At 70.1% G+C, this 230,686-nt stretch carries 192 protein-coding genes, 1 tRNA gene and 7 pseudogenes (2 of these 200 only partly in view); 85 read left to right on the top strand and 115 right to left on the bottom strand.

Going from position 1 to position 230,686, the window contains the following annotated elements; genetic code table 11:
* Both OIE74_RS05910 and OIE74_RS05915 read left to right on the top strand, forming a co-directional pair.
* Window positions 1–1,126: the 3' portion of a D-alanyl-D-alanine carboxypeptidase family protein gene (locus OIE74_RS05910; RefSeq protein ID WP_329379127.1), read on the top strand. The gene continues 218 nt to the left of window position 1, outside the view; the window shows 1,126 of its 1,344 coding nt (coding positions 219–1,344); the start codon falls outside the window, past its left edge; the stop codon is at window positions 1,124–1,126.
* 121 nt (window positions 1,127–1,247) lie between these two features.
* A complete protein-coding gene (locus OIE74_RS05915) occupies window positions 1,248–1,454 on the top strand; it encodes a hypothetical protein (RefSeq protein WP_329379129.1) in 207 nt (68 codons plus the stop codon).
* Here the strand turns inward: OIE74_RS05915 and OIE74_RS05920 are convergent.
* The 4 genes from OIE74_RS05920 to OIE74_RS38585 form a co-directional block, all read right to left on the bottom strand.
* Entirely contained in the window at window positions 1,439–4,105 is a 2,667-nt protein-coding gene (locus tag OIE74_RS05920) for an AAA family ATPase (RefSeq protein ID WP_329379131.1), read from the bottom strand. The genes OIE74_RS05915 and OIE74_RS05920 overlap by 16 nt on opposite strands.
* Window positions 4,106–4,243: 138 nt before the next feature.
* Window positions 4,244–4,762 carry a DUF3592 domain-containing protein gene (locus OIE74_RS05925; RefSeq protein WP_329379133.1) on the bottom strand — a complete coding sequence of 173 codons (519 nt, stop codon included), beginning with the start codon at window positions 4,760–4,762 and terminating at the stop codon, window positions 4,244–4,246.
* Entirely contained in the window at window positions 4,759–6,066 is a 1,308-nt protein-coding gene (locus tag OIE74_RS05930) for a hypothetical protein (protein ID WP_329379135.1), read from the bottom strand. The genes OIE74_RS05925 and OIE74_RS05930 overlap by 4 nt, the downstream gene beginning before the upstream one ends.
* 71 nt (window positions 6,067–6,137) lie before the next feature.
* Window positions 6,138–6,527 (bottom strand): antibiotic biosynthesis monooxygenase family protein, encoded by a 390-nt coding sequence (locus OIE74_RS38585; protein WP_443076037.1) that lies wholly within the window; start codon window positions 6,525–6,527, stop codon window positions 6,138–6,140.
* On the opposite strand from OIE74_RS38585, the gene OIE74_RS38590 reads away from it, so the two are divergent.
* The 12 genes from OIE74_RS38590 to OIE74_RS05985 all read left to right on the top strand — a co-directional run bounded on the left by OIE74_RS38590 (window position 6,526) and on the right by OIE74_RS05985 (window position 26,930).
* A complete protein-coding gene (locus tag OIE74_RS38590; RefSeq protein WP_443076038.1) occupies window positions 6,526–6,651 on the top strand; it encodes a winged helix-turn-helix transcriptional regulator in 126 nt (41 codons plus the stop codon). The two genes, OIE74_RS38585 and OIE74_RS38590, sit on opposite strands and share 2 nt — an antisense overlap.
* Before the next feature lie 658 nt (window positions 6,652–7,309).
* Window positions 7,310–7,537: a type A2 lantipeptide gene (locus OIE74_RS05935; protein WP_329379137.1), complete on the top strand. Its 228-nt coding sequence runs from the start codon at window positions 7,310–7,312 to the stop codon at window positions 7,535–7,537.
* A gap of 144 nt (window positions 7,538–7,681) precedes the next feature.
* Entirely contained in the window at window positions 7,682–8,488 is an 807-nt protein-coding gene (locus tag OIE74_RS05940; protein WP_329379139.1) for a hypothetical protein, read from the top strand.
* Window positions 8,485–10,809, top strand: a complete 2,325-nt coding sequence (locus OIE74_RS05945) for an NHLP family bacteriocin export ABC transporter peptidase/permease/ATPase subunit (RefSeq protein ID WP_329379141.1) — start codon at window positions 8,485–8,487, stop codon at window positions 10,807–10,809. The genes OIE74_RS05940 and OIE74_RS05945 overlap by 4 nt, the downstream gene beginning before the upstream one ends.
* A 1-nt stretch (window position 10,810) precedes the next feature.
* Window positions 10,811–13,711 carry an NHLP bacteriocin export ABC transporter permease/ATPase subunit gene (locus OIE74_RS05950; protein ID WP_329379143.1) on the top strand — a complete coding sequence of 967 codons (2,901 nt, stop codon included), beginning with the start codon at window positions 10,811–10,813 and terminating at the stop codon, window positions 13,709–13,711.
* 49 nt (window positions 13,712–13,760) lie between these two features.
* Window positions 13,761–15,278, top strand: coding sequence for a membrane-associated oxidoreductase (locus OIE74_RS05955; protein ID WP_329379145.1), 1,518 nt, complete (start codon window positions 13,761–13,763; stop codon window positions 15,276–15,278).
* Window positions 15,279–15,406: 128 nt separating this feature from the next.
* Window positions 15,407–16,702, top strand: a complete 1,296-nt coding sequence (locus OIE74_RS05960; RefSeq protein WP_329379147.1) for a D-arabinono-1,4-lactone oxidase — start codon at window positions 15,407–15,409, stop codon at window positions 16,700–16,702.
* Window positions 16,703–16,999: 297 nt separating this feature from the next.
* Window positions 17,000–18,058, top strand: a complete 1,059-nt coding sequence (locus OIE74_RS05965; RefSeq protein ID WP_329379149.1) for a ricin-type beta-trefoil lectin domain protein — start codon at window positions 17,000–17,002, stop codon at window positions 18,056–18,058.
* A 166-nt stretch (window positions 18,059–18,224) separates the two neighbouring features.
* A complete protein-coding gene (locus tag OIE74_RS05970) occupies window positions 18,225–20,465 on the top strand; it encodes a DEAD/DEAH box helicase (RefSeq protein WP_329379151.1) in 2,241 nt (746 codons plus the stop codon).
* Window positions 20,466–20,648: 183 nt separating this feature from the next.
* The gene (locus OIE74_RS05975; RefSeq protein ID WP_329379152.1) at window positions 20,649–24,083 is read left to right on the top strand and encodes a CARDB domain-containing protein; all 3,435 of its coding nucleotides are present in this window, start codon (window positions 20,649–20,651) and stop codon (window positions 24,081–24,083) included.
* A gap of 139 nt (window positions 24,084–24,222) precedes the next feature.
* The gene (gene mptB / locus OIE74_RS05980) at window positions 24,223–25,656 is read left to right on the top strand and encodes a polyprenol phosphomannose-dependent alpha 1,6 mannosyltransferase MptB (RefSeq protein WP_329379154.1); all 1,434 of its coding nucleotides are present in this window, start codon (window positions 24,223–24,225) and stop codon (window positions 25,654–25,656) included.
* A complete protein-coding gene (locus tag OIE74_RS05985; protein WP_329379156.1) occupies window positions 25,653–26,930 on the top strand; it encodes a glycosyltransferase 87 family protein in 1,278 nt (425 codons plus the stop codon). The genes mptB and OIE74_RS05985 overlap by 4 nt, the downstream gene beginning before the upstream one ends.
* On the opposite strand, the gene OIE74_RS05990 is transcribed toward OIE74_RS05985, so the two are convergent.
* Entirely contained in the window at window positions 26,860–27,810 is a 951-nt protein-coding gene (locus OIE74_RS05990) for a lysylphosphatidylglycerol synthase transmembrane domain-containing protein (protein WP_329392185.1), read from the bottom strand. The two genes, OIE74_RS05985 and OIE74_RS05990, sit on opposite strands and share 71 nt — an antisense overlap.
* Before the next feature lie 559 nt (window positions 27,811–28,369).
* Here OIE74_RS05990 and OIE74_RS05995 point away from each other — a divergent pair.
* The 9 genes from OIE74_RS05995 (at window position 28,370) to OIE74_RS06035 (ending at window position 40,286) form a co-directional block, all read left to right on the top strand.
* Window positions 28,370–29,446, top strand: coding sequence for an ABC transporter ATP-binding protein (locus OIE74_RS05995; RefSeq protein WP_329379158.1), 1,077 nt, complete (start codon window positions 28,370–28,372; stop codon window positions 29,444–29,446).
* Between the two features lie 262 nt (window positions 29,447–29,708).
* Window positions 29,709–30,875 carry an ABC transporter substrate-binding protein gene (locus OIE74_RS06000; protein ID WP_329379161.1) on the top strand — a complete coding sequence of 389 codons (1,167 nt, stop codon included), beginning with the start codon at window positions 29,709–29,711 and terminating at the stop codon, window positions 30,873–30,875.
* 61 nt (window positions 30,876–30,936) lie between these two features.
* Window positions 30,937–32,730: an ABC transporter permease gene (locus tag OIE74_RS06005; protein WP_329379163.1), complete on the top strand. Its 1,794-nt coding sequence runs from the start codon at window positions 30,937–30,939 to the stop codon at window positions 32,728–32,730.
* 96 nt (window positions 32,731–32,826) lie between these two features.
* Window positions 32,827–34,404 carry a DUF885 family protein gene (locus OIE74_RS06010; RefSeq protein WP_329379164.1) on the top strand — a complete coding sequence of 526 codons (1,578 nt, stop codon included), beginning with the start codon at window positions 32,827–32,829 and terminating at the stop codon, window positions 34,402–34,404.
* Window positions 34,401–36,050 (top strand): gamma-glutamyltransferase family protein, encoded by a 1,650-nt coding sequence (locus OIE74_RS06015; protein ID WP_329379166.1) that lies wholly within the window; start codon window positions 34,401–34,403, stop codon window positions 36,048–36,050. Before OIE74_RS06010 ends, OIE74_RS06015 begins: the two co-directional genes overlap by 4 nt.
* 62 nt (window positions 36,051–36,112) lie before the next feature.
* The gene (locus OIE74_RS06020) at window positions 36,113–36,892 is read left to right on the top strand and encodes an IclR family transcriptional regulator (RefSeq protein ID WP_329379168.1); all 780 of its coding nucleotides are present in this window, start codon (window positions 36,113–36,115) and stop codon (window positions 36,890–36,892) included.
* Window positions 36,893–36,992: 100 nt separating this feature from the next.
* Window positions 36,993–37,979 (top strand): succinylglutamate desuccinylase/aspartoacylase family protein, encoded by a 987-nt coding sequence (locus OIE74_RS06025; RefSeq protein WP_329379170.1) that lies wholly within the window; start codon window positions 36,993–36,995, stop codon window positions 37,977–37,979.
* Between the two features lie 69 nt (window positions 37,980–38,048).
* A complete protein-coding gene (locus OIE74_RS06030) occupies window positions 38,049–39,263 on the top strand; it encodes a metal-dependent hydrolase family protein (RefSeq protein WP_329379172.1) in 1,215 nt (404 codons plus the stop codon).
* 117 nt (window positions 39,264–39,380) lie between these two features.
* Entirely contained in the window at window positions 39,381–40,286 is a 906-nt protein-coding gene (locus OIE74_RS06035) for an aldo/keto reductase (protein WP_329379173.1), read from the top strand.
* A 133-nt stretch (window positions 40,287–40,419) separates the two neighbouring features.
* Here the strand turns inward: OIE74_RS06035 and OIE74_RS06040 are convergent.
* From OIE74_RS06040 to sucC, 6 genes are all read right to left on the bottom strand, one after another.
* Window positions 40,420–40,504: transfer RNA gene (locus OIE74_RS06040), tRNA-Leu, on the bottom strand.
* Window positions 40,505–40,687: 183 nt separating this feature from the next.
* Window positions 40,688–41,101 (bottom strand): VOC family protein, encoded by a 414-nt coding sequence (locus OIE74_RS06045; RefSeq protein ID WP_329379175.1) that lies wholly within the window; start codon window positions 41,099–41,101, stop codon window positions 40,688–40,690.
* Window positions 41,102–41,111: 10 nt separating this feature from the next.
* Window positions 41,112–41,552 carry a helix-turn-helix transcriptional regulator gene (locus tag OIE74_RS06050; RefSeq protein ID WP_329379176.1) on the bottom strand — a complete coding sequence of 147 codons (441 nt, stop codon included), beginning with the start codon at window positions 41,550–41,552 and terminating at the stop codon, window positions 41,112–41,114.
* Window positions 41,553–41,696: 144 nt separating this feature from the next.
* Entirely contained in the window at window positions 41,697–43,238 is a 1,542-nt protein-coding gene (locus OIE74_RS06055) for an aldehyde dehydrogenase family protein (RefSeq protein ID WP_329379178.1), read from the bottom strand.
* Between the two features lie 376 nt (window positions 43,239–43,614).
* Window positions 43,615–44,502 (bottom strand): succinate--CoA ligase subunit alpha, encoded by an 888-nt coding sequence (gene sucD, locus OIE74_RS06060; RefSeq protein WP_329379180.1) that lies wholly within the window; start codon window positions 44,500–44,502, stop codon window positions 43,615–43,617.
* 49 nt (window positions 44,503–44,551) lie between these two features.
* Window positions 44,552–45,685 carry an ADP-forming succinate--CoA ligase subunit beta gene (gene sucC, locus OIE74_RS06065; RefSeq protein ID WP_329379182.1) on the bottom strand — a complete coding sequence of 378 codons (1,134 nt, stop codon included), beginning with the start codon at window positions 45,683–45,685 and terminating at the stop codon, window positions 44,552–44,554.
* 181 nt (window positions 45,686–45,866) lie between these two features.
* On the opposite strand from sucC, the gene OIE74_RS06070 reads away from it, so the two are divergent.
* From OIE74_RS06070 to OIE74_RS06085, 4 genes are all read left to right on the top strand, one after another.
* Window positions 45,867–47,549 (top strand): thiamine pyrophosphate-binding protein, encoded by a 1,683-nt coding sequence (locus OIE74_RS06070; protein WP_329379184.1) that lies wholly within the window; start codon window positions 45,867–45,869, stop codon window positions 47,547–47,549.
* Window positions 47,550–47,560: 11 nt separating this feature from the next.
* A complete protein-coding gene (gene frc, locus OIE74_RS06075) occupies window positions 47,561–48,835 on the top strand; it encodes a formyl-CoA transferase (protein ID WP_329379186.1) in 1,275 nt (424 codons plus the stop codon).
* 47 nt (window positions 48,836–48,882) lie between these two features.
* A complete protein-coding gene (locus tag OIE74_RS06080) occupies window positions 48,883–50,982 on the top strand; it encodes an acetate--CoA ligase family protein (protein ID WP_329392186.1) in 2,100 nt (699 codons plus the stop codon).
* Between the two features lie 183 nt (window positions 50,983–51,165).
* Window positions 51,166–52,554: an OFA family MFS transporter gene (locus OIE74_RS06085; protein WP_329379188.1), complete on the top strand. Its 1,389-nt coding sequence runs from the start codon at window positions 51,166–51,168 to the stop codon at window positions 52,552–52,554.
* 142 nt (window positions 52,555–52,696) lie between these two features.
* Here the strand turns inward: OIE74_RS06085 and OIE74_RS06090 are convergent, their stop codons facing one another.
* From OIE74_RS06090 to OIE74_RS06185, 20 genes and pseudogenes are all read right to left on the bottom strand, one after another.
* On the bottom strand, window positions 52,697–53,746 hold the full coding sequence (locus tag OIE74_RS06090) for a sugar phosphate isomerase/epimerase family protein (RefSeq protein ID WP_329379190.1): 1,050 nt from the start codon (window positions 53,744–53,746) through the stop codon (window positions 52,697–52,699).
* Between the two features lie 17 nt (window positions 53,747–53,763).
* A complete protein-coding gene (locus OIE74_RS06095) occupies window positions 53,764–55,200 on the bottom strand; it encodes an alkaline phosphatase family protein (protein ID WP_329379192.1) in 1,437 nt (478 codons plus the stop codon).
* A complete protein-coding gene (gene eboE, locus OIE74_RS06100; protein WP_329379194.1) occupies window positions 55,197–56,366 on the bottom strand; it encodes a metabolite traffic protein EboE in 1,170 nt (389 codons plus the stop codon). Before eboE ends, OIE74_RS06095 begins: the two co-directional genes overlap by 4 nt.
* 3 nt (window positions 56,367–56,369) lie before the next feature.
* Window positions 56,370–57,218 (bottom strand): TatD family hydrolase, encoded by an 849-nt coding sequence (locus tag OIE74_RS06105; RefSeq protein WP_329379196.1) that lies wholly within the window; start codon window positions 57,216–57,218, stop codon window positions 56,370–56,372.
* Window positions 57,218–57,829 (bottom strand): EboA domain-containing protein, encoded by a 612-nt coding sequence (locus OIE74_RS06110; protein WP_329379197.1) that lies wholly within the window; start codon window positions 57,827–57,829, stop codon window positions 57,218–57,220. The genes OIE74_RS06105 and OIE74_RS06110 overlap by 1 nt, the downstream gene beginning before the upstream one ends.
* Entirely contained in the window at window positions 57,826–58,671 is an 846-nt protein-coding gene (locus OIE74_RS06115) for a sugar phosphate isomerase/epimerase family protein (protein ID WP_329379199.1), read from the bottom strand. Before OIE74_RS06115 ends, OIE74_RS06110 begins: the two co-directional genes overlap by 4 nt.
* A 1,201-nt stretch (window positions 58,672–59,872) precedes the next feature.
* A pseudogene (locus OIE74_RS38595) lies at window positions 59,873–60,314 on the bottom strand (UbiA family prenyltransferase); the annotation flags it as partial.
* A 2-nt stretch (window positions 60,315–60,316) separates the two neighbouring features.
* Window positions 60,317–61,444, bottom strand: a complete 1,128-nt coding sequence (locus tag OIE74_RS06125) for an inositol-3-phosphate synthase (RefSeq protein WP_329379202.1) — start codon at window positions 61,442–61,444, stop codon at window positions 60,317–60,319.
* Window positions 61,445–61,574: 130 nt separating this feature from the next.
* Window positions 61,575–65,219, bottom strand: a complete 3,645-nt coding sequence (locus OIE74_RS06130) for a ThuA domain-containing protein (protein ID WP_329379204.1) — start codon at window positions 65,217–65,219, stop codon at window positions 61,575–61,577.
* A 316-nt stretch (window positions 65,220–65,535) separates the two neighbouring features.
* Window positions 65,536–69,237 carry a ThuA domain-containing protein gene (locus tag OIE74_RS06135; protein ID WP_329379205.1) on the bottom strand — a complete coding sequence of 1,234 codons (3,702 nt, stop codon included), beginning with the start codon at window positions 69,235–69,237 and terminating at the stop codon, window positions 65,536–65,538.
* A 336-nt stretch (window positions 69,238–69,573) separates the two neighbouring features.
* Window positions 69,574–70,578: a sugar phosphate isomerase/epimerase family protein gene (locus tag OIE74_RS06140; RefSeq protein WP_329379206.1), complete on the bottom strand. Its 1,005-nt coding sequence runs from the start codon at window positions 70,576–70,578 to the stop codon at window positions 69,574–69,576.
* A gap of 12 nt (window positions 70,579–70,590) precedes the next feature.
* Window positions 70,591–71,817: a Gfo/Idh/MocA family protein gene (locus tag OIE74_RS06145; RefSeq protein ID WP_329379208.1), complete on the bottom strand. Its 1,227-nt coding sequence runs from the start codon at window positions 71,815–71,817 to the stop codon at window positions 70,591–70,593.
* A 55-nt stretch (window positions 71,818–71,872) separates the two neighbouring features.
* Window positions 71,873–72,907: a substrate-binding domain-containing protein gene (locus OIE74_RS06150; protein WP_329379210.1), complete on the bottom strand. Its 1,035-nt coding sequence runs from the start codon at window positions 72,905–72,907 to the stop codon at window positions 71,873–71,875.
* A gap of 93 nt (window positions 72,908–73,000) precedes the next feature.
* Window positions 73,001–74,071: an ABC transporter permease gene (locus OIE74_RS06155; RefSeq protein WP_329379212.1), complete on the bottom strand. Its 1,071-nt coding sequence runs from the start codon at window positions 74,069–74,071 to the stop codon at window positions 73,001–73,003.
* Window positions 74,068–75,600, bottom strand: a complete 1,533-nt coding sequence (locus tag OIE74_RS06160) for a sugar ABC transporter ATP-binding protein (RefSeq protein ID WP_329379214.1) — start codon at window positions 75,598–75,600, stop codon at window positions 74,068–74,070. The genes OIE74_RS06155 and OIE74_RS06160 overlap by 4 nt, the downstream gene beginning before the upstream one ends.
* Window positions 75,601–75,854: 254 nt before the next feature.
* Window positions 75,855–77,036: an ROK family transcriptional regulator gene (locus OIE74_RS06165; protein WP_329379216.1), complete on the bottom strand. Its 1,182-nt coding sequence runs from the start codon at window positions 77,034–77,036 to the stop codon at window positions 75,855–75,857.
* A gap of 261 nt (window positions 77,037–77,297) precedes the next feature.
* Window positions 77,298–77,981: a GntR family transcriptional regulator gene (locus OIE74_RS06170; RefSeq protein ID WP_329379218.1), complete on the bottom strand. Its 684-nt coding sequence runs from the start codon at window positions 77,979–77,981 to the stop codon at window positions 77,298–77,300.
* A 92-nt stretch (window positions 77,982–78,073) separates the two neighbouring features.
* Window positions 78,074–79,021, bottom strand: coding sequence for a beta-ketoacyl-ACP synthase III (locus tag OIE74_RS06175; RefSeq protein WP_329379220.1), 948 nt, complete (start codon window positions 79,019–79,021; stop codon window positions 78,074–78,076).
* A gap of 134 nt (window positions 79,022–79,155) precedes the next feature.
* Window positions 79,156–79,302, bottom strand: a complete 147-nt coding sequence (locus tag OIE74_RS06180; protein WP_329379222.1) for an MFS transporter small subunit — start codon at window positions 79,300–79,302, stop codon at window positions 79,156–79,158.
* Window positions 79,265–80,641, bottom strand: coding sequence for an L-lactate MFS transporter (locus OIE74_RS06185; RefSeq protein WP_329379224.1), 1,377 nt, complete (start codon window positions 80,639–80,641; stop codon window positions 79,265–79,267). Before OIE74_RS06185 ends, OIE74_RS06180 begins: the two co-directional genes overlap by 38 nt.
* A 193-nt stretch (window positions 80,642–80,834) precedes the next feature.
* Between OIE74_RS06185 and OIE74_RS06190 the strand changes: the two genes are divergently transcribed.
* From OIE74_RS06190 to fdhD, 5 genes are all read left to right on the top strand, one after another.
* The gene (locus OIE74_RS06190; protein WP_329379226.1) at window positions 80,835–81,806 is read left to right on the top strand and encodes a 2-dehydropantoate 2-reductase; all 972 of its coding nucleotides are present in this window, start codon (window positions 80,835–80,837) and stop codon (window positions 81,804–81,806) included.
* 153 nt (window positions 81,807–81,959) lie between these two features.
* On the top strand, window positions 81,960–83,933 hold the full coding sequence (locus tag OIE74_RS06195; RefSeq protein WP_329379228.1) for a molybdopterin oxidoreductase family protein: 1,974 nt from the start codon (window positions 81,960–81,962) through the stop codon (window positions 83,931–83,933).
* Window positions 83,934–83,939: 6 nt separating this feature from the next.
* The gene (locus tag OIE74_RS06200; protein WP_329379230.1) at window positions 83,940–85,988 is read left to right on the top strand and encodes an NAD(P)H-dependent oxidoreductase subunit E; all 2,049 of its coding nucleotides are present in this window, start codon (window positions 83,940–83,942) and stop codon (window positions 85,986–85,988) included.
* Complete coding sequence (locus tag OIE74_RS06205) at window positions 85,985–86,842, top strand: 2Fe-2S iron-sulfur cluster-binding protein (RefSeq protein WP_329379232.1); 858 nt, start codon at window positions 85,985–85,987, stop codon at window positions 86,840–86,842. The genes OIE74_RS06200 and OIE74_RS06205 overlap by 4 nt, the downstream gene beginning before the upstream one ends.
* 42 nt (window positions 86,843–86,884) lie before the next feature.
* Window positions 86,885–87,724: a formate dehydrogenase accessory sulfurtransferase FdhD gene (gene fdhD, locus OIE74_RS06210; protein WP_329379234.1), complete on the top strand. Its 840-nt coding sequence runs from the start codon at window positions 86,885–86,887 to the stop codon at window positions 87,722–87,724.
* Window positions 87,725–87,868: 144 nt separating this feature from the next.
* On the opposite strand, the gene OIE74_RS06215 is transcribed toward fdhD, so the two are convergent.
* Window positions 87,869–89,017: a bile acid:sodium symporter family protein gene (locus OIE74_RS06215; RefSeq protein ID WP_329392187.1), complete on the bottom strand. Its 1,149-nt coding sequence runs from the start codon at window positions 89,015–89,017 to the stop codon at window positions 87,869–87,871.
* A 183-nt stretch (window positions 89,018–89,200) separates the two neighbouring features.
* Between OIE74_RS06215 and OIE74_RS06220 the strand changes: the two genes are divergently transcribed.
* Together OIE74_RS06220 and OIE74_RS06225 are read left to right on the top strand one after the other, a co-directional pair.
* Entirely contained in the window at window positions 89,201–90,097 is an 897-nt protein-coding gene (locus tag OIE74_RS06220; RefSeq protein ID WP_443076341.1) for a LysR substrate-binding domain-containing protein, read from the top strand.
* Between the two features lie 295 nt (window positions 90,098–90,392).
* Entirely contained in the window at window positions 90,393–92,192 is a 1,800-nt protein-coding gene (locus OIE74_RS06225) for an AMP-dependent synthetase/ligase (protein WP_329379235.1), read from the top strand.
* A gap of 325 nt (window positions 92,193–92,517) precedes the next feature.
* On the opposite strand, the pseudogene OIE74_RS06230 reads toward OIE74_RS06225, so the two are convergent.
* The 5 genes and pseudogenes from OIE74_RS06230 to OIE74_RS06250 all read right to left on the bottom strand — a co-directional run.
* Window positions 92,518–92,844 (bottom strand): annotated as a pseudogene (locus OIE74_RS06230) (cupin domain-containing protein); the annotation flags it as partial.
* Window positions 92,845–92,893: 49 nt separating this feature from the next.
* Window positions 92,894–93,196, bottom strand: coding sequence for a 4a-hydroxytetrahydrobiopterin dehydratase (locus OIE74_RS06235; protein ID WP_329379238.1), 303 nt, complete (start codon window positions 93,194–93,196; stop codon window positions 92,894–92,896).
* Window positions 93,197–93,200: 4 nt separating this feature from the next.
* Window positions 93,201–94,520: an NAD(P)/FAD-dependent oxidoreductase gene (locus tag OIE74_RS06240; RefSeq protein WP_329379240.1), complete on the bottom strand. Its 1,320-nt coding sequence runs from the start codon at window positions 94,518–94,520 to the stop codon at window positions 93,201–93,203.
* Between the two features lie 157 nt (window positions 94,521–94,677).
* Window positions 94,678–95,634, bottom strand: coding sequence for a LamG-like jellyroll fold domain-containing protein (locus OIE74_RS06245; protein ID WP_329379242.1), 957 nt, complete (start codon window positions 95,632–95,634; stop codon window positions 94,678–94,680).
* Window positions 95,624–97,060 (bottom strand): PQQ-dependent sugar dehydrogenase, encoded by a 1,437-nt coding sequence (locus OIE74_RS06250; protein ID WP_329379244.1) that lies wholly within the window; start codon window positions 97,058–97,060, stop codon window positions 95,624–95,626. Before OIE74_RS06250 ends, OIE74_RS06245 begins: the two co-directional genes overlap by 11 nt.
* Before the next feature lie 301 nt (window positions 97,061–97,361).
* Between OIE74_RS06250 and OIE74_RS06255 the strand changes: the two genes are divergently transcribed.
* Window positions 97,362–97,982 carry an LAETG motif-containing sortase-dependent surface protein gene (locus tag OIE74_RS06255; protein ID WP_329379246.1) on the top strand — a complete coding sequence of 207 codons (621 nt, stop codon included), beginning with the start codon at window positions 97,362–97,364 and terminating at the stop codon, window positions 97,980–97,982.
* A gap of 166 nt (window positions 97,983–98,148) precedes the next feature.
* Here OIE74_RS06255 and OIE74_RS06260 read toward each other — a convergent pair whose 3' ends face one another.
* From OIE74_RS06260 to OIE74_RS06270, 3 genes are all read right to left on the bottom strand, one after another.
* Window positions 98,149–98,694, bottom strand: coding sequence for a ferritin-like domain-containing protein (locus OIE74_RS06260; protein WP_329379248.1), 546 nt, complete (start codon window positions 98,692–98,694; stop codon window positions 98,149–98,151).
* Between the two features lie 6 nt (window positions 98,695–98,700).
* Window positions 98,701–98,979 (bottom strand): DUF5133 domain-containing protein, encoded by a 279-nt coding sequence (locus OIE74_RS06265; protein WP_329379250.1) that lies wholly within the window; start codon window positions 98,977–98,979, stop codon window positions 98,701–98,703.
* Window positions 98,980–99,159: 180 nt separating this feature from the next.
* The gene (locus tag OIE74_RS06270) at window positions 99,160–101,004 is read right to left on the bottom strand and encodes a transketolase (RefSeq protein ID WP_329379252.1); all 1,845 of its coding nucleotides are present in this window, start codon (window positions 101,002–101,004) and stop codon (window positions 99,160–99,162) included.
* Between the two features lie 196 nt (window positions 101,005–101,200).
* On the opposite strand from OIE74_RS06270, the gene OIE74_RS06275 reads away from it, so the two are divergent.
* Window positions 101,201–102,043 carry a helix-turn-helix domain-containing protein gene (locus tag OIE74_RS06275; protein ID WP_329379254.1) on the top strand — a complete coding sequence of 281 codons (843 nt, stop codon included), beginning with the start codon at window positions 101,201–101,203 and terminating at the stop codon, window positions 102,041–102,043.
* Window positions 102,044–102,101: 58 nt separating this feature from the next.
* Here the strand turns inward: OIE74_RS06275 and OIE74_RS06280 are convergent, their stop codons facing one another.
* The 4 genes from OIE74_RS06280 to OIE74_RS06295 all read right to left on the bottom strand — a co-directional run bounded on the left by OIE74_RS06280 (window position 102,102) and on the right by OIE74_RS06295 (window position 105,625).
* Window positions 102,102–102,257: a hypothetical protein gene (locus OIE74_RS06280; RefSeq protein ID WP_329379256.1), complete on the bottom strand. Its 156-nt coding sequence runs from the start codon at window positions 102,255–102,257 to the stop codon at window positions 102,102–102,104.
* A 74-nt stretch (window positions 102,258–102,331) separates the two neighbouring features.
* On the bottom strand, window positions 102,332–102,700 hold the full coding sequence (locus OIE74_RS06285; protein WP_329379258.1) for a hypothetical protein: 369 nt from the start codon (window positions 102,698–102,700) through the stop codon (window positions 102,332–102,334).
* Window positions 102,701–102,971: 271 nt separating this feature from the next.
* A complete protein-coding gene (locus tag OIE74_RS06290) occupies window positions 102,972–105,056 on the bottom strand; it encodes a phage holin family protein (protein WP_443076342.1) in 2,085 nt (694 codons plus the stop codon).
* Window positions 105,057–105,220: 164 nt separating this feature from the next.
* Entirely contained in the window at window positions 105,221–105,625 is a 405-nt protein-coding gene (locus tag OIE74_RS06295) for a hypothetical protein (protein ID WP_329379262.1), read from the bottom strand.
* Window positions 105,626–105,876: 251 nt separating this feature from the next.
* Between OIE74_RS06295 and OIE74_RS06300 the strand changes: the two genes are divergently transcribed.
* Window positions 105,877–106,683 carry an MBL fold metallo-hydrolase gene (locus tag OIE74_RS06300; protein ID WP_329379264.1) on the top strand — a complete coding sequence of 269 codons (807 nt, stop codon included), beginning with the start codon at window positions 105,877–105,879 and terminating at the stop codon, window positions 106,681–106,683.
* 11 nt (window positions 106,684–106,694) lie between these two features.
* Window positions 106,695–107,390 (top strand): DedA family protein, encoded by a 696-nt coding sequence (locus tag OIE74_RS06305; RefSeq protein WP_329392189.1) that lies wholly within the window; start codon window positions 106,695–106,697, stop codon window positions 107,388–107,390.
* On the opposite strand, the gene OIE74_RS06310 is transcribed toward OIE74_RS06305, so the two are convergent.
* The 3 genes and pseudogenes from OIE74_RS06310 to OIE74_RS06320 form a co-directional block, all read right to left on the bottom strand.
* Window positions 107,370–108,461 carry an MBL fold metallo-hydrolase gene (locus OIE74_RS06310; RefSeq protein WP_329379266.1) on the bottom strand — a complete coding sequence of 364 codons (1,092 nt, stop codon included), beginning with the start codon at window positions 108,459–108,461 and terminating at the stop codon, window positions 107,370–107,372. The two genes, OIE74_RS06305 and OIE74_RS06310, sit on opposite strands and share 21 nt — an antisense overlap.
* 80 nt (window positions 108,462–108,541) lie before the next feature.
* The gene (locus OIE74_RS06315) at window positions 108,542–109,765 is read right to left on the bottom strand and encodes an aminotransferase class I/II-fold pyridoxal phosphate-dependent enzyme (protein ID WP_329379268.1); all 1,224 of its coding nucleotides are present in this window, start codon (window positions 109,763–109,765) and stop codon (window positions 108,542–108,544) included.
* A gap of 84 nt (window positions 109,766–109,849) precedes the next feature.
* A pseudogene (locus OIE74_RS06320) lies at window positions 109,850–109,978 on the bottom strand (maleylpyruvate isomerase N-terminal domain-containing protein); the annotation flags it as partial.
* Between the two features lie 114 nt (window positions 109,979–110,092).
* Between OIE74_RS06320 and OIE74_RS06325 the strand changes: the two are divergent.
* The 4 genes from OIE74_RS06325 (at window position 110,093) to OIE74_RS06340 (ending at window position 113,732) form a co-directional block, all read left to right on the top strand.
* Window positions 110,093–111,595 carry a bifunctional phosphatase PAP2/diacylglycerol kinase family protein gene (locus OIE74_RS06325; RefSeq protein WP_329379270.1) on the top strand — a complete coding sequence of 501 codons (1,503 nt, stop codon included), beginning with the start codon at window positions 110,093–110,095 and terminating at the stop codon, window positions 111,593–111,595.
* Window positions 111,596–111,689: 94 nt separating this feature from the next.
* On the top strand, window positions 111,690–112,247 hold the full coding sequence (locus OIE74_RS06330) for a GNAT family N-acetyltransferase (RefSeq protein ID WP_329379272.1): 558 nt from the start codon (window positions 111,690–111,692) through the stop codon (window positions 112,245–112,247).
* An 80-nt stretch (window positions 112,248–112,327) separates the two neighbouring features.
* Complete coding sequence (locus tag OIE74_RS06335; protein ID WP_329379274.1) at window positions 112,328–113,137, top strand: methyltransferase domain-containing protein; 810 nt, start codon at window positions 112,328–112,330, stop codon at window positions 113,135–113,137.
* Between the two features lie 235 nt (window positions 113,138–113,372).
* Window positions 113,373–113,732, top strand: coding sequence for a VOC family protein (locus tag OIE74_RS06340; RefSeq protein ID WP_329379276.1), 360 nt, complete (start codon window positions 113,373–113,375; stop codon window positions 113,730–113,732).
* A gap of 158 nt (window positions 113,733–113,890) precedes the next feature.
* On the opposite strand, the gene OIE74_RS06345 is transcribed toward OIE74_RS06340, so the two are convergent.
* Window positions 113,891–115,894, bottom strand: coding sequence for a DUF5107 domain-containing protein (locus OIE74_RS06345; protein WP_329379278.1), 2,004 nt, complete (start codon window positions 115,892–115,894; stop codon window positions 113,891–113,893).
* 108 nt (window positions 115,895–116,002) lie between these two features.
* Window positions 116,003–116,899 carry an arginase family protein gene (locus OIE74_RS06350; RefSeq protein WP_329379280.1) on the bottom strand — a complete coding sequence of 299 codons (897 nt, stop codon included), beginning with the start codon at window positions 116,897–116,899 and terminating at the stop codon, window positions 116,003–116,005.
* Between the two features lie 68 nt (window positions 116,900–116,967).
* On the opposite strand from OIE74_RS06350, the gene OIE74_RS06355 reads away from it, so the two are divergent.
* Complete coding sequence (locus OIE74_RS06355) at window positions 116,968–117,315, top strand: DUF6204 family protein (protein ID WP_329379282.1); 348 nt, start codon at window positions 116,968–116,970, stop codon at window positions 117,313–117,315.
* A gap of 190 nt (window positions 117,316–117,505) precedes the next feature.
* On the opposite strand, the pseudogene OIE74_RS06360 reads toward OIE74_RS06355, so the two are convergent.
* Window positions 117,506–117,667, bottom strand: a pseudogene (locus OIE74_RS06360) (transposase); the annotation flags it as partial.
* A 119-nt stretch (window positions 117,668–117,786) separates the two neighbouring features.
* Here OIE74_RS06360 and OIE74_RS06365 point away from each other — a divergent pair.
* Window positions 117,787–119,304 (top strand): MFS transporter, encoded by a 1,518-nt coding sequence (locus OIE74_RS06365; RefSeq protein WP_329379284.1) that lies wholly within the window; start codon window positions 117,787–117,789, stop codon window positions 119,302–119,304.
* A gap of 17 nt (window positions 119,305–119,321) precedes the next feature.
* Window positions 119,322–119,867: a TetR/AcrR family transcriptional regulator gene (locus tag OIE74_RS06370; RefSeq protein ID WP_329379286.1), complete on the top strand. Its 546-nt coding sequence runs from the start codon at window positions 119,322–119,324 to the stop codon at window positions 119,865–119,867.
* 94 nt (window positions 119,868–119,961) lie between these two features.
* Here the strand turns inward: OIE74_RS06370 and OIE74_RS06375 are convergent, their stop codons facing one another.
* From OIE74_RS06375 to OIE74_RS06445, 15 genes are all read right to left on the bottom strand, one after another.
* On the bottom strand, window positions 119,962–120,924 hold the full coding sequence (locus tag OIE74_RS06375) for a S66 peptidase family protein (protein ID WP_329379288.1): 963 nt from the start codon (window positions 120,922–120,924) through the stop codon (window positions 119,962–119,964).
* Window positions 120,921–122,936, bottom strand: a complete 2,016-nt coding sequence (locus tag OIE74_RS06380) for a prolyl oligopeptidase family serine peptidase (protein ID WP_329379290.1) — start codon at window positions 122,934–122,936, stop codon at window positions 120,921–120,923. The genes OIE74_RS06375 and OIE74_RS06380 overlap by 4 nt, the downstream gene beginning before the upstream one ends.
* 11 nt (window positions 122,937–122,947) lie before the next feature.
* Window positions 122,948–124,300, bottom strand: a complete 1,353-nt coding sequence (locus OIE74_RS06385; RefSeq protein WP_443076343.1) for a M20/M25/M40 family metallo-hydrolase — start codon at window positions 124,298–124,300, stop codon at window positions 122,948–122,950.
* Window position 124,301: 1 nt separating this feature from the next.
* Complete coding sequence (locus tag OIE74_RS06390) at window positions 124,302–125,135, bottom strand: M55 family metallopeptidase (RefSeq protein ID WP_329379293.1); 834 nt, start codon at window positions 125,133–125,135, stop codon at window positions 124,302–124,304.
* Window positions 125,136–125,179: 44 nt separating this feature from the next.
* Window positions 125,180–126,334, bottom strand: a complete 1,155-nt coding sequence (locus OIE74_RS06395) for an MFS transporter (protein WP_329379295.1) — start codon at window positions 126,332–126,334, stop codon at window positions 125,180–125,182.
* A 176-nt stretch (window positions 126,335–126,510) separates the two neighbouring features.
* Entirely contained in the window at window positions 126,511–127,416 is a 906-nt protein-coding gene (locus OIE74_RS06400; RefSeq protein ID WP_329379297.1) for an ABC transporter substrate-binding protein, read from the bottom strand.
* A 66-nt stretch (window positions 127,417–127,482) separates the two neighbouring features.
* Complete coding sequence (locus tag OIE74_RS06405) at window positions 127,483–128,217, bottom strand: ABC transporter ATP-binding protein (RefSeq protein ID WP_329379299.1); 735 nt, start codon at window positions 128,215–128,217, stop codon at window positions 127,483–127,485.
* The gene (locus OIE74_RS06410; protein WP_329379302.1) at window positions 128,214–129,083 is read right to left on the bottom strand and encodes an ABC transporter permease; all 870 of its coding nucleotides are present in this window, start codon (window positions 129,081–129,083) and stop codon (window positions 128,214–128,216) included. The genes OIE74_RS06405 and OIE74_RS06410 overlap by 4 nt, the downstream gene beginning before the upstream one ends.
* Window positions 129,084–129,090: 7 nt before the next feature.
* On the bottom strand, window positions 129,091–130,119 hold the full coding sequence (locus OIE74_RS06415; protein ID WP_329379304.1) for an ABC transporter substrate-binding protein: 1,029 nt from the start codon (window positions 130,117–130,119) through the stop codon (window positions 129,091–129,093).
* A 259-nt stretch (window positions 130,120–130,378) separates the two neighbouring features.
* Window positions 130,379–130,507 (bottom strand): hypothetical protein, encoded by a 129-nt coding sequence (locus OIE74_RS06420; RefSeq protein ID WP_329379306.1) that lies wholly within the window; start codon window positions 130,505–130,507, stop codon window positions 130,379–130,381.
* A gap of 11 nt (window positions 130,508–130,518) precedes the next feature.
* Complete coding sequence (locus OIE74_RS06425; RefSeq protein WP_329379308.1) at window positions 130,519–131,385, bottom strand: nitrate ABC transporter substrate-binding protein; 867 nt, start codon at window positions 131,383–131,385, stop codon at window positions 130,519–130,521.
* Between the two features lie 192 nt (window positions 131,386–131,577).
* A complete protein-coding gene (locus OIE74_RS06430; RefSeq protein ID WP_329379311.1) occupies window positions 131,578–132,396 on the bottom strand; it encodes an IclR family transcriptional regulator in 819 nt (272 codons plus the stop codon).
* Window positions 132,397–132,566: 170 nt separating this feature from the next.
* On the bottom strand, window positions 132,567–135,026 hold the full coding sequence (locus OIE74_RS06435; RefSeq protein ID WP_329379313.1) for an ATP-binding SpoIIE family protein phosphatase: 2,460 nt from the start codon (window positions 135,024–135,026) through the stop codon (window positions 132,567–132,569).
* Window positions 135,027–135,172: 146 nt separating this feature from the next.
* On the bottom strand, window positions 135,173–137,608 hold the full coding sequence (locus tag OIE74_RS06440) for an MFS transporter (RefSeq protein ID WP_443076040.1): 2,436 nt from the start codon (window positions 137,606–137,608) through the stop codon (window positions 135,173–135,175).
* Between the two features lie 229 nt (window positions 137,609–137,837).
* Window positions 137,838–138,296, bottom strand: a complete 459-nt coding sequence (locus OIE74_RS06445; protein ID WP_329392191.1) for an SRPBCC family protein — start codon at window positions 138,294–138,296, stop codon at window positions 137,838–137,840.
* 130 nt (window positions 138,297–138,426) lie between these two features.
* On the opposite strand from OIE74_RS06445, the gene OIE74_RS06450 reads away from it, so the two are divergent.
* From OIE74_RS06450 to OIE74_RS06465, 4 genes are all read left to right on the top strand, one after another.
* The gene (locus OIE74_RS06450; protein ID WP_329379315.1) at window positions 138,427–139,470 is read left to right on the top strand and encodes an Rv2578c family radical SAM protein; all 1,044 of its coding nucleotides are present in this window, start codon (window positions 138,427–138,429) and stop codon (window positions 139,468–139,470) included.
* 40 nt (window positions 139,471–139,510) lie between these two features.
* Window positions 139,511–140,017: an O-acetyl-ADP-ribose deacetylase gene (locus tag OIE74_RS06455; RefSeq protein ID WP_329379317.1), complete on the top strand. Its 507-nt coding sequence runs from the start codon at window positions 139,511–139,513 to the stop codon at window positions 140,015–140,017.
* Between the two features lie 183 nt (window positions 140,018–140,200).
* Window positions 140,201–140,605 (top strand): RidA family protein, encoded by a 405-nt coding sequence (locus tag OIE74_RS06460; protein WP_329379319.1) that lies wholly within the window; start codon window positions 140,201–140,203, stop codon window positions 140,603–140,605.
* A 3-nt stretch (window positions 140,606–140,608) separates the two neighbouring features.
* Window positions 140,609–141,136, top strand: a complete 528-nt coding sequence (locus OIE74_RS06465) for a GNAT family N-acetyltransferase (RefSeq protein WP_329379322.1) — start codon at window positions 140,609–140,611, stop codon at window positions 141,134–141,136.
* Here OIE74_RS06465 and OIE74_RS06470 read toward each other — a convergent pair.
* Window positions 141,120–141,689: a HEAT repeat domain-containing protein gene (locus OIE74_RS06470; RefSeq protein ID WP_329392192.1), complete on the bottom strand. Its 570-nt coding sequence runs from the start codon at window positions 141,687–141,689 to the stop codon at window positions 141,120–141,122. The genes OIE74_RS06465 and OIE74_RS06470 overlap by 17 nt on opposite strands.
* A 539-nt stretch (window positions 141,690–142,228) precedes the next feature.
* Here OIE74_RS06470 and OIE74_RS06475 point away from each other — a divergent pair.
* The 9 genes from OIE74_RS06475 (at window position 142,229) to pssA (ending at window position 153,115) form a co-directional block, all read left to right on the top strand.
* A complete protein-coding gene (locus OIE74_RS06475) occupies window positions 142,229–144,016 on the top strand; it encodes a 3-hydroxyacyl-CoA dehydrogenase family protein (RefSeq protein WP_329379324.1) in 1,788 nt (595 codons plus the stop codon).
* A gap of 59 nt (window positions 144,017–144,075) precedes the next feature.
* Window positions 144,076–144,897 (top strand): TetR family transcriptional regulator, encoded by an 822-nt coding sequence (locus tag OIE74_RS06480; RefSeq protein WP_329379325.1) that lies wholly within the window; start codon window positions 144,076–144,078, stop codon window positions 144,895–144,897.
* A gap of 447 nt (window positions 144,898–145,344) precedes the next feature.
* Complete coding sequence (ccrA, locus tag OIE74_RS06485) at window positions 145,345–146,682, top strand: crotonyl-CoA carboxylase/reductase (RefSeq protein WP_329379327.1); 1,338 nt, start codon at window positions 145,345–145,347, stop codon at window positions 146,680–146,682.
* A 1-nt stretch (window position 146,683) separates the two neighbouring features.
* Window positions 146,684–148,747 carry a protein meaA gene (locus OIE74_RS06490; protein WP_329379329.1) on the top strand — a complete coding sequence of 688 codons (2,064 nt, stop codon included), beginning with the start codon at window positions 146,684–146,686 and terminating at the stop codon, window positions 148,745–148,747.
* Window positions 148,744–149,733, top strand: a complete 990-nt coding sequence (locus tag OIE74_RS06495; protein WP_329379330.1) for an HpcH/HpaI aldolase/citrate lyase family protein — start codon at window positions 148,744–148,746, stop codon at window positions 149,731–149,733. The genes OIE74_RS06490 and OIE74_RS06495 overlap by 4 nt, the downstream gene beginning before the upstream one ends.
* 3 nt (window positions 149,734–149,736) lie before the next feature.
* Window positions 149,737–150,249, top strand: coding sequence for a MaoC family dehydratase (locus OIE74_RS06500; protein ID WP_329379332.1), 513 nt, complete (start codon window positions 149,737–149,739; stop codon window positions 150,247–150,249).
* A gap of 3 nt (window positions 150,250–150,252) precedes the next feature.
* A complete protein-coding gene (locus OIE74_RS06505) occupies window positions 150,253–151,458 on the top strand; it encodes an acyl-CoA dehydrogenase family protein (RefSeq protein WP_329379334.1) in 1,206 nt (401 codons plus the stop codon).
* 168 nt (window positions 151,459–151,626) lie between these two features.
* Complete coding sequence (locus tag OIE74_RS06510) at window positions 151,627–152,274, top strand: phosphatidylserine decarboxylase (protein ID WP_329392193.1); 648 nt, start codon at window positions 151,627–151,629, stop codon at window positions 152,272–152,274.
* Window positions 152,261–153,115 (top strand): CDP-diacylglycerol--serine O-phosphatidyltransferase, encoded by an 855-nt coding sequence (gene pssA / locus OIE74_RS06515; RefSeq protein WP_329379336.1) that lies wholly within the window; start codon window positions 152,261–152,263, stop codon window positions 153,113–153,115. The genes OIE74_RS06510 and pssA overlap by 14 nt, the downstream gene beginning before the upstream one ends.
* 73 nt (window positions 153,116–153,188) lie before the next feature.
* Here pssA and OIE74_RS06520 read toward each other — a convergent pair whose 3' ends face one another.
* On the bottom strand, window positions 153,189–154,343 hold the full coding sequence (locus tag OIE74_RS06520; RefSeq protein ID WP_329379338.1) for a glycerate kinase: 1,155 nt from the start codon (window positions 154,341–154,343) through the stop codon (window positions 153,189–153,191).
* Window positions 154,344–154,527: 184 nt separating this feature from the next.
* On the opposite strand from OIE74_RS06520, the gene OIE74_RS06525 reads away from it, so the two are divergent.
* From OIE74_RS06525 to OIE74_RS06535, 3 genes are all read left to right on the top strand, one after another.
* Complete coding sequence (locus OIE74_RS06525; protein ID WP_329379340.1) at window positions 154,528–155,028, top strand: NUDIX hydrolase; 501 nt, start codon at window positions 154,528–154,530, stop codon at window positions 155,026–155,028.
* Window positions 155,029–155,127: 99 nt separating this feature from the next.
* Window positions 155,128–156,438 (top strand): hypothetical protein, encoded by a 1,311-nt coding sequence (locus tag OIE74_RS06530; protein WP_443076041.1) that lies wholly within the window; start codon window positions 155,128–155,130, stop codon window positions 156,436–156,438.
* Window positions 156,439–156,496: 58 nt separating this feature from the next.
* Window positions 156,497–157,222, top strand: coding sequence for an SIR2 family NAD-dependent protein deacylase (locus tag OIE74_RS06535; protein WP_329379342.1), 726 nt, complete (start codon window positions 156,497–156,499; stop codon window positions 157,220–157,222).
* A gap of 15 nt (window positions 157,223–157,237) precedes the next feature.
* Here OIE74_RS06535 and OIE74_RS06540 read toward each other — a convergent pair whose 3' ends face one another.
* From OIE74_RS06540 to OIE74_RS06570, 7 genes and pseudogenes are all read right to left on the bottom strand, one after another.
* Window positions 157,238–157,753, bottom strand: a complete 516-nt coding sequence (locus OIE74_RS06540; protein ID WP_329379345.1) for a methylated-DNA--[protein]-cysteine S-methyltransferase — start codon at window positions 157,751–157,753, stop codon at window positions 157,238–157,240.
* Between the two features lie 13 nt (window positions 157,754–157,766).
* Window positions 157,767–159,296 carry an AlkA N-terminal domain-containing protein gene (locus tag OIE74_RS06545; RefSeq protein ID WP_329379347.1) on the bottom strand — a complete coding sequence of 510 codons (1,530 nt, stop codon included), beginning with the start codon at window positions 159,294–159,296 and terminating at the stop codon, window positions 157,767–157,769.
* Window positions 159,297–159,408: 112 nt separating this feature from the next.
* A complete protein-coding gene (locus OIE74_RS06550) occupies window positions 159,409–160,233 on the bottom strand; it encodes an alpha/beta fold hydrolase (protein WP_329379349.1) in 825 nt (274 codons plus the stop codon).
* A 260-nt stretch (window positions 160,234–160,493) separates the two neighbouring features.
* Complete coding sequence (locus OIE74_RS06555) at window positions 160,494–161,912, bottom strand: phytoene desaturase family protein (RefSeq protein WP_329379350.1); 1,419 nt, start codon at window positions 161,910–161,912, stop codon at window positions 160,494–160,496.
* A 133-nt stretch (window positions 161,913–162,045) separates the two neighbouring features.
* Window positions 162,046–162,924, bottom strand: a complete 879-nt coding sequence (locus tag OIE74_RS06560) for an inositol monophosphatase family protein (protein WP_329379351.1) — start codon at window positions 162,922–162,924, stop codon at window positions 162,046–162,048.
* 164 nt (window positions 162,925–163,088) lie between these two features.
* Window positions 163,089–164,351 (bottom strand): annotated as a pseudogene (locus OIE74_RS06565) (gamma-glutamyltransferase family protein); the annotation flags it as partial.
* 31 nt (window positions 164,352–164,382) lie between these two features.
* Window positions 164,383–164,847: a DUF2269 family protein gene (locus OIE74_RS06570; RefSeq protein ID WP_329379352.1), complete on the bottom strand. Its 465-nt coding sequence runs from the start codon at window positions 164,845–164,847 to the stop codon at window positions 164,383–164,385.
* A gap of 85 nt (window positions 164,848–164,932) precedes the next feature.
* Here OIE74_RS06570 and OIE74_RS06575 point away from each other — a divergent pair, with 85 nt between their 5' ends.
* The 4 genes from OIE74_RS06575 (at window position 164,933) to OIE74_RS06590 (ending at window position 167,352) form a co-directional block, all read left to right on the top strand.
* Window positions 164,933–165,283, top strand: a complete 351-nt coding sequence (locus OIE74_RS06575; protein WP_329379354.1) for a helix-turn-helix transcriptional regulator — start codon at window positions 164,933–164,935, stop codon at window positions 165,281–165,283.
* Window positions 165,280–165,960 (top strand): permease prefix domain 1-containing protein, encoded by a 681-nt coding sequence (locus tag OIE74_RS06580; RefSeq protein ID WP_329379356.1) that lies wholly within the window; start codon window positions 165,280–165,282, stop codon window positions 165,958–165,960. The genes OIE74_RS06575 and OIE74_RS06580 overlap by 4 nt, the downstream gene beginning before the upstream one ends.
* Window positions 165,961–166,190: 230 nt before the next feature.
* The gene (locus OIE74_RS06585; RefSeq protein WP_329379358.1) at window positions 166,191–167,219 is read left to right on the top strand and encodes a YncE family protein; all 1,029 of its coding nucleotides are present in this window, start codon (window positions 166,191–166,193) and stop codon (window positions 167,217–167,219) included.
* A complete protein-coding gene (locus OIE74_RS06590) occupies window positions 167,194–167,352 on the top strand; it encodes a hypothetical protein (protein ID WP_329379360.1) in 159 nt (52 codons plus the stop codon). Before OIE74_RS06585 ends, OIE74_RS06590 begins: the two co-directional genes overlap by 26 nt.
* A 60-nt stretch (window positions 167,353–167,412) precedes the next feature.
* On the opposite strand, the gene OIE74_RS06595 is transcribed toward OIE74_RS06590, so the two are convergent.
* The 7 genes from OIE74_RS06595 to OIE74_RS06625 form a co-directional block, all read right to left on the bottom strand.
* Window positions 167,413–168,414 carry a TIGR03842 family LLM class F420-dependent oxidoreductase gene (locus OIE74_RS06595; RefSeq protein WP_329379362.1) on the bottom strand — a complete coding sequence of 334 codons (1,002 nt, stop codon included), beginning with the start codon at window positions 168,412–168,414 and terminating at the stop codon, window positions 167,413–167,415.
* Window positions 168,415–168,434: 20 nt separating this feature from the next.
* The gene (hydA, locus tag OIE74_RS06600; protein ID WP_329379364.1) at window positions 168,435–169,838 is read right to left on the bottom strand and encodes a dihydropyrimidinase; all 1,404 of its coding nucleotides are present in this window, start codon (window positions 169,836–169,838) and stop codon (window positions 168,435–168,437) included.
* An 82-nt stretch (window positions 169,839–169,920) separates the two neighbouring features.
* On the bottom strand, window positions 169,921–171,207 hold the full coding sequence (locus OIE74_RS06605) for an aspartate aminotransferase family protein (RefSeq protein WP_329392195.1): 1,287 nt from the start codon (window positions 171,205–171,207) through the stop codon (window positions 169,921–169,923).
* A 107-nt stretch (window positions 171,208–171,314) separates the two neighbouring features.
* Window positions 171,315–172,157: a nitrilase-related carbon-nitrogen hydrolase gene (locus tag OIE74_RS06610; RefSeq protein ID WP_329379366.1), complete on the bottom strand. Its 843-nt coding sequence runs from the start codon at window positions 172,155–172,157 to the stop codon at window positions 171,315–171,317.
* Between the two features lie 207 nt (window positions 172,158–172,364).
* The gene (locus tag OIE74_RS06615) at window positions 172,365–173,927 is read right to left on the bottom strand and encodes a hypothetical protein (RefSeq protein ID WP_329379368.1); all 1,563 of its coding nucleotides are present in this window, start codon (window positions 173,925–173,927) and stop codon (window positions 172,365–172,367) included.
* A gap of 226 nt (window positions 173,928–174,153) precedes the next feature.
* Window positions 174,154–174,534, bottom strand: coding sequence for a PPOX class F420-dependent oxidoreductase (locus tag OIE74_RS06620; protein WP_329379372.1), 381 nt, complete (start codon window positions 174,532–174,534; stop codon window positions 174,154–174,156).
* A gap of 80 nt (window positions 174,535–174,614) precedes the next feature.
* A complete protein-coding gene (locus OIE74_RS06625) occupies window positions 174,615–174,866 on the bottom strand; it encodes a helix-turn-helix domain-containing protein (protein WP_189106736.1) in 252 nt (83 codons plus the stop codon).
* Between the two features lie 42 nt (window positions 174,867–174,908).
* Between OIE74_RS06625 and map the strand changes: the two genes are divergently transcribed.
* Window positions 174,909–175,676 carry a type I methionyl aminopeptidase gene (gene map, locus OIE74_RS06630; protein WP_329379376.1) on the top strand — a complete coding sequence of 256 codons (768 nt, stop codon included), beginning with the start codon at window positions 174,909–174,911 and terminating at the stop codon, window positions 175,674–175,676.
* 128 nt (window positions 175,677–175,804) lie between these two features.
* Here map and ggt read toward each other — a convergent pair whose 3' ends face one another.
* A complete protein-coding gene (gene ggt, locus OIE74_RS06635; RefSeq protein ID WP_329379378.1) occupies window positions 175,805–177,631 on the bottom strand; it encodes a gamma-glutamyltransferase in 1,827 nt (608 codons plus the stop codon).
* A gap of 168 nt (window positions 177,632–177,799) precedes the next feature.
* On the opposite strand from ggt, the gene OIE74_RS06640 reads away from it, so the two are divergent.
* Complete coding sequence (locus OIE74_RS06640) at window positions 177,800–178,543, top strand: hypothetical protein (protein WP_329379380.1); 744 nt, start codon at window positions 177,800–177,802, stop codon at window positions 178,541–178,543.
* A gap of 704 nt (window positions 178,544–179,247) precedes the next feature.
* On the opposite strand, the gene OIE74_RS06645 is transcribed toward OIE74_RS06640, so the two are convergent.
* The 6 genes from OIE74_RS06645 to OIE74_RS06670 all read right to left on the bottom strand — a co-directional run bounded on the left by OIE74_RS06645 (window position 179,248) and on the right by OIE74_RS06670 (window position 183,766).
* Window positions 179,248–179,688 (bottom strand): DUF6278 family protein, encoded by a 441-nt coding sequence (locus tag OIE74_RS06645; RefSeq protein ID WP_329379382.1) that lies wholly within the window; start codon window positions 179,686–179,688, stop codon window positions 179,248–179,250.
* A gap of 112 nt (window positions 179,689–179,800) precedes the next feature.
* Window positions 179,801–180,580 carry an exodeoxyribonuclease III gene (locus OIE74_RS06650; protein ID WP_329379384.1) on the bottom strand — a complete coding sequence of 260 codons (780 nt, stop codon included), beginning with the start codon at window positions 180,578–180,580 and terminating at the stop codon, window positions 179,801–179,803.
* Window positions 180,581–180,640: 60 nt separating this feature from the next.
* Window positions 180,641–181,273, bottom strand: a complete 633-nt coding sequence (locus OIE74_RS06655; protein ID WP_329379386.1) for an MBL fold metallo-hydrolase — start codon at window positions 181,271–181,273, stop codon at window positions 180,641–180,643.
* 129 nt (window positions 181,274–181,402) lie between these two features.
* Window positions 181,403–182,722, bottom strand: coding sequence for a bifunctional 3-oxoadipate enol-lactonase/4-carboxymuconolactone decarboxylase PcaDC (pcaDC, locus tag OIE74_RS06660; RefSeq protein ID WP_329379388.1), 1,320 nt, complete (start codon window positions 182,720–182,722; stop codon window positions 181,403–181,405).
* A 266-nt stretch (window positions 182,723–182,988) separates the two neighbouring features.
* Window positions 182,989–183,276 carry a hypothetical protein gene (locus OIE74_RS06665; RefSeq protein WP_329379390.1) on the bottom strand — a complete coding sequence of 96 codons (288 nt, stop codon included), beginning with the start codon at window positions 183,274–183,276 and terminating at the stop codon, window positions 182,989–182,991.
* A gap of 139 nt (window positions 183,277–183,415) precedes the next feature.
* A complete protein-coding gene (locus OIE74_RS06670) occupies window positions 183,416–183,766 on the bottom strand; it encodes a hypothetical protein (protein ID WP_329379392.1) in 351 nt (116 codons plus the stop codon).
* A 252-nt stretch (window positions 183,767–184,018) separates the two neighbouring features.
* Here OIE74_RS06670 and OIE74_RS06675 point away from each other — a divergent pair, with 252 nt between their 5' ends.
* The 3 genes from OIE74_RS06675 (at window position 184,019) to OIE74_RS06685 (ending at window position 187,423) form a co-directional block, all read left to right on the top strand.
* A complete protein-coding gene (locus OIE74_RS06675) occupies window positions 184,019–184,309 on the top strand; it encodes a hypothetical protein (RefSeq protein WP_329379394.1) in 291 nt (96 codons plus the stop codon).
* Window positions 184,310–184,762: 453 nt separating this feature from the next.
* A complete protein-coding gene (locus tag OIE74_RS06680) occupies window positions 184,763–185,830 on the top strand; it encodes a ParB/RepB/Spo0J family partition protein (protein ID WP_329392196.1) in 1,068 nt (355 codons plus the stop codon).
* A gap of 114 nt (window positions 185,831–185,944) precedes the next feature.
* Window positions 185,945–187,423, top strand: a complete 1,479-nt coding sequence (locus OIE74_RS06685; RefSeq protein ID WP_329379395.1) for an amidohydrolase family protein — start codon at window positions 185,945–185,947, stop codon at window positions 187,421–187,423.
* A gap of 19 nt (window positions 187,424–187,442) precedes the next feature.
* Here the strand turns inward: OIE74_RS06685 and OIE74_RS06690 are convergent.
* The 8 genes and pseudogenes from OIE74_RS06690 to OIE74_RS06725 form a co-directional block, all read right to left on the bottom strand.
* Window positions 187,443–187,589, bottom strand: a pseudogene (locus OIE74_RS06690) (IS5/IS1182 family transposase); the annotation flags it as partial.
* A gap of 308 nt (window positions 187,590–187,897) precedes the next feature.
* Window positions 187,898–190,579 (bottom strand): alanine--tRNA ligase, encoded by a 2,682-nt coding sequence (gene alaS / locus OIE74_RS06695; RefSeq protein ID WP_329379397.1) that lies wholly within the window; start codon window positions 190,577–190,579, stop codon window positions 187,898–187,900.
* 197 nt (window positions 190,580–190,776) lie between these two features.
* Complete coding sequence (locus OIE74_RS06700; RefSeq protein ID WP_329379399.1) at window positions 190,777–191,082, bottom strand: hypothetical protein; 306 nt, start codon at window positions 191,080–191,082, stop codon at window positions 190,777–190,779.
* 403 nt (window positions 191,083–191,485) lie between these two features.
* Window positions 191,486–191,731 carry a hypothetical protein gene (locus OIE74_RS06705; protein WP_329379401.1) on the bottom strand — a complete coding sequence of 82 codons (246 nt, stop codon included), beginning with the start codon at window positions 191,729–191,731 and terminating at the stop codon, window positions 191,486–191,488.
* A gap of 441 nt (window positions 191,732–192,172) precedes the next feature.
* Entirely contained in the window at window positions 192,173–192,391 is a 219-nt protein-coding gene (locus OIE74_RS06710; RefSeq protein WP_329379403.1) for a transposase, read from the bottom strand.
* Window positions 192,336–193,007 (bottom strand): dTMP kinase, encoded by a 672-nt coding sequence (locus OIE74_RS06715; RefSeq protein WP_329379405.1) that lies wholly within the window; start codon window positions 193,005–193,007, stop codon window positions 192,336–192,338. The genes OIE74_RS06710 and OIE74_RS06715 overlap by 56 nt, the downstream gene beginning before the upstream one ends.
* Window positions 193,004–193,744, bottom strand: a complete 741-nt coding sequence (locus tag OIE74_RS06720; protein WP_329379407.1) for a dTMP kinase — start codon at window positions 193,742–193,744, stop codon at window positions 193,004–193,006. The genes OIE74_RS06715 and OIE74_RS06720 overlap by 4 nt, the downstream gene beginning before the upstream one ends.
* A 95-nt stretch (window positions 193,745–193,839) precedes the next feature.
* A complete protein-coding gene (locus tag OIE74_RS06725; RefSeq protein WP_329379409.1) occupies window positions 193,840–194,634 on the bottom strand; it encodes a hypothetical protein in 795 nt (264 codons plus the stop codon).
* 149 nt (window positions 194,635–194,783) lie between these two features.
* On the opposite strand from OIE74_RS06725, the gene OIE74_RS06730 reads away from it, so the two are divergent.
* The gene (locus tag OIE74_RS06730) at window positions 194,784–195,794 is read left to right on the top strand and encodes a phosphotransferase enzyme family protein (protein WP_329379410.1); all 1,011 of its coding nucleotides are present in this window, start codon (window positions 194,784–194,786) and stop codon (window positions 195,792–195,794) included.
* A gap of 96 nt (window positions 195,795–195,890) precedes the next feature.
* On the opposite strand, the gene OIE74_RS06735 is transcribed toward OIE74_RS06730, so the two are convergent.
* The 10 genes from OIE74_RS06735 to OIE74_RS06780 all read right to left on the bottom strand — a co-directional run bounded on the left by OIE74_RS06735 (window position 195,891) and on the right by OIE74_RS06780 (window position 204,984).
* Window positions 195,891–196,256 (bottom strand): thioesterase family protein, encoded by a 366-nt coding sequence (locus OIE74_RS06735; protein ID WP_329379412.1) that lies wholly within the window; start codon window positions 196,254–196,256, stop codon window positions 195,891–195,893.
* 108 nt (window positions 196,257–196,364) lie between these two features.
* On the bottom strand, window positions 196,365–197,693 hold the full coding sequence (locus OIE74_RS06740) for a peptide ligase PGM1-related protein (protein WP_329379414.1): 1,329 nt from the start codon (window positions 197,691–197,693) through the stop codon (window positions 196,365–196,367).
* Window positions 197,694–197,695: 2 nt separating this feature from the next.
* A complete protein-coding gene (locus OIE74_RS06745) occupies window positions 197,696–198,961 on the bottom strand; it encodes an aminotransferase class III-fold pyridoxal phosphate-dependent enzyme (protein WP_329379416.1) in 1,266 nt (421 codons plus the stop codon).
* Window positions 198,961–200,127, bottom strand: coding sequence for an acyl-CoA dehydrogenase family protein (locus tag OIE74_RS06750; protein WP_329379418.1), 1,167 nt, complete (start codon window positions 200,125–200,127; stop codon window positions 198,961–198,963). The genes OIE74_RS06745 and OIE74_RS06750 overlap by 1 nt, the downstream gene beginning before the upstream one ends.
* Before the next feature lie 23 nt (window positions 200,128–200,150).
* Window positions 200,151–201,206 carry a 3-oxoacyl-ACP synthase III family protein gene (locus OIE74_RS06755; protein ID WP_329379420.1) on the bottom strand — a complete coding sequence of 352 codons (1,056 nt, stop codon included), beginning with the start codon at window positions 201,204–201,206 and terminating at the stop codon, window positions 200,151–200,153.
* On the bottom strand, window positions 201,206–202,192 hold the full coding sequence (locus OIE74_RS06760) for an ATP-grasp domain-containing protein (protein ID WP_329379422.1): 987 nt from the start codon (window positions 202,190–202,192) through the stop codon (window positions 201,206–201,208). Before OIE74_RS06760 ends, OIE74_RS06755 begins: the two co-directional genes overlap by 1 nt.
* A gap of 339 nt (window positions 202,193–202,531) precedes the next feature.
* Window positions 202,532–203,104, bottom strand: coding sequence for a GTP cyclohydrolase I (folE, locus tag OIE74_RS06765; RefSeq protein WP_329379424.1), 573 nt, complete (start codon window positions 203,102–203,104; stop codon window positions 202,532–202,534).
* Entirely contained in the window at window positions 203,105–203,857 is a 753-nt protein-coding gene (locus OIE74_RS06770) for a 7-carboxy-7-deazaguanine synthase QueE (RefSeq protein WP_329379426.1), read from the bottom strand.
* Window positions 203,854–204,750 (bottom strand): 6-pyruvoyl trahydropterin synthase family protein, encoded by an 897-nt coding sequence (locus tag OIE74_RS06775; protein WP_329379428.1) that lies wholly within the window; start codon window positions 204,748–204,750, stop codon window positions 203,854–203,856. The genes OIE74_RS06770 and OIE74_RS06775 overlap by 4 nt, the downstream gene beginning before the upstream one ends.
* 54 nt (window positions 204,751–204,804) lie before the next feature.
* Window positions 204,805–204,984, bottom strand: coding sequence for a hypothetical protein (locus OIE74_RS06780; protein ID WP_329379430.1), 180 nt, complete (start codon window positions 204,982–204,984; stop codon window positions 204,805–204,807).
* Window positions 204,985–205,493: 509 nt separating this feature from the next.
* On the opposite strand from OIE74_RS06780, the gene OIE74_RS06785 reads away from it, so the two are divergent.
* Both OIE74_RS06785 and OIE74_RS06790 read left to right on the top strand, forming a co-directional pair.
* Window positions 205,494–207,230: a dihydroorotase gene (locus OIE74_RS06785; protein WP_329379432.1), complete on the top strand. Its 1,737-nt coding sequence runs from the start codon at window positions 205,494–205,496 to the stop codon at window positions 207,228–207,230.
* Window positions 207,227–208,033: an isochorismatase family protein gene (locus tag OIE74_RS06790; protein WP_329379434.1), complete on the top strand. Its 807-nt coding sequence runs from the start codon at window positions 207,227–207,229 to the stop codon at window positions 208,031–208,033. Before OIE74_RS06785 ends, OIE74_RS06790 begins: the two co-directional genes overlap by 4 nt.
* 870 nt (window positions 208,034–208,903) lie before the next feature.
* On the opposite strand, the gene OIE74_RS06795 is transcribed toward OIE74_RS06790, so the two are convergent.
* From OIE74_RS06795 to OIE74_RS06805, 3 genes are read right to left on the bottom strand one after another with little or no spacing between them, the layout of a single operon-like run.
* Complete coding sequence (locus OIE74_RS06795) at window positions 208,904–209,383, bottom strand: peptidoglycan recognition protein family protein (protein ID WP_329379436.1); 480 nt, start codon at window positions 209,381–209,383, stop codon at window positions 208,904–208,906.
* Entirely contained in the window at window positions 209,380–210,129 is a 750-nt protein-coding gene (locus tag OIE74_RS06800; protein WP_329379438.1) for a type 1 glutamine amidotransferase, read from the bottom strand. The genes OIE74_RS06795 and OIE74_RS06800 overlap by 4 nt, the downstream gene beginning before the upstream one ends.
* A complete protein-coding gene (locus OIE74_RS06805; RefSeq protein WP_329379439.1) occupies window positions 210,126–211,436 on the bottom strand; it encodes a MurT ligase domain-containing protein in 1,311 nt (436 codons plus the stop codon). Before OIE74_RS06805 ends, OIE74_RS06800 begins: the two co-directional genes overlap by 4 nt.
* A gap of 209 nt (window positions 211,437–211,645) precedes the next feature.
* On the opposite strand from OIE74_RS06805, the gene OIE74_RS06810 reads away from it, so the two are divergent.
* Genes OIE74_RS06810 through OIE74_RS06840 form a run of 7 tightly spaced genes read left to right on the top strand, consistent with a single transcriptional unit; the run spans window position 211,646 to window position 218,355 of the window.
* Window positions 211,646–212,998, top strand: coding sequence for a diaminopimelate decarboxylase family protein (locus OIE74_RS06810; protein ID WP_329379440.1), 1,353 nt, complete (start codon window positions 211,646–211,648; stop codon window positions 212,996–212,998).
* Window positions 212,995–214,452 carry an aldehyde dehydrogenase family protein gene (locus tag OIE74_RS06815; protein WP_329379441.1) on the top strand — a complete coding sequence of 486 codons (1,458 nt, stop codon included), beginning with the start codon at window positions 212,995–212,997 and terminating at the stop codon, window positions 214,450–214,452. The genes OIE74_RS06810 and OIE74_RS06815 overlap by 4 nt, the downstream gene beginning before the upstream one ends.
* Window positions 214,449–215,489 carry an ABC transporter ATP-binding protein gene (locus OIE74_RS06820; protein ID WP_329379443.1) on the top strand — a complete coding sequence of 347 codons (1,041 nt, stop codon included), beginning with the start codon at window positions 214,449–214,451 and terminating at the stop codon, window positions 215,487–215,489. Before OIE74_RS06815 ends, OIE74_RS06820 begins: the two co-directional genes overlap by 4 nt.
* Window positions 215,486–216,265, top strand: a complete 780-nt coding sequence (locus OIE74_RS06825) for an ABC transporter permease (protein ID WP_329379445.1) — start codon at window positions 215,486–215,488, stop codon at window positions 216,263–216,265. Before OIE74_RS06820 ends, OIE74_RS06825 begins: the two co-directional genes overlap by 4 nt.
* Before the next feature lie 13 nt (window positions 216,266–216,278).
* On the top strand, window positions 216,279–217,067 hold the full coding sequence (locus tag OIE74_RS06830; RefSeq protein ID WP_329379447.1) for an ABC transporter permease: 789 nt from the start codon (window positions 216,279–216,281) through the stop codon (window positions 217,065–217,067).
* A 53-nt stretch (window positions 217,068–217,120) separates the two neighbouring features.
* Window positions 217,121–218,023, top strand: a complete 903-nt coding sequence (locus tag OIE74_RS06835; RefSeq protein ID WP_329379449.1) for a hypothetical protein — start codon at window positions 217,121–217,123, stop codon at window positions 218,021–218,023.
* A complete protein-coding gene (locus OIE74_RS06840) occupies window positions 218,020–218,355 on the top strand; it encodes a PqqD family protein (protein WP_329379451.1) in 336 nt (111 codons plus the stop codon). Before OIE74_RS06835 ends, OIE74_RS06840 begins: the two co-directional genes overlap by 4 nt.
* Before the next feature lie 149 nt (window positions 218,356–218,504).
* Here the strand turns inward: OIE74_RS06840 and OIE74_RS06845 are convergent, their stop codons facing one another.
* Complete coding sequence (locus OIE74_RS06845) at window positions 218,505–218,660, bottom strand: hypothetical protein (RefSeq protein ID WP_329379453.1); 156 nt, start codon at window positions 218,658–218,660, stop codon at window positions 218,505–218,507.
* A 2,019-nt stretch (window positions 218,661–220,679) separates the two neighbouring features.
* Between OIE74_RS06845 and OIE74_RS06850 the strand changes: the two genes are divergently transcribed.
* Window positions 220,680–220,847, top strand: a complete 168-nt coding sequence (locus OIE74_RS06850; protein WP_329379455.1) for a UDP binding domain-containing protein — start codon at window positions 220,680–220,682, stop codon at window positions 220,845–220,847.
* A gap of 236 nt (window positions 220,848–221,083) precedes the next feature.
* Here the strand turns inward: OIE74_RS06850 and OIE74_RS06855 are convergent, their stop codons facing one another.
* The 4 genes and pseudogenes from OIE74_RS06855 to OIE74_RS06870 form a co-directional block, all read right to left on the bottom strand.
* Entirely contained in the window at window positions 221,084–221,806 is a 723-nt protein-coding gene (locus tag OIE74_RS06855; protein ID WP_329379458.1) for a response regulator transcription factor, read from the bottom strand.
* Complete coding sequence (locus tag OIE74_RS06860; protein ID WP_329379460.1) at window positions 221,799–224,144, bottom strand: sensor histidine kinase; 2,346 nt, start codon at window positions 224,142–224,144, stop codon at window positions 221,799–221,801. Before OIE74_RS06860 ends, OIE74_RS06855 begins: the two co-directional genes overlap by 8 nt.
* 175 nt (window positions 224,145–224,319) lie before the next feature.
* Window positions 224,320–224,395: pseudogene (locus OIE74_RS38600) on the bottom strand (DUF5655 domain-containing protein); the annotation flags it as partial.
* Window positions 224,396–225,191: 796 nt separating this feature from the next.
* Window positions 225,192–226,097, bottom strand: a complete 906-nt coding sequence (locus tag OIE74_RS06870) for an alpha/beta fold hydrolase (protein ID WP_329379462.1) — start codon at window positions 226,095–226,097, stop codon at window positions 225,192–225,194.
* 105 nt (window positions 226,098–226,202) lie between these two features.
* Between OIE74_RS06870 and OIE74_RS06875 the strand changes: the two genes are divergently transcribed.
* The 3 genes from OIE74_RS06875 (at window position 226,203) to OIE74_RS06885 (ending at window position 229,611) form a co-directional block, all read left to right on the top strand.
* A complete protein-coding gene (locus OIE74_RS06875; RefSeq protein ID WP_329379464.1) occupies window positions 226,203–227,129 on the top strand; it encodes a LysR family transcriptional regulator in 927 nt (308 codons plus the stop codon).
* A gap of 69 nt (window positions 227,130–227,198) precedes the next feature.
* A complete protein-coding gene (locus tag OIE74_RS06880; RefSeq protein WP_329379466.1) occupies window positions 227,199–228,254 on the top strand; it encodes a tartrate dehydrogenase in 1,056 nt (351 codons plus the stop codon).
* Window positions 228,255–228,438: 184 nt separating this feature from the next.
* Window positions 228,439–229,611 carry a M20 family metallopeptidase gene (locus OIE74_RS06885; RefSeq protein WP_329379468.1) on the top strand — a complete coding sequence of 391 codons (1,173 nt, stop codon included), beginning with the start codon at window positions 228,439–228,441 and terminating at the stop codon, window positions 229,609–229,611.
* A 9-nt stretch (window positions 229,612–229,620) separates the two neighbouring features.
* Here OIE74_RS06885 and OIE74_RS06890 read toward each other — a convergent pair whose 3' ends face one another.
* Window positions 229,621–230,346 (bottom strand): TetR/AcrR family transcriptional regulator, encoded by a 726-nt coding sequence (locus tag OIE74_RS06890; protein ID WP_329379470.1) that lies wholly within the window; start codon window positions 230,344–230,346, stop codon window positions 229,621–229,623.
* 190 nt (window positions 230,347–230,536) lie between these two features.
* Between OIE74_RS06890 and OIE74_RS06895 the strand changes: the two genes are divergently transcribed.
* Window positions 230,537–230,686 carry the beginning of an ABC transporter substrate-binding protein gene (locus OIE74_RS06895; protein WP_329379472.1) on the top strand. The gene runs 1,560 nt beyond the window's last position, so only the first 150 of its 1,710 coding nucleotides appear in the window; it begins with the start codon at window positions 230,537–230,539; its stop codon lies off the right edge, out of view.

Raw genomic sequence — 230,686 nt, forward strand, 5'->3', positions numbered from 1 at the left:
CGGGTCGCCCGCGCCGCCCAAAAGTGTCTCCGCCCTCTCCTGGGTGGTCGCCGACGCGGCGTCGGGCGCCGTGCTGGCAGCCCACAACGCGCACCGCGCGCTGCCGCCCGCCAGCACGCTGAAGACGCTGTTCGCCGTCACGGCGCTGCCCCGGATTCCTGCGGATTCCCGGCACAGCGTCACCCAGACCGACCTGGCGGGGCTCGGCGAGGGCAGCAGCCTGGTGGGCGTCGCCCCCGGCCGGACGTACGACGTGGCCGATCTGTGGCGTGGCGTCTTCCTCAGCTCGGGCAACGACGCGGTGCGGGTCCTGGCCGGGATGAACGGCGGCTGGGACTCGACGATCACCCAAATGCAGGCCAAGGCACGGGCGTTGGGCGCGAACGACACCCGCGTGGTCTCGCCGGACGGCTACGACGCACCGGGCCAGGTCTCCTCCGCGTACGACCTGGCGGTTTTCGGCCGCGCCGGGCTGAAGCTGCCGGCCTTCGCTGAGTACGCCTCGACCGTCGACGCGCAGTTCCCCGGCAACGGCTCTTCGACCTTCGGCATCCGGAACACGAACAAACTGCTGACGGGCAGCGGTGGAGTGGCGCGCTACCCCGGGCTGATCGGCGTCAAGAACGGCTACACCACGCACGCGGGGAACACACTCGTCGCCGCGGCGCGGCGCGGCGACCGTACGCTGCTGGCGACCGTGATGAATCCGCGGTCCGGGGCAGCGCGGGCGGTGTACGAGGAGGCCAGGACCCTGCTGGACTGGGGCTTCGCGGCGGCGCCCGCCGTCACTCCTGTCGGGTCGCTGGTGCCGCCCCGGCCGCCGAGCCCGCCGCGTCAGGCGGCCGAGGAGGCGAAGCGGGGCCCGGTGGCACGCGCCAGGCGGGCCGGGCCCGAGGCGGAAGCGCGCGCGGGCGGGAGCGCGCAATCGGCTGAGAATACTCGCCTGTCGGAGGCGGGCCGGCTCGCTGCGGCCTCGCGGGCCGAGCCGTCGGCCCGGGAGTCCGCACCGTCCGGGTACGTCTGGCCCCTCGTATTCATCGGCGCCGCGTGTCTCGCCGCCCTGACGCTGTTCCTCGTACGGCGCGCCGCGCGACGACGCCGGGATCCGGTGGCCCCGCTGCTGTAGGTGGCGTCGTCCGCGCACGCCGGGCGCGGCACGGTCCGGGCGCGGCACGGTCCGGGCGCGGCACGGTCCGGGCGCGGCACGTCCGGATGCGGTCGGTGGCGAGAGCACGCACAGTGGATGGATGGAACGACCTGTGGTGGCCTTTGTCGTTGTCCATCCCCCGTGCGGCGGCGGCCGACGGGTCTGGGTGGGCGGCCACGACGCCGGCCGCGCACGGCGGCCCGCCGACGTGGCCGAGCTGCTGCGCAGGGCCGGGATCGACCCCGCGCGGATGACCGACGCCGGCACGGTCGAATGGCGCGGTGGCGGTCCTCAGTCCTGGCGGTGACCGGCGCCGCCGTCGGCCGTACGCAGGCCTTCCAGTGCCAGCCCAGCCCGTTCCGACAGGCCGTCGGCGCCGCACCATTCGGCGAGTACGCGGCCCCGTCCCAGGTCAGGCGCGGATTTCGCGGCGATGCCGTACTCGACGCGCGCGACCGCCAGCTCGTACTTGCATGGTGACGCTTCGAGATGCGTGACCGCCTCGCCGAGCAGGTCGACCGCGGCCGGTCCTTCGGTCAGAGCCGCGGAGCAGCACAGGGCCACTCCTATCGCGGTGTGTGTGCCGAAACGCTCGGCCCGGTCACGGGAGTACGCGGCGAGTTCGGCCGCGCGGTCCGGGTTCACGTCGGCGAGTGCTCGCGCGAGGTCGATCGCCCAGGTGCCCATCACGCCGTTGTGGCGGCCCCGGGCCGTCAACGCCCGCCCCGTGCTTTCGAGTTCGGTGATCGCCTCCTCCGTACGGCCGAGGGCCAGCAGCAGCCGGCCTCGTACGGACCGTGCGTCGGGGATGGCGATGGACGAGGCGTACGGCGGCCCGAAGGAGTAGCGCTCGGCCGCTTCACCTGCCTCTTCGACATGGCCCCGGGCGAGCAGGGTGTCGACGAGCATGCAGATGGCGTTCCAGTGCATCGGCAGGCGGTCGCCGACGCGGTCCGCGAGGCGCAGGCTCTCGCGCAGATACATCTCCGCGTCGGCGAGGCGGCCACGTCTTCGGTGGGCGTAGCCGACGAGCGTATGGGCGAAGGCGAGATGGCCGCCGCTCCAGCCGGAGATCTCGAAGGCGCGCATCCCCTCGTCGAACAGGGTCTCCGCGCGGTCGAGCCGGTCGGCGAAGGCGAGGGAGAGCGCGAGCAGGGCGGGTGGTTCGAAGCCCCAGGCCATGCCGGTCCAGCCGGTGCCGGGGGCGAGCCGGCCGTTGACCAGCGCCCGTTCGGCGATCTGGACGATCTCCTCGGCGCTCTCGCCGCGTGCAGTGGCGTCGAAGGCGCGCAGCATGAGCAGGACGCGTTCGGTGTTGTCGCGTCCGGAGAGCGCGGCGGCGGTCTCGGCGAGACGGCGGGCACGTGCGGGGCCGTCGTCCTCGCTCTCCTGGACGCCCTCCCAGAGGAAGTGCGCGGCCCGGAGGCGCATCTGGGCGGAGCCGGACGGGGTGCGGGCGGCCTCGGCGGCGACGACCTGGGCGGCTTCCCGGGTCTGGTCGTTGTGCGTGAGGGCCTGGGAGAGCCGGAAGACGGCGTCGACGCGCTTGGTGTCGTCGAGGAGTTCGGTGTCGATCGCGTCGCGGAGGTGCGTGACCGTGGTGGCCGGTGACGCCAGGAGGGTCGCGCGGCCCAGCTCGTACAGGACTTCGGCCCGTACCCGGGGCAACGGCGGTTCGACGAGGGCGCGTTCGAGGCAGCGGCGGGCGGCGTCGGGGGCGCCGACGGCGAGGTGTTCGGCGGCGGCCTCGCGCAACTGCTCGACCAGTTCCGCGTCGTTGTCGGGGTGGACTTCGAGGAGGTGTCTGGCGGCGAGGGCGGCGCCCAGGCCCTTGCGGGTGACGAGCCAGGCTGCGCGGCCGTGGAACGCGGTGCGGACGGCCGAGGGGATGGCGCGGTAGACGCCCGTGGCGATGAGGGGGTGGACGAACTCCAACTGGTCGTTGCCGACAAGGATTCGGGCGAGCCGGAGCCGTTCGGCGCAGTCGGCGGCCTCAGCCGGCCCCATCCCGGCGAGGGACACGACGAGTTCGAGGGAGATGTCGGTGCCGAGAATCGCCGCGGCCCAGGCGAAGCGCGTCGTGGTGGGGCCGAGCCCCTCCAGCCTGGCGATGAGGCCGGTGCCGCGGGTCGCGGCGCCGAGCGCGCTGAGGGCGTCGGCGGATCTGCCGACGGGGTCGAGGGCCTCGTCCCGTGCCTTGGCGAGCAGTTCGACGGTCTCGTACGCGTTGCCGCCGGTGACTTCCCACACCTCGCGGCAGAACTGGTCGTCCGCGTGCTCGCCGAGGGTGGCGCGGGCGAGCTTGGCGGTGGCCTCGGAGGTCAGCGCCTTCAGGGTGACGAGCAGTCTGGCGCTCTCACCGAGGGCCCGCAGGAGGTGCGCGCATTCGCCGATCGCGTCCTCGCTGCGGTACGCGACGACGATCAGGATCGGCGGGCCGCCCGTACGCCGGGCGAAGGACGCCAGCCAGGCGAGGGATTCCAGGTCGGACCAGTGCGCGTCGTCGACGACCACGACGAGCGGGGGCACTGAGTCGGCGAGCCTGCGGAAGAGGGTCTCCAGGCCGTCCCTGACACCCTGCGGGTCGGCGGGCCGAGCACCGGGCGGCGCGATTCCGAGGGCGGGGCCGACGATGTCGTACCCGGCACCGAGCAGGTCGCGTAAGGCGTCCGGTCCACGCTCGGTGAGGGCGGGCTGCAGCAACTGCCGTACGACATGGAACGGTACGGTGGTCACGGTCTCGCCACCACGCGCCGACCACACCGTGCAGCGCCCGGCCGCCATCCGCCGGACCTCGGCGAGCAGCGCGGTCTTGCCGAGTCCCGCGGCGCCCCGGTAGACGAGCAGTCCGCCTGACGGTGTGTCTCCGAAGAGCCCCTCAACGGCGTGCGCGGCAGCGGCGATCTCCGGCTCGCGTTCGAGAAGCGGGAGGCCTGCCGACTCCTCCGGCAGGGGCATCTTCACCCTCCTCAGGTGAACGGGTGTGCAGGTCAGGTGACGACCCTAGCCCGCCGGTCCCGCCGGTGGGCAGGGTTGGGCGCGGATCCGGACGATTTCGTCCGGTGTCGAACTTGTCCGGCTCCGCGTCCGTGTTCTCTAGGACTGTTCGAGCGGCGGCTCCTCCTCACCGCCCTGGAGGGCGCGCCGACGGCAGGTCCGTCTCAGGGCGTCCACGGCGCGCGTGACGACCACCAGCGGCATGAGGATCATGAGTGCCAGCCCGACCAGGGCGAGCATCCCGTACCCCACCCTGTTGCCTGTCACCGCGTGGGTGCTCGCCGTCTCGGGACGCTCCGGCAGGTAGTGGACCCGGATCGCGTCACCGACGTCCGCGTCACCGCCCTCCCAGAACTGGTAGGAGGTCCCTTCGGGAGTGGTGAAGCGGACTTCGATCCTCTTGCTGCGGCTCCCCTGAGGCTCGGTCACCTCGTCCTTCGCCAGGACGACGCCGTCGACCGACGTTCCACGCGCGGCGACCGCGGAGACCTCGTTCAGCCCGTCGAGTCCGCCACGGACGAACCCGTACCCGAGAACGGTGAGCAACGCCGCCAGAGCCGTCACGGCCACCCCGGCCACGGCCTTCCCTGCGACGCGCGGCCACCGACGCGCGCTCACCGTCTCCCGCCCGTGTCGCGGGTCCTCCCGCCGCCGCGGAGGGAGGAGAGGACCAGTCGGCCGTAGCGGGTGGTGAGCGCCGCGGCCGTCGCGGCGACCGACAGGCCCAGGGCGACGAGGAGATGGGACACCGATTCGTCGCCGAGCACCTGAAGCACCCCGAGCGCGGTCCCGAGCGGCAGCCCGAGAACGGTGAGCACCCCCAGGGCCCCGCTGATCTGCTGACTCTCCAGGGTCTGCACGAGCCGGCTGTAGTCGGCGGCCTCCGCGAGGATCTCGGCGAACCGCTCGGGGAGACGGTGCTGATGCTGGAAGGCGAGCAGCAGGCCGTTGGCGGGGCCGTGCGCGGTGAGGTGCTGGCGCCAGTAAGTACTGCGGAACCGGGCGATGTTCTTCTCCAGCGCGGTCACCCGGCGGGTGAGCCGCTCGGAGTCGAAGACCTCGGACAGCTCCTCGGTGAGCTCGTCGATGTGATCGCGCTGAAGCGACCCGAGAAGCAGCGCGTCGAGATAGACGGTCCGGGCGTGCAGGGCGGCGAAGTCATAGAAGTCACCGTCCCCGGTATCGCCCCGATGCCCGAGAAAGGCCGCCCCGTGCCGCAGCACGAGCGCACTCCAGTCGGCGGATATCCGCACGGTGGAGGCATCGTGGTGCGGGGCGCTCTCGGGGGCGAGCGGGAGGTCGCCCGGGTTCGAGCGGGAGGCGAGCTGCCAGAGCCAGCGGTCCGCCGTCGGCGGCAGCAGCGCTTCGGGGTCCGGGCGCAGCGCCGGTGTGTGGTGGGCCTCGGGGGTCATGAACGCCACGGTGTACGGGCGGGCGATGGCGAAGGTGCCTGTCCCGTCGCGTACGTCGGCGATCCCGTCGAGGAGCACCGTGGGGTCCAGGGGGCCGGTGAGCGGTTCGGGTCCGGCGGTGGGGCGGTGGCCGATGGCCCGCAGGACCGGGAGCAGTGGCCCTTCGAGGGCGAAGTGCACTACGGCGAGGGCGTGTTGGGAGTTGCGCGCGGTGGCGGTGCGCAGGATCTCCATTCCCACGAGGTGCAGTCCTTCGTGGGTTACGGAGAAGGGCCGGTGCCAGCGGCAGGGGCGGTCCGGTGTCCCGTAGAGGACACGGGCGGCGGCCGGGGCGAAGTAGCGGGAGCGAGTGGCGGTGTCGGTACGGCGGCTGCCGAGTTCGAACGGGTACGGGCCCGGGGCCCAGCCCGCGTCGGCGGCGGGCGTGCGGTGCAGCCGGACCGGGACAAGGACGGTGAGCGTCCGGCGCGCGCCGGTGACGGTTTCGAGAGCGAGGTCGGCGGCGGTCATCGCCGCCCCCTCTCGTGGCACCGCTCCACGATCCTCCTCGTGTCCCTGGGCCCGATCGGCTCATCGGCAGGCTATCGCGAGGCAGTTGGCACGCCGGAGCCGATGGGTGGGGATGATTCTCGCTCATACCGGCGAAGAGCGGTGACAGCAATTCGTCCTTGACGACCTTTTCGTAGAAGCGGTGGAAAAGGCGCTCGAAGGCCTAGCCGCCGCCCGTAGGGGCGGATCTCCGCGAAGAAGGCGCGGAATTCGTCGCTGGATCCGAAGTCCTGGAGATGCCTGTCGACGGACTCCCAGTGGATCCGCAGGATGTAGTGGCCGGGCTCCTCGACGCAGCGGGAGAGCTCGTAGTCGTGGCAGACGGACGACCGGACCAGGGGCCTGGCGGCGCGGGCGTAGGCCGCTTCGAATTCGGCCGCGCTGTTCTCGGGAATTCGGTGGCGAATGTATTCGAGGATCATGATCGGTGGCAAATGGACGCCGGTAGTACTGGTGCACCTCAAGGAGAATGAGAGCCTCCGGTTTTCTCGGATTCGCCGGCCGATGCCGGACACGCCGATGCTCCAGGCGAAGCCAACCAGCTGACGATCCGGCTCCCGCAGCCGGACATAAGCGGCGATCCCGAGCACTGAGGCGCACCACGTGACAAACGGTTCCGATGGCGTCGAACCGTGTGGTGACCGGCCGGAAGGCGCCCATTTCCCCCGCGTCCGGCGCAACGCCGTTATGCCTTTATGTTGCCCTCTCCTGGAAGCCGCGCCGTTTCCCCGGAAATACCGTGACCAAGCAATCCGCGCGGCCGGCGGCGCACTTCCCGGCACCCCCTCCTTCGTATGCCTCCTTCGACGAATCTGCACACCGAATACGCAGGCGGACACAGTCGGCCGCCTGGTCTGTACTTACGGCGGTCTACACGTACGGCCTTGGGGCGGGAATGTCCACTTCAGGATGTGAAATCGCGTGAAGAAGCTGCCACCAAGCCGTGGACGACCAGGCACTTCGAGGTGCTCCAACGCCACGGCGGGGCCTGATCGTTGGGCGTTCGAGTGGCTACCCGGCCAGCCCCCGTGCTTTGATCCTTCGCACTGCGGGAGTCACCCCGGCGCCATTCGGCGGATTTCCGAATCCTGATACTCGGAAATCCGAAGGAGTCGCTCCGACGACCGCTGCGACGGCCGGTGCGCCAGTACGGCGAGGCCGGTCGTGGCCAATGCGAATAGTCATTCGAAGGGAATCTCATATCATGAACCGCTCTCCCCAGGTTGAGACCCAGGAAATCTCCGACAGCGACCTCGACAACGTGTCGGGTGGTCTCGTCGGCGGCCTCGTCGGCACCGTCACGGGCACCGTGGACTCCATCGTCCCGGTCTCCAGCACGGTCGGCGGCGTCGTCGGCACCGTCGAGGGTGCCACCGGCATCAGCACCGCCGGTGTGACGGGCCTCGCCACGGGCCTGGTCTCCAGCCTCTGAGTTGAGACCCCAGTACCGCCGCGTCGGCCGTGTGTCCCGGTTCCCGGGCACACACGGCCGACGCGGCGGTCGTCGTGAACCACGGTGTCGCGACACCGAGCGAGAACACTGAGCGAGAACACTGAGCAACGAGGGAATAGCGCCGTGCAGTTCCGCCAACAGGCCCTCTCCAAACTGCAGTCGCCCGAGGAGATCGACCTGCCGGTGCGCTTCGCCCGGCCCCAGGGCTGTCTCCTCCTGGGCGTCACGGTCGTCGTGATGATCGCCGCGGCCGTCTGGGCGGTGACCGGCAGCGTCTCGTCCACCCTCGGCGCCCCCGGCATCCTCACCCACGCGCAGGGCAGTTACGTCCTCCAGAGCCCCGTCGCCGGCCAGGTCACGGACGTACTCGCCGAGGAGGGCCAGCGGGTGTCCGCCGACGCCCCTCTCGTCAAGGTCCGTACCGCCGAGGGCAGCACCGTCGTCCGCACCATCGGCGCCGGCCGGCTGACGACCCTGGTCGCGGCCGTCGGCTCCGTGATCACCACCGGCGCCGACGTCGCGGCGGTGGAGCGGGTCGCGAAGGAGGACGATCCGCTGAGCGTGATGCTGTACGCCCCCGCCGAGAGCGGAGGGACCGTACCCGTGGGCGCGTCCGTGGACGTCACCGTCCAGTCGGTGCCCAAGCAGCGGTACGGCGTACTGCGCGGCCGGGTCGAGGCCGTCGGCCGCGTCGCCGAGACCAGCAGGCGCATCACGGGGTTTCTCGGCAGTACGCAGTTGGGCGAGCAGTTCTCGCGCGAGGGCCCACCCGTCGCCGTACTGGTGCGACTTGACGAGTCGTCAGCCACCAAGTCCGGTTACACCTGGTCGTCGCCGGACGGGCCGCCGTACGCCGTCGAGTCCATGACCCTGGCCACCGGCTCCATCCGGCTGGCCGAACAGAACCCGATCGATTGGCTGCTCCCGTGAGCCCGCGGCGCCACCAGCTTCCCCCCGCCCCGCGGAAGCACCAGCAACTGCCGCCCGCCGGACGCCGCAGGCACCGGCCCGACGAGACGCAGGGCACCCCCGCCGTCTCCACCGGCGGCCGGCGCCGGGCCGCCAAGCGTGACCGCCCGACCCCTGAGAGCCCCAGGCCCAAGGCCGTCCGCACCCCCACCGTCCTCCAGATGGAGGCCCTGGAGTGCGGCGCGGCCTCCCTCGCCATGGTGCTCGCCCACTACGGCCGCCATGTCCCCCTGGAGGAGCTGCGCATCGCGTGCGGTGTCTCGCGCGACGGCTCGCGCGCCTCCAACGTCCTCAAAGCGGCGCGCAGTTACGGCCTCCAGGCCAAGGGCATGCAGATGGAGGCGGAAGCCCTCGCCGGGGTGCGGGCGCCCGCGATCCTGTTCTGGGAGTTCAACCACTACGTCGTGTACGACGGGATGCGCCGGGGGCCTGGCCGCCGGGGCGTGCACATCAACGACCCCGACAAGGGCCGCCGGTTCGTCCCGGCGGAGGACTTCGACACCAGTTTCACCGGCGTGGTCCTCGTCTTCGAGCCCACCGACGCCTTCCGCAAGGGCGGCCGCAAGCCCGGAATCATGAGCGCCATGCCCGCGCGGATGCGCGGTACGGCCGCCACCCTGCTGACCGCGCTGCTCGCCAGCCTGCTGCTCGTGGCGGTGGGCGCGGCGGTGCCCGCGCTGAGCCGTACGTACATCGACACGTTCCTGATAGGCGGTCAGACCTCGTTCCTGGGGCCGCTGTTCGCGTCCATGGCCACGATGGTGGTGCTCACCGCCGTACTCACCGGGCTGCAACAGGCGAACCTGCTGCGCGGGCGCGTCATCTCCTCCACGCTGAGCGGCGCCCGCTTCCTGCGGCATCTGCTGAAGCTCCCGGTCACGTTCTTCGCGCAGCGCAGCCCGGCCGATCTCGTACAGCGGCTCCAGTCCAACGACGCGGTGGCCGAGACACTGGCGCGGGACCTGGCCGCGGCGGGTGTGGACGGGGTCGTGGTGATCCTGTACGCCGCGCTGCTGTGGTCGTACGACCCCCAACTGACCCTGTTCGGTGTGCTGATGGCGCTGCTCAACGTGGTCGCGATGCGGATCGTGATCCGGCTGCGCTCCACCGGTACGCGCAAACTGCGGGCGGACAGCGCGCGGCTCACCAACACCTCGTACACCGGCCTTCAGCTGATCGAGACGATGAAGGCGACCGGCGGCGAGAACGGCTACTTCCGGCGCTGGGCCGGGCAGCACGCGACGACGCTGGAGGAGCAGCAGAAGCTCGGCGTGCCCAGCGCGGCGCTGACGGTGGTCGCGCCCACGCTCGCCACGCTCAACAGCGCGCTGATCCTGCTGGTCGGCGGAACGAGGGCGGTGGAGGGGGCCATCTCGATCGGACTGCTCGTCGCGTTCCAGGCGCTGGTGGTGCGCTTCACCGCGCCGATCACCCGGCTGAACGGGGTGGCGGGCCGGATCCAGGACTTCGCCGCCGACGTGGCCCGGCTCAAGGATGTGGAGAGCTTCCCCGTCGACCCGCTGTACTCGCGGCAGCAGCCGGACGCCAGTACGCGCCGGCTGCTGGGCCATGTGGAGCTGGAGAGCGTGGTGTTCGGCTACAGCCCGCTGGACGCGCCGCTGCTCGACGGCTTCTCGCTGACGGTGGGTCCGGGGCAGCAGGTCGCGCTGGTCGGCGGGTCCGGGAGCGGCAAGTCCACCGTATCCAGGCTTATTTCGGGTCTCTACAGTCCGTGGGAAGGCACGATCCGCATCGACGGGCAGCGGCTGGAGGACATTTCCCGCAGCGCGCTCGCCGCCTCGGTGTCCTTCGTCGACCAGGACGTCTTCCTCTTCGAGGGCACGGTCCGGGACAACGTGGCGCTGTGGGACCCGTCGATACCGGACGAGGCGGTCGTCACCGCCCTTAGGGACGCCGCGCTGTACGACGACGTGATCGCGCGCCGCCCGGAGGGCATCCACAGCAGGGTCGAGCAGGACGGGCGCAACTTCTCCGGCGGTCAGCGGCAGCGGCTGGAGATCGCCCGCGCGCTGGTCAGGCGGCCGAGCATTCTGGTGCTCGACGAGGTGACGAGCGCGCTGGACGCGGAGACCGAACGCCTGATCATCGACAATCTGCGGCGGCGCGGCTGCGCCTGCGTGGTGATCGCGCACCGGCTGAGCACGGTGCGCGACAGCGACGAGATCGTGGTCCTGGACCATGGCGCGGTCGTGGAACGCGGCAGGCACGAGGACCTGGTCGCCGCCGACGGGCCGTACGCGCGACTGGTCAGGGAGCACTGACATGACCTCCATGACGACGGGCGCGGGCGCGACGGCGGGGGTCGACCCGGTGATCCACGCGCTCGGCGCGCTGGGCACACCGGTCGACTGCGCCGGGGTGCGCAATGTGCCGCTGGAGGGCCCGCATGTGCTGTGGCTGGTGGTCGGGGGCACGCTCGACCTCTTCGCCGTGGACGCGGTGGGGCAGGGGCACTGGCACTTCCTCGGCCGCCTCGAAGCCGGGACGCTGCTCCTCGGTCCGGTCGAAGGACCCCGGCACACGCTGCTGAGCAGGCCGTCGCAGGATTGCGCGCTGCGCCGGATCGCGCTGCGGGAGCTGTACGCGCCGCCGCCCGCGCCCGACGATCCGTACGCCTACCCGTACGGCGCGCCGGAGATGTCGCCGCACACCTCGCCGTCGGCGCCCCCCGTACCGACCCCGCTGGAGCACGCTTTCGCGCTCGGCGCCGCGCGCGGGCTCGGCGCGCTCTTCCAGACGCCGCTCGACGCCCGCCCGTCCACCGACGGTGCCGTGTCCGACGACGACGTGCTGTGGATGCCGGTCTCCCCGGGCAGCGTCCAGTACGGCGCCTCGTACAGCGCGGACGCTGCGGGCGACCTGCTGGTCGACGCCGCGATGTGGCAGCGGATGGTCAACCAGCAGCACCGGCTGCTGTCGGCCGTCGACCACTGGATCGAGCGGCAGGAGCGCGCGCACGAGGACCGGACGGCCGCCGGGATCAAGGCCGGCGAGCGGGTACGGGCGCGGGCCGACGAGGCGCTGGTGGCCTCCATCGGCCGCCCCGGCACGGGCTCCGACGAGGGCGGCGCGGCCGAGAGCGCGAGCGGCGACGCCGCCAGGGACGCGACGTTCGCGGTCTGCCGGCTGGTCGCCGCGGCTTCCGGCATCACCCTCTCCGACCACTCGCGCAGCGCGGGCACTCCGCTCGACGACCGCGTCGGACCGGTCGAACGCATCGCCATCGCCTCCCGGGTCCGCACCCGCGCCGTACGGCTCGACGGCCCCTGGTGGCGGACCGACTCGGGCCCGCTCGTGGGCCACCGGGCCAAGTCCGGTGCCCCGGTCGCCCTGATCTGGCGGCGCGGCCGTTACGAGGCGGTCAACCCGGCGACGCAGGCACGGCTTCGCGTCGGCGGGCACAACGCCGACGACTTCGAGCCGCGCGCCGTGATGTTCTACCGCCCGCTCCCCGAAGAGCCCCTGACGCCTTGGCGGTTGCTCCGCTTCGGTCTGCGCGGCAACGGTGTGGATCTGCGCAATCTGGCGCTGACCTGCCTTGTCACGGTGGGGCTCGGGGCGCTGGTGCCGCTCGCGACCGGACGGGTGCTCGGCGAGTACGTACCGAGCGCCCGGACCGACCTGATCGCCCAGGTGTCCGTCGCGGTCATGATCACCGGTATCGTCACGGCCGCCTTCATGCTGACGCAGAGCCTGACCATCCTGCGGATGGAGGGCCGGATCGAGAGCACGCTCCAACCGGCGGTGTGGGACCGGCTGTTGAGGCTGCCGACGAAGTTCTTCGCCGAGCGCTCCACCGGTGAGCTCGCGAGCGCGGCGATGGGCGTCAGCGCGATCCGCCGGGTGTTCTCGGGCATCGGGCCGGTGATCGTGCAGTCGGCGGCGGTCGGCGGGATGAGCCTGGTGCTGCTGCTCGTCCACAGTGTCCCGCTCGCTCTGGCGGCGATGGGAATGCTCGTCGTCATCGCCGGCGTGTTCTTCGGTCTTGGACTGTGGCAGCTGCGCTGGCAGCGGCAGTTGGTCGAGCTCGGCAACAAACTCAACAACCAGGCGTTCCAGACCCTGCGCGGGCTGCCGAAGCTACGGGTCGCCGCGGCCGAGGGCTTCGCGTACGCGGCCTGGGCTCGCGGCTTCGCCCGCTCGCGCGAACTCCAGCAGCGGGCGGGCCGGATCAAGAATGTGGCGACGGTGCTGGACGCGGTCTATCTGCCGTTCTGCTCCCTCGTGATGTTCATGCTGCTGGCCGGACCGGCGCGCGGGAGCATGTCGGCCGGTGAGTTCCTGACCTTCAACACCGCCGTGACCATGCTGCTGACCTCCGTCACCCAGCTCACCGGCGCACTCGTGTCGGTCGCCGCCGTGCTGCCCATGTTCGAGCAGATCAAGCCGGTCCTGGACGAGGCCCCCGAGGGCGGCGACACGGGCACCCAGCCCGGTGTGCTGACCGGCCGGATCGAGGCCCGGAAGCTCTCTTTCCGCTACACCGACGACGGCCCGCTCGTGCTCGACGACGTGTCGCTGCGGATGGAGCCCGGCGAGTTCGTCGCGGTCGTCGGGCCCAGCGGCTGCGGCAAGTCGACGCTGCTGCGGCTGCTGATCGGCTTCGACCGGCCGGTCACGGGAAGCGTGCTGTACGACAGCCAGGACCTGGCGGCCCTCGACCGCGCGGCCGTACGGCGCCAGTGCGGTGTCGTCCTGCAGAACGCGCAGCCCCTCACCGGCTCCATCTGGGACTGCGTCTGCGGCACCGAGACGTTCTCGCAGGACGAGGTCTGGGAGGCCGTCGAGATGGCCGGGCTGGCGGAGGACATCAAACGCATGCCGATGGGTCTGCACACCATGATCGCCGGAGGCGGCGCCATCTCCGGCGGCCAGCGCCAGCGCCTCATGATCGCCCAGGCGCTGGTCCGCCGCCCGCGGCTGCTCTTCCTGGACGAGGCGACCAGCGCTCTGGACAACGAGACCCAGCGGATCGTGATCGAGAGCACCCGCCGGCTGAACGCGGGCCGTCTGGTGATCGCCCACCGCCTCTCCACGGTCCTCGACGCGGACCGGGTGCTGGTCATGGACGCGGGGCGCATCGTCGAACAGGGGCCGCCTGCCGCCCTGTTGGCGGACGAGGGCGGCAGGCTGCACGAGCTGGTACGGCGTCAGATGGCCTGACCGCGCGGGTGTGTTGACACCTCCACGCCGTCACGCGAGAGTCGCGGCAATGCGGATCAACATGCTGACGGCGGCCGAGCGGCGCGTATGGAGGGCCTTCCCCAAGGGCGAGGCCGTGGACTTCCGGACGGCCGGGGACCCGGATCCCGAGCCCGGCCGCCACTGGGGGCCGGAACGCAGTGTGCGGGCCGAGGTGGTGCGCGCCGTACTGCTCGGCGGGGCGCGGGAGGACGGCGAGATATCCGCGCTGCGGCTGATGGGGGCCCGTATCACGGGGTGGCTCAACCTGCGCTACGCGACGGTCGATTGCCCGGTCAGCCTCGGTGACTGCTACCTGGACGACGTGCCCAATCTGTACGGGGCCCAGGTCCGGCAGCTCAATCTCAGCGGGTCGGTGCTGCCCGGAATGACGGCGGCGACACTGCGGGTCGACGGTGTGCTGCGGCTCACCGACTGTCGCGTCACGGGTCCGGTCCGGCTCGGGGCGGCGCAGATCTCCGGGGCCGTGTTTCTCGACCGGGCTCGGTTCATCGCGGCGGCGCCCGATTCCGGACCGGACGGCGGCCCCGAGGCCGGTCCGGAGCCGGCCCCCGACCCCGAGCCGTTGCTCCAGCTCAACCACGCCACCGTCGGCGACGACCTGTGGGCGCCCGGCCTGCGGGTGGACGGCACACTGCGGCTCGGCGGAGCAGCCGTCACCGGGTCCATCAGTCTGGACGACGCCGTACTGACCGCCCCCGGCCGCACGGCCCTCGACGCCGAGACGCTCAGCGTCGGGACGGACCTCAGCGCAAAGCGGGTACGCGTCCGGGGCCGGGTCAATCTGCGCGGAGCCCGGATACCCGGTCAACTCAACCTGGCGTACGCCCGGTTGTCGCATCCCGGTGGGGTGGCCCTGCGTGCCAGCAGTTGTGTGGTCGGTGAGCTGTGGCTGCGCGAGGCGGCGCCCATCGAGGGCTCGGTCAATCTGCGGCGCTCCCAGATCGAGCTGCTGCACGTGCCGCCGGAGGTCTGGTCCGGGGGCGTTCGGCTCAACGGTCTGACGTACGGGACGCTCGCCCCGCACGAGCCGGCCGGCCGGCGGCTGGCCGTCCTCGAACGGGACGGCGACGACTATGTGCCGTACGCCTACGAGCAGTTGACCGCCTCGTACCGAAGGATCGGCGACGACGACGCGGCCCGGACCGTACAGCTCGCGAAGCAGCGGAGGCAGCGCAGGGGGCTCGCCTGGTACGCGCGGCTCTGGGGGCATGTCCAGGACATCACCGTCGGCTACGGCTTCCGGCCGATGCGGGCCGTGACCTGGATGCTGTCGCTGCTGCTGGTGGCCTCGGTCGCGTACGCCGTCCGTGAACCCCGCCCGCTGAAGGCCGACGAGTCCCCGGACTTCAATCCCGTCTTCTACAGCCTCGACCTGCTGCTGCCGATCATCGACTTCGGGCAGGAGCGGGCCTTCACCCCGGAGGGCGGCTGGTATCAGGGGCTCTCGTACGTGCTGATCATCACCGGCTGGATCCTGGCCACGACGGTCGTCGCCGGTGTGACCCGCGCGGTCAGCCGTCAGTGAGCGGGGCGGAGACGGAAACGTGGGGCGGGGCTTGTGCGGGGACGGGGGCGGGGACGCGCGCGCGGCGCGGGCGTGATCGAATCGGATCGAATTCGATCGAACCGGAGACTCGGGAAGAGGGCGGACAGGTGACGGAGGCAGCAGCCCACGGGCCGGTGGCCGGCGGCGCGGGCACCAACTGGGCCGGGAACATCGTCTTCTCGGCCGACCGGGTGCACCGCCCGGCCACGCTCGACGAGCTGCGGGCGCTCGTCGCGAGCAGCCCGCGCGTACGGGCGCTGGGCAGCGGACACTCGTTCAACCGCATCGCCGACACCGACGGCGCCCTCCTCTCGCTCGCCGGGCTGCCCCGGACCGTGGACGTCGACACGGCGGCCGGTACGGTGCGCGTCGCGGGCGGCGTACGGTACGCGGAACTCGCCCGGAAGGTGGACGAGCAGGGGCTGGCCCTGCACACCATGGCGTCCCTCCCGCACATCTCGGTGGCCGGGTCGGTCGCCACCGGGACGCACGGTTCCGGCGACACATCCGGTTCGCTCGCGACCGCCGTACGCGCGGTGGAGATGGTCACCGCGGACGGCGACTCGCTGACGCTGGAACGCGAGAGGGACGGTGAGCGCTTCGCCGGTTCGGTGGTGGCGCTCGGCGCGCTGGGCGTGGTCACCTCGCTGACCCTGGATCTCGTTCCGGCCTTCGACGTACGGCAGTTCGTCCGCACCGGGCTGCCCCTGGACGTGCTGGAGGAGCACTTCGACGCGATCACCTCGGCGGCGTACAGCGTGAGCCTGTTCACCGACTGGCACGCCCCGCGCTTCGGGCAGGTCTGGCTCAAGCACCGCGTCGACCCCGTGTCGGGCCCGGCCGAGCCGGACTTCCCCTGGGGCGTCCCGGCCACCGTGGCCATGCACCCCGTGCCCGGCATGCCCGCGACACACTGCACCGAGCAGCACGGTGTGCCGGGGCCCTGGCACGCCCGGCTGCCGCACTTCCGGGCCGAGTTCACCCCGAGCAACGGGGAGGAGCTCCAGTCCGAGTATTTGGTCCCGCGTCGGCACGCCGTCGCGGCGCTGCGGGCGCTGGCCGCGCTGGGGCCGGTGATGGCTCCCGTGCTCCAGGTCTGCGAGGTGCGCACCGTGGCCGCCGACGGGCTGTGGCTGAGCCCGGCCGAGGGTCGGGACACGGTCGCGCTGCACTTCACCTGGGTCAAGGACACGGTGTCGGTCGTGCCGGTGATCGCGCGTCTGGAGGCGGCGCTGGAGGGGCTCGACGCACGGCCGCACTGGGGCAAGGTGTTCACCATGGGGCCGGCGGAGCTGCGTGGCCGCTATCCCCGGATGGCGGACTTCCTTCAGCTGCGGGACTCCCTGGACCCGGCGGGCACGTTCACGAACAGCTTCCTGCGGCGCCTTCTGTACGAAGGCTGACCCGGAAGGACTCCCCCGGCGCGTGTCCGGAAGACCGTCGGGCCGTGGCCGGAACAGGGTCATTTCGCCGACTCCGCTGCGCGATGCCTCGCCGGAAGGACCGGCCGGTGGTATCTACAACATGGCCGCCACTCACCCCCCGCACCTCCCGTCACAGACGCACGCACCACCGCACACCTGACGCGCACCCCCCATTCCTCGGCGGCCCCTCAGGAAGGACCCGTCTTGCGAAGAACTGCCTCACGCCGTGCGCAAGCTCTCCTCAGCCTTCTGGTGTTCGCCGTCACGGCGACCCTCATGACGCTCACCCAGACCGCCGCGAACGCGGCGACCGCCGCACCCGCCGAGTCCAACGGCGGAGTCCGGATCATGCCGCTCGGCGACTCGATCACCGACGGATTCAACGTCCCCGGCGGCTACCGCGTCAACCTCTGGCAGCATCTCGCCACCGGTGGCTACACCGTCGACTTCGTCGGTTCTCAGTTCAACGGCCCGCCGGAGCTGGGCGACCACGACCACCAGGGTCACTCGGGCTGGCGTATCGACCAGCTCCGTTCGAACATCGACGGCTGGCTGGCCGCCAGTGACCCGCGCACGATCATGCTCCAGATCGGCACGAACGACGTCAACCAGAACTACGACGTGGCGAACGCCCCGGCCCGGCTCTCCGATCTCATCGACCGCATCCTCCAACAGAAGCCGCAGATCGAGCTGTTCGTCGCGACGATCACGCCCGAGACGAACCCCGACCTCGAAGCCCGGGTCAAGACGTTCAACGCGGCGCTGCCCGGCATCGTCAGCGGCAAGGGCCCCCGCGTCCATCTGGTTGACATGTACAAGGCATTGACGGTGGCCGACCTCGCCGACGGCGTCCACCCCAACGCCGCGGGCTACGCCAAGATGGCGACTGTCTGGTACAACGCGCTGCGCTCGGTGCCCGCCAGCCTCGTCCCGCTCGCCGGCGCCGGCCGGGGCACGCTCGTCAACGCGCAGTCGGACCGCTGTCTCGACGTCGACGGGGCCGTGGCGACCGCGGGCACGCCGACGATCGTCTACGACTGCCACCGCAAGGCCAACCAGCAGTGGACCCGTACGGCCTCCGACGAACTGCGCGTGTACGGCGACCGCTGCCTGGACGCGAAGGGCGCCGGCACCGCCGACGGCACGCCCGTCATCATCTGGGACTGCCACGGCACGGCCAACCAGCAGTGGCGCGTCAACGCGGACGGCACCGTCGTCGGCGTCGCCTCGGGCAAGTGCCTGACACCGGCGGCCGGCGGAACGGTCAACGGAACGAAGCTCGAACTCCGCACCTGCGACGGCGCCCCCGGCCAGCGCTGGACCATGGCCGCGTAGTTCGCGGGGTCCACCACCCCGGACCGGCCGGGGTCCACGACCCGGCACCGACCGACCCCGAGATCGCCGGGCGCGCCGGAAACGGCCGCCCGGCGATGTCGTACCCCCGTGGAATCATGTCGCTCGACCGGATGTGGTGGACAAGCGGCGGACAGCGAGAGGCGTCATGGGCGACGGAGCGGGGCGTGAGCGGAGGCCGGTGCCGGTGGGCGGCGGCGCGCGCGCCGTGCTCGACCGGGCCGACAGGCTTCTCGCCACGGCACGCCGGGTGGCCGCCGACCACGCCGAGGTACGGGACGGTGTCCTCAAGGCGGTCGCCCCGCTGCGCGACGCGCTGGTCCGCCGGGAGTTGGCGGGCATCCCCCTCTCCCGGCTCGCCGATGTCACCGAGGGCAGGCTCCGGCTGGGCGCGCTCGAACAGGCCGGGTACACGGACGTCGGGAAGGTGCTCGACGCGACGGCGTACGAGCTCCGCCACATCCCCGGCATCGGCACGCAGAGCGCCGGTCACGCCATCGCCGCCGCGCGGCAGCTCGCGGAGGCGATGGCGGAGCACGTAGCGGTCCGGCTGGACGCCGACGACATCGGCGATCCCCATGCCACCGCCCTGGTCGTCGCGCTGAACCGGATGGTGAACGCGGGCCCGGACATGCCCCGCGCCCTCGCGGCGGCGGCCCGGACCGACGCGGACCTCGCCCCGCTGCTGCCACCGGCACGCCCGGCCGGGGACCGGCTGCGCATGCTGTTCTCCGGAAAGCGGCGCCGGCAACAGGCCCAGCGGGCGGTCCAGTTGGTCGACGCCTTCCTCGATGACGCCGCCGCGGGCGAAGTGCCGCTCCTGCTCGCCCAGGCGGCCACGGATCTGCTGCGGCCCGCCGTCTCGGCGGACGAGGCATGGCTCGACTTCCAGATCCGCCCCGCCGACTATCTGGTCCTCCTCGCCGAACTCTCCGAAGCCACCGCGGACATGGACGCGGCCGAGGGTTTTCTGCCCGGCGACATCTCCGAACGTGTCCGTACGCAGCGGCTGGACGACACCCACCGGCGGGTGTCGCTGCGCGGCTACCAGGCGTTCGGGGCCAGGTTCGCGCTGGCCCAGCACCGGGTGATCCTGGGCGACGAGATGGGTCTGGGCAAGACCATCCAGGCCATCGCCGCGCTCGCGCACCTCAAGTCCGAGGGCCGTACGCACTTCCTGGTGGTCTGCCCGGCCAGCGTCGTCATCAACTGGATCCGGGAGATCGAGTCCCGCAGCACACTGCGCGCGTACCGGGTGCACGGCCAGGACCGGACGGTGGCCCTCGGGCAGTGGACGCGGCACGGGGACGTCGCGGTGACGACGTACGACGTGCTCGGCTCGCTCGCCGTGCCGGACGACGTGCGGGTCGGCATGCTCGTCGTGGACGAGGCGCACTATGTGAAGAACCCCGAGACCCGGCGCTCCCGGACCGTACGGAGCTGGGCGGAGCGCGCCGGGCATGTCCTGTTCCTGACCGGGACGCCCATGGAGAACCGGGTCGAGGAGTTCCGCAGTCTGGTGCGCCATCTGCAGCCCGCGCTCCTTCCCGCCATCCGTCACGGCGACGCGGTCATCGGCTCCGAGGCCTTCCGCAGGGCCGTCGCTCCCGCGTATCTGCGCCGTAATCAGCAGGACGTCCTCACCGAGTTGCCGGAGCTGCAACAGGTGGACGAGTGGGAGGAGTTCAGCCCCGCAGCGCGCGCCGCCTACCGGCAGGCGGTCGCGGCCGGGAACTTCATGGCCATGCGCCGGGCGGCGTACGCCGATCCCGCCACGTCCGCCAAGCTCAGGCGGCTGCGCGAACTCGTAGGCGAGGCCGCTTCGAACGGTCTGAAGGTGGTCGTCTTCTCCTTCTTCCACGATGTTCTGACGGCCGCCGAGGAGGCGCTCGGCCCGGCCTCCGGCGCCGGCGCGCACGCGCGTACCGTCTTCGGTCCGCTCACCGGCCGGGTGCCCGCCGCCCGGCGGCAGGAGTGGGTGGACGGCTTCGCCGAGGCGTCCGGACACGCCGTTCTGCTGAGCCAGATCCAGTCGGGCGGCACCGGTCTCAATCTCCAGGCCGCGTCCGTGGTCATCCTGTGCGAGCCACAGGTCAAGCCCACGCTGGAGACCCAGGCCATCGCCCGCGCGCACCGGATGGGGCAGATACGCCATGTCCAGGTCCACCGGCTGCTGACCGCCGACAGTGTCGACCAGCGCGTACTGCGCCTGCTGGGGACGAAGAAGCGTCTCTTCGACGCCTACGCCCGCCACAGCGATGTCGCGGAGTCGACGCCCGACGCGGTCGACATCTCGGAGCAGTCGCTGGCCCGGCGGATCGTCGCGGAGGAGCAGGAGCGGATGGCGCTTCTGCCGGGCCCCGCCGCTCCCGCGACCCCGGCCGTCTGACGACCCGTCGGGCGGCCGGTGGCCCGTGTGTTACCTGTGCGAAAACCGTTGACAAGCCATGGGCATGATTGCAACCTGTGAATCGCAAAAAAGTAAGCAAGTGGCTCAATTTCTTAAGGCTCGTCTCGCAACTTCATAGCAGCTCACCATCTGCTCCCTCGTTCCAACCGAACAGAGGACCATATGAGACAGAAGCAGCTCAGACCCGGACAGCTCCGCCGACGCCTGATCGCCGGCCTCGTCATGGCCGGCCTGTTCGTCGCCGGGCTCACCCCCCTCTCGGCCGCCGCGGCCGAGCGCCCCGACCAGGCGGCCGGCAAGAGCGTGTCGGCGAGCGGGTCCGAGGGGAACCACCCGGCCTCCAACGTCACCGACGGCAGTCAGGCGTCGTACTGGGAAGGACCGGACAACGCGTTCCCGCAGACGCTCCGGGTCGACCTCGGCGCGAACGTCGCCGTCGACCAGGTGGTGCTCAAGCTCCCGACGACCTGGGAGGCCCGCACCCAGGCCCTCGGCGTCCAGGGCAGCACCGACGGGAACACCTACAGCACTCTCTCCGCCTCGCAGGGGCGGCTGTTCACCCCCGCGTCGGGGAACACCGTCACCATCGACTTCCCTTCCACCGGCGTCCGTTACGTACGGCTGAACATCACCGGCAACACGGGCTGGCCGGCGGCGCAGATATCCGAGTTCGGGATCTACGGCCCCGCGGGCGGGGACCCCGACCCGGACCCCGGTGACGACGGCACCGACCTGGCACGCGGCAAGGCGATCGAGGCGTCGTCGACGATCCACAACTTCGTCGCGGCCAACGCCAACGACGGCAGCGTCAACACCTACTGGGAGTCCACGGGCCACCCATCGACCCTGACGGTCAAGCTCGGGGCGGACGCCGACATCACCTCCGTCGTGGTCAAGCTCAACCCCGACGCGGCGTGGGGCGCCCGGACCCAGAACATCCAGGTGCTCGGCCGCGCCCAGGGCGCCGCCGGGTTCACCTCGCTCAAGGCGCGCGCCGACTACGGCTTCAACCCGGCGACGAACCAGAACTCGGTACGCATCCCGGTCACCGGGCGCGTCGCCGACGTACAGCTCCAGTTCTTCTCCAACACCGGCGCTCAGGGCGGCCAGGTCGCCGAACTCCAGGTCGTCGGGAGCCCCGCGCCCAACCCCGACCTCACCGTCACCGGGCTCTCCTGGTCCCCCACCGCCCCGGTGGAGACCGACACGACCACCGTGAGCGCGACGGTGCGCAACGCCGGGACGGCCGCGTCCGGCCCGACGACCGTGAACGTCGGCATCGGCGGAGTGGTCGCCGGCAGCGCCTCCGTCGGCGGCCTCGCCGCGGGTGCCTCGCAGACCGTCCAGGTCGCCGCGGGCAAGCGCGCCGAAGGCACCTACAAGGTGACGGCCGTGGTGGACCCGACCGACACGATCGTCGAGCAGGACAACGACAACAACAGCTTCACCGCGGCCGGTTCACTGGTCGTGGGTCAGGCCCCCGGGCCCGACCTCCAGGTGCTGAGCGTCAATTCGACGCCACAGAACCCCGCCGTCGGCACCTCGGTCCAGTTCAGCGTGGCGGTGCGGAACCGAGGGACGACCGCGAGCGGTGCCACCACGGTCACCCGGGTGGCGGTGGGCGGCACGACGCTGAACACCAACACCCCCTCGATCGCGGCCGGCGCGACGACCAATGTGAGTGTCAACGGCAGTTGGACCGCCACCAGCGGCGGCGCCAACATCGTGGCCACCGCGGACGCGACCGATGTGGTGACGGAGACCAACGAGACCAACAACTCGTTCTCCCGCTCGATCGTGGTCGGGCGCGGGGCGGCGGTCCCGTACGTCGAGTACGAGGCGGAGGCCGGGCGTTACCAGGGCACCCTGGTGGAGGCCGACGCGGTACGCACCTTCGGGCACACCAACTTCGGCTCCGAGTCCTCGGGCCGTAAGTCGGTACGCCTCACCAGCACAGGCCAGTTCGTGGAGTTCACCTCCACCAACCCCGCCAACTCGATCGTGGTGCGCAACTCGATCCCCGACGCCCCGAACGGCGGCGGCACCGAGGCCACGATCAGCCTGTACGCCGACGACACCTTCGTGAAGAAGCTGAACCTCTCCTCGAAGCACAGCTGGCTGTACGGCGACACGGACGGCCCCGAGGCCCTGACGAACACGCCCCAGGCGGATGCCCGGCGGCTCTTCGACGAGGCCAACTCGCTGCTGTCCACGACCTATCCGGCGGGCACCAAGTTCAAGCTCCAGCGCGACGCCGGTGACAGCGCGCCCTTCTACTACATCGACCTGATCGACCTGGAGCAGGTCGCGCCCCCGGCGGCCAAGCCCGCCGAGTGCACCTCGATCACGGAGTACGGCGCGGTCCCGGGCGACGGCAACGACGACACGGCCGCCATCCAGGCGGCGGTCACCGCCGACCAGAACGGTGCCATCGCGTGTGTCTGGATCCCGGCGGGCCAGTGGCGCCAGGAACAGAAGATCCTGACCGACGACCCGCAGAACCAGGGCCAGTACAACCAGATCGGCATCAAGAACGTCACCATCCGCGGCGCGGGTATGTGGCACTCACAGCTCTACACCCTGACCGAGCCACAGAACGCGGGCGGGATCAACCATCCGCACGAGGGCAACTTCGGCTTCGACATCGACGACAACACCCAGATCTCCGACATCGCCATCTTCGGCTCCGGCCGGATCCGCGGCGGCGGGGGAGCCGAGGGCGGAGTCGGCCTCAACGGCCGGTTCGGCAAGAACACGAAGATCAGAGACGTCTGGATCGAGCACGCCAACGTCGGTGTCTGGGTCGGCCGCGACTACGACAACATCCCGGCGCTCTGGGGCCCCGCCGACGGCCTTGAGTTCACCGGTATGCGCATCCGGAACACGTACGCCGACGGGATCAACTTCACCAACGGCACGCGGAACTCCAAGGTGTTCAACTCCTCGTTCCGCACGACCGGTGACGACTCCCTGGCGGTCTGGGCCAACCGGTACGTCAAGGACACCTCCGTCGACATCGCGCACGACAACTCGTTCACCAACAACACGATCCAGCTGCCCTGGCGCGCGACCGGCATCGCGGTCTACGGCGGCTACGGCAACAAGATCGAGAACAACATCGTCTCCGACACGGCGAACTACCCGGGCATCATGCTGGCGACCGACCACGATCCGCTGCCCTTCTCCGGGCAGACCCTGATCGCCAACAACGCGCTCCACCGCACGGGCGGTGCCTTCTGGAACGAGGACCAGGAGTTCGGTGCCATCACCCTGTTCGCGGCGAGCCGGGACATCCCCGGTGTCACGATCAGGGACACGGACATCTACGACTCCACGTATGACGGCATCCAGTTCAAGACGGGCGGCGGCACCATGCCGGGCGTCGTGATCAACAACGTCAGGATCGACAAATCCAACAACGGCGCGGGCATCCTGGCCATGAGCGGGGCCAGGGGCAGCGCGACGCTGTCCGACGTCACGATCACCAACTCGGCGGACGGCGACATCGTCACCCAGCCGGGCTCGGGCTTCGTGATCACCGGCGGCCCGACGCCGCCGCTCGCACCGGGGAAACTGACGGGCGGTGGCCGACGGTGACCACCGTGTAAGGCCGGAAGGCGACAGGTGCGGACCGAGGACCGCCTCGGTCCGTACCAGTCGTGCCCGACACGTTCCGGACTCCCTCCGGCGCACCGCACGTTCCCTTCTCGCCACCGGCCACGGGCACGCTCCCTGAGTGCAGACCCCGGGCGACGAATCACACATACGCAAATGCCGGCTACTGGGGCTCGCCGGTTCCACGGCCGTGGCCGTCGGCGGCGCGAGTGCCGGTGCGCTGCCGGTCGACGACGCCTTCGCGCCGTCGTCCGAAGCGGCGGCGGTCGGACTCTTCGGCGCCTACTTCGGGCTCGTGCTGCTCGTCGCGGCCTGGGCCTGGCTGGGCCGCGCCGTGCGCGGAGGGCGCCCGCCCGGTGCGCGCGGCATGGTGGTCACGCTCGCGGTGTGGGCCGCGCCGCTGGTGATCGCCCCGCCGCTGTTCAGCCGCGACGTGTACAGCTATCTGGCGCAGGGCGCGATGGTGGAGGCCCAGATCGACGTCTACACCCATGGCCCCGACCAGCTCGGCGGTCCGCTCGCCGCGCAGGTCTCGCCCATGTGGCAGGACACGCCCACCCCGTACGGTCCGCTGTTCCTGTCGTTCGCTTCGCTGATCGCGCGCGCCTCACGGGCGGAACTGCCGGCCGGGGTGTTCGGCATGCGGCTGGTCGCGCTGCTGGGCGTTGGCCTGATGGTGCTGTCACTGGTGCAGCTCGCCCGCCGCAGCGGAACCGACCCGGGTGCCGCGCTGTGGCTGGGGGCGCTCAATCCGCTGCTCCTGCTGCATCTGGTGGCCGGCGCGCACAACGACGCCGTGATGCTGGGTCTGCTCGGCATGGGGCTGGTGGCCGCGAAGGGCCGCTTCCCGGTGCTCGGCGCGGTCCTGATGACTCTCGCCGCGCTGGTCAAGGCGCCTGCCGCGCTGGGGCTGCTGGCCGTCGCCGCGTTCTGGGCCGGCGGGCTGACCGGCCGCTGCCGATGGCTCAGAGCGGCGTCCGCGTCCGCCGGGGTCGCCCTGGCGACGACCGCCGCGGTGACCGCGGTCACCGGCACCGGCTACGGCTGGATCGGCGCCCTCAACACCCCGGTTTCCCAGCACAATTGGGCCCTCACCTCCCTTCTCGGCCGGATGACCGCCTCCGCGCTGCGGAGCGCGGGCAGCGACCTGGCACCGTTCGCCATCGACGCCTGGCGCGCGGCGGGTCTGGCGGCGACGGCCGTCGCCGTACTGGTGGTGTGGCTGCGCCGCCCCCGGCACAGCCCCGTGTACGCGCTGGGCCTCAGCCTGATCGCGGTCGCCGTTCTGGGCCCGGCGATCCGCCCCTGGTACGTGCTGTGGGGCCTGTTCCCGCTGGCTGCCGCGGCCCCGCCGGGACCGGCGCGCCGGGTGGTGGCCGTCGCCAGCGGGGTGCTCGCGCTGGCCCAGCTGCCCAGCGGACTCGCCGCGGACGGCCTTCAGTTGGCGCTCGCGATCTGCGGCGGAGTGTTCGCGCTGGTCGCGCTCTGGTGGGCCCGCGAGATGTCGGGCGACCAAGTGACGCTGACCGCACGGGAACCGGGGAGAGTGGCATGACGGACCTGAGCATGACGGAGCGGTGGTCCACGGGCTGGCGGCCCATGTCGCGGCGCCGCAGATATCTGCTCCTGGGCGTGCTGTGCGCGGTCGTGACGGCTTTCGTCGCGACCGTCCCGTACCACCGGGACTGGTTCGACCTGTGGGTCTACTACGACGCGGTGAACCACTGGACCGGTGCCGAGGGCGGGGTGCGGGGCGCCGGGCTCTACGACTACCGGGTGCCGGGCCAGTCGTACGGGTTCACGTACCCGCCCTTCGCGGCCCTGTGCGTGCTGCCGCTGTCGCTGTTCAGCTGGCCCGTCGCGCTGACCGCGGGTGTCGCGGCGAATCTCGGCGCCCTGGCCCTGATCCTGCGCCGGCTCGCCGAACCGGTGATCCGCCGGCACGGCCTGGACCGGTGGACCGCGTACACCCTGATCCTGTGCATGCTCGCCCTGCTGGAACCGGTCTACGACAGCATCAGCTTCGGTCAGGTCAACCTCCTGCTGCTGGCCCTCGTCCTCACCGACGCCCGTCTGCTGTCCACCGGCAGCCGCTGGGCGGGTGTCGGCATCGGGCTCGCCGCGGCGGTCAAGCTCACCCCCGCGATCTTCATCGGCTACCTCGTGGTCACCCGCCGCTGGCGGGCCGCCGGCACGGCCGCCGCCGTCGCCGTGGGCGCGACCCTGCTCGCCCTGTGGCTCGCACCGGATGCCTCGCACGCGTACTGGACGTCGGCCCTCTGGGACACGAGCCGCATCGGCGACCTGAGTTACGTCTCCAACCAGTCCTGGCAGGGCGTCCTCGCCCGGCTCTCGGCGCCGGCCGAACCCGAGCGGCTGTGGTGGGCCTGCGGCGTCCTCGCCGTCGTCGGCGCCTGGGCGTACCGGGTGGACAAGGCCAGAGCGGTGGGCGACGTGCGCGGCGGCATCGCGCTGACCGGCGCCGCCGCGTGCCTCGTCAGCCCGGTCACCTGGGTGCACCACCTGGTCTGGCTGCTCCCGGCGCTCGCGGTCCTCGCCGACCGGGCCCTCGAACCGCCGCGCCGGGGCCGCCCGTTGATCGCGGCGGTCTCGGTGTACGTGATCCTGTGCAGCTACGTCGTCTGGCTGTGGCGCTTCGACGTGGGCGGCGTCGACGGCTTCGTCGGGAGCAACATGTTCGTCTGGACGGAGCTCGCCCTGCTCCTGACGCTGCCCGTCCGGCCGCCGTACCCGGCGCTCAGAGAACCTTCCGGCGGACCAGCACGGCCAGCACCAGAGCGCCGGGGAGCAGCGGCAGCCACACCGTGACGATGCGGAATCCGAGGACGGCGGCGGTCGCCACGGAGACCGGGGAGCCCGCGCCGACGAGCGCGATGAGCAGCGCCGCCTCGACGGAGCCGACTCCGCCGGGGGTCGGCACGATCCCGGCGACGATGCTGGCGGCCAGGTAGGCGATCATGATGTCGACGGTGGGCACCGGCATCTGGAGCGCGCGGGCCACCGTGACCATGACGGCGGCCTGGAGCGCGGGGAAGGCCAGTGCCCCGGTCCACAGGGCGATCACCCGGGCGGGCCTGGTGTGCAGGGCGCGCGCGTCGGTCAGCGCGGTCCGCAGGAAGTCGTGGACGAAGCCGCGCAGCGGCCGTACCGACCAGAGCACCAGCGCCGCCAGTGTGAGCGCGCCGACCAGGAGGAGCAGCGCCGGCAGCCCGTACTCCGCCGGCAGCAGTCCGCCCAGCGGGATGGACCCCGGGTAGAGGGCCATGAGCGTGAGCAGCAGGGTGTAGCGGCCGATCGGCTGGGCCAGCGAGTAGAGGGCGAGCGCGGCGAAGGCCCGCGCGGTGGGTATCCCGCAGCCCTGGAGGAAACGCAGCGTCACCATGTGCGCGCCGAGCCCGGCGGGGAGCAGATGGTTCGCGGACCCGGCCGCGACCTGGGAGGCCAGGAGCCGCCCGGCGGGCAGCGATTCCATGACGGTGCCCTGCCTCAGCAGACAGACGGGTATCCAGCACGCCCCGGTCACAACGACCGCGGCCAGCAGCCAGTTCCGGTCCGCGCCGCGCAGCTCCTCGATGCCCGAGAGGATCACCGGCCAGTTCCCGGCCACCCAGGCGGCCACGAGGACGAGCGGAACGAGACAGACCAACTGCCGCAGCGGCACGCGCCGCAGTACGGAGGGCAGGGTCATCGACACGGCGCAGCCGTCCTTCCATGACGCGCCAAGGCGCGCGAGAGCGGGGGGTTCCCTCTAGGAATCCCCGCTCCACGCGACCTTGCGGTGTCATCCGCCCGTCGGCCGGTGGAACGGCCCGAGCCATGTACTGGTTCCGGCCACAGGCGCGCGAGCTGCCGCGCTGCCCCTGGTGGGGTCTCAGCCGGCGGGTGGTTCACATGACTCGCTGCCCTGTGCCGGTGCTCCGGTCCGTGAGGGCGCTGTACAGGCCGCGCGCGTAACGCAGATTTTACCGGACGGATCGTACGGCATTCGGGCCCGGTGCGACGGCGCTCCGTACGGGCCGGCCCGGGCGCCGCCGAGGGAGTGAACTCCCAGGTGACAGACGGGTGTTGAGCGCTCGGGCGAGCGGGCCCTGTGCCCGCTTCCGAGTCCGGCCGGATGGCTGGAACAGTGCCCTGCGAATCCTCGCCGATTCAAGAACTTCGTAATCGACCGTTGACCGCACCCTTGTTACTCACTTAGCGTCCTGCCCACCCCAGTGGAAGCCAAGTTCCAATGAATGGAAGTTCAGGTGAAAGCTGTGAACCCGGACGATCCGTCGGCTCTCGACGCCCGATTGACCAATGTCAGCAAGACCTATCCCGGCGGCGAGACCGCGGTGACCAGCATGAACCTCGGCGTCAGGCGCGGTGAGTTCTTCTCGCTCCTGGGGCCGTCGGGATGCGGGAAGTCCACGACACTGCGCATACTCGCCGGTCTCGAACAGCCCACAGAAGGCACCGTCGCCATCGCGGGCAAGGACATGACCGGAGTGCCGCCCAACAAGCGGCCGACCAACCTGATCTTCCAGAAACTGGCACTCTTCCCGCACCTCACCGTGGCCGAAAACATCGCCTTCGGCCCGAAGATCCGCCGCCAGTCACGCGCGGAGATCCGGACGACCGTCACCGACATGCTCGACCTGGTCGACCTCGCGGGTTACGCCACCCGCAAGCCCGCGCAGTTGTCCGGCGGCCAGCAGCAGCGGGTGGCGATCGCCCGCGCCCTGGCCAACAAGCCCGCCGTACTGCTGCTCGACGAACCCCTGGGCGCGCTGGACCTGCGGCTGCGGGTACAGATGCAGCGCGCTCTGAAGCAGATCCAGCAGGAGTCCGGGACCACCTTCGTCTTCGTCACCCACGACCAGACCGAGGCGTTCACCATCTCCGACCGGATCGCCCTGATGAACGGGGGCCGCGTCGAACAGGTCGGCCGGCCCGACGAACTCTACGACCGCCCCGCCACCGAATTCGTCGCCACGTTCCTCGGCGACACCAACATCATCCGCGGCGCCGTCGATGACCGGGTGCTGCGCGCGGACGGCTTCACCTGCCGCACCCCGGGCCCCGGCACGGCGCTGTCGGTCAGGCCGGAGGCCATCGCCATGCGGCCCAGGCTGACCACCGGCTTCGACAATCTCTTCACCGCCCGCGTCACCGACCTCACCTTCCAGGGAGCGAGCATCCGCTTCCAGGTGGCCGTGGCGGACTCCGGGCCCGAACTGGTCGTACAACTCCCCGCCAAGGACGCACGGGGGATCGCCGCGGGGGACGAGGTCGAGATCGGCTGGCCGTCCGACGCCGCCGTCATGCTCGGCGCCGGCAACTAGGGCGTGTTTGAGAAGTCCCGTCTGGCCCACGACGCCTGGCACGCGCGCTCGCCGCGTTGTCGGAGTCATCCAAGTACGTCCAGTACGAGGATGATCCTCCGCCTTGCGATCGCACGCACCAGACGCCGTGGGCCCCGCCCGATGGGCGGACGACGCTACTTCTAAAACACGCCCTAGGGCCTGTCCGGCGGATCTTCGCGGACAGGACCTGGCCGAGCGCGGGCCCACCATCTGAAGTGCCTTGACCACCCAGGGAGAGACCATGCACAGCAACACGGACAGCTCGAATGGGGACAAGGCGGCGGCCGGAGCCACGTCGCCCGCAGGAGAAGGAACAAGCCGTACCCCGGTGTCGCGGCGCTCGCTGCTGGCCGGCGGCGGTGCGGTGGCGGCCGGGCTCTTCCTGGCTGCCTGCGCCTCGAACAAGCAGCCCGGCGCGTCCGCGAGTTCGGGCTCGGGCAAGAAGCTCACCATCACCATGACCCCCTTCGCGGGCGCCGATCTGGGCGTCATGCCGAGAGAGTTCGCCAAGGAGTACCAGGACAAGCACCCCAACGTACAGATCAAGATCGACGACACGCTCAATCTCGCCAAGCAGACCGCCGCCTACCAGGCCGGCCCGCACAAGCCGCTGAACAACCTGGTCTTCTCCAACGGCGGCGCGACGGCCACCGGCAAGGCCACCGGTATGTACCTCAAGCTGGACTACAGCAAGATCCCCAACACCGCCCAACTGCACCCGCAGTTCGTCGAACGCGACCACTGCGGTGTGGTGTTCGGAGCCGACCAGATGGGGCTGGTCCACAACACCAAGACGTATCCCAAGGGCTTCGAGTCCTGGACCGACCTGTGGTCGCCCGACCAGCGCGGAAAGCTCTGTTTCTTCACCGTCCCCTGGTGGGCCATCGGCATGGCCGCCAACCTCAACGGGGGCGGCTGGGACAACATGGATCCGGGCTTCGAGCTGTGGATCGAGCACGCCAAGAACATCCGCACGATCGTGACGGCCAACCCCCAGTTCCTCAACGTCCTGTCCACCAGCGAGGCCCCGCTGACCTCGCACTACCTGGGCACCTCGACCGCCTGGCGCAGCCAGGGCGCGCCGCTGGGCTACAGCCGTCCCACCGAGGGCGCCTTCTTCGACCCGGTCGGCGTGAACATCAACTCCGGCAGCTCCGACGACCAGCTCGAGGTCTGCTACGACATCGTCAACGAGATGCTCCAGCCCAAGTGGAACCAGCGCTGGGTGGACACCTCGATCCAGATTCCCGCCTCCAGCACATCGAAGCTGACCTCGAAGCTCAAGGCCATCCCGGCCATCGCCGCGGGCCCCGACCAGAAGTTCGTGGACGTCGACTGGGACACCGTCGGTAAGAACATGGCCGCCTGGACCGCGCGGTGGAACGAGGAAGTCGTCTCCAAGATCTGACGGCCCAATTCCGACAAGCCAGTTCTGACGACGTCCACCCACGACCGGAAGGACCTGCACGATGGCGGACAACCCTCCAGGCGGCATACGAGAAGCCGCCCCGGTGAGCGGGGCGGCGACGGCCACGGCGGAGCGCCCCGCCCCCGAAGAGCCGGGACCCCGCCGAGGACACCCCAAAACCTTCACCGGCAAGGGCCGCGACCGGCGCACCGCACTGCTGCTGCTCGCCCCCAGTATCGTGCTGCTGCTCGCGGTGTTCGCCTTCGCCATGGAGTCACTCGTCGAGTACTCCCTGCAGGAGTACCAACCCGGTGGCGTCAACACCCCCAACACCTTGGCCACATGGGCCAAAGTCCTCACCAGCTCCTACTACTGGTCGGTGATCTGGCAGACCGTACTCGTCGGTCTGCTGGTCACCGGGATCACCGCGGTCGTCGGCTATCTCACCGCCCTGGCCCTGCACCACACCAAGCGGACCGGCTGGCGCAACGCCGGATACGCGGTGGTCTTCTCCTCGCTGGTCTTCTCCGGCATCGCCAGCGTCTACGCCTGGCAACTGCTGCTCGGCCAGGAGGGTTTCCTCAACTCCGCGCTCGGCCTGTTCGGCATCGGTCCTGTCCACCTGCTGTACGAGCGCAGCGCCGTCGTCATCGCGCTCGTGCACACGCTGCTGCCGCTGATGGTCCTGCCGATCAGCAGCACCTTCCGCCAGATCGACGGCACACTCGCCGACGCGGCCGACGACTTCGGAGCCTCCCGCTGGCGCACCTTCCGTTCCATCACCCTGCCGCTGAGCGCACCGGGGCTCATCGCCGGCTGCCAGCTCACCTTCGCCCTGGCCATCTCCAGCTTCACCGCCCCCAGCCTCCTCGGCGGTGGGCGGATCGCGACCCTGTCCACCAGCATCTACTCCCTGGTCGGCACCACGGACTATCCGGGCGCCTCCGTCTGCGCCCTGGTGCTACTGGTCCTGGCGCTGGTCTCCACCGGAGCGTTCGTACTCCTCCAGCGCCGGTTCGCCGAGGCCGACCAGGGCGGCGTCACGATCAGTCCGTCGCCGCCGAGGGGCATCCGCGGACTCGGGGTGTGGATGGCCGTGCTGTACGCCTTCCAGCTCGTGCCCGCCGCGATCGTCGTGATCAGCTCGCTGTCGTCGGTCTCCTACGGGGTATGGCCGCCGCCCGGCTTCTCCACCCGCTGGTACACCAGCCTCTACCACCAAGACGGCGTCATGGACGCCTTCGTCGGCAGCGTGTGGATCGGTGCCCTGGTCGCCGTGCTCGCCGTACTGCTCGGTTCTGCCGGTGCGGTCGCCCTGGTGCGCTACCGCTTCCGGGGCAGCGGAATCGTCCAGTCGGCGCTGTTCTCACCCGTCGTGGTGCCCAAGATCGCCTTCGGCTTCGCCGTGTTCATGCTGCTCGCCCGGGCGGGCCTGCCCTCCGGTCGCTGGGCCGTGGTCCTCGCGCACACCGTGGCGACCGTGCCGTTCGTGATCGTGCTGCTGTCCGCAGCCCTGACGCGGGCCGACCGCACCCTCGACTACGCGGCGATCGACCTCGGCGCCTCGCCGCTGCGCGCCTTCTTGGGCACGACGCTGCCGCAGATCGCGCCCGCCCTGCTGATCAGCGGAGTCTTCGCCTTCCTCGTCAGCTTCAACGAGATCGACCTGTCGATCTTCCTGCTCAACTCCGACCAGCAGACCCTGCCGGTGTGGATGTACGGCTACCTCAACAACTACCAGGACCCGACGCCCGCCGCCCTGTCCACGATCATGACCGCGCTCTCGGTGCTCGTCGTCGGACTCGGTGCGCTGCTCCTGCGCGTCGTCCAGCGCGGACGCCGACTGGAACTGTGACCGACCGCGGCCCGCGACGACGTACAGGCGACCCCGTACACGCGACCGCCTACCCGTACACCGCCCGACCTCGTACCACCACCAGGGAGACCACCGATGGCTGAGCTGTTCCCACGGCTGCGCCACGTCTGCGACTTGGACGCCGCCTACCTGCGCGAGTACTCAGGACTGCACGACGAGTACGACGGCACGATCGTCGATCTGTCGCCGTCCGGGGTGGCCTCGGCGCTCGCCGCGCTCGGCGGTCCCGCGCTGGACGACGCGCACGACGAAGCACAGCTCGCGGCCACCGAGAACGCCATGCGGACCCGGTTCGGCCGTATCCGCCAGCACCGCTGGGACCCCTGGGTCCATATCGAGGCACTGGACCTGTCGTCGTACGACCGGCCCTACGACGACGGCGCGGTACGCGAGGAGGCCAGGCGCCGCCACCTGCGGCTCTGGCCGGACGCCGTGGACAATGCGATCGAGGCGCTGGACGAACTGTCGTCCTCCGTCGCCGGGATGTTCCTGCCCGCGGCGCGCGGGATGGCCGCCGAGGTCCGTGAGGACGACGGCGAGGACGGTGTCCGCGCACTGGCCGCGCTGGCGCGGCTGACCGCGCACCTCGAATACGCCGCACGCGAGGCCGCTCCGGCCGCCGGCCTCGGCAGGGCCGACCTCACGGCGCTCCTCGGCTGCGAGGACCGCGTTGTGGCGGACCTGGAAGAGCTGGCCGCCATGGCCGACAGCGAGTACGCGCGGATGAGCGACATCCTGGACGATGCCGCAGCCCGCCTCGACCCCGCGGGCGCCGACGATCCGGCCGCTCGGACCCGGCGGCTCAGCGCTCGGGTGCGGGCCGACCACGGCGACTTCCCGCGGATCCTCGCCGACACGCAGGCACAGGTCGCGCTGGCCGCTCGCTTCGTCCGCGAGCGCGATCTGGTGCCGATCGTGGACGAGGCGTGCGTCATCGAACCCAGCCCGCCCGCGCGGAGTTGGGCGGCGGGAAGGGTGAGCTGGACCGCGCCCTGGGAGACACGGGGCCACTCGCTCTTCCATGTGACCGGGCCGTCCCCGCACTGGTCGCTCGACGATCACCGCGCCTGGCTGTCCCGCTTCAACCGGCCCGCGATGGCCGTGATGGCCGTCCACGAGATCGGCCCCGGCCACTGCAGTCACGCTCTGATGATGGGGCAGGTCGACCGGCCGATCCGTAAGACGCTGTGGTCCGAGCTGTTCTTCGAGGGCTGGGCCCACTACGCCGAGGAGATGATGTGGGAGGAGGGCTACCAGGACGACAGCCCCCTCTACCAGTTCGGCATGGCGCAGGAAGCCATGATGCGGGCCGTCCGCGTACAGGCCGCGCTCGGTATCCATACTGGTTCCCTCACCCTCGATGACGCTGTCGCCCTCTTCGAACGCAAGGCGTTCCTGGCGGGTCCCGCCGCGCGGGCCGAGGCGCTGCGCGGCGTCTGGGAGCCGACGTACATCCGTTACACCTGGGGCAAGGTCCTCGTGCGGCGGCTGCGCGACCAGGCGAAGACCGCGTGGGGCAGCGACTTCACCCTGCCGCGCTTCCACCGCGAGCTGATGGCCCTGGGTTCCCCGCCGGTCGGCCTGGTGGCGTCGGCCATGGGCGTCGGCCCGGCACCGGTCCCGCAGTCGGGCCAGGGGAGGGGGTCGGTATGACGGAGGGCCAGTGGCCGGTCGTGGACCTGGCACTCGAACAAGGGCGGAAGACCGCGGCTCACGGCGGCACCGCCATGGTCTCGGCCATGCATCCCGTCGTCGCCGACGCGATGCTGGACGTCCTGCGGCGCGGCGGCAACGCCATGGACGCGGTGCTGACGGCCGTCCCCCTGCAAGGTGTGGTCGAACCGCAGATGACCACGCTGGCCGGTGGAATGTCGGTGCTCCACTACGACGCGGCGCGGCAGACCTACGACTACATCGACGGCGAACTCGACCACACTCGCGACGACCCGCCGGTGTCCGCCACCTGGGACCACTATGTGACGGTGGACGGCGCCCTGGGCGCCTCCTCCGGCCGACGGGTCGCGGTCCCCGGCGCCGTGGCGGGCATGCACCTGGCCATGGAGCGCCACGGCAGCATTCCCTGGGCCGACTACTTCGCACCGGCCGTCGAGGTCGCGGCGGCCGGTTTCCCCATGTACTCCTTCCTGTACGGCGAAGCCTTCGAAGCCGCCGCGGGCCGGTTGTCCGCCCACCCCTCGGGCCGCGCCGAATTCCTGCCGGACGGCCACGTACCGCCGGTCGGGGAGCGGCTGGTCCGCCCGGCGCTGGCCGAGACGATGCGGCGGATCGCCGTGGATGGCCCCGACCACGTCTACCGCGGTGCGTGGGCGTCCCGCTTCGTGACCGCCGTGCGGGAAACCGGCGGTACCGTGACCGTCCGCGACCTCGACGACTACGCGGCGCGCGCGACCCGGCCCGTGCGCCGCGCCTACCGGGGCCACGAGATCGTCGGCGCCCCGCCCCCGTCGTCCGCGGGCGTCCTCATCGCGCTCGTGCTCGGCATCCTGGAGAACTTCGACCTGCCCGCCATGGGCCACTACACGCGCGACGCCGAAGCCCTCGAAGTGCTGCGGCGTGCCATGGCCTTCGCTGAATTCTTCACCGAACGCTTCGTGAAGGACCCGCTGTCCTACGACGTACCGGTGGACGAACTTCTGTCACCCGACTTCGCGGCGTCGCTGGCCGCGCTGATCCGCGGCAACGCCAGGCGCGACCCGGTGCCGGCGAGCAGCGGTACCGTCCGGCCGCCCGGCACGCCGCACACCAACAACACCGACCACGTCGTGGCGGTGGACGGTGCGGGCAACATGGCGTCGCTGACCCACAGCGTCTACGGCACCACCTTCGGCACCGGTCTGGTGGTGGACGGCATCCCCGTCAACAGCGGCAACAGCTTCCCGGGCACCGGCAACGGCGAAGGGCGGCGCGTCCTGTCGCCGTTCCCGCCCACCATGGTCGCCCGCGACGGGGCACCGCACCTCGCCCTCGGGTCACCCGGCCTGTCCGCGCGCGCCACCGCGATCGTGCTGGCCAACCACCTCGGCTACGGCCTCGGCCTGCCCGAGTCGATCGACGCGCCGCGCTTCCAAGGCGCCCAGACCGACCAGCCGTTCACCGTCGAGGCCCGTGTCGATCCGCGGGTACTGGACACGCTCGCCACCCGCTACGGCGCCGACGTACGGCTGACGACCCCGTACTTCTGGCACTTCGGTTCCGTCCACGCGGTGGAAGTCGACGCGGACGGCCACCGCCACGGATACTGCGACCCGCGGCGCCCGGGACGGGCCGCGGGATGGTGACCGCCCCGCCCGAACAGCCGCCCTACGCAACCGACTTGGGACGACAGGAGAGGCACGTACCCATGGCAGAGGACACCGAAGTCCCCGGACCGGCCCCCACCGAGAACACCAAATCACCCAGCTACATGGGGCGCATCCTCAACCTGTTGGAACAGTCCGTGGTCGCCGAAGGCGCGCCGCTGACACTCACCGAACTGGCGGCGGCGGCCCAAGCGCCGTTGTCCACTGTGTCCCGGCTGACGGCCCAACTCGTCGCCTGGGGCTTCCTCAACGAGACCACCACGCACCGCTTCGTGCCCGGCCGACGGCTCGCCGCCATGGCCGCCGCCGTCAGCGAACACCTCTACAGCAACGACCGCCTCCAGCAGGCCACCCGGCTGCTCACCGGAATCACCGGCGAGAGCACGACGGCCGGACGCATCGTCGGGAACAGCATGTTCATCATCGCCCGCACCGAGTCCGAGCAGCCGCTGCGCGCGGTGAACCGGATCGGCGAGTTCATCCCGCCCGACAACTCCGCGCTCGGCAAGGCCATCATGTCCCGCCTGCCGCGCGCCCGGCAGCTCGCGCTGCTGCGCGGCGCCGACGTGGCCGACCCCGAGGCCACGCTGGAGAAGATACTGCCGGAGCTGGAGGAGGCACGGCGGCGCGGCTACGCCGTGGACGAGGAGACCTACAGCGTGGGCCTGCGCTGCCGGGCCGCCGCCGTCATCGGCCCGGACGGTCTGGCGGTCGCCGGTCTTTCCATCAGCGGGCCGGCCGCCCGCTTCACCCTCGACCTCGCCGAAGGAGCCGTTCCCGCGCTGCGCCAGGAGGCGTCCGCGATCGGCGAGATGCGGTGACCTCGGCCGGCCGGGAACACCGTCCCCGGCCCCCGGCACCGATAAGAGCCCGAGCACTGATCCCCGTACCCATTGCCCTACCAGCAAGGAGACACAGCGGATGAGCGACACCACAGCCACCGGGACCCCGGCCGCGCAGCCCGGCCGCACCATCGAGACCGTCCCCGTCACCCGCGTGGACAGCGGGCACGACCTCGCACTGACCGTCCACCGCCTGACCGGCGCCCGGCCAGGACCCACTTTGGTCGCCTTCGGCGGAGTCCACGGCGACGAGGCCATGGGCCCCGAGGAGATACGCAGGTTCGTCTCGTCGGTCGACCCCGCAGAGCTGGCGGGCACGATCGTCGCCGTACCGGTGGCGAACCCGTACGCGTACGCGGCGATGTCCCGCTTCACCCCGCAGGACGGCCTCAACCTCAACCGCATCTTCCCCGGCGACCGCAACGGCTCGGTCACCGAGCAACTGGCCGCCGTGCTCGCCGAGATCATGCTCCAGGCCGACTATTTCGTGGACTTCCACTCCAGCGGCCTGTACTCCACGGTCGAGTACTCGTACATCATGGACGACGGCCGGGAGATGGCCACGTCCTTCGGCGCCGGGCTCCTCTACCACCACGAGCCCTACGAGGGCACCTCCAGCGCGTGGGCCATCAAGAACGGCATCGCCTCGACCGTCTGCGAACTCGGCGGCGGCGGCCAACTGACCGACGCCTTCCTGGACAAGGCCGTACGCCAGGGCCGCAACATGCTCAAGGGCATTGGCATGCTGGCAGGCGCCCCGGAGGCCATCGTCGAGCGGCAGACGGTGATGACCGAACTCGTCACGCTGCGCCCGTCCAAGGGCGGCACGATGATCTCCCACTTCACCCCGGACCGGCTCGGTGAGGTGATCAAGGGCGGCACGGTGCTGGGCGAGGTCGTGGACCCGTACACGTTCGAGACGCTGGAACAGCTCGTCGCGCCCTACGACTCCAACATCCTGGTGCTCAGTCGCGAGGGCTACACCCGCACCGCACCGGGTGACTACGGCTTCATGGTCGGCAACGCCAACACCACGACCACCGTCGACGAGCTGTTCGGCACCTGAGCGCCGGGGGCGCGAGCGAGCAGGCGACCGGCGGACCGGCGTAGCGGAAACGAGGAGCGGCGTACCGGAATGGACATCAGACACGTCCACGTGGTGGACCCCGAGAGCGAACAGGTGCTCAGGGACCGGCGGATCACCCTGGAGGGCGACCGGATCACCGCCGTCGCGGCCGACACTCCCGGCCCACTCGCGCCCGGTGACCTGGACGGCACCGACCTGTACGCGGTCCCCGGATTCATCGACTGCCACGTGCACGTCACCTCGGTGACGGCCGACGAGTGGGCCGACACCGGGATGCCGCCGAGTTACGTCACCGCCCACGCGCTACGGGAACTGCGCGCGATGCTCGAACGCGGCTTCACCACGGTCCGGGACGCGGGCGGCGCGGATGCCGGACTGGCCGACGCCCTGGACGAGGGGCTGGCGCCCGGCCCCCGGCTGTACGTGTGTGGCAAAGCGCTGTCGCAGACCGGGGGACACGGCGACCTGCGGCCCCGAGGCCGGCTCCACGCCGACGACCACCCGGCCGTGCCCGGCATCGGCCGGATCGTCGACGGACCAGACGCGCTGCGCACCGCCGTACGGGAAGCCGTACGGTCCGGGGCGTCGTTCGTGAAACTGATGCTCTCCGGCGGGATCTCCAGCCCCACCGACCGGATCGACACCCCGCAGTACAGCGAGGACGAGATCCGCGCGGCGGTCGACGAGGCGAGGCGGGCGGGCATCTACTGCGCCGGGCACGCCTACACCCCGGAGGCGGTGGCCCGCGCGCTGCGACTGGGCGTACGCACCATCGAGCACGGCAATCTGATCGGCCCTGACGAGGCGCGGCTGTTCGCCGGGCACGACACGTACTACGTGCCGACGCTGGTGACGTACACGGTGCTGGCGGAGGAGGGCCCGCTCCACGGGCTCCCTCCCGCGAGCACCGCCAAGGTCGCGGCCGTGCGTGACAGTGGCCTCACCGCGCTGGCCCACGCCCACGCCGCCGACGCTCCGATCGCCTTCGGCACCGACCTGCTCGGTGCCATGCACGTTCATCAGTCGCGGGAGTTCGCGCTGCGGGCCAGGGTGCAGCCGGGCTGGGCGGTGCTGCGCAGCGCCACCACCACCGGTGCCCGGCTGCTCGGCGCGGCCGGTGAACTCGGTGTGCTCGCCCCCGGCGCCCGCGCCGACATCGTCCTGACCCGCCACAACCCTGCTGTCCACGTCGAGCGGTTGGCGGACCCGGCGCACGAGGTCGCCGCCGTCTTCTCGCGGGGCCGCCTCGCGGTACGCCGCTAGGCCGTGCGGCAACCGCCGGGTATCGCCGGGCCGATCGCCGAATCGGCTGTTCGCCGACCGGAGTTGCGCCGCCCGGCGGCTGCCGCGTGGCAGCACCATCAACAGACAGGGAGCCGTATGAACCACTCACCACACCTCACCAACCCGACCCGCGCGTGCGGGCGTTCGAAGGTCTTCCCTGTCGGCCTGGGCGGCATGCTGCTGTCCATCGAGGGTCGTCCGGACCGCGCGCAGGCCATGGCGACGATCCACACCGCGCTCGACGCCGGAGTGACCCTCATCGACTCCGCCTCCGCGTATCACATCGGCGCCGACGAGGTAGGGCACAACGAGACACTGATCGCCGACGCATTGGACAGTTGGGACGGCGACGCGGCCGGAGTCACGGTGGTGACGAAGGCGGGCCGGGTCCGGCCGGGCGACGGGCGATGGCTCACCGACAGCAGCCCCGACCACCTCGTCCGCTCGGCCACCGCGTCCCGCGACCGGCTCCGCCTCGACCGCATCGAGCTGTTCTTCCTGCACGCCCCTGACCCGGTGGTGCCCTTCGCCGACTCGCTGATCGCGCTGCTCCGGCTGCTCGCGGAGGGGACGGTCACCTCGGTGGGCGTATCCAACGTCACCGTCGCCGAACTCGACCTGGCCCACGAGCTGTTGGGCGAGGCCCTCGTCGCCGTGCAGAACGAGTTCTCGCCCAGCGCCACCCAGCACCGCGCGGTACTGCGCCGCGCGGAAGAACTCGGCCTGGCGTTCCTGGCCTGGCGGCCGTTGGGCACGGTCGGCACGAGGGACGACGAACTGACGGCCGCATTCACCGAGGTAGGCCGCGCCCACGACGTCAGCCCTCAACGCACCGCGCTGTCCTGGCTGTTGTCCACCAGCCCGGTACTCATCCCCATACCGGGCGCCCGCCGCCCCGATACGATCCTCGACTCCGCCCGCGCTGCGGAACTGCGTCTGGGCGACGCCGAAGTGAGCCGACTGGGCGCGGCGGTCGCGAGCCATGCGGAGCTTCAGGAGTGAGGCGGTCCCGTAGTCCTGGCTCGGACGCTGCGGGCGGCAGGGAGAGTGCACACAGAAATAACTCCCAGCACGGACGAATCCGTGCTGGGAGTTCTGTAAAGCCGACCTGGGCGGTCATGTGAACTGCCCATCGTGTCCGAGGGGGGACTTGAACCCCCACGCCCGATAAAGGGCACTAGCACCTCAAGCTAGCGCGTCTGCCATTCCGCCACCCGGACGAGTGGTCGAACCTCGGCGTTTCCGCCGGGCGACGTAATGAACGATACCAGGGCTCAGGGGTGCTCTTCACCCGCATATCCCATGGTCCGGGGCGCGACGGGGGCGGTGCGTGGAGGGTTCGGGCGGCACCGTACGCTCCTGCGGGGCGCGGTGGAGCGTACGGTGCCGGGGGCGCGCCGCACTCAGGCGGCCTTCGGCTCCTGGGAGATCCGGACCGTGTTGCCCGAGGGGTCGCGGAACGCGCAGTCGCGTGGGCCCCAGGGCTGGTCGATGGGCTCCTGGAGCACTTCGGCGCCGGCCGACCGTACCTTCTCGAAGGTCGCGTCGACGTCGTCGGTGCGGAAGACGATCTGGGTCAGGACGCCCTTGGTGAGCAGCTCCTGGAGGGCGTCGCCGTCGGCCTTCGAGCGGCCGGCGTGCGGTTCCGAGAGGACGAGTTCCAGGCCCGGCTGGGTCGGGCTGCCGAGGGTGACCCAGCGGAACCCGCCCGAGGCGACGTCGTTGCGGACCTCCAGGCCGAGCGCGTCACGGTAGAAGGTGAGCGCCTCGTCGGGGTCGTTGACAGTGATGTGCGAGTACTGGAGTGCGATGGTCATGCCCTCAACGCTAGGCCGCGGCTTCGGGACCCGCTTCTCGAATCCTGCTCGGTGTGTGTCTGGTGGGGCGGGTGAGCACCTTCGCCAGACAGGCGGGCATCGCCGTGACGGCACCGTGTTCGCGGGCGGCGTACGCGCTCGGCGTCTCCCCCATGATCTCGGTGAAGCGGGAGCTGAATGAGCCGAGGGACGTACAGCCCACCGTCATGCACGCGTCGGTCACGCTCGTGCCCGCGCGCAGCAGCGCCATCGCGCGCTCGATGCGGCGGGTCATGAGATAGCTGTACGGCGTCTCGCCGTAGGCGGCGCGGAACCGCCGCGAGAAGTGCGCGGGCGACATGAGCGCGTGGCGGGCCATCGTGGGCACGTCGAGGGGACGCGCGTACTCGCGGTCGATCAGATCGCGCGCCCGGCGCAGATGCGCGAGGTCGGCGAGATCCTTCGGGTCCATGCCCGCCACGTTACCACCCCGTGGAAACCATGCCTGACCTGCGAGAACGCACCTTGTATGGGAGGAATCGGCTGAGGAGGGGTTCCGAGCGACCTCAGCCGATTCCGGCTCATGGTGAGGGTGGGATTCGAGGTGGGCGCACCGTCACGGCATCAGGTGGTAGTCCGGGAAGTTGCCCGGCGGGCGCTCCCCGTCGGGGCCGTTCGTGACGGCCTTCACGAGCAGTTCGCCGCCGACGAAGGCGCCCCGCCAGGAGTGCCCGAAGCCGCCGAAGAGCTCGTCGCGGTCGCCGCGGGAACGCGGCCGGCCGTGGCCGACCTTGAACGCGCGGATCTGGGGGGACAGCCTGGCGTACGTCTCCGGGTCGTCGGTCGCCAGTGTCGCGGCCAGCGCCCCGTTGGAGGCGTTCATCGCGGCGAGGAGTTCCGCCTCGGTGTCGACCAGGACGATGGTGTCGACCGGGCCGAAGGGCTCCGCGTGGTGCAGCGGCGAGGACGGCGGCGGGCCCAGCAGCGTCACCGGCGCGAGGTACGCGGAGGTGTCCTGGCCGGGCAGGAAGCGCCCGTCCGCGAGCGATCCGTGGTGGATGGGGACCGCGCCGCGGTCGATGGCCTCGGCGACCTGGTCGTCCAGCTCCTTGACCTTGGCCGCGTTGATGAGCGGGCCGAAGTCGAGTTCGGGAAGCGGGTCGTCGGGGTGCTCGACGGCCAGCGGGTGGCCGAGCCGGATGGAGCGGACGGCGGGCAGATAGGCCCCGAGGAAGTCGGCGAAGAGCGAGCGCTGGACGACGAAGCGCGGGTACGCGGTGCAGCGCTGCTTGCCGTAGTCGAACAGCTTGGGGATGACGGCGGTGAGCGCGTCCCAGTCGGAGTGGTTCCAGACGCCCCAGGTGTTGAGGCCCTCCTGTTCGAGGATGTGGCGCTTGCCGAGGTCGGCGACGGTGGTGGCGATACGCGCGCCGGTGTCGCGGCCTCCTACGAAGGAGACGCAGCCGATCTCCGGGGAGCGGACCAGCGCCTCGGAGAGTTCCCCGCCGCTACCGCTGACCAGGGTGAACGGGAGCCCTTCGCGGACGGCGAGCGCGGCGGCCAGGGTGAGGCAGGCGACACCGCCGTCGGTGGGCGCCTTGGCGATCACCGCGTTGCCGGCGAGCGCCTGCACGAGCATGGCGTGGACCAGCACGGACATGGGGTAGTTCCAGCTGGCGATGTTGGAGACCGGGCCCGGCAGCGGGGTGCGGCCCTCCAGCATGGGTTCGACGCCGTCGACGTACCAGCGCACGCCGTCGATGGCGCGGTCGACGTCGGCCTGGGCGAGCCGCCAGGGCTTGCCGATCTCCCAGACGAGGAGGAGGGCGAGCAGCTCGCGGTGTTCGGTCAGGGCGTCGAGCGTGGCGCCGACGCGGGCGCGGCGCTCGGCGAGCGGGACGTGCCGCCAGGCGCGGTGCTGGTCGAGCGAGGCGCGTACGGCCTGCTGGGCGGCCTCGGCGCCGAGCCGCGGCGGCCCGGCGATGGGGCTGCCGTCGACGGCGCTGTAGGCGGGGAGGGTACGGCCGCCGGACTGCCAGGTGGCATCCCAGAGGTTGAGGACGTGGTCCTCCCGGAAGGCCTCGGGCGCGATGGCGAGGCATTGCTGCCAGGCGTCGGACCACGCGGTGCCCGGCTTGAGGATGAGGGTGGGTGCCATTGAGGGTTCTCCGCTCGTAAAGGGGCGGGGCGCGTGAGCGCGGATGCCGGACGAGGTGCACGGGTCGTCCGGTACGGCGGGTGGTGCGTGGCGCGCGGAACGCGTTCGCGCGTCCTTTTCAGCGGGCCGTCCGATGACCGGTTCGTCCTCGAACGCCGGACGGGCCGGGACGAGTGGATCGCGGCCCGGCCGGTCACCGGGGACACGGCCGTGCCGCCCGGCGGCGGGGACGGTCCGCCGGGGAGACGGGATGTCGCCGGCCCCGGCCGGGACCGGCCCGTCCCGGGGCGTGTCTCAGAAGTCGCCCGTGCGCCCGGGGGACGCCACAAGGCCGCCATGCCCCGCGCAGGGCTTCCGAAACACACCCCGGGTCGCGTCAGGCGCTGACCGCTATGCGGTCGAGCACCAGGCGGGCCGTTTCCGAGGGCGTCGAGCCGACGCGGACTCCGACCGCTTCCAGCGCCTTCTTCTTCGCCTCCGCCGTGCCCGACGAGCCCGAGACGATCGCCCCGGCGTGGCCCATCGTCTTGCCCTCGGGCGCGGTGAAGCCCGCGATGTAGCCGACCACCGGCTTTGTCACATGGTCCGCGATGTACGCCGCCGCACGCTCCTCCGCGTCGCCGCCGATCTCGCCGATGAGCACGATGAGTTCGGTGTCCGGGTCGGCCTCGAACGCGGCCAGGCAGTCGATGTGCGTCGTGCCGACGACGGGGTCTCCCCCGATGCCGACCGCCGACGAGAAGCCGATCTCGCGCAGCTCGTACATCAACTGGTACGTCAGCGTGCCCGACTTGGAGACCAGCCCGATCTTGCCGGGCTTGGTCGCGATGTCCGCCGGGATGATGCCGGCGTTGGACTGTCCGGGGCTGATGAGCCCGGGGCAGTTGGGCCCGATGATCCGGGTGTCGCTCTTCGCGGCGTACGCCTGGAAGGCGACCGCGTCATGGACGGGAATGCCCTCGGTGATCACGACGGCGAGGCCGATCCCCGCGTCGACGGCCTCCAGAACCGCCGCCTTCGCGAACGGCGGCGGCACGAAGACGACGGTGACGTCCGCGCCGGTCGCCGCGATGCCGTCGGCGACGGAGCCGAAGACGGGGACCGCCCGGCCGTCGAAGTCGACGCTCTGGCCCGCCTTGCGCGGGTTGACGCCGCCGACGACATCGGTCCCGGCCTCCAGCATCCTGCGGGTGTGCTTCATGCCCTCGGCACCGGTCATGCCCTGGACGAGGACCTTGCTCTCCTTGGTCAGGAAAATCGCCATGGTCTCTTCTCCCTCTTTCCGTTGTCCGCGTCGCCTGCTGCTGGCAGGCTCATCCGGCGTTCGCGAGTACGGCGGACTGGCGCGCGGCGCCGTCCATGGTCGTGACCTGCTCCACGAGCGGATGCGCACGGTCGGCGAGGATCGCGCGGCCCCGGGCGGCGTTGTTGCCGTCGAGGCGTACGACGAGCGGTTTGGTCAGCCGGACGGTCTCCAGCGCCTGGACGATGCCGTCGGCGACGGCGTCGCAGGCGGTGATCCCGCCGAAGACGTTGACGAACACGGACTTCACGTCGGGGTCGGACAGGATGACGGAGAGTCCGTCGGCCATGACCTGGGCCGAGGCGCCGCCGCCGATGTCGAGGAAGTTGGCGGGGCGGGCGCCGCAGCCGGCGACGACGTCGAGGGTCGACATGACGAGCCCCGCGCCGTTGCCGATGATGCCGACCTCGCCGTCGAGCTTGACGTAGTTGAGGCCCTTGGCGGCGGCTGCCGCCTCCAGCGGGTCGGCGCCCGGGTCCTCCTGGTCGTCGCCCCAACGGCTCTGGCGGAACCGGGCGTTGTCGTCCAGGGTCACTTTTCCGTCAAGTGCCAGGATGCGGCCGTCGGTTGTCCTGACGAGCGGGTTGACCTCGACCAGCAGCGCGTCCTCCTTGATCAGGACCTGCCAGAGCGACTGGAGTACGAAGGCGGTCTCCGGCGGCAGCCCGGCCGCCGCCGCGATCTCCGCCGCCTTGGCCGCGGTGACGCCCTCGGCCGGATCGACCGGGATCCGGGCCACCGCCTCGGGGCGGGTCGCCGCCACCTCCTCGATCTCCATGCCGCCCTCGGCGGACGCGATCGCGAGGAAGGTCCCCGCGGCGCGGTCGAGCACGTAACTGACGTAGAACTCGGTCTCGATGTCCACCGGTTGGGCCAGCATCACCGTGCGGACGGTGTGGCCCTTGATGTCCATCCCGAGGATCTGGCGAGCGGTCAGTTCCGCGGCGGCCGGATCGGCCGCGAGCTTCACCCCGCCGGCCTTGCCCCGGCCTCCGGTCTTCACCTGTGCCTTGACGACGACCCGGCCGCCGAGCCGCTCCGCCGCGAGGGCGGCTTCCCTCGCGAACTCGACGGTTTCGGCCTCCGGCACGGCGATGCCGTACTCCGCGAACAGGTCTCTGGCTTGGTGCTCGTACAGATCCATGCCGGCTCCCACTGCAACAGAAACGAATGAAAGTGCCGCACGCCCCCTGGACACCACCCACCGAATGCGGGATAACAAGCTTCATACAGTATTCGTCGACTGTATGCAATCCATCGCGGGAGCACTCGGGAGCACCCCCAGGAGCACCCCCGGCTCCCCTACGAAGGGACAGGACAACCTCATGCCCGACGACAGCCAGGAACTCATCTCCGGTGGTCATCTGGTCGCCAAGGCACTCAAGGCAGAAGGTGTCGAGGTCATCTACACCCTCTGCGGCGGCCACATCATCGACATCTACGACGGCTGCGTCGACGAGGGCATCGAAGTCGTCGACGTACGTCACGAGCAGGTCGCCGCCCACGCCGCCGACGGTTACGCGCGCATCACCGGCAAGCCCGGCTGCGCCGTCGTCACCGCCGGGCCGGGCACGACCGACGCCGTCACCGGTGTCGCCAACGCGTTCCGTGCCGAGTCACCCATGCTGCTCATCGGCGGCCAGGGCGCACTCACCCAGCACAAGATGGGTTCGCTGCAGGACCTGCCGCACGTGGACATGATGACGCCGATCACCAAGTTCGCGGCGACCGTCCCCGACACGGCCCGCGCGGCCGACATGGTCTCCATGGCCTTCCGGGAGTGCTACAACGGCGCTCCCGGCCCGTCCTTCCTGGAGATTCCGCGCGATGTCCTCGACGCGAAGGTCCCGGCCGACAAAGCACGCGTACCCAAAGCCGGCCAGTACCGGGCCTCGACCCGTTCGGCCGGTGACCCCGCGGCCATCGAGAAGCTCGCCGATCTGCTCGTGCACGCCGAGAAGCCGGCGATCCTGCTCGGCAGCCAGGTGTGGACCACGCGGGCCACCGACGAGGCGATCGAGCTCGTACGGACGCTGAACGTCCCCGCCTACATGAACGGCGCGGGCCGGGGCACCCTGCCTCCCGGCGACCCGCACCACTTCCAGCTCTCGCGCCGCTACGCCTTCACCAACGCCGACCTCATCATCATCGTCGGCACGCCCTTCGACTTCCGGATGGGTTACGGCAAGCGGCTCTCGCCCGACGCGACGGTCGTCCAGATCGACCTCGACTACCGCACCGTCGGCAAGAACCGCGACATCGACCTCGGCATCGTCGGCGACGCCGGCCTCGTCCTGAAGTCGGTCACCGAGGCGGCGAGCGGCCGGATCAACGGCGGCTCGGTCAAGCGCAAGGCATGGCTGGAGGAGCTGCGGGCCGCCGAGCAGACGGCGATCGAGAAGCGGCTGCCCTCGCTCAAGAAGGACAGCTCGCCGATCCACCCCTACCGGCTGGTCAGCGAGATCAACGAATTCCTCACCGAGGACTCGATCTACATCGGCGACGGCGGCGACATCGTCACCTTCTCCGGCCAGGTCGTGCAGCCCAAGTCGCCCGGCCACTGGATGGACCCGGGCCCGCTCGGCACGCTCGGTGTCGGCGTCCCCTTCGTCCTCGCGGCGAAGAAGGCGCGGCCGGACAAGGAGGTCGTGGCGCTCTTCGGTGACGGCGCCTTCTCGCTGACGGGCTGGGACTTCGAGACGCTCGTCCGCTACAACCTGCCGTTCGTGGGCATCGTCGGCAACAACTCGTCGATGAACCAGATCCGTTACGGCCAGAAGGCCAAGTACGGCGACGAGCGCGAGCGGGTCGGCAACACCCTCGGCGACGTCCACTACGACAAGTTCGCCCAGATGCTGGGCGGTTACGGCGAAGAGGTCAGGGATCCGGCCGAGATCGCACCCGCGCTCCAGCGGGCCCGCGAGTCCGGACTGCCGTCGCTGATCAACGTCTGGGTCGACCCCGACGCGTACGCCCCCGGAACCATGAACCAGACCATGTACAAGTAAGGGAGGCCATGATGACCCAGGCTCTCGAAGCCCCGGAGAACTCCCCCGACACACCGAGCACCCAGGCCCTGAGCGGCATCCGTGTCCTCGACATGACGCATGTGCAGTCCGGCCCATCGGCCACCCAGATCCTCGCCTGGCTCGGCGCGGACGTGGTGAAGGTGGAGGCACCGACGGGCGACATCACCCGTAAGCAACTGCGCGACATCCCCGATGTCGACTCGCTGTACTTCACGATGCTCAACTGCAACAAGCGCAGTGTCACGCTCAACACCAAGACCGAGCGCGGCAAGGAGATCCTGACCGAACTCATCCGCCGCTCCGACGTGATGGTCGAGAACTTCGGCCCCGGCGCGGTCGACCGGATGGGATTCACCTGGGAGAAGATCCAGGAGATCAACCCGAAGATCGTGTACGCCTCGATCAAGGGCTTCGGCGAAGGCCCGTACACCAACTTCAAGGCGTACGAGGTCGTCGCGCAGGCGATGGGCGGCTCGATGTCGACCACCGGCTTCGAGGACGGTCCGCCGCTGGCGACCGGCTCGCAGATCGGTGACTCCGGCACCGGCATGCACGCGGTGGCCGCCATCCTGGCCGCGCTCTACCAGCGCACCGCCACCGGGCGCGGGCAGCGCGTGAACGTCGCGATGCAGCACGCCGTGCTCAACCTCTGCCGGGTCAAGCTCCGTGACCAGCAGCGCCTTTCGCACGGCCCGCTGGCCGAGTACCCGAACGAGGACTTCGGCGACGCGGTCCCGCGCTCCGGCAACGCCAGCGGTGGCGGACAGCCCGGCTGGGCGGTCAAGTGCGCGCCGGGCGGCCCGAACGACTACGTGTACGTGATCGTGCAGCCGGTCGGCTGGAAGCCGGTCAGCGAGCTGATCGGCCGGCCCGAACTGGCCGACGACCCGGACTGGGCGACCCCCGAGGCCCGCCTCACCAAGCTGGGCAAGATGTTCCAGCTCATCGAGGAGTGGACCTCGACCCTCCCCAAGTGGGAGGTGCTGGAGAAGCTCAACGCGCACAACATCCCGTGCGGCCCGATCCTCTCCACCAAGGAGATCATCGAGGACCCCTCGCTCGCGGCCAACGAGATGGTCGTCGAGGTCGAGCACCCGCAGCGCGGGAGTTTCACCACGGTCGGAAGCCCGCTGAAGCTCTCCGACTCCCCCGTCCACATCACCGCATCCCCGCTGCTCGGTGAGCACAACGCGGAGGTGTACGTCGGCGAGCTCGGTCTCGGCGACGAGGAACTGCGCCTGTTGAAGACGAACGGAGTCATCTAGTGGCGGACAGCACTGCCTTCAAGCCCGACAAGGACAACGTCGACGCGATCATCAAGACCGCGCTCGCGCAGGGGCGTACGTCGCTGACCGCGCCCGAGGGCAAGGCGATCACGGACGCGTACGGGATCCCGACGCCGGGCGAGGCGCTCGCGGAGTCGGCCGACGACGCGGTGGCCGTGGCCGCCCGGATCGGTTTCCCGGTCGCGATGAAGATCGTGTCGCCGGAGATCCTGCACAAGACGGACGCGGGCGGCGTGCAGATCGGCGTCGGTTCGGCGGCCGAGGTACGGGCGGCCTTCACCACGATCGTGTCCAACGCGCGGGCGTACGACCCCAACGCGCAGATCCTGGGCGTTCAGGTGCAGCAGATGGTGCCCGCGGGCACCGAGATCCTGATCGGTACGGTCACCGACCCCACCTTCGGCAAGGTCGTGGCCTTCGGTCTCGGCGGTGTCCTGGTGGAGGTGCTGAAGGACGTCACCTTCCGGCTCGCGCCCGCCACCAAGGACGACGCGCTGTCCATGCTGGACGGCATCCGGGCCGCGGAGATCCTGCGCGGGGTACGGGGCGGTGCGGCGGTCGACCGTGACGCGCTGGCCGATCTCGTGGTGCGGGTCTCGCAGTTGGCCGCCGACTTCCCCAACATCGCGGAGGTGGACCTCAACCCGGTCTTCGCATCGGCGAGCGGGGTCATGGCGGCCGACGTACGGATCCTGCTCACCGAGGAGTTGCCGGCCGTACGGCGCACCTACTCGCGCGAGGAGATCCTCACCTCCATGCGCCGGCTCATGGAGCCGCGTTCGGTGGCGGTCATCGGTGCCTCCAACGAGGACGGCAAGATCGGCAATTCGGTTATGCGCAACCTTATCGACGGAGGTTTCGCGGGCGAGATCTACCCGGTCAATCCCAAAGCCGATGACATTCTCGGCCGCAAGGCGTACAAGAGCGTGATGGACGTTCCCGGTGAGCCTGACGTGGCGATATTCGCGATCCCCGCGAAGTTCGTCGCCACCGCGCTCACCGAGGTCGGCCGCAAGAACATCCCCAACGCCGTCCTGATCCCGTCCGGGTTCGCCGAGACCGGCGAGCACGAACTCCAGCAGCAGATCGTGACGATCGCCGAGGAGAACGGGATCCGGCTGCTCGGGCCGAACATCTACGGCTACTACTCCACCTGGCAGGACCTCTGCGCCACGTTCTGCACCCCGTACGACGTCAAGGGCGGCGTGGCACTGACCTCGCAGTCCGGCGGCATCGGGATGGCGATCCTCGGCTTCGCGAGGACCACCAGGACCGGTGTGTCGGCCATCGTCGGACTCGGCAACAAGTCGGACCTCGACGAGGACGACCTGCTGACCTGGTTCGGTGAGGACGACAACACCGACTGCATCGCGATGCACCTGGAGGACCTCAAGGACGGCCGCGCCTTCGTCGAGGCGGCGCGCGCGACCGTACCGAAGAAGCCCGTGGTGGTCCTCAAGGCCGGTCGTACGGCGGCGGGCGCCAAGGCGGCGGGCTCGCACACCGGGGCCCTGGCGGGCGACGACGCGGTGTACGAGGACATCCTGCGGCAGTCGGGCGTCATCAGGGCGCCGGGTCTGGGCGAGATGCTGGAGTTCGCGCGCGGGCTGCCCGTACTCCCCACCCCCAAGGGCGACAACGTCGTGATCATCACGGGCGCCGGCGGGTCGGGGGTGCTGCTGTCGGACGCGATCGTCGACAACGGCCTGTCGCTGATGGAGATCCCGCCGGACCTGGACGAGGCGTTCCGCGCCTTCATCCCGCCCTTCGGGGCGGCGGGCAACCCGGTGGACATCACGGGCGGCGAGCCGCCGTCCACCTACGAGGCCACGATCCGGCTCGGGCTGGAGGATCCCCGGATCCACTCACTCGTGCTGGGCTACTGGCACACAATCGTCACCCCGCCGATGGTCTTCGCCGAACTGACGGCGCGGGTGGTGGCCGAGTTCAGGGAACGCGGCATCGAGAAGCCGGTGGTGGCGTCGCTCGCGGGCGACGTCGAGGTGGAGGCCGCGTGCCAGTACCTCTACGAACGGGGCGTCGTGGCGTACCCGTACACCACCGAGAAGCCCGTCGAGGTGCTCGGCGCGAAATACCGCTGGGCGCGGGCGGCGGGGCTGCTGTGAGAGACCGGCAGCGGCCGAGCGCAGGCCGTACGGCGCAAGCCGCAGAGCTGTGGGGAGGCGCCGGATGAGCTGACGGTGCGACCCAGGGGGCCTGTGGATTCCGCTCATCGCAGGCCCCCCGCACGAAGAGAACGGACAGGGGGCGCTGGCCTGACTTCTTCGACGCAAGGGGTTCGATCGAAAATGGCGACAACTGACATCTCCACATCCGTCCCCTATCAGGAGGTGACCGACCGGAACGGCCGCATCTACCGGATCGGCCAGTCCGACCGGCAGATCATGGGGCGGCCGCGCTGGACGATGGTGCTCTTCCCGTGGATCGGCATGATGGGGATCAGCTCCTCGGAGTACGCGTTCACCGCGGCCGAGGACACTCTCCACACGGCACACGCGTGGAGCAGCGGGCACATCTTCTGGCTGATGGGTGTCTGGATCTTCTTCCAGGCGGCCGTGGCCTTCCCCGCGGGGCAGCTCCGTGAGAGCGGCAAGCTGCCCGCCCGCTACGCGATGATGCTCGGCGCGCTGGGCACGCTGCTGGGCTACCTCTCCCTGGCCTACGCGCCGCACGTGATCGTGGCGTACATAGGCTTCGGTATGTTCAGCGGTATCGGCGCCGGTCTCGTCTACGCGACCTGCGTCAACATGGTCGGCAAATGGTATCCGGAGCGCAAGGGAGGCAAGACCGGCCTCGTCAACGGCGGTTTCGCCTACGGCTCCGTGCCCTTCGTCTTCCTTTTCACCTCGTACATGGACCTGAGCAACTACCAGGGTGTGCTGGTCTTCGTCGGTGTGGTCTGCTGCGCGATGGTCGCCGTCTCCGGCTGGTTCTTCAAGGACCCGCCGAAGTTCTGGTGGCCCGAGGGTGCCGACCCGCTGAAGGTCTCCGACGACCCGAGGATCCGGCGCGCGCTGGAGAAGAACCCGCCGGCCGTCCGGCAGTACACCCCGAAGGAAGCCGCACGGGTCCCGGTCCTGTGGATGATGTGGTTCTGCCTGCTCTGCACGGCGGGCATCAACATCTTCGGTATCGCGATGCAGGTGCCGTTCGGTAAGGAAATGGGCTTCGCCGGCGGGATCGTGGCCACGGCCATGTCGCTGAAGGCCATCGTGAACGGTACGGGCCGAGGCGTCATCGGCTGGATCTCCGACAAGTACGGGCGCCGCCAGACGCTGATCTTCGTCTGCATCGTCCTGGGCATGTCGCAGTTCGGCGTGCTGGCCTCCGGATCCGCGGGCAGTATGCCGCTGTTCCTGGTCTGCTCGATGATCTCCGGCTTCGGCGGCGGCGCGATCTTCCCGCTCTTCGCGGCCATGACGGCGGACTACTTCGGCGAGAACAACAACGCGTCGAACTACGGCATGGTCTACAGCTCCAAGCTCATCTCCGGCCTGGTCGGTGCCGGTGTGGGTGGAGTCGTGGTGAGCAACTGGGGTTACAACACCGCGTTCGTCATCGCCGGCAGCGTCGGACTGTTCTCGGCGTGCCTGGCGACCTTCCTGAAGGCTCCGGGGCGGCCGGACATCAAGAAGATCCAGGCGAATCCGAACCCGATCGGGCGGGAGGACGCCTGAGCGGATCCGGATGACGGGATCGCGGACACATGTACGAGGCCCCCTGTGCGGCTCCGGAAGGAGTCGCACAGGGGGCCTCTTCATGGGCGCGCCGGTCGGTCAGCGGGCCGCACGGGTCAAGCGGTCACGCGGATCAGACGGGTCAGCAGCGCTTCTCGCGCAGCGAGTGCAGGTGGTCCGCCGACTTCTGGGCGAACAGGATCGAGTCGACCGGGTTGTCGTGCTCGGCCTGCCAGTGGTGAGTCCTGCGGCCGTTGTGGGTCTTGTTCACGGCCGAGATGAACTTCTTGTAGTCGATGTCGCCGTCGCCGACGTCGACCATGTCGTAGCCGTCGCGCGCCTCCTCGTTCTTCACGCCGTCCTTGACGTGGAAGAGGGGGTAGCGCTCGGGCTGCTTGAGCACGTAGCGCAGCGGGTCGAAGGGGGCGGGCTTGCCGTCACCGGTCTTGCTGAAGCGGTGCACGGCGGAGAAGGCCCAGTAGATGTCCATCTCCAGATAGACCAGCTTGGGGTCGGTCTCCGCGAGAAGGACGTCGTAGAGACGGACGCCCGGCTTGTCGCTGGCGAAGGAGAACTCCTCGGCGTGGTTGTGCTGGTAGAACTTCATGCCGCGCTTGCGGGCGGCGGCGCCGTAGGTGTTGAAGTCCTCGGCCGCCCGCTTCCAGGCGTCGACGGTGTCGCCGTGACGGAAGGGGCCGGAGGCCGTACCGATGTGGTCGAGGCCCAGCGCCTGGGCGTCGTCCAGCACCTTGTCCAGGTTCTGGGCGAAGCTGTACGCGTCCGGGTTGTTGTCGTCGGCGTAGTTGACGTGGCTGCCGATCGGGCGCAGACCGTGGTCCCTGGCCAGCTTGCGGAGCTGCGGGATGGTGATGGCGCCCGCGCTGCCCTGTGTGTAGCCCGCGTACTCGATCTCGTCGTAGCCGAAGCGCTCCAGCTCCTCGAAGACCTTCGCGAAGCCGAGGGAGTTGACCTTGTCACGCAGCGAGTAGAGCTGGATGCCGAGGTGGCCCGGGGTGAGGACCGGCTCGGTCTTTCCGTGACCGTGGCCCCGGCCGCGCTCGGTGGCGGCCGCGGGGGTGGCCGCGGAGAGACCGAGAATGGCGGCGGCACCGGTGCCCGCCGCCACACCCAGCATGTTGCGGCGGCTGAGCTTCGCTGCGAGCTCCGGGTCGACTGACTTCTTGCGGCTCATGCGTGGAACTCCTTATGTCAGTGCAGTCCTGCGAGGTTGAGGAGCAGGGATTTCACGTCGGTGGCCTCGGTGCGGCCGGTGACGGCTTCGGGGGTGGAGCAGAGGATGAGCGGGCCCTCGTCGTCGCTCGTGGGAAGGCGGCCGTGGCTGCCGCGGATGGGTGAGGGGTCCAGGGGGACCACGGCGAGCCGGTAGCGCATGCCGAGCTTCTTGCGGGCGATGGCCTTGGCCGCCTTGACCTTCACGTACGGGTCGGCGGGGTCCATGAACAGCTCGACGGGGTCGTAGCCCGGCTTGCGGTGGATCTCGACGAGCTGGGCGAAGTCGGGCGCCTTGGCGTCGTCGAGCCAGTAGTAGTACGTGAACCAGGCGTCCGGTTCGGCGACGGCGACCAGTTCGCCGGAGCGCGGGTGGTCCAGGCCGTAGTTCTTCTTGCCCTCGTCGTCCAGGATCTCCTCGATGCCCTTGAGGTCCTTCAGCGCCTCGCGGGTCGCGTCCAGGTCCTCGGGGCGGCGCACGTAGATGTGCGAGATCTGGTGGTCGGAGACGGCGAAGGCGCGCGAGGCCATCGGGTCCAGATACTCCATGCCGTCCTGGGTGTGGACCTCAAGGAGGCCGGCACGGCGCAGGGCCCGGTTGATGTCGACGGGCCGGGAGACATTGGTGATGCCGTACTCGGACAGGGCGACGACCGTGCGGCCCTCGCGGCGCGCGTCGGCCAGCAGAGGGCCCATCGCCGCGTCGAGGTCGCGGGCCGCCTGGTGGGAGCGGGGGTCGTCGGGGCCGAAGCGCTGGAGGTCGTAGTCCAGGTGCGGGAGATAGCAGAGCGCCAGATCGGGACGGCGGGTGTCGATGATGTGGCGGGTGGCGTCGATGATCCACTGCGAGGAGACGAGGTCGGCGCCGGGGCCCCAGAAGTGGAAGAGGGGGAACGTGCCGAGTTTGTCGTGCAGTTCGTCGTGCAGGGCCGGGGGCCGGGTGTAGCAGTCGGGCTCCTTGCGGCCGTCGGCGTAGTACACGGGGCGCGGCGTGACGGTGTAGTCGGTGTCGGCGCCCATCGCGTACCACCAGCAGATGTTGGCGACGGTGTAGCCGGGGTGGGCGCGGCGGGCGGCGTCCCAGAGCTTGTCGCCGGAGACGAGCCCGTTGTGCTGGCGCCACAGCAGCACGTCGCCCAGCTCGCGGAAGTACCAGCCGTTGCCGACGATGCCGTGCTCGGACGGCAGGGTGCCGGTGAGGAACGTGGACTGCGCGCTACAGGTGACGGCGGGCAGCACGGTGGTCAGCGGGCCCTGCGAGCCTGCGGCGGCCAGCTTCTTGAGATTCGGCATATGGGCCAGGAGCTGGGGGGTGAGGCCGACGACGTCCAGGACCAGCAGCGGGGTGGGGCCCGTCGCGGTCTCGGCGGGCTCGGTGGGCTCGGTCTTCGGCTCGGGTGCGGGGTCGGCGGTCATGGCAGCTCCTTGAGACCCAGGTCGACCAGGAGGTCGCGGGCCAGCGTCAGTTCGGCGGCGATGCCCTCGGCGAGCCGGCCGCGTGAGCGGGGGCGCAGCTCGGGCGGGAGCGCCTGCCAGGTGTACGTCTCGACCTCCAGGTGGCGGGTCAGCGGTTCGGCGCCGCCGACGAGCCGGGCGAGGGTTTCCTGGAGTACGGGGAGGGTCGAGGTCAGGGGCGGGGCGGGCGGTGCGTGCAGCGGGACATGGAAGTGGGCGCGCCAGGGGGCGCCGTCGGGCAGCGCCTCGCCGGCCAGGGCCTCTTCGAGGTCGTCGGTGCCACGCAGCCCGGCCGCCGTACGGGTGCGGGTCTGGTGCAGGAAGCGCGGCTCGGCGAAGGCGGCCAGGGCGTCCCGTACCTCGGGCAGATGGGGGTGTTCGGCGTGCAGCGCGGCGGAGAGCTGCGCCTTGGGGATGGTGACTCCGGCCTCCGTGAGCGCTTGGAGCGCCGTCGACGGCTCCTCGAAGGAGGTGGCGAGATGGCAGGTGTCGACGCAGATGCCGATCCGGGGGCTGGCCACGTCGGTGAGCGGCCCGATCGCGTCGGCGGTGGTCTCGACGGTGCAGCCGGGCTCGGGCTCCAGCGCGATACGGATGGATTTGCCGGTCAACTCCTCCAGCGCGTCCAGCCGTTCGGCGAGGGTGGTGAGCGCGGCGTGGGCGGTGCGGGCGGCCGCTTCGTCGAAGTCGGTGCGCCAGGCGAGCGGCAGCGTCGAGACGGAGCCCTCGGTGACGTCGTCGGGCAGCAGGGCCGCGAGGAGCCGTGCGAGGTCGGTGGTGTGCTCAAGGCGCTCGGGGTCGGCCCAGTCCGGTTTGTAGACGCGGTACTTGACCTCTTCGGCGCCGAAGCCGTCGTACGGGAATCCGTTGAGGGTCACGACCTCCAGGCCGCGCCGCTCCAACTCGCTTTTCAAGCCGCGTAGTTGGGCGGGGTCGTTGATCAGCGAGCGGGCCGCGCCCTTGGCGAGCCACAGACCTATGCCGAGGCGGTCACGGCCCAGGCGCTTGCGGATTGGCTCGCAGTGGTCGCGCAGTTGGGCCAGGACGCCTTCGAGGTTCTCGGCGGGGTGGACGTTGGTGCAGTACGAGAGATGGACGGTGGAGCCGTCGGGGTGGCGGAAGCGCATGGCTCACTCACCGCCGCGGAGGATGGAGTTCCCCTCGTGGAGGGCTTCCGGCGCGGGGACGTCGAGCTGGAGTCTGCCGCTGAGGCCGTAGAACGCGACGGGGTTGCGCCACAGCACCTTGTCGACGTCGTCATCGGAGAAGCCGGCGGCGAGCATCGCGTCGCCGACCTTCCGGGTCTTGAGCGGGTCGCTCTTGCCCCAGTCGGCGGCGGAGTTGACGAGGACGCGGTCCGTGCCGTGGTCGCGCAGGACGGAGACCATCCGGTCCTCGTCCATCTTGGTGTCGGGGTAGATGGAGAAGCCGAGCCAACTGCCGCTGTCCGCCGCGTCCTTGACGGTCGTCTCGTTGAGGTGGTCGAGCAGTACGTGCTCGGGGTCGAGGTTCGACTCCCGTACGACGTCGATGGTGCGGCGCAGCCCGGCCAGCTTGTCGCGGTGCGGGGTGTGGACCATCGCGGGCAGCGCGTACTCGGCGGCGAGCTGGAGCTGCGTGGCGAGCGCGACGTCCTCGGCGGGGGTCATGGAGTCGTAGCCGATCTCGCCGACGGCGACGACGCCGTCCTTGACGAGGTAGCGCGGCAGCTCTTCCAGGACGGGTGTGCAGCGCGGGTCGTTCGCCTCTTTGGGGTTGAGGGCGAGCGTGCAGTGGTGCGCGATGCCGTACTGCGCGGCGCGGAAGGGCTCCCAGCCGAGCAGCGCGTCGAAGTAGTCGAAGAAGCTGGCGGGCGAGGTACGGGGCTGGCCGAGCCAGAAGGACGGCTCGACGAGCGCACGGACTCCGGAGGCGTACATGGCCTGGTAGTCGTCCGTGGTGCGGGAGGTCATGTGGATGTGGGGGTCGAAGATGCGCATCAGGACTCCTCGCCGGTCATGATCAGTACGCGGTGCAGGTCGGCGGGTACCGACCGGCCCGCCGCGGTGCGCTCGGACGCGTAGTCGGCGAGCATCCGGGCGAGTTCGGCGTCGCCGTGGGCGCGGCGCTCCAAGTCGGCGACCGCGGCGACGGGCACGCCGGTGAAGAGGCACTTCAGTACGGCGTGCCGCCAGGCGTGCGGGTCGAGATGGCCGGCGGCGTACGGGCCGACGGCCGCCTCGACGAGCCTGGTGTCGTTGGTGCGCAGGGCGTCCTCGACGAGCGGCAGGGCCTCGGGTCCTGGCACGAGGTCGGGCAGCGCGAGGAGTACGGCGCGGCGCTCGGCGGCGGCGCCCTGCTGGTAGAGCCGGGTCAGGGTGCCGACGTCCGCTCCGGCGCGGCGGAGCAGGAGTGTGCGGACGTCGTCGACTACTTCCATGGACCGACCGCAGTGGCGGCCGGCGGCGGCGAAGCGGAGTTCCCACCGGGGGACGGCAACGTTGTCGGGCTTCTCCCCCGCGTCGGCTGCTTCCGCCGCTTCGGCGAGTGCCTGGTCCAGCCAGGCGACGGCCTTCGCGTCGAGCCGGCTGTCGATCTCCTGACGGTTCATACCGATGCTCCCTTCGAGCGCAGGAAGTCCAGGGAGGTACGGGCCATTTCGGGGCCGGCGTGCGAGTGGCGGGGCAACTCCACGACGGTCAGGCCCTGGTAGCCGGTGGCGTCGAGCGCGGCCAGCACGGGCGGGAAGTCGATCTCGCCGTCCCCGAACGGCAGATGCTCGTGCACACCGCGCCGCATGTCCTCGATCTGTACGTGCCGCAGCCAGGGGCCGGCGTCCCGGACGCAGTCGGCGGGCGACGCCGCCTCCAGGCACTGGCAGTGGCCGATGTCGAGTGTCAGGCCGAGGGGTTCGGGGTCGCCGAGGAGCGTTCTGAGGCGGTGGAAGCCGGCGATGTCGGCGAGGAGATGGCCGGGTTCGGGCTCGATGGCGACGGGGACGCCGGCGGTCCTCGCGGCGTCGACGACCGGGGTGATGGACTCCTCCAGCCGCTTCCAGGCGGTGTCGGTGTCGGTGCCCTCGGGTGTGATGCCACTGAAGCAGTGCACGGCGTGCGCGCCGAGGTCGGCGGCGACCTGGACGGCGGTGACGAGCAGGTCGGTGCGGGCGGCGCGGCCCTCGGGGTCGGCGTCGAGCAGGGTGGGCCCGTGCTTGCGGCGCGGGTCGAGCACGTAGCGGGCACCGGTCTCGACGGTGACGTCGAGACCCAGCTCGGTGAGCCGGGCGGCCGCCTTGGCGGTGCGGGCGGCGAGTTCGGGGGCGAGCGGGTCGAGATGCATATGGTCGAGGGTCAGTCCGACCCCGTCGTACCCGAGGTCGGCGAGCAGCCCGAGCGCGTCGTCCAGACGCAGATCGGTGAGCCCGTTGGTGCCGTATCCGTAGCGGATGGTCATGTCACACTCACCTTTTTCGCGAACTTCCGCGCCAGCGGCACGAGTCCCATGACGACGAGCCCGATCGCAGGCGACCCGCCGCGCGCCGCGAGCGCGGCCTGGAACGGGATCATGGCCCGGATCCCGCCGCCGACGGCGCGCTGGGTGAGCTGCGGCGACGGATTGAGCGCGGCGTGCAGGAAGGGCCGCCCGGCGGTCACCGCGTACGCGGCGGCGAGCCCGGCGGTGACGAGGGCCGCGACGCCGACGTCCTGCGGCCGCCCGACAACCCCGCCGAGCACCCCGGTGAGGGCGAGCGCGGCGAGGGGAGCCCCAACGGCCCCGCCGTACACCTCACTTCGGGAGACGCCGGTGACGGCGACGGTGTGCGCGCCGAGGAGGGCGGCGGGAAGCAGGGCCCGTCGCGGCACGGCGTCGGGCCACCCGCCCGGCCCGCCTGCCGGCATCCGGCCGTTCCCGGCCGAACCGCCCGGCGGCGCGGAGAAGCGCAACGAGGCGCCGCCCTCCAGCGCGGGAGGGGCGAGCTTGCCCCTCAGGGTGCCCGGCGCCGCCGGGTAACGGGCCGTCGACGCGGCGGCCTCCACCACCGGGCGGGGACCCGAACCGGCGAACTTGCCCGCCAGGGCGCTGACCAGCGTCTTGTTACGGCCCTGAGAGGCCGAACCGCCCGGCGGGGCAGGGAAGCGGGCCGACGAGGCCGCTGCCTCGACCGCCGGACGGGCCTGACCCGCCGAGCCATCGGCCCAGGCCGACAATAGCGCCAGCACACCCCGCTCAGCGGGCAGCTCCGGGAAACGGGCCGTCGACGCGGCGGCCTCCACCGCCGGACGGGGCCCCGAACCGGCGAACTTGCCCGCCAGGGCGCTCACCGGCGTCGCGGCACGGCCTTCACTCGCCGAGGTGCGCGCCGTCGACGCGGCGGCCTCCACCGCCGGGCGGGGAGCCGACCCCGCGAGCCTGCCCGCCAGGGCGCCCACCGACGGCGTCGCATCCGCCTGGCCCGCCGGGAAGCCCCCGGGGGCCGAACCGCCCGCGTGCCCGACCGGCGAGGTCCGGCCGGAGCCGGTCGCCCAGGCCGACAGACGTGACAGCACGCCCCGCCGAGGGGCCGCCGAGGCGGTGAGCTCGCTCGGCGAAGCCGCCACCGGGGTCCGGTCGGAGCCGGGCTTCGACACGCGCGCTGTCAAGGTCCGGCGAGACGCCGAGGCCGTCGCCGTCGCGCCCAGCAGTACGTCCAGCGCGCGTGCCGCGCCCATCGCCGCCGGGCCCGCCGCCGTGTGTTTCAGGCGGAGGTCGTACGCCCACACCGTCGCCGCCAGCGCCGTCGTCAGCGCCAGCGACGGGCGGCCCGCGCGGGAGGCCAGCAGGAGGCCCGTGGCCGTCAGGCCGCCCGCCGCCGCCAGTGCCGCGTTCGGGGTGATCCGGCCCGAGGGGATCGGGCGGTGCGGGCGCTCCACGGCGTCCTCGTCGCGGTCCGCCCAGTCGTTGAGCGCCATCCCCGCCTCGTACATGCACAGGGACGCGCCGACGGCCAGCGCGGTGCCGCGGTTGGGCCGCACCCCCGCGGACGCCGCGCCGGCCAGGGCGTCGCCCGGGACCGTGAACAGCGCGGACACCCGAAGGAGTTCGGCCCAGGCGCGCAAGGTCACTTGCTCTCCTTCAGGCGCTCGGCGAAGGAGAGGAGCGCGTCGAACTGTTCGGCCAGCGCGGCGGGCCCGCCGTCCGGGTCCTTGAAGTAGAAGCCCAGCTCCGGCAGCGGCCCGCTCAGTCCGGCCTCGTGCGCGCGGGAGACCAGCCGGGCCAGGTCCAGTACGAGCGGCGCGGCGAGCGCCGAGTCGCAGCCCTGCCAGATGGTCTGGAGGATCATGCGGGAGCCGAGGAACCCGTCGAAGGCGATGTGGTCCCACGCCGTCTTCCACTCGCCGAGCGCGGGCACGTCGTCGATGTGCACCTCGCCCTCGGGCGCGGTGCCGAGCGTGTCGGCGAGGACCCGCTCCTTGCCCGCGTTCTTGGCGGCGGCAGCCGCCGGGTCGGCCAGCGCCGCTCCGTCCCCGCCGCCCAGCAGGTTGGTGCCCGACCAGGCCCTGACATCGAGGGCACGCTGGACGAACATCGGGGCGAGCACGGAACGGAGCAGCGTCTGGCCTGTCTTGCCGTCACGGCCCGCGTGGGGAAGTCCGCTGGCCTCGACGGCGTCCGCGAGGGCCGCGCTCCGCAGCCCGGTCGACGGAGTGAAGTTCACATACGAGCAGCCCGCCCTGAGCGCGGCGGCGGCGTAGAGGGAGCTGGCCGGCAGCCGCGGGTCGTCCGCGGCGGGCTCGGGCTCCGTGGAGGAAACGTTGACGACGACGGCGCGCGCGACGCCGGTGCGCCGGACGAAGGAGGTGATGTCGTCGGCGAACGCGGCGATCAGTTCGTCGTCGTCGCGGGTGTCGCCGGGCATCGGCCCGCCGATGCGTATCTCCGCGTCGGCCACCTCCAGTTCGGCGGCGATCGTGTTGGGCAGGCCGTGCGGCAGCACTCCCGCCGCGGTGAGCGCCTCGGCCCGCTTGGGCAGCGGGCAGCTCGCGGTGTCATGGCCGCCGAAGACGAGCGACGACAGGGCGGGGAGGCCCGACTCCGCGAAGGGCGGGGTCTCGGCGACCATGCCGGTCGCGGGGTGGAGCCCGGCGGTGACCGCCGCGCATCCCGCGACAGCTGTCGTCGCGACGGAGCCGCGTGCTCCGACGAACCAGACTCCGGTACGTCCTGCAGTCGAATCGTTGGTGGTCACGGGCTGCCTCCTGCCGGGTGGGTGGGTTGGTGGACGGCGGGCGGGGGGTACGGCGCCTCCCCGCCCGCCGCCGGCTGGCGGCCGGCCTCCTGGACTGGGCCAGGAGGCCGGGTGGTCCTCCTGGTTGGTGCTAGGAGGCCAGTTCCTTCAGCTGGATGTTGCGGAACGCGACCTGATCGTCGGCACCGTGGTTCTGGATGCCGATGTAGCCGTCCTTCAGGCTGCGCGCCGGATCGGTGTTGGTGAAGTCGTTGATCTTGACTCCGTTGAGGATGACCTGGACCCGCTCACCCTGGACCTTGATCTCGTAGCTGTTCCACTGGCCCGGAGGCCGCAGAACCTGGTCCCTGGCCTTGATGTTGGCCGACTTGAAGGTGTAGATGGCACCGGTGGTGCGGTCCGCCGCGTCCGTGGCGTCGATCTGGATCTCGTAGCCGTTGTTGACGGCCGACCAGGGGTCGTCGGAGGCCGGGAAGCCGATGAAGACACCGGAGTTGTCGTCCCCGTCCATCTTCCAGTCCATCTTCAGCGAGTACGAGCCGAGCTGCTTGGCCTGGTACCAGAGCATGCCCATGCCGCCCTCGGTGTGCAGTTCGCCGCCACCGATGTTGAACTTGCCCGGACCGGCCTGCTTCCACCCTTCCAGGGTCTTGCCGTTGAAGATGCTGCGGTAGCCGGTGTTCGGCTTGCAGTTGGCCTTCACCTGGCCGGCCGCGTAGCGCAGACCGCCCAGCAGGTGCTCACGGAAGGCCGGGTCGGCGTACGACTCCTTGGTGTGGCCGCCTCCCGTGTAGAAGGACCGGCCGCCCTCGTACGTCTGGCACCAGGCGATCGGGTGGTCGCCCTTCATGGTGCCGCCCTGGTAGGTGGTCTCGTCCAGGGTGGCGAGGACACGCACGTCGGAGCGCGGGTTGTCGCGGTAGTTGTACCACTCGTCCGTGCGCTGCCACTCGTCGTCCAGGTGGGCGGTGGCCGGGTGGGCCTTGTCCTCGACCCGGACGGTGGCCTGCTGGATCTGCGGGTGACCGGAGAAGTAGGCGCCGACGAGCTTGCCGTAGTAGGCCCAGTCGTACTCGGTGTCCGACGCGGCGTGGACGCCCATGTAGGCACCGCCGGTGGAGATGTAGTACTCGAAGGCCTTCTGCTGCTCGGGGTTGAGGACGTCACCGGTGGTGGAGAGGAAGACCACCGCGTCGTACCGGGCGAGGTTGTTCGTGGTGAACTGCGCCCCGGTCTCGGTGGAGTCGACCGTGATGTTGCTGGTCTTGCCCAGCTCCTTCAGGGCCGCTGTGCCGGCCTCGATGGAGTCGTGACGGAACCCGGCGGTCTTGGAGAAGACGAGGACCCGCTTCTCGGTGCGGCCGGCCGCCTGGTCGCTGATCTCGAAGTCGTCGACGTCGTAGAGCGCGCCCTCGCCGCCCTTGAAGACGAGGAACAGCTCCGTGGTGGCCTTCGGTACCGAGCGCAGCGGTACGTCGATGTCCTGGAAGGTGTCCCAGCTGCCGGTCACCGGGATCGGCGCGGAGCCGAGGAGCTTGCCGGTGGCGGAGCCCGTACGCACTTCGAGGAATCCGCCCGCGCCGCCGGAGGAGATCCGGGCGGTGAGGGTCTTGGACCCGGTCAGGTTGTACGGCTTGAAGGAGATCCAGTCGTCGTTGCTGATGTCGCCGACGGTCTTGCCGCCGTTGGCCGACGCCTTGTCGAAGGTGTTGACACCCGACGAGTTGGTGAAGTGCTCGGCCTGCCGGTGGCGGGGCTGGAGCTGCACCTGGTCGTGCGTGGTGAGCGCGGCCTGGCCGCCGCCTCCGCCGTCGGTGTACTCGGCGTCGATGACACCGAAGATGTCGGCGTTGGGGTCGTGCTCGCCGTCCGCCGGGGCGGTGATGGTGCCTTCGCAGCCCTTGGCCGAGGTGATCGGGTGGCCGTGGCTGTCGTGGCCGAGGATGTAGTTGACGGTGACCTTGTCACAGTCGATCGGGCCGGAAGCGCCGTCTTCAGGATCAGTGACCGTGACCTTGAAGGGCAGCTTGTCGCCGAACTTGAAGAGGGCGCCGTCGGCGGGCACGGTGAGCGTCACCTTGGGCGCGGTGTTGCCGACGACCACGCGTACGGACGCGCTGCCGGTGTGGCCCTTGGGGTCGGTGGCGGTCAGAGTCGCGGTGTAGGTGCCGTTCTTCTTGTAGACGTGGCTGGGGTTGGGCTCGGTGGACTTGCCGCCGTCGCCGAAGTCCCAGGCGTAGGTGATCTCGTCACCGTCCGCGTCCGTGGTGCCCGCGGAGGAGAAGTTCGCCCGCAGCGGCGCCACACCCGACGTCTTGTTGGAGGCGGCCACGGCGACCGGTGCCCGGCCGTCGGCGATGTTCTCGATGCGGTAGACCGCCGAGTTCTCGTCGCCGCCGAACCAGGAGCGGCCGTAGTCGAGCACGTAGAGCGCGCCGTCGGGGCCGAACTCCATGTCCATGACCTGGGTGCCGGTCCACGGGAAGTCGTGGATGCCGGTGACGGTGCCGTCCGCGTCCTTCTCAATGCGCTTGATCCACTCACGCCCGAACTCGCCGGCGAAGAAGTCGCCGTCGTACTCCTCGGGGAACTTCGCCGCGGACTCCAGCTCCGGGTCGAAGTTGTAGACCGGGCCGCCCATCGGGGACTCGGAGCCGTCGCCGAACTCCGGGACGCTGTTCCCGTTGTACGGGATCCAGGCGGCCTGGGCGGGCGGCAGGTCGGTGAGACCGGTGTTGTGCGGCGACTCGTTCTTCGGCGCCGCGCAGTCGAAGGCGGGCCCCGAGGTGCCGGTCGCGAAGTCGTAGTCGCGGTAGGCGTCGTTGTCGCCGGTGCAGAAGGGCCAGCCGAAGTTGCCGGCCTCGGTCATCCGGGCGAACTCGACCTGGCCGGCCGGGCCACGGGTCTCGGAAGCCGCGCCCGCGTCGGGGCCGTACTCACCGACGTAGACGATGCCGGTCTTCTGGTCGACGTTGATCCGGAACGGGTTGCGGAAACCCATGCCGTAGATCTCGGGGCGGGTCTTCGCGGTGCCGGGGGCGAAGAGGTTGCCCTCGGGGACGGTGTACGAACCGTCCTCGGCGACCTTGATCCGCAGGACCTTGCCGCGCAGGTCGTTGGTGTTGCCGGAGGAACGCCGGGCGTCGAAGGCCGGGTTGCGGTTGGAGCGTTCGTCGATCGGCGTGTAGCCGTCGGAGGCGAAGGGGTTGGTGTCGTCACCCGTCGACAGGTAGAGGTTGCCGTCGGCGTCGAAGGCGATGTCACCGCCGACGTGGCAGCAGAGACCGCGGTTGGTCTCGATGTCGAGGACCTTCTTCTCGCTGGCCTTGTCGAGGGTGCCGTCCTCGTTCAGCGTGAAGCGGGAGAGCCGGTTGTACCCGTCGAAGGGGGCGAAGTCGGCAGCCGTGCCCGTCTCGGGTGCGTCACCGGCGGGGGTGTCGAGCACCGGGGAGTAGTAGAGGTAGATCGCGCGGTTCTCCGCGAAGTCGGGGTCGATACCGACGCCTTGGAGACCTTCCTCGTCGTGCGTGTACACGTCGAGCTTGCCCGCGACCTTGGTGGCGCCGGCCGCGTCGGTGATACGCAGCGTTCCGTCGCGCGAGGTGTGCAGGACCTGACGGTCCGGCAGGACCGCCAGCGACATGGGCTCGCCCACCTCGTCGGCACCCTTGGCGAGGGCGACCTGCTGGAAGGTGTCGGCCGCCGGCTCGGGCTCGCCCGGGTGGGCGGCGGCGGGGACGACGGCGAGGGTGCCGGCGACGAGAGCGCCGGCCATCAGTGCGAGGAGGGATCTGGATCTATGACGTCTTCTGGGCACGAAAGTCCTCCGAGGGTGGGGCTGTTCGTACGTGCGGGTGCCGGGAGGACGCGTGGTGCCTCTCGACGTGTGCCTGAGGTACGTCCTGTGCCAGCAACGTGTCCCCTACATCTCGCTGGACGTTAGCCCGGTTGGTCCGCGCCGGAAAGACCTTGCGCAGCAATTGGGTTGAACTTTTTCCCAGTTGAGGACAAAGGCAGAAATGGCAGGCCGGACGGCCCGGCGATGGTTGCTGACCACCGCCGGGCACGTCCCTGTCACCTCACCGTGACGCCTACGTAGGCCCCTCCTTGAGCTGGATGTTCCGATACGAGACCTGGTCGTCGGCGCCGTGGTTCTGCAGGCCGATGTAGCCGTCCTTCAGACTCCGGGCCGGGTCGGTGTTGGTGAAGTCGTTGATCGCGACCCCGTTGAGGAACACCTGGAGGCGCTCCCCTTCGACCCTGAGTTCGTAGCTGTTCCACTCACCCGGCGGCTTGAGCGCCTTGTCCCTGGCCTCGGTGTCGGCGGCCTGGAATCCGTACACCGATCCCGTGGTGCGGTCGTCGGCGTCGGTGGCGTCGATCTGGACCTCGTAGCCGTTGTTCACGGCCGAGTTGACGTCGTCGGAGGCCGGAAAGCCCACGAAGACACCGGAGTTGTCGTCGCCGGCCATCTTCCAGTCGAGCTTGAGCGAGTACGAGGACAGTTCCTTCGCCTCGTACCAGAGCAGACCCATGCCGCCCTCGGAGCGCAGTTCACCGTCGACGATGTCGAACTTGCCAGGACCGGCCTGCTTCCAGCCGTCCAGCGTCTCGCCGTCGAAGATGGGCGTGTACCCGGGGTCCGGCTCGGAGCCGGCCGGTGTGCAGTCGGCCTCGACCTGTCCGGCGGCGTACTTCAGGCCGCCGAGCAGATGGTCACGGAAGGCCGGTTCGGCGTACGACTCCTTGGTGTGGCCGCCCCCGGTGTAGAAGGACCGGCCGCCGTCGTACGTCTGGCACCAGGCGATCGGGTGATCGCCGCCCATGGTGCCGCCCTCGTAGCTCGACTCGTCCAGCGAGGCGAGCACCCGGGCCTGTTCACGGGGATTGGTGCGGTAGTTGTACCACTCGTCCGTACGGTCCCAGGTGTCCTCCAGATGGGCCGTGGCCGGGTGCTCGTGGTCCTCCACCTTCACGGTGGCGGGCTGGATCGCCGGGTGGGAGTCGAAGTAGGCCCCCACCAGACCTCCGTAGAATTCCCAGTCGTACTCGGTGTCGGCGGCGGCGTGGATGCCCAGATAGCCGCCGCCTCCGGCGACGTACTCCTCGAACGCCGTCTGCTGCTCGGCGTTCAGTACGTCACCGGTGGTGGACAGGAACGCCACCGCGTCGTAGTTCGCGAGGTTCCCCGCCGTGAACGCGCCCGCGTCCTCCGTGGACTCGACCGCGATGTCGGTGGACTCCCCCAGCTCCTTCAGGGCCGCTGTACCGGCCTCGATGGAGTCGTGGCGGAAGCCCGCGGTCTTGGAGAAGACCAGGACACGCTCGCCCGCTTCGGCGGGTGCGTCCCCGGTGATCTCGAAGTCGTCCACGTCGAAGAGGTCGCCCTCGCCGCCCTTGAAGCTCAGGACGAGATCGGTCGTCCCCGCCGGGGCGCCGCTGAGCGGTACCTCGACGTCATCGAAGGTGGTCCAGCCGCCGGTGACGGGCACCTCGGCCGTGCCGAGGACGTCCCCGTCGGCCGCGCCCGCGCGCACCTCCAGGGTGCCGCCGGCACCGCCGGACGAGACCCGCGCGGTGAGCTTGGCCGCGCCCGCCAGCTGGTACGGCTCGAAGGAGATCCAGTCGCCGTCCGAGATACCGCCGACGGTCTTGCCGCCGTTGGCTCCCTCGCGATCGGTGACGGTGGTGCCCGACGAGTCGTTGGCGTGCTCCGCCTGACGGTGCCTCGGCTGGATCTCGGACTGGCCGTGACCGGTGAGCGCGGCCTGGCCGCCGCCCCCGCCGTCGGTGTACTCGGCGTCGATCACTCCGAAGATGTTCGCGTTGGGATCGTGTTCGGCGTCGGCGGGCGCCGTGATGGTGCCCTCGCAGCCGGTCTTCGAGGTGATCGGGTGACCGTGGCTGTCGTGGCCGAGGATGTAGCGGACGGTGACCTTGGAGCAGTCGATGTCCTCCCCGTCCTCGGGATCGGTCACGGTGACCTTGAACGGCAGCTCGTCGCCGAAGTCGAACAGTGTGCCCGGCGCGGGCAGTTCCAGCTTCACCGTGGGTGCGGTGTTGCCGACGACGACCTGGACGGATGCGGTGCCGGTGAGCCCGCCCGGGTCCTTCGCGGTGACGGTCGCCGAGTAGGTGCCGTTCTCCTCGAAGGTGTGGGTCGGGTTCGGGTCGGTGGAGGTGCCCCCGTCGCCGAAGTCCCAGGCGTACGTGAGCTCGTCACCGTCCGCGTCCTCGGTGCCCTCCGACGAGAAGGCCACCTCCAGCGGTCCGGTGCCCGAGGTCTTGTCCGCCGCGGCCACCGCGACCGGTGCGTACCCCTCGGTGGCGTTCTCGATGCGGTAGAGCGCCGAGTTCGCGTCGCCGCCGAAGTAGCCGGTGCCGTAGTCCAGGACGTAGAGCGCGCCGTCGGGGCCGAACTCCTGGTCCATGACCTGGGTGCCGGCCCAGGGGAAGTCGTTGATCGAGTTGACGGTGCCGTCGGCACCCTGGTCGATGCGCTTGATCCACTTGCGGCCGAACTCGCCGGCGAAGAAGTTCCCGTCGTACTCCTCGGGGAACTTGACCGGGGAGTCGAGGTCCGCGTCGTAGTTGTAGACGGGACCGCCCATCGGGGACTCGGAGCCGTCGCCGAACTCCGGGACACTGTTCCCGTCGTACGGAATCCAGGCGGCCTGGGACGGCGGGAGCTCGGTCAGCCCCGTGTTGTGCGGCGAGTCGTTCTTGGGCGCCGCGCAGTCGAAGGCCGCGCCCGAGGTGTTGGTGGCGAAGTCGTAGTCCTTGAAGGGCTCGTTGTCGCCGGTGCAGTACGGCCAGCCGAAGTTGCCCGCCTCGGTGACGCGGGCGAACTCGACCTGGCCGGCCGGGCCGCGGTCCGGGTCGGCCGCGCCGGCGTCGGGACCGTAGTCGCCGACGTAGACGACGCCCGTCTCCTTGTCGACGGAGATCCGGAACGGGTTGCGGAAGCCCATGGCGTAGATCTCGGGCTTCGTCTTCTCCGTGCCCGGGGCGAAGAGATTGCCCTCGGGGACGGTGTACGAGCCGTCGTCCGCGACCTTGATACGCAGCACCTTGCCGCGCAGGTCGTTGGAGTTGCCGGCCGAACGGCGGGCGTCGAACGCGGGGTTGCGGTTCGGCCGGTCGTCGATCGGGCTGTAGCCGTCGGAGGCGAACGGGTTGGTGTCGTCGCCGGTCGACAGATACAGGTTGCCGTCCGCGTCGAAGGCGATGTCACCGCCGACATGGCAGCAGGTGCCACGCGAGGCGGGGACGTCGATGACCTTCTTCTCGCTCGCCTTGTCGAGGGTTCCGTCCTCGTTGAGCGTGAAGCGCGAGAGCCGGTTGACCCCGTCGAAGGGGGCGAAGTCGGCGGCCGTGCCCGTCTCGGGCGCGTCGCCCGTGGGGGTGTCGAGCTTGGGCGCGTAGTAGAGGTAGATCGCCCGGTTCTGGGCGAAGCCGGGGTCGATCCCGACTCCTTGCAGACCTTCCTCGTCGTGGCTGTAGACGTCGAGGGTGCCGGACACCTTGGTGGTGCCGCCCTCGTCGGTGATTCGGAGTGTGCCGTCGCGTGAGGTGTGCAGGACCTGACGGTCCGGCAGGACCGCGAGGGTCATGGGCTCGCCTGCTTCTTCGGCACCCTTGGCCAGGGTCACCTGCTGAAACGTGGGGGCGGCGGCCTGTCTTCCAGGGTCGGCGGCGGTGGCCGGAACGGCGCTGAGGGTCGACCCCGCGAGCAGGGCGCCGGTCAGCAGCGCGAGAAATGTTCGGCCTCTGGGACGTCGTTGACTGTGCACGAGAGTCCTCCGGAAATGCCTGTCGTACGTGCGGGTCCGAGGGGACAGCCAGCGCGAGCGCTGCGCTCGCCTCGGGTGGGGGGATGGGGGGAGTGCTCGTCCAAGCACCCGTGTTCCCGCATCTGTTGCTCTCGGTCTGCTGTCTCGCCGGAGCGCGCCGTCGCACCGGAGATCAACATGTCCTGTACATCTCAGTGACCGTAACCCTGTTCGTCCGAGACGGAAAGCCCTTGCGCAGCGGGGAAGTTCAACTTTTTCCCGCCTCAGGACAAAGCGTTTCCGGGCATGCCTGACGGCCCGGCGGTGAACCTTCCACCGCCGGGCCGTACCGGCCTGCTATTCGCCGCCGCCGAAGGCCGCGTCGAAGGACGCGGTCGGCCGGTCGAAGTCGAACCGCTTCAGATCGGCGAGCGCCTCGGGGGCGCCGGCGAGCCGGTCCATACCGGCGTCCTCCCACTCCACCGAGATCGGACCCTCGTAGTTGATCGCCCCCAGCATGCGGAAGACGTCCTCCCACGGCACGTCGCCGTGCCCGGCCGAGACGAAGTCCCAGCCGCGCCGCGGGTCGCCCCAGGGCAGATGCGAGCCGAGCCTGCCGTTGCGGCCGTCGAGACGCTTGCGCGCCTCCTTGCAGTCGACGTGGTAGATCCGGTCCCGGAAGTCGTACAGGAATCCGGTCGGGTCCAGGTCCTGCCAGACGAAATGGCTCGGGTCGAAGTTCAGCCCGAACGCGGGCCGGTGGTCGACCGCTTCCAGCGCCTGCTTCGTCGTCCAGTAGTCGTACGCGATCTCGCCCGGGTGCACCTCGTGGGCGAAGCGCACACCCTCGGTGTCGAAGACGTCGAGGATCGGGTTCCACCGCTCCGCGAAGTCGTCGTAGCCGCGCTCGATCATGGTGGGCGGCACCGGCGGGAACATCGCCAGCAGATGCCAGATGGACGAACCGGTGAAGCCGATCACCGTGTTGACACCAAAGGCAGCGGCGGCCCGCGCGGTGTCCTTGATCTCGGCCGCGGCCCTCTGGCGTACGCCCTCGGCCTCCCCGTCGCCCCAGATCCGGGCCGGCAGGATGTTCTGGTGGCGCTCGTCGATGATGCTGTCGCAGACCGCCTGGCCGACCAGATGGTTGGAGATCGCCCAGCACTTGAGGCCGTACTTGTCGAGCAGCTGGTGGCGGCTCTCCAGATAGCCCGGGTCGGTGAGGGCCTTGTCGACCTCGAAGTGGTCGCCCCAGCAGGCCAGTTCCAGTCCGTCGTAACCGAAGTCACGGGCGAGCCGGCAGACCTCTTCCAGTGGCAGATCGGCCCACTGGCCGGTGAACAGCGTGAACGGGCGTGGCATACGGACCTTCCCTCAGGACTCGGTTCCGGACGGGGCCGGCACGGGTGTGTAGATGGCGTTCTTCTCCGCGCTGTCCTCCACGGCGGCGAGGACCCGCTGCACCTGGAGGCCGTCGGCGAAGGAGGGCGCGGGATCGGTTCCGGCGGCGATCGCCTCGACCAGATCCTTCGCCTGGTGCACGAAGGTGTGCTCGTAGCCGAGCCCGTGGCCCGGCGGCCACCAGGCCTCCAGATACGGGTGCTCGGACTCGGTGACCAGGATCCGCCGGAATCCCGCGCTGACCGCGGGCTCCGACTGGTCGTGGAACGACAGCTCGTTGAGCCGCTCCAGATCGAAGGCGAGCGAGCCGTGCTCGCCGTTGATCTCCAGCCGCAGCGCGTTCTTGCGTCCCGCCGCCATCCGGGTGGCCTCGAAGGAGGCCAGTGCCCCCGAGGCGAGCCGCCCGGTGAACAGCGCGGCGTCGTCCACGGTGACCGGGCCGAGCTCGGCGCCGCCGGACGCCGAGAGACCGGCCGACGCCCCGGAGAGCAGCGGCCTCTCCCGTACGAACGTCTCGGTCATCGCCGAGACCCCGACCAGCGGCTCCCCCGCGAGGAACTGTGCGAGGTCCACGATGTGCGCGCCCAGGTCGCCGAGCGCCCCCGACCCCGCGTGCTCACGCTTGAGCCGCCAGGTGAGGGGGAACTCGGCGTCGACCAGCCAGTCCTGGAGGTAGGTGACCCGCACATGCCGGAGCGCGCCGAGCCTGCCCTCCTCGATCAGCCGGCGGGCGTACGCGATGGCGGGCACCCGCCGGTAGTTGAAGCCCACCATGGCCAACTGCCCACGGGACCGGGCCTCTTCGGCGGCCCGGACCATGGCCTCGGCCTCGGCGACCGAGTTGGCCAGCGGCTTCTCGCACAGGACGTGCTTGCCCGCCTCCAGCGCGGCGATGGCGATCTCCGCGTGGCTGTCCCCCGGCGTACAGATGTCGACCAGCTGCACGTCGTCACGCGCGATGAGGTCCCGCCAGTCGGTCTCGGCGGCGGCCCAGCCGAGTTTGTCGGCCGCCTTGGCGACGGCCGCCTCGTCCCGCCCGCAGATGGCGGCGAGTTCCGGCCGCATCGGCAGATCGAAGACATGTCCCGCCGTGCGCCAGCCCTGCGAGTGGGCGGCACCCATGAACGAGTATCCGATCATGCCGATACCGAGTGGCGGCGGTGCGCCGGCTTCCTTCTCCGACGCTTCCCTGCTGGTCATAAGGGAGTACTCCTCGTCTTCTCGCGCGTGTGGGGGTCAGGCCGGGCGGAGCCGGTCAGCTGAATCCCTGGGGCAGGTACTCGTCGATGTTGGTCTTGTCGACGACCGCAGAGAACAGGGTGACCTGGGCCGGGATCTCCAGACCGGCCAGACCGCTGACGCCCTTGCCCTGGCCCAGCGCACGGGCGAGGTCGATCGCCGACGACGCCATGATCGGCGGGTACAGCACGGTCGCCTTCAGGACACTGTTGTCGGCCTTGATGGCGTCCATCGCCGCCTTGGCACCGGCGCCGCCGACCATCAGGAAGCCGTCACGGCCGGCCTGGTCGATGGCGCGCAGCGCGCCGACACCCTGGTCGTCGTCGTGGTTCCACAGGGCGTCGAACTTGGACTGCGCCTGGAGCAGCTGGGCCATCTTGGCCTGGCCGGACTCGACGGTGAAGTCGGCCGCCTGACGGGCGACCTTCTTGATGTTCGGGTAGTTCTTGAGCGCGTCGTCGAAGCCCTTGGTGCGCTGCTGGGTCAGCTCCAGGCTGTCGGGGCCCGAGAGTTCGATGACGGTGGCGTTCGCCTTGTCCTTCAGCTTCTCGCCGATGTAGTTGCCGGCGTTGACGCCCATGCCGTAGTTGTCACCGCCGACGTAGCAGCGGAACGCCTGCGGGTCGGCGAAGATGCGGTCCAGGTTGATGACGGGGATGCCCGCGCGCATCGCCTTGAGACCGGCCTGGGTCAGGGCCTTGCCGTCGGCCGGCAGGATCACCAGGACGTCGACCTTCTTGTTGATCAGGGCATCGATCTGGCCGATCTGGGCGGCCGTGTCGTTCGAGCCCTCGGTGATGTCGAGCGTGACGTCCGAGTACTTCTTCGCCTGCGAACGGGCGTTGTCGTTGATGGCGTTCAGCCAGCCGTGGTCGGCCTGGGGGCCCGCGAAGCCGATGGTGACCGGCTTGCCGGGCTTGTCGTCGGCCGCCGGCTCATTGTTCGCCGCGGGCTCGTCGTCCTTCTCGTTGCTGGTGCAGGCGGTGAGGAAGGCACCCGCGGAAATCGCGGCGGTGCCGAACAGGAGTCCTCTGCGGCTCGTTTCTGGCATGGCGGTTCGTCCCCTTCAGGAGAGCGGATGGAGCGGTACGTCGGAAGCGGTGCGTAGGAAGCGGTACGAGGCTGGGCCCCGGGGGTAACGAGGTCAGGCCTCGCCGTGGCGCGCCGTGCGGCGCTGGACCAGTACGGCGGCGACGATGATCGCGCCCTTGGCGATCTGCTGGACGTCGCTCTGCAGGTTGTTGAGGGCGAAGATGTTGGTGATGGTGGTGAAGATCAGGACACCGAGCACGGAGCCGACGATCGTGCCGCGGCCACCGCTGAGCAGGGTGCCGCCGATGATCGCCGCCGCGATGGCGTCGAGCTCGTAGAGGTTTCCGTTCGTGTTCTGGCCGGAGCCGGAGAGCACGATCAGCATGAAGGCCGCGATACCGCAGCAGAGCCCGGAGAACAGGTACAGATACAGCCGCTGCCTGCGGACGTCGATACCGGCGAGCCGGGTCGCCTCCGCGTTGCCGCCGACCGCGATGGTGCGGCGGCCGAAGGTCGTACGGTTCAGCAGCAGCCAGCCGACCACGGTCACCAGCGCGAAGATGATGACGAGCGGCGGGATCCCGAGGATGTACGAGTCACGGGCGCCGAGGTCGAGCACCGACTTCAGGGTGACGATCTGCGTGTTGCCGTCGGTGATCTGGAGGGCCAGACCACGGGCGGACGCCATGATCGCGAGGGTGGCGATGAACGGGGCCATGCCGCCGTACGCGATCAGTACTCCGTTGACCAGACCACAGGCCAGACCCACGAAGATCGCGGTGAACAGGATGCCGGCGAAGCCGTACTCCTGGGTCGCCACGGTCGTCGCCCACACCGAGGCCAGGGCCACGATCGCGCCCACCGACAGGTCGATGCCGCCGCTGGTGATGACGAACGTCATGCCGACGGTGACGACACCGATGATCGACGCCTGGGTGAGCACCAGCTGGAGGTTGCTGGTGTCCAGGAACTGTTCGGGCTTGGTGATACCGCCGACGACTATCAGGGCGGCGAGCACGCCGAGCAGCGAGAGCGTACGGAAATCGAGACGCAGCCCGAGCGCCGGACCCTTGGACCCTCCCGGGGTCTTTCCGGCGGGCTTGGTCAGCGGCACGGGTGCGGCGTCGGCGGCGGGTGCGGCCTCGGGCCCGCCCTGCTGCGCCTCAGAGGCAGGCTGTTTCATGGCGTCGGGCTCCCTTCCATCACAAGGTCGAGTACACGGTGCTCGTCCAGCTCCTGGGCCGGTGACGTGTGGACGACACGGCCCTCCCGGAGCACCAGCACCCGGTCGGCGAGGCCAAGGACCTCGGGGACCTCGCTGGAGACGAGAAGTACGGCGAGGCCTTCGTCGGCCAGGCGGCGGATCACGGCGTAGAGCTCGGCGCGCGCGCCGACGTCCACACCGCGGGTGGGTTCGTCGAGAAGCAGGACCCGGCAGCCGCGCAGCAGCCAGCGGGCCAGGACCGCCTTCTGCTGGTTGCCGCCGGACAGGGTGCGGATGACCGCGTCGGGGTTGTCGGGGCGCAGGGAGAGCTCCTGGGTCGCGGCCCTGGCGGCCTTGCGCTCCCCGGAGCTGTCGAGCCAGCCGCCCTTGGAGAACCGGGACAGCGACGACACCGACACGTTGCGGGTGACCGACTCGATGAGCAGCAGGGCCTGGGCCTTGCGCTCCTCGGGGGCGAGGCCCAGTCCGGCGCGTACGGCGGCGCGGACGCTGCCGGGCTTGAGCTCCTGGCCGTCGACCAGCACCCGGCCGGCCGTGGGCTTGCGCGCGCCGAAGATGGTCTCCAGGATCTCGGAGCGTCCGGAGCCGACGAGTCCCGCGAGGCCGACGATCTCGCCGGGCCGCAGTTCGAGGTCGACCGGTTCGAACTCGCCCTCCCTGGTGAGTCCTTCGGTCCGCAGCACGGGCTCGCCCCGCGGGGCGTCGGCGACCGCGGGCCGGTCGGGGAAGACGTACGCGACCTCCCGGCCGGTCATCAGGGAGACGACCTCGCTGGTCGGGGTGTCCTTCGCGGGCAGACCCACGGCCACGGTGCGGCCGTCCTTGATGACGGTCACCCGGTCGCCGATCCGGCGGATCTCCTCCAGGCGGTGGGAGATGTAGATGACGGCGACACCGTCGGCGGTGAGCGTGTCGACGATACGGAAGAGGTTGTCGACCTCGTCCGGGTCGAGCGCCGCCGACGGCTCGTCCATCACGATCAGGCGCACGTCGTGGGAGAGCGCGCGGGCCATGGAGACGATCTGCTGGTGCGCGGCGGAGAGGTCGCCGACCTGCCGGCCCGCGGGGATCTCGGGGTGGCCGAGCCGCGCGAGCAGCGCGGTGGCGGCGGTCCTGGCCTCGCCGCCCTTGACGATGAAACCGGCGGAGGTCGGCTCATGTCCGAGGAAGATGTTCTCGGCGACCGACAGGCCCTCGACGAGGTCGAGTTCCTGGTAGATGGTCGCGATGCCGAGCTTCATCGCCGCGATGGGTGACTTGAGCTGGACCTCTTCGCCGCGCCAGGTGATGACACCGTCGTCGGGCTGGTGCGCGCCAGCGAGCACCTTGATGAGTGTGGACTTGCCGGCCCCGTTCTGGCCGAGCAGACAGTGGACTTCGCCTGCCTGGACCTCCAGGTCCACGCCGTCCAGGGCGCGGACGCCCGGGAACAGCTTGGTGATGCCGGACATGGTGAGCAGGTGGCCTTCGGGTGGTGCTGGTGCCATGGCGTATCCCCTCGGCGGATGCGGCCGGTGAGCGGGCTTGCGGGCGTGCGGAACAGGGCGGTGCGAGGTGCGGTGGTGCGGCTCGTTGCTGTGGAGCGGCTCGGTGCTGTGGTGCGGCTCGGTGCGGGTGATGCGCGTGGCGCCGGGAGCTGGGTGGCGCCGTGACCGGTGATGCTTTTGTTATGTCTTTTGCTGTTATTTCGGTTGTGCGGATGAAGCGTGTGCCGTACGGCCCGGCGCCGGGGATACCGGTGTCAGGCCGGGGAGAAGAGGTGGTCGCTGATGAGGCGGGCCGCCCCGGTGACTCCGGCGGTCGGTCCCAACTCCCCCAGCACGATGGGGAGATTGCCGGTGGCCAGCGGGAGCGACTGGCGGTAGACCTGGGTGCGGACGCTGGCCAGCAGGGTGTGGCCGAGGCCGGTCACCCCGCCGCCGATCACGACAAGGCCCGGGTTGAAGAAGCTGACGAGTCCGGCGATGACCTGGCCGACGCGGTTGCCGCCCTCGCGGATGAGGTAGAGGGCGGTGGGGTCGCCTGCCGCGGCGGCCACGGCGACGTCGGCGGCGGTGAGCCGGCCGGCCGCTTCGAGGCGCGCGGCGAGTTCGGCGGAACGGCCCGTACGGGCGGCGTCCTCGGCGTCCCTGGCCAGCGCGGCACCGCTGAAGTGGGCTTCCAGGCAACCCCTGTTGCCGCAGACGCAGGCGCGCCCGTCGGGCTCGACCCGGATATGGCCGATGTCGCCCGCGCTGCCGGTGGTGCCCCGGTAGACCTCGCCGCCGACCACGATGCCGCAGCCGATACCGGTGCCGATCTTGACGCAGAGGAAGTCGCCCACGGAGCGTGCGACGCCCGCGTGCTGCTCGCCCATCGCCATCAGGTTCACGTCGTTGTCGACCATGACGGGGCAGCCCAGATCCTGGCTGAGCGCCTCGCGTACGGGAAAACCGTCCCAGCCGGGCATGATCGGCGGCGCGACCGGTACACCTTCGGGGAAGCGGACCGGGCCGGGAACGCCGATGCCGGCGCCGTCGTACCCGTCGGCGAGGCCCGAAGCCTTGAGCTTGGCGGCCATCGCGAGCACCTGCTCGAAGACGGCGACCGGGCCCTCACGGACGTCCATGGGGTGGTTGACGTGCCCGAGCACTTCGAGTTCGGCGTTGGTGACGGCGACGTCGATGGACGTGGCGCCGATGTCCACCCCGAGGAAGCGGAGGGCGGGCGCGAGCCGGATGTTGTGGGAACGGCGGCCACCGCGCGACGCGGCGAGTCCGTCGGCGACGACGAGTCCGGTCTCCAGCAGCCGGTCGACCTCCACGGCGAGCTTGGAGCGGGAGAGGTCGACCTGATCACCGAGCTGGGCGCGGGAGTTGGGCCCACCGTCACGCAAGAGCCGGAGCAGTCGCGCCTGATGAGCGTTCGCGGGTCGTGCGGTCATACGTCTCACGCGCCCCTCCCCGCCTCTCGGCTCTGTGATGCGTCGCTACGTCGGTTTCGTTTCGACGGGCTTTCGAGGGGAACGTAGCAGCGCTTTCCCCGAGTGGGAAGAAGTTGAGCATGAATCGCTCCTAACTTTCTCCACAGTCAGGACAAAGGCGTTTCGCGGCGGCCACCTCGGCATCTGTCGCCGGGCATACGAAAGGCGCCTCCGCGACCGGCCGGAGGCGCCTTGCTCTTCAACTGCACACGTGCGAATCGGTCAGACCTGGGTGTCCCCACGGTGGTGGTACGTGGAACGCGTCTGCTCCGTGTGGGCGCGCATGACCTCCGTCGCCGCCCGCTCGTCGCGTGCGGAGATCGCCGCGATCAGGGCCCGGTGCTCGATCCAGGACTGCTTGCCGCGCTGGCGCGCCACCGGCGTGTAGTACCAGCGCACCCGGCGGTCCACCTGCGCCGCGAGCTCCGCCAGGACGACGTTCCCCGCCAGCTCCATCACCTTCGCGTGGAACGCCGCGTTCGTCGCGACCGTGAGGTCCACGTCGTCGTCGGCCACCGACTGCTCGCCCTTGGCGCAGAGCGCCTCGAGCGCCGCGATGCCGGCCGAGCCGGAATTCGCGGCCGCAAGCCTTGCCGCCTCGGCCTCCAGGAGCGTACGGACCGAGAGCAGCTGGTCCGCCTCCGCCTCGGTCGGCTCGTGGACGAAAGCGCCCTGGGCGGGCCGGAGATCGACCCACCCCTCGGTGTTCAGCCGCTGGAGCGCCTCGCGCACGGGCTGCCGGGAGACGCCGAGATGACCGGCGAGTTCGCTCTCCACCAGATGCTGTCCCGGCCGCAGTTGGCGGACGGTGATCAGCTCCAGCAGGGCCTCGTAGACGCGCTCGCGCAGCGGTCCGGGTCGTTCGAGTTTGGGCACTGAGCCCTGCGGCAGTCCTGCGGACAACATGCGGTCCCCCTCCTGGCTGATCTACGGCAAAGTCCCCGGCAAAAGACGGCAACGATTGGCTATCGTCTACAGTCTACCGAGAACCGTAGCGCTCAGGGGCAGCGGATGACCTGGCCGGCGTAAGAGAGATTTCCGCCAAACCCGAAGAGGAGCGCCGGAGCGCCGGATTCCACCTCGCCGCGCTCCACCAGTTTGGACAGCGCCATGGGGATGGACGCGGCCGAGGTGTTGCCGGAGTCCACGACGTCGCGCGCGACGACCGCGTTGACCGCGCCGATCTTCTGGGCGACGGGTTCGATGATCCGCAGGTTGGCCTGGTGCAGGACGACGGCCGCCAGGTCCTCGGGGGCGATGCCCGCGCGCTCGCACACCTTCCGTGCGATCGGCGGGAGCTGGGTGGTGGCCCAGCGGTAGACCGACTGGCCCTCCTGTGCGAAGCGGGGCGGGGTGCCCTCGATCCGTACGGCGTTGCCCATCTCGGGGACCGAGCCCCACAGCACCGGGCCGATGCCCGGCTCCTCGCCCGGCTTGACCGCCTCGACGACCGCGGCGCCCGCGCCGTCACCGAGCAGGACGCAGGTGGAGCGGTCGGTCCAGTCGGCGACGTCGGCCATCTTGTCCGCGCCGATGACCAGCGCGCGGGTCGCCGCCCCGGCCCGTACGGCGTGGTCGGCGGTGGCCAGCGCGTGGGTGAAGCCGGCGCAGACCACGTTGAGGTCCATCACGGCCGGTGAGCCCATGGCGAGCCGGGCGGCGACGCGGGCGGCCATGTTCGGCGACCGGTCGATCGCCGTGGACGTGGCGACCAGGACGAGATCGATGTCCGTGGGCATGAGGCCGGCCGCGGCGAGCGCCTTGGCGGCGGCGTGCGCCGCCAACTCGTCCACGGGCTCGTCGGGCCCGGCCACATGCCTCGTTCTGATGCCGACGCGGCTCCTGATCCACTCATCACTGGTGTCGACCATGCCCGCCAGGTCGTCGTTGGTGAGCACCTGGGCGGGCTGGTAGTGCCCGAGCGCGGCGATACGAGTGCCGGTCATGCCCGGGACCTCCTTTTCGGTCGACGTCAGGAGATTCCCAGTCTCGTCAGCGACTCACGAGTAAGGGGGCAGCCGACCCAACAGGATTCTTTGCTTCCTCTTGGAGACTCCGGATCATCCGGCGCCGTCCGAAGTCAGCCCGTGAAGAGCTGGGTGGCCTTGCGGACGAGTTCGTACAGACCGTACGCGAGTGGGACACCCACCCAGAGCCAGGCGAAGACGATCAGCGCGGTTCGCCGGGACTCAGGCACTGCGCTCCCGCTCTCCGGTGCTGTGGTCATCGGCGGCCTCCTTCGGTTCTGCCGGCTCCGTGCCGGTGGTGTTCTCCGGCCGGTGGTGGCGCGGGTGCACGGGGCGGACCAGTTCGTTCGCCACGAAACCGACGACGAGCAGCCCGATCATGATGGTCAGCGAGAGCCCGTACAGTCCGGGCCCGCTCTTGCCCGCCTCCTCCTGGCTGTCGGCCACCCGGTTGACGATGAGCGGGCCGAGGACGCCGGCCGCCGACCAGGCGGTGAGCAGCCGTCCGTGGATCGCGCCCACCTGGTAGGTGCCGAACAGGTCCTTGAGATAGGCGGGGACGGTGGCGAAGCCGCCTCCGTAGAAGGAGAGGATCACCAGCGCGCAGATGATGAAGAGCGGCTTCGAGGAGTCGCCGAACTGCGCGATCAGCAGATACATCAGGGCGCCGACGCCCAGATAGACGCGGTAGGTGTTCTTGCGGCCGATCACGTCCGAGGTGGACGACCAGCCGATGCGCCCGGCCATGTTGGCCGCCGACAGCAGGGCGACGAAACCGGCCGCTGCCGAGACGGAGACCGGCGTGCCGGTGTCGGCGAAGAAGTCCGTGATCATCGGCGCGGCCTTCTCCAGGATGCCGATGCCCGCGGTGACGTTCATACAGAGGACGATCCACAGCAGCCAGAACTGCGGTGTGCGGACGGCGGACTTGGCGGAGACCTGGGCGGTGGTTATCAGGGCCGACGCGGGCGCGGGCGCCGCCTTCGGCGCCGCGTCGGGGCGTGGCACACGGATCAGCAGGACACCGAGCAGCATGAACACCGCGTAGACCAGGCCGTGTACGAGGAACGCCTTGGCGATGCCGTCGCTGCTGGAGCCGAACGACTCCAGCATCTGCGCGGACCACGGCGACGCGATGAGCGCGCCGCCGCCGAAGCCCATGATGGCGATGCCGGTCGCCATCCCCGGCCGGTCGGGGAACCACTTGATCAGTGTCGAGACGGGTGAGATGTAGCCGATGCCGAGTCCGATGCCGCCGACGAAGCCGTAGCCGAAGACGATCAGCCAGAACTGTTCGGTCGCGGCGCCGAGCGCGGAGAGCAGGAAGCCGGACGAGAAGCAGATGAGGGCGACGGTCATCGCCCAGCGTGGGCCGTTGCGTTCGACGAGGGTGCCGCCGAAGGCGGCGGACAGGCCGAGCATCACGATGCCCAGCTGGAAGGGAAGGGCGCTCTGGGTGCCTGAGAGGTCGAGAGCGGATTCCAGCGGCGGCTTGAACACGCTCCAGGCGTAGGCCTGACCGATCGAGAGGTGCACCGAGAGCGCGGCGGGGGGTACCAGCCAGCGGCTCCAGCCGACCGGGGCGAGTGGTGGGGTCATGGTCGCGAACTCTAGGAACCGTTCCCACCGTTTGGGAAGATCTTTTACCTGTTCCAGGTCGACCGTATGCCGACGACAGAAGTCTTGTCGGCAGTTATTCCATACTGTAGACAATATATCGTCGGCAACATGTGTCTCTTCGCTGATTCCCACGCTTCTCTCAACACCCTCAAAGCGAACGGAGAGCCCCACGGTGAAAGTCGCAGTCGTCGGCGCCGGTGCGATCGGCGCCTATGTCGGAGCCGCGCTGGATCGCGCAGGCGCCGAAGTCCATCTCATCGCCCGTGGACCGCATCTGGCGGCCATGAGGCAGCACGGAGTCCGGGTGTTCAGTCCGCGCGGTGATTGGACCGCGCGGGTGCACGCCACCGACGACCCGGCCGACATCGGGCCGGTCGACCATGTGTTCCTGGGCCTCAAGGCGAATTCGTACGCGGCGTGCGGGCCGCTCATCGCGCCTCTGCTCCAGGACCACACGGCGGTCATCGCCGCGCAGAACGGCATCCCCTGGTGGTACTTCCACCGGCACGGCGGCCCGCACGACGGCCGCCGTATCGAGAGCGTCGACCCCGGCGGCTCCGTCAGCGCGGTCCTGCCGCCGGAGCGCGCCATCGGCTGTGTGGTCTACGCGGCGACGGAGCTGGAAGGGCCCGGAGTCGTACGCCACCTGGAAGGCACCCGGTTCTCCATCGGGGAGCCGGACCGGTCGCTCTCGCCGCGCACCAAGGAGTTCAGCGAGGCCATGCGGGCGGGCGGACTCAAATGTCCGGTCGAGGCCGAACTCCGCAACGAGATCTGGATCAAGCTCCTCGGCAACATCTCCTTCAACCCCATCAGCGCGCTGACCCGCGCCACGATGCGGGAGATGTGCCTGCACCGCAGCACACGCGAGGTCATCCAACTGATGATGACCGAGACGCTCCAGGTCGCCGAGGCACTCGGCTGCCACCCCGACATCTCCGTCGAACGCCGGCTGGCCGGCGCGGAACGGGTCGGGGACCACCGGACCTCCACGCTCCAGGACCTGGAGAAGGGGAAGCCGATGGAGCTCGACGTGCTGCTCGCGGCGGTCGTCGAACTCGCCGCGATGTGCGACATCGAGGTGCCGACGCTCCGCACGGTCGACGCCATCTCGGACCTGCTGGCGCGGGGCGTGGCCGCCTAGGGCGACCGGAGCGTTCAACGGGGGGGAGTGCGGGGTCCGCCCGGCGGGCGGACCCCGCACTCCCCCGTCACACAAAACCCCGGCGCAAGACTTCCGCTTCCCGCAAGCTGTCGGGATACTGTATGCAATGGCGCGGCCACAAGCCATGAACTCATGAGGGAGCGCAGCGTGAAAAGCAGCGCAAGAAGGCGGGATCGCACGCCGAAGACCTACGCCAGGCTCGAACACCCGCTGGTACGGGACGAGAAGGGCGGCCCGTTCCGGCGGGCGACCTGGGAGGAAGCACTGGACCGGGCAGCCGCCGGACTGGGTGCCGCACGCGGTGCGTTCGGCATGTTCTCCTGCGCCCGTGCCACGAACGAGATGAACTACGTCGCGCAGAAGTTCGCGCGCGTGGTGATGGGCACCAACAACGTCGACTCCTGCAACCGCACGTGTCACGCACCGAGCGTCGCCGGCCTCTCCGCGGCCTTCGGCTCCGGCGGCGGCACCTCCTCCTACGAGGAGGTCGAGCACACGGACCTGATCGTGATGTGGGGCTCCAACGCCCGCTTCGCGCACCCGATCTTCTTCCAGCACGTGCTCAAGGGCATCAGGAACGGCGCGCGGATGTACGCCGTCGATCCCCGCCGCACGTCCACGGCCGAGTGGGCCGAGAGCTGGATGGGACTCAACGTCGGCACGGACATCCCGCTGGCGCACGCCGTCGGCCGCGAGATCATCCACGCCGGGCTGCACAACAAGGCGTTCATCGAGCAGGCCACCACCGGCTTCGAGGAGTACGCGGCCGAGGTCGAGCCGTGGACCCTCGGTGTGGCCGAGAAGGTCACGGGCGTACCCGCCGCGGCGATCCGCGACCTCGCCCACGCCTACGCCCGCGCCGAGCGGGCCCAGTTGTGCTGGACGCTCGGCATCACCGAGCACCACAACGGCACGGACAACGTCCGGGCGCTGATCAACCTGTCGCTGCTCACCGGGCACGTCGGGCGGTACGGCTCCGGGGTCCAGCCCCTGCGCGGGCAGAACAACGTGCAGGGCGGCGGCGACATGGGGGCCATCCCCAACCGGCTGCCGGGCTTCCAGGACATCCTCGAACCTGACATCCGGCAGAAGTTCGAGACCGCGTGGGACACCGTGATCCAGCCCCACTACGGCCTCAACCTGACCGACATGTTCGAGGCGATGGAGACCGGCGACCTCAAGGCCGTCTACTGCATCGGCGAGAACCCCGCGCAGTCCGAGGCCGACAGCGAGCAGGCGGTCGACCGGCTCAAGGCGCTCGACTTCCTGGTGGTGCAGGACATCTTCCTCACCAGGACCGCCGAGTTGGCCGACGTGATCCTGCCCGCCACCGCGGCGTGGTGCGAGACCGACGGCACCACCACCAACAGCGAACGCCGCGTCCAGCGCGTCCGCAAGGCGATCGACCCGCCGGGCGAGGCGCGCGAGGACATCGACATCATCTGCGACCTGGCCGCCAGGCTCGGTCACCCGTGGAAGTTCGCGGACGCCGAGACCGTCTGGAACGAGCTGCGCGAACTGTCGCCCGACCACTACGGGATGACGTACGACCGGCTGGTCGAGCACCACGGCATCCAGTGGCCGTGCCCCGACACCGAGCGGCTCGAACCCACCTATCTGCACGGCAGGTTGTGGGAGGCGGACCCCGCCAAGCGCGGCAGGCTCGCCCCGTTCGGGATCGTCGAGCACGACCCGCCGGTGGATCTGACGGACGAGCAGTACCCGATCAGGCTCACCACCGGGCGCCGGCTCGACTCGTACAACACCGGTGTGCAGAGCGGGAGTTTCCCCTCCCCGATGCGCCGCGGCGAGTACGTGGAGCTGTGCCCGGAGGACGCGGAGAAGTACGGCGTCCAGGTCGGCGAGGAGGTCCAGATCTCCTCACGGCGCGGCACGGTGCGGGCACCGGTGTGGATCGACCCGGGGCTCCGTCCCGGGCTGGCGTTCATGACCATGCATTTCCCGGACGAGGTGGACACCAACCAGCTGACGATCGAGGCGAACTGCCCCATCGCCGGCACCGCCGAGTTCAAGGCGTCGGCCATCCGGATCGAGAAGTTGCCCGCGAGCGTGACAGAGATGTCCGCGACAGCAGCGAGGAGCTGAGAATCAGTGGACCTGCACTTCGGTGACAGCAAACCGACGGACGAGGAACGGGCGGCGGTCGACTCGCTGCTGGGCCCCGCGACGTCGGCGTGGGAAGGCGCGGAAGACCGTTCGGACACGGATCTGCGCTGGGCTCGCGGTGGTCGCGAGGCACGCGAACGGCGCGACCTGCTGTTGCCGGGGTTGCATGCCATCAACGACCGCGTGGGCTGGATCAGCGAGGGCGCGCTCGCCTACCTCTGCCGCCGGCTCACGGTGCCGCCGGCGGAGGCGTACGGCGTGGCCACGTTCTACGCCATGTTCGCGGTCAAGCCCCGGCCCGCCAAGGTGCTGCACGTCTGCACCGACCTGGCGTGCGCGGGGAACGGCTCCGCGAAGCTCTGCGCGGACCTGGAGGAACGCATAGGTGCCGCGGGCTCGGCGGCGGACGGCGTCGTATGGCAGCCGAGCCCGTGCCTGGGCCTGTGCGAACGGGCCCCGGCCGCACTGGTGTTGCAGGCGGGCACCCCGTCCGACACGGTCCCCGCGCAGCGGGACCCCCGGCTCAGGGACGTCGTCGCCGCGGCGCCCGCGCGCCTCGCCGGCCAGACCGACGAGACCGCGGACGCCGACGGCTCCGCTGTCACGCCCATCCGGGCCGACCTCGCCCCGAACGGCGCGGTGGTCACGCCCCTGCGGGCGCACCCCAACGGATCGTCCGCCGAACCCGCCCCACGGCGGCAGGCGTTCGCCGTCGTCGGCCCCGCCACCGTCGACGCACTGGTCGAGGCCGCCACGGCTCCGGAGGACGCCCCCGATGAGCCCTCCGCCGCCCTGGCCGTACCGCAGGCCGGGCAGGAGGGCCTGATGCTGCTCCAGCGGATCGGCGTCGTCGATCCGTACAGCATCGACGACTACCGGGCGCACGGCGGCTACCACGCCCTGCGGACCGCCTTCGACATCGGACCCGCCGGGGTGATCCGCGAGGTCACCGACTCCGGGCTGCTCGGCCGCGGCGGCGCGGCCTTCCCCACCGGGCGCAAGTGGCAGGCCACCGCCTCCCAGCCCGACCGGCCCCACTACCTCGTCTGCAACGCCGACGAGTCGGAGCCCGGCACCTTCAAGGACCGGGTGATCATGGAGGGCGACCCGTTCGCCCTGATCGAGGCCATGACCATCGCCGGTTACGCCACCGGCGCCCATGTCGGCTACCTCTATCTGCGCGGCGAGTACCCGCGCGCCCTGCACCGCCTGGAGAACGCCATCACCCAGGCCCGCCTGCGCGGCTTCCTCGGTGACGACGTACTCGGCCAGGGCTACGCGTTCGACATCGAGATCCGCCGGGGCGCCGGCGCCTACATCTGCGGTGAGGAGACGGCCCTCTTCAACTCCATCGAGGGCTTCCGCGGCGAACCGCGCTCCAAGCCGCCGTTCCCGGTCGAGAAGGGGCTGTTCGGCAAGCCGACGGCCGCCAACAACGTCGAGACGCTCATCAACGTGCTGCCCATCCTGACGATGGGGGCCGAGGCGTACGCGGCGATCGGCACCGCCAACTCCACCGGACCCAAGCTGTTCTGCGTCTCGGGCAGCGTCGAGCGGCCCGGCATCTACGAGCTGCCGTTCGGCGCCACGCTCGGTGATCTCCTCGACCTCGCGGGCACCCCGACCGAGATCCAGGCGATCCTGCTCGGCGGCGCGGCGGGCGGATTCGTACGGCCCGACGAGCGGGACATCCCGCTCACCTTCGAGGGGACCAGGGCCGCAGGCACCACCCTCGGCTCCGGCGTGATCCTGGTCATGGACGACACCGTCGGCCTGCCCCGGACACTGCTGCGCATCGCCGAGTTCTTCCGCGACGAGTCCTGCGGTCAGTGCGTGCCCTGCCGGGTCGGCACCGTCCGCCAGGAGGAAGCGCTGCACCGCATCAAGGACCGTACGGGCGCCGAGGCGTCCGACGACGTCGCGCTGCTGCGCGAGGTCGGTCAGACCATGCGCGACGCCTCCATCTGCGGTCTGGGACAGACCGCGTGGAATGCCGTCGAGTCCGCCATCGACCGTCTGGGGGCTTTCAAGTGACCGTCATACCTCTTCAACTGCCGCGCCGGCTCCTTGAGTTCACACTCGACGGCGAACCCGTCCGGGTCCCCGAGGGGTCCACGATCCTGGACGCCTGCCGGGCCGCCGGCAAGGACATCCCGACGCTCTGCGAAGGCGACACGCTCACCCCGAAGAACGCGTGCCGGGTCTGCGTCGTCGAGGTCGAGGGCGCCCGTACGCTCGCCCCGGCCTGCTCGCGCCGCGCCGAGGCCGGCATGGAGGTGAAGACGGACTCCGAGCGCGCCCGGACCAGCCGCAAGGTCGTCCTGGAACTGCTCGCTTCGTCCACCGACCTCTCCACGACACCGCGCGCGGCCGAATGGATCAAGGAGTACGAGGCGAAGCCCGACCGGTTCGGGCCCGACGCCGCCCGGGTCAACGAGACACCGAAGATCGACAACGATCTCTACGTCCGGGACCTCGACAAATGCATCCTCTGCTACAAGTGTGTGGACGCCTGCGGCGACCAGTGGCAGAACACCTTCGCCATCTCCGTCGCCGGCCGCGGCTTCGACGCCCGTATCTCCACCGAACACGCCGTGGCGCTCCCGGAATCCGCGTGCGTCTACTGCGGCAACTGCATTGAGGTCTGCCCCACGGGCGCCCTCAGCTTCAAGTCGGAATTCGACATGCGCGAGGCCGGGACCTGGAACGAGTCGGCGCAGACGGAGACCACCACCATCTGCGCGTACTGCGGCGTGGGCTGCAACCTCACCCTGCACGTACAGGACAATGAGATCGTCAAGGTCACCTCACCGCACGACAATCCGGTGACCCACGGCAACCTGTGCATCAAGGGCCGCTTCGGCTACCAGCACGCGCAGCAGCACTAGCCCGAGCAGTACGCGACCGAGCGAGGAACAGGAAGGATCGACATGGGACGGGTCACCGAACGCCGCCGCACCATCCGCATCAGGGACGGTGCCATCACCACCCGTCCCGACACCCTCGTCTCCGAGGAGCCCATGGAGATCCGGCTGAACGGCAAGCCGCTCGCCATCACCATGCGCACCCCCGGAGACGACTTCGCGCTCGCGAGCGGATTCCTCGTCAGTGAGGGCGTCCTCGGCTCGGCCGACGACGTCCGGTCGATCGTGTACTGCGCCGGGGCGACGGACGACGGCAAGAACACGTACAACGTGGTGGACGTCCAGCTCGCGCCCGGCGTCCCGTTGCCGGACATCACGCTGGAGCGCAACGTCTACACCACGTCGTCGTGCGGCCTCTGCGGCAAGGCCAGCCTCGACGCCGTACGCACCACGGCCCGGTTCCCGATCGCCGACACTCCCCCGGTCCGGGTCGAACCGGCTCTGCTTTCCGGCCTCCCCGACCGGTTGCGGGCGGCACAGCAGGTCTTCGACCGGACCGGGGGTCTGCACGCCGCGGCCCTCTTCTCCGAGACCGGCGAACTCCTCGACATCCGCGAGGACGTGGGCCGCCACAACGCCGTCGACAAACTCGTCGGACGGGCGCTCCAGCAAGGCCTGCTGCCGCTCTCGCGGGCGATCCTGCTGGTCTCGGGGCGGGCGTCCTTCGAACTCGCCCAGAAGGCGGTGATGGCCGGAATCCCGGTCCTGGCGGCGGTCTCCGCACCGTCGTCGCTCGCCGTCGACCTCGCCGCGGAGACGGGGCTGACTCTCGTCGGCTTCCTCCGCGGCCCCTCCATGAACGTGTATGCCGGCGACGACCGCATCGCCCTCCACAGCGAGGTGTGACGCGCTGCCGCTGCACGGGATACACGGGATAAGGACCCGGCCGGCGGGGAGCGCCCCCTGCGCCGGCCGGGTCTGGTCCCCCTCTTTCTGGGGGCTCGGTTCTGCTCCGGGGCGCTTTGAGCCGGTGTCGACGGTCGACCGTGCTCAGCCCCTCGTTCCTCGGGGCCTCTGCGCGCTCTCCCTTTCGACACCGGCGCGCCCCTTCGGCTCACTCGCCGATGAGGCGGGCCGGGCCGGTTCGGTCAGTTGGGGTTCAGGCGGTCCCGTGAGGGGTTCAGGCCTGTCCTTCGAGCGGTGCTTGGCGATCACCGCGCAGACCACCAGCTGAACCATGTGGAACAGCATCAACGGCAGTACCGCCAGGCTCGCCTGCGCTCCGAACAGCACGCTCGCCATCGGCAGCCCGGCCGCGAGGCTCTTCTTCGAGCCCGCGAACTGGATCGCCACCCGGTCCGCCCTGCCGAAGCCCAGCCGCCGCGAGCCGTACCAGCTGATCGTCAGCATCGCCGCGAGCAGCACCACCTCGACCGCGAACAGCGCGCCGAGCCGCGCCGGAGTGACCTGGTGCCAGATGCCGGCGACCATGCCCTGGCTGAAGGCCGTGTAGACGACCAGCAGGATCGAGCCGCGGTCCACCCGGCCCAGCAGTGTGCGGTGGCGGGCGAGGAAGCCGCCGACCCAGCGCCGTAGCAACTGCCCCGCCACGAACGGCAGCAGCAGCTGCGCCACGATCCGCAGCAGCGAGTCGGGCGAGAACCCGCTCGCGCCGCCGCCGAGCAGCAGGGCGGCGAGCAGCGGTGTCACCACGATGCCCGCGATGCTGGAGAAGGACCCGGCGCAGATCGCCGCGGGGACGTTGCCCCGTGCCATGGACGTGAAGGCGATGGACGACTGGATCGTCGACGGGACCAGGCAGAGGAAGAGCAGCCCGTTGTAGAGCTCGGGTGTCAGGACGTAGGGCACGAGCCCGCGCGCTGCCAGCCCCAGCACCGGGAAGATCAGGAACGTGCAGGCCAGGACGGTCAGATGGAGCCGCCAGCTCTTGAGGCCGTCCATCGCCTCACGGGTCGAGAGCCGGGCGCCGTACAGGAAGAAGAGCAGCGCGACCGCGCCGGTCGACGCCCCGCCGACGACGTCCGCCGTGGTGCCGGACGCGGGCAGCAGTGCCGCGAGGGCGACGGTGCCGAGGAGGGCGAGGATGTACGGGTCGAGGGGCAGCCGAAACGGCAGCCGCCGGGACCGGGGGGACGGGGGCGACGGGGGCGACGGGGGCGGCGTACGGCGGCGGTTCATGTGCTCCACTGGCTCTTGCTGTGCTCTGGATCTCGTACGCGTGCCGGATCTTGGTCCGTGTTCCGGGACGGATCGCGCGCTCTCCATGATCCAGGGACCGAGCTTGATCGGGAATCCCGCATACGGCTCTGACTGTCATCATGATCCGCGATGACCCGGGCTACCCTGGGCCGCATGTACGACATGTACGACCCCGCGCAGCTCCGCACGTTCCTGGCGGTGGCGCAGACCCTCAGCTTCACGCAGGCCGCGCGGCGTCTCGGCGTACGGCAGTCGACCGTCAGCCAGCACGTACGGCGGCTGGAGGCGGCGGCCGGGGACCGGCAGCTCTTCACACGGGACACGCACAGTGTGGAGCTGACGGAGGACGGCGAGGCCATGCTCGGCTTCGCCCGTACGATCCTCGCGGCCCACGAGCGGGCGGCCGAGTACTTCTCCGGGACCCGGCTGCGCGGCAGGCTCCGTTTCGGCGCCTCCGAGGACTTCGTCCTGACGCGGCTGCCCGAGATCCTGGAGTCGTTCCGCACGGATCACCCCGAGGTCGATCTGGAGCTGACCGTCGAACTGTCCGGCACGCTGCACGAGCGGCTGGCGGCCGGCGAGCTGGATCTGGTGCTGGCCAAGCGCCGGGGCGGTGACACGCACGGCGAGCTGGTCTGGCAGTCCACGCTGGTCTGGATCGGGGCGCCGCACGTGCGGATCGACCCCGAGCGTCCGGTGCCGCTGATCCTGTTCCCGGCGCCCGGCATCACCCGCGCCCGCGCGCTGGAGGTGCTGGAGGCGGACGGCCGCGCGTGGCGCATCGCCTGTACGAGCGCCAGCCTGAGCGGGCTGATCGCGGCGGCGCGGGCGGGTCTCGGCGTGATGGCGCACACCCGGGGGCTGATCCCACCGGGCCTGGTGCCGGTACCGGCCCGCGCGGCGCTGCCGGATCTCGGCGGCGTGGACTTCGTGCTGCTGCACGGCCGGAAGCAGGCAGGACGGACCGCGCGAGCGTCGGACCGGAGCCCGGCGGACGCGCTCGCCGACGCCATCCTGGCGGGCGGCGACCGGCTGCACCGCCCGGCAGACGCACGCTGACCGACAAGAACCCGCCAGACCGAGGCACTGGTACAGGCCAAGCCTTTTCCCGGGGCGGGGTGCGTAATCGCCCCGTACAGATTCGGTGGAGATTCCCCCAAGGCACACTTACTCTTCGGTCAGAAGCGTGTCCCGAGTCTCTTCTCAACTCCGGCTTCCGGCCTCTGACCTGCACCGATACCGCAAGGTGCCACTTGCGTCCACCCCCTCCCGCCGGGCTGCCCCTTGGGGTACCGTCACGGCGCCGTGCGGAGCCACAAGGAGCAGGTCATTGCGCGAGTTCACTGTCCGACCCATGGCGTCTGCGCCCCATGCGGGCGGGCTGGCGGACGTCGTATTCGATCATGCGCTGGACGACCCGGGCCGTGTCACGCTCGGCCGCAAGGACGCCGACGGCAGCTGGCACGACGTGACGTCGGCCGAGTTCCGCGACGAGGTACTGGCTCTGGCGAAGGGGCTGCTGGCCCAGGGGGTCCGGTTCGGCGACCGGGTCGCGATCATGTCCCGTACCCGGTACGAGTGGACGGTCTTCGACTTCGCGCTCTGGTCGGTCGGCGCCCAGTCCGTGCCGGTCTACCCGACCTCATCCGCCGAGCAGGTCTTCTGGATGCTGTACGACTCCGAGGTGTCGGCGTGCGTGGTCGAGCACGAGGACCACGCGATGACCGTCGGCTCGGTGATCGACCGTCTCCCCCGGCTCAAGAAGCTCTGGCAGCTGGACGCCGGGGCCGTCGACGAACTCACCCGCGCGGGCGCCGAGATCGACGACGAGGTCGTCCACCGGCACTGCCGGGCGGTCACGCCCGACTCCACGGCCACGGTCATCTACACCTCGGGCACCACCGGCCGGCCCAAGGGCTGTGTGATCACGCACGCGAACTTCATGTTCGAGACGGACACGATGATCGCCCGCTGGGAGCCGGTCTTCCACTCCAGGCGCGGCGACGAGGCGTCGACGCTGCTCTTCCTGCCGCTCGCGCACGTCTTCGGCCGGATGGTCGAGATCGCAGCGATCCGGGGGCGGGTGAAGCTGGGCCACCAGCCGGTGATGCGGGCGAGTGAACTGCTGCCGGACCTGGCCGCGTTCCGGCCGTCCTTCATCCTGGCCGTGCCGTACATCTTCGAGAAGATCTTCCACGCCGCGCGCCGCAAGGCCGAACGGGAGGGCAGGACAGGCCCGTTCGACAAGGCCGTTGATGTGGCGGTGAAGCACGCGGAGGCGATGGAGCACAAGGCGTTCGGGCTCGGCCCCGGTCCGTCGGCGGGGCTGCGGATCCAGCACCAGTTCTTCGAGAAGGCCGTGTACTCCAAGGTGCGCGCCGCGATGGGCGGCCGGGTGCGGCACGCGATGTCGGGCGGTTCGGGGATGGACCGGCGGCTCGGTCTCTTCTTCGAGGGCGCCGGCGTCACGGTCTTCGAGGGCTACGGCCTGACGGAGTCCAGCGCGGCGGCCACCGCCAACCCGCCGGAGCGCACCCGGTACGGGACGGTCGGCCAGCCCATCCCGGGCACCACCGTGCACATCGCCAAGGACGGCGAGGTGTGGCTGCACGGCGGTCATGTCTTCGGCGGCTATCTGAACGACCCGAAGGCCACCGAAGCGGTCCTGCGCGACGGCTGGCTCGCCACGGGCGACCTCGGGGCGCTCGACGAGGACGGCTATCTGACCATCACCGGGCGGAAGAAGGAGATCCTGGTGACATCGGGCGGCAAGAGCGTGTCACCGGCGGGTCTTGAGGAGCGCGTACGGGCGCATCCGCTGGTCGGCCAGTGCATCGTGGTCGGCAACGACCGGCCGTACATCGCCGCGCTGGTGACCGTCGACCAGGAGGCGGTGGAGCACTGGCTGGCGATGCGAGGCAAACCGCCGCTGAAACCGGTGGACCTGGTGCGCGACCCGGATCTTGAGATGGAGATCCGTCGCGCGGTGGTGGCGGCCAACACCCTGGTGTCACAGGCCGAGTCGATCCGAACGTTCCGGATCCTGGCGCATCCCTTCAGCGAGGAGCACGGGCTGCTGACGCCGTCGCTCAAGCTCAAGCGCAAGGCGATCGAGACGGCGTACACCGTCGAGGTGGACGCCCTCTACCGCTGAGGCGGGGGAGCAGGACCCGGGGCGGCACCCGAAGGTCTCCAGGGTTGTCCCCCGGTCACCAAGTCCCGCTTGCCCGCCCGGTGTTCCTGGGGGGCTGATGCCCCGTACCCGCTTGAACGCCGCGCTCAGCGCGAACGAGCCGCCGTAGGGCGTGTTTGAGAAGTCCCGTCTGGCCCACGACGCCTGGCACGCGCGCTCGCTGCGTTGTCGGAGTCATCCAAGTACGTCCGGTCCATCTACGGGGCTGATCCTCCGCCTTGCGATCGCACGCACCAGACGCCGTGGGCCCCGCCCGATGGGCGGACGACGCTACTTCTCAAACACGCCCCAGCCGCATCGACTGCGCGAGCGGTTCGCCGCGCAGCGTGTGGCAGGTGCCGCCGGGGCCGATGACGGCCTGCGGCGCGCTGCCCGGGGCATCGGTGACGGTGTACGGCCGCGGGCCCCGCACGATGGCGATGTCGCCGGGGCGTACGTGGACGGGCGGCGTATCCGTGCCGTGGACGATCCAGGCCTCGCCGCGTGTGACGCACATCAGACAGAGCGGTGCCCGGTCCTCGATCCGGACGGACCACGGCGGTTCCATCACCATGCGCAGCAGGAAGGCGCCCCGGGCACGGGGACCGTCGAGAAGTCCGGCGAGTGCGTCCACACCGCCCAGATCAGAGGCGCGCCCTTCTCGCCAGCACGGGTTTCCGGGCTCAGAGCGCGCCGTGCGTGGGCGCGATCTCCTCGACCCGTGCGGCGAGATCGAAGTCACGATCGGTGATCCCGCCCACGTCGTGCGAGTTCACCGCGATGTCGACGGTGTTGTAGCCGAGGGTGAGATCGGAGTGGTGGTTCAGCTCCTGCTGGATCCGGGCGACGTGCACGACCATCGCCGTCGCGGCGAAGTGGTCGGTGAGCTGGTAGTTCCGGGTTATCTTCCCGTCCTCCAGAGACCACTCGGGCAGCGCGGCCAGCCGGTCGTCGATCTCCTGCGGTGACAGTGATTCCTTCGCCATGGGGTCACTCCTTACGGGGTCCGCCGGGGACCCTGGCCAGTTCGGGGGACGAGGTGTCGAGCGGGACGGTGTAGGAGCGTACGAGGCCGAGCTGGACGGCCTGGCGCGGCAGCACCGCGTCGAGCACCCAGTCCGCTGCGACGCGCACCCGGTTCGCCGGCATGGCCGCCAGGTGGTAGCCGCGGGTGACCGCGCCGGCCACCGGTCCGGAGAGCGGCACCCCCAGGGGGTTGGCGGCTGCCTTGACCCCGCCGAGGTCGACCACGAATCCGAGATCGTGGTGCCGATACGCCTGCTGCTCCCCGTAGCCCAGGGAGGCGGCGACGTTGCGGCCCGCCACCTTGCCCTGGCGGGTCGCGTGCTGCGCGGTCATGGGCGTGAACTCCCCCGGCCTGGTCAGATCGGGTACGGCGGCGGCGTCACCGCACGCGAAGACCTCGGGGTGGCCGGGCACGTTGAGCCGCGGATCCACGACCAGCCTGCCGCGTTCGACGGGCAGTCCGACATCGGCGACCAGCGGGTCGGGCCGTACGCCGACGCACCAGACGAGGGTCCGGGTCTCGATGAACTCCCCGTCGTCCAGCTGGACGCCCTTCGCGGTGGCCTCCTTGACGGACGTGCCGGTGCGGACGTCGACGCCGCGCCGGCGCAGGACGCGGTCGGCGGTGTCGGAGAGCCTGTGGTCCAGCTCGGGCAGGACCCTGGGCGCGATGTCGATGAGCAGCCAGCGAGGGGCCGGTTTGCATGTCCGGCCGGGCTGCTTGCGGACCAGGTCGTCGGTGAAGAGCTTGCCGTGGGCGGCGACCTCGGTGCCGGTGTAGCCCGCGCCGACCACCACGAAGGTGGTGCGCGCCCGGTTGTCGGGGCTGTCCCCGGCCGCGGCGAGTTCTATCTGGCGGGTGACGTGATCGCGCAGGTAGAGGGCTTCGGGCAGACCCCGGAAGCCGTGCGCGTGCTCGGCGACACCCGGGATCGGCAGGAGTTTGTTGACGCTGCCGACGGCGAGAACGAGCCGGTCGTAGCTGAGCTCGCCGCTCTCGCCCTCGGGGCCCGAGTACCGCACCAGCCGTTTGTCCAGGTCGACGTGGTCGGCCTCGCCGAGGACGAGTCGCACCCGGGGCAGGACGCGGGTCAGCGAGATGGTCACCCGGCGTGGTTCCAGGATTCCGGCGGCTACCTGGGGCAGAAGTGGCAGGTAGAGGAAGTAGTCGGTCGGGTTGAGGAGGACGACTTCGGCCTCGTCCCGTACGCGCCGGCAGAGCGTACGGGCGGCTTGGAAGCCGGCGAATCCGGCTCCTACGACGACAATGCGGGAACGGCTCACGTTCGACTCCGGACTGTGGCGTATCGGGTCCTACGGACGACTCGTCGCGTACCCGGCCGGGGCCGGGGCACACGACGGTCACCCGATTTCTCCAGGCCCTGTCCGGGGACAGGGCCTGGTCCTCATGCCACTGGTCGCCCTGTGTTTCCCCTCCCCATTATCCCCGCGTCCGCCGGTACTGCGACATGATCTCGGCCGGTGTGAGGACCCGGTCGAAGAACATCAGGTCGTCCATCCGGCAGTCGCAGGGATTGCCCTCCTGGGTGTTCTGCGGATAGCTGCCGCCGATCTTGATGCCGCGCGGATCGGTGGGCGACGCGGTGTCGGGCTCCGGCGGCCCCTCCACCGCCCAGGGGTCGCCGGGCGTGACGTACCGGCCGGGGAGCGGGAGGCCGTCGCGGTACAGCGCCATCGTGCCGGTGTCGAAGTCGAACGTCGCGGCGAGGGCCACCCATCTGCCGGGCGGCAGGATCCGCCGCCAGTCGGCGTCGGCGGCGAACGTCTGTGAACTCCCGCCGTCCAGGCGGCGCCCGAGGGCGACGACCTTCATCTCCCCGCCGACGGTGATGAGTTCGAGCAGGGCGCGTACGTCGTGGCCCCCCGATGTGCCCGAGAGGATCCCGGCGAGGCCGATCGCGTTGTAACGGTCGTCCGGCGTGGCGGTGTTGGAGTTCGGCGCGGGATTGTCGGCGGTCATCCTGAACCAGCCCATGACGGTGGTCTGCTGTGCGCCGTTGAAGGCGCTCAGGGTCGGCACGCCCTGTGGGCCGTACACGCCGGCCTTCCAGTCGTCGTTGCTCGCGGTCGTGGGCGAGACCTGCCGCGTACGCAGGACCTCGCCGCGCCGCTTGTCGTCCGTGACGCGTGACTCGGCGCCGCCGTTGACGAGTTCGAGCGTGGTGCCTGAGCTGCCCTGGTCGCTTTCGCGGGCCGGGTCGCCGGGGACGGGGTGCTCGAAGTCGTACGCGGCGACCGGGCGGGGCAGGGGTGCCGCCGTGCCGGCGGTCCGGTCCGTCGCCGGCTCACCCGCCGGTGCGAAAGCCGTCACCAGCAGCGTCGTGGCAAGAGCGAGAGTCAGGGCGAGCCTGCGCCGCCCCGATGTGTCAGCGCGCATCGGTCACCTTCCAGATCTTGCCGTTGGCCTTGGCCAGGACGTAGAGCTCACCGTCGCGGTCCGTACCGAACCGCAGGTCGACCCGGTCGTCCCCGGCCAGCTCCGCCATCGAGGTCGTCGCGCCGGTCTCGTCGATGACCTTGAACTGATGGACCTCGGCGAGCGGCCCGCCCCGGCGCATGTCAGCCACGTCGGAGTAGAAGATCCGGCCGCCGACGCCTTCGCCGTAGACGTACTTGCCCCGCAGCTCGGGTATCTCGGCGCCCCGGTAGACGAAACCGCCGATCAGCGCGTTGCCGCTGTCCGCGCACGGGGTCTCCGGCGGCGGTACGTGGTCAAAGGCCGCGACCGGATAGGTGTAGCCGTACTGCTCGTCGTTGTCCGGGAGTTGGTAGACACCACAGGTCGGGTTCCCCTCCTTGCGGTACTCGAAGGGTCCCTCCCGGTCGCTCCAGCCCAGGTTGTCCCCGGCCCTGACGTCGTACACGGACTCGATGCGGTGCTCCCCGATGCTGCCCACGAACATCTGGCCGCTGCCGCCGGAGTCCCAGCTGAACCGGTGCGGGTCACGGAAGCCGTACGCGTAGATCTCGCCGAGCACGTACTGCCGGTGGACGAAGGGATTGGACGGCGGGATGCCGTACTTGCCGCCGGGGCCGTTGTCTCCGGCCGGGTCGATGCGCAGGATCTTGCCCTGCGGTACGTACAGGTCCTGCGGCACCGAACTGCGCCAGCCGGCTCCGCCGTCCCCCGCGGCGATGTAGAGCAGTCCGTAGTCCTCGTCCCCGGGGCGGGAGTTGGGGTTGAAGTTGATCTCCTGGATGTCGTGGATGGTGCTCTGGAAACCGAGCCGCATCACCTCGCGGCGCGAGCCGCTGAACGTCGTGGCGGCCGGGTCGTCGGCGGTCCACTCGGTGACCACGCTGTGGACGACGGTGACTCCGCCGGACGGCAGGTCCGGGCGTTTGCGGAGCGCGTCCCTGGCCTCGGTGTGGACGGTGTAGAACGTGCCGTTCTCGGCGAACTCCGGGTGGAAGGCGACGAATCCGAAGCCGCTGCCGAGGCCCTGGTGGGACCAGAAGTCGGGGCCGGCCTCCGTACCGACGTCCAGGTACTCGGTGGGTGTGCCCGCGCTGTTCAGCAGATACAGCTTGCCGTTGAGATCGGGGACGTACAACCGGCCGGATCCGTCGGGGACTTCGCCGACGAAGTTGATCCGGGCCCAGCGCTTGAGCCGGTCGTCGGTCGGCGGCGGCACCGGCTCCGACTTGGGCAGCGTCGAGAATTCGTCAAGAACCAGGCCAATTTCGGAGAGTGTCGGGTCGGGCAGCGGATCGGCGATCGGCCCGTCCTCACGTGCTTCGGCGGATGGCACGAGCAGCGAGACGAGCAGCACCCCCGCCGCAACGGCCAGTCGTTTTCTCACCGTTCTTCCTGTTGTTCCGGGCTTGGGCATCCCGCTCACCTCATCGGCTCGGACGGTACGGCTCGGACAGGCGGCGCCACCGCATAGAAAGCGCTTGCAGTGAGGCGTCCGCGCCAAGTTACAAACGAGGCAAGGGCGCGGCAAGGGGGCCGGAGCGAGCAAAGTGGCGCGCGCACCAATTTCGGGCACATCCATCCCATGAGACGGTCAAGTCCATAGGGGCGCGTGGGGAGTCGGTCCCGAATGGCGATACTGTGCGCCCGCGCCGTCATCCGGCGGCGAAGTGAACGCGGAGGATTCAGTGACTGTATTCAACAGATCGTGGCGACGCCCCGGGGCGCTCGTGACGGTCGCGGCGGCGGGTGCGCTCGGCGTCGGCCTCTTCGCCGCCCCGGCGGTGGCGCACACCCCGGCCTGGGCCGTGACCTGCTCGCAGGTGAGCGTCGATCTCGTCAACTACACCGCCAGCGCCGAGAACACGGTGACCCTGAGTGTCGACGGCAAGGAACTGCTGGCCACCGAGAAGTTCGGTGGAGAGTTCCACAAGAAGATCGAACTGCCCGAGCACGACAAGGAGCTGACGCTCCACCTCGTGGTGAAGGACGGTTCGGGCAACGACGGTTCACTCGACGACACCAAGACCGCTCCGGTCTGCGAGGGCAGCGAGCCCGAGCCCACGCCGTCGACGACTCCGCCGTCGGACGAGCCCGAGCCCACGCCGACCGAGGCCAAGCCCGAGCCGAGCGAGACGACCGCCGAGGCGCCCGTCCCCTCCTCGCAGCCGAGCCCCGCCGGTGACGACCTCGCCGAGACGGGTTCCTCCAGCACGACGCCGCTGATCGCGGGCGCCGCCGCCGTCATACTCGTGGCCGGTGCGGGCATCACGTGGGCCGCGCGCAAGCGCCGCGCCGTGGGGAACTGACCCCCGCGCGACCACCGCTGACGACTGCCGACGGGCGGACACGACCGCCGACGGCCGCAGAACCGCCGTCGGCCGGAAGGCACTTGAGTGCTCACCGGCCGACGGCGGTGTCGTTTCCCGGGTCTGCCGGCCTCCCCGGGTCGCCCCGGTTCCGCCCGCGCGCCCGTCAGGACTTGGCGCTGCCCGGAAGCCGTTCCAGGAGCGCCCGCAGATCGTCCGCGTGCTCCTCCTCCTGCGCGAGCAGGTCCTCGAAGACCCGGCGCGTGGTGGGGTCGCCCGCCCCCAGCCACTGGGCGATCTCCGTGTACGACGTGATGGCCACCCGCTCGGCCACCAGGTCCTCCTTGATCATCTCGATCAGGTCCAGGCTCTCGTCGTACTCCGCGTGCGAACGGTTCGTGAGCGTCTCGGGGTTGAAGTCGGGCTCACCGCCGAGCTGCACGATCCGCTCGGCCAGCTTGTCCGCGTGCGCCTGCTCGTCCTTTGCGTGTTCCAGGAACTCGGCGGCGACCGGCTCCGCGTAGAGCCCCGTCGCCGTGTAGTAATGCCTCTTGTAGCGCAGTGTGCAGACGATCTCGGTGGCCAGCGCCTCGTTCAGCACCTGGATGACCCGCTCGACATCCGCCCCGTAGGCGTCCGTCACCGGGCCCTTGTCGATCTGCCGGCGGGCGCGCTCGCGAATCATCTTGATGTCCGTGAGGAATTCGGCCATGACCGTTCACATCCTTTCTTTGCGGCTGCTGTCGCGACGACGGTTACGCAGAATTCCCTGACCCCGCAGACCCCGGTCGCCACGGGGGCTTCTGCCGAGATACGACTCCGCCGCACGGATCGCCTCATGGGCGGTGCGGTGGCCCATCAGCACGCACAGGGTGTAGGCGACGTCGTCCAGCCGCCGCCGTCGCGCCGGGTTCTGCGGCTCCTGCAGAACCAGCTGCTCCCAGGTCCGGTAGCGGCGCAGCAGCTGGGCGAGCCCGGCCTTGTCCGGCAGAAGCATGCTCTTCTCCCGATTCCCGAAGCCGGCCCGGCTGGACCTGCTCGTTCGGCGACGTCTCGGCCCGCGGGACGGCGGTGTTCGCAGCCGTCCCGCGGGCCTTGCCCATCATCGTGCGACGATCACCCGATGTCCGCAAACGGACGCTTTCCGTGGTGGTTCTGCGCCTGTTCGCGGTCCGCGTCAGCGCACCATCGCCGTTCCCGTCAGGAGCTTCACGGCGGCGGCGATCGAATCGGCGTCGATTCCGGCGGCACGCAGCTGCTGGGCGGGCGTCGCGGACCCGGGCATCTCCCGTACGCCGAGCCGCACCAGCCGGGGCGCGGGCCGGCCGTCGGAGAAGACCTCCGCGACGGCGTCGCCGAGACCGCCCTGCGGGTGGTGGTCCTCCACCGTGATCAGACAGCCGGTGTCGGCCGCGGCGGCCTGGAGGGTGACCTCGTCGGCCGGCTTGATCGAGTACATGTCGATGACCCGTACGGTGATGCCCTCCTCGGCGAGCAGATCGGCCGCCTTGAGGCACTCGTGGACGGTGATCCCGGAGCCGACGAGGGTCATCCGGTCGTCGATGGTGTGCCGGAGCACCTTGCTGCCGCCGACCGGGAACTGCTCGTCGAAGCCGTAGATGACCGGTGTCTTCCCGCGCAGGGTGCGCAGATAGCTGATGCCTTCCAGCTCGGCCATCGCGGCGACGAGCCGGGTCGTCTGGTTCGCGTCGCACGGCTGGAGCACCGTACTGCCGTGCAGGGCACGGAACAGGGCGAGGTCTTCGAGCCCCATCTGGGACGGCCCGTCCTGGCCGATGGAGACACCGGAGTGCGAGCCGACGACGCTGATCGACGCCCCGCCGATCGTGGCCATCCGCAGGAAGTCGTGCGCCCGGGTCAGGAAGGCCGCGAAGGTCGAGGCGTACGGGATCTGCCCGCAGGCCTGCATGCCGATGGCGGCGGCGATCAGCTGCTGTTCGGCGATGTAGCACTCGAAGTAGCGCTCGGGGTGCTCCTTGGAGAAGAACTCGGTACGGGTCGAGTCGCCGACCTCCCCGTCGAGCGCCACGATGTCGCCGCGCGCGAAGCCGAGTGCGGTCAGGGCCTGCCCGTACGCGTCACGGGTGGCGATCTGGTCGCCCTCGTCGAAGCGCGGCAGATTCAGATGGCCGACGCCGGGGTGGGCGTCGGTGGCGCTCGTCGCGGGCTTGCGCACCTCGACCCGCATGGACCGCCGGCCGCCCAGCTCCTCGATGGCGCCCGCCGCGTCCGGGAGGGGCTTGCCGTGCATCCCCTCGCGGTCCTCGACGGAGGCGACGCCCCGGCCCTTCATGGTGCCGGCGATGATCGCCGTCGGCTCGCCGATGGTCGAGCGCGCCTCGTCGTAGGCGGCTTCGATCGCGTCGATGTCATGGCCGTCGACCTCGATGGTGTGCCAGCCGAAGGCGTGCAGTCTACGGCTGTAAGCGGCGAGGTCGTGCTCGTGGCGGGTGGGGCCGCGCTGTCCGAGCCGGTTCACGTCGACGATCAGCGTCAGCGAGTCGAGATGCTCGTGCCCGGCGTGTTCGGCGGCCTCCCAGATCGAGCCCTCGGCCATCTCGCTGTCGCCGCAGAGCACCCAGACCCGGTACGGGACCTTGCCGAGCCGCTGCCCGGCGAGCGCCATCCCGACGCCCAGCGGCAGGCCCTGCCCGAGCGAACCGGTCGCGACGTCCACCCAGGGCAGCCGGGGGGTGGGGTGGCCTTCGAGCCTGCTGCCCTCCCGGCGGTAGGTGTGGAACTCGGCCTCGTCGATGGCACCGGCCGCGAGATACATGGAGTAGAGCAGGGGCGACGCGTGGCCCTTGGAGAAGATCATCCGGTCGTTCCCCGGGTGATCGGGGCGGTCGAAGTCGTACGTCAGATGGTTGGCCAGCAGGACGGCGCCGAGATCGGCGGCGGACATGGACGAGGTCGGGTGGCCGGAACCCGCCATGTCGGCCGCGCGGACCGAGTCGACCCTGAGCTGCTGCGCCAGTTCTGTCAGAAGTTCGCTACGCATGTCACTCCTCACCGGATGCGACCGGATGCGGCGGCCGGACGGGCGGACCGTGGACTTTCCGGGTGCCCGAGGGCGACGACCGCAAACGGCAGCCGCGCCTGTAATGCCCCGTACCCACCAGATTGCCCCACCCGGGGAGAGCCCGCAGAAGACGGGACCGGCGCGGGCGCCCGCCGGGCGCGGCTACCGTCCACGTATGACATCGCGCGCGTCGGGGACCGGGGTCGGGCCGCTGCTCAGGCGCTGGCGTGAACGGCGCCGGATCAGTCAGCTGGAGCTGGCCCTGCGCGCCGGCTCGTCCGCCCGCCACCTCAGCTTCGTGGAGACCGGCAGGGCCCGGCCGAGCGAGGAGATGGTCCTGCGGCTCGCGGAGCGTCTGGACGTGCCGGTACGCGAACGCAACGCGTTGCTGCTGGCGGCCGGTTACGCGCCCCGCTTCACCGAGACCGCGCTGGACGACCCGTCGATGGCGGTGGTGCGGGAGGCGCTGGAGCGGCTGCTGCGGGGGTACGAGCCGTATCCGGCGCTTGTGGTCGACGGGACGTACACCCTGGTGGCGGCCAACCGGGGCCTCGGCCTGATCATGGAAGGCGTGCCCGAGCATCTGCTGGTGCCGCCGGTGAACACGATGAAGGTCGTCCTTCATCCGGAAGGGGCGGCGGGGCGTGTCCGCAATTTCCGGCAGTGGCGGGCGCATCTGCTGGACCAGATGGAGCGGCGGATCGCGCTCGACCGCTCGGACGCGGTGCGGGCGCTGTACGAGGAGGTCGCGGCGTATCCGCCGCCGGAGGGGGCGGACGACTCCGGCGGTGACGGGGCCGGGGCCGGGGCCGGGGAGGACGGTGACGCGGCGGCGTTCGCACTCGGGAACTTCGCGCTGCCGTTGCGGATCGAGCACGGGGGCCAGGTGCTGACCTTCCTGTCGTCCATCTCGACGTTCAACACACCGATGGACGTGACGGTGGCCGAGCTGGCGATCGAGACGTTCCTGCCGGCCGATCCGGCGACGGCGAAGTATCTGATGTCGGCGCTGGGCTGAGGACGGACCGGTCCGCCGGGCGGTGACCCGGCGGACCGGTCCGGTCCACGTCGGGGGATCAGTCGCGGGTGTCCCGGCGGGGCTCGGACGGCCGGGCCGGGGCGGGAGTGGGCGCGGTCGAGGGGGCCGTCGGGGCCTTGGCCTCGTGCTCGGTGGAACGTGACGCCTCGGCGCGGAGCAGGGCGTTGAGTACGGCGAACGGGTCGATGGGCATGGCTGTGTCCTCGCGGTGCGATGGGGGTTGACCAGCTGGATGAGGTCGACGGTCACGCGGACGTGCCGGACCTCTCAGCAGCGCAGCACCACACAGCGGACGGCCGGCGGCGCGACCGGTCCCTTGACCGACCGCGCGAAGGCTCCTCCGTACGGAGGGCGCGACGCCGGGCGGCCGGTCCTGCTGGGCCCCGGACCTGCCCCGCGTCCGCCCCTGGCCGACGTGGGCTGGGCGGCCACCGCGGTGTCGTGGTGCCCCTCCCCCACGGGCTCGGGCATGGTCGAAGCGGCCGGGCGGGGTTCGGCTCCGCGGGCGGCCGACGCGCAGGAATCGAGCGACATCCCCAGGAGGGCGCAGAGCACGAGCAGCGTGACCAGCCGCACGGCGGACCGTCCGGACCGTCCTGCCGGACGGGCACGGTTGATTTCCGGGGCGCTGTTCACTGGGCACGACCTCCTGATCGTGCATCCTGTGCCCACGAACGCCACGGTGCCCGCCGAGAGCCCGAGATCCGCTCTCCCGGGGGACACGCGTTACGCCGACCCGTGCAGGTCCACGACGCGGGAGGCCGGGCGGCCCGGGGCCTGCCCGGCAAACGGCGCCGGGAGGCCGCGCGCCGGGCGGGGCACGCGGCGGCCGGTGCGCGGACGGCCCGGCCGACACCGGAAGGCCGCGCGCCGGGCGTCGCGCCTGCCGGGACTTTCCGGGCACGCCCTACGGAGCCGGCTTCGGCTCCTCCTGGAGGGCGCTGTCCGTCGCAGGTGTCGGGTCGAGGGGGATCTGCGGACCGAGGCCGTCGTACAGCCAGTGGTTCAGGACCGCGTGGACCTGTTCCGCTCCCACCAGTTCCCCGTCCGCGGGGACCGGCGGCGGCAGGGTCAGGGGGGACAGCAGGAACGCGTTGGACTGCTCGCCGCCGAGGCCGCCGTGGGAGCCGATCTGTTCCTCGAACGCGTGCACCCGGCCCGTCGCCGGGTCGTACATCGAGTTGACCATGATGTCCGCGACATGCGGGAAGGTGTCGGTGCGCCGGACCGCGTCGGCGGCGCCCGGCCCCATCGTGGCCAGCAGCCCCGTGTCGTCCAGCTTGGCGACGGGGATCTCCGCCCCGGCCGGGCCGAGCACCACGGAGCCGTTCGCCTCGCTGCGGACGAGCAGGAAGCCGATGCCCGGATGGTTGGCGAGGGTCCGCAGCAGCGCGGGGTGGCGTTCGTCTATCTGCTCGCGGCTCATCCGCACCGGGACGTCGGGGAAGGAGATCAGCCCCAGATTCCCCGAGGCCAGCACGATCGGGTCGGACCCCCGCGCCGAGCGCTTCTCGTCGGCCTCGCCCTCGTGGCCCGCCTCGACGGGGCGGTGGAGCGCCGTGCGTACGGCGTCACGGGCGGCGTCCCGCGCCTCCGCGCCGCTCTTGGTGCGTACCGCGCGGCGCGACACCGGCAGCCCGCAGCCCGCCCGTACGAGATCCCGGAGCGTGAGCCCGTACACGCCCTGGAAGGTCTCGCCGGGGCTCTGCCCGTGGTCGGAGAGGAGCACGAGACGGTACGAGCGCGGCGCGTGGTCGGCGACCTTGGTCAGCAGCCCGATCGAGCGGTCCAGCCGCCGCAGGACGCGCGTGGCGTCGCGGCTGTGGGGTCCCGAGTGGTGGGCCACCTCGTCGTACGCGACGAGGTCGGCGTAAACGGCGGCGCGCCCGGCCAGCATGTCCCCTATGACCGCCGCGACCACGACATCGCGCTCGACGACGGTCGCGAACGCCCGGATGAAGGGGTAGAGCCCGCCCCGGCTCACCCGGGGCCGGTCGCCGCGGACGCGGGCCCGCGTCGACTGGCCTATCTCGCGGCCGACCTCGGCGACGAAGGAGACGGCCGTACGGACGGCGTTGGCCGGGTCGGTGAAGTACGCGAAGTAGCCGGCCCGTGAGCGGGTGGCCCTGCCGCGCCGGGCGGCCATCGACAGGACGAGCGCCAACTGGTCGGCGCCGCCGCTGAAGAGGTTGCCGCGGCTGGCGCCGTCGAGGGTGAGGAGCCCGGCGTCGCGGGTGCGTTCGACGGCCCGGCGCTGGAGTTCCGCGGCGCTGGCCGGCCGGTTGCTGACCATGATCCGCCCGCTCTCCTTCTCGTACCAACGGAAGGCGGGGACATCGTGGTTGCTGCCGTGCAGGATGCCGAGCTGGCTGGCGCCGGTCTGGCTGGACCAGTCGGTGCGCCAGGGGGTGAGCCGGTGCGTCGGGCGCTCGCCCAGCCAGCCCGCGACGGTGGGCATGTGCCCGTCGGCGACGGCGTCGAGCAGCACTTGGTGCCCGACACCGTCGAGTTGGAGGAAGAGCGTGCCGGGCGATGCCGGGTGGGCGCGGCGCGCGCTGTCCTCGCCGCTGCGGCGCCGCCGGCGTTGCGCGAGGCGCGACAGCCTGCGCCGGTAGGCGTCGTCGTCGCGTACGGCGAGGGCCGTGGAGGTCGCGGACGCGACGGCGGACATGACGGCGGCGACCACGACGGCGTTCTCTGGATTGGCGGCGCCTCCGCCGTCGGGGGTGAGCTTGAGCGCGACCAGCAGCAGGGAGCCGTTGAGGAAGAAGACCAGCAGGCCGAGCACCAGGGCGGGCACGAGCAGCAGGGCGCGGACCAGGAAGGGCCAGACGAGCGCGCTGAGCAGGCCGAAGGCGCCCGCTCCCCAGGCCGCGGTGATCGCCGTCCTGGTGAGGCTGTCGTCGGTGCCCTGAAGTTGGAAGTCGGGCAGGATGCCGGCGAGGGCCAGCATGGTCAGGGTGGAGACCGCCCAGACGACGACCACCCGCATCAGGGCCCTGCCGGCCGTCCGCCATCGCCCCTTGAACACCGCGTTTTCACCTCACGTCCAGGGCCCGCACACCGACACGGGCTCGCTCCACAGCCTCGCACAGCGCGCTGTGGACCCGGTCTTGTCCAAAGACGGGGACGTCCGAAAGGGGGACGGAGGCGGGGTCAGCAGCCGTCGTAGCCGGCTGTCGGCATGGAGAGCCTGCGGTGGACCCTGGCCTTGGACGTCGCGTCGTAAGAAGGCTCGTCCATCCCCGCGGTCTCCAGGGGGACGCCCCGGCGCTCGCACTCGGCGGTGAAGGCGGGCACGGACGCGAACGCCCGGTCGAGTACGCGTGCGTTGGGGACAACGAAGGCGTCGATCACGCCCGCCTCGACGTCGACCCAGAGGCCGCAGTGGTCGGAGCGCATCCCGTAGAGGAGCAACTGCCGTGTGACGACGTACCCCTTGCCGGCGGCCCAGCGCGCGCACATCGCCTGCTGGCCGCGGATGTCGACCAGGAAGGGCTCGCGGTCGAGTTCTTCGAGCGGGGTGAGGCTGGCTATGGCCGCCACACGTAACTCGCCCATGTCTGTGGTCCCCCGCTCAGTGCACCCGGTCGCTCCAGCGAAAAGTCCCGCCTGGCCCGCAGTGTTCGACGACCCTACTCCGTTCACACCCTCTTAAGGAGGCGCGTATCGGGCACATGCGGGCGCACGAATCTGCCACGGGCGCACTCCCTCGGGCGCACGCGGTACGGGGCGGGGAGCCGCCCGCTGCCCATGAGACGGCCCGCCGCCGTACGCTGAAAGCCGGATACGGACGGAGCTGAGGTCCCGCTTTGGGAAATGTCATCACCTGGTGGGGCCATGCCACCTGCACGGTCGAGGACTCCGGTGTCCGGGTGCTGACCGATCCGCTCTTCGCGCGCCGGCTGGTTCATCTGCGCCGCCGTCGCGGTGACGTACCGCCTCCGGAGGCCGCGGTCGCCGACGCCGTCCTCGTCTCGCATCTGCACTCCGACCATCTGCATCTGCCGTCGCTGGCGAAGCTCGCGCCGGGCACCCGGCTGATCGTGCCGCGCGGCGCGCGGCGCGCGGTGCCTGGACTGCGGCGGCTGGACGCCGTCGGACGCGGAGGAGTCGGACGCGGCGGCGGTCTGCGGATCACGGAGGTCGAGCCGGGCGACGAGGTGGAGATCGGACCGCTGTGGGTACGGGCGGTGCCGGCGTGCCACGACGGGCGGCGGCTGCCGGTGGGCCCGCAGCGCTCACCCGCGCTCGGCTATGTGATCAGCGGTGAACGCCGGACGTACTTCGCGGGCGACACCGGGCTCTTCGACGAGATGGCGGAGGCCGTGGGCACGGTCGACGTGGCGCTGCTGCCGGTGGGCGGCTGGGGACCGCATCTGGGCCACGGTCATCTGAACGCCGACCGCGCGGCCGAGGCGCTGGCCCGGCTCGCGCCCGACGCGGCGGTGCCGGTGCACTACGGCACGTTCTGGCCGATCGGGATGGACGGTGTACGGCCGCACGAATTCCATTCGCCCGGCGACGAGTTCGTCCGCCAGGCGGCCCGGCGCGCGCCCGGGGTCGCCGTCCACCGGCTTCAGCACGGCGAGAGTGTCCGGCCGGGAGCCACCCTGTGATCGACCAGCTCATGAGTCAGATGCCGTCGGAGTCCGCCCAGCAGGCCGTCACCTACCCGTCGTTGTTCCTGCTGGTGGCGCTGGGAGCGCTGGTGCCGGTGGTGCCGACGGGCGCGGTGGTGAGTTCGGCGGCCGTCGTCGCCTTCCACCAGACGGCGCCGCTCGCGCTGCTGTACATATTCGTGGTGGCCTCGTTCGCGGCGTTCCTCGGCGACATCACGCTCTACTGGCTGGGGCGGCGGGGGGTCAACTCCAAGAACGGCTCGCGGTGGCTGGCGGCGCTGGAGCAGCGGGTCTCCGACGACACCCTCGAACAGACCCAGCGCAGGCTGCGCGAGCACGGCGTGACGGTCCTGGTGCTGTCGCGGCTGGTGCCCGCGGGGCGGATACCGGTGATGCTGGCGTGCCTGCTCACCAAGTGGCCGACGACGCGGTTCATCAAGGGCGCGCTGCCGGCGTGCCTGGCGTGGGCGGCGACGTACCAGCTGATCGGGATCCTCGGCGGGTCGCTGTTCGCCGAGCCGTGGGAGGGAGTGGTCGCGGCGGTGGCGCTGACGGTGGTGATCAGCGGCAGTCCCACGATCTGGCGCAAACTGCGGGGGCGCGGCAGGGGCGCGAACGGCTCCGCCCGGCGGGACGGACAGTGCGCGCCGGAGGGTCCGACGGCGGTGGAGGGGCCTGCGGAGTCAGACGGTCAGCAGGCGTGACGCCCCGACCGGCAGGTCCCACAACTGCTCGCGCGGTCTCCCGGTCCGCTCCCAGGCGGCCCTGACCCGCTCCAGCGGCTCCATCACGGGCTCGGCCGAGAGCACAAACGTCGCCCAGTGCATGGGCGCCATGTTCCGCGCGCCGACGTCCTGGCAGGCCTGTACGGCCTCCTCGGGGTCCACATGGACATCGCTGAGCCACCAGCGCGGGTCGTACGCCCCGATCGGCAGCAGCGCGAGGTCGATGTCCGGGTACCGGCCGCCGATCTCCCGGAACCAGTGGCCGTAGCCGGTGTCCCCGGCGAAGTAGACGCGTCGGCCCGTCGCCGCGTCGGTGAGCATCCAGCCGCCCCACAGCGAGCGGCAGGTGTCGGTGAGGGTGCGCTTGGACCAGTGGTGGGCGGGCACGAAGTCGAACCGTACGGTGCCTGTGCCGCCGTCCCCGCCGGGCAGTTCGGCGGCCTCCCACCAGTCCAGCTCGGTGACGTGGGTGAAGCGGCGGCGCCGGCACCAGCGGCCGAGACCGGCGGGGACGAACATCGGGGTGTCCCTCGGCAGCCGCCGCAGCGTGGGCGCGTCGAGATGGTCGTAGTGGTTGTGGCTGATGACGACCGCGTCGACGGGCGGCAGTTCCTCCCACCGGACGCCGACGGGAGTGATCCGCGCGGGCGTGCCGAGGATCCGGCGCGACCACACCGGGTCGGTCAGGACGGTGAGGCCGCCGATGCGGAGCACCCAACTCGCGTGCCCCGCCCAGGTGACGGCGACGGTGCCGGCGTCCACGGCCGGCAGGGGCCCCCGTTCGACGGGCAGCATGGGTACGGCGTCGAGCGCGCCGGGGCGCGGCCTCGCGGCGCCTTCGCGGGCGAGCCGCGCCAGCGCGCGTACGCCGGGCAGCGGGGTGGTGAGCCGGTGGGAGAAGGACTTGGGCCAGCGACGGCCGGTCTCACCGAGCGGGCGGAGCGTACCGCCGGGCCGGAGGGTCTCGCCGGCGGCCGTGGCCCGGGATGAGGTGGCGGCGGTGCGGTGCACGCGTCGGGTGGGGTCCGTCCGATCGGTGTGGTCCGTCATCGAAGCTCCGTTCAGGGCGGTGCGACGCGGTTCATCGGGGCGGTACGCCGGGAGGTGGATCAGGCCGGCGGCCCGCGGGCTCAGGGCGGTTCCCCCAGAGCCGCCGCCAGATTGCCCAGTGCCTCGGCGACGTGCGGCAGTTCCAGGGGCTTCCCATCGGTGAGGGACTCCATCCGCTGCTCCGGGGTTGACCCGAGCAGCGGTCCGGTCGCCAGTCGTACGCGCAGCGCGCCCAGTTCGTCCCCGAACCGGTGCCCGCCGGGCACCGGCATGCCCAGCCGTTCGCCCAGGAACTCTTCGAGCTCCATGGAGTCGCCGACCCCGCGTTCGGCGAGCCCCCGGCGCAACGGGCCGAAGTCCGCGTACAGATGACGGCCCGCCCGGGGCGGTCTGGCCAGCGCCCCGGCGCTCAGGACGATGTGGTGTACGGCTCCGGCCACGCGCGCATGGAGCGCGGCGGCGGCGGCGACCCTCGCCGTCACGCCGGGCGGCTCGTCGAGTGCCCTGGAGGCAGCGGCGGCGACCGGCGCCGCGACGAGCGCGCCCAGCGCGGTGAGATGGTCCAGCGTCCTGGCCCGGCGCCGGGCGCCGGCCCCGGTGGCGGGGAAACGCGCCACGGCGGCGGGCCAGGACGCCGGGGTGAGCGCGCCCGCCAGGTCGGAGAAGACGGTGACGTCGTCGGGCCACATCTCGGCCGGGCTGAGCGGCACCGACTCGCGGGGCCGGTGCAGGGTGTCGCGCCAGGTCTCGTCGCTGATGATGTGCAGGCCCTCGCCGACGGCGGCCTCGCACGCCTCCCTGAGAAGCTCGGGCGGTGCGACGGTGCCGGTCGGGTCGTCGGCGATCGAGAGCAGCAGCAGCCGCGGGTCGCCGCCCTCGGCCCGTACCCGGCGCACCGTCTCCAGGAGGGCGTACAGATCGGGTACGCCGCCGCACTCCGCGGGGGTCGGCACCGAAAAGAAGGGCCGGCCGAGAAGCCGGGCCTGCGGCGCCCAGGACGCCGGGTGCGGGCGGGGCATCAGGACGTCGCCGCCGTGCGCGGCGAGCAGCGCGAGGAGCAGCGGCTGCGCACCGGCCGCCGCGGCGGCCTCCTGGGGATGTGTGGGCAGACCGCGTCTCGACCAGTAGCCGCAGGCCGCCTCCCGCAGGACCGGTCCGCCGCCGGGCGGCTCGGGCGAGGTCTGTCCGGCGGCGCCGGCGAGCTCGGCGACGAGCTCGGGCAGCGCGGGCAGGCCCAGGTCCGGGGCGAGCGGCCCGTACCGTACGGGACCGCGCCCTTCGCGCACCGTCCCCGTCGTCCCCATGCCCGCCTCCTCCCTCCTCCCGCACTCACCGGGGATCTACGCCCCGCGGCCCAGCATCGCGAGCAGCCGGGTCTGGGCGCCGGTGACCAGGTCGCGTACGGACCACGCGGCGCAGGGCGTCGGCGCGCCCCACTGGTCCGCGCGGACGGCGTGCACCCGGTCAGTGAAGAGGTCGAGCGCCTCGTCGTGCCGGTCCAGCAGTGGATCATCCATGCCTCCCACTTTCCCCGGCCGCCCGGCCGGACGCGAGTCCGGCCGGTCCACGGCCCGCTCACGGCCGGCTCCGGGCCCTGCTTGGGGCCGGGGAGTACGGGGTACCCGCGTTCCATGTCCGACATCCACGCGGGCCGTACCCCGGCCGGTCCCGGCACCCCGGCCCGGGTCGCCGCGCTGCTCAGCGGCTGGGACCGGCGGATCTTCCGGTCGGCGGCGAACCGGCACTGGCCGGGCGCCGGACCGGTGCTGCCGCGCCTCAGCCGCTCCGCCAACCACGGTCTCCTCTGGTTCGGCGCCGCCGCCGGAATCGCGCTCCTCGGGCGCGGTCAGCGCTCCCGGCGCGCCGCCCTGCGGGGCGTCGCCTCCCTCGCCGTCGCCTCGGCGGCGATCAACACCGTGGGCAAGCGGTCGGTACGCCGGGTGCGGCCGGTCCGCGACACGGTTCCGGTGATCAGGCAGCTGAGGCGGCAGCCGGTCACCACCTCGTTCCCGTCCGGGCACGCGGCGTCGGCCGCCGCCTTCGCCACGGGTGTCGCCCTGGAGTCGAAGGGCTGGGGGGCGGTGGTGGCGCCCGTCGCCTTCTCCGTCGCGGCGTCCCGCGTCTACACGGGCGTGCACTACCCGAGCGATGTGCTGGTGGGCGCGGCGCTGGGGGTGGGGGCTGCGTACGCCGTACGCGGCATCGTGCCGACCCGCTCCCAGCTGCCGTCGCCGGGACGGCCGCACGCACAGGCACCGGCCCTGCCGGGCGGTGACGGCATGGTGATCGTCGTCAACCGCGCGTCGGGCTCGTCGGACGCCGCGGGCGCGCTGCGCGACTCGCTGCCGCTCGCGGAGTTCGTGGAGTGCGACCCCGATGAGGTGAACACGGAGCTGGCGAAGGCGGCGGACCGCTGCACCGCGCTCGGCGTGGTCGGCGGCGACGGCACGGTCAACCGGGCCGCGGTGGTCGCCGCCCGGCACCGGTTGCCGCTGGCGGTGTTCCCCGGCGGCACGCTGAACCACTTCGCGTACGACCTCGGCATCGAGGACTCGCAGGACACCTGCCGCGCGATGGAGGCGGGCGACGCGGTCCGCGTCGACCTCGGGCGGTTCACCGGGCCCGACGGGGCGAGCGGCCACTTCCTCAACACCTTCAGCCTGGGCGTCTATCCGGAGCTGGTACGTGTACGGGAGCACTGGGCGCCGCGGATCGGCGGCTGGCCCGCCGGGGTGGTCGCCGCGTCGAAGGTGCTGCGCGGCCAGCACCAGCTGGAGGCGGAGTTCGACGGCCGGCACCGGTCGCTGTGGATGCTGTTCGCGGGGAACAGCATCTACCAGCGCTTCGGGTTCACGCCGGGCCACCGGCACGATCTGGCGGACGGTCTGCTGGACGTCCGGATCGTGCACGGCGGGAGCTTCCCCAGCCTGCGGCTGCTGGCCGCGGCGGCGGCCGGACCGCTGAGCCGGTCGCCGGTGCACGCGGCGGAGCGGATGCGGCGGGTGCGGATCACGGGCATCGCGCCGGGTACGCCGCTGGCCTTCGACGGCGAAGTGGCCGAGTCACCGGTCGAGTTGACGATCGACAAGGCGAACGAGGCACTGACGGTGTACCGCCCCCGCGTGTTCCTGTGAGCGGGGGCGGGGCGCGGCCGGGGGGCGAGCGCGGGGCGCGGGCGCGGGAGATATCGGTGGCGCGGGCCGGGGCCCGGGGCCGAAGCTCGGACGCATGGAATCCGTGTCCGCTCCCTTCCTCGAAACCCCGCGGCTGCGGCTGCGTGCCTGCGACGAGGCCGACCTCGGCCGGCTCATCGCGCTGGACAACGACCCCGGCGTGAAGCGCTTCATCGACGGCGGCGTGCCCGTCGAGCCCAAGACGTTCCGGGCCGAGGCCCTGCCCCGGCTGCTCGGGCGCGGCTTCTGGGCGGCGGAGGAGCGGTCCACCGGCGAGTGGCTGGGCTGGTTCGAGCTACGGCCGCTGAACGACCCCGGGTGGGCGGAGGTGGAGCTGGGGTACCGGCTGCACCGGGCGGTGTGGGGCCGGGGCTACGCCACGGAGGGCGCCCGAGCGCTCGTGCGCAAGGCCTTCACCGAGCTGGGCACCGAGCGGGTCACGGCGAACACGATGACGGTCAACACGGCCTCCCGGCGGGTCATGGAGAAGGCCGGGCTGCTCTTCGTCCGTACGTACGCCGAGGAGTGGCCGGAGGTCATCGAGGGCTCGGAGCAGGGGGATGTGGAGTACGCGCTCACGCGCGGGGAGTGGCGGCGCACGACTTCCGGGTGACCACAGTGCGAGACACGGGTCTCATATTCCGACATCGCGGCGTACCGTGACGGGATCACTTCACGAGAGGGAGTCCGGTCATGCCGAGAGAGACCGCCGTCTACACCCACGGCCACCACGAGTCGGTCCTGCGTTCGCACAGCTGGCGCACGGCGGCGAACTCGGCTGCGTATCTCCTGCCCGAACTCCGTTCCGGACTCGACGTGTTGGACGTGGGCTGCGGTCCCGGCACCATCACCGCCGACCTGGCCGCGCTGGTGGCGCCCGGCACGGTGACCGCGGTGGACGCGGCGGCGGACGTCCTGGAGCGGGCCGGGGAGGCGGTCGCGGCGCGCGGTCTGGACAACATCCGTTTCGCGGTCGCCGATGTCCACGCCCTGGACTTCCCCGACGACTCGTTCGACGTGGTCCACGCCCACCAGGTGCTCCAGCACGTCGGGGACCCCGTACAGGCACTGCGCGAGATGCGCCGGGTGTGCAGGCCCGGAGGCATCGTCGCGGCGCGCGACAGCGACTACGGCGCGTTCACCTGGTACCCGTCGTCCCCCGCGCTGGACGGCTGGCAGGAGTTGTACCGGACGGTGGCCCGCGCGAACGGCGGCGAGCCCGACGCGGGCCGCAGGCTCGCCTCCTGGGCCCGCCGCGCGGGCTTCACGGACATCACGTCCACGGCGGCGGCGTGGTGCTTCGCGACGCCGGACGAGCGCGCGTGGTGGAGCGGGCTGTGGGCGGAGCGGACGACCGCGTCGCTCTACGCGGAACTGGCCGTACGCGGCGGCCACGCGGACGCGGCGCGGCTCGCCGGGATCGCGGAGGCGTGGCGCGCGTGGGGCGGGGAGCCCGACGCGTGGTTCATGGTCCCGCACGGTGAAATCCTGTGCCGGGTATGAGGGTTGGTTCCCCCGGGCCCTGTCTTCGAAGTAGCGCCGTCCGCCCGCAGGGCGGGGCCCGCGGCGGCTGGTGCGGTGCATCGCAAGGCGGAGGATCTCCCGTGTACTGGACGTACTCGGGAGACTCCGACAACGCGGCGAGGTGCCGTGCCAGGCGCCGCGGGCCAGGCGGGACTTCGAAGACAGGGCCCGGGTTCATGGTCGCGGAGATCGGTGCTTCGCTACCCTCACCCGTATGGAAATCCTGGGAACCACGCTGCGCATCTGCGTCGACGACCTGGAGACGTCGGTCGCCTTCTACGAACGGCTGACCGGCAGTCCCGCGCTCCGTTTCGAGCGCGGTGGGGTCTCCGTCGCCGCCGTGAGTTGCTTCCTGTTGATGAGCGGTCCCGCGGAGGAGATCGAGGTGCTGCGGAAGGTCACCGCGACGATCGCCGTCAAGGACGTGGACGAGGCGTTCGCCGCGCTCACGGACGTCGGCGCCCAGGTCCTCGCGGGCCCGGTCCCCACCCCCGCCGGCCGCAACCTGATCGCGGTCCACCCGGACGGCTCGGTCTTCGAGTACGTGGACCGCAACCCGGTCCGGGTTGGCTGACGACTCCCGGGCACGCGCCTCCACGCACCGGGCGAGCCGCGGTCGCGGCTCGCCCGGCGACGACCACGTCCCGGCGCGCACCAAGCGTCCAACGCCGGACGGGACTTCACGGACACGCTCCGTGCCGCCCTCCCGACTCCCCTAGCGCGACGCCCCGTTCAGTCCCCCGGGCGCATCCGGTAGTCGTACGTCTCCGGCAGGGGGTCGTCCGTCAGGGATGACCAGACCTCGTTCAGTGTCTCCTCGCCCTCCCGCAGGTCCGCCACCTCGAAGCCCGCGTCGAACACCGCGCGTGCCGCGGTCTTGTCGCCCTCGGCGAGCAGCAGTTGGGCCTCGATCAGCCGGAAGGCTCCGCGCTCCCGGATCTCCGGCGAGAGCCGGTCCCAGACCCGGCGCCCGTCCCCCGCGCGGTCGGCGGCGAGCAGCACGGCGATCGACTCGCGGGCCAGCGCCACCGTGGCCGCCGTCCAGGACTCGCCGTCGGCCCCGGCCCGGACGGTCTCCTCCCCGCGCTCGCGGCACAGGTCGTTGAAAGCCTCCAGATACAGATCGGCGGCCCGCTCGGGGTTGCCGTCCTCCCGGTCGGCGACGGCCAGGCAGCGCAGCAACGGCCAGCGGGAGGAGGCCAGTTTGAGGCCGCGTTCCCAGCTCCGTACGGCCTGGGCCAGATCGCCCGCGTGCCACTGCGTGACGCCCAGGTGATACTCCGTCAGCGGCTCGGCGGGCGCCGTCTCCAGCATGTCGCGCCAGTGCGGGGCGACTTGCGTCGGGCCCGGCGGCTCGGCCTTCCGTGCCTTCAGGAAGGTGCCATGGGTGAACAGCTCGACCCACGGCGCCTGTTGCTCGCCGAGCATGGACGCGTCGAACGGCGTGCCGGGCAGCTCGTACCCGCCGCGCATCGCGCCGCGCAGCACTTCGAGCGCGCCCCAGCCCGAGCCGGTGGCGAGCCGTTCGCCGGGCTCGTTGTCCGCGTACGGCAGCCAGGCCTCGTACGCGGCGTCGACAGCCGCGCGCGGCAGCGCCTGTTCGAGGCGGGTGCCGACCTCCGCGCGTGCCGCGTCCCAGTCGGTGCCGTGGACGGCGGCGGGATCCGCTTCGAGCGGACCGTACGACTCCAGCCAGCTGAAGTCCTCGTAGCCCTCCAGCTTGACGTGTTCGAGCTGGGTACGGGCCAGCCCTGCCTGGATCTCGGCGTAACCGGGCGTGCCCGGCTCCGTGAGCCACTGCTGCCAGCGTCGCCCGCCGCGCCCCGCTCCCCAGATGAAGAGCTTGCGTCCGCTCAGGGTGTCCGTGGACGTCTGGACGAGCCCGCGTCCGTCCGCGTCGAGCGAGGTGATCCACTTCCGGGCCTCGCGCGGGACTTCGTAGAAGTAGTCCGCCGGGTACTGGCCGCGCAGCGGGTACGTACGGTCCGCGCCGTCGTACTCGGGCACCGGGACGCGGCGCAGGCTCCGTTCGTACCCGAAGTGCCACGCCTCATCGGCGGGTGCCAGGACGCGCGTGTGCTCGTCCTCGGGCACGGCGATGTTGGACCACCAGTAGACGGGCGCGGGCCCCTGGTGCGGATTGCGTATCCGCACGCCGACGTGGAGGAAGTCGGAGTCGTCGGGCAGCCAGAGGTCGACCTGGAACGGCAGGCCCCGCAGCGGCTCCCACTCCCAGAGCCGGAGCATCTCCCCGCCGTCGGGGGCGGGGACGAGCCCGGCGTGCACGGGCGCGCAGGAGAGCGTGGTGTGGCCGGTGGCGCCGATGTTCCACTCGATGCCACCGGAGAACCAGGCGCCGTTGAGCGCGAAGTCGGCGGGCTGGAAGACCGGGTTGCGGTAGAGCAGTTCACGGTCGGTGGGCTTGTGGTGCAGGGAGTGGACGCGCCCGCCGAGCCCCGGCAGAACGGTGGCCCGCAGCCGGTCGTTCTCGATGACTATCGCGTCGAGGTCGGTGCTCACCCGGTCGCGTCCGTAGCCGTCGAGGATCCGCACCGGAAGCAGGGTGCGCAGCGGCTCGTACCCGATCTGCCGCGCCATGTCGCGGGGCAGGTCCCGCTTGGCCCGTTCGTCGACGGAGTGGGTCTCGTCGAGCGGCCGGAGCGCGGGCAGGGGGTTCTCCGGCCCCAAGGGGGCGGCAGGCAGGGTCAGTACGGCACGTCGCACGCTCGTGGCCACTGGCAAACCTCGCTTCGCTCGCTGGGGCCGCCGACGGCTGGATTGGCCGGCGCGCACCCGTTGACCATGGAACACGGTCAAGTGCGTGCCGAACAGAGCACCTTGGGATCAGTCTTGGGTGAGGGCCGCCACAACGATGTCCGCGAGCAGTGCCCCGGCGGTGCCGTCGGGGTCGAGATCGGGGTCGTAGATCGTCAGGTTGAGCCCGACGCAACGGTCCGAGCGGACCAAAACCGTCAGCAGCGACCGGAGTTCATCGGGGAGCAGCCCCCCGGGGTCGGGGCTGTCGACGGCCGGCATCACCTCGGGGTCGAGCACGTCCGCGTCCAGATGCACCCAGAAGCCGTCGGTGACGGGCGTCTCCAGCGTCCGGAGCACGGCGCCCGCGAGATCGGCCGCGCCCCACTCGCGGAACTCCCCCACGGACACGGTGGGGATCCGCAGCCGGGCCAGCTCCTCGCGGTCCTCGTCGTCGTCGCGGATGCCGAAGATCCGTACGTCCTCGTCACGGACGTACGGGCTCAGCCCCTCGATGTCGGTGAGGTCGCTCTGCCCGCGCCCGGTGGCGATGGCCAGCTCCTCGCCACCCGCCGCGCCGACCGACGCCGAGTTCCCGGGGTGCCGGAAGTCGGCGGAGCCGTCGATCGCGGCGATGCCGTACCGCCCGAGCCGCCGCAGCGCGAGCGAGGCGCCGAGCTGGATGGAGCAGTCGCCGCCGAGGACGAGCGGGAAGTCACCGGCCCGCACATGCCGCTCGATCCGGTCGGCGAGGCGGCGGGTGTACGCGGCGATGGCGGCGGCGTTGAAGACACCGTCGCCTTCCTTCCAGTCGCCCCGGTCGTAACGGGGCGGGACGACGACCCCGCCCTCGGACGCGCCGAGCCGCCGCACGATCCGCCGCTCACGCATTGCTCCGGCGAGCTTGTAGCAGCCGGGGACGGTTCCGGGGGCCGGTGGGCGCAGCCCGAGATTGGAGGGGGCGTCGATCACCACGATATTCCGCATGCGGACCATCCTCGGCGTCGTACGCTCCTTCTTCAATGAGGATCTTCGGGAAGTAAGGCGGCACGTCCATGACCACGCAGCACACCTATCGGGTGATCGTCCGCGGGACCTTCGAGCAGTTGATGGACGAGGCGCGTGCGCGGTTGCTGGACGAGCTCGCCGACCACGGGCTCAGCCAGATGCGGTTCACGCCCGAGGGATCGCTCACCTACGACAGGTCGCTCAGGCACTTCTCGTACCGGTTCGAGATCGTGTCCGACGCCGCCGACGGCGAGGAGATGGCCGCCGCCCTCGCCGAGGAGCGGGCGGAGGCGGCGCTGCGCGCGTTCGGCGGGGGTGTCGGCGCCGGGTTCGGGGAGCTGCGGTCGACCGTGACGGACATGGACACGATGAAGATCAACCGGAAGGGCCGCTGAGCCCTCCGGGCGGGTCGTCGCGGATCATGTCCACGGTGATCGCCCAGCGTTCGTGGTCGCGCCAGGCCCCCGTCGATCCGCAGGAAGTCGGGCGAGAAGCCCTCGTGGCGGACGAGGGCTCGGCGTACGTCCCGCGACGAATGCGGCTAATCCGTACGACACCGAGGACAAGTACTGCTCCGGTTCGGGCGCGCGTCTGGACCTCTTCCAGCAGACGAGCCCAGGCGCCATCCGCTTTGCAGCGTGCGAACCGCTCGTATGCCGTCTGCCACGGTTCGTAGCGTTCTGGCAGGTCGCGCCACGGAGCGCCCGTCCGTGACCGCCATAGCACTCCATTGATCACCTGCCGATGCAAGCTTGCCGAGAAAAGCCCAGGTCAGCGATGTGTTACAGGAAGCGCGGTTTCATAACTATACCTTTCGTAAGGTACAGTTATGGGGTCGTGATGGTCTGCTTGAGAGGTGTGCGGAGATGGTTCTGAGTGCGAAGCGGCGCTGGCTGCTGCTCGCGGTGGTGAGTGCGGGGCTGCTGTTGATCACGCTGGACAATTCCATCCTGTACGCGGCGTTGCCGACGCTGGTGGAGGATCTCGGCGCGAGCAGTTCGGAGAGCTTGTGGATCATCAACGCCTATCCGGTGGTGATGGCCGGGCTGCTGCTGGGCAGCGGGACGCTGGGGGACCGGGTGGGGCACCGGCGGATGTTTCTGATCGGTCTGGTGGTCTTCGGGGCCGCCTCGCCGGCCGCCGCGTTCTCGTCGAGCCCGGAGGCACTGATCGCGGCGCGGGCGTTCCTGGCGGTGGGGGCGGCGGCGATGATGCCCGCGACCCTGGCCCTGATCCGTGTCACGTTCGAGGACGAACGTGAGCGCAACGTTGCCATCGCCGTCTGGGGAAGCCTGGCAATCGTGGGCAGCGGGCTCGGCCCGATCGTCAGCGGCATCCTGCTCAACAGCTTCTGGTGGGGGTCGGTCTTCCTCATCAACGTCCCCGTCGTCATCGCGGCGATCATCGCCACGCTGGTCCTCGCGCCCTCCAACGACGCCGATCCCTCCAAGCGCTGGGATCTGATCTCCTCGCTGCTCGCGCTCGTCGCCCTGGTCGGTCTGGTGATCGCGATCAAGGAGACCGCGAAGACCAGCCCCACCCCCCTCGTCATGGCCACCGCCGTCCTCGCGGCGGCAGTGGCCGGGTGGGCGTTCGCCAGGCGGCAGCGCCGCCTGCCTTACCCGCTGCTGGACTTCGCGATCTTCCGCAACCCGGCGTTCCTCGCCGGCGTCCTGGCCGCCGGGCTGTCCATGTTCGCCATCGCCGGTGTCCAGTTGGTCACCACCCAGCGCTTCCAGCTCGTGGAAGGCTTCAGCCCGCTGCGCGCGGGGCTGCTGGTCGCCGCCCTCGCCTTGGGGTCACTGCCGACGGCCATGGTCGGCGGTGCTGTTCTGCACAAGGTCGGTCTCCTGCCCATCGTCGCGGGCGGTCTCGCCCTCAGCACGGCCGGCGCCGCGGTGGTTCTGGTCAGCTTCAACACGAGCATGGAACTGCTGGTGACCGGGTTGCTGATCGCCGGCGCCGGGCTCGGGGCGGCGATGTCTGTCGCTTCCAGCGCGATCATGGGCAACGTCCCGGCCCGCCGGGCCGGCATGGCTTCCTCCATCGAGGAGGTCTCCTACGAGTTCGGCAGCCTCATCGCGGTCGCGCTTCTCGGCAGTCTCCTGACCGCCGTCTACAGCACGACCATCGACCTGCCCGCCGGGGTGCCGGACGGGGCGCGCGACAGTCTCGACGCCGCGCTCGCACTGGGCAAGGACAATCCCTCGCTGATCACCGCGGCCTCCAACGCGTTCGACAGTGCGTACTTCGTCGTGATGGTCGTGGTCACCGCCGTGATGGCCGTCGGCGCGATCGCGACGGGTCTGCTCCTGCGCCGTCACGGGCCCGGATCAGCCCTGACCGCCGCAGCGCACGCCGCCGCAGTCCCAGCACACCACTGACCGGACCGGGAGCAACCATGCGGACCAGCAAACGAACCCAGATTCTTGAAGCGGCCGCCCGCGTCGTGGAGCGCGAGGGCGTCAAGAGCGTCACCTTCGACTCCGTCGCCGCCGAGGCCGGCCTGACCAAGGGCGGTCTCCTCTACCACTTCGCCTCCCGCGACGACCTCGTGCAGGCCATCCACCAGCATCTCGCCGCTCAGTGGGAAGCGGGCATGGCCGCAGCGGCGGGAAAGCCCGCAAGCGAAGCCACTGCCGCCGAACGGCTCACCGCCTACACCCGCGTCGCCACCCAGAGCGCCACCCGCGCCGAGTTGCTGTTCATGCTGGAAGGAGCGACGACCACCGAACACGCCGCCCCCTGGAACGCGGTGATCGAACGCTGGGCACCGCCTCCCGCCCCAGCCATCGACGACCCCGCCGCGCTCGACCGGTTCATCGCCCGCCTGGCCGCCGACGGACTGTGGCTGTACGAATCCCTCACGGCCGAACGTCTCGCCCCCGACCTCCGGCAAGCCATCGCCGAACGCATTGCCGGCACCCTCAACCGCGACGGCGACTGACCGCGATCCAACGGTAACCGCGCCCACCTGCGTAGGCGTGGCATCAAGGGACAGCCGCTGCCGCGCGGGAAATGGTGTCGGACATCGCGCCGGCCTAGTTCGCCAGCGCCGGCTCGTCCAGCGTGAGCGTGGCCGTGCCGTCCGACGCGTCCAGGACCGCCGGGACGCCCAGTGGCACCGTCAGGTTCGTCGGGCCGTGGCCGAAGCCCAGTTCCTCGGCCACCGGGACGCCGAGGGCGCCGAGGCGGTCGAGCATCAGGGTTCGGACCGCCTCGTACGGGCCGCAGCCCGCCCAGGAGCCGAGCGCGACCCCGGCGACCCCGTCCAGCCAGCCGGAGCGCAGGAGTTGGGTGAGGATCCGGTCCAGCCGGTACGGCTCCTCCTCGATGTCCTCGATCAGCAGCAGGCCGCCGGCGGCGGACGGGCGGGCGTGCGGGGTGCCGAGGTCGGCGGCGAGCAGGCTGACGCAGCCGCCGAGGGTGACGCCGTGGGCCCGGCCGGGAACGAGCGCGCCCGCCGTGTCCAGGCCGATGGTCCGGACGGTCTCCGGGTCGAGGAGCGTCGCGCGCAGCGACTCCTGGGTCGCCGGGTCCTTGAGGAAGGTCAGGGCGGCGACCATCGGACCGTGCAGGGTGGAGACTCCCGCGCGTACGGCGAACGCCTCGTGCAGCACGGTGATGTCGCTGTAGCCGACGAAGGCCTTGGGGGGCGCCGCGCGTACGGCGTCCCAGTCGAGCAGGTCGGCCATGCGCTGGGCGCCGTAGCCGCCGCGTGCGCACAGGACGGCCGAGACCGTGGGGTCGCACCAGGCGTCCTGGAGGTCGCGGGCGCGTGCCTCGTCCGATCCCGCGAGATAGTCCAACTCCGCGTGCAGGTCCAGGACATGGGGTGCCACAACGGGGTCGAGGCCCCAGCCGCGCAGGATGTCCAGGCCCGCTTCGAGCCGGTCGGCGGGCACGGGGCCGCTGGGTGCGACGACGGCGACCTTCGCGCCGGGCCGCAGCCGGGGCGCACGCACCAACGGGCCCACGGAAGAGCCGGGGGACACGGGGGTCACTTCCTCAGCTCCAGCACCGGGACGTCGGGGCGGCTGATCCCGAACGTCCGTGCGTACAGGGACAGTTCGGCCTCCAGCGCGCGGACCATCGTGTCCGCCCTGCGGAAGCCGTGGCCCTCCCCCTCGAAGGTGATGTACGCGTGCGGGACGTCGCGCCCGGCCAGTTGGGCGAGGAAGCGTTCGCACTGGACCGGCGGGCAGATCACGTCGTCCAGCCCCTGGAGCAGCAGGAACGGCGCGGTGATCCGGTCGACGTGGTTGATCGGCGAGCGTTCGCGGTAGCGGCCCGGTACGTCGGCGAAGGGACCGACGAGCGACTCCAGATACCGCGACTCGAAGTCGTGCGTCCCGTCCGAGACCCAGCTCGACAGGTCGAGGATCGGGTAGATGACGGTGCCGCACGCGTAGACGTCGGTGGAGGTGAGCGACGCGGCGCTGGTCCAGCCGCCCGCGCTGCCGCCCCGGATCGCGAGCCGGGCGGGATCGGCGGTGCCCTCGTCGGCGAGGGCGCGCGCGACGGCCGCGCAGTCCTCGACGTCGACAACACCCCACTGTTCACGCAGCCGTTCGCGGTAGGCGCGCCCGTAGCCGGTGGAGCCGCCGTAGTTGACCTCGGCGACGCCGATGCCGCGCGAGGTGAAGTAGGCGATCTCCAGGTCGAGTACGAGCGGGGCGTGGCTGGTGGGCCCGCCGTGCGCCCATACGACGTACGGGGGCAACTCCTCGGCGGGCGCGCTGTGGTCGGGGCTGTGCGGCGGGTAGATGTGGGCGTGGATCTCCCGGTCGCCTGGGCCGGTGAACGTACGGATCTGTGGCTCGGGGTAGTACACGGGGTCGACCGGGTCGTCGTGCGCCGAGCCGATGACCCGGGCCCGCCCGGTGGCGGTGTCCAGCTCCACGATCTCGTACGCGCTGCGCGGGCTGGCGCCGACGCCGATCACGCGGGTGCCCCGGACGGCTAGGGTGGCGGCCCATTCGGTCCAGGGCCCCGCCGCGTCGGCGAGTTGGCCGGTCTCGGGGTCGAGGATGCCGAGCGCGGTGGCGCCCTTGCCGTGGACGACGGCGATCATGCCGTCGGCCATCGGCCGGAACCACTGGAGGCCGATCTTCCACAGCGGTCCGCCGAACTCCTCGTCCACGGCCGGGCTCAGCCGGGTGGGCGCGGTGACGCCGCCCGGGGACGACGGGTCGATCCGCAGCCGGTTCAGCTGCCACCAGTCGCCGGGGTCGGAGACGTACAGAAGGGAGCCGTCGGACGCCCAGTCGGCCTGTACGACGGCCTCCTCGGGGCCTCCCGCGACGGTACGGACCCCGGTGAAGGCGTCCGTCCCGGCGGTGTCGGCGAGCAGCAACTCCGTGCCGTCCCAGGGCATTCGGGGGTGGTCCCAGGCGATCCAGGCGACATGCAGGCCGTCCGGTGACACCCGGGGTCCGGTGACGAAGCGGTGCCGGTCGTCGGAGAGTTCGCTCACCGCCGTGCGGTCGTCGGCGGCCGAGCCGTCCAGCGGTACGGAGGCGATGACACGGCGTACGTCGGTGGGCGACTCGCCGGTGAACTCCTCCAGCACGCACCAGACATGGCCGGCGTCGAGCCGCAGTCGCGGATCGGCCCAGCGCAGGGTGCCGGTCCTGCGGCCGTCCGGTGCGGGGGCGGGGGTGAGCGGGCGCGGCGGCCCGTCGCCGTCCGGCTCGTAGGCGTAGAGCCGCTGGTCCGGGAGGTGCGCGAAGACGATGAGCGTGGAGCCGTCGGCCCGTACCGCCCCGTCCCAGGGCCCGCCGCCGTACTCGATGACCCTGGTGCGGACGTTCCAGGGGGCGGGCAGGACCGATTCCTCACGGCCGTCGGACCGGCGGCGTACGAGGACGCGCCGGCCTTCCTCCGTGGGACGCGGTTCCGTCCACCACACCTCGTCGCCGACGGTGCCGACGTACTCCGGCCGCCCGTCGTGCGAGGCGGCCAGCGCGGCGTCGACCGGTGACGGCCATGATCCGTACGGCGCGATCCGCTGCATGCCGGGCTCCCCTATGCCGTCTGGAGATAGTGGTCGAGAACGCGGACCCCGAAGTGCAGGGCGTCCACCGGGACCCGTTCGTCGACGCCGTGGAAGAGGGCCTGGTAGTCGAAGCCGGGGGGCAGCTTCAGCGGCGAGAAGCCGTAGCCGGTGATACCGAGCCGGGAGAACTGCTTGGCGTCGGTGCCGCCCGACATGCAGTACGGCACGACGTGCCCGGCCGGGTCGAACCGCTCGACGGCCGCGCGGAGTTTGGCGTACGTCGGTGAGTCGACCGGCGCCTGGAGGGGCGCCTCGCGGTGGTGGAACTCCCACTCCACGTCGGGTCCGGTCAACTCGTCCATCGTGGTGCGGAATTCGTCCTCGCCGCCCGGCAGCATCCGGCCGTCCACATAGGCGACGGCCTGACCGGGGATCACATTGACCTTGTAACCGGCTTCCAGGACCGTCGGGTTGGCACTGTTGCGCACGGTCGCCTCGACCAGCGCCGCCGCGGGGCCGAGCTTGGCGAGCAGCGCGTCGGGGTCGAAGTGCTCGGACTCGACGTCGGCGTCGAATCCGTGGAGGGCGGCCAGTTCCTTGAGCGCGGCACGGACGGTCGGGGTGAGCCTGAGCGGCCATTCGTGGTGGCCGATGCGGGCGACGGCCGCCGCGAGCCTGCTGACCGCGTTGGTGCGGTTGACCTTGGAGCCGTGGCCCGCCCTGCCGTGTGCGGTGAGCTTGAGCCAGGCGGTGCCGCGTTCGCCCGCGGCGACGGGGTAGAGCGTCATGCCGGGCCCGGCGTGGAAGGTGAAGGCCCCGGACTCGCTGATGCCCTCCGTACAGCCCTCGAAGAGCTCCGGGTGGTGGTCGGCGAGGAAGCCGGAGCCGTCGATCGCGCTGGCCTCCTCGTCGGCGGTGTACGCGATCACGATGTCCCGGCGCGGCCGGACGCCGGCGCGGGCCCAGGCGCGGACGACGGCGAGCACCATCGCGTCCATGTTCTTCATGTCGACGGCCCCGCGACCCCATACGACGCCGTCCCTGACCTCGCCGGAGAAGGGGTGCACGGACCAGTCGGCGGGTTCGGCGGGTACGACGTCCAGATGGCCGTGGACCAGGAGCGCGTCGGCCGTCGGGTCGGTGCCCGGGATGCGCGCGACCACGTTGGTGCGGCCGGTGGTCCGTTCGAGGAGCGCGGGCTCCAGTCCGGCGGCGGCCAGCCGCTCGGCGACGTACTCGGCGGCGGGGCGCTCCCGGCAGTCGCCGCTGCCCCGGTTGGTGGTGTCGATACGGATGAGGTCGGAGGTGAACGACACCGCCTCGTCCAGCGCCACCATGTCGATGGGCTCCGCCCGGTCCGTACTCGCGTTCTCCTGCGTCATGTCAGCCATACTGCTCCTCCACCGCGGCCGAGACGATCGTGGTGACCGCCTTGAAGGTGCGAATGCCCTCGTACATCGTCCCGCTCGTGTACGCGACCCGCCGTTCACCCGCGCGCACCACTCCGGGGACGACGGTGGAGGCGGCGGCGAGATGCTCGGCGTCGAACTCCAGCTCGACGGTGTAGGGGCCGACGGCGACCGGTTCGTACCGTACGGCCAGCGCGGTGGCCTCCTTGGCCGCCGCGCGGATGGCGGCGGCGGTACGCGCGGGGGTGCGGCAGACCGCGGCGTACCGCGAGACATGGTCCTTGACCGCGACCTTGCGGGCGCCCGCCGCGTATCCGTCGGCGTCCGCGCAGGTCAGGTCGTCACCGGTGACGAGGACGACGGGGACGCCGTACTCGGCGACGACCTGCGCGTTGAGCAGGCCCTCACTCGCGCGGGCGCCGTTGAGCCAGACACCGGTGATGGAGTTGGCGAGATAGGTGTGCGCGAGGACGCCTTCGGTGCCCGCGCCCGTGTGGTAGCCGACGAACGCGATCGCGTCGACGTCGCCGTGCTGGACGCCCTCCACCATGCTCAGCGACTTGTGACGGCCGGTGAGCATCTGGGCGCGCTCGTCCAGCTCTTCGAGGAGCAGGTTGCGCATGGTCCAGTGCGCCTCGTTGATCAGCACCTCGTCGGCGCCCCCGTCGAAGAAGCCGAGGACGGCGGCGTTCACGTCCGAGGTGAACAGCGCGCGGCAGCGCTCCCACTGCGGCGTCCCCGGCAGGACGTCGGCCGGCCAGGTCACCCCGGTGGCGCCCTCCATGTCGGCGCTGATGAGGATCTTCATTTCGCCCACGCTACCCGCCGCCGAATCCCCCGGCCAGAGCCCCTTCACCCACCGCCGGGACCCGGCCGGGCCGCCCCGGACATGCTCCGTGCCGATATGACGAGTACGGCCAGCGCCACCAGCGGCGCGCCCGCCGCCGCCGCGAACCCCAGGTCCCCGTACGCGTGGTACATCGGCAGCCACACGGGCGCCGCCGCGGCTCCTCCGAAGAACTGGGCCGACAGGGCGAGCGACGCGGCGCCGCCCCGGTTGTCGGGTGCGCTGGTCACCGCCAGCGTGTTGGTCACCGAGCGCAGGCCCGTCACCGCCGCGCCGACCAGCGCCACGCCCGTCAGGAGCACCGGCAGGCTGGTCGCGAGAGCGGCGGTCACCAGCCCCGTGACGAGCACCGCGTTGGACGCGATGCCGGAGAGGTGCGGGCCCTTCCCGGCGAGCAGACGGCCCGCCAAGGGCGCCGCGCAGATACCGGCCAGCCCGAAGGCCGAGCTGAGCAGCCCGGTCTCCACCGGACCGAGACCGAACCGGTCCCGGGCGCGGAGCACGAGCATCACGGTCAGCCCCACCGACGCGAGATAACAGAGGAACGACACCGAACAGGCCAGCAGCAGACGCCGGTTGGCCAGGGACCGCCACGAGGCGGGCGCGGTCGCGACCCGCCGGGTGGCCGAGGCCGACGGGGGGAAGCACACCAGCAGCAGTCCGCACAGCCCCGGCACCACGAACGCCAGCCGCCAGTGCACCGCCGCGCCCATCCCGCTGAACAGCGGGCTCATGCCCTGCCCGGCCGCCTGTGCGGCGGCGAACCAGCTGAGGGCACGGCCCAGCCGCTCCCCGCCGACGAGGTCGGAGATGGCGGCGACCAGCAGCGGGGTGGTGAAGGCGTTGGCCGCGCCCTGGAGCGCGCGGGCGGTCAGGAAGAGGTCCATCGTCGGAGCCACGGCGCACAGCACCGTCGCCACCACGAACCCGGCGAGCGCCACACGCATCACCCGTCCCCGCCCCCACCGCTCCGCCAGCGTGCCGCTGACCAGCATCAGCGCGGCGAACGGGAGCATGTAGGCGGTGACGGCGCCGGCCGCGAGCCCGGGTGTGCTGTCCAGCCCGGCGGCGACCTCGTGGACGATCGGCGTGACCATCGTGCTGCCGTAGGGGCCGAGGAACCCGCCCACGTACAGGGGCCACACCCGCTGGTCACGCACAGTCGGACCCCTGTCGGGAGAGGAGCGGGAAGGGAGCGGGAGAGGAGGAAGGGCGGGATGCGACGGCGGGGAGGGATGGGAGGATGCGCGCAGACCCGCGGGGGCCGTACGGCGGTTCCAGCGCCGTACGGCCCCCGCGCGTCGCGGGCCCGCGCCCCCGGGGCCCGTCTCCCGGGTCAGGCCGGCAGCAGATTGTCGACCAGCGTGTTGTAGGAGGAGCCGTCCTCCTTGATCAGGTCCCAGCTCCGCATCCAGTCGAAGGTCCGCTGGAACTGCCCCTGCGGGTACGGCGAGGGCTCCACGAACCGCAGGCGCCACCGTGCGAAGTCCGACGGCTTCAGGTCCGGGTCGATCTCCGCCGGGACCTCGCCGATGAGGTGGTGCAGATACGGGTACGGGTCCTCGTTCAGCTTGTGCACGGCCTTGACCACGGCGCGGTTCAGCGCGTCGTAGGTGTCCGCGTCGACCTCGGGGGAAGCGATCTCCGAGCCGACGTAGAACGCCTCGGTGAGGAGCTGGTACCCCTGCTTCTGCGCCACGGTGATCCACGGCTCCATCAGCGCGGCGGCCGGCACCCGCCCGTCGCGCAGCGCCTCGAACCGCTGCTGCGGCCCGCCGACATGCACGACCTTGATCTCCTCACGCGGCAGGAAGCCCTCCAGGGCCTGGAGCGCGAGATAGTGCGACCCGTGGTGGAAGTTCACCGCGACCGCTTCACCGGCCAGGTCCTGCGGGTGCACGGCCGGGGAGTCGGGCCGTACGAAGATGGCCTGGCTGCCGACCGCCGCCCGCTTGCCGACGACCCGGCCGCCGACCTCGGTGTCGTGCGAGCGGCGGATCTGCCCCCACTCGCAGGCGCGGTACAGGGAGGCGTCGCCGTTCTCGAAGTTGGAGCGCACGGTGCCGAAGGCGCTGACCAGTTCGTGGTCGTCGAGGAAGGTGACGGCGGCCTCGTACCCCTTCGGCACGAAGTCGACGTCCAGCCCCTCCTCCTCGTAGTAGCCCTCCTGCTGGGCGACGAGCTGAGGGAGGGAGAAGACCAGGGAGAGCGTCTCCATGGTGATCTTTTTCCTGGGTGCCATGACGGACACCTTTCGTCTCGGTGGGCAGGACCCGGGGCGGGTCCTGTGACAGTGGGGCGCGGGCGGTCAGCCCAGCGCGGCGAGGATCTTGCTGTGGAGATCGAAGACGGCACGGTCCTCGGGCAGCCGGGGGCGGGGCAGGCCGACGGTGAACTCCTCGCGGATCACGGCCGGCCTGCCGTCCAGCACGATCACCCGGTCGGCCAGGAAGGCGGCCTCCAGCGGGTTGTGGGTGACCAGCAGTCCCGTCCGGGGCCTCGCGGTCCACAGGTCCTGGAGCAGCAGCCGCAGCCGGCGCGCGGTCAGCTGGTCCAGCGCGCTGAACGGCTCGTCGAGCAGCACCAGTTCAGGCTCCACCGCGAACGCGCGTGCCACGGCGGCCCGTTGACGCTGCCCGCCGGAGAGCACGGACGGATAGCGGTCCGCGTGGTCGGCGAGTCCGACGTCCGCCAGGGCGGGCCCAGCCCCGGCCGGGTCGAGACCCGCGCTGCGCAGGGCCAGTTCGACGTTGCGGCGTACGGAGATCCAGTCGAGCAGCCGGGGCTGCTGGAAGACGACGCCCAGCCTGCCCTGTTGGCTCCCGCCCGTCTCCACCCGTCCCGCGTCCGGCTGTTCGAGCCCGGCGACCAGATGCAGCAGGGTGGTCTTGCCGGTGCCCGACGCGCCGACGACGGCGACGAGTTCGCCCTCCTCGACCCGCAGCCCGAAGTCTTCGAAGACGGTCTCGCGCTGTCCGGTCCGGCCGGTGGTGAAGCCCTTGGTCACGCCGTCGAGGACGACGCGCGCGGAGTTCGTGCTCATACGGCGGTCACCTTCCGCCAGCGGTTCAGCCGCCGTTCGAGACCTTGCAGGACGCCGTACTCCAGTACGCCCATGACCAGCGCGAACAACAGCGTCCAGCTGAGAACGGCGGCGACGTCCTGGGCGGCGAACTGGTTGTTGAGCTGATAGCCGATCCCGCTGGACATGCCGAACATCTCCACCAGGACGATCACCTTCCAGGACAGCGAAAGACCGAGCCGGGCCCCGGACAGCAGCGCCGGACGCAGCGCGGGCAGCCAGAGGTGGCGGAGCTTGTACCGGGCGGGGAAGCGGTACACATACGCCATCTCCCGCAGGTCTCCGTCCATGGCGAGCGTTCCCTGATAGATGCTCAGGGTCAGCGCGGGCGCCGCCGACAGGGCGACGGCCACCACCGGGTTGGTCAGCGAGATCCCGAACCACATGACGCACAGCAGCGCCCAGACGAGGCCGGGGACGGTCAGGCCGATCAGCACGGCGGGCTCGAAGAACCGGCGCACGAACTCCACCCGGCCCATCGCGATCCCCACGACGACGGCCACGGCGAAGGCGAGCAGAAAACCGAGGGAGACCCTCAGCATGGTGACGCCGAGCGACTCGTAGAACACCGGGTCGGTGACCGCGTCGGTCAACGCCTGCCAGATCACCGGCACTTGGGGCATCAGCGGACTGTCGTCGCGCAGCGCGAGCAGCTGCCAGCCGCCGATGAGCACGACGAAGAACGCGATGACGGGCAGGACGGTCGTGGCCAGTCGGCGTGCGGCCGGACGGCCCGCACGGCGCGGAGGTGGCGGGCGGGGCGGGTCGTCCGGGGACACGGCGGCGGGCGCGGCCGTCCGCGGACTCTTCAGCAGATTCGATGTCACGTCCGGTTCACCCCAGCGAGCGGTAGACGGTCTTGTCCGGAACGGACTTGATGAGCCCGGTGCGCGCGGCGACCCGCAACTGCTCGCGCAGATTGGCGAACGAGGTCTCGTTCCACTCCTGCGGGTAGATCCCCGCGAGCCGCTCCGGCAGCAGTGCGATGGCCTTCTTCTCGGCGGCCGGAACGCCGTACGACGCGTGCAGTTCGGCGAGCACCTCGGGGCGGTCGGCGATGTGGTGGTGGGCTTCGAGGCGCAGCGCGGCCAAGGCGGCGGCCGTCTTCTTGTTGCCGTCCACCCAACTCCGCTGGCCACCCTGGCCGTTCAGCAGGAGCTGGGCGTCCGAGCCGGTGCCCTCACGCCACAGTTCGGTGACGGTGGAGAGCTGCCTGGCGCCCTTGGCGACGAGCCGGGTGGCGTTGGGCTCGATGGTGATGATGGCGTCCACGTCGCCGCGCTCGAAGAGCGCCAGACCGGCCAGTACCGCGCCCGGATGGGCCCGGTACTCCGACTCGAAGTCAACTCCGTTGACGGCGGTGGACAGTTGGGTCGAGCGGTAGGCGTCGCTGTTCTTGGGCGGGGTGGCTATCTTCTTGCCGCGCAGATCCTTGATCGTCCGGTACGGGCTGTTCTCCGGCACCAGCCATCGGACGTGGTTGGCCAGGCTCGCGGAGAAGATCACGACATCGGCCCCGGCCTCCAGCGCGACGGCGGCTCCGATCGGTCCCATGCTGGCCACGTCCAACGCCCCGGACAGCAGCTTGTTCTGCACATCCCCGGGCCCGGTGCCCGCGACGTACGACAGCTTCAGGTCTCCCGTCAGCCGCAGCTTCTCGCTGATGGGCCTGATGACCGCGCCGGCCGTGCCCGCCTGGGTGTCCTCGACCCTGGCGGACAGACCGCCACCGCCGGAACCGGAGTCGTCGCTCCCGCAGGCCGAGAGCAGCGGGCCGAGGCTCGCGGCGGCCAGGCCGTATCCGCCGGCGCGTAGCAGACCCCGGCGGTTCAGGGTCCGGGGAAAGGGGTGTGCGGGATGCATGGAGTGCTCCTCGGAGGGTGTCGCGGTCAAGGGGCCGCGCGTGAAGGCGGGCGGAGCGCGCGCCGGGCAGGCGGTGGGGCGGCGCGCTGGAGCGTTGCGCGGCGGCACGACGGTGGGCCGACGGAGCAGCGGAAGTGAACGGTCAGCTGTCGCCCGACAGAGAGTCGGCGACGGGGAGCGGCGGGGCCGCCCGTTCAGAAGGGTGTGTGCTGTGGGACGGAGAGCCGGCTCGTGCGTGCGCGCCGGTCCGTACGAGGCGTCAGAGCGCCGGACAGCGGGGAGAGGCGGAACAGCCGGGATCGCCCGGACACAGCCCGCCGGCGAGGAGACAGAGGTCCAGGTGGTAGCGCCGGGTGAGGCGCGGTGCGTGCGCCAGTTCAATCGTCATGGCTCGCCCCCTCACCTCAGTGCCAGAAGAGTGTCGTAGCCGCTGCGCCCGTCGGTGAGCTGCCAGGACCTCATCCAGGCATAACTCTCGGTGAAACGCTCCTTGGTGAAGGGCGTCGCGTGGGTGAAGCGGTGGTACTCCGGGCGGAGCCGCTCGGGTGCGAGCGCGCCGGCCACTTCCTCAACCACATGACCGGCGAACGACGGCCGGTCCGCGTTGATGAGATCCACGGCGGAGTTGACCGCCGACATGAAGAGGTCGAGACGCCCCGCCGTCAGATGCGGGGCGACGACCTGGGCGCCCCGGTAGAAGTAGCAGCCGAGCAGATGGGCGCCGCGCTCCAGCGCGAGGCTGAGGAAGGGCTCCATCAGCATCACGGCGCGCAGCTCTCCCCGCGCGGCGGATTCGAGCCGCGCCGCTGGCGGGCCCACATGCTCCAGCTTGATCTGCTCCCGGGGCACCGTGCCCTCCAGGAGATGCAGGGCGGTGTAGTGCGACCCCGTGAACTCGTTGACGCCGACGGGCACGTTGTTCATGTCGTGCGGCTCGTTCAGCGTGGGGTCGAAGCTCACCAGTGCCTGGGCGACGACGGCGGGGCGGAGGTAACCGATGTACCCGCCACGGCTGTTGCGCTCCAGACGGTCGATGCCGCCCCATTCGCAGAGATTGAACAGATCGGACCGCTCGGCCTCGAACAGGGCCTCCTTGCGGCGGGCGATCGGGTCCCTGACGTCACTCTCCCCGGCGGTGCCTGCGTCCGCGAAGCGCACGTCGAGACCGGCGTCCGCGAACAGGCCGCGCTCGACGGCGACGATCTCGGGGAGGTCGAAGACCGGGTGGTTGCGGGAGATGACGAGAGCGCCGTCGTGTGAGGCCATGCCGTCGTCCGCTCCCTTCGCACCGTGGTCGTGGTATCGCGAGGACGACTTTAAGGCAGCCCGCAGCACGCGTCAACTGCCGCTTTTCGCACAGCGCAAGAAGGTTTCACTGTGCGAAAAGAGCGAAGGGGGCGCGGATCGACCGTCTTCGGAGCCGGTCCGGGGCGGCCGGCTCAGAGCCTCGGAGCCGGGTCAGAGCTGGCCCAGGGCGAGTGCGACCGGCAGCCCACGCAGACTCTCCGCCGCGGCCACCACGGCGGACCCCAGCCGTCCGAGGCGGTCGTCCGCCATCCGGCTCGCGGGGCCCTGGATGTCCACCGCGAGCCGGATGTAGGCCGATCCGCTGTGCACGGGCGCGGCGATCCCCCGGAGGCCGCTGCCGCCCGTGTCGTCGAGGACGGCATAGCCGCGGAAGCGGGTGGCCAGCAGTTCGACGCTCTGCGACCAGCGTTCGCGGTCGTCGTCCCCGCCGCTCCCGCCGTACGTACCGGGCGCGGGTGCCCGGTCGCGGTCCGGGTCGAAGGCGGCGATGGCGAGCCCCATCACGGAGTCCGTCAGCGGTACGGCGCGGCCCGGCTCGCCCAAGTACCGCAGCGGCTGCTCCGACTGCACGCTCATCAGGGTCAGCACGGTGTCGCCGCGGCAAACCCCGACACTCGCGGTCTCCCCGGTGCGATCGGCCAACTCCTTCAGTACGGCGGTGACATCGGGCAGACCGCTGGAGGAGAGCGACCGCCGCCCCAGCCTCAGCAGTACGGGACCCGGCAGGAAACGCTCGCTCTCCCGCGAACGGCACAGCAGCCCCTCGGCCGTCAGTGTGGCCAACAGCCGGTGCACGGTGCTCACATTGAGCCCGGTGGTCTTCGACAACTCGGTCAAGGTGGCCCCCGAAGGGCTGTCGACCACGGCGCTGAGCAGCCGCGCGGCCCTGGCCACGGACTGCACACCACTCGTACGCGCCCCACGGGCCGACGCGTCGGGCTCGACGGGAGAGGAAGTCGAAAGGCTCATCCGCCGACGTTAACCCGGCCCCGCGGGACACGTCAGGCAGGGCTCAGGACGGACCACCCCGCGGGCAGCTCGATCCGGGGGCCGTCCGCCGATACTCCGTCCGGGGAAGCACGGTGTCGCCGCTGTCGATGATCCGCAGGCCCGCCTCGGTCAGCAGGGACTCACCCATCTCACGCCCACCGACGGTTAATTGACGCCACGTCACCTACGCGCTTCACTCGCGAACCCCTTCCCGCCAGAGCCAGTTCGAACCACACCGTCTTGCCGTGCGGAGTACTGCTGCTCCCCCAGCCACGGGCCAGCCGGCTCACGACCCGCAGACCCCGCCCGAACTGGTCGTCGGGCTTCGCGCCCAGCAGGCTCGCCGGGGCGGGGTTGTCGTCGGTGACCTCGCAGAGCAGGGCGTCGGCGCGGACCAGCCGGAGCCTCACATGGCGGATCCGGGCGTGGCGTACAGCGTTGGTGACCAGCTCGCTGACCATCAGCTCCGCGTGCTCCACGGCCTGCGGCAGATTCCAGTCGTACAGCTTGCCGCGCACCAGCCCCCGGGCCCGCGTGACCTCGCGCGCGTCGAGGGCGAGCCGCCACTCGGCGACGTCGTCGGCCGGGATGCCGTTCAGCCTGGCCATCAGCAGCGCCACGTCGTCCTTGCGTCCGCCGTGGGTGTTGAGCGCGCGAATGATGGTGTCGCAGGCCTGGTCCATGGAGGCGGCGGGATGCGCCGCCAGCTCGCAGAGGGCCGCCAGGCCCGCGCCGATCTCCTGGCCGCGCACCTCGACCAGGCCGTCGGTGCAGAGCACCAGCCGGTCGCCGGGGCGGACCCGTACCGTCACGTTCTCGAACGGCACCCCGCCGACACCGATGGGGGCGCCGGTCGGCAGGTCGAGCTGCTCGCTGCGGCCGTCGGCGGCGCGGACCACCACGGGCGGGATATGTCCGGCGTTGGCGATCTGGAGCTCGGAGCGGATGGGGTCGTAGACCGCGTACAGACAGGTCGCCAGATAGTTCTCGCCCAGCCGTCGTGCCAAGTCGTCCAGATTGCGGAGCAGTTGGGCGGGCGGCAGTTGCATGGTCGCCATCGTCTGCACGGCCGTACGCAACTGGCCCATCATCGCGGCCGAGTTGAGGCCGTGGCCCATGATGTCGCCCACGACGAACGCGGTACGGGAGCCGGGCAGTTTGACGGAGTCGAACCAGTCGCCGCCGATCCTGCCGAGCCGGGCGCCGGGCAGATAGCGGGTGGCGATGTCGCAGCCCGCCATCCGGCGCGCGACCTGCGGCAGCATGCTGTCCTGGAGGGTGTCGACGACATTCTCCTGATACGTGTACATCCTGGCGTTGTCGAGAACCAGACCGGCCCTCGCGGCCAGCTCGGCGCCGGTGGTGCGGTCCATGTCGTCGAAGGGGTGGCGTTCCTGACGCCGCATCAGCACCATGAAGCCCAGCACCATGTCGCGTGCCTTGAGCGGCACGAGCAGCATGGAGCGGTTGTTGATGAGCGGGCGCAGGTCGCGCTTCTCGAACCGCGCGGAGATCCGGTCGCCGTCCGCCTCGTCGAGCCGGGGGATGAGGACGGGTTCGCCGGTGACCATGCACTGGAAGAACGGGGTGTGTTCGGGGAAGGCGATGGCCTCGCCGATCGGCACCGTGTCGTCCCAGCGGCCCGGTTCGTCGTTGTGCTCGACCCGGACGCGGTGCCAGACGGTGGCCGCGTCGGGCGGGCCCGCGGGGAAGTCCTCACCGGCGAGGACGGCGGCGCGCAGATGGGTGCCCGCGAAGTCGGCGAAGCGGGGGACGGCGGCGCTGGTGACCTCGCGGATGGTGCGCGCCAGGTCGAGGGAGGAGCCGATCAGGCCGCTGACCTCGTTCAGGAACTCCAGGCGTTCGCGGACGGCCGCGTATTCGAGGTCCTGTTCCGGCGCGGGCGCGGGCGCGGGGTGGTCGGCCGTGCCGTACGCCCGCCCCTGTCTGACGGCAGCGCGGCGCGGCACACCCCAGTCGGGAGTGACCGGGACCCGGTCGCAGTGGCTGAACTCCAGTACGGGATAGCCGAGTTCGAGGACCTGGGCGACGATGCGACCGGAGTCGGCGACGCTCATGTTCGGCAGGATGTGCGGGAGATGGCCGGCCAGCGACTCGGAGTCGGGGAACTCGGTGTGCAGCGAGAAACTCGGCGCGATCCGCTCGCTGTCGGCGCCGGCGTCGATACGGAGCTGGTCGACGTCCGCGGCGAGTACGAGATGGCGGCCGGGTCCCGGGCCCGCGAGCGGATAGGCCCACCACAGCACATCGAGCCGGGGGCGTCCCGCGTCGGAGAGCGTCGCCCGGCCTGCGGTCGGATAGGAGCTGCGTCCGTGCAGCTCCGGACCGAGCTCGTCGTGCCCGTCGTACGCCTCGTACGCGCCGTTGACCCTCGCGGTCCTGTCCTCGGTGAGCGCCCCGGCGACCGGCATCAGATCGCCCGCGGGCTGCCCGACCGCTTCTTCCTCGGAATGGCCGAAAAGCCGCCCTGCGCCGCTCGACCAGTGCGACACGAGGCCGTCGGCGTCCACGACGACCACGGCGAGCGGAATCCGGCCGGCGACGGCACGATGCGGCCGCGTCCGGAGCGGCGGAGTGCCACTGTCCATGGGTGGAAGGCTCCTTCCCCGCCGCCGGGATCTGCGGCTGTGCACCCACGGTACGGCTCCGAACACGCAGTGCGCGGGGCATTGAACTAATAGGTCGTGCGCCCGCGCACTGGGAAAAGTTGACTGAAATTCAGTCAGTGGTCGGCTCAGTCCTCGTGGCCCAGTTGCAGGTCCCTCTCGGTGCGTCCGCCGCCCGCCATCCGCAGCACCGTGGCCACCGGCGGATACCCGGCGGCGATGACCGTGTACTCGCCGGAGGAGAGGTCGACGAAGCGAAACGTTCCGTCGGCGCCCGTCGTGAGAGTGTCGACGACATTTCCCGCCGCGTCGAGAAGCGTGACACGCGCGTCCTCGACCGGACGGCCCCCGCCGGCCCGTACGGTGCCGCGCAGCACCGCCCCGCCGGCCAGTTCGATGTCCTGTCTGGTCTCACGCGAGGCCTGGACGCTGACGAGCAGCGCGGCGGGACGGAAGGCGGGGGCGCTGGCCGCGAGGGTGTACTCCCCCGCCACCAACTCCGAGATGACGTAACCGCCTTCGCGCCCGCTGCGGGTGGAGGCGACGACGTCACCGCGTACGTCGGTGAGGGTGACGGCCGCGTCGCGTACGGGTGTGCCGTCGGCGGTCAGTACGGCGCCGGCGAGCCGCCCGGCGCCGCCGAGGACCACGTCCATCTCGACGGGGCGCTCGCCGACGGTCACGGTGACGGCCTGCGGCTGGTGCCCGCCGGCGGCTGCGATCATCACGTACGACCCGGCGCCGGGCACGCTCAGCGCGTACCGCCCGTCCTCGCCGCTGGCCCCGCGCCCGATCTGGGTGCCCTGGACGTCGATGAGGGTGAGGGCGGCGCGCGGGACGGTGGTGCCGTCGTGGTGCTGGACGGTGCCGCAGACGGGGACGCCCGGCGTGTACGTGGGCGAGGCGGCGGCGCCGTTCGAGGATGCGGGCGCCGACGGAGCGGTGCGGGCGGACGGTACGGCGGTGGACTCGGCGGCGGATGCGTTGTAGGACACCAGCGGTTTCTCCTTGAGGAAGCAGGCGATGAGCAGGCCGAGCAGGAGCACCGGCACGAGGTAGAGGAAGATGCGCGGCATCGCGTCCGCGTACGCCTGGATGTAGCTGTCGCGCAGCGCGGGCGGCATCGCGTGCACCATCTGCGGCGTGATGGATTCCGCGCTCGGCAGCCCGGCCCCGGACGGGACGCGGTCGACGAGCGCGTCGGCGAGGCGGTCGGCGAAGAGCGTGCCGAAGATGGCGGCGCCGACACTGCCGCCGATCTGGCGGAAGTAGTTGTTGGCGCTGGTGGCGGTGCCGAGGTCGGAGGGCTGCACGGAGTTCTGCACAGCGAGGATCAGCACCGGCATGACCAGGCCGATACCGATGCCGAGCACGGCCTGCCAGACGCTGTATTCGAGGCGGGAGGTGTCCGTCTCCAGCCGGGACAGCAGCCACATGCCGACGGCGGAGACCGCGGCGCCGAGGATCGGGTAGACGCGGTAGCGGCCCGTCTTGCTGATGAGCTGGCCGGAGATGATGGAGGCGCCGACGATGCCGCCCATCATCGGCAGCATCAGCAGGCCGGACTCGGTGGCCGACGCACCGTCGACCATCTGGAGGAAGGTCGGCAGATAACTGGCTGCGCCGAAGAGCGCGATGCCGATGACCGCGCCGACGAGACCGGTGATGTTGAAGATCGAGTCGCGGAACAGCCGCAGCGGGATGATCGGTTCGGGCGCGAAGCGTTCGACGACCAGGAACAGGACGGCGGTCACGACGGAGCCGACGGCGAGTCCGACGATGACGCGCGAGCCCCACTCGTACTCCGTACCGCCCCAACTGGTCAGCAGCACCAGGCAGGTCGACGCGGCGGCGAGCAGCAGGGCGCCCAGGATGTCGAGCCGGGCCTTGGTGCGGGGCTTGGGGAGTTTGAGTACGACGGTGACGACGGCGAGGGTGACGAGGCCGAACGGCACGTTGAAGTAGAAGCACCAGCGCCAGGAGACATGGTCGGTGAAGAAGCCGCCGAGCAGCGGTCCTGCGACCGACGCGAGGCCGAAGGCGCCGCCGATGAGGCCCATGTAGCGCCCGCGTTCGCGGGGCGGCACGATGTCGGCGATGATCGCCTGGACACCGATCATGAGTCCGCCGGCGCCGACGCCCTGGAGGGCGCGGAAGGCGATGAGTTCGTTCATCGTGCGGGACCAGCCGGCCAGGGCCGATCCGACGATGAAGACGACGATCGCGAACTGGAAGACGCCCTTGCGGCCGAAGAGATCGCCGAGCTTGCCGTAGATCGGCAGGCCGATCGTGGAGGTCAGCAGATACGCGGTGATCGCCCAGGGCATCCGGTCGAGGCCCTGGAGTTCGCCGACGATCTTCGGCAGGGCGGTGGCGACGATCATCTGCTCAAGCGCCGCGAGCAGCAGCGCGAGCATCAGCCCGATGAAGACCAGGCGCACCCGGCGCGGGGAGAGTTCATCGCCCGGGGTGGCGGCGCCGGTGGCGGGTGGGGGCGGGTTGATCGTGACCGGAGTGGGCACGGTGGCCTGCTCGTCGTCCTTCACCAGCGTGATCCCACCCACGAATTGCTCCCCTTCGTCGCCTCTGCGCGGCGTAATTCTTCACATTGCACGCAGAGCGGGAGCAAGTCGGGCGGTTCGCCGGATGGAGTACGGCGCATCGCGGCATTCGGTTGTGAGAGGTCTCCGGGGGGCGCTCATCAGCGGCTTTCCCACGACGCGTGGTGCGCGGGCGCACGTCACGCGTCGCGGGTAAAACCACTCGAATCGGTGACCCCGGGGTGGGGACCGTTCAGGACGTCTCGGACGCCTTCTCCGTCTCCGTCGCGAGCTTTTCGAGCAGTTCGTCGTAGATACGGGCGAGCCCCTTGGGCGCGAACGTCCTCTCGAAGAAGCCGCCGATGCCGCCCGCGCCGTCCCAGACGGTCGTCACTACGGCCTTGGAACGGCCCTCGCCGGCCGGTGTGACGACCCAGGTGGTGACCATCGAGGAGTTGCGGTCCTTCTCCACGAGCTGACCGTCCGTGGGCTCGGTGACTTCGAGGAGACAGTCGCGGACGCGCTTGCTGGTCGCCTGGAGCTTCCAGTGGACGAGCGTCCCCTCGCCGTCCCCGCCCTCGCGGACCTCGTACTCACTGAAGTGCGCGGGCAGCACCTTCGGACGGATCTCCTGGTAGTCCGCCAGCGCGTCGAACACCGTCTCCGGGTCCGCCGCGATGATCCGCTCCGTCGTGGCCTCGACCTGCGCCATGGCTTCCTCCAGCATTCGTTTCTCCGGACGGCCAGCCAACCATCTCCGCGAGGCGCGCCCAAATCCGGGGTTGCATCGATCACGGGAACACGTGTTCTATTCTGTGGTCAGTACAACTGAGGAGGCGCACATGCGCTGGGACAATCTGGCCGAGAACCCCACGTCGGCCCGCGACGCGGCGCTCTTCGACACGGACGCGGTACGTACGAGGACCTTCGACACCCCCGAATTCCGCGGAATCACGTTCCACGAGATCCGCGCCCGTTCGATCGTGAACCGGGTACCGGGCGCGTCCCGGATGCCCTTCGAATGGACGGTCAATCCGTACCGGGGGTGCTCACACGCGTGCGTGTACTGCTTCGCCCGCAAGACCCACAGCTATCTGGACCTCGACACCGGCATCGGCTTCGACTCGCAGATCGTTGTCAAGATCAACGCGCCGGAGCTGCTGCGCCGCCAGCTCGCCTCGCGCCGCTGGCAGGGCGCGCACATCGCGATGGGTACGAACGTCGACTGCTACCAGCGGGCCGAGGGCCGCTACCGGCTGATGCCCGGCATCATCTCCGCGCTGCGCGACCGCGCGAACCCCTTCTCCATCCTGACGAAGGGCACGCTGATCCTGCGCGACCTCGAACTGCTGCAACAGGCCGCCGAGGTCACGGACGTCGGCGTGTCCGTCTCCGTCGGCTTCACCGACCAGCGGCTGTGGCGCACGGTCGAGCCGGGCACGCCCTCGCCGCAGCGCCGCCTCGACGCCGTCCGCACGCTGACGGACAGCGGCATCGGCTGCGGGGTCCTGATGGCCCCCGTCATCCCCTTCCTCGGCGACAGCGCGGACCAGCTGCGGGCCACGGTGCGGGCGATAGCCGCGTCCGGGGCGACGTCGGTGACCCCGCTGGTGCTGCATCTGCGGCCGGGCGCGCGCGAGTGGTTCATGCGGTGGCTGCGGGAGCACCACGCGTATCTGGTGCCTCGGTACGAGCGGCTGTACGCGGAGGGGGCGTACGCGCCGAAGTGGTACCAGCGCCGCATCACGCGCCAGGTCCATGAACTCGCCGACGAGTTCGGCATCGGCCCGGCCGGGCGGGCGGCGCGGCGGCGCGTCCTGGTCCCGGAGACACCGGAGGTGCCTGAGGTGCCCGAAGTGGGGCCGACGCAGCTGACGCTGCTGTGATTCCGGCGCACGCGCGGGGGCCCGGTGCGATCATCCGGGCATGACAGTGATCGAGGTCGTACAGGGCGACATCACGCGCCAGGACACGGAAGCCATCGTCAACGCGGCCAACGAGTCGCTGCGCGGCGGGGGCGGCGTGGACGGGGCGATCCACCGGGCGGCCGGCCCACGGCTCGCGGAGGCGGGCGCGGCGCTCGCACCGTGCGCGCGTGGCGACGCGAAGGCGACCCCAGGCTTCGACCTGCCGCCGCCGATCCGCCATGTGATCCACACGGTGGGCCCGGTCTGGAAGGGCGGCGACCGGGGCGAGGCGGACGCCCTGGCCTCCTGCTACCGCCGCTGCCTGGAGGTGGCGGACGAACTGGGCATCAGGAGCGTCGCGTTCCCGGCGATCTCCACGGGCATCTTCGGTTTCCCGCAGGACCGGGCGGCCCGGATCGCGGTCACCACGCTCAGGTCGACGCCGACGACTGTGGAACGGATCAGTCTGATGGCGTTCGACACGCAGACGCACGGACTGCTGACGAGGGCGCTGGGGGCGGCGTAGACCTGGGGTGCGTTTTCAGCCCGTCCGGCGTTTGAAAACGGACCGGCGACCGGGCGGGTCCGGGGTTGCCAACACGGGCGTGCCGCAGGGCGGGTGGCTTCTCGGGCCGAGGGGGCCGGGCGAGCCGTCCCGGCGCGGAAAAGCCCTCGCCCCGCGGTGAGCGTGCCCGCGAGGATGGGCCGCATGACTCGACTCACTCATGTGCACTCCCCCGCCGGCGTCGCCCCCGGCAGCGGCTACAGCCACGTCGTCTGGGGCACCGGGCGGTTCGTCGCCGTGTCCGGGCAGTGCGCCTTCGACAGCGAAGGCGGGATCGTCGGCGTGGGGGACGCCGGGGCGCAGGCGCGGCAGGTCTTCGAGAATCTGCGGCGCTGTCTCGCCGAGGCCGGGGCCACCTTCGCCGACGTCGTCAAGCTGACGTACTTCGTGACCGACGTCGCGCACCTGCCCGCCGTACGCGTCGCGCGCGACGAGGTGATCGACACCGCGCGGCCCCCGGCCAGCTCCGCCGTCCAGGTGGCCGCGCTGTTCCGGCCCGAACTCCTCGTTGAGATCGAGGCGTTCGCGATCGTGGGCGAGGACGCCTGAGCCATGGACCTCCGGATACGCGCGATGACCGAGGACGACTGCGAGGCCGTCGCGGCCGTGCGGGTCGGCGGCTGGCAGTGGGCGTACGCCGGGCTGATGCCGCAGGCGTATCTCGACGCGATGAGCGTCGAGGAGGACGCGGCCCGGCAGCGCGGCCGGCTCGTCGGCGGGCACGGCACCGTCGTGAACATCGTGGCGGAGCGTGACGGCGTCGTGGTCGGCTGGGCCTGCTTCGGACCGTGCCGGGACGAGGACACACCCGCCGGCGCACAGGAGCTGTACGCGCTGTACGTACGGCCGGAGCATGTCTCCGGCGGCGTCGGCCGCGCGCTGATGGACACCTGGCTGGAGCGGGCCACCGCCGCCGGGTGCTCCCCGCTCGTCCTCTGGGTCCTGAAGGAGAACAGCCGGGCCAGGCGCTTCTACGAAAAGGCTGGATTCACACCCGACGGCGCCGAGGAACCCTTCCAGGTCGGCGGCGCGGAAGTGCCCGAGGTGCGTTACGCCCGCTCCTTCAGCCGAGCCGGCTGAGCGCCTCCGACGCGGCGCCGGAGAGCCGGGGGTGCGCGCGGGCGGCCCTGAGCAAGGGCAGCGCGCGCCGGTCGCCCAGCTGCCCCAGGCCCTCGACGCACGCCAGCGCCACCCGCCAGTGCGTCTCGCCGGGCGCGAGCAGCCGCTCCAGGGTCGTGAGCAGGGCCGGTACGGACTCCGGCGCCCGTAGCTCGGTCAGCAGCCGCACCGGGTGGAGCGCGTACGCGGTACGCAGCACGTTCGTGGCGAGCGCGGCGGCGGCGCGCGGGGTACGGGGGTCGGCAAGCCGGGCGAGCGCGTGCGCGGCCGACGCGCAGCGCTCGGGATCGCGGTGGTTGAGGAGCAGCACCAGCGTCTCGAACGCCCGCCTGTCCCCCGCGCGGCCCAGCCGGAAGGCGGCGATCTCCCGGGCCCACAGGGGGTGCCGGGGTGCGACGAGGACGTCGGCCAGCTCCTCGTGGTCGTCGGTGCCGATCAGCCGCCGGTACGTGGCCGAGTCGCGGGACTCCTCCCGTACCCGCTCGGCGAACGAGCGCAAGTGCTCGTCGGGGATGCCCTGTTCGGCACGGGCGGTGACCGACGCGCGGGGTGCGGTCACCCCGGCCACCCCGGCGGCCTCGACCACCCCAGCCGCTCCCGCGGCCCCAGCCGCTCCCACCGTGTCCGCGGGTCCTGCCTGCCGTTCCAGCTCGCTCATGCCGGGCAGGGTATCCGCGCTCCGTGTCCACGAGGGCGCTCTCCGTGACCGCCACACCCGGGAACGGCCGGATCCCACCGGTGGCGCATCGCACATCTCCGCAGGGCTGGCGCGCTCGTTACCCGCCGGTTAATCTCAAGTGAGCGGGAACCCCCGCGGCTCCCGGTGGCCTGGTGACGCAGCCACCGTGAGTGTCCGTCGGTTCGGCACAACGCGGTTGGGCGACACCGCGGCCGTTTTCACCGTGGCCGCACGGCGTGATCCCGGGACAGGGTCCGCCGGCTCTCGCTTCTCCCTGCCACAGCCGCCCTCACCGCCATCTCCGCCCGCGCGGCACGCGCACGCGACACGCACCTGTCCCCTCTTCAGTCGTCACTCACCCCAGGAGTCCCGTGATGGACATCCCTCTCTCCACCATCGCCGTCGTCGGCCTCGGCACGATGGGGACCGGTATCACCGAGGTCCTCGCCCGCGCCGGCCGTGAGGTCATCGGTATCGACATCGACGAAAGCGCCACCGCCCACGCGGTCGGCGTGTTCGAAGCGTCCACCGCGCGTGCCGTGGAGCGCGGGCGGATCACCGAGGAGGAGCGGAGCGCGATGCTCGCCCGCTTCCGTACCTTCACCGATCTCGGGGCCGCCGCCGACGCCGATCTCGTCATCGAGGTCGTCCCGGAGTCGTACGAGATCAAGCAGCAGGTCTTCCGCGCGCTGGACGCGATCGTCTCCCCCACCGCCATCCTGGCCACCGGCACGAACGCCCTGTCGGTGACCCGGCTCGCCGCCGACTCCGCGCATCCCGAGCGTGTGCTCGGGCTGCATTTCTTCAACCCGGCCCCCGCGATGCGGCTGGTCGAGGTCGTCTCGTCGGTGCTGACCGCGCCGACCGCCGTCACCGCCGTCACGGCGCTGGCGCGTGAGCTGGGCAAGGAGCCCGTCGCCGTGGGCGACCGGCCCGGTTTCGTCGCGGACGGGCTGCTCTTCGGCTATCTCAACCAGGCCGCCGCGATGTACGAGGCCAGGTACGCGTCGCGCGAGGACATCGACGCCGCGATGCGGCTCGGCTGCGGGCTGCCGATGGGCCCGCTGGCGCTGCTCGACCTGATCGGCGTCGACACCGCCCGTACGGTCCTGGAGGCCATGTACGCCGCGTCGCGCGACCGGCTGCACGCCCCGGCGCCGGTCCTGCGCCAACTCAGCGAGGCCGGGCTCACCGGCCGTAAAACGGGGCGCGGCTTCTACACGTACGAGGCGCCGGGCAGCGGCACGGTCGTGCGCGACGCGCTGACCCCGCTGGACGACGGCCGCGGCGACGGGAGCGAGAGGACCGTCCGCTCGGTCGGCGTCGCGGGCTCGGGCACGATGGCGAGCGGTATCGCCGAGGTCTTCGCCAAGGCGGGTTACGTCGTGGTGCTCGCGGCCCGCAGCCAGGAGAAGGCGGACGCCGCGAAGGCACGGGTGGCCAAGTCGCTGGGCCGCTCCGTCGACAAGGGGCGGCTGACCGGGGAGGCGCGCGACGACGCGCTGGCGCGGATCACCCCGGCCGGTTCGCTGGACGCGTTCGACGACGTGGATCTCGCCGTGGAGGCGGTGACCGAGGACCTGGAGGTCAAGCGGCAGCTGTTCGCGGCGCTCGACAAGGTCTGCAAGCCGGGTGCGGTGCTGGCCACCACCACGTCGTCGCTGCCGGTGGTGGCGTGCGCCCGCGCCACCACGCGTCCGCAGGACGTGATCGGGATGCACTTCTTCAACCCGGCGCCCGCGATGAAGCTGGTCGAGGTGGTCCGTACGGTCCTCACGTCGGACGAGGCCCACGCGACGGTCCGCGAGGTGTGCGCGACGATCCGCAAGCATCCGGTGGACTGCGGCGACCGGGCCGGTTTCATCGTGAACGCGCTGCTGTTCCCGTATCTGAACAACGCGGTGAAGATGGTCCAGGAGCACTACGCGACGCTGGACGACATCGACGCGGCGATGAAGCTGGGCGGCGGCTATCCGATGGGGCCGTTCGAACTGCTGGACGTGGTCGGTCTGGATGTCTCGCTGGCCATCGAGCGGGCCCTGCACCGCGAGTTCCGCGATCCCGGGCTGGCTCCGGCGCCACTGCTGGAACACCTGGTGGCGGCGGGTTGTCTGGGCCGTAAGACGGGCCGGGGTTTCCGCGAGTACGCCGCCCGGCGCTGACGCCCGGGAGCGGCCCCCCACGGGCGCGCCGTCCTGCGCGGATGCAGTACGTTCGGGGCATGGCCCAGCCCGCTGACTCCCCCCGACGGCCCGCCCGTACGAACCCGACGTCCGACGCGCCGGAGAGCGCGGCGGGCGGCCGCGCGGCGGCCCAGCGGCTGAAGATGCGCCGGGAACTGTCGGCGGCGGCGATGGAGTTGTTCTCGACCAAGGGGTACGAGGCGACGACCGTCGACGAGATCGCCGCGGCGGCCGGGGTCGCGCGGCGGACGTTCTTCCGGCACTTCCGTTCCAAGGAAGAGGCGATCTTCCCCGACCACGACGACACCCTCGTCCGCGCGGAGGCCGTCCTGAACGCGGCGCCCGCGCACGAGCATCCGCTCGACACGGTGTGCCGGGGTATCAAGGAAGTCATGCGGATGTACGCGGCCTCGCCGACCCTGTCCGTGGCGCGCTACCAGCTCACCCGCGAGGTGCCCACCCTGCGCGAGGCGGAGATCGCCTCGGTGGCCCGTTACGAACGGCTCTTCACCCGTTATCTGCTGGGCCATTTCGACGAGCACGAGCACCCCGACGGCAACGACGATCCGCTGCTCGCCGAAGTGGCCGCGTCCGCCGTCGTCACCGCGCACAACCATGTGCTGCGCCGCTGGCTGCGGGCCGACGGCCAGGGCGATGTGGAGGCGCAGCTGGACCACGCCTTCGCGATCGTCCGCGACACGTTCGGCTCGGGCATCGCTGCGGGCCGGGCCATGGGCGGTGCGGCGCAGCCGGCGGCCACGGTGAGCACCAGCGGCGAGGTCCTGGTGGCGGTGGCCCGTACGGACGCGCCGCTGGACGAGGTCATGCGCACGATCAAGCAGGCGCTCAAGAACGCGTGACTCGTTCGGCGACCGGCTCTTCACCCGCACGCCCACGGTGACACGCCTCAACTGAGCCGCTCCGCCACCAAACAGCCACCTAAGGTGACATTTCACCTCACAGAGTGGACTGCCGGTGCTCATGCGTGCCTCACGGATGACAACTGAGACAAATTCTTGGCACGCAGTGCCTTGTCCATCGACACGGCGTGCCATACGTTGTGGGTGTCCGGGCGGCCGGCGCACCGAGTTCCCTCGTACGCCGGCTGTCCCCGCGAGCCACCCGGCCCGCGCGCCCGGACGCCTGCGTCACAGGCATTCCGCACGCCCACCCGGCGTCGCCGCGCACCACCACACGCCGAACCGACGGCACACCTCCATCGCCCCACGCGCACAGCGCGGCCCCACGTCCCATCCCTCAGGGACCTGTTCAGCGTTCCCGCAACACGCTCCGCCGGAGGCCACACCGTGAAGGACATCCTGGACGCCATCATGTCGCCGGACAGCACGTCCGCCGACTTCGCCGCACTGCCCCTGCCCGAGACCTACCGCGCGGTGACCGTGCACAAGGACGAGACCGACATGTTCGCCGGTCTCGACTCGCGCGAGAAGGACCCGCGCAAGTCTCTGCACATCGACGACGTGCCGGTGCCCGAACTCGGCCCCGGCGAGGCCCTGGTGGCCGTCATGGCCAGCTCGGTCAACTACAACTCCGTCTGGACCTCGATCTTCGAGCCGATGTCGACCTTCGGCTTCCTGGAGCGCTACGGCAAGCTCAGTGAGCTGTCGAGGCGTCATGACCTGCCGTACCACGTCATCGGCTCCGACCTGGCCGGGGTCGTGCTGCGTACCGGGCCCGGTGTCAACACCTGGCACCCGGGCGACGAGGTCGTCGCGCACTGCCTCTCCGTCGAGCTGGAGAGCTCGGACGGGCACAACGACACGATGCTCGACCCCGAGCAGCGCATCTGGGGCTTCGAGACGAACTTCGGCGGTCTGGCCGAGATCGCGCTCGTCAAGTCCAACCAGCTGATGCCCAAGGCCCGTCATCTGAGCTGGGAGGAGGCCGCGGCCCCCGGTCTGGTCAACTCCACCGCGTACCGCCAGCTGGTGTCGCGCAACGGCGCCGGGATGAAGCAGGGCGACAACGTGCTGATCTGGGGGGCGAGCGGCGGACTCGGCTCGTACGCGACCCAGTTCGCGCTCGCCGGCGGCGCCAACCCCGTCTGTGTGGTCTCCAGCGACCACAAGGCGGAGATCTGCCGGCGCATGGGCGCCGAGGCGATCATCGACCGCACCGCCGAGGAGTACCGGTTCTGGCAGGACGAGCACCGTCAGAACCCGCGTGAGTGGAAGCGGTTCGGCAAGCGCATCCGGGAGCTGACCGGCGGCGAGGACGTCGACATCGTCTTCGAGCACCCGGGCCGGGAGACCTTCGGCGCCAGCGTGTACGTCACCCGCAAGGGCGGCACGATCGTCACCTGCGCCTCGACGTCCGGCTACACGCACGAGTACGACAACCGCTATCTGTGGATGTCGCTGAAGCGGATCGTGGGCTCGCACTTCGCCAACTACCGCGAGGCGTGGGAGGCCAACCGGCTCGTCGGCAAGGGCAAGATCCACCCGACGCTGTCGAAGGTGTACCCCCTGGAGGAGACCGGGCAGGCCGCGTACGACGTGCACAGCAACCGCCATCAGGGCAAGGTCGGGGTGCTCGCGCTCGCGCCCCGCGAGGGCCTGGGAGTCGGCGACCCCGAGACCCGCGCGCGGCACATCGGCGCCATCAACCGCTTCCGGGACGTGTGACATGCCGGAAGCGGAGCGGGGATCGGGACGGGAAGCGGAGCGAAAGGCCGGCAGCGGCAGGCGGCCGAAGGACCGGCCGTGGCTCATGCGGACGTACGCCGGCCATTCGACCGCCGAGGCGTCCAACGAGCTGTACCGGAACAACCTGGCCAAGGGCCAGACCGGTCTCTCGGTCGCCTTCGACCTGCCGACGCAGACGGGCTACGACCCGGACCATGTCCTGGCGCGCGGCGAGGTCGGCCGGGTGGGCGTCCCCGTCTCCCATCTCGGGGACATGCGGCGGCTGTTCCAGGACATCCCGCTGGCGAAGATGAACACGTCGATGACCATCAACGCCACCGCCATGTGGCTGCTGGCGCTCTACCAGGTGGTCGCCGAGGAGCAGGGCGCGGACAGCGAGCTGCTCCAGGGGACGACGCAGAACGACATCGTCAAGGAGTACCTGTCGCGCGGGACGCATGTCTTCCCGCCGGTGCCCTCGCTGCGGCTGACCACCGACATGATCACGTACACGGTGGCGCACATCCCCAGATGGAACCCGATCAACATCTGCAGCTACCACCTCCAGGAGGCGGGGGCGACCCCGGTCCAGGAGATCGCGTACGCGATGTCGACGGCGGTCGCCGTGCTGGACGCGGTGCGCGACAGCGGGCAGGTGCCGGCGGAGCGGTTCGGTGATGTCGTCGCCCGTATCTCGTTCTTCGTGAACGCCGGGGTGCGTTTCATCGAGGAGATGTGCAAGATGCGCGCCTTCGGCCGCATCTGGGACCGGATCACCCGGGAGCGGTACGGCGTACGGGACGAGAAGCAGCGCCGCTTCCGTTACGGAGTCCAGGTCAACTCCCTGGGACTGACGGAGGCGCAGCCCGAGAACAACGTGCAGCGCATCGTGCTGGAGATGCTGGGTGTGACGCTCTCCAAGGACGCGCGGGCCCGCGCCGTACAACTCCCGGCGTGGAACGAGGCGTTGGGACTCCCCCGGCCGTGGGACCAGCAGTGGTCGCTGCGGATACAGCAGGTACTGGCCCTGGAGAGCGACCTGTTGGAGTACGACGACATCTTCGCCGGGTCGCATGTCGTGGAGACGAAAGTGGCCTCCCTCGTCGAGGACTCACTGGCGGAGATGGACCGGATCGAGGAGATGGGCGGTCTGTTGGCCGCCGTCGAGTCGGGCTATCTGAAGTCGCGGCTGGTCTCCTCGCACGCCGAGCGCCGGGCGCGTATCGAGTCGGGCGAGGAGAAGATCGTCGGCGTCAACTGCTTCGAGCAGACCGAGCCCAGCCCGCTGACCGCCGATCTGGACACCGCGATCATGACGGTCGACCCGGCGAACGAGGCACGGGTCGTGGCGGCGCTGCGGGAGTGGCGGGAGAACCGGGACGAGACGCGGGCGGACGAGTCGCTGGCCGCGCTGAAGCGGACGGCGGCCGGTACCGGCAATCTGATGGCGGCGACCGTGGAGTGCGCGCGGGCCGGTGTGACGACCGGCGAGTGGGCGTGGGCGCTGCGGGACGTCTTCGGCGAGTTCCGGGCGCCGACCGGGGTGAGCGGCGCACCGGTCGCGGTCGCCGCCGAGGCGGGCACGGCGCTCGCCGCCGTACGGGAGAAGGTGTCCCGTACGGCCGCCGAACTCGGCTCGGGGCGGCTGCGTCTCCTTGTGGGCAAGCCGGGGCTGGACGGCCACTCCAACGGGGCCGAGCAGATCGCCGTACGCGCGCGGGACGCCGGGTTCGAGGTGGTCTACCAGGGCATCAGGCTGACACCCGAACAGATCGTGAGCGCCGCCGTCGCCGAGGACGTGCACTGCGTGGGCCTGTCGATCCTCTCGGGCTCGCACGCCGCGCTGGTGCCCGACGTGCTGGGCCGGCTGCGCGAGGCGGGGGCCGGGGACATCCCGGTGATCGTCGGCGGGATCATCCCGGGCGCCGACGCCGAGGCGCTGCGGGCCGCCGGAGTGGCCGCCGTCTTCACCCCGAAGGACTTCGGGATCACCGAGATCATCGGCCGTATCGTCGACGAGATCCGTCACGCGAACAAGCTCGACCCCTTGGAGGTCCGCACATGACCAGCCCCGACGCCGCCGGCACCGGCGGCCCCGCGAACAGGCTCAGGCCCCGCCGCTCCTGCCTCGCCGTCCCCGGCTCCAACCCCCGCTTCCTGGAGAAGGCACAGGGTCTGCCCGCCGACCAGGTCTTCCTCGATCTGGAGGACGCCTGCGCGCCGCTCGCCAAGGAAGGCGCCCGGCACACCATCGTCGACGCGCTCAACAAGGGTGATTGGACGGGCAAGACGCGGGTCGTACGGGTCAACGACTGGACGACGCACTGGACTTACCGTGACGTGATCACGGTCGTGGAGGGCGCGGGCCACAATCTGGACTGCCTCATGCTGCCCAAGGTCCAGGACGCGCAGCAGGTCGTCTCGCTCGATCTGCTGCTCACCCAGATCGAGAAGACGATGGGCTTCGAGGTCGGCCGTATCGGTATCGAGGCGCAGATCGAGAACGCCAAGGGGCTGGTGAACGTCGACGAGATCGCCGCCTCGTCGCCACGGCTGGAGACGATCGTGTTCGGCCCCGCCGACTTCATGGCGTCCATCAACATGAAGACGCTGGTGGTCGGCCAGCAGCCGCCCGGTTACGGCGCGGACGCCTACCACTACATCCTGATGCGGATCCTGATGGCGGCCCGTACCCACGATCTCCAGGCGATCGACGGGCCGTTCCTCCAGATCCGGGACGTGGACGCGTTTCGCGAAGTCGCCGGCCGGGCCGCCGCGCTGGGCTTCGACGGCAAGTGGGTGCTGCACCCGGGGCAGATCGACGCCGCGAACGAGATCTTCTCGCCGTCGCAGGAGGACTACGACCACGCGGAGTTGATCCTCGACGCGTACGACTACGCGACGTCCGAGGCGGGCGGCAAGAAGGGGTCGGCGATGCTCGGCGACGAGATGATCGACGAGGCGAGCCGCAAGATGGCGCTGGTCGTCTCCGGCAAGGGACGGGCGGCGGGCCTGCGGCGGACGTCGGCGTTCGAAGCCCCGGAGGCGTGAGAGATGCGATTCGGGCGCACATTTGAGGAGTTCGAGGTCGGCGCCGTCTACAAGCACTGGCCGGGAAAGACCGTCACCGAGTACGACGACCATCTGTTCTGTCTGCTCACCATGAACCACCATCCGCTCCATCTGGACACCAACTACGCGGAGAAGACGACCGACTTCGGCAGGAACGTCGTGGTGGGGAACTACATCTACTCGCTGCTGCTCGGTATGTCGGTCCCCGACGTCTCCGGCAAGGCCATCGCCAATCTGGAGGTCGAGTCGCTGAAGCACATCGCGCCGACCTTCCACGGCGACACGCTGTACGGCGAGACGACGGTCCTGGACAAGACGCCGTCGCGGTCCAAGGACGACCGGGGCGTGGTGTACGTCGAGACCAGGGGCTACAAGCAGGACGGCACGGTCGTGTGCGTCTTCCGCCGCAAGGTGATGGTGCCGACCGCGACCTACATCGACAAGCGCGGCGGCGAACAGCCCGGCCGCCCCGAGCCGATCACGCAGGAGAGCTGACCCATGAGCCGTCTCGCCCAGACCGCGGACCTGACCGACATCCAGCGGGAGATCCTCTCCACGGTGAGGGACTTCGTCGACAAAGAGATCCTGCCGGTGGCCACGGGGCTGGAGCACCGTGACGAGTACCCGGCCCAGATCGTCGAAGGGCTCAAGGAACTCGGCCTGTTCGGGCTGATGATCCCCGAGGAGTACGGCGGTCTGGGCGAGTCACTGCTCACGTACGCGCTCTGCGTGGAGGAGATCGCCCGCGGCTGGATGTCCGTGTCGGGCATCATCAACACGCATTTCATCGTGGCGTACATGCTCAAGCAGCACGGTACCCAGGAGCAGAAGGACACCTTCCTGCCGCGCATGGCGGCGGGCGAGGTGCGTGGCGCGTTCTCGATGTCCGAGCCGGGGCTCGGCTCGGACGTGTCGGCCATCACGTCGAAGGGCGTCAAGGACGGCGACGAGTACGTGCTGGACGGCCAGAAGATGTGGCTGACGAACGGCGGCTCGTCCACGCTCGTCGCCGTGCTGTGCCGGAGTGACGAAGGCCACCCCGAGGGCACCGCGCGCCACCGGTCGATGACCACGTTCCTGGTGGAGAAGGAGCCCGGCTTCGGTGAGGTACGGCCTGGTCTGACCATCCCCGGCAAGATCGACAAGATGGGCTACAAGGGCGTCGACACCACCGAGTTGATCATGGACGGTCTGCGCATTCCGGCCAATCGGGTCCTCGGTGGCGCCACCGGCCGAGGGTTTTACCAAATGATGGACGGGGTTGAAGTCGGCCGCGTGAACGTCGCTGCGCGTGGCTGCGGCGTCGCGCAACGCGCCTTCGAGCTCGGCGTCTCGTACGCCCAGCAGCGTCAGACTTTCGGCAAGGCGATCGCCGAACACCAGGCAATCCAGTTCAAGCTGGCCGAAATGGCCACCAAGGTCGAAGCAGCTCATGCGATGATGGTCAATGCGGCACGCAAAAAGGACTCCGGGGAACGAAACGACCTGGAGGCAGGGATGGCGAAGTACCTCGCCTCCGAGTACTGCAAGGAAGTCGTCGAGGACGCCTTCCGGATCCACGGCGGTTACGGCTTCTCCAAGGAGTACGAAATCGAGCGTCTCTACCGCGAGGCACCGATGCTGCTCATCGGCGAAGGTACCGCCGAGATCCAGAAAATGATCATTGGTCGCCGACTGCTGGAGGAGTACCGATTCCAGGGTTGATCGCGGTCTATGGTCCCATTTGACCGCCCACAACAGCACACCTCGTCATCGTCTTCCGGCCGCCGACTCGGCTTCTGCATTGCCCAGTTGCACCTGGCAACCGATACCATCGACGGAAAGCCGCCGTCCCCGTTGCCCGTGCGGCATCATCCGCTACGAAGGTCATCCATGCCCCACAGCCAAACCTCTGCACGACGCGGCAGCGTCCGCCTTGCGCGCGGAGCATCGCCGTGGCTTCTGCCGACCGTCGCCACCGCAGCACTCAGTCTGGTCCGCGCTCGCGGCTCGAAGCGCGCCGCCGCCATCGCCGTGCCCGCCACCGCTCTCGCGGCAGGCATGCTGTGGTTCTTCCGGGATCCCGAGCGAGAGATCACGCAGGGCCGGGTCATCTCACCGGCCGACGGCGTGGTGCAGAGCATCATGCCGTGGAAGGACGGGCGCACCCGCGTCGCGATCTTCATGAGCCCGCTGAACGTCCATGTCAACCGCGCTCCCCTCGCGGGCACCGTGACGTCCGTCGAGCACATCCCCGGCGGTTTCGTCCCCGCTTTCAACAAGGAGAGCGAGAACAACGAACGCGTTGTCTGGCACTTCGACACCGAGCTCGGTGACATCGAGATGGTGCAGATCGCCGGCGCCGTCGCCCGGCGGATCGTCCCGTACGTGCCGCAGGGGACCAAGCTGGAGCAAGGCGAGCGCATCGGCCTGATCCGTTTCGGCTCACGCGTCGACATCTACCTTCCGGAAGGTGTCGACGTCGCCGTCGAGGTCGGTCAGGCCACGACCGCAGGGGTGACTCGAATTGACCGTGATTGATCCCGACGCACCGGCCGGCTGGGTCGCCGAGGCCGAGGAGGAGGACGACGCGGAGGAAATGCCGTTGTCGATGCGGCTGTCGATAGCGGACACCCTCACCCTCGGCAACGCCACCTGCGGCTTCATGGCCGTCTACTTCACCACCACCGGCATCCTGATCCCGCACCTCACCGGCAGCGAAGAGACCGGGATGGCGCGGCACTCCGCGGCCACCGCGGTGATCCTCATGCTCTGCGCCGCGGTCTTCGACCTCTTCGACGGACTCGTGGCCCGCAAGCTGCGCAGCTCGCCGATGGGTGCGGAGCTCGACAACCTCTCCGACCTGATCAGCTTCGGTCTGGCGCCCGCGTACTTCGTCCTCGTCTACGGCATGGTCGCCGACGACGCCCATCAGCGGGTCTCGGCGCTGGCCGCGGTCGTCGTACTGCTGGCGGTGGTCCTGCGGCTCGCGAGATTCTCCTGCGTGACGCTGAAGCACGGCATGTTCCAGGGCATGCCGAGCCCGTTCGGCGCGCTCACGGTCGTCTCCATCGTGCTGCTGGAGCTTCCCTTCGTACCGACGCTGCTCGCCATCGTCGGTGTGGCCTGGCTGATGGTGAGCCGGGTCGAGTATCCGAAGCCGCGGGGCATCCTCGCGGTCGCGATGCTCAGCTGGATCGTGTCCGCGATGGCGCTGCTGGTGGCCTGGGCGTTCGATGCGCCGGGCGGGCAGCTCCTGCTCCAGACGGGCTGTGCGCTCCAGGTGGTGACCGGCGCGGTGATCCCGCTCTTCGCCACGGCGCGACGCGTGAATACGTTCCGTGACAACCGGCGCGAGGCACGGGCGGCGCAGCTGCCGTAGCCGCCGCCCGCCGGTCATACCTACAGGGCCCGGACGCTTCGAGCGTCCGGGCCCTGGTGTGTGCGGGTACAGATCAGGTCAGGAAGTCGCGGGCGATGGTCGCCGACATGCGTTCCAGCAGCGGGCCCGCCTCCGCCATAGAGCGTGCCGGGTCCGGTTCCAGGTCCGTCAGGGCGTACGCGCGGCGGATACCGGCGCGGCCCAGGGCCTCCGGGCGGAGGGCCAGCCGGCCGCAGACCGCGATCACCTCGATGTTCTTCGCGCGGGCCGCCGCCGCGACGCCCGCGGGGGCCTTGCCGTGCAGCGTCTGCTCGTCCAGCGAGCCCTCGCCGGTGATCACGAGCGTGGCGCGGGACAGCGCGGGGCCGAAGCCGAGTACGTCGAGCATGACCTCGATGCCGGGCCGGAAGCTCGCGGCGAGGCCGACGAGGGCGCCGTAACCGATACCGCCCGCTGCGCCCGCGCCGGGCGAGAGCGCGGCCTCGGCCGCCCCGGCGCCGAGGGTCTTCTCCAGGACGCGCGCGTAGTGCGCGAGCGCCGCGTCGAGTGTGGCGACGTCCTCGGGGGACGCGCCCTTCTGCGGGCCGTAGACCGCCGGGGCGCCCTTGGGACCGGTCAGCGGGTTGTCCACGTCGCTGGCGAGGACGATGTCCGTGTCGGCGATACGGGGGTCGAGCCCGGACAGGTCCACCGTCGCGAGATCGCGCAGTCCGCCGCCGCCGGGGCCCACCGGCCGCCCGTCCGTGTCGAGGAAGCGTCCGCCGAGCGCGGCGAGCATCCCCGCGCCGCCGTCCGTCGTGGCGCTGCCGCCGACGCCGAAGACGATGGTGCGCGCGCCCGCGTCGAGTGCGGCGCGCAGCAGTTCGCCGGAGCCGTACGTACCGGCGGTGAGAGGCGCGAAGACGCCGGCGGGCAGGTGCTGGAGGCCCGACGCCTCGGCCATCTCCACGACGGCCGTGCCGCCGCGGAGCGCGTACGCCGCGGTCAGCTCGTCGCCGAGCGGTCCGGTGACCCGTACCTCACGGCGTTCGAACCCGGCCGCCACCGCCGCTGCGACGGTGCCGTCACCGCCGTCGGCGACGGGCAGTGCCTCGACGTCGAGGCCGGGGACGACCAGGCGCAGCCCGGCCGTCACCCGCTCGGCGACCTGTACGGCCGTGAGCGATCCCTTGAACTTGTCCGCCGCGACGAGCACGTGCGCGGCCTCGGTTACTGCTCCGTCCGTCACCTTGTCATCCCTTGCTTTCGAACAGGCAGTCGCGCCGCAACGACCCTATCCGGCAAGCGGCTTCCTGCCCACGGGGCCGCCCCGGCGTCCGCACCACGAGCAGAAGGACAAAACTCCCATCATCGGAGGAACGACATGGGCCGGTTTCGGTGCCCCGCCCATGCCTCTGATCTACGCTTTCCGTGTGACGACCTCTCGCGAAGCCGACTACCTCACATATATCGCCGGCCTCCCCCGTGTCCTCTCCGGGGCCGCCGCACTCTTCCGGGACGAGGAAGGGCGCGTACTGATCGTCGAGCCCAACTACCGGCCCGGCTGGGGGCTGCCCGGCGGCACCGTCGAGTCCGACACGGGTGAGACGCCGCGTCAGGCGGCGCGGCGCGAGACGTTCGAAGAGATCGGGCTGGACGTCGAGTTGGGGCCGCTGCTCGCCGTGGACTGGTCGCAGGCGCCGGACCGGCCGGCCATCGTCGCGTATCTGTACGACGGCGGGGTCCTGGACGAGGAACGGCTCGGCGCGATCCGGCTTCAGCACGACGAGTTGCTCTCCTGGCGGCTGGTGAGCCCTGCTCAGATTCCCGATCTGGTGATCGGATCGCTCGCCGGCCGCATTCTCTCGGGGCTCGATGTACTCGAAACCGGCTCGGGGGCCGTGGAGTTGGAGAACGGCCGCCGGATCGGCTGATCCGCGGGTGCGCGGTGGTGACGCGCACGGCGGGAGCTGGTCTCATATGTCATGTACGCGCCGCTCTCGGGGACTCAGGCCCAGGACACCGGAGGGAACATGCGACGTCGGATTCACGGCTTGCTGACAGCCTTGCTCACGACGGCGGTTGTGGCGGCGGGCGCGGGAACCGCGGCGGCGGATGCCGACGCCGGCGCGGGGCCGGTGACCGCGAAGACCGCCGGGCCCGGCCGGCTCCCCACGCTCCCGACGTCCGTGGACGGCGGCGCCTGGAAGTCGGGCCATGTCCAGGGCATGGCCGTCGACCGCCGCAAAGGCTTCATGTACTTCTCGTTCACCAATCTCCTCGTCAAGACCGACCTCACCGGCAAACCCGTCGGCTCGGTCACCGGATTCACCGGGCACCTCGGGGACCTGGACTTCAACACCAAGGACGGCAGGGTCTACGGCTCCCTGGAGTACAAGGCGGCCAAGGCCTTCTACATCGCGATCTTCGACGGTGACCGCATCACCGCCATGGACATGGACGCCGAGACGACCGGTGTCGTCTCCACCGTCCATCTGAAGGAGGTCGTGGACGACTACACGGCCGACATGGACGGCAACGGCGTCTTCGACGGCGACACCGCGAAGACCGCCGACCACCGCTACGGATGCAGCGGCATCGACGGCGTCGCCTTCGGACCCGGCTTCGACGACAGGCGCCCCGGCGGCGAGCACGGTGCCCCGCGCACCCAGCTGCTCACCGTCGCGTACGGCGTCTACGCCAACACCACCCGGCAGGACAACGACAACCAGGTCCTGCTCCAGTACGACATCCGGCACTGGAAGAAGTACGAGCGCCCGCTCACCGAGGCCGACCCGCACACCAGCGGCCCGGCCTCGCCCGACGGCAAGTACTTCAGCTACACCGGCAACACCACGTACGGCGTGCAGAACCTCGACTACGACGCATACACCGGCAACTGGCTGCTGGCCGCTTACAAGGGCACCAAGACGCAGTTCCCGAACTACTCGCTCTTCGTCCTGGACGGTTCCAAGCGCCCCGTCTCCGGCCCGATCAGCGGCCAGCCGCAGCCCGAGAGCGGGCGGCTGCTGCCGCTCCTCGCGCGGGGGCTGCACCACCCGGCGTCCGGGACGTACGGCTGGGAGTCGGCCGGCCAGTACGGTCTGGTGTCGCTGGACGACGGCCGGTACTACCTCGCCGAGGCGGGCACGGTCGTGGAGGACGGCGTCACCAAGCAGACGGGCAAGGCCGTGATGAACCGCTGGACGGGCGACGTGCCGACCCCCTTCGCCCCGGTCCCCATGGCCGCGGCCGACGGCACGACCGACCCCTCCGACTACCCGGGCCACGCGCCGCACCCCGGTCACATCGGACACGTCGGCCACATCGGTCACATTCACTAGGGCCGGGCCGACGCTTATCGGGTCGCTCCTTCCCGGCACCGCTGAGTACCCTCGCGGCATGACTCTCGTCGCGATTTTCAGCGGCGCCGGGATCTCCACCGACTCCGGCATTCCCGACTACCGAGGTCCGAACGGCGTGTGGCGGCGCGACCCCGAGGCCGAGAAGCTCGTCACGTACGACACGTACATGAACGACCCGGACATCCGCCGCCGCTCATGGCTGATGCGCCGCGACAGCCCGGCCTTCCGTGCCCAGCCGAACGTCGCGCACCGCGCCGTCGCCGAGCTCGACCGGGCGGTCGACGGAGCGGTCCGGGTGATCACGCAGAACGTCGACGGGCTCCACCAGCTCGCCGGTACGCCCGCCCGCAAGGTGCTCGAACTGCACGGCACGGCACGGGCGGTGGTCTGCACCGGGTGCCACGCACGCTCCACGATGGAGGAGGCGATGGCCCGGGTCGAGGCGGGCGAGGACGACCCGCCGTGCACCGAGTGCGGTGCCGTCCTGAAGTCGGCGACGGTGATGTTCGGCCAACGGCTGGATCCGCAGGTGCTCGGGGAGGCCCTGTCGATCACCAAGGCGTGCGAGGTCTTCATCGCCGTCGGCACGACCCTCCAGGTGCAGCCGGCCGCCTCGCTCGCGGGGATCGCCGCCGAGCACGGCGCGCGGCTCCTGATCGTGAACGCCGAGCCGACGCCGTACGACGAGCAGGCCGACGAGGTCATCCGTGAGCCGATCGGTACGGCGCTGCCCGAACTGCTGAAGCGGTTCCACGAGAGCTGACCCGCTGAAGGGGCGTCAGAACAGCGTGCCCGCAGGCGTCCTGCCCGCGCCCTCGAAGACCAGCAGGCGCTGCTTGCGGTCCAGCCCGCCGCCGTAACCGGTGAGGCCGCCCGTCGATCCGATCACCCGGTGGCACGGCACGATGATCCCCACCGGGTTCTTGCCGTTGGCCAGTCCGACAGCGCGCGACGCGCCCGACTTGCCCAGCGCGCCCGCCAGTTGACCGTAGGAGCGGGTCTCGCCGTACGGGATCGTCAGCAGTTGTTCCCAGACGCTGCGCTGGAACGGCGTGCCGTGCAGCCGCAGCGGCAGGTCGAACTCGGTGCGCTCGCCCGCGAAGTACTCGTCGAGCTGGTCGATCACCTCGCCGAACGGGCGGGCGTCGCTCTCGCCGAAACTCTCCTGCGGCGGGCGATGGCGTTGCTCGGTCATGTAGAGACCGCTCAGCACCCCGTCGGTGGCGACGAGCGTCAGCGGCCCGTACGGGCTGTCGGCCACGGTGTGCGATCGGCTGTTCATGCCGGTGGTCATGCGGTGAACTCCTTTATGCGGGAAGGACGTTGATGGCGTGGTCCTCGGTCGCCCAGAGGTACTGGACCGCGTAGGCGCGCCAGGGCCGCCACGCGGCGGCGCGTGACGTCAGCGCGGCGGGTGTCGACGGCAGCCCCAGTGCCGACGCGGCACGGCGCATACCGAGATCCGTCGGCAGGAAGGCGTCCGGGTCGCCGAGCGCGCGCATCGCGATCGCCTCGACGGTCCACGGGCCGAACCCGGGCAGCGCGTGCAGACGGGCCCTCGCCTCGTCCCAGTCGCTGTCCGTGCCGAGCGGCAGCGTGCCGTCGGCCAGCGCATCGACCAGGGTCATGAGCGTGGTGCGGCGGCTGCGCGGCAGCGCGAGCGCTTCGGGGTCGAGCGCGGCCAACTCGGCGGGCGTGGGGAAGAGATGGGTGAGGCCGCCCTCGGGATCGTCCACGGGTGTGCCGTGGGCGGTGACAAGGCGCGCGGCGTGCGTGCGCGCGGCGGCGGTCGAGACCTGCTGGCCGAGCACCGCGCGTACGGCGAACTCGGCGGCGTCGACGGTGCCCGGCACCCGGCGGCCGGGCGCCTTGTCGACCAGCGGGGCGAGCAGCGGGTCGGTACGGAGCTGTTCGTCGACGGCGACCGGGTCGGCGTCCAGGTCGAGCATGCGGCGGCAGCGGCTGATGGCGACGGTGAGATCGCGCGGGTCGGTCAGCGCGAGCCGGCAGCGGATGTGGTCGGGCTTCGGCGTCAGGGCGACGATGCCGTGTCCGTACGGAAGAGCGAGCGTGCGCCGGTACGCGCCGTCGCGCCACTCCTCGACGCCCGGGACGGCGGTGGCCGCCAGGTGTCCGAAGAGGTTGTCGGGGTTGAGCGGTGCGCGGAAGGGCAGCCGCAGACAGATCACCCCGGGCGTCGAAGACGCGGCTGAGGACCCGGTAGAAGACCCGGCCGAAGGCCCGGTGGCCGGTCCCGGGGCGGTGCCCGAACGCCGGGAGCCGCGTGCCCGCAGCTCGGTCGGCGAGAGCGCGAACACCTCACGGACGGTGTCGTTGAAGGTGCGGATGGACGAGAACCCGGCGGCGAAGGCGACCTGCGCCATCGGCAGCGCGGTCGTCTCGATGAGCAGCCGCGCGGTCTGGGCCCGCTGGGCGCGGGCCAGCGCGAGCGGCCCGGCGCCGAGTTCGGCGAGCAGCTGCCGTTCGATCTGGCGCTCCGAGTAGCCGAGCCGCCCGGCGAGTCCCGTGACGCCCTCCCGGTCGACGATCCCGTCCTGGATGAGACGCATGGCGCGGGCGACGGAGTCGGCGCGGGCGTTCCACTCGGGCGAGCCGGGGCTGGTGTCCGGCCGGCAGCGCTTGCAGGCGCGGAAGCCGGCCTGCTGACAGGCGGCTGCGCTCGGGTGGAAGACCATGTTCTCGGCCTTCGGGGGCACGACCGGGCAGCTCGGCCGGCAGTAGATACCGGTGGTCAGGACGGCGGTGAAGAACCATCCGTCGAATCGCGCGTCCTTGGACCGGACGGCGCGCAAGCAGCGCTCGGTGTCGGTGTGCATGCGTCAAGCATCCGGCACGGAGTGTGCCGGACGCTGGCGAGAATCCGACATCGACCTCGTGCTGCCTGCGCGTACGCGGTCGACCGGCGTATGTCCTCCCGTCTCGGCCGGCTCAGCTGACGAAGGCCATGAGGTCGGCGTTGAACTCCTGCTCGTGGTCGCCGTACAGACCGTGCGGCTGGCCCGGATAGATCTTCAGCGTCGAGTCCTTGATCAGCTCGGCCGACTTGGGGCTGGCGGCCACGAGCGGCACGATCTGGTCGTCGTCGCCCTGCGCGAGGAGGGTGGGGACGTCGAAACGCTTGAGGTCCTCCGTGAAGTCCGTCTCGGAGAACACCTTGATGCAGTCGTACGCCGCCTTGATGCCGACCTGCATGCTCCACAGCCAGAACGCGTCGCGCGTCCCCTTCGAGACCGCGGCACCGGGGCGGTTGAAGCCGTAGAAGGTGTCCGTGAGGTCCTCGTAGAACTGCGAGCGGTTGGCCGCCAAGCCCGCGCGGAGGCCGTCGAAGACGTCGACGGGCAGGCCCTCGGGGTTGGCGTCGGTCCGCAGCATCAGCGGGGGGATCGAGCTCAGCAGCAGCGCCTTGGAGACCCGGGACGTGCCGTACTTGCCGATGTAGCGGGCGACCTCGCCGCCGCCCGTGGAGTGTCCGACGAGGACGGCGTCACGGATGTCCAGCGTGTCCAGGAGCTGGGCGAGATCGTCGGCGTACGTGTCCATGTCGTTGCCCTGCCAGGGCTGGCCGGAGCGGCCGTGGCCCCTGCGGTCGTGCGCGATGCCGCGGAAGCCGTTCTCGGCGACGAGACGGAGCTGGCCGTCCCAGGCGTCGGCGTTGAGCGGCCAGCCGTGGCTGAAGACGACGGGGCGGCCCGTGCCCCAGTCCTTGTAGAAGATCTCGGTGCCGTCGGTGGTGGTGATGGTGGTGGTGGCCATGACGGTGTGTCCCTCTCTTCGTGGTGGTGGCGTCGCACGTCGCGGACAGCCCGGCGGCGGTCGGTGGGCCGCGCGCGCACGACGCGATGCGACGCGGCGCTGCGGTGGCCTCCGCCTCGACCTCGATGGGTGGGGGGCTCTCGCCCTCTCCGTGCGGGGCGTGCCGACCGTGAACACCGGACGTCAACAGCGTCTCAGGAATCGGCGGGTCCCGCCTGATGGGGAAGACCCGCCCGCGAGGAGCCGCGCGGGCCGCGCGGTCAGGCCGTCGCGCGCAGCTTGCGCCAGACCGCTTTCGCCGCGTTCTGCCCCGACATGCCGTGCACGCCGGGGCCCGGCGGCGTCGCCGACGAGCAGATGAAGACCGCGGGGTGCGGGGTGCTGTACGGCGACAGCGAGAGCTTGGGCCGCAGCAGCAGCCGGAGCCCGGCCACCGAGCCGCTGGCGATGTCCCCTCCCACGTAGTTGGCGTTGCGGGCCGCGAGTTCCGGCGGGCCGGCGGTCGCGCGGGCCAGGACGCGGTCCCGGAAGCCGGGCGCGAAGCGCTCGATCTGCCGCTCGATCGCCTCGGTCAGATCGCCGTCCCAGGCGTGCGGGACATGGCCGTACGCCCAGAAGACATGCTTCCCCCGGGGGGCACGGGACGGATCGACCAGGCTGGGCTGGGCGGTGATCAGGAACGGTGTGGCGGGTGCGCTGCCGCCGTACGCCAGATCCAGCGCCGTGCTGATCTCCCCCTTCGTGGGCCCCACTTGGACCGTGCCGGCCCGGCGCGCGGCCTCCGCCGTCCAGGGCACGGGGCCGTCCAGCGCGTAGTCGATCTTGAAGACGCTGGGGCCGTAGCGGTACGAGTCGTACGCCCGGCCGAGCCCCGCGATACGGGCGAGCGCGGTCGGCGAGGTGTCGAAGACATACGCGCGAGCCGGCGGCAGGTCGTCGAGCCGCTTGACCTCGAAGCCGGTGTGGATCGTGCCGCCGAGGTCGAGCAGATACGCGGCGAGGGCGTCCGAGATGGCCTGGGAGCCGCCGCGCGGCAGCGGCCAGCCGTTCTCGTGCGCGGCGAGCGCGAACATCAGGCCAACGCCGCCGGTCGCGATCCCGCTCAACGGGGCGATGACATGGGCGACGAGGCCGGCGAACAGCCCCTTGGCCTTCTCGTCGTGGAACCGCTTCATCAGGAGGTTGGAGCTCGGGAGCCCGGCGAGGCCGAAGCGGGCGAGCGTGAGGGTGTCGTGGGGCAGGCCCCTGGGGGGCAGCGCCATGAAGTCCCGCGCGAACGCGTCCCACTTGCCGAGGAAGGGGGCGAGCAGCCGGCGGTACGCCCCCGCGTCGCGCGGGCCGAAGGAGGCGGCGGTCTCGGCGACGGAGCGGGACAGCACGGCGGCCGTGCCGTCGTCCCAGGGGTGGGCCATCGGCAGCTCGGGGTGCAGCCACTCCAGGCCGAACCGGGCGAGGGGCATGTCGTTGAACGCGGGCGATCCCGCGCCCAGGGGGTGCACGGCCGAACAGGGGTCGTGGCGGAAACCGGGGAGGGTGAGTTCCTCGGTCCGCGCTCCCCCGCCCACGGTGTCGCGGGCCTCGAACACGGCGACGGAGAATCCACGCCGGGCCAGCTCGACAGCGGCGGTCAGGCCGTTGGGTCCCGCCCCCACGACGACGGCATCGAGCATCGACGGCACCTTCGGACTCCTTCGTCAGCCGATGGCCAGAGGATCCAGCCTATTCCTGACCTCTGACACCCTGTCGGCGGGGCGAGGGATATGGCGGAGGCGCTGGTCGCCGGGTCGTCGGTGTGCTCGTGCGGCGCGGGCCTCAGGCTCCCGGGGCCGAGCCCGCGGCGGCTCCCGCCTCTTCCGCCGTACGCCCGCCCGTCAGCAGGCGCTCCCGTATCCGCCGCGCGGTCGCCTCGTCACGCGCCGCCGTGAAAGGCAGCGCGTTGCCGCCCGTGACCCGGAACGGCTCCCCCGCGAGCGTCAGCTGCGCGCCCCCGGCCTCCGTCACCAGCAGGAGTCCCGCCGCGTGGTCCCAGGCCAGCTCCCAGCTGAAGGCGACGGCGTCGAGCCTGCCGAGCGCGACGGCCAGATACTCCAGCCCCGCCGAGCCGCACGGCCTGGCGGCGATGTCGTCCGCGTTGCGGACCCCCAGGAGCGCGCGCTTCTCCTCGGGCGTGGTGTAGTCCGGGTGGGAGATCGCGATGTCCAGCACCGCGCCGGGCTCCGGCGTACCGGAGCGGATCGGCACGCCGTCCAGCCGGGCGCCCCGTCCTCGTACGGCGGTGGCCATCTCGCCGGTCACCGGCGCGTACGTCCAGGAGGCCAGCACCTCGCCGCCCTGGGCGAGCGCGACCAGCGTGCAGAAACCGGGCTCGCCCCGGACGAACTGACGGGTGCCGTCGACCGGGTCGACGATCCATACGGGCGCGTCGCCGCGCAGCGCCCCGTACACGGCGGGGTCGGCGTGGACGGCCTCCTCGCCCACCACGACAGAGCCGGGCAGCAGCGCGGTGAGGGCGGCGGTCAGATGCTCCTCGGCCCCCCGGTCGGCGCTGGTCACCAGGTCGTGGGGGCCGGACTTCTCGACGATCTCGTGTGCGGCGAGCTGCCGGTAGCGCGGCACGATCTCGGCGGCGGCCGCGGCACGCACCGCCGCCTCGACAGCGGAAAGGTCACCGTTCAGGAAGTCATCGATCATTCCTCAAGACAACCACAGGGGTACGACAACCCAGGTGGGAGCGGAGATGACGGCTCGATGGCGGCTCGGCGTCCCCCCGCTGACCGGCCCGATCCGACGGCCTGGGCCGTGTCTTCGAAGTAGCCCCGCCCGATGGGCGGACGACGCTACTTCTAAAACACGCCCTAGCGGCCCACCGCGTACCCCTGCATGCCTCGCGGGTTGGCCGCGGCCGACAGGACGCCCGTACGCGGGTCCCTCGCGACCGCGCAGAGCCGGCCTTCCGACCAGGGTTCGCCGACGGTGACGTCGTGGCCCCTGCGGCGCAGCCCTTCTACTACTGCCGCGTCCATGGACGGCTCCACAGTGACGCTGCCCGGCCACATCCCGCGCGGGTAGAAGGAGCTGGGGAAGCTGTCGTTGTGCCAGTTGGGCGCGTCGATCGCGCCCTGGAGATCGAGTCCGCCGCGTACTTGCGGGCGCAGCGCGACGGCCAGGAAGAAGTGGAACTGCCACTGGTCCTGCTGGTCACCGCCGGGGGTGCCGAAGGCCATGACGGGAGTGCCGTCACGCAGGGCGAGGGACGGCGTGAGCGTGGTCCGGGGCCTGCGGCCCGGGGTGAGGGAGTTCGGCAGTCCCGGCTCCAGCCAGGTCATCTGGAGGCGGGTGCCGAGCGGGAAGCCGAGTTCGGGCACGACCGGATTGGACTGGAGCCAGCCGCCGCTCGGTGTCGCGGCGATCATGTTGCCCCAGCGGTCCACGACGTCGAGGTGGCAGGTGTCGCCGCGGGTCGCGCCGTTGCGGGCGACGGTCGGCTCGCCCGCGCCGGCCGCCGGGACGCCGAGCGCGTCGAAGCCGGCCTCACCGGCGGCGACGGCGGTGGCGTGGGCGCTGAGTACGGGCTCGCGTCCGTCGGGGCTGCCGGGGCGCAGTTCGTAGGAGGCCTTCTTCCCGACCAGGGCGCGGCGGGCGGTGTTGTACGGCTCCGAGAGGAGGGTGGTGAGCGGTACGTCGGCGGCGTCGCCGTACCAGGCGTCCCGGTCGGCCATGGCCAGCTTGCAGCCCTCGGTAAGGAGGTGGACGTACTCCTCGGAGCCGTACGCCGGAAGCTCAGGGGCCGGCGGCAGCAGGGCGAGCTGCTGGAGGAAGGCGGGGCCCTGGCTCCAGCCGGCGGCCTTGCAGAGGGTCCAGCCGTTCCAGTCGTACGTCGCGGGCGCCTCGTACGTCGCGGACCACCCGGCCAGGTCGGCGGCGGTCAGGGTACCGGTGTGGCGGGAGCCGCTGGTGTCGAGGGCGGGCCGGTCCGACGCGCGTATCAGCGCCTCGGCAATGAATCCCCGGCGCCAGATCTCGCGCGCGGCCTCGATCTGCGCGACCCGGTCGCCGCCGCCGGCCGCCTCGGCCTCGGCGGTCAGCCGGCGCCAGGTGGCGGCGAGCGCGGGGTTGCGGACGCCGCGCGGGGCGTCCTCCGACGGTGGGTCAGGCGCCCGTCGTCGAGCCCGGGCGCACGATCATCAGGACCACGACCACCGCCCAGAGCAGGTTGAAGACCCCCGTCAGGCCCGCCAGTCGGGCCGCGGTGCGTGGTGATTCGTCGTCGGTCGTCCCGTCCCACGAGGTCTCGATCATCCTCTCCTGGCCGGGCAGGATCGCCAGCGCCAGTATCGCGGCGGCGATCGTGGTCAGGACGATCGACGTGATCAGCCACGCGTCCGTGAGGACGCCGAGCTGCGCGCCGGTGGCGAGTCCGAAGACCGGGACGGCGACGCCGACGATCGCGTAACCGCTGCAGATCCGGTGCAGCAACACCGCGGCGCCGGCGGAGCGCCCGTCCTCCCCGGTCGCCTGGCGCGCATAGCGGGGGAACAACGACGCCGCCACGGCGATCGGGCCGACCACCAGGATCGAGGCGAGGACATGGATGGAGAGCAGCAGCTTGGTCACCGCGGGCCCCTTCAGGCAGATGCGTGAATATGTTGGCTGCCAATAGGTACCACGCCAACGCGTTCTATGAGTAGGCTGGCTACCCATGAAGGCAGACGCGGTACGTGGGCATCTCGACGGACTGTTGCTGGCCGTGCTCGAACCCGGCCCGCTGCACGGCTACGCGATCATCGCGGCGGTCCAGCAGCGGAGCGAGGGCGCGCTCCAGCTCCGTACGGGCACGATCTATCCGGCCCTGAACAGGCTTGAGCGGCTGGGACTGCTCGGCAGCAGCTGGGAGTCCGTCGGCGAACGCCGTCGGCGCTGCTACCGGCTGACCGACGCCGGGCGCGGCAGCCTGGAGAGCGAGCGGACGGCGTGGCGTGAGTTCACGACGGCGATCGGCTCGGTCCTGAACCCGGCCCCCGCCGCACCGCAGCCCCGGACCGCGTCATGAGCGTCCCGCGCACCAGGAACGGTGCGAGCACGCCCGACCCCGTCGCGGACTACGTCGCGGCCCTCTCCACCGCGCTGCACGGCCCCGTCGGGGCCAAGTCCCGGATGATCCAGGAGATCCGGGACGGCCTCACCGACACGGTGGAGGCCCACACCCGCGACGGCGTGCCGCGCGAACAGGCCGCCGTCCTGGCGGTACGGGAGTTCGGCACACCGGACGAGCTGGTGCCGGGCTGCCAGCGGGAGTTGACCATCGCGCAGACCCGGCGGACCGCCCTGTCCGTCACCCTCACCGTGCCGTTCCTGATCGCCTGCTGGCATCTGATCTGGACCTCGGGCCAGAGCTGGCAGCTCCAGCAGACGGCGCAGCTGGTCGCCGTCCAACTGGCCGCCGTCGCGGCCGTCGCGACGCTCCTCACGGCCGCCGCACTCGCCGCCACCGGCGCGCTCGCGCGCAAGCTGCCGACGCCGGAGCGGCTGCCGCTGGCGGTGGCCTGGGCCGGCACGACAGCGGGTGTGGCGATGGTGGTCGCCACACTCGCGCTCGCGGTGCTGTCACCGCTGGCCACGAACTGGCCACTGGTCACGCTCGCGGCCATGGTCACCGCCCTCTCGCACGGCATGGTGGCCTCCTCCGCCCGTGCGTGCCGCCGGTGCGCGCGTCTGCCGGTGTCGTAGCCAGGTCGCGCCTTTGGCCGAAGGTGGGATTCGGATCGCCCATACAGCCCCAGGCGTGCAATCTCGGGCTATTTAAGGGGATATCCGTAAATAGCATGGCTTCAGCCATCGCCATTCGGCATCGAGTGCACTTCAGGAGGGTCTTCGTGTCAGATATCGCGGTACAGGGAACGCCAGAACGAAGAATCACCGGGCGACGCGACGGCGGTGAGCGTTCGCGGGGAAGGGTCGTGCGGGCCTGGCTGGGATTGGCCATGCTCGCGGGCCTGACGGTCCCGCTCGCCGTGGCATCGCCCGCCGCCGCGCATGACAACCCTGCGCACCACAAGCCTTCCCACGCCTATGTCACCAACGTCGAAGACGACACCGTGTCGGTGATCAGCACCAAGACCAACACCGTCACCACCACCATCCCCGTCGGCGACCGTCCTCTCGCCGTGGCCATCACCCCGAACGGTCGCCACGCCTACGTCACCAACAACAACAGCGACAGCGTGTCGGTGATCGACACCAAGACCAACCGGGTCACCACCACCATCCCCGTCGGCGACGGACCCATCGGCGTGGCCGTCACCCCGAACGGTCACCGTGTCTACGTCGCCAACTTCACCGGCGACAGCGTGTCGGTGATCGACACGAGGACCAACCGGGTCACCACGACCATCCCCGTCGGCGACGGGCCTTTCGGCGTGGCCGTCACCCCGAACGGTCACCGCGTCTACGTCGCCAACGACCTCGGCGACGACGTGTCGGTGATCGACACCAGGACCAACCGGGTCACCACCACCATCCGTGTCGGCGACGGACCCGGCAACCTGGCCGTCACCCCGAACGGTCACCGTGTCTACGTCACCAACGCCAGCAGCGACAACGTGTCGGTGATCAACACCAGAACCAACACCGTCGCCACCACCATCCCCGCCGGCGACCTTCCCAACGGTGTGGCTGTCACCCCGAACGGTCACCGCGTCTACGTCACCAACCTCAACAGCGGCACCGTGTCGGTGATCAACACCAGGACCAACACCGTCACGGCCACCATCCGTGTCGGCACCTGGCCCCGGGGCGTGGCCTTCACCCCGAACGGTGACCGCGCCTACGTCGCCAACCAGCTTTCCAACACCGTGTCGGTGATCGACACGAGGACCAACGCCGTCACCACCACCATCCCCGCCGGCGACGGACCTGTCGGTGTCGCTATCGCTGAGGCATGCCGGAGTCACGTTCGGGGCTGTGGAGAAGGGGGAGCAGGGCAGTGAGGGTGTCGTCGTCGGCGGCCAGTCCGACGGCGTCCAGGAGGAGGACCAGGCCGTCCTTGCTGTCCGCGTGACCTGGGGTCACGCGAGCCGCCGCGGCGAGCTGTTCCGGAGTGCCGGACAGCAGTCGGCATGACCGCGGCCCGGGTCGAGACCCGGGCCGCGGCACTCTTGTGACAGGGGTGGATCGGACCGCTCAGGAAGCCAGTGCCGGAATGATCTCGGAGCCGTACGTGTCGATCGTCGCCTCCTTCGCGTCGTGCATGTCGTAGACCGCGAACTGGTCGACGCCCAGGGCTTTCAGTGTCTTCAGCTTCTCGATGTGCGCCTCGACCGGGCCCAGCAGACAGAAGCGGTCCACGATGTCGTCGGGCACGAAGTCCGTGGACGGGTTCCCGGCGCGGCCGTGGTGGCTGTAGTCGTAGCCCTCGCGCTGTTTGATGTACGTGGTGAGCGCGTCGGGCACCAGGTCGGAGTGCTCGCCGTAGCGGCTCACCAGATCGGCGACATGGTTGCCGACCATGCCGCCGAACCACCGGCACTGGTCGCGCGCGTGCGCGAGGTCGTCGCTCACATAGGCGGGGGCCGCGACGCAGATGGTGACGGAGTCCGGGTCGCGTCCGGCGTCGGACGCGGCCGTCCGGACCGCCTTGACCATGGTCTCGGTGAGATACGGGTCGGCGAGCTGGAGGATGAAGCCGTCGGCCTTCGCGCCGGCCAGGGCCAGCGCCTTGGGCCCGTACGCGGCCATCCACACCGGCAGCTTCCCGTCCCGCACCCACGGCAGCCGCAGCGGCTTGCCGTCGACCAACGTCTCGCGGCCCTCGGCGAGTTCACGGATGACGTCGATCGCATCGCCGAGCCGCGCGAGCGAGTTGGGCGCCCGGCCGGCGACGCGCATCGCGGAGTCGCCGCGCCCGATGCCGCACACGGTGCGGTTGCCGTACATCTCGTTGAGCGTGGCGAACGTGGACGCGGTCACCTCCCACGTCCTGGTGCCCGGGTTGGTGACCATCGGCCCGACGGTCAGCTTGGTGGTGTGTTCGAGGATGCGGCTGTAGATGACGAACGGCTCCTGCCACAGCACGGCGGAGTCGAAGGTCCAGCCGTAGCGGAAGCCGTTGCGCTCGGCGCGCCGCATGAGTCCGACGACCTCCGCCGCTGGCGGGTCGGTCTGGAGGACGAGTCCGAAGTCCATGGCGGGGCCACTCCCAACTTTCAGGTGAGGTACTGACAGGTCGAGCGGGGGGTGTAGATGCCGTGCCCCGCACGGCCGGTGTACTTCCGGCCGTCGATGACGACCTCACCGCGCGACAGGACGGTCTCGACCTGCCCGGTGATCCGCTTCCCCTCGTACACCGAGTAGTCGACGTCCATGTGGTGCGTCTCGGCGGACAGGGTCTGTTCGGCGTGCGGGTCGTAGATGACGATGTCGGCGTCGGCGCCGGGCGCGATGGTGCCCTTCTTGGGGTAGAGGCCGAACATCCTGGCCGGGGTCGCGCAGGCGATCTCGATCCAGCGGCGCCGGCTGATGTGCCCCTCGACGACGGCCTGGTGGAGCAGGTCCATCCGGTGCTCCACGCCCGGCAGCCCGTTGGGGATCTTGGAGAAGTCGCCGCGGCCCATCTCCTTCTGCCCGTTGAAGCAGAACGGGCAGTGGTCGGTGGAGACCACCTGGAGATCGTCGGTGCGCAGTCCGCGCCAGAGGGCCGCCTGGTGTTCACGGGGCCTGAGCGGCGTCGAGCAGACGTATTTGGCGCCCTCGAAGTCCGGCTCGGCGAGATTGTCGGTGGACAGGAAGAGGTACTGCGGGCAGGTCTCGCCGAAGACGGGAAGTCCCATGTCGCGGGCCGCCGCCAGCTCCGCGACGGCTTCCTCGGCGGAGACGTGGACGACGTAGAGCGGCGCGTCCGCGACGCGCGCGAGCTGGATCGCGCGGTGCGTCGCCTCGGCCTCCAGCAGGACCTTGCGTACTTCTCCGTGGTAGCGCGGATCGGTGCGTCCGGCGGCCAGCGCCTGCTCCACGAGGACGTCGATCGCGATGCCGTTCTCGGCGTGCATCATGATCAACCCCCCGTTGTGGGAGGCCCGTTGCATGGCGCGCAGGATCTGGCCGTCGTCGCTGTAGAAGACGCCGGGGTAGGCCATGAACAGCTTGAAGGAGGTGATGCCCTCCTGGACGAGGAGGTCCATCTCCTTGAGGGAGTGCTCGTTGACGTCGGCGAGGATCATATGGAAGCCGTAGTCGATCGCGCAGTTGCCGTCCGCCTTCGCGTACCAGGCGTCGAGCCCTTCGCGCAGCGCCTGGCCAGGCGACTGGATGGCGAAGTCGACGACGGTGGTGGTGCCGCCCCACGCGGCGGCGCGGGTGCCGGTCTCGAAGGTGTCGGCGGCGAAGGTCCCGCCGAACGGCATCTCCATGTGCGTGTGGCCGTCGACGCCGCCCGGGATGACGTACTTGCCGGTGGCGTCGATGACCCGGTCGGCGGTCCAACTCGCGGCGACGTCGGAGCCGTTGGAGGCGAGCGCGACGATACGGCCGTCCTCGGTCAGCACGTCGGCGTGGACTTCGTCGGCGGCGGTGATGACCAGACCGCCCCGGACGAGCGTGCGATTACTCATGACATGACCTCCGTGACATGACGGAACGTGAGCGTGAGCGTCGGTGGCGTGGCTGCTGTCCTCGATCGACCGGCGACCAGAACTAGACGCTGTCCAGGGCGCGTTCGAGGATCGCCGCACCCTCCTCCGCCTCGGCGACCGTGAGGGAGAGCGGTGGCGCGATGCGCAGCACGCTGGAGTCGTGGCCGCCGCCCTTGCCGATCAGCAGGCCGCCCTCGCGGGCCGCCTCCGTCACCGCCGCTGCCGCCTCCGGGTTCGCCTCGTCGGTGCCGGGTTTCACCAGCTCGATGCCGATCATCAGCCCCCGTCCGCGTACTTCCCGTACAGCGGGGACCGTGGCCCCCACCGCGCGCAGCCGCTCGATCAGCAGGCCGCCGACGCGGCGCGCGTTGCCGGGGAGGTCGTGTTCCAGGAGGTACGTGAGGTTGGCGACGCCCGCCGCCATCGTGACCGGGCTGCCGCCGAAGGTCGAAATGGAGTTGGTGTCAAGGCAGTTCATGATCTCGGCGCGGGCGACGACACCGCCGACGGACATGCCGTTGCCGATGCCCTTGGCGAAGGTGAGGATGTCCGGCGGGCCGTTGTCGGCGTGCGCCTGCCAGCCCCAGAAGTGCTCGCCGGTACGGCCCCAGCCGGTCTGCACCTCGTCGCTTATCCACAGGATGCCGTGCCGGTCGAGGACTTCGCGGAACGCGGCGTACAGACCGTCGGGCGGTGAGGTGAACCCGCCGACGCCCTGGATCGGTTCGGCGATCAGCGCGGCCGGCGTGCGGGTGTGTCCGAGCAAGTCCTCCAGATCGGCCACGCACGCCGCGATGAACTCGGCGTCGGACAGGTGCGCGTACGGGCCTCTGGTGCGGACGCCGCCGTGCACGTAGAGCGTCTGGAGCGGCGAGAGGCTCGTCGGGGACCAGCCGCTGTTGCCGGTGATGGCCACGGTGGAGAAGGACCGGCCGTGGTAGCTGTTGCGCATCGCCAGGATCTGGTTGGAGCGGCGGTACGCGGTGGCGAGCAGCAGCGCGGTGTCGTTGGCCTCGGTGCCTGAGGTGGTGACGAAGACCCGGGCGTCCGGGATGCCGGAGAGATGGGCGACGCGCTCGGCGAACTCGACCATCGGGCGGTTGAGGTAGAGCGTGGAGGAGTGGATGAGCCGCCCGGCCTGTTCGCTCACCGCCTTGGTGACCTCGGGGAGGGCGTGGGCGGTCATGGTGGTGAGGATGCCGCCGAAGAAGTCGAGATAGCGGTTGCCGTCGGCGTCCCAGACGTGCCGTCCCTCGCCGTGGGTGAGTTCCAGGGGCCGCCGGTAGTAGAGCGCCAGCCAGTCGGGCAGAACGGCGCGGTGCCGGTCGTACAGGTCGGTGGCCGGCAGCTGGACCGGTGCTCGGTGGGACGGGGCGGAAGCGGTGGAACCGGCGGCCGGACCGGCGGCGGCCTGCGCCGCGGACGTACCGGCGGGCGTACCCGCGGGCGCTTCGGTCACGGTTGCACCAGCCCCTCGTACGCGTCCGGGCGGCGGTCCCGGTAGAACGCCCACTGCCGGCGCACCTCGTCGATGACCCCGAAGTCCAGGTCCCTGACGACCAGTTCCTCGGCCTTGTCGCTCGCAGTCTCGCCGACGAACTGGCCGCGCGGGTCGACGAAGTACGACGTCCCGTAGAAGTCGTTGTCGCCGTACTCCTCCTGGCCGACGCGGTTGATCGCGGCGACGAAGTACTCGTTGGCGACGGCGGCGGCGGGCTGCTCCAGCTGCCACAGATAGCTGGAGAGACCGCGCGAGGTGGCCGAGGGGTTGTAGACCAGTTCGGCGCCGTTCAGGCCGAGTTGGCGCCAGCCTTCCGGGAAGTGCCGGTCGTAGCAGATGTATACGCCGATCTTGCCCACTGCGGTGTCGAAGACGGGCCAGCCCGCGTTGCCCGGCTTGAAGTAGTACTTCTCCCAGAAGCCCTTGACCTGCGGGATGTGGTGCTTGCGGTACTTGCCGAGATACGTGCCGTCGGCGTCGATCACGGCCGCGGTGTTGTAGTAGAACCCGGACTGCTCGACCTCGAAGACCGGCACGACGACGACCATTCCGGTCTCCTGCGCGAGGGCCCGCATCCGGGTCACGGTCGGCCCGTCGGGGACCGGTTCGGCCCACCGGTAGTGCTCGGGCTCCTGTACCTGGCAGAAGTAAGGGGCGTTGAACACCTCCTGGAAGCCGATGACCTTGGCGCCTTGCCGGGCCGCCTCGCGGGCGTGGTCCTCATGCTTGGCGATCATGGATTCGGTTTCGCCGGTCCAGGTCGCCTGGACGAGTGCGGCGCGTACGACTCTGGCCACGAGCTGCTCCTTCGGCGGGAAGGTCGGGCTTTGTTCTCGGGCTTTCTACGCCCGTAGATACGGTGCGTAGGAGGAGAACCTAAGCCCGCCGTCCCACCGGGGCAAGACCATCGCTGTCAAGCCGCTGAGTCGATCATGTTTCGCACCCGGCCGGTCCACAGATGGCCGAAGGCGTGTCCGGATGGTCCGTTCCGGACACGTCCGGGATCAGCCGCTGATCCCCGCGCTCCGCAGAGCGCGGGCGAGATCACGCTCGTGGGTGGTGGAGACGCCCCGGGCCGCCTCGATCAGCCGAGGCACCAGCCGGGGCGGGTCCACGGCGGCGATCGACGCCGCGTCCTCGGGCGTACGGGCCCGGACGAAGGCCCCGAGCAGCGCCTGGACCTCCTGGGCGCGGCCCGCGTCGCCGAGGGCGACGACCGCGTGGGCGATGTCCTCGGCGGACCGGGAGACGCCCTGGCGCAGCAGTACGCCGCAGTCCGCGTCGCGGCCGGCCATCGCGAGCGCGCCCGCCGCCGCGGCGAGTCTGTCGGGCGGCAGGGACGACACCTCCCAGAGCACCGATGCCCAGTCGGCGCCCAGTTCGGCGCGGTGCAACTCGGCGGCGAGGAAGGGCAGTTGTTCGGCGGGCCCGGCGGCGGCCTCGTAGATGACGACGTGGGCCTCACCGCTGCGGCCTGCCGCGCGCAGCCCGACGAGCACGGCCACCGTGTCGAGCGCGGCGCGGCGTGCCTCGGACTGCTGCCGGGTCATTCCGGCGTCCGGTCCCTCCTTGCGGTCCCGGTCGGAGCCGGGAGCACCGCCGAAACGGGCGCCGCGGGGCGGCGCGGTGGCGGCGGGCGGGACGAGGGGCGTGGCCGAGGGACCGACGCCTTCGGTGAAGGCGAAGCGCGCGCCCCGTTGCTTGCGCTGCTTGCGGCGCGGGGCGGGCACCTGCGCCATCTCCGGTGAATCGTCCGCGCCAACGGCGGGGTTGGAGCCGGTGTCGCCCGCGTCGCCCGAACCGCGGCGGCTGTCCGCGCCGTTGGCGGAGCCGGCCTCGCCGGCCCGGCCCGGCTCCGGGCGGAACCACTCGTCGGGCATGGCCGGGCGGCCGCGCTCGGGGCGGCCGAAGACCGACTGGTCGTCCGCCGCCGGCTCCTCGGCCCGGTACCACCCGTCGGCGGACGTGGGTCTCGCCTCGGGCGCGGCGTGCGCCGGAGAGGGCGCGCGCGGAGCGGGTGCGCCGTGGCCGGATTCCGCGTCCGCCGGTACGTTCGGCCGGGCGGCGACGGCCGCGAGGCGTTCGCCCAGTTCGGTGCAGCGGGCCGTGGCGCGCGCGTAGTCGTCGCGGACCCAGGCCAGGTCGTATTCGAGCTGATCCGACTCGGGCGAACCCTCGCCGGCCAGCCGGAGGCGGCGCATGACCTCGTCGGCCCGGCCCGCCGCCGCGGCCTGTTCGTGCCGCATCAGCCGCAGCCGCTCGTTGAGCGCGTCGGGGCCGCCGGGGAGGCGGTCGTGCGCGGCGGCGGACGCGGCGTGCAGCCTGCTCGCGCGGGCGGTCTCGCGGTCGACCGGACGGTTCTCGTGGCTGGCGGCGAGATCGTGGAGCAGCGACTCCACCACGTCCCAGGGTGGTACTTCGGCGCCGTCCAGACAGGCCCTGAGCCCCTCGGGGTCGCGCTGCCTGAACACCGCGTACCAGCCGCCGTCCGGGTCGAGGAGCGCCGTCATCCCCCGGAAGTACCGCGCGAATGCCCCGATCTCCGCCGGAAGTTCATGCCTCGTCATCGCTGTCTTTCCCGCCCCTGCCCTGCTGCGCACTGCCGTAAGGGAACCGTCCGGCCCGCCGGCATGAAACCGCAGCCGTGTTACGTGACGGCTACGCGGGGTTGTCGCGCACGGTGCGGTGCGATCACCCAAGTATGGCTTCAGCGGGTGTTCGACGTCACGTTTCCGAGGAAAAAATGTGGTGAGACGTCAAGGTTCTTTCACAAGTCGGCGCGCCGGACACAGGTCAGAAACTGATGGCGATTCCCGTGTGCACGCGCTTGCCGCGCCGTACGAGCGCGGCCGGCCGGGCGACGAGCCAGAACTGCCAGGTGTACTTGCGGGCAAGGAGTTTGTTGATCCGGGCGAGCCCGTCACCCTCCAGCAGCCGGGCCGTCCCCTTGGCGCTCGCCGCGCCCGGCGCGATGCGCCCGCGCACGTCGCAGGCGGTCACGACGACACTGCTGTTGTTCCGTATCCGCTTGATCTTCCAGGCGTCGCTACGGCTGTAGATGAACAACTCACCGCCGTCCACGGCGTGCCAGACCGGAGTGTCGACTCCGGTGCCGTCCTTGCGGTAGGTGGTGAGGCTGACATAGCGGCTGCGTCCGAGTGCGTCGAGAGTCACGACGCCGAGCCTACGCCGTGCGGGCCGGAAGGCCTCCGCGGCGACCGGGATCCGAAACGCTGCCGCCTATACGGCGCCGCTCAGGCGGGCAAGGGCGAGCAGGCCGCGGCGACCTCGTCCATCGACAGCCCCAGCGCCCCGGCGAGTGCCGCGACGGTGAAGAAGGCGGGTGTCGGGGCGCGGCCGGTCTCGATCTTGCGCAGCGTCTCGGGCGAGAGTCCGGCGACGGCCGCGATCTCCACCATGCTGCGCGGTCCGCGCGCCTCGCGGAGCAGCCGGCCCAGCCGCTCGCCGCGCTCGCGCTCTTCGGGGGTCAGGGGGGTGCGTACCATGCCGTCATTGTAATACCGGAAGCAAGCGGTATAGTTATTGGAATGGTAGAGATCAAAACGGACGCGTCCCTGGACGCCATGCGCGTCGCGGGCCGGATCGTCGCACAAGCGCTCACCGCGGTACGGGAGCGGGCCACCATAGGCGTGACCCTGCGGGAGCTGGACCTGGTCGCCCGCGCGGTGCTGACCGAGGCGGCGGCGGGCTCGCCCTTCCTCGGCTACCGCCCCTCCTGGGCGCCGGTGCCCTTCCCGGCCGTCATCTGCGCGTCGGTCAACGACACGATCGTGCACGGCATCCCCGGCGACCACGCGCTGCGCGACGGCGACCTCGTCAGCATCGACTGCGGTGCCTCGGCGGGCGGCTGGGTCGGTGACTCGGCGATCAGCTTCACCGTGGGCCGGGCCCGCCCCGAGGACACCCGGCTCATCGACACGGCCTTCGAGGCTCTGGACGCGGGTATCGCGGCGGCCGTCGTCGGCAACCGCGTCGGCGACATCGCCCACGCGATCGGACGCGTCTGCCGCGCCGCCGGCTACGGGATCCCGGACGGCTTCGGCGGCCACGGCGTCGGCCGCACCATGCACGAGGACCCGGGCGTGCCCAACGAGGGCAGGCCCGGCAGGGGCATGCCGCTGCGCCACGGCATGGTGCTGGCGATCGAGCCGATGCTGATCGCGAGCGGGACCGACGACCACTACACGGCGAGCGACGGCTGGTCGATCCGTACGTCGGACGGCAACCGCGCGGCCCACGCCGAGCACACGGTGGCGATCACGGACGAGGGCCCGCGGATCCTGACACAGCTCTGACCGGGGATTCGCGACCTGGGCCGTGTCTTCGACGCCGCGGGCCAGGCGCTACTTTGAAAACACGGCCCAGGCGCGTACGGCGCCGCCCCTCGCCGGGGCGGCGCCGTACGCGTTCCTCGCCTCGCGCGTTACCGGCGTCCGGCCGGGTGCACCACCATCGCGGAGCCGCCGCCCCTGCGGTCCTTCTCCGCCGCCGCCAGCCAGCGGCCGTCCGGCAGCCGCTGGACGCCGGTCGCCGCGCCGATCTCCGGGTTCCTGGTGAACGCGTGCCCCAGTGCTTCGAGTTGGGCGCGCAACGGGCTGTCGTACAGCCCCGGCTCCAGCTCCGTCGCCACCGCGTTGCGCTGGCTCGCGCGCGGCGCCGCGATCGCGTCGACCAGCGGCAGACCCCGGTCGAGATGACCGGTGAGCGTCTGGAGCACGGTCGTGATGATCGTCGCGCCGCCCGGGGAGCCGAGCGCCAGGACCGGGCGGTCACGCTCGTCGAGCACGATCGTCGGGGAGATGGACGACCTCGGCCGCTTGCCGGGGCCGGGCAGGTTCGGGTCGTGGACGGCCGGGTTCGCCGCGGCGAACGAGAAGTCCGTCAGCTCGTTGTTGAGGAGGAAGCCCCGCCCGGGAACGGTGATGCCACTGCCGCCCGTCGACTCGATCGTCAGTGTGTACGCGACGACGTTGCCCCACTTGTCGGCGGCCGTCAGATGCGTGGTGTTCTCCCCCTCGTACGTCGTGGGCGCCGCCGTACCGCCCGCCGCGCACGCCACCGGCTTCGACGGGTCACCGGGCGCGAGCGGGCTCTTCAGCACCGCGTCGTCCTTGATGAGGCATTCCCGGGAGTCGGCGAAGCGCTGCGACAGCAGGCCCTTGGTGGGGACGTCCTCGAAGGCGGGGTCACCCAGCCAGCGGCCCCGGTCGGCGAAGGCGATGCGGCTCGCCTCGATGAAGCGGTGCAGATATTTCTCCTGCGAGGCGTCCGAGAGGTCCGTGCGCTCCAGGATGTTGAGCGCCTCGCCGACGCTCGTGCCGCCCGAGGAGGACGGCGCCATGCCGTACACGTCGAGCCCTCGGTAGGAGACCTTCGTCGGCGCCTGGCGCTTGGTACGGTACGCCGCCAGGTCCCCGGTCGTCAGATCGCCCGGCCGGACCTTGCGCGTCGCGTCCGGGTCGACGGGCGGGGTGCGGACGGTGCGCACGATGTCGCGGGCGAGGTCGCCCCGGTAGAGCGCGCCGGTGCCGCGCCGGCCCAGCTCCGCGTACGTACGCGCCAGGTCGGGGTTCTTGAACACCGAGCCGGTCACCGGGAGTTCACCGCCGGGCAGGAACAGCTCGGCGCTGGCGGGGAAGTCGGCGAACCGCGCCTGGTTCGAGGCGGTCTGGGAGCGGAACGTCTCGTCGACGGTGAAGCCGTCCTTCGCCAGCCGTTCGGCGGGCTTCAGCAACTCCCGCAGCGAGGCGCTCCCCCAGGAGTCGAGCGCCCTCTCCCAGGTCGCCGGGGTACCGGGCGTACCGACACCGAGTCCGCTCGTCATCCCCTCCGCGAAGGGGATCGGCTTGCCGTCCTCCTGGAAGAGGGTGGCGTCGGCCGACTTGGGGGCGGTCTCGCGGCCGTCGATGGTGTGGACGGAGCGGGACCTGGCGTCGTAGTAGACGAAGTAGCCGCCACCGCCGATGCCGGCGGAGTAGGGCTCGGTGACGCCGAGAGCGGCGGCGGTCGCCACCGCCGCGTCGACGGCGTTGCCGCCGCGCCGCAGCACCTCGATGCCGGCGGCGGAGGCGTCCTTGTCGACGCTCGACACCGCCCCGCCGTAGCCGACGGCGACCGGTGATTTGGCGGGGGTCGTGGTGACCGGGGAGGGTGAGAAGGATGGTGCGGACGGCGGGGCGGCAGCCCCTACCGAGAGCATCGCGGCGGTGAGAGCCACGATCGAGACGTTACGTGCGGCGAGGCGGGGCATCTGTACCTCCGGGGGACGTCCGTCCGGGGAGCGTAACTTCACCACTCGCGCCCCGCCAGAACCACTAGGACCTCCGGCGGATCCTCGCGGACAAGGCCGGGACAGGACCTGGTCCCCAAGCCGGTGCGGGATGTCCGTCGTGGCGCCGTGCCGCTAAAGTGCGCGCCCATGACTGACGACGTACGCAACATCGTTCTCGGGGTGCTCGCCGCCGGTGTCTCCGCCTTCCTCGGCTGGTTCGCCCGTACCTATCTCTGGCGGCGCAAACTCAGGCGGAAGCAGGCGTTCTTCGGGCTGCCCGGCAACTCCGAATGCCTGCTGGTCGTCAACCGGGAGGCGGGCGGGGACGGTGCCGTCCACCGTCATGACGTCTTCGCTCTTCTTGAGATATCCGCGCTGATCAAGGACTGCGGGGCGCACGCCCAGATAGTCCAGCACGACTCGGCGCAGCAGGGGTTCGGCGAGCGGACGGAGTTCTGCCTCGGCGGCCCCGCGTCGAACCGCCGGATGGCCGCCCATCTCTCCTCGCTGCTGCCCGGCGTCAAGATCAACACGGATCCCGATCCTGGCCCGGACCGCGGGGCGTTCCAGATCGGCAGCGAGCGCTACCGGGTCGACCCGGGTGTGGCGGAGTACGTCATCCTGGCGCGGCTGACCGCCGGTCAGGACTCCCGGCCGGTCTTCCTCTTCTGCGGACAGCGGGCCATCACCAACCAGGCGGCCTCGCGCTATCTGGCCAAGCACCACGAGAAGCTGGCGCGCAAGCACGGACGCGACACGTTCTGTCTGCTGCTGAAGGTGGTCAACTCGCAGGCGTACGGCCCCGATGTGGTCGAGCTGGTCGCGGATGTCACCAGGGCGGCGCGGGAGCCCGCACCGGCCGCACGCACCTCGCACCGGGCGTCAAGCTGACGGGGCCCGGCGGGCGGGACCGCGGGAAGGGGCCGGGGGAACGGGGCCGCAGGAACGGGCCTGCGGGAACGGCCGGAAGAAGGGGAGAGCGGCGCCCTCGTCGTGCCTCACGACGACGCGGGCCCGCTCCATGTCGGACACGGCCCCTCCCGGCACGCAGCTGACCTTCTCCCCGGCCACGCCCGACCCATGGTGCCTGTCGGTCCCGCGGCGCGAGAAGTGATCCCCGGCTGCTGCCGGAGGGTCCTCCCGCGAGTGGCGGGAGGCGGGCCATGTCCCTTGAGCTACCGCGCGTCGGGCGGCGGCGGGACCATCCCCGCGTGCGTGGAGCACGGCGGACGCGTACGGACCACCGGGCGGTGCCCGAGACCGTCGCGACATCCGTGGCCTCTGTGGGCAAGACCACCGTCACCATGGGGATGAACGGCAAATCGTAGTCCAGATCCGCCGCGATGAGCTCGCCCGCGTACCCGAACTCCCGGACCGGGAGATCCCGTCGGGGTTGTGTGGATGATTTGTGGATCGTGCTGCGGCTCCCGCCGCGGACTGCCCGTCGGACCGTGGTCGACGGCCATACACTGCCCTCCCCGTTCTCGGCTCTGTCGAGGTCAGCGCAAACTATCCAGCGCACCAAGGGACTTCACGCCCGACACGCATAAATCGGGCATAAGCCGTATTAACGACCAGGTGGCGCGGTCCGCCGGTCAGGCTTCGGACGCTTCCGCGTACACCTGCGACAGTTCGGGCGCGCCACTGACGGCCCAGTCGAGACCGGCCTCCACGACCTGGATCTCCCGGCCGGAGACGAGCCGTACGACGGGATGACCGCCGGGCCAGATGTGCCAGGCCGCCCCCTTGACCGTACGGACGATGACGGTGCCGAGATACAGCCCCGCGTCGTTGCCCAGCCAGGGCAGCTCCTCCGGGTCGTCGCGCCAGCGCGGGGGCAGTTGGTCCAGGGCCTCCAACGAGGCCGGGGAATCGTCCAGTTCGAGTCCGGACTGCGCTGCCCGGACACGCAGCAGCTCGCACTCCGACAGCAGTTCCGCCACGCCCTCCGCGTCATCCCCGACGACGGACGCCTGCGCGGCCCCCTCGTCCGCGCCGTTCTTTTTGCGCCAGTTGTCCAAGAAAGGGATGTTCATACCACTCAGCCTGCCATTTCCCCGTGCCCGCGCACCTCAGGGCACGCGGGCGGTATCAGAGGCAGAATGCCCACGGCCGGACCCGCCGATGCCGACCGCGTCCCCCGGAACATCAGAGGTCGAGATCCACGACGACCGGGGCGTGGTCCGAGGCACCCTTGCCCTTGCGCTCCTCACGGTCGACATAACTGTCCTTGACGGCAGCGGTGAAGGGCCCGTTGCCGTAGACGAGGTCGATTCGCATACCCCGGTTCTTCGGGAACCGGAGTTCACGGTAGTCCCAGAAAGTGTACGGCTGGTCGTACTTGAGCGGACGCGGCATCACATCGGACAGACCACCGTCACGGAGGGCGGCCAGCGCCGCACGCTCGGCGGGTGTCACGTGGGTGGCGCCCTCGAACAGCGCCGGGTCCCACACGTCCTGGTCGGTCGGCGCGACGTTGAAGTCACCGAGGACGGCGAACGGCCTCTCCCCCGCGCTGTCCTCGGCCACCGCCGTGCGCAGCGCCTCCAGCCAGCGCAGCTTGTACGCGTAGTGCTCGTGCGTGACCTCGCGGCCGTTGGGCACGTACACCGACCAGATCCCGACGCCGCCACAGGTCGCCGAGATGGCGCGGGGCTCCTCGACACCCTCGTACTCCGGGCCGCCGGGCAGGCCCTTGACGACATCGTCCAGACCGACGCGGGAGATCAGCGCCACGCCGTTCCATCTCCCCGAGGCGTTGACCTCCGACTCGTAACCCAGCTCGCGCAGGGCGTCGGAGGGGAACTGCTCCAGGGTGCTCTTGGTCTCCTGGACGCACAGCACGTCCGTGCCCGTGCTCTCCAGCCAGGCCAGCAGCCGGGGCAGCCGGGCGGTGATCGAATTGACATTCCAGGTGGCGATGCGCATGCACGACAGCCTATCGGCGGGGTCTGACAGTCACCCTCGCGACCGTCCCTCTTCAGGAGGTCACAGGTCGGTGGACTCGCCGGGGGCGAGCCTGCTGTGCCCGCCGCCCCCGAGGCGGCCGAGCATGCCGTCGTACAGAGGCCGCGCCAGATCGGTGAGCAGCGCGTCGTGGATGTCGAAGGTGCGCCGCGGCTTGACCTCGCGTGCGTAGTCGATCACCTCGGAGATCTTGTTCCAGGGCGCGTGCACGGGGAGCATCAGCGTCTCGACGGACCGGCCGGGGACGGTGAGCGCGTCGCCGGGGTGGAAGAGCGAACCGTCCACGAGATAGCCGACGTTGGTGATCCGCGGGATGTCGGGATGGATCACCGCGTGGAGTTCCCCGTGCACCTCCACGTCGAAGCCGGCCGCCGTGAAGGTGTCGCCGTGGCCCACGGTGTGCACGCGGCCCGGAAAGGCCCCCGACAGCTTGTCCGCGACACTGCGCAGGGTCCAGATCTCGGCCGCCGGGTTGCTTTCGAGGGCGGCCCGCAGCCGGCCTTCCTCGAAGTGGTCGGGGTGCTCGTGCGTGACGAGAACGGCGTCAGCGCCGATCGCCGCGTCCTCCTCACTGAAGACGCCGGGATCGATGACAAGCGTCAGCCCGTCCTTCTCCAGACGGACGCAGGCGTGGGACTTCTTGGTGAGCTTCACCGTGATCACCTCGTGTCGCGGGTTCCTGGGCGGTGTTCCGTACGACACCGGCATCGCACCCTCCCATGGTCGACATCCGCCTCCAGGACGGCAAACGGGCGGGCCGGGGCGCGCTCTCCAGCTGTCGGGCTAGCTGTCGGGCGTGGTCTCCTCCTGGACGACCGCGCCCACGACGCGGAAGGCCGCGGTCGCCGCCGGGAAGCCGCAGTAGACGGCCGCCTGGATGAGTACTTCCTTGATCTCGGAAGGGGTCAGGCCGTTGCGCAGGGCGGCCCTGGTCTCGACGGCGAGCTCGTCCAGGTGACCGCCGGCGACGAGTGCCGTGAGCGTGACGCAGCTGCGGCTGCGGCGGTCCAGGCCCTCCCGGTTCCAGACCTCGCCCCAGGCGTAGCGGGTGAGGAGTTCCTGGAAGTCACCGGCGAAGCCGGCCGTATCGGCCATGACCTGGTCGACATGGGCGTCACCGACGACCTCCCTGCGGATCCGCATGCCCGTCTCGTAGGAATCCGGGCGTACGGCGGCCACGGCCTGCGGCTGCTCGGCGGAGGTGATGGCGGCGACGGGGGAGGTCATCGGCGACAGGGTCGGCGGTCCCGCGGGCGCCCCCGGCCCGGGATAGGTGGCCCAGTCGGGCAGCACCGTCAGACCGGTCGAGGTGTCGGAGGGGTTCTGCCAGGCGGTGGAGAAGTGACGGATGAGGAGGTCCGTGACGGCGGCGGGCTGCTCGACGGGCGCCAGGTGCGAGGCTCCCGGCACCAGGGCGAGCCGGGCGTCCGGTATCCCGGCGACCAGTGTGCGGGCCTCTGCGGGTCCGGTGACCTTGTCCTCGGCGCCGACCAGAACGAGCGTCGGCACGCCGATACGGCCGAGCTCCGCCCGTACGTCGAAGGCGGCGAGAGCCTCGCACGCGGCGATGTAGCACCCCGGGTCGGTCGTACGGACCATCTGGACCGCCCATTCGACGATCGCGGGCTGAGCGGCGGCGAAGCCGGCCGTGAACCAGCGCTCGGGCGCCGAGCGGGCCATCGGGTCGAGACCGTTCGTACGGACGATGACCCCGCGCTGGCGGAACTCGTCCGCCGTACCGAACCGCGGCGATGACGCCACGAGCGCGAGCGAGGCGACCCGGTCGGGGCGGCGCAGCGCCAGCTCCGCGCCGATCGCGCCGCCGATGGAGCAGCCGGCGTAGCCGAAGCGCTGCACGCCGAGTCCGTCGAGCGTAGCCAGGAGCCGGTCCGCGAGCTCGGGTACGCCGGTGGCGGGGTGGGCGGGCGCGCCGCCGTGGCCGGGCAGGTCGAACCGGACCACCCGCCAGTGCTTGGCCAGTTCCGGCGTCTGTCTGTCCCACATGTGCCATGTGGTACCGAGAGAGGGACCCAAGATCAGAGTCGGGGCGTCTTCTGGCCCGTCAACGCGGTATTGCAAGGTTCTGGTCGTCGTCTCGCTCACCCGCTCACGCTCCCATATCTCACAATCTCACGACCGGGCGGTGTCCCGCCCACCGAGCCAACGTGTGAAGAAGGACGCCCGAGCGTCGTACAGGCGCACCTGACGGAGCCCTGGCAACTCCATGATCCGGTAGGCCCGTCGGCGGAGTTGCTTGATGTTCCGAGCTTCCCCAATCTCGTCCACTGGTGCAGCGCCGCATTGATCTTGCGAGGGTCTGACCTCGTCGTCAGCAAGCGACGGTGCTGCTGACGGCGGACAGTGACGTGTCAGTTCTTGACGAGCACGGTCCCAAGGGCGGATAGCGCGGAGTTGACCTCAGCGGTGTCGAAGGCTGCGGGGTCGAACTGGTCTGCGGAGTCGAGGCCCAGCCGCTCCAGGCGGTCTTCGTGTTCTTCGTGGTGGAGGTCGGCAAGGATCTCGATGAGGATGCCGTATCGGTCCCGTCCGCGAGGCCGGCTTCGCAGTCCTACTGTTCGCCATGGCGGCCATCCTGCCCTCCCCATGCCCGCCGTGTTCCGGCAGGACGTCTGCCACTGCCCCACGACAATGATCATCGCGATTCGGTGCTCCTACACGGTCTCCGGGGCCGTTCGAGGCTGCGGCAGCGGCCAACCGCTGCGCGTAGAGTCGCGACGGCACGTGCCCGGCGGGACAGCAGGACCTCCGCGCCCGCCTCTCCGTCGCAGCGCGAGATCAGGTGAACACCGATTCCTCCCGCAGCACCCCATCCTTGGCATGCACGTCGAGCAGCTGGCGGGCCTCGGTCTCGAACGCCTCGTGTCGGTCCGCGAAGAGTTCGGGCCGGGCGAAGGAGGTGCTGCGGAGGTAGCCGACGACCGTCTCGGGTGTCCACGCGCGGGCCGCGGGGAAACGGTGTTCGCGCAACGCGCCGGTCCACTCGGCGTCGTGGGTCCAGAGGCTTCCGTCACCCGTGATCGCCACGGTGGCGTGCGGCGCGGTCGGCCGCGCCAGGAGCGTCAGGGCCCCGAACGCGGGGATGACCAGCGGTCCCGGCCGGAGCATGGAGAACTCCGTGCTGGGCATGGCAGACGACGGTGGACCGGAGCTTTTGTGGGGCGAACAACCGGCAGATTCAGTGCCGGGGCCGGACTACTGTGCCCCACATCCACCGGCGGGTGATCAAGCAGTCCACGCGCGCCGAGGACCAACGGGGAGGAACGGCGTGCTCACTGTCAGGAATGCGGAACTGGAAGCGCAGCACCGAGGATGGCTGGTCCTCGCGAGAACCGTCGGCACGCCCACCGCGCCCAGATCGGTGTTGGGAGGAGTGCGGTGATGGTGCGTGTCCTGGTTGTCGATGAACAGGCGCTGTTTCGCGCCGGCATCAGGCACCTCCTGGCGGACGCGGACGGCTTTGAAACGGTGAGCCAGGTGGAGTCGACCGAGCGCGTGCTGCGCACGCGGAGCGCGGCGAACGGAGCTCAGCACAGCCGGGACGACGACGACTCGGTGGTGGCGGCCATGCGGGCCGGGGCGAGCGGCTACATCACCAAGCGGAACTCCGAACGGGAGTCGTTGCGCGTCATCAGATCGTCGCCGAGGGCGGCGCCGTGTCCAGCGTGGTGATCGCGAGGCGGCTGGGCGAGTACTTCTCGGAACCGTACGCGGTGTCGTACCGGTCGGCGTTCCCACAGCTGACGGGACGTGAGACGCAGGTACTCGACCTGCTCGCGCGCGACTGGAACAACGGCCGGATCGCGATGCCGTCCGCATCCTGGCCGCCAACCCGGAGCAGTGGCGCCGGCTGCGCGCGGGCGAGGTCACGGAGACCGCCCGCGCCATCCGCCCCCCACCTGCCGGTGAACCGGCCACGATTGAGAATTGCGCCTCCGCTGCGCGCCCGAATGTGACTGCCCGGGCGTGAGAGGCCATTTCACTGACGCCTTGCTTCAGTGAACTAAGAATCCACTGGTTCGTGCGTGGATCGGTGCATGTATACGTCGTGAGGTGGAGAGCTGTGCAACTGCCTTGCGGAGGTCAATCAACGAGGGGATTACAGTCTTGAATCAAGTGGATGCGATGTCTATATCAGCTCTCTACGAAGAATCGATGGCCCCTTCCAGCGGTGTCGCGATCGACGGCCTTCCCGCAGGGCGGGGGCCCTGGGTTCTTCCACTGGCCAGCCTCGCGCTGGGGCGATCTCCACGCCTGGGAGGAAGGGACGAGGAGCACGTCGCGCGCCTCGCGGAGGTCGATGGCGAACTCCCTCCGATCCTCGTGGACCGGCGAACGATGGAAGTGGTCGACGGGGCCCATCGATTCATGGCCGCGATACTCAACGGGAAAGAAACCATCAATGTTGAGTTCTTCGACGGAACCGCTGAGGACGCATTCCTCTACGCCGTCGAGGCGAATGTGAAGCATGGCCTCCCGCTGTCGCGCGCCGACCGGCGCGCGGCTGCGGCAGGCATCATAGCGTCGCACCCTGAGATGTCCGATCGGGCGATCGCCGAGGTCGTCGGCATGGCGGCCAAGATCGTCGCGGAGATACGGCACATGGCTCAGGACGTGCCGTCGATGCCGACCGCTCGAGTGGGGCGAGACGGCAGAACCCGGCCGTTGAGCACTTTGGAAGGTCGACTCAAGGCCGCCAAGATGCTGGCGGACCAACCGCAGTCATCGCTGCGAGAGGTGGCCAAGATCTCTGGGATATCGCCGAACACGGTGGCCGACGTGCGCGATCGCTTGGCACGCGGCGAAGATCCGATACCGGTACCGTACGCGTTCGACGGAGGCCGCCGGTCGGACTCCGGCGTGTCTCCGGCCAGGCGCCGCTCGGAGTCTCGCCCGCTGCGGGCCTCGCTGTCGACGGTGGCGGATCCGGTCAGCATCGTCACCAAGCTCGCCCGCGATCCTTCCATGCGCCACCAGCAGGCCGGACGCCGGCTTCTCCAATTGTTGCAGGCGAACGCATCAGGCCTGCTGGAACCGGCCTCTCTCGCCTCGGCCGTGCCTTCACACAGTACGTCCATGATGATTCAACTCGCGCGGCAGTACGCGCAGTTGTGGGGCGACTTCGCTCAGGAGTTGGAAGGGTCCGCCCGTTTCATATCCGAAAGCAGAACCCGGGACGTGTCCGTGCTCTGAAGCCCTGGCGGCTTTCAAGGCCTGCCCCGCATGGGCTCAAGGCCAGTGAGGGGCGAAGCGCCGGATGGCGCGACATCGAGGCAAACATAGATCTCCGATGCCCCGCATCGGCCGATGGCAATTCAGACTGACTCCGACATGGCATGGGGAATGGGTGCGAATCCGATGACTGAACGGTCCAACCGCCTGCATCCGACGATGTCTTCAAAGGGGGCTGCCCCTCTTCGTCAGCCGGATGCGGGTTTGCTGATTCGCGGCAAGTACGTCCTGACAGCGTCCGAACCCGAGATGATTTCAGACGGTGCCGTGCGCGTGGTGGGTGACACGATCCGAGACGTCGGGTCGTTCGCCGATCTGTCCAGCAGGTTTCCTTCTTGTGCCGTTCTCGGCGGGCCCAACGATATCGTCGCCCCTGGATTCATCAACACTCACGGGCACTTCTCCGAAGCCCTCGTGACGGGAATCGGGGAGAACTTCGCTCTCGGTGACTGGCTTCGAGGCCTGATCGACGCCGTCGCCCCCCACCTCGACCGGGAAAGCGCCTTCATCAGTACGCTGCTCGGCGGTGTTCAGATGCTGAGGACCGGGATCACGCTGACGAACGACATGTTCGTCAGCGACCCGAGGACGACTTCCGTCACGCCTGGAGTCGTCCAGGGCCTCGAGGAACTGGGCCTGAAGGGCATCGTCTCCTATGGCGCGAGTGATCGGCGGCCAGGGACTCCCGTGGAAGACGTGTTCGCCGAACATGCTGCGCTGCGTGAGGCCGCGGCTGCCAGCACGCTGTGTCGGTTCCGCGTCGGTATCGCGACGGTGGCTGCGCAATCCCCTTCGATGTTTGCACGGTCGGTTGATTTCGCATCGTCGAATGCAGACGGAATCCACATCCACCTTCATGAGTCACGAGAGGAGATCGAGTTCATCCAAGAGTCCCGACATACAAGCCCGATTGCGTACTGCGCGCAGAACGGGCTGTTCGCGTCGCCGACACTCGCAGCACACTGCGTCTGGCTCGGGGACGCTGACATCCGTCTCTTGGCGTCGCACGGCGTCGGCGTAGCATATAACCCGGTATCGAACATGATCCTTGCGTCGGGGGTGTGCCCGGTCTCACGGCTGCGCGGTAGTGGGATCAATGTCGGGATCGGCGTTGACGGCCCGGCCAGTAACGACCGCCAGGACATGTTGGAAGCGATCAAGACCGGCGTTCTCCTCCAACGACTGGATCAGCTCGACCCTGCTGCTCTGTCCGCGCGTGAGGCCTTCCGTATGGCGACTATCGAAGGTGCCGCCGCGCTGCACCTCGATACCGCGGTCGGTTCATTGGAACCCGGAAAGGCCGCCGACCTGGTTGTCTTCGACGGCGGCTCGCCAGCCCTCGCCAATGTCCACGACCCGTTCCAGACGATCGTCTACTGCGCGGGGCCTCGCGAGGTGAAAGACGTCTGGGTGGCGGGACGGCGAAGGGTCGCCGACGGCGAACTGCTGGGCGTTGACGTGCCCGCGCTGGTGCGCGAATCGCGCAAGCTGGCTCACTGCCTGGCTCAGCGGGCTGGCCTCGGGGCACTGTCGTTGCTCGCGACATCGGACTGAGATCCAGCCGATATTCCGCTCGCTTCCAGCCCACGGTCTTCGTGGCGGCATCGGTTCCCTGGCTGGTCGCGGGCACGTCGGTGGACGTCTTGTCGATGACGGAGGCTGTCGGCTCAGGCTTCCGTCCTGCCTTCACCAGGGCCGGAGCGGTGAGGTCGTAGTTGATGTTGGGCGAAGATTCCTTAGCGGGTGATACGTGCGGCGGGGCTTGCGCCCCGCAGAGCGGCGTACTTCACAAGGTGTGTACCACCCTCGGCCTGTGTAAACGCCCTCTGAGGCCGCGATGGCCACGAACCTGAGCCCGCGGCCTGCCCACTCGATTCCCGGGTCGAGGCCGTTGAGCACCACGTCGACCTCGGGAATCGACGTCGACGTGGTGCCACCTCTGAGCGGCGAGGTAAGGAGGAAGCTAATCTGGCCGCTCAGGCTTCCGACGAACGTCGGCATCGCACGCGCGCAACCGGAATGAGAGTTCTACAGACCCTGAGACGAACCCTGCGCGAGGGCAGCCTGGCGCACCGCAGCGATTGCTTGGCCCACAGCGCTCGTGTCGGTGCCTGCTCCCTGCGCCACGTCATCCTTGCCGCCTCCGCGACCCCCAAGGACCGTCATCGCCGTACGGATCAGCTCGCCGGCTTTCAGTCCGCTCGCCTGTGCCTTCTCGTTCACTGCGACCGCACACAACGGTCGACCGTCCTTGACGGAGAACAAGGCGACCGCAGCTTCCGTGGACGTGAACCGCGCGCACACATCCCGTGCCATCCGCCGCAGGTCGTCCATCACGATCCCGTCTCGCACCTTCGCGGCGACCAGCGCGACGCCGCCGACGTGCTCGGCCGATTGCACCAGCGACGCACTTGCCTGCATGAGATTGTCCAGCCTGAAGCGGTCGATCTCCTTGTCCGCGTCCCGGATCCGCGTGATCATGCCGGCGATCTTCTCCGGCAGTTCCTCCGGCTTGCCCTTGACCAACTCTGTCAGCTGCCTCACCAACGTGTGCTCGCGGGCCAGGAAGCGGTAAGCGTCTACGCCGACCAGTGCCTCGACTCGCCGTACGCCCGCACCGATGGACGACTCGCTCATCAGCTTCACCAGGCCGAGTTGCGCGGTGTTGCGGACATGCGTTCCGCCGCACAGTTCCTTGGAATAGTCACCGATGGTTACGACGCGCACCCGGTCGCCGTACTTCTCGCCGAACATCGCAACGGCGCCCTGTTTGCGGGCCTCATCCATGGTCATCACCGCGGCGGTCACTTCCAGCTCGCGGGCCAGCACTTCGTTGATCTCCTGCTCGACGTCCGCGAGCACGGAGTGGGGCACCGCGGACGGTGAGGCGAAGTCGAAGCGGAACCGCCCGGGGGAGTTCTCCGAGCCAGCCTGCGCGGCCGACGGGCCGAGCGCGTCGCGTAGCGCCTGGTGCGTCAGGTGGGTCGCCGAATGCGCGCGGGAGACGGCACGACGGCGGTCGACATCGACCCTCGCGAGCACCGCCGAGCCGAGAGTGACTTCACCGACCAGGACCGTGCCTGAATGCACCAGGACGCCGGGCACGGGTTGCTGCACGTTGTGAACGGCCACGGTCGCGCCCGAGTGTGTCCGGATTCGGCCGTGGTCGGCCAACTGGCCGCCGCCCTCGGCGTAGAAAGGCGTCCGGCTCAGGACGATCTCGACGTCGTCGCCCTCGGACGCCGCAGGCGAGGGAACGCCGTCGAGCAGCAGACCGACGACCGAGGCCTCATCCTCCAGCAACTCGTATCCGGTGAACTCCACGGTCCCGGTACGGTCTGCGACCTCCCGATAGGCGGAAAGGTCGGCGTGGCCGAGCTTCTTGGCGCGGGCATCGGCCTTGGCCCGCTCCCGTTGCTGTTTCATGAGCTGTCGGAAACCGCCCTCGTCGACCCGGAGGCCCTGCTCGGCCGCCATTTCCAAAGTCAGGTCGATGGGGAAGCCGTAGGTGTCGTGCAGCATGAAAGCCTTGTCGCCGACCAGGACCGAGGAACCGCGGCGTTTCGTCTCGGCGACCGCCTCGTCGAGGATGGCGGTGCCGGTTTTCAGTGTCTTGAGGAATGCGGCTTCTTCCGCCAGCACGACAATCTCGATGCGCGCACGGTCTTCCAGGAGCTCGGGGTACTGCTCACCCATGATGTCGAGGACGGTGTCGAGCAGGGCTGCGGCCACCGGCCCGGTGGAGCCGAGCAGCCGCATATTGCGGATGGCGCGGCGCAGAATCCGGCGCAGCACGTAGCCGCGGCCCTCGTTGCCGGGCGTGACCCCGTCTCCGACCAGCATGACCGACGCCCGCATGTGGTCCGACACGATGCGGAGTGAGACATCTGTTTTCGGATCCGCGCCGTACGAAACTCCGGTCAACTCGGTCGCCTTGTCGATGACGGCACGCGAGGTGTCGATCTCGAAGATGTTGTTAACGCCCTGGAGGATCATCGCCAGTCGCTCGAGGCCGAGACCGGTGTCAATGTTCTTCGCCGGCAGCTCCCCGAGGATCTCGAAGTCTTCCTTTCCGGTTCCGTCACCTCGCTCGTACTGCATGAACACGAGGTTCCACAGTTCGATGTAGCGCTCGTCGTTGACCGCCGGGCCGCCTTCGGCGCCGAACTCCGGGCCGCGGTCGTAACAGATCTCGGATGAAGGTCCGCAGGGGCCGGGCACATCCATGGACCAGAAGTTCGGCCCCATGCCCAGGCGCTGGATCCGCTCCGGCGGGACGCCGACGACATCACGCCAGATCGCCTCGGCTTCAGGATCTTCCTGGAAGACGGTGATCCACAACCGCTCGGGATCCATGCCGTAGCCGCCCGCATCCTGCGGGAAGGTCAGCAGTTCCCAAGCGAGGGTGATCGCTTCCTTCTTGAAATAGTCTCCGAACGAGAAATTGCCGCACATCTGGAAGAACGTGGCATGGCGAGTGGTCTTGCCGACATCGTCGATATCCGGGGTGCGCACGCATTTCTGGATGCTCGTGGCACGATGGAAGGGTGGCTTTTCCTGGCCGATGAAGTATGGCTTGAAAGGCACCATGCCCGCGGGCACCAGCAGCAGTGTCGGGTCGTCCGCGATCAACGATGCCGAAGGCACGACCGTGTGCCCACGTTCCTCGAAATAGCCGAGCCAGCGTTTGCGGATTTCCGCCGACTTCATTAGTATTCTTCCTTCCATATCGCCGAGCGATCCCCTGTCTGGAGGTCGCCCGCACTCGTCGTGGCTTTCCCGTCGAGTGTGACACGTTGTCATGTTTCATCGGGCAGTCTAGCCTCGAAGTTTCGTGACGGTCTGCCGACTGAGTCGGTGGACCGTTTTCGTATCGGTGGGGTAGCTCGCGCAGGCAGGAGCGATGATCAGCGACGGTCTTCTCGACCGCGCAGGTGATGTTTTGCCATAGATGGAACCGGTCGGTGGTGGCGTCGCACTCGGGCAACAAGTCGAGGACCTGGGTGGGTCTCGGCGTCGATCACGACCGTTCCGTAGACGTGGCCACGCCTGAGGGCGAAGTCGTCCTCGCCGAAGGCGCGGGGCCGCGTCGCTTCCGGGTCGGGCAGCTCCATCACCCGGCGCAGCAGCATGGTCCGGCTGGTCGCGAAACCCAATACCCAGGTCAGCCAGGCACCGGCCCGGCTCGCCAGGGCCAACCCGATCGCGTCCATGGCCTGCCGCAGCCGCTGGGCCCCTCCGGCCCATGACGGTGGGTCAGCCCGGCACCCGCTCTACGAATATCCGCCGACCACATGCTGCGGCCGTGCAGGACGCCTGACCCTTAGCGCGAGCCGTACCCTTCGTCCGGCGGGCAGGTCCACCGGAAACCACAGGTAGGAGTTGTGGACCCGCTCCGTCCAATGGGCGCAGTCGGGGCCGACGGCGTCGGCGGGCGTGCACCGGGCCTCGATGCGTATCGCCTCGCACCTCCGCCGCCCACGAGGCCTACGTGAAATGGGTCAAGGTCACCCTCATGACCCGCCGCCTCGCCGCTGCGGGCGACGGCCCGGCCGGCGCGGGGGCGTCCTGGTCGGCGTTACCGCACCGCGCTGAAGCCCCGGCTGTCCGCGCTGGTCAGCCAGCCCTGAGGACCAGCCGCTCGACCTGGCAGCGCACGCCCTTCTGCAAGCTGCGGTTGGCTCTCTGGCCGAACGACCCCTCGGTCACCTCCCGTACCCGCACCGGCTCCTGAGCATCACGCACGAACTCCACGATCTTGGCGTAGAAGCCGGGAAGAGGGCCGGGATCGGAGTCTTCCTCCCGCTGCGGCACGTACCGCGACTCACCACCGCCACCGGCGTCGGCACCGCTCTCCTTCACATACGCCTCCGCGTCGCACCGCGTGTCCCGGCCGGCCGACGAGCCACCCGGCAGGGCCGGCTCACTGCTCGACCTCGTCCCGGATCTCGCTGCCGATGCGCTGGCGGGCGATCTCCCCGCACACCCAGCAGCGAAGATCAAACACCACAAACAAGCAGTTCAGACACCTGATCGGTTGAAAAGCAGCCACTGACCTCGACTCTGTCGGGGGTCTTGGTGTCGTCTGCTCAGTCTCCGGCGGACCGCCAAGACCTCGGCCGGGGGATCCCGTGCTGGTCCAGGAAGTTCTGGAAGGCCGTCGGTGGCCGGGACGGGGGTGCTTCTCCGGTCGGCGGCCGTCGGCTGCGGCGTTCGATGTCTGCGGCAATGGCTGTGAACACGTGCTGTCCGGTTGCGGCAGCGGCGCATGCCGTGTCCGTGAGCGAGCTCGTTGATGGTGCCTTACGCTCCGGAGCGGACCGCATGGCGGGCCTGCCAGTTGGGTGTCTGTTGCTCGGCGCGGACGCGAAGTTGCAGATCACGGAGTTCTCGCGGGGGAAAATCCACGGTTCGGGCGCTGCCAGCGGTGGTCGTGCAACGGGTGCGGACCGGGCAGGGGCGGCACTCATGAAAGCCCGCCCGCCCTCGGTCGCAGCATCTCCCGCAGGAGAGGTCTGACACCTTCGAAGTCGTTGGGTGCGCTCGTGTCCACAACTGAATAGAGATTCTTTTCAGCCAATTCTCGAAATCTCCTGACCTCGACATCCTTGTCGTGTCGCGTCTGCGGGTGCACGGGTGAGTCAGCACGCGCCAGCACACGGTCGAAAAGGAGATCGCTCGGTGCGTCGAATATCAGCCCGAGGTCCGGCCGGTAAAGTCGCTGCAGCGGCTCCGAGAATATCTCGTCGGAGTTGAACACCAGCGGGGTGAGCGCGTATCGCTCGCAGATCACGAGGTGACCCCGCCGGAGAGCGGGTTCAATGATCGCCCGCTGCCGGACCAGGCGATCGCCGACCGCCATCAGCTTCAAGCCGGCATCGTCGATGAGGCTCCGATCGAATCCAAGAGACTGGTCGCTCCATGCCCGCCAGAGGTCATAAGCGCGCATGTGCTCTCCCGGCATCAACACGTGCGTGCACGGGATATCGTCACTCATGGCCGCCATGAGCCACGAAACGAAATAGGACTTCCCGGATCCGTCCGATCCTTCGATGGCCAGAAGGCGGCCGGGGAATTCATGGGGCGGGCCGCCCAGTACTACGGGAGTCCAGTCCTCGCTTCGGTCGGTGTGACTCATCGTTGCTCCCTGGCGCTCGCGACTCTCCGGGTACCGCCGGCCTGAGAAGACAGCGCGTCGATGGCGTTGAGACGATCCCTGACAACTCCCATAGAATGCGCAAGGCCGATATCCGTTCGAACCGATACGCCGTCATTCAACGCTGCGAATTCACGAAATAGTTTCGCCCTCATTGACATGGCTTCCAGATCGACCGACTCCGCCTCAGCTCCCCCACGGTCCCGCAGCCGATCGGCGGCAACCTCCACTGGAACGTCGGTGAAAAGATAGCAATCCGGCTGGGGAAAATGCCCCGCACAGTCCCAGACGGCACGGCGCTCGGCAGCCGAGTGCGGCGTCAGCAAGAACTCCACCAGCGTCGTGAACAAATATCGATCGATAATCACCGTGTGCCCCGCCTGGAGATGACTCACCACCTGATTTCGCAGCGTGAGCAGGCGATCCCCCATCAGGACGAGCGTCAACCCGAACGGGTCGACGACACCACGGTCCAGACTCCCCTGGCGATCCCTGTCGAACTCTCGGAACAGCGCCGTTTCCTTCAGCTTCCGAGACGGGAACTTGAAGCGCCGCACCACGATTGAGCGGCGTCTCGACTCCGCCGCGATGCACCGGATCAACGTCGTCTTTCCGCTTGCATCGATTCCTGACACGGCGATGAGTTTCCCGGGCCAGGTATGACGTCGCATATGGATACGGAAATCCAGATCACCGTAACCACTTTCAGGATGATTCATCCAGTGTCCTTCTCCACCCGCCGACCGCCGGGTACGGGCTGTCCCATACCCGGCGTACTCGAACGCTTCCGGTCCCACCTCGCCGTCGAAACGGCTCAGGGAATTTCCACCTCGATCGCCGTCGTCTGCGTGAAGGTCAGCACCGCCATGTCCTTCACGAAGGTGGTCTCGTGGGGATCGAGGAGCTCCCGCACATCGTCGGCGCGAGTTCTCGTCGCGTCTGTGAGGGCAGCGTGGGGATTCTGCCCCAGCCGGACGCCGTGCGCGAGGTTGTGCGGGTAGCCGAGGACGAGTGCGGCACCCTCGTACTCCTGAGGCGCGAATGTGATGTCGTGGTCGCGGCGCCGCAGCTCATCGGTGGGAAGACCGGAGAAGTGAGCGCCGAATTCCGCTCCCCCGATGTTCTGCGTTCTCACCGTGGGATAGAAGATCACACTGCCCACCGGCTCCTGCGGGGAAGCGATATCGCGGTGGAGGAATCCTTCGTAGACCTGCCCGGCGCGCGCGATCACCCGGTAGAGGAACAGCGTCACGACTACGCGTTGCTCATCGAATTCGGCCGGGATCGCCAGCTGCGCCGCGAGGCGCACGACGCCGTCGAGGTGTGCGAACGCCGGGACCTCGGTCACATCGGGGAGTTCGAGTCCCGGTTCCCCACGGGGCTCGAACTTGGTCTCGGACAGAGTGAAGGACGACTTGATGGCACCGGCGACCAGCGCCGGAGTCTCGCCGCGCCCCAGGGAAGCGCGCTGATAATTATCCCAGCCCCGGAGCCGCGCGGCTACTTGTTCGGTCGGTGGAATTCGCAGGCGGTCGGTGATCCCGGAGAACACCTGTTGGAGATGACCGATCGAGGAACTGACCGATTCCCCGCTCACCAGCCGCGCCATCGGCTCCGGTCGCTCCATGTCGGGCTCAGCCATTGCAAACTCCTTCGAAGTAGTTTTGCAGCGGTGTCGGGAGAGGTAGTGTAAGCATGCGAATCTCACCTGTTACCGAAGCAGGAAATCGACATGGTAAGCGCGGGGAGCATTGCAGCATGACACCAATTCGACGTCCAATTCGGCCGCCCTACGACGGCGCGCCATTCCCGATTGTGACTCCGGTACAGTCCTCGGCGGTCATCGACCGATACCAGCTGGACATAGATCCACGGAAGACGAAACGGCTCAATTCGTCGGGCAATGTGCATTCGGTGTACCGGCTCGGCGACAACTATATCCTGAAGATACCGCGAGACCATCCGCGAGCGATCGGAGAAACACTCACTGCTTCAGTCGCGGTGCCGGCCGCCACTTCCGCCGGCGTCCGGACCGGATCACTCGTCGCGTTCGACGACAGCCTGGAGATATTCAGCGTCCCGTTCTCGATTTTCGAGTACGTGCGCGGCGATTCGGTGACCCCGTCCGCACGAGTCCTGCCGTCCGACGCCGCTGTCTGGCACGGCGTGGGAACTGAACTCGCGACGCTCCACCACACCGTGGGTCACGTGGACGATCCGAAGGGGTGGCTCGAGGAGTGGGCGCGCCCGCTCGACCACGTCGCGATCCTGACAGGGCTCGTCGATGCCGGCGTGGTGGCCGCGCACCTAGCCGAGTGGTTCGACGAATTGCTGAGCGCTCTGAAGCCCTCGGTCAGCGGCGCGAACCGGTACCGGCGGTTCGTGCACGGCGACCTCAAGCCGGGGAACATCCTGCAGTTCGACGACCGGCTTCGCGCGCTCATCGACTGGGATGACGCGGGTTGGTTCGATCCGGCGATCGATTTCGCGCAGATACCACTGCACTTGGTCGACGTCGCTCTCGCCGGTTACCGAGCCGTCGCTCCGCTGGACGGCGACGACACGGCCGAGCAGCGGATCCTGTGGGACCACGTGATGACCGCGCTGACGGAGCTCTGGCGGCTTCGCATCGACATGGCCAAGATCTACCACCCCTGCCCCGGCGACGGGCTCGTCGAGGTGCTCGCCCTCGCCGTCGACGGCACGTCGTCGCTGCTCGAGTACTTCCCGGCCCGCCGGGGCCTGTCCCGGCAGGCGGCGCTGGGCTGACCGTGATCCGCCGCCGGAACTCTCACCTCGGCCGCTCGTCGGCGACGGCTTTCGCCGAACCGCGAGCGGCCGAGGTGAGGAGTGCCTTGGGGGATCTCAGGCGGATATACGGGCTCGGAACCGGCCGGCGTCGACCACGGCGCGCTGGTGAACACCGTCGCAGAGCACACTGCCGTCGACGCTCTTGACGGCAAAGTCGAATCGAGGCTGCGAGCCGGAACCGGCAGCGGTCGCCTCGATGACGACGACCTCGCCGACCCGGGCGGGGGCACGGTGGTTCATGACGACCTGCACGCCGACCGTCATCTCGCCGGGTGCCAGCTGCGGCTCCAGGAGATCAGCGCACAAACGCTCCACATGGCCGAGGATGGCCGGTGTCGAAAGCACCTCCACACCGGGGTTCCCCCAGCGCGAGGCGGAGTCGTCCGGACTGACGGTGATACGGCGTTCATTGCTGGTCATGGATTTTTCTCCTGGCATGTAGAGACTCCCTCACGGCCGCTGATCACGGCGGCCCGGAGGAGCCATGGATCGTTGTTCGACGTCCGCTCAGCTCTCCTCCGAATGTCGTCAGCGTGACGTCGACAACAGACGGAGCCGCCGCTCGTAGTCGTCGGCTGTGGCGACATCGGCCCCGACGGCGCAGTACTCGACCGCCCCGGACTGGGCGGTGTGGTCGCAGGTGAGAATGACGCCCTCGCCACACTCGGGGTCGAACGCCAAGCCAGCCCGCTCCAGCGCCTGCGCGGCGCTCGAGAACGAGTCCACCTTCAGATCGTTGTTGCTGATGAGGTAGCGGCGTCGCAGGTAGTCGTCGCCGAAGAGCATCCGGCCGATCCGGTGGAGATGGGTGGAGCCGCCGAGGCGACCGTTGAACTCGTTGAGGACGACGACTTCGCCTTCGCCGGTCGCCAGTCCGTCGATATTGATGAGCCCGCGATAGCCCATCGCGTGCACGACGTCGGCGAGTTCGAGCGCGTACCGCGAGAACTCGGCGACGCACTCCTCGGAAATCGAGCTCGGCGGTATCAGGAGTCCGTCGAAAACGGGCGTCATCCGCATCTCCGCGGTGTGGCGCATGACCGCGGCCTCGCCGTCCAAGCTCACCTCGCACCCCAACGAGATCGCGTCCTCCAGGTAGTGCTCGATGACGACGGGGTCGCGACCGTTCGAGCTGAAGCGCGGCCACTGCTCGCCCAATCGCTCCTCGACGGAGTGGCGGTCCGCGACGACGGTGAGCACGGCGGCTCCCAGCTGAGCGGTGTCCGCCGACGGCGTGAGGATCTCGTTGCCGTGACCGCCTTGGTGCGCATCCTGTTTGACGATCACGGACCGCCCCGCCTCGATGAACGAGGCGACGAAGTCGGTGGCGTCGCTCACCGATCGGGTCACCAGTCCGTCGGCGATGGGGACGCCGGCTCCCCCGCAGAGTGCCCGAAACACCGCCTTCCGGTTGAGCAGCTCGACACCGCCGGCCTCGCAGAACCCGACATTCCCATCGTGCGACCCGATTCCGACATCGCGTGCGAGCGACGCGACTGTCTGGTCGTAGCAGTAGGGGACGATGCGATCGAGTCCTCGGACAGCGCCCATCGCTCGCAACTCGTCGGTAAACCGGCCCCCTCGGAGTCGGTCCGCCGTCAGCACGTCTTCGCCGAACCCGCCCGGCGGCGGAATGACGACGTCTGCCGATGTGACGGACACACCTCGCAACCGCGAGGCATAGCCGAGGAACTCGTCGCTGATGGGTTGTGGGCTGACGAGGAGGTCGTCGGGGCCCATCAACCAGACCAACCGACAGGACAGGTTGCCACCGATCCGACGCTCTTGGGGGTCGAACTGACCGAGGTCGCCGACAAGTGTCTCGTTGAACGAGTTCCCGACGTAGAGGGTTGTCATCGTCACCGTCCTCGGACGCGCTCTGTTGCGAACGATTGGGTCACCGCTCGGGTGAAGCGTGCGATCAGCATCTCGACCTCTCGGTCACGGATCGTCAGTGGTGGGCACACCATCACCGACTGCGTACGCGCGTCGACGCCTGAGGGGTACACCAGGAGTCCGTTCCGCAGCGCGGCCTCGACGATTCGGCGATTCAGCGGCGCGGTCGCGAACTCGACCGGGTTCTGCTCGATCCCCACGCCGAGGAGCAGACCCCGTCCACGTGGCGGCCGGAGGAAGGGAACCGACTCCGCGATCAGTTCCAGCTCTCCCCGAAGGTAGGTGCCCACCTCCCGCGCTCGCGCGACGAGCCGGTGGTCGCTCGTGTAGGTGAGTACGGCGAGCGCCGCCGCAGAGGCCAGCGGGTTGCCGCTCATTGTGTGCCCCATCGACACCTCCGCCGCCGAGGCACCGGCCAGCACACGTTCCCCCACGATGCAGGCGCCGATCGGAAGGTAGCCGCCGCTGAGGCCCTTCCCGGTGACCATCAGGTCGGGCCTGATCCCGGACTCCGTGACACCGAACCATTCGCCGGTCCGCCCGAATCCGGTCATGACCTCATCCGCGATCAGCAGCGCGCCGACGCTGTCACAGAATTCACGGAGCCCCTGGAGCGTCCGGGCATCCGTCTCCGCCGCTCCGCCGGCCGCCCCTCCGACCGGCTCGAGGACGACGGCGGCTATTCGCGCGGGATCCACCCGTTCGAGGACGAGCAACCAGTCCTCCAGCGAAGGGAGGATCTTGGCGTCGCGCGAGGACGACACCTGCTCCAGCTTCGCCACCCCGCCGAGCAGAGCCTCGAGGTTGCGGCGCCGAGGCGGATGTCCGGACACCGCGAGCGCGCCGGCGGTCATTCCGTGATAGCTCGGCCGCTGCGAGACGATGATGTCCCGCCCGGTACCGGCGTTGTGGTGCATGACGAGCCGGAGTGCGGTCTCCATCGCCTCTGAGCCGGAATTGGTGTAGACGACTTCCCGGTACCCGGGGCCCGCGATCGCCAGGACCATCGCGGTCAGGTCCTCGACGGGCTGATTGCGGAACTGGCTGCGGTGGGCGAACGTCACGAGCTGTGACTGCGCCGAGATCGCCTCAAGCACGTCGGGCACGCCGTGGCCGATGTTCACGCAGATCGTGCCCGAGCACCCATCGACGTACTCCCAGCCGTCGGTGTCGACGATCATGACACCATTCGCCCGAGCCACCATCGGGAGTGTGGATGCTCCCGTCATTACGCCCCCGACCCCCTCGGACCTCGGTCGAACTCGCGGGACCGGTACGCGCGCCGCACGTGGTTGAAGATGTTCTTCTTCTGCATCTCGTCCGTCCCGGCGGCGATCTTGAAGGCCACCGAGTCGCGCAGGTTGCGTTCCACCGCACTGCCGACTTCATAGCCCGAGTGGCCGAATGCCTGGACCAGGTCGAGACCCGAGCCGACGAGACCTGTCGAGGCCAGCAGCTTGGTCACCGAGGCACTGAGGCTGTATCCGTCGTGCCGACCGTCCAGCAGGTCGAATGACCGATAGGCCAGCGCGCGGGACCCTTCGATGGCCATGGCGAGCGACACGACCTTTTCCTGCATGTACTGATGCTCGCTCAGCGGTACGCCGAACGCGTGCCTCGTCTCGAGCTGCCGGATCAGCGGCGCGATCTGTGCCTCCAGGGAGCTCCCGACGATGATCCCGAACAGAATTCTGTCGTACGCCAACGTTTCGTAGAGGCACGTCAGACCCTCGCCGACGCCGCCGATCACCGCGTCGGCATCGACGCGCACGTTGCGGAACGTGATCGGCCCGGTGGGACTCGTCCGGAGTCCCAGGAGATCCTCGCCGGTTCCGATCTCGACCCCTTCGACGCTGGTGCGCGTCACGAACAAACTGAGTTCGAAGGCCCCGGGCTCGGTATCGGTGCGAGCCGCGAGCATGACGACGTCCGCAACGGGCGCGTTCGTGATGTGCGCCTTGCCGCCGTTCAGGATGAAGCCGCCGTCGGCTGCGGGGACCGCCCGGGTTGAGAGCCCTCGGACGTCGGACCCGCCGGACTCCTCGGTGGACCCCGTGGACGCGATGTCTCCAGATGTCAGACCCGGCAGCCATTTGTCCTGCTGCTCCGCGGTACCGGCAGTCACCAGCAGCCGGATCAGGCCGCTCTGCGACGCGACGGACATGAGGAAGCCGAGATCATGCGCACCGAGCGACAGACCTTCCATCGCTGCCAGCCAGTCCCAGCCGTCCTCTGCGAGGCCCCCGATGCCCGCCGGCACCTGCAGCCGCCAGAAGTCGGTGGCCGCCAACTCCTTCCAGATCTCCCGATCAAAGGATCCGTCTCGATCGCGGGCCTCCGTCCCGACCGCCACCAGATCGGTGGCGACCTCATGGAACCGCTCTCGGATCTCCAACTGACGCTTGCTCCAGGTTATGTTCACAGCTCCTCCACCCTGGCACCCGGGTTCGACCATCTGATCAGGGTGCCTCCCCACGACATTCCGGCGCCGAAGGCTGCGAGCAGTACCAAAGACCCCTGTCGCAGCCGGCCGTCCTGAACCGCTGCGTCGATTCCGAGTGGCACCGACGCTCCGACGGTGTTGCCGAACACCTCGCCGGTACTCACATTCCGGTCCCCGGCGAAGCCCGCTTCCTCGGCGCATCGCGCCACGAGTTTGGGATTCGCCTGGTGACAGATCAAGTAGTCGACGTCCGCCACGGTGACGTCCGCCATCCGCGTCACTGTGTTCACCAACTTCGGCAGTTCCTCGAGCATCAACTCAGCGATGTCCCGGCCGCGCATCTTGAAGAGATGGGCGGCGCTCTCGGGGGCCCGACCCGGCAGCGGAGGCGAGAAGCCGCCCACGGCGAAATCGCCCAGCGCGCCGTTCGTCGCGAGCTTCGTCGCCATGAACCCGCCCTCCTCGACCGGGCCGAGCACCACTGCTCCGGCCCCGTCTCCGAAGAGCGGCCAGGTCTGACGATCGAGCGGATCTGTCATCCGCGACCAGAGGTCACTTCCGATGACCAGAACGAACGGCCGCTCGACATCCACCCCGACCAGTGGCCGTGCGACCTCCAGCGCGAAGACGAACCCCGCACACGCAGCGTTGAGGTCGAACGCGAAGGCGTGCGTCGCGCCGAGGCGGTCCTGGACCCGGGCGGCGACCGCCGGCACCGGCGGGTCGGATGAGACCGTGGCCACGATGATGGTCCGGACTTCGTCGGGGCTGACACCGGCGGCGCGGAGGGCCTCCCGTCCCGCGCCGACGGCCAGGTCGGTGAGCGATGTCTCGGCGGGGGCACGACGCCGTTCACGGACCCCCGTCGCACGCTCCGTCCATCCGGGCCTGGCATCGAGCGCCCGATCCATCTCGTCGCAGGTCACGACGGTGCTCGGCAGGCACGAGCCAGTGCCAATGATCCCCGTCGACGAGCCCGCCACGGCATGGCCTCCGCGACCCTCCGACCGGCTCTTCGCCCCGTCGTTCATCACCTCCACCTCCGTGCCGACTGCGCACTGAAGCTGCCCTGAGCGTTGGCCTGCGTCTCCGCGAACTCCACGAGCTGAACGTTGGGGACTCGTGCCATCTCCGGGGTCCATGCGGCCCAGCCCGGCACCGGGTTCACCTCGATCACCGTCAGGCCGGACCCGCTCATGATGATGTCGACGCCGGCCATGGTCAGGTCCGTCGCCTTCACTGCTTGCAAGGCCAGGTACGCGAGTTCGTCCGACGGCTCGATGAAGGCGGAGCTCACCGGATCGTCGGCAAGGTCACCGGAAAAGGGCTTCCAGTCGTCGCCGGCGGTGTCGAACCGCGAGCAAGTGGAGACCTTCGACCCGATGACGAGCACTCGGAAGTCGCCCTCGTGCGCCAGGTAGGGCTGGCAGAGGAGCGTGCCGTGCCGTTCGAGGAGTGTTTCGGTGAGCTCCAGCGCCGAGGTGGTCGGGCCTTCGAGGAGGCGCTCGACGTCGAGCCCTCGGTAGCCCAGAGCCGGCTTGACCACCACCTGGCCCCACAGGTCGAGCGCGTCGCGCACGTCGGCGGCGCCATGGCACTCCTTGGTCGGAGGGACGGGAATGCCGTGCAGCGTGAGCTGTTGAAGCATGGCTCGCTTGCTCGCTGCCCTGATGTGCACCTGCAGCGGATCGAGGACGGTCACGCCTGGTTCGCCGTTGAGCAACAGAAGCTGTTGGATCTTCTCCGTCCAGGGCGGCGTGCTGAGATCGCACCGGCAGAGGATGACGTCGAACTCCGACAACGGGGTCCCTTGGATGGTCGCTACCGCACCCGCGGGACCGGGATCACAGCGTACGTCGTCGAGCTCGAACACCATCGCGCTGTGCCCGCGTTCCCTGGCGACGTCCGCTATCCCAAGCGCTTCGGGCTCCGCTTGCTCCCAAGCGAGTATCCCGAGTTTCACGGCGCCCACCAGACCGTGGGCACGTTGGTGACAGTGGTCATCAATGTTCTCCATTCGCAGATGGCTTACGCCGATCGCAGAACCGTCTGACGGTTGTAATCAATGTCTGTCGCACTCGACACCCGGTGTGTTGCCGACGTCAAGGCGCGCACAGGTGCCCGACCACCATGCCCAACCAGCAGTCGAGAAGAGAGGGTTAATATCCGCCTGCAGTGTTCATTCTCAACACCCGCATATATAAAACGGTCGACGATGACGGAGGTCCAGCTCCGGATCTCGTCTGTGCAACTGAGTGTTCTCTTCAGTTGCACAGCCCAGTTGTACAGATCGGCCAGGAATTGGGAGCTCTCGAATTCAATCGCCGCCGGAATCCGGCCGCGCCGGCTTGAATGTTCAGACGCTCCGGGCTGCGTGCTCGGCGAGAATCGCTTGAAGATCGGCATGCCCCGGCACCCACTCGCCGACAGCCGCCTGCGTCGTCGTCAGCGCGCCGTGTTCCAGGACGCCCCGAGTGCTGATGCAGCCGTGCCCCGCCGTGATGATGCACGCGGCGCCGACCGGGTCGAGCTTCTGGCGTATCGCTTCCACAACTTGGTAGCCGATTTGCTCTTGGACCTGCAGTCGCCGCGCATAGCCGTGGAGCACGCGGGCGAGCTTGGACAAGCCGACGATGGGTGCTCCCGATCGCGGGCGATACGCGACTGTCGCAGTGCCGGTGATCGGCAGCAGATGGTGCGCGCAGGTGGAAGTCAGGCGGATCCCACTGAGCAGGACGAGGCCGGGATCCGACGGCCCGGTGAACGTCGCGTCCAGGTGCATGACCGGATCGATGTCGTATCCGGCGAGACACTCGGCCCATGCTTCGGCGACGCGTCGGGGCGTATCGTACGTATGCGAATCGCGCTCCACACCAAGCGCGAGCAGGAGGTCGGAAATACTCGACGCGACCTTGTCAATGTCAATCATTCAGTGACCTCTACAATCCTGCCAGGCGAGAACATGCAGCCGGTGGGTAGCGTTGATGCCAGCATGCGCAGCCGCCTCCGCGATAGCGTGCCAGCGGCCGTTCAGCTCTTGTGCGGTCGTCCCCTCCGGCATCACCCAGACTTGGCTGAGGGGCCAACCGGTTGTGCGAGCGATTCCGACGGCGTCCGAGACGTCGTCGATCGAAGCGCACACCACCTTCAGGTGTGCGTTGCCGGATTCCGCGACCTCGACCCACGCGGTGCGCAGTGCCGGATCGATGTTGCCGCGATGAGCACCCGCATTTGCGAGTTTCGGTGACACCACGAATCTCTGGACGAAGCCTCGAGTGGTCGCGTTCGGTGCGATCGTTCCGTTGGTCTCGACATGGAGCGTGCAGCCGCGTGCCCTCAGCCCGGTGCACAGTGCGCGCCACGCGGGTCGATTCTGGTGCAGCAGCGGCTCTCCACCGGTGACGACGACAAGCGACGATGAGGGAATCCGGGCGAGAACCTCCTCCACCGGTGTCATCGGGATCTCGCGCCGCAAGTCGAAGCGCTGCGCGTCCCATGTGTACGCCGAGTCGCACCAGGAACACGAAAGATTGCAGCCGCCGAGCCGGACGAACCATGCGTTCCGGCCGGCATACGGGCCTTCGCCTTGGATGGTCGGTCCGAACACCTCGGAGACCGGCAGTGCCGGCATGCTGCCGTCGCCGAGCTCAAGCAGATCCTGGTCAGCCTCGTCTGTCTTCACCTCGAGACCTCTGCGGCATTGACATGGGTTTCACGCACCACGACCCGGGACACGCGCACACCCGGCCACCCTCGCGATCGGATGCATCCGGCTGTGACCCGGGTGAGAAGCTCGGCGACGTTCTCAACCGTCGGCCAGTTGAGACCGAACGAGGGATCCGAATCGCCGAACACGAACACCTTGGAGTCCGCCGCCTTCAACGCGGGCACCAGCTCGTCCTCGCGGCCCAGCATGGTCCCGTGATCGAGATTGCTGTCGATCCACTCCCGCAGGTAGCTCTTCAAGTCATGGAACTCCACGACTATGCCGTCGGGTGCGGCTTCGCCCGCGACGGTTGCCTCCACCCACCAGGAGTGACCGTGGAGATTCTGGCATTTTCCGCCGAGCTGCGGCAGTCGATGCGCGGTTTCGAAGTTGTGCCTAACGGTGACAGCGGTAGTCGCTGAGGCCTGCCGGATTTCGCTGCGGCCGATCTCTTGCTCGTCCTCGCACCATGTCGCGCCGCGCGCGAGTTCATCGGTTCTTCCAGCCATCAAGCTCTCCTCCATTTCGCACCAGGCTTCCGTCAACGACGATGAGAAGGTGCCGCCGACATTCACACGACCCGGGCATGCTCGCTCGTTCCACCATCGTGACGCGGCCGCAGGCAACGTCACAAGAGACTTGTCGCCGATATCGCCGACCCGCAACGCGAATTCGATACGGCCCACCCAGGGTTCGATCACACGGTAAACCACCCGAGCTTGAGCAGGACAATTCATCGCGACGATCACACCAAGTGTCAATGCATCATGGGTGACCGGGCGCGCTCCTGGCGGCCGCAGCGTCCCAGCGGTGGTTTGTTGACGGCGGGTCAGTGCGGGAGCAGGCCGTGGGATGAAGGCGTCAACCACGGCTTCGAGAGCCCAGGGTGACAACAAAGTCCCCTGACCTTGCGTCGGCGCAGGTCAGTTGAGTCCGAGGATGGCCAGCGGCCGCTCGTAGGGGCGGAGCGCTGTCGTGCGGAGTCCGGCGGCGACGTGGGTGTGGCCGGCGGTACGGAGTTGGTTGATGGCGAAGCTGCGCAGGGTGGCAATATTCTCCGGGGGCCGAGGTTCGGGGGCATCCCCCTGCGTCGGCGCGAACACGCCCGCCCGATCATTGACGGGGCGTGGCAATCGAAGAGGGGACGCCGCCTCATCGAGCGGCTCACCACTGGAATCTGCGAGCTGTGCGAGTCGGCTGACGGGATCAACGTCCACCACGTCAGGCGACTCACCGACCTCAACCGGTACAGCCCCAAGACCGCACCACGCCGGCAGACCTCTTGAACTCTGCTGCCCTGGTTAACAGGCCACCGCCAGCTGGCGCCGGCCTGATCACGAGGGGCCGATTTCGGCGATGAGGCATCCATGGCAAGCCGGTGCACGCATAAGCCCCAGCCGGGAGCCAGATCCCTGTTCAACTGCCGACAATCCTCAGTCGAACAGACGTCTCCGGGAGACAGATTGCTTTGCGCGTCACACACGTGCGCGCGGCGAGGAACCGCCGTACTGTCGCCAGGAGATCGCGTCAGGCCATGGGGCGGGAATGCCTCGCCATGCGGGCCTCAGTCAGGCTGCAACCCTTCATCGCATTAGGCGATCCGCCTGCCCGAATGCACTTCGTCCCACCGATCGGCGTATCGCCCTGTCAATGCGCGGGTTCCTTCACATTCCTCGCGCTCACCATTTATCGCGCACTCACCGGAGGACATATTGTGGCTGGGGAAATTCTTGATCTCGTCGTAGCGAACGGGACCGTCGTGCTCGGCGATGGACGCCACAACGTGGCAGTAGGCGTCAAGGACGGAAAGGTGGTCGCCCTCGCGCCCGAGGAGTTGCTACCACCTGCGAAGGAACGCATCGATGCTCACGGGAACTACATCCTCCCAGGCATCGTCGACTCGGAGGCCCACCCCGGCTGCTACGTGCCCTTCGAATACGACATGCGCACCGAGTCGCGGACCGCGGCGTGCGCCGGGGTGACCACCTGGGGAATCCAGGCGCCGGTGACGCGCATGGGTACCGAACCGTTCCAAGAGGTTGTCAACCGGGCCGACGTGGTCTCGTTCCATCAGGCTTTCCCTTCGGCTCGGAAGGTGATCGAGACCGTTTCGCACGTTGACGCCTACCTCACCTACATGCTCGAAACCGATGAGCAGGCCCACGAGATCCAAGAGTATGCCGAGGCGCATGGCGTCACCTCGTTCAAGCTCTACCTGCAGACGCGCGGCCTCAAGGCCATGAGGGACGGTGACGACAGCAACTGGCCGTCTCGGCGCGCAGGTCTCGGTACTGGCATCGACGACGGAACCGTTTACCAGGTGATGGAGCAAGTGGCCCACCTCGGCTACCCGGGGATGGTCCACATCCACCCGGAGAACTGGGAGATCGGCCGGGTCTTCGAGGAACGTCTGCGCGCGGCCGGCCGCACCGACTTCGGCGCCTGGACGGACCGTTCCCCCGACTTCCTCGAGGCACAGCACATCCGGGCCTACTCATATCTGGCGCAGCAGACGCCGGGAAATCCTCCGCTGTACCTTCAGCACTGCACCACGCGCCTCAGCTTCGAGGAGGTCGCGAAGGCACGCGCAGAGGGTGCGAGGGTGTTCGCGCAGACCGGCCCGGCATGGCTGTGGGCGCAGCCGGAGGACGGCTGGCGGATCAACGTGCCGCTGCGGCGCCGGGAGAACATCGATGCCCTGTGGCAGGCGCTTGCCGACGGCACCGTTGACGTCGTCGGGTCCGATCATGTGGTCGGCTGGGAGCCGGCGAGTTTCGAAGAAATGTACAACCCAAACATCTGGGACTGCCGTACCGGCTTCAGCCGGGTCGAACTCTTCCTGCCCGTTCTCCTGTCCGAAGGCGTACACAAGGGCCGGATCAGCATGGAACGCCTGGTGCAGGTCAGCTGCGAGAATCCGGCCAAGACCAGCGGCCTCTGGGGCCGCAAGGGCTCGCTGCTGCCCGGCTTCGACGCGGACATGGTCATCGTCAACGCCGGACGCGAGGTCACCGTCGGCAAGGAACACATCAACACCCGAGCAGGATGGTCGATCATGGAAGGCCACACCTTCCACGGTTGGCCGGTCAAGACGATCATGCGTGGCAAGGTCACCGCCGAATGGGCCGACGACTCCCCGGGGATGCGTCCGGTAGCCGAACCCCGGGGCGAGTATCTGGCTCGGCACCCGCGACGCGCACCGCACACCTACCCGGTTGCGGAGCCGACCGCCGTCGACCTGTCGCACCCCCGGTGGAGCGGTTCGGACTTCAGCCGGCCTGGCTTCAGCGCGGAGACCCAGCTCTACACCTCCGTGCGCGCAGACAGGCTCGGGGAGGTCGGGCGATGAGGGACAACACCCGGGGCAGTGACATCAACGAAGTAGCTGCCGTCAACGACGAGGTCTGGGCGGATGTCCTCGGCAAGACCGACCGGACGGTCTTCGAAGCCGCGGGCTGGGGACGTCGGGCAGGCTTCGGCCGACGGCCGGCGCTGGTGATCGTCGACCTGAACTACAACTTCTGCGGAGACCGGCCCGAGCCGATACTCGAATCGATCGAACGCTGGCGATACTCGTGCGGCGAGGTCGCGTGGACCACGGCGATACCGGCGATCGTGCGGCTGCTGGAGGTCGCACGACGCAAGCGGCTACCGGTGATCTACACGACCAACCCACGGCGGCCGGATGGATTCGACCTCGGCGTCTGGACGTCGAAGAGCACCCGCAGCAATGATGCGGTGGACGTGAACGGACACATGGGCAACCGGATCGTCGCCGAGGTCGCACCGGAAGCCGATGACATCCTCATCGAGAAGCGGAAGCCCTCAGCCTTCTTCGGTACACCGCTGATGAGTCACCTGACGATGCTTGGCGCCGACTCGCTGATCGTCACGGGCACGACCACGAGCGGTTGTGTGCGGGCCACGACCGTGGACGCCATCTCCTACGACCTTCGTGTCACCATCCCGCATGAGGCCGTCTTCGACCGGGCGGTGCTCTCCCACAAAGTGAGCTTGATGGACATTCATATGAAGTATGCCGACGTCACCGGGCTTGACGAGGTCCTCGGCCATCTCGAAGGACTCAAGCAGGGGATGTTCGACGACGTCTATCCGCCGGCGGCAGCCAGGGCCAGGGCCGCTGAAGCCTAGACGGCATGTAGGCGCCGGTCGTGGCCCCGGGCCTCGCTCGCAAGTTGTCGTGGGTTGCCGGTCGGGCGCAGTCTGGCCGGTAGCGCCTACATTCGCGGGAGGCCCGGTGTTTTCTGAGGTGCTCGCGCCCTCAAGGCTGCAGCGTCCGACCGGTGCCCCCTCTCAGCCTTGGGTGAGACGCCTCGCTTCGGTGGGTTAGCAGTCCGAGCCCCTGGCGGGGCCGCCTGAGCGGGTGAAGATCGGGGGCAGGGACTGGCCGCTGTCCGAGGGCGTCACCCTGGTCGGGATGGAGGCCAACGGATCTACCGGAAGCCCGTGTTCTACCTGCTGGAGCACGACATCGAGTGCTGGCTGCTCAAGGGCTTGGAAGTTGGGGACAGCCTGATCCGGGAGGTGCCGCACCGCCAGACGCGTCGGCCGCGCCGGCAAGGTGGTAAGGGATAGCGATCGCGAACGAGTGTCTGATGGGCCGTGATTCGAAAACGGCCCGGAACCTGGCGGATGTGGGCCGATGCGGTGCTGGGCGGGCTTCAGTTGGTGACCCGTCCGCTTCCGGGTTGTCAAGTCTGTACGGCCCGGGAGACCGCGAGGAACGTCTGCGGCGTACCTACGGTGATGCTGTCGGGGTAATGCTCGATCTCAACCGGTGAGAGGGTGAGAACCGGCGCGCGACGCCTGCACCTGGCGAAACCGTTGCGCTTGGACAAGGTCACGGCGGTGCGGGTGCCGTCGGTAGCCGAAGAAGCTTCCCGGAGTCTGGTGCGGGCGCGCGAGGATGTGCGCGGGGGTCTGATGCGCGTTCGCCATCGGGTGGGCAAACTGCTGCTGCGCCAAGGGCCAATGTGGAGCGACGGGGTTCGACGCCTCAGGTCAGGAGAAAAAACCCTGGTCCAGGAGTTCCCCGACGACCGCGCCTGGGCATTCCGTGGCAAAGAATTCCCTATGCCCCCGTACGCAGGGCGTGACCCCAAGATCCAGCAGGAGGCCACGGAACTCGGCGAGCCCGCCGAGTTGGACTTCCGTGGGGCTTTCGACACCGCCGATCATGAGGGAAACGCTGTAGTAATCAGTGTTTCCGGCAGTGGTGCCCTGGGCGGCCTGGTATCTGTCGAACCCGCGCCCGGCGAAGACTTCTCCGTGCGGGCACACTCCGAAGCTGTAACCGATGTCCACCCATCCATTGCCGTCGATGTGAAACCTGCGGACACGCTGCCAGTAGGCGACGCAGTCCGAATGCTCGCGCAAGCTGGTGGCGCTGCCGTTGTAGTGCAGTACGAGCCCTTCGCTAGGTTCGGCGGGATCCGCTTCGGTGGGGGGCCAGCCGAAGTATTCCCGCTGCCGGAGGATCATTTTGCAGCTCCCTCAGTCTCGATGCATGTCACGGGCTTATGGCCCAGGGCTGTCAGACGTTCGCTGCGGAGGCCCTCGGTCCAGGGATCGTTCATCACCGGCAGACTGCCACCGGTAGCCCAGGAGAGCAGGAGGTCGGCGAGCGCGGGGTTGCGCACCAGCGCGGGTCCGTGCAGATAAGTGCCCATGATGTGACGGTGGAAGCCGCCCTCGGTCCCGTCGCCATTGCCCACACCGACCATCGTCCGGGCCAGGGGGCGCGTATCTCCGCTCAGCACGGTGGTTCCGCGGTGGTTCTCGAAACCGGTGACCGGGGGCAGTGACAGGGGCGCAGGCACCGTGCCCAGCAGCTCACCAACGGCGCGCCGGGCAGCGTGCTCACTGCGGATGTCGAGCAGCCCCAGCCCGTCGGCCGTCCTGCCGTCGTGGGTGACGAAGCTCGTCCCGAGGAGCTGGTAGCCCGCGCATACGCCGAAAACGACACGGCCGGCTTCGGCCGCACGGCGCAGTCCCCGGTCGTTGCCGAGTTGTCTCGCGACTTCCTCCTGGGCCAGGTCCTCACCGCCACCGAGGATATGGATGTCGGCCGACTCCGGCACTGGCTGTCCCGCGTCGACCCGGACGACCCTGATCGGGATGGCTCGTGCCTGCGCGCGAGAGACCAGGGCGATGACATTGCCTCGGTCTCCATAGGTGCCAAGAAGTTCGGGGCAGATCCAGGCAATGGTGAGATGCTCCGCGGTCATCGTCGCCCCGTCTCGACGGACCGCGGTCCGGTGCTCCGGACGGTGCGAATGGCGGAGAGGAAAGCGGTGTAGTTGGCGACCACATCGAGCCGGTCACCGACGTCCGTGGCTTCGTCTCGTACGCAAGCCGCGGCGAGAGAGTCGACCATTTGGAACGGGACCTGCTCGTAGTACAGCCGTGTGGCGATGTCGTAACGGCGTTCTCCTGTGACGAAGACCGACCGGTTCCGCAGTCCCGAGAAGTCGACGTCCCACAGCCACGAGGTGTCGAGTCCGTCAAGTTCCCGTGCGTTGAGGGAGAACAGCACGCGAGGGCTGTCCATGAGTACATCCATCGTCTCCAGCCAGCTGGCGGGATTCTTGGCAAGCAGGAGACGGACGCGTCGCCCCTGGTACTGGAAGTCCTCATATCGCCCCGACACACTGCCGACGTCGGCCATTCCGCTCAGTGCCCGGCCTGCGGGCACACCGTGGATCCGTGCGGCGGCCAGTGCCATGGTCGCGTTCGCCTCGTTGATTCTGCCTGGCAGTCGCAGGCTCAACAGGTGTGCCGTCCCGCTCCGCGAGTCGACGGCACGGCCATTGTCGAGGGTCCATCGGGGAGAGGGACGGGACAAGGTGCAATGCGTGCAATTCCAGGAGCTCTCTCCCTCCCTGACCAGTCGGTTGCCACATGCGGGACAGACCCACGAGTCTTCGGTCCAGCGCTGCCGCACGGAAACCCAAACAACCCTGCGGGCGTTGCGGCACGCCCAGACGATCCATGGGTCGTCGGCGTTGGCCACCACGGTCGCCCGGGTACCGGCGAGCGCGGTGGTCCACGACTCGGCAGTCATCCGGCACTCGGGATTGCGGTCCAACTGATCTCTGCTCAGATTGAGCAGGATGACCAGGCTGGGATCCGTCTCCAGGACGGCTCGTGGCAGATGGCGCTCATCGACCTCGAGGACAGCGTGTTCGACTTCACTGCCCGCGGACAGGAGCGCGGTCGTGATTCCGTCGGGCAGATTGGCTCCGAGGCTGTTGCTGACGACGCCGGCGGAAGTGGCCAGCGCCTCCGCCGCGAGACGGGTGGTGGTCGTCTTGCCGTTGGTGCCGCTGACCAGCGTGACAGTGAACTGTCCTGCCAGGGAACTCAGTACTCGGGGTGAGATACGCAGGGCGGCACGTCCCCCGGCGAAGGAACCGCCGGGGCGGCCCGTGCGGAGGTGATAGCCGGACACTGCCCGGCCCACGAGGACGGCGAACCGGTCCCGTGTGTGCCGGACACGCACTGACTCCGGCCGGGCAAGGAGAGAGCTCGACAAGGCTGCTCCAGGGGTGAGGGGCTCGGATGCTCCGGTCAGAGTCACCGCTCGGCCGACATGGTGCCGCAAAATCGGCACCATCTTCCACCCCTCCCGAATGTCCGGGCGTTCAAAATTTCGGCCGGCGAAATCCCTTTGAACGGCATTGACTTACGGGCTGGACGCCGACAATTCTGTGCCCCAGACAGAAGGCCCAGGGAGGAACACGGATGCGGGAAGACGCGGACACACCGCTGCGCGGATTGTCCCGCGAACAACTGAGGCGCATCGACGAGGTCGTCCCCTATCTCAGCTACGCTGACGGACTGCTGCACGCATTCGGAGCGCCGGCAACGGAACTGTGGCCGGGAGATCACCCTCGGATCGTCTTCTTTCCGGAGCGGGCGGTCAGCAACTACCGCAACCTTCAAGGCGCATTCTCACGGCATTTCGGTTCGGACGCCTTGGTTTATTTCGCTCTGAAAAGCTGTTACGTACCGGCAATCGCGCAGGCGTTGCACGCCGCCGGTGCCGGGGCCGAGATCATGAGCGCTTTCGAGTGGCGACTCGCCCTTCGGTACGGCTTCGCCCCGGACACCGTGGTGGCCAACGCCGTTCGCCGGAACGAGGAGTTCCGCGAGACTGTGCTCAGCGCCGGAGCACGGGTGATCGGCGTCGACGGCCTGGAGGAACTGGAGGCGGTGTGCGCCACGGCCCGGCGGCTCGGCGTACGCCCTGACGTCACCGTGCGTGTGAGCCCGTTCGAGACGGACACGTTCTTCGGCGGCAGTTCCAAACTGGGCACACCGGCCAAGGAGGCGGGCGCGCTCCTCGAAGCGGCCCTGCGGTCACCGGATCTAGGCACTGTCGGAGTGCACAGCCATCAGCTGCGCAAATGTGTGGACCCACAGCGGTTCGGCACTCTGGTCCGCGCGCTGGGCGATCTCGCCGCCGACGCCTCCACCGACCGGCGCCGTGTCGCCATCGTCAACCTCGGCGGCGGTTTGGAGTCACGCCATGTGATGGAGCAGCAGGGAGTTGACTGTGACGACTTCGCCGGCGTCGCCAGGGACGCGCTCTCCGGCATGAGGCCCGGTTTCCGCCTGATACTGGAACCTGGCCGACACCTGGTGTCCGACGCGGCTGTGGCCTTCACCCGGGTCCTCGGAACAAAGCAAACGGCGGACGCGCACTGGGCAATCACAGAGATCGGGACGAACGTCCTGGTGCCCTTTCCGGACCGCGCCTACCGTCCTGTTCCCCTGACGTGGAACGCCGGGGACACCTGGCAGACGTATCACCTCTCCGACGCCATCGCCGCGCCTAATCTGATCTGCGGCAACGCCCCGCTTCCTGAGTCGGTCGACCGGTCCGGTCTCGCCATGCTGGACTGCGGGGCCTACACCACGGTCTACAGCGAGCTGTGGGGCTGTGACCTGCCTGACGTGGCTGTCTTCGACGGTGGACGGACCCGTAGGGTCTTCGGCCCGGCTGAGCGCGAAGGCATGTTCATGAACCTGTACGGCGGTGACACCGAAGCTGCAACAAGTCTGTCGGCGGACGAGGCGGAGGTGGTGAAATGACAGCGACAGCCGAGCTGACAGGTGGGAGGCTGGCCACCCTGTTCCACGCGGGTGGCCGTTGGGTGCAGGCACACGGTGAAGCGCTGGACGTCATGAACCCAGCGACGGGCCGCCTTCTGGGCCGGGTGGTGGCCGCCACCGTCCAGGACGTCGGTCAAGCGGTCGAACAGGCCAGGGCAGCTGCGCCGGTGTGTGCCGCTCTTCCGCTCGCCGAGCGCCAGAGGTTGCTGCTCCGGCTGCGTGACCTGCTGGCCAGGGACACCCAACAACTCGCGCGGTTGATCACCGCCGAGATGGGAATGCCTCTGCGACAGTCCGTCGAAGCACAGGTCGGATGGTGTGCCGAGGTGATCGAGGACGCCGTGGCCATGGCCCCGGACGCTCTCGCGGACGACAGCACCCAGCAGTCGGTGGTCCGCCACCCACCGGTCGGGGTCGTTGCGTGCATCACCCCCTGGAACTTCCCCCTGCACCAGATCCTCGGCCGGGTGGCCGAAGCCTTCGCGGCCGGATGCCCCAGTGTGGTCAAGGCCAGCGAACTCGCGCCCTTCTCCCCGTTGGCCCTCGCCGACCTCGTGGCCGAGGCCGGCTGGCCGCCTGGGGCCTTCAACCTGGTCAGCGGCGGGCCGGATACGGGCGCCGCTCTGGTTGCCCACCCGGCGGTGGACCTGATCGCCTTCACGGGCTCCACACGACGCGGCCGGACGGTTGCCCGTGAGGCGGGCGGGTCGCTGAAACGGGTCCTCCTCGAACTCGGCGGCAAGTCCCCGTCAGTGGTCCTCGACGAGACCCACCTGGAACAGGCGGTCAGGGCGACACTGGAGAGCTGCTTCTTCAACTCCGGCCAGATCTGCTCCGCGCTCACCAGACTCCTGGTGCCACGTCGTCTCATGGACGATGTCGCCCAGATCGCCGAGGACGTGCTCCGAGGCGAGCGAACCGGCGATCCACTGGACCCTGAAACCGTGCGTGGGCCCTTGGTCTCGGCCGCCCAACTGGACCGCGTACGGGGCTATCTCGGCCTGGCACGCGCGGCCGGCACACGGATGCTCGGCGCGCCGCCCCCCGCCGCCGGGGGCGGCTACTACGTTCGGCCGACCGTCTGTCTGGGCACGGACCCCTCGTCCCGGCTCGCCACGGAGGAAATCTTCGGCCCGGTCCTGTCCGTCGTGCCCTACGAGACCACCGAACAGGCCGTCACCTTCGCCAACGCCGGACACTACGGCCTGAGTGCCAGGGTGTGGAGCGCCGACCGGGACAGGGCCCTGGCCGTCGCCACCGGAATCCGCGCCGGCCAGGTCGGGATCAACGACTCGCCCTTCGACGGCCGCGCGCCGTTCGGCGGGTTCAAGCACTCCGGAACCGGACGCGCCCACGGAGTGGCGGGGATCCGGACATTCACCGAGGACCAGGTGCTTCCGCTGGCACCGGGGGGCGGGAAAGGAACCCCGTGACTGATCAGTTCCGTGACCGACCGGCCATCCAGGCCGTCGACCTGACGCGTACGTACAACGTGCGCAAAGGATGGCTCAGGCCCACCTTCGAGACCGTGGAAGCCGTGCGAACGGTGAGCTTCTCGGTGTACCCGGGTGAGACCTTCGGGCTCCTGGGGCCGAACGGCGCCGGCAAGACAACGACGATCAAGATGCTGAACACTCTGCTGTTGCCGACCAGTGGCACAGCACGGGTCCTGGGATTCGACGTGGCCAAGGACCCTGTGGAGGTCCGTCGCCGTATCGGTTATGTCTTCGGCGGCGACAAGGGCCTGTACGACCGGCTGTCCGCCAACGACAACCTGCGGTACTTCGCGGAACTCTACGGCGTCCCCCCGAGGGAGCAGCGCAGCCGCGTCCACGAACTCCTGGACAAGGTCGGGCTGTCAGGGCGGGCACACGAGCGGGTGGAGGGCTACTCCCGCGGCATGCGCCAACGACTGCACATCGCCAGAGGTCTTCTGCACCGTCCTCAGGTCCTCTTCCTGGACGAACCTTCACTCGGTCTCGACCCGGTGGCCGCACGCGAACTGCGCCGCACCGTGGCCGAACTGTCCGGTGAGGGTGTCACCACGGTGCTCACCACCCACTACATGGCCGAAGCCGACGAATTGTGCGACCGCATAGCCATCGTGGACTCCGGTGTGATTCGGGTGCTGGGCACGCCGGACGAACTCAAGGGCTCCGTCGCACGGGGAACCGTGGTGGAGGCGACGGTGCGCGGAGCCGACGAGACACACCTGTCGAGGCTGCGAGACCTGCCGTCCGTACAGGGTGTCGCGGTAACGCGGACCGACGGTTCGGAGACGGTGCTCACCGTACGAGGGGAGAACGGCACAGAGATCCACACCCAAGTCGTGAGTGCGCTGCGAGGTCTGCGTATCACCAGGCTGACCAGCAGAGAGCCCACCCTTGAGGACGCCTACGTGGCCATCGTCGGCTCGGGTGCCGAGCCCGGTGCCACGGACCGGAAGACATCGCCGGAGGCGGCAGTATGACCGCTGCCCACGTATGCCGTGTGGTGACGGCCGGCATCCGGGTGCATTTCGTCGGCGCCTCCCGCTCCCGGATCTGGCTTCTGTTCACCATGATCACTCCGGTGGTCTACGCCCTGGTGGCTCTCTATCTGCTCAACGCGGCTCGCCGTCCGGACACACTCCCGGAGGCTGCCGTCAGCGCCGGCCTCATGGGCGTGTGGTCATCGGTCCTCTTCGGTTCGGGTACGGCCATTCAGGACATGCGTTTCCGGGGAACGCTCGAACCGGTCATGGTGGCGCCCACCCCCTTCAGCTTCGCGCTCATTCCCGTGGCGGTGTCCTCGTCGGCCATCGGCCTCTACTCCATGGTCGCCACGGTCCTCTGCGGCGCCGCCTTCTTCGGCACGCCCCTTGACTATCCGGCACCTGCGGCACTTCTGTTCGCCCTGATGGTCTGCCTGTTCGCGACCGGGATGATGGGCATGCTGCTCGCCACCACATTCGTGCTCATGCGCAACGCCAACGCGGTCGTCAACACCCTCGACCACCCGGTGTGGATGCTCTCCGGGACCATCATGCCCCTGGCGCTGCTCCCCGGCTGGCTGCACCCGCTCTCCTGGATCCTGCCCAGCACGTGGGGCGCGGAGGCTGTGCACCGCGCGCTCGCCGCCGAACCCGTGGCCTGGCCGGCCACCCTCGCGGTACTGACCGGCCTCGTATACCTGGGCCTGTCCCTTCTGGCCCTCAGACATGTCGAGCATCGGGCAAGAGTGACCGCCTCACTGGCTCTGGCATGAAAGGACGCTCCTGATGCGTACCCTGCGGCTGATCGGGACGGGGGGCCTGATCTCCTACCGTGCTCTCTTCAACTGGACCACTCCCTCACTCTTCATCGGCTCCCTCCTCGCCGCCCCGGTGTTCCAGTTGCTCTTCTTCGTTCTGCTGGGGCGGCACACGGGGACCGCGAACGACGACTTCTACATCCTCGGCAACGTCGTCCTCTCGGCAACCGGCCCGTGCGTGACCGGGGGCACCATGGCCATCGCCAACGAGCGGAGGTTCGGCACCCTTGGCCCGGTGCTGCTCAGTCCACGCAGCAGGCTCGCGCTCTGGGGTGGCAGGGCCTTTCCGTACATTGGAAACGCGTTGCTGGTGATGGTCTTCACCCTGGCCTGCGCCACGGTCCTGCTCGGCGCCGCCGTACCCGCGAGCGCCCTCGGTCCACTGTCCGTCGCGCTGCTGTCGGCCGCGCTGTCCGGCACCGCGTTCGGCATGGTCATCGGCTCGATCGGGCTGCGTGTGCGCAACACACTGATCACGGCGAACGTGACCAACACGCTGCTGATCCTTCTGACCGGTGGCGTGGTGCCCAGAGAACACCTCCCGACATGGATGGACAGCCTCGGAGAGGTACTGCCACTCACCCACGCGATCGAGGCCGCGCGTGCCTGTGCGAGCGGCTCTTCGGCCTTCTCCGTGGTGCGGGGCCCGGTGCTGACGGAGTTGGCGCTCTGCCTCGCCTACGCGTTGCTCGCCGCGCTGCTGCTCCGCTTCTTCGAACGCTCCAGCGTCCGCGGCGGGACTCTCGACACCGTATGACAAGCCACAGCACAAGCAGGATGGCCGGGACGGCCACAGGAACGGAGAGATCGATGACGTTTGAAAGCCCGGTACTGGAACTGAGGAAAGGCAGCGGAGAGGAGGCAAGTGCGGAACAGAGTGCGGTTCTCCGTGAGGCCGTACGCAGCGGAACGTTGCCCACCCGTGAGGAGTTCCTCGACGCCTACCCCCAGTTCTCCACGGCGGCGTGCACGTTCCTCAGCGGCTCCCTCGTGGAGGGCTGGGGCAATGTGAAGAGCGACATCGACGCCTTCGTCGTCACCGAGCAGGCCGAGCCCCCGCAGTCACCGTCGCTCCTTCTCATGGAGGAGTCGGTGTCCACCCAGGATCCGACGGTGTGGATAGCGCTGGGTCAGCTCGGCCCGTTCCGCGTCGACATCGAAGTATGGCATGTCGCGCAAATCGATGAACTGGTCAGCCGTTTCGTCAGGCCGACCGAGGACGGCCGGAACCACTATCAGGGCTACACCGGAAGCATGTCGCTGCACGAGCGAGACCTGTTCTACCGCCTGTGTGTGGGCAGGCCGCTCACCGGTTCGGACTGGTGGGAGCGGCAACGCCAGGCGATAGTCGAATCCGACTATGCGCTGTGGCTCGCCGAGGACCACAAGGTGGGCGGGGAGAACCGCCTTGAGGACGTGCTCGGCATGCTCTCGAACGGAGACGCCAGATCGGCGGCTCTGGCTGCCCGTGAAGCCTTCATCATTGCGCTGTCCGCGGTCCTCGCCGCCCACGGAGACATCTGCCCCAGCCGGAAGTGGCTTCCGCAGCGCCTGGAACGCCACCAGCCGCCGGAGATTTCCTCCGAGGAGGCATGGCGAGTACTTTCCATGGCCGGCTGCGTCGACTCTCCGGGCGAATGGGCGTCCGAGACCGCGCGTTTGTGCCACCGGCTGTTCCTGGCCGTTGAGCGTGCCCTCACGGATCAACGATGAGTGCCGGGACGAAACGAGCGGTGGCTCCCGGCGAGGCCGCCCCGCCCTGCCCGCGGCGCGAGATCGACGTACGCACCTACCGCGGCGGCGGTGCCACCTTCCTGGTGCAGCGCATCGACCGCTACCGGACCAACGAAGTCGGCGGCTACATCTGGTCCTTGTGCGATGGGGAGACCCCGGTGGACGACATCGAAAACGCAGTTGCCCTCCGGTACGGGATAGATCCAGGTCTGGCCCGGAGCGGGGTCCGGGATTTCCTCTCGGACCTCGGAAGATGCGGATTCCTCTCATCCAGCCTGACTGAGCAGGGTATCTCGCGCTGGTCGAGGTAGTTCTGGAAGGCGGTCGGCTGGCGGGGTGTGAGTATTTCCTCGGTCGGCGGCAGTCCGCTGAGGCGCTTGATGTTGACGGCGATGGCGGTCAGAACGTGTTGGATGTGGGCCTTTCCCCGTCCTCGGTAGCGGCAGCGACGCATGCCGTGTCAGTGGGCGAACTCGTTCACTGCGCCCTCCACTCCGGAGCGGACCGCGTAACGGGTCTTCCACTCGGGCGTCTGCTGCTCGGTGCGGACGCGGAGTTGCAGGTCGCGGAGTTCTCGCAGGGGAAAGCGGAAAGCCCACGGTGCGGGTTCTTTCACGGGAGGTGGTGCACTGAGCGCGGGCCGGGCGGGGCTGTCACTGACTCTTGGTGAACCTGGCCACGATGAACTGGGCCGCGGTGGGTGAGGAGGTCGGGTATAGCCCGTGCCGACCCTGGCTGACCTGGTCCTGGGGGCAGGTGACCTGTTGGCGGTCGTAGTCGATGTTGAAGTCGTCCCGGGCGAAGCCTTCGCCTCGGCGGTGTTGGCGGGTGGGGTTGCTCCGGAGTGGCCGGAGACGGTGACCTGGTGTTCACGTGCGGCTTGTTCCAAGTGGGACAGGGAGGTGTAGCGACGTCGACCAGGTGCTCGGTGGCAGGGTGCCCGTTGTCGCTCCACGCCCGATACCGTGCACGCTCCGAGGGCGGCTTTCAGCTCCGCCATCCCCTGATCGACATCCACCAGATCGGCGTGCGCCGGCCGCAGCACGACGGACAGCAGTGCGCAAGGTACCTGAGCGGTCCCGGTCCCCAGGTCCAGCAGCACCGGGGCCGACACGCCGTGCGGGGTTGCGGCAAGCAGGCGAACGGCAGCGTAGTCAGTGCTGCCGCACTGACCAGATCTCCGGTGATCATCTGGTGTTGCTTGGTGTGGCGGTCGGTGAGCGCCCCGGCATGCAGGGCGCGTCACGGAGCACCTCCTCCGCCTCGTCCAGGCGAGGACACAGCGCACCCAGCGCCTCGTGGCGGGCGCGCCCGTACGCCTCCAACTGAAGGGTGACCGCAGGCGGGTCGTCAAGGGGTCCCGAGAAGGGGGTACACCGAGCAGGCCAGATAGTCGGCCGGCACCCGCAGCAGCGTCAGGATGTCATTGGCGGGCATGACCGGGTTGGCCGCCCGGTAGGCGGCGACGGCCGTGGCCAGGCCCGTGGGCCAGACTGGGGGCGTTCAGGACCGTGCGCGGATCGAGCACGATGCGCCCCAGCTCCCACATCGGGCTGCGGTGAGCCGACGGCCGGACGTCGATGACCGCGGCGCTCCGAATGGGGAGCTCGCGGGGCTGCTTCGCATAGCGGGCGGGAAACCGTTCCAGGCGTTGTTGGCCTCGTTCGACGTCGCAGATCTCTTGGGACGGGGCGCGGCGCCCGTCCGGATGCCGCGCGAGCGTGCGGTGCATTCGGCCCACGGTCGCGCCGACGGCGGCCCACCTCTCGCCGTACAGACCACCTTCCGCTGTCTCGGTGTCTTTGGAACACGACGACGGACACCGCCAACTCGCCGTCCGTGGCGATGAGGTCGCCGTCCATGGTGCGGCGCATCGCCGGCACCGGGATCCCGCCGAGCGCGGCGAATTCGGCCAGCTCGAGGGCGCGCCGTTCGGCGCTCAGATCTGCGCTCCGTGGATAGGACTTCACGAACCACCGATCGCCGTCGCCGACCCTGGCCACGTAGCTACACGTGGCGGTCGCTGACGGCCCTTCGCAGACGTCTGTCGGGACGATACGGTGGTGCAGCGCCAGGACTCCTGCCGCGACCATGACGTCGGACCGGGCGCTCATCGCCCCACTTCCGGCCTGCCGGGGCCGTTCAGCAGCCGGCGCGGCGCTCAGGCATCCGCCTGTAGTTGGTCCTCGTCCTGCCGGCCGGAGTCGAGCACGTCGAAGCGCAAAAGGCCGCCCGGCGCCGGGTCCGCACCCGCCTCGCGTCGCGTCGCCGAACGACATGCTGGTGTGCATGAGGAATGGCATTGGCGACCCCAGTCCTACCCCCGGCGTTCCGGCCAAGTCCGGGGTTGCTCCATCACCATCGTGACCGCGCACCACAGGCAAAGACATTCACCTGGCTCTCTCACCTGAGCGCGTCAATCCCAGCAAAGAGGTCTACGTAATCCGCGATACCCCCCAAGGTAGTGGGCAGGCCCACCCCCAGCTGCACCACCGCAGCCGCAGCCTTCTACGGAAAGCTTATTGACACCGTGGTATCCGCCGCCAGCAATCGCGAGGCTGAGCCGTTCGGTTACCATGCGTTCTGGCCCCGCCTGGCGTAGGAGGCCATTGAATTCCGGTTGATCCCAATTACCTTGCTCGGCGTCACATACAAGGCGGATATCGCTGACCAGCGGGAACCCTCGGACCGCGACCTCGTCAAGCACCTATGCAGCTTGGGCGTCGAGATCTCCGACCACGACCCGTACATGACCGACTGGTGGCGGCCAAACTGCCAGAAGCCCTTTCCGGGGCCGATCTGACCATCCCTCTGCAGAGACACAAGGCATACGACATCGCGCTTATCCAACGGCACGCCCGGCTGCTCCTCGACACGCGAGGCTTCGCGCGCCCACAGACGCACGCCGAACGCCTGTGAGTGAACCCTTCTCATCCTGCGAGGGGAGGGTGATGACCGGCGGTGGATGGGGTGGCGTGACTGAACCGGGGCATACCACCTCCACCGATCCCAGAGCGCTTCGCGCCCGCCCCCCAGCCGTCAGCGGACGATCAGAACGCCTCCCACTGAGGATCGCGCTTCTCGGCAAAGGCGAGCGGGCCCTCGATCGCATCTCTGCTGTGCATCCGTCGCTCCTCCCACGGATAGCGCGTCACGAACGCCGCCGCCAGTGGCATGGCGGCCGACGTTCGCGTACTTGATACGCACCCGGTCCAGGTACGAGTTGACCGTCCCCGTGGAGATGCCGAGGCGCTGCGCGACGAGTTCCTTCGACTCCGACTGGAACCACTCGATGAGTACGTTCTCCTCGCGTACGGAGAGCTGGGGGCGGTCGGCGCGGGCGTTCGTTCCCAGTGCGCCGGCCAGCGCGGGCGGCATGTAGGGCCGTTCGTCGGCCGCCGCCAAAGTCGCCTCGACCAGGTGCTGTTGGCCCTCACTCTTGGTCAGAAAGGTCGCGGCCCCCAGGTCCAGGCAGTTGAGCGCGGTCTTCTCGTCGTCGCGCATCGAGTAGACGACCACCTGCCGCCCGGCGTCGACGAGCCGTCGCAGGCTGCCGAACGCGGGTCCGCCCTGGCCCAGTTGCAGATCCAGGACGACGACATCGGCCGTACTGCCCGGCGCGGTCCAGGCTTCCTGTACGGAGGCACCGGCCGCGACCACGGTGATGGGCCGCCGGGACGCGGCGTACCACACCTCGATGCCGGAGAGGATGGCGGGATGGTCGTCCACGACGACCACGCTGACCGGTCCGTTGTCACTCATGTCGGGTCAACTCCTGGAGTTCTGTGGGTCGTCGCCAGACAGCCTCCACCCACAGGCTTCCGTCCCGCGTCGTTCTGGCCACGGTCACGCCGGCGTCCGCGGCATGCCCGTGGGCCCGAGGTGGCTCTTCCGTGTGACGGCCGTCGGCGCGGTCCTCGCTGATCACGCTCACCCGTACCGAGGAGGGTGTCGACACGACGGTCACCCGCGCGATCGAGCGTGTACGGCTGAGAGTCACCGCCACCGGGTCGATCAACTCCCTGCGTATCCGCACGGGCACCTCGCCCTGCCGGCCCCGTACGGCAAGACTTATCGTCGCGCCCCGGTGCTCGGCCACCTCGACGCACGCCCGCAACTCGTTGAGCAGCGGGTCGGAGACGGCGTCGCTCTCCGCGAACAGGCGGCGCATACGGGCGGCTTCGACACCGCATCGCAGCCTGACCTCCTCGTCGTGCGGGCTCAGCGTACCGTGACCGAGGCCCACGAGCAGCGGCACCGTCGTCGCCGTCAGCGCCCGGTAGCGCTCCTTGTGATCACGCTGCATGTCCTCATGGATACGTTCCCGGGTGCGCAGTTCCTCCTCACGCGCCGCCGCGGTCCCCGCGGCCGGCGCCGTACCGTGAAGCAGGTGCGTCATTAGTACACCGACGGAGAGCTGAAAGCCGCAGGCGGATATCGTGGAGATCCCCATGACGGCCGACTCGGCAGCGGTCGGCGCCCCCGACAGGAATACAGCGGTCGCGTTGAGCCCCATATGCGCCCCGAGGAACGCCGCGAACACCCTGACCCGCAGGTCCGCCAGCAGGAACAGCGCATGCCAGCCGACCACTCCGAACGCCCAGTCCGCCGGACCTGTCGACTGCTCCGGCGGGAGCGTGAACGCGCATACCGCCGAAACAGCCAGCACCGATCCCAGGCTCCACCAGCGCACCCTCGGCGGGATCTGTCTGCCACGCAGCAGATAGGTGGCCCCGACGACCGCGACGACGGCGAGGCAGACGAAAGCGGCTGTCTGTGCCCACGCGGGGCGGTACACGTCCTGGTAGGCCGCGAGCCGACGCAGCGAGATGGTGAACTGCCACACCAGGCTGATCAGCAGCGCGGCCAGTTGGGCCCCGTGCAACAACTGCCCACGGATGAGGCGGACGACGGCCGCGTGTTGTACCTGGGCGCGGGGCGGGCGCGGAGCGGGCGTCACGTGCGCTCCGTCCCCTGCCTGTGACACCCGGCCCCGGGGGTGCCAGTGCCACCGCACGAGGGTCCCGCTGCCCGGTTCTGAGGTGATCGTGGCGGAGCCGCCGACCGCGTGCATCCTGCCGACGATGGAGTTGGAGATGCCCCGGCGCCGCGCGGGGACGGACCCCGGGTCGAAGCCCCGCCCCGCGTCGGACAGTTCAACGACGACGTCACCACCCTCCTCCACCCGTGCCCTGAGCTCCGCCTCCCTCACCCCAGCATGGCGTCCCACGTTGGTGACGGCCTCCCGCACCCCGTTGAATATCGCGAGTCCGGGGCCGGACGGAACCGCGAGCGGACCCTCGATGCGCGTCTTGAGCCGCACCCTGTCCTCTCCCTCACCCTCGGGCACGCAGCCGAGAAGCTCCGCGAGGTCGACGCTCCCCGTCTCGAATCCGGGCACGGCGGACAGTGCCCCCAGGTCCTGTCTCGCACGCGGAGGCAGCCACGACCAGTCCCGGCCGTCGCCCTGGGAGACCATCAGCAGCGTCGCGCTCGCCGTGTCGTGCAGAGTCGCCAGGTACTCCCGCTCGGTCGCCCTCCGGGCGGCGGCGACATCGACCTCCCGGCGCGCCGCCGCCCTGGCCGCGGCCGACCGGTCGGCCGCCCTCGCGCGGGTCCGGACGATGAGGTACGCGGCCCTCGACAGGCCCACCTGGATCAGCATGCGCACCAGGGGTATCAAGTCGGGGCTGTGCCCAGGCGAGGCGAGGACGTCGCCCAGCGCGCAGACGACGACTCCCAACGCGGCCAGGGCAGCCCCGAACACTGGGCGCGTCGCCCACTCGTACTGGAAAGCGACGACGCTGATGCCGACAATCGCCTCCACCATCACATCCGCGCCGTTGCCGCCGATCACCGGCTGAGACAGCCCCGTCAGCACCACCACACCCGCGTCCAACGTCCACAGCAGGGCGAGCGGGAGCAGGTGCGGACGGCGCAGCGCGTAAAGGCGCACACCGCAGGCGAGGAGAGCGGGCACCAGCAGAGACAGCGCCAGGGGAATGTCCGCCGCGTCCGCCGAGACGACGCCCAGCGCACTGCACAGGCAGACCACGATGGACCGGAACCACACCCCGTACCGCTCGAGGGTCAAGATCAACAGGCGCTCGCTGGACCTGGGGCCCGGGCCCTCCAACGGCTCTGCGGCCCAATCCTTGTTCCCCCCGCGTCCCCCGTGCCCCATGGCGGCAAGGATAGTTGGCCGATGAACTAGGCAAAGCACCTGGCGGGGTGGTGAGGGTCCTGGACGTCCTTCACCAGATCCTCAGCCATATTGACCTCCTTCGGGTCGGCCTTCAGGTAGACGAGGAGCTTGCTCCGCTGAGGCGGGCAGGCGCACGCGAAGTTCCGCCTCGGTCCGCTCCAGAGCACCTGGTCCGCTGCCGTCACCCCCCAACTGTGTTCCATCGCGAAGGCGTGTTCGCCTGGCGTCGGCCTTGGGTGCCGGAAGGGCGGCACTTCCCCGGACTTCAAATGCCGTCTGGTGACGGCGCGCTTCAACGTTGCGCCACGCGGCTTCGGGGATGAGCGGGCTGCCCTGCGGGAGCTGGATGAGTCGTTCTTTGACGTCGGCCCAGGTTTCCCAGGGGGCGGAGAGCATGTCGAACTCTTTCGGGCGCTGCCGGATCTCAGCGCGAGGAAACGTCTGCTCCCGTAGCAGGACGTCGCTGCGGACCTTCCGGTCTGCGCTCGCGCGCTCTGCTGTCGCGCGGTGGCCGCCTTCCTCCGCCGCCCGGACAGCCCGTTCCTCGTAAGACCTTGCGGTTGTCCGACTCCGCACCACTGTGGTGCCGGTCCTGTGCGTCGCTGCGGGTGTGCGAGGCCACCAAGCGACCCAACCGCCGTTACAGGTGCATCGGCTCCATGTGGCCCAGCTCCTCGCAGACCTCCGCACACGTGAACCGCCGGGCAACTACAGGAAGTCTACGGTCCGCCAAGGGCTGCCCTTGGCAAGCCTTCCAAGAGCACTGCCCCGCCAGCACCAGCCGGCGGGGGCTCGTTTCTCTCACACGCGTCTTACGAACTTCGTAGACACACCTGGACCACACTGAGCTGACCTGGCCTTATGCACCTCACCTGGAAACCCTGGACCCCCGTCGTCCTGCTCACCCGCTCACGCTCCCATGTCGCCGCCGCGGGCGCGCCGTCACCCCCCGGCCGGGTGCTTCCTGAGGAACTCCCCGAGGGCGCGGGCCGTGTCGTCGGGGGCCTCCTCCGGGAGGTAGTGGTCGCAGTTCAGGGCCTCGCCGCGGACGTCGTCCGCGTACGTCTCCCATGCCTCGCGGACGTCGTAGTGGCGGCCGACGAAGCTGCTGTCGCCCCACAGGGCCAGCACGGGGCAGGTGACCCGGCGCCCGCCGTCGGCGTCCGCGCGGTCGTGGACGAGGTCGATGGAGGCGGCTGCCCGGTAGTCCTCGCAGGACGCGTGGATCGCGGCCGGGTCGGAGAAGCAGCGGACGTACTCGTCCATCGCGGCGGGGCTGAAGGGCGTGCCGCCGTGGTGGCGGGCGCCCATGCGGGCGCGGATCCAGAATTCCGGGTCCTTGCCGATGAGGTGTTCCGGGATGCCGTTGCCGGCCGTCAGGAAGAACCAGTGGTAGTAGCCGGTCGCGAAGGCCGCGTCCGCGTGCCGGTAGGCGTAGTGCGTCGGCACGATGTCCAGGACCGCCAGGGAGGTGACCGCGTCCGGGTGGTCAAGGGCCAGGCGGTGGCCGACCCGGCCGCCGCGGTCGTGCCCGACGACGGCGAACCGTTCGAAGCCGAGCGTGCGCATGACGGTCAGTTGGTCGAGTGCCATGGCGCGCTTGGCGTACGGGGCGTGCTCGGCGTCGGACGGGGGCTTGTCGCTGTCGCCGTATCCGCGCAGGTCGGTGACGACGACGGTGTGGGTCTCCGCCAGGCGGGGGGCCACGTGGTGCCAGATCTGGTGGGTCTGCGGGTAGCCGTGCAGGAGGAGTACCGGCGGCCCCTCCCCGGCCGTCCGCACATGGATGCGCACGCCGTCGGCGTCCACGGTGCGCGGGGTGAACTCTGCGGGCAGGAGACCGTTCATGGTCCGATCCCAGCAGAACGCCGCCCTGCCCGTCCAAGACCTCTTGATGACAATGTATATAGGCGCCGCCTATCAGGGGGTTCGAGTGCGGAGGAGGGATGTGCGGTGGACGTCCGGCAGCTTGAGTACTTCCTGGCCGTCGTGGACCACGGCGGTTTCAACCGCGCGGCCACCGCCCTCTATCTGTCGCAACCGTCCCTGTCCCAGTCGATCCGGTCGCTGGAGCGGGATCTGGGCAGTGAGCTGTTCCACCGGATCGGGCGCCGGGTGGTCCTCACCGACGCGGGTACGGCCCTGATCGAACCGGCCAGGGCGGCGGTGCGGAGTCTGGAGTTCGCGCGGGCGAGTGTGGAGTCGGTGCACGGGCTGCGCGGCGGGCGGTTGGAGATCGCGGCCATGCCGTCCCAGTCGATCTCCCCGCTGACGGGCATGATCCGCCGCTTCACCGCGGACCATCCCGAGGTCTCGGTGACGATGCGGGCGGCGTTCACGCCCCGGGACGTGACGGAGATGGTCCGTACGGGGGTGGCGGAGCTGGGGTTGCTGGCGTCGCCCGACGCCGTGTCCCACCCCCGTCTGCGGGTGCGTCCGCTGCGCGTCCAGCGGTTCGTCCTGCTCACCCGGCCCGACGGGCCGTTTCCGCCGGGGAGGGCGGTCCGGTACGAGGAGCTGGCCGGTCACCGGCTGATCGTGGGGCAGCGGGGCACCGGGCTGCGGACCTATGTCGACGCGCTGCGGGCGGACGGGGTGGAGGTGACGGTCGCGGTGGAGACGGAGCACCGGGTGGCGATCCTGCCGCTGGTGCTGGAGGGGGTCGGTCTGGCGGTCGTCACGGACGCGTGGCGCGATCTCGCGGAGCGGGCGGGTGCCCGGGTCCTGGACCTCGAACCGCGCACCCTGCTCCATGTCGCCCTGGTCAGCCGCCCGTCCGGCCTGACCCCGGCGGCGCGTGCCTTCATGGACCGGGCCGTCGCCGACGAGACACCCACCGGCCCCGAAGACGGTCCCGAAGACGATGACGACAACCGATAGGCAAGCCCTATCAGGCACATGAGCAGTGCGACTTGGACGCGGACCGGTCCGGGTTGTTGCAATCCGTACATGACAACACATCGCATCGCACTCATTCCCGGTGACGGGATCGGCAACGAGGTCATCCCCGCGGCCCGCCGGGTCCTGGAGACGGCCGGAGCCCGGCACGGCATCACGCTCACGTACGACTCGTTCGACTGGTCCTGCGAGCGGTACGTGAAGGAGGGCGCCATGATGCCGCCCGACGGCCTGGACACTCTGCGCTCGTACGACGCGATCCTGCTGGGCGCGGTCGGGTATCCGGGGGTGGCGGACCATGTCTCTCTGTGGGGGCTCCTCATCCCGATCCGGCGCACCTTCCAGCAGTACGTCAATCTGCGGCCGATCCGGGTCTTCGAGGGGGTGCCGAGCCCGCTGCGGAGCGCCGAGGCGGGTGAGGTCGACTTCGCGATCGTCCGGGAGAACGTCGAGGGCGAGTACAGCGAGATCGGCGGCCGGCTGAACCGCGGGCTGCCGGAGGAGATGGCGGTGCAGGAGGCGGTCTTCACGCGCAAGGGCGTGGACCGGGTGGTGGACTACGCGTTCGGCCTGGCCCGGGAGCGGCGGGGCGGGCTGACGTCGGCGACGAAGTCCAACGGCATCGTGCACACCATGCCGTTCTGGGACGAGCGGGTGGCGGAGCGGGCCGCGCGGTATCCGGAGGTGCGGTGGGAGCAGGAGCACATCGACGCGCTGGCGGCGAAGTTCGTGCTGGCGCCCGGCCGTTTCGACGTCGTGGTGGCGTCGAATCTCTTCGGTGACATCCTGAGCGATCTGGCCGCGGCGCTGGCGGGCAGCATCGGGATCGCCCCGGCGGCGAACCTGAATCCCGAGCGGGACTTCCCGTCCATGTTCGAGCCGGTGCACGGGTCCGCCCCGGACATCGCCGGGCGCGGTATCGCCAACCCCCTGGGGGCGATCTGGTCCGCGGCGATGATGCTGGACCATCTCGGGCACGCGGAGGCGGCCGGGCGGATCACGGCGGCGATCGCGGCGGTCCTGGCGACGACGTCGGTGCGGACCCCGGATCTGGGGGGCACCGCCACGACCGACGAGTTCACGGACGCGCTGATCGCCCTGCTCTGACCTCACGTAGCGACCTCACCGGCGCCGGGCGGGGCACTGTTCGGGGCACGGTTCGGGGCCGGGAGAGAGGACACCACGATCGCCTTCGCGCGGCGGCATGGAGAATCCCATAGTCAATGTCATAGACTAACGTCCTGAACATGCCGGGGAGGGATTCCCCAGGACCCGTCGCGAAGGATGTGCTGTGAAGCCAGGCACCGGTTACGACCCCGAGCAGTTCCTCACGCGGCTGCGCCATCTCGTCGGCATCGAGTCACCCACCGGCCACGCGCCGGGTCTTGAGGCGGTCTACGAGCTGCTCACGGAGTGGTCCGAAGGACTGCTCGGCACTGTCCATCACGAGATACGCGACGGAGTCCCCCATCTCTACCGGGAGGAGCGCGACCCCTCCCCGGTGAAGCCGGTGCTGATCCTGGGGCACGCCGACACGGTGTGGCCGCTCGGGACCCTGGACTCCTGGCCGTTCCGCGTGGACGGTTCGCATGTCACCGGCCCCGGGGCGTTCGACATGAAGGCCGGTCTCGTGCTGGCCCTGGACGCGCTGCGCCGCATCGGTGACGCCGGTCATGTGCGGCTGCTCGTGACGGGCGACGAGGAGCAGGGCTCCGTCACCTCGCGCGCCCTGATCGAGGAGGTGGCGCGGGACTGCGCTGCCGTCCTCGTGCTGGAACCGAGCCTGGACGGTGCGCTGAAGACCGCGCGCAAGGGCGGCGCCATGTTCGAGGTGACGGTCCGCGGCCGGGCGGCCCACGCGGGCCTGGAGCCGGAGCGGGGAGTCAACGCGCTGATCGAGCTGTCCCAACAGGTCCTCGCCATAAACGACTTGGGAGACCCGGACCGGGGGACGACCGTCTCCCCCACCGTCAGCAGATCGGGCAGCACCCGGAACACGATTCCGGAGAGCGCCCGGGTCGAGATCGACGTACGGGCCTGGCACAGCGACGAACTCGTACGGGTGGAGGAGGACCTCCGGGCCCTCCGCAGCCGGACCCGGGGCTCCAGTCTCGAACTCACCGGCGGGATCAACCGGTTCCCCCTGGAGCACCAGATGTCCGCCGGTCTGGTGACCATGGCCCGGGAACTGGCGCGGGCCGAGGGGCTGGCGCCCGTGACGGAGGCGAGGGTCGGCGGCGCGTCCGACGGCAACTTCACCGCCGCGCTCGGTATCCCCACCCTGGACGGCCTGGGTCCCGCAGGCGGGGGCGCCCACGCCCGGGGCGAGTGGGTGGACGCCACGTCCGTGGGCGACCGCACCGCACTGGTCGCCGCCCTGCTGCGCACCCTCGGCTCCGGCGCGGAGCAAGACAGGCTGACGGCCGCCCCGGCGACGGCCCCCGCGCGGCAGGAACGGGCCTGACGGAACGGATCAGGGGGCGTGCGAGGCCAGCCGGGCCACCCGCACCTCGACGGCGTCGAGGAACATCTCCACCGCCCGGTCGAAGACCTGCGGGTTGCCGATGTCGGTGAGGTGGTCGCTCAATGAGGCGATGCGCGGATACTCCTCGGCGGAGAGGCCTCGGTACTCGACCTGCCAGGCCAGCGAATCCCCGTGAAGGGTCTCGGCGTCCAGGGCCTGAAGACCGGACTCCATGCTGGCGAGCGACCGGATGACATTGCCGAAGACTCGCATGCAGGTGGCCGCCTCCTCCGGGGGGAGGCCCGCCCGCACGAAGGCGTCCAGGGCGAACTCCACGTTGGAGAACTCGGCGGGCCTGCGGGTGGTACGGGCGGCCATCTGCAGGGCGAACTGCGGATACCGCAGGTAATGATCATGAATATGGCGGGCCTGCGCGCGCAGGTCGTCGCGCCAGGAGTCAGTGGCCTGGAGCCGGCCGCCGTACGAGCGGGCCCGCAGGCTGTCGACCAGTTCCAGGACCAGCTCGTCCTTGTCGCGGAAGTGCCGGTAGATCGACGTCGGGTGCGCATCGAGTTCCCTGCCGAGCGCCTGGAAGGTCAGCCCCTCGAAGCCGTCGCGCACGGCAACCGTCTCCGCGGCTTCGAGGATGGACTCCCGGCTGAGGCTGTGACGTGCTCGCCGACCGGTCCGCGGGTTCTTCGCCTTCGCGCTTTTCCGGTCCTGGCTTGCGCCCATCAGGGTCCTCTTCTCGTCCGGCGGGACAGTGGAACGACAACGGGGACGACTCTGCCCGAAGCCCGACTCACGAGGCAAGTCATCGTCATTGACTATGTGATTGTCGATACCTCTTGCTATGAGACGGGTCCCTCCTTACGATGAGGCCGCATCGCGCCCATCGGGGCCGCGTGGAGGGAAGGTGATGGCGATGAACCAGCAAGAAATCGGCCACACGCGGACACCCGTAGGGCCACGTAGAGCCACCGCCGCCTCGGCACTCGCGCTGGCGGTTCTGCTGGCCGGCTGTACGTCTTCGGGCGCCGGGACGTCCGAGAGCAAGACCAATCCCGAAGTCCCG

Origin of the sequence: Streptomyces sp. NBC_01716 (assembly GCF_036248275.1) — a bacterium.
In the GTDB taxonomy this organism is placed as follows: Bacteria; Actinomycetota; Actinomycetes; order Streptomycetales; family Streptomycetaceae; genus Streptomyces.

Bases quoted from the DNA above. Each gene is read 5' to 3' on its own strand.
- OIE74_RS06035 (WP_329379173.1), top strand. From the start codon at position 39,381: ATGAACCACTCACCACACCTCACCAACCCGACCCGCGCGTGCGGGCGT.
- sucD (WP_329379180.1), bottom strand. From the start codon at position 44,502: ATGGCGATTTTCCTGACCAAGGAGAGCAAGGTCCTCGTCCAGGGCATG.
- OIE74_RS06170 (WP_329379218.1), bottom strand. From the start codon at position 77,981: ATGTTGTCCGCAGGACTGCCGCAGGGCTCAGTGCCCAAACTCGAACGA.
- OIE74_RS06330 (WP_329379272.1), top strand. From the start codon at position 111,690: ATGGAATCCGTGTCCGCTCCCTTCCTCGAAACCCCGCGGCTGCGGCTG.
- OIE74_RS06350 (WP_329379280.1), bottom strand. From the start codon at position 116,899: ATGCGGAATATCGTGGTGATCGACGCCCCCTCCAATCTCGGGCTGCGC.
- OIE74_RS06315 (WP_329379268.1), bottom strand. From the start codon at position 109,765: ATGGGGACGACGGGGACGGTGCGCGAAGGGCGCGGTCCCGTACGGTAC.
- OIE74_RS06645 (WP_329379382.1), bottom strand. From the start codon at position 179,688: ATGAACATCCCTTTCTTGGACAACTGGCGCAAAAAGAACGGCGCGGAC.
- OIE74_RS06225 (WP_329379235.1), top strand. From the start codon at position 90,393: ATGGCGTCTGCGCCCCATGCGGGCGGGCTGGCGGACGTCGTATTCGAT.
- OIE74_RS06490 (WP_329379329.1), top strand. From the start codon at position 146,684: ATGCCGGAAGCGGAGCGGGGATCGGGACGGGAAGCGGAGCGAAAGGCC.
- OIE74_RS06175 (WP_329379220.1), bottom strand. From the start codon at position 79,021: ATGACCGGCACTCGTATCGCCGCGCTCGGGCACTACCAGCCCGCCCAG.
- OIE74_RS06425 (WP_329379308.1), bottom strand. From the start codon at position 131,385: ATGGCCTCACACGACGGCGCTCTCGTCATCTCCCGCAACCACCCGGTC.
- OIE74_RS06545 (WP_329379347.1), bottom strand. From the start codon at position 159,296: ATGCACACCGACACCGAGCGCTGCTTGCGCGCCGTCCGGTCCAAGGAC.
- OIE74_RS06615 (WP_329379368.1), bottom strand. From the start codon at position 173,927: ATGACGAGGCATGAACTTCCGGCGGAGATCGGGGCATTCGCGCGGTAC.
- OIE74_RS06290 (WP_443076342.1), bottom strand. From the start codon at position 105,056: ATGCGGGTGGTCGTCGTCTGGGCGGTCTCCACCCTGACCATGCTGGCC.
- OIE74_RS06155 (WP_329379212.1), bottom strand. From the start codon at position 74,071: ATGAAACAGCCTGCCTCTGAGGCGCAGCAGGGCGGGCCCGAGGCCGCA.
- OIE74_RS06195 (WP_329379228.1), top strand. From the start codon at position 81,960: ATGAGGGAGCGCAGCGTGAAAAGCAGCGCAAGAAGGCGGGATCGCACG.
- OIE74_RS38585 (WP_443076037.1), bottom strand. From the start codon at position 6,527: ATGATCCTCGAATACATTCGCCACCGAATTCCCGAGAACAGCGCGGCC.
- OIE74_RS06465 (WP_329379322.1), top strand. From the start codon at position 140,609: ATGGACCTCCGGATACGCGCGATGACCGAGGACGACTGCGAGGCCGTC.
- OIE74_RS06475 (WP_329379324.1), top strand. From the start codon at position 142,229: ATGGACATCCCTCTCTCCACCATCGCCGTCGTCGGCCTCGGCACGATG.
- OIE74_RS06535 (WP_329379342.1), top strand. From the start codon at position 156,497: ATGACTCTCGTCGCGATTTTCAGCGGCGCCGGGATCTCCACCGACTCC.
- eboE (WP_329379194.1), bottom strand. From the start codon at position 56,366: ATGCGCTTCCGCCACCCCGACGGCTCCACCGTCCATCTCTCGTACTGC.
- OIE74_RS06760 (WP_329379422.1), bottom strand. From the start codon at position 202,192: ATGGAGAACATTGATGACCACTGTCACCAACGTGCCCACGGTCTGGTG.
- OIE74_RS06380 (WP_329379290.1), bottom strand. From the start codon at position 122,936: ATGCAGCGGATCGCGCCGTACGGATCATGGCCGTCACCGGTCGACGCC.
- OIE74_RS06835 (WP_329379449.1), top strand. From the start codon at position 217,121: ATGACGTTTGAAAGCCCGGTACTGGAACTGAGGAAAGGCAGCGGAGAG.
- OIE74_RS05930 (WP_329379135.1), bottom strand. From the start codon at position 6,066: ATGACCGCCGCCGACCTCGCTCTCGAAACCGTCACCGGCGCGCGCCGG.
- OIE74_RS06830 (WP_329379447.1), top strand. From the start codon at position 216,279: ATGCGTACCCTGCGGCTGATCGGGACGGGGGGCCTGATCTCCTACCGT.
- OIE74_RS06550 (WP_329379349.1), bottom strand. From the start codon at position 160,233: ATGGCCACCACCACCATCACCACCACCGACGGCACCGAGATCTTCTAC.
- OIE74_RS06450 (WP_329379315.1), top strand. From the start codon at position 138,427: ATGCGCTGGGACAATCTGGCCGAGAACCCCACGTCGGCCCGCGACGCG.
- OIE74_RS06280 (WP_329379256.1), bottom strand. From the start codon at position 102,257: ATGCCCATCGACCCGTTCGCCGTACTCAACGCCCTGCTCCGCGCCGAG.
- OIE74_RS06220 (WP_443076341.1), top strand. From the start codon at position 89,201: ATGTACGACCCCGCGCAGCTCCGCACGTTCCTGGCGGTGGCGCAGACC.
- OIE74_RS06420 (WP_329379306.1), bottom strand. From the start codon at position 130,507: ATGACGATTGAACTGGCGCACGCACCGCGCCTCACCCGGCGCTACCAC.
- OIE74_RS06505 (WP_329379334.1), top strand. From the start codon at position 150,253: ATGAGCCGTCTCGCCCAGACCGCGGACCTGACCGACATCCAGCGGGAG.
- OIE74_RS06625 (WP_189106736.1), bottom strand. From the start codon at position 174,866: ATGGTACGCACCCCCCTGACCCCCGAAGAGCGCGAGCGCGGCGAGCGG.
- OIE74_RS06015 (WP_329379166.1), top strand. From the start codon at position 34,401: ATGACGGAGGGCCAGTGGCCGGTCGTGGACCTGGCACTCGAACAAGGG.
- OIE74_RS06755 (WP_329379420.1), bottom strand. From the start codon at position 201,206: ATGAACGACGGGGCGAAGAGCCGGTCGGAGGGTCGCGGAGGCCATGCC.
- OIE74_RS06560 (WP_329379351.1), bottom strand. From the start codon at position 162,924: ATGATCGATGACTTCCTGAACGGTGACCTTTCCGCTGTCGAGGCGGCG.
- OIE74_RS06510 (WP_329392193.1), top strand. From the start codon at position 151,627: ATGCCCCACAGCCAAACCTCTGCACGACGCGGCAGCGTCCGCCTTGCG.
- OIE74_RS06480 (WP_329379325.1), top strand. From the start codon at position 144,076: ATGGCCCAGCCCGCTGACTCCCCCCGACGGCCCGCCCGTACGAACCCG.
- OIE74_RS06260 (WP_329379248.1), bottom strand. From the start codon at position 98,694: ATGGCCGAATTCCTCACGGACATCAAGATGATTCGCGAGCGCGCCCGC.
- OIE74_RS06005 (WP_329379163.1), top strand. From the start codon at position 30,937: ATGGCGGACAACCCTCCAGGCGGCATACGAGAAGCCGCCCCGGTGAGC.
- OIE74_RS05975 (WP_329379152.1), top strand. From the start codon at position 20,649: ATGAGACAGAAGCAGCTCAGACCCGGACAGCTCCGCCGACGCCTGATC.
- OIE74_RS06090 (WP_329379190.1), bottom strand. From the start codon at position 53,746: ATGAGCCGCAAGAAGTCAGTCGACCCGGAGCTCGCAGCGAAGCTCAGC.
- OIE74_RS06085 (WP_329379188.1), top strand. From the start codon at position 51,166: ATGGCGACAACTGACATCTCCACATCCGTCCCCTATCAGGAGGTGACC.
- OIE74_RS06640 (WP_329379380.1), top strand. From the start codon at position 177,800: ATGACTGACGACGTACGCAACATCGTTCTCGGGGTGCTCGCCGCCGGT.
- OIE74_RS06495 (WP_329379330.1), top strand. From the start codon at position 148,744: ATGACCAGCCCCGACGCCGCCGGCACCGGCGGCCCCGCGAACAGGCTC.
- OIE74_RS06270 (WP_329379252.1), bottom strand. From the start codon at position 101,004: ATGCGTAGCGAACTTCTGACAGAACTGGCGCAGCAGCTCAGGGTCGAC.
- OIE74_RS06720 (WP_329379407.1), bottom strand. From the start codon at position 193,744: ATGAATCATCCTGAAAGTGGTTACGGTGATCTGGATTTCCGTATCCAT.
- OIE74_RS06055 (WP_329379178.1), bottom strand. From the start codon at position 43,238: ATGGCACCCACCCTCATCCTCAAGCCGGGCACCGCGTGGTCCGACGCC.
- OIE74_RS06460 (WP_329379319.1), top strand. From the start codon at position 140,201: ATGACTCGACTCACTCATGTGCACTCCCCCGCCGGCGTCGCCCCCGGC.
- OIE74_RS06115 (WP_329379199.1), bottom strand. From the start codon at position 58,671: ATGACCATCCGCTACGGATACGGCACCAACGGGCTCACCGATCTGCGT.
- OIE74_RS06140 (WP_329379206.1), bottom strand. From the start codon at position 70,578: ATGCCACGCCCGTTCACGCTGTTCACCGGCCAGTGGGCCGATCTGCCA.
- OIE74_RS06265 (WP_329379250.1), bottom strand. From the start codon at position 98,979: ATGCTTCTGCCGGACAAGGCCGGGCTCGCCCAGCTGCTGCGCCGCTAC.
- OIE74_RS05965 (WP_329379149.1), top strand. From the start codon at position 17,000: ATGACGCTCACCCAGACCGCCGCGAACGCGGCGACCGCCGCACCCGCC.
- OIE74_RS06245 (WP_329379242.1), bottom strand. From the start codon at position 95,634: ATGCGCGCTGACACATCGGGGCGGCGCAGGCTCGCCCTGACTCTCGCT.
- OIE74_RS06810 (WP_329379440.1), top strand. From the start codon at position 211,646: ATGCGGGAAGACGCGGACACACCGCTGCGCGGATTGTCCCGCGAACAA.
- OIE74_RS06840 (WP_329379451.1), top strand. From the start codon at position 218,020: ATGAGTGCCGGGACGAAACGAGCGGTGGCTCCCGGCGAGGCCGCCCCG.
- OIE74_RS06295 (WP_329379262.1), bottom strand. From the start codon at position 105,625: ATGGGCGAGTTACGTGTGGCGGCCATAGCCAGCCTCACCCCGCTCGAA.
- OIE74_RS06530 (WP_443076041.1), top strand. From the start codon at position 155,128: ATGCGACGTCGGATTCACGGCTTGCTGACAGCCTTGCTCACGACGGCG.
- OIE74_RS06020 (WP_329379168.1), top strand. From the start codon at position 36,113: ATGGCAGAGGACACCGAAGTCCCCGGACCGGCCCCCACCGAGAACACC.
- OIE74_RS05920 (WP_329379131.1), bottom strand. From the start codon at position 4,105: ATGCCCCTGCCGGAGGAGTCGGCAGGCCTCCCGCTTCTCGAACGCGAG.
- OIE74_RS06160 (WP_329379214.1), bottom strand. From the start codon at position 75,600: ATGGCACCAGCACCACCCGAAGGCCACCTGCTCACCATGTCCGGCATC.
- OIE74_RS05985 (WP_329379156.1), top strand. From the start codon at position 25,653: ATGACGGACCTGAGCATGACGGAGCGGTGGTCCACGGGCTGGCGGCCC.
- OIE74_RS06795 (WP_329379436.1), bottom strand. From the start codon at position 209,383: ATGATCCTCCGGCAGCGGGAATACTTCGGCTGGCCCCCCACCGAAGCG.
- OIE74_RS06870 (WP_329379462.1), bottom strand. From the start codon at position 226,097: ATGAACGGTCTCCTGCCCGCAGAGTTCACCCCGCGCACCGTGGACGCC.
- OIE74_RS06305 (WP_329392189.1), top strand. From the start codon at position 106,695: ATGAGTCAGATGCCGTCGGAGTCCGCCCAGCAGGCCGTCACCTACCCG.
- OIE74_RS06185 (WP_329379224.1), bottom strand. From the start codon at position 80,641: ATGACCCCACCACTCGCCCCGGTCGGCTGGAGCCGCTGGCTGGTACCC.
- OIE74_RS06665 (WP_329379390.1), bottom strand. From the start codon at position 183,276: ATGATCATTGTCGTGGGGCAGTGGCAGACGTCCTGCCGGAACACGGCG.
- folE (WP_329379424.1), bottom strand. From the start codon at position 203,104: ATGATTGACATTGACAAGGTCGCGTCGAGTATTTCCGACCTCCTGCTC.
- OIE74_RS06575 (WP_329379354.1), top strand. From the start codon at position 164,933: ATGAAGGCAGACGCGGTACGTGGGCATCTCGACGGACTGTTGCTGGCC.
- OIE74_RS06445 (WP_329392191.1), bottom strand. From the start codon at position 138,296: ATGGCGCAGGTCGAGGCCACGACGGAGCGGATCATCGCGGCGGACCCG.
- OIE74_RS06070 (WP_329379184.1), top strand. From the start codon at position 45,867: ATGCCCGACGACAGCCAGGAACTCATCTCCGGTGGTCATCTGGTCGCC.
- OIE74_RS06390 (WP_329379293.1), bottom strand. From the start codon at position 125,135: ATGAAGATCCTCATCAGCGCCGACATGGAGGGCGCCACCGGGGTGACC.
- OIE74_RS06180 (WP_329379222.1), bottom strand. From the start codon at position 79,302: ATGACCACAGCACCGGAGAGCGGGAGCGCAGTGCCTGAGTCCCGGCGA.
- hydA (WP_329379364.1), bottom strand. From the start codon at position 169,838: ATGAGTAATCGCACGCTCGTCCGGGGCGGTCTGGTCATCACCGCCGCC.
- OIE74_RS06825 (WP_329379445.1), top strand. From the start codon at position 215,486: ATGACCGCTGCCCACGTATGCCGTGTGGTGACGGCCGGCATCCGGGTG.
- OIE74_RS06000 (WP_329379161.1), top strand. From the start codon at position 29,709: ATGCACAGCAACACGGACAGCTCGAATGGGGACAAGGCGGCGGCCGGA.
- OIE74_RS06595 (WP_329379362.1), bottom strand. From the start codon at position 168,414: ATGGACTTCGGACTCGTCCTCCAGACCGACCCGCCAGCGGCGGAGGTC.
- OIE74_RS06680 (WP_329392196.1), top strand. From the start codon at position 184,763: ATGTCTATATCAGCTCTCTACGAAGAATCGATGGCCCCTTCCAGCGGT.
- alaS (WP_329379397.1), bottom strand. From the start codon at position 190,579: ATGAAGTCGGCGGAAATCCGCAAACGCTGGCTCGGCTATTTCGAGGAA.
- OIE74_RS06325 (WP_329379270.1), top strand. From the start codon at position 110,093: ATGTCCGACATCCACGCGGGCCGTACCCCGGCCGGTCCCGGCACCCCG.
- OIE74_RS06880 (WP_329379466.1), top strand. From the start codon at position 227,199: ATGACAACACATCGCATCGCACTCATTCCCGGTGACGGGATCGGCAAC.
- OIE74_RS06715 (WP_329379405.1), bottom strand. From the start codon at position 193,007: ATGAGTCACACCGACCGAAGCGAGGACTGGACTCCCGTAGTACTGGGC.
- OIE74_RS06430 (WP_329379311.1), bottom strand. From the start codon at position 132,396: ATGAGCCTTTCGACTTCCTCTCCCGTCGAGCCCGACGCGTCGGCCCGT.
- frc (WP_329379186.1), top strand. From the start codon at position 47,561: ATGACCCAGGCTCTCGAAGCCCCGGAGAACTCCCCCGACACACCGAGC.
- OIE74_RS06740 (WP_329379414.1), bottom strand. From the start codon at position 197,693: ATGACAACCCTCTACGTCGGGAACTCGTTCAACGAGACACTTGTCGGC.
- OIE74_RS06355 (WP_329379282.1), top strand. From the start codon at position 116,968: ATGACCACGCAGCACACCTATCGGGTGATCGTCCGCGGGACCTTCGAG.
- OIE74_RS06275 (WP_329379254.1), top strand. From the start codon at position 101,201: ATGACATCGCGCGCGTCGGGGACCGGGGTCGGGCCGCTGCTCAGGCGC.
- OIE74_RS06685 (WP_329379395.1), top strand. From the start codon at position 185,945: ATGGCAATTCAGACTGACTCCGACATGGCATGGGGAATGGGTGCGAAT.
- OIE74_RS06855 (WP_329379458.1), bottom strand. From the start codon at position 221,806: ATGAGTGACAACGGACCGGTCAGCGTGGTCGTCGTGGACGACCATCCC.
- OIE74_RS06700 (WP_329379399.1), bottom strand. From the start codon at position 191,082: ATGGACGCGATCGGGTTGGCCCTGGCGAGCCGGGCCGGTGCCTGGCTG.
- OIE74_RS06745 (WP_329379416.1), bottom strand. From the start codon at position 198,961: ATGACGGGAGCATCCACACTCCCGATGGTGGCTCGGGCGAATGGTGTC.
- OIE74_RS06790 (WP_329379434.1), top strand. From the start codon at position 207,227: ATGAGGGACAACACCCGGGGCAGTGACATCAACGAAGTAGCTGCCGTC.
- OIE74_RS06400 (WP_329379297.1), bottom strand. From the start codon at position 127,416: ATGGCACCCAGGAAAAAGATCACCATGGAGACGCTCTCCCTGGTCTTC.
- OIE74_RS06405 (WP_329379299.1), bottom strand. From the start codon at position 128,217: ATGAGCACGAACTCCGCGCGCGTCGTCCTCGACGGCGTGACCAAGGGC.
- OIE74_RS06785 (WP_329379432.1), top strand. From the start codon at position 205,494: ATGCACTTCGTCCCACCGATCGGCGTATCGCCCTGTCAATGCGCGGGT.
- OIE74_RS38590 (WP_443076038.1), top strand. From the start codon at position 6,526: ATGATCGGTGGCAAATGGACGCCGGTAGTACTGGTGCACCTCAAGGAG.
- OIE74_RS06735 (WP_329379412.1), bottom strand. From the start codon at position 196,256: ATGACCAGCAATGAACGCCGTATCACCGTCAGTCCGGACGACTCCGCC.
- OIE74_RS06815 (WP_329379441.1), top strand. From the start codon at position 212,995: ATGACAGCGACAGCCGAGCTGACAGGTGGGAGGCTGGCCACCCTGTTC.
- OIE74_RS06500 (WP_329379332.1), top strand. From the start codon at position 149,737: ATGCGATTCGGGCGCACATTTGAGGAGTTCGAGGTCGGCGCCGTCTAC.
- OIE74_RS05935 (WP_329379137.1), top strand. From the start codon at position 7,310: ATGAACCGCTCTCCCCAGGTTGAGACCCAGGAAATCTCCGACAGCGAC.
- OIE74_RS06365 (WP_329379284.1), top strand. From the start codon at position 117,787: ATGGTTCTGAGTGCGAAGCGGCGCTGGCTGCTGCTCGCGGTGGTGAGT.
- sucC (WP_329379182.1), bottom strand. From the start codon at position 45,685: ATGGATCTGTACGAGCACCAAGCCAGAGACCTGTTCGCGGAGTACGGC.
- OIE74_RS06130 (WP_329379204.1), bottom strand. From the start codon at position 65,219: ATGGCCGGCGCTCTCGTCGCCGGCACCCTCGCCGTCGTCCCCGCCGCC.
- OIE74_RS06435 (WP_329379313.1), bottom strand. From the start codon at position 135,026: ATGGACAGTGGCACTCCGCCGCTCCGGACGCGGCCGCATCGTGCCGTC.
- ggt (WP_329379378.1), bottom strand. From the start codon at position 177,631: ATGCCCCGCCTCGCCGCACGTAACGTCTCGATCGTGGCTCTCACCGCC.
- OIE74_RS06050 (WP_329379176.1), bottom strand. From the start codon at position 41,552: ATGGACCCGAAGGATCTCGCCGACCTCGCGCATCTGCGCCGGGCGCGC.
- OIE74_RS06890 (WP_329379470.1), bottom strand. From the start codon at position 230,346: ATGGGCGCAAGCCAGGACCGGAAAAGCGCGAAGGCGAAGAACCCGCGG.
- OIE74_RS06675 (WP_329379394.1), top strand. From the start codon at position 184,019: ATGGTGCGTGTCCTGGTTGTCGATGAACAGGCGCTGTTTCGCGCCGGC.
- OIE74_RS06415 (WP_329379304.1), bottom strand. From the start codon at position 130,119: ATGCATCCCGCACACCCCTTTCCCCGGACCCTGAACCGCCGGGGTCTG.
- OIE74_RS06150 (WP_329379210.1), bottom strand. From the start codon at position 72,907: ATGCCAGAAACGAGCCGCAGAGGACTCCTGTTCGGCACCGCCGCGATT.
- OIE74_RS06580 (WP_329379356.1), top strand. From the start codon at position 165,280: ATGAGCGTCCCGCGCACCAGGAACGGTGCGAGCACGCCCGACCCCGTC.
- OIE74_RS05915 (WP_329379129.1), top strand. From the start codon at position 1,248: ATGGAACGACCTGTGGTGGCCTTTGTCGTTGTCCATCCCCCGTGCGGC.
- OIE74_RS05950 (WP_329379143.1), top strand. From the start codon at position 10,811: ATGACCTCCATGACGACGGGCGCGGGCGCGACGGCGGGGGTCGACCCG.
- OIE74_RS06370 (WP_329379286.1), top strand. From the start codon at position 119,322: ATGCGGACCAGCAAACGAACCCAGATTCTTGAAGCGGCCGCCCGCGTC.
- OIE74_RS06165 (WP_329379216.1), bottom strand. From the start codon at position 77,036: ATGACCGCACGACCCGCGAACGCTCATCAGGCGCGACTGCTCCGGCTC.
- OIE74_RS06335 (WP_329379274.1), top strand. From the start codon at position 112,328: ATGCCGAGAGAGACCGCCGTCTACACCCACGGCCACCACGAGTCGGTC.
- OIE74_RS06800 (WP_329379438.1), bottom strand. From the start codon at position 210,129: ATGACCGCGGAGCATCTCACCATTGCCTGGATCTGCCCCGAACTTCTT.
- OIE74_RS06310 (WP_329379266.1), bottom strand. From the start codon at position 108,461: ATGACGGACCACACCGATCGGACGGACCCCACCCGACGCGTGCACCGC.
- OIE74_RS05955 (WP_329379145.1), top strand. From the start codon at position 13,761: ATGCGGATCAACATGCTGACGGCGGCCGAGCGGCGCGTATGGAGGGCC.
- OIE74_RS06110 (WP_329379197.1), bottom strand. From the start codon at position 57,829: ATGAACCGTCAGGAGATCGACAGCCGGCTCGACGCGAAGGCCGTCGCC.
- fdhD (WP_329379234.1), top strand. From the start codon at position 86,885: ATGGGACGGGTCACCGAACGCCGCCGCACCATCCGCATCAGGGACGGT.
- OIE74_RS06215 (WP_329392187.1), bottom strand. From the start codon at position 89,017: ATGAACCGCCGCCGTACGCCGCCCCCGTCGCCCCCGTCGCCCCCGTCC.
- OIE74_RS06340 (WP_329379276.1), top strand. From the start codon at position 113,373: ATGGAAATCCTGGGAACCACGCTGCGCATCTGCGTCGACGACCTGGAG.
- OIE74_RS05970 (WP_329379151.1), top strand. From the start codon at position 18,225: ATGGGCGACGGAGCGGGGCGTGAGCGGAGGCCGGTGCCGGTGGGCGGC.
- map (WP_329379376.1), top strand. From the start codon at position 174,909: ATGGTAGAGATCAAAACGGACGCGTCCCTGGACGCCATGCGCGTCGCG.
- OIE74_RS06540 (WP_329379345.1), bottom strand. From the start codon at position 157,753: ATGACCACCGGCATGAACAGCCGATCGCACACCGTGGCCGACAGCCCG.
- OIE74_RS06105 (WP_329379196.1), bottom strand. From the start codon at position 57,218: ATGCGCATCTTCGACCCCCACATCCACATGACCTCCCGCACCACGGAC.
- OIE74_RS06670 (WP_329379392.1), bottom strand. From the start codon at position 183,766: ATGCCCAGCACGGAGTTCTCCATGCTCCGGCCGGGACCGCTGGTCATC.
- OIE74_RS06095 (WP_329379192.1), bottom strand. From the start codon at position 55,200: ATGACCGCCGACCCCGCACCCGAGCCGAAGACCGAGCCCACCGAGCCC.
- OIE74_RS06725 (WP_329379409.1), bottom strand. From the start codon at position 194,634: ATGGCGCGGCTGGTGAGCGGGGAATCGGTCAGTTCCTCGATCGGTCAT.
- OIE74_RS06010 (WP_329379164.1), top strand. From the start codon at position 32,827: ATGGCTGAGCTGTTCCCACGGCTGCGCCACGTCTGCGACTTGGACGCC.
- OIE74_RS06650 (WP_329379384.1), bottom strand. From the start codon at position 180,580: ATGCGCATCGCCACCTGGAATGTCAATTCGATCACCGCCCGGCTGCCC.
- OIE74_RS06235 (WP_329379238.1), bottom strand. From the start codon at position 93,196: ATGGCGAAGGAATCACTGTCACCGCAGGAGATCGACGACCGGCTGGCC.
- OIE74_RS05990 (WP_329392185.1), bottom strand. From the start codon at position 27,810: ATGACCCTGCCCTCCGTACTGCGGCGCGTGCCGCTGCGGCAGTTGGTC.
- OIE74_RS06025 (WP_329379170.1), top strand. From the start codon at position 36,993: ATGAGCGACACCACAGCCACCGGGACCCCGGCCGCGCAGCCCGGCCGC.
- OIE74_RS06385 (WP_443076343.1), bottom strand. From the start codon at position 124,300: ATGACGCAGGAGAACGCGAGTACGGACCGGGCGGAGCCCATCGACATG.
- OIE74_RS06145 (WP_329379208.1), bottom strand. From the start codon at position 71,817: ATGACCAGCAGGGAAGCGTCGGAGAAGGAAGCCGGCGCACCGCCGCCA.
- OIE74_RS06730 (WP_329379410.1), top strand. From the start codon at position 194,784: ATGACACCAATTCGACGTCCAATTCGGCCGCCCTACGACGGCGCGCCA.
- OIE74_RS06030 (WP_329379172.1), top strand. From the start codon at position 38,049: ATGGACATCAGACACGTCCACGTGGTGGACCCCGAGAGCGAACAGGTG.
- OIE74_RS06045 (WP_329379175.1), bottom strand. From the start codon at position 41,101: ATGACCATCGCACTCCAGTACTCGCACATCACTGTCAACGACCCCGAC.
- OIE74_RS06455 (WP_329379317.1), top strand. From the start codon at position 139,511: ATGACAGTGATCGAGGTCGTACAGGGCGACATCACGCGCCAGGACACG.